199 protein-coding genes and 1 pseudogene (2 of these 200 only partly in view) are annotated in these 230,686 nt (G+C 68.2%); 144 read left to right on the top strand and 56 right to left on the bottom strand.

Translation table 11 applies throughout. From position 1 onward, the window contains the following. The 10 genes from BLV63_RS11830 to nrdR form a co-directional block, all read left to right on the top strand. A protein-coding gene (locus tag BLV63_RS11830; RefSeq protein ID WP_066215456.1) for a purine nucleoside phosphorylase YfiH/LACC1 family protein crosses the window boundary here: on the top strand, positions 1 to 130 show its end. 566 nt of this gene lie to the left of the window's left edge; 130 of the gene's 696 nt are visible here — the last part of the coding sequence; its start codon lies off the left edge, out of view; the stop codon is at positions 128 to 130. Further along, positions 127 to 876: a YggS family pyridoxal phosphate-dependent enzyme gene (locus tag BLV63_RS11825; protein ID WP_066215453.1), complete on the top strand. Its 750-nt coding sequence runs from the start codon at positions 127 to 129 to the stop codon at positions 874 to 876. The genes BLV63_RS11830 and BLV63_RS11825 overlap by 4 nt, the downstream gene beginning before the upstream one ends. Before the next feature lie 85 nt (positions 877 to 961). Next, entirely contained in the window at positions 962 to 1,504 is a 543-nt protein-coding gene (locus BLV63_RS11820; RefSeq protein WP_066215450.1) for a cell division protein SepF, read from the top strand. Between the two features lie 54 nt (positions 1,505 to 1,558). Continuing rightward, positions 1,559 to 1,846 carry a YggT family protein gene (locus tag BLV63_RS11815; RefSeq protein WP_066215448.1) on the top strand — a complete coding sequence of 96 codons (288 nt, stop codon included), beginning with the start codon at positions 1,559 to 1,561 and terminating at the stop codon, positions 1,844 to 1,846. A gap of 162 nt (positions 1,847 to 2,008) precedes the next feature. After that, the gene (locus BLV63_RS11810) at positions 2,009 to 2,656 is read left to right on the top strand and encodes a DivIVA domain-containing protein (RefSeq protein ID WP_066215445.1); all 648 of its coding nucleotides are present in this window, start codon (positions 2,009 to 2,011) and stop codon (positions 2,654 to 2,656) included. A 135-nt stretch (positions 2,657 to 2,791) separates the two neighbouring features. Next, positions 2,792 to 3,427 (top strand): signal peptidase II, encoded by a 636-nt coding sequence (gene lspA / locus BLV63_RS11805; protein ID WP_082724224.1) that lies wholly within the window; start codon positions 2,792 to 2,794, stop codon positions 3,425 to 3,427. Then, positions 3,424 to 4,383: an RluA family pseudouridine synthase gene (locus BLV63_RS11800; protein WP_066215443.1), complete on the top strand. Its 960-nt coding sequence runs from the start codon at positions 3,424 to 3,426 to the stop codon at positions 4,381 to 4,383. The genes lspA and BLV63_RS11800 overlap by 4 nt, the downstream gene beginning before the upstream one ends. A gap of 104 nt (positions 4,384 to 4,487) precedes the next feature. Further along, a complete protein-coding gene (dnaE, locus tag BLV63_RS11795) occupies positions 4,488 to 7,991 on the top strand; it encodes a DNA polymerase III subunit alpha (protein ID WP_066215746.1) in 3,504 nt (1,167 codons plus the stop codon). Between the two features lie 75 nt (positions 7,992 to 8,066). Beyond that, a complete protein-coding gene (gene hisD, locus BLV63_RS11790; protein WP_066215440.1) occupies positions 8,067 to 9,425 on the top strand; it encodes a histidinol dehydrogenase in 1,359 nt (452 codons plus the stop codon). Between the two features lie 98 nt (positions 9,426 to 9,523). Further along, positions 9,524 to 9,973 (top strand): transcriptional regulator NrdR, encoded by a 450-nt coding sequence (nrdR, locus tag BLV63_RS11785; protein WP_066215438.1) that lies wholly within the window; start codon positions 9,524 to 9,526, stop codon positions 9,971 to 9,973. Positions 9,974 to 10,114: 141 nt separating this feature from the next. Here nrdR and ppgK read toward each other — a convergent pair whose 3' ends face one another. Further along, on the bottom strand, positions 10,115 to 10,879 hold the full coding sequence (ppgK, locus tag BLV63_RS11780; RefSeq protein ID WP_107003495.1) for a polyphosphate--glucose phosphotransferase: 765 nt from the start codon (positions 10,877 to 10,879) through the stop codon (positions 10,115 to 10,117). An 85-nt stretch (positions 10,880 to 10,964) separates the two neighbouring features. Beyond that, positions 10,965 to 11,843 (bottom strand): type I methionyl aminopeptidase, encoded by an 879-nt coding sequence (gene map / locus BLV63_RS11775; RefSeq protein ID WP_066215432.1) that lies wholly within the window; start codon positions 11,841 to 11,843, stop codon positions 10,965 to 10,967. A 41-nt stretch (positions 11,844 to 11,884) separates the two neighbouring features. Between map and BLV63_RS18370 the strand changes: the two genes are divergently transcribed. Beyond that, on the top strand, positions 11,885 to 12,049 hold the full coding sequence (locus BLV63_RS18370; protein WP_139244683.1) for an SPOR domain-containing protein: 165 nt from the start codon (positions 11,885 to 11,887) through the stop codon (positions 12,047 to 12,049). A 25-nt stretch (positions 12,050 to 12,074) separates the two neighbouring features. Here BLV63_RS18370 and panB read toward each other — a convergent pair whose 3' ends face one another. Beyond that, a complete protein-coding gene (gene panB, locus BLV63_RS11770; RefSeq protein ID WP_066215430.1) occupies positions 12,075 to 12,959 on the bottom strand; it encodes a 3-methyl-2-oxobutanoate hydroxymethyltransferase in 885 nt (294 codons plus the stop codon). Positions 12,960 to 13,109: 150 nt separating this feature from the next. On the opposite strand from panB, the gene glnA (BLV63_RS11765) reads away from it, so the two are divergent. Genes glnA (BLV63_RS11765) through BLV63_RS11750 form a run of 4 tightly spaced genes read left to right on the top strand, consistent with a single transcriptional unit; the run spans position 13,110 to position 19,811 of the window. After that, entirely contained in the window at positions 13,110 to 14,450 is a 1,341-nt protein-coding gene (glnA, locus tag BLV63_RS11765) for a type I glutamate--ammonia ligase (RefSeq protein WP_066215428.1), read from the top strand. A 10-nt stretch (positions 14,451 to 14,460) separates the two neighbouring features. After that, the gene (locus tag BLV63_RS11760; RefSeq protein WP_066215744.1) at positions 14,461 to 17,487 is read left to right on the top strand and encodes a bifunctional [glutamine synthetase] adenylyltransferase/[glutamine synthetase]-adenylyl-L-tyrosine phosphorylase; all 3,027 of its coding nucleotides are present in this window, start codon (positions 14,461 to 14,463) and stop codon (positions 17,485 to 17,487) included. Positions 17,488 to 17,517: 30 nt separating this feature from the next. Then, positions 17,518 to 19,050, top strand: coding sequence for an amino acid ABC transporter substrate-binding protein/permease (locus BLV63_RS11755; protein WP_082724223.1), 1,533 nt, complete (start codon positions 17,518 to 17,520; stop codon positions 19,048 to 19,050). Further along, complete coding sequence (locus BLV63_RS11750; RefSeq protein ID WP_066215426.1) at positions 19,047 to 19,811, top strand: amino acid ABC transporter ATP-binding protein; 765 nt, start codon at positions 19,047 to 19,049, stop codon at positions 19,809 to 19,811. Before BLV63_RS11755 ends, BLV63_RS11750 begins: the two co-directional genes overlap by 4 nt. 133 nt (positions 19,812 to 19,944) lie before the next feature. Here BLV63_RS11750 and BLV63_RS11745 read toward each other — a convergent pair whose 3' ends face one another. After that, positions 19,945 to 20,430 carry an NUDIX domain-containing protein gene (locus BLV63_RS11745; protein WP_066215423.1) on the bottom strand — a complete coding sequence of 162 codons (486 nt, stop codon included), beginning with the start codon at positions 20,428 to 20,430 and terminating at the stop codon, positions 19,945 to 19,947. An 82-nt stretch (positions 20,431 to 20,512) separates the two neighbouring features. Here BLV63_RS11745 and BLV63_RS11740 point away from each other — a divergent pair, with 82 nt between their 5' ends. Continuing rightward, a complete protein-coding gene (locus BLV63_RS11740; protein ID WP_066215420.1) occupies positions 20,513 to 21,271 on the top strand; it encodes a potassium channel family protein in 759 nt (252 codons plus the stop codon). A gap of 127 nt (positions 21,272 to 21,398) precedes the next feature. Here BLV63_RS11740 and glnA (BLV63_RS11735) read toward each other — a convergent pair whose 3' ends face one another. Beyond that, entirely contained in the window at positions 21,399 to 22,823 is a 1,425-nt protein-coding gene (gene glnA, locus BLV63_RS11735) for a type I glutamate--ammonia ligase (RefSeq protein ID WP_066215418.1), read from the bottom strand. Between the two features lie 319 nt (positions 22,824 to 23,142). Here glnA (BLV63_RS11735) and BLV63_RS11730 point away from each other — a divergent pair, with 319 nt between their 5' ends. Together BLV63_RS11730 and BLV63_RS11725 are read left to right on the top strand one after the other, a co-directional pair. Further along, the gene (locus tag BLV63_RS11730) at positions 23,143 to 23,580 is read left to right on the top strand and encodes an RDD family protein (protein ID WP_066215415.1); all 438 of its coding nucleotides are present in this window, start codon (positions 23,143 to 23,145) and stop codon (positions 23,578 to 23,580) included. A gap of 74 nt (positions 23,581 to 23,654) precedes the next feature. Further along, positions 23,655 to 24,281 (top strand): RraA family protein, encoded by a 627-nt coding sequence (locus BLV63_RS11725; protein WP_066215412.1) that lies wholly within the window; start codon positions 23,655 to 23,657, stop codon positions 24,279 to 24,281. A 92-nt stretch (positions 24,282 to 24,373) separates the two neighbouring features. Here the strand turns inward: BLV63_RS11725 and BLV63_RS11720 are convergent, their stop codons facing one another. The 3 genes from BLV63_RS11720 to lipB form a co-directional block, all read right to left on the bottom strand. Further along, positions 24,374 to 25,129 (bottom strand): DUF4191 domain-containing protein, encoded by a 756-nt coding sequence (locus BLV63_RS11720; RefSeq protein ID WP_066215410.1) that lies wholly within the window; start codon positions 25,127 to 25,129, stop codon positions 24,374 to 24,376. Positions 25,130 to 25,229: 100 nt separating this feature from the next. Beyond that, positions 25,230 to 26,249: a lipoyl synthase gene (lipA, locus tag BLV63_RS11715; protein WP_066217608.1), complete on the bottom strand. Its 1,020-nt coding sequence runs from the start codon at positions 26,247 to 26,249 to the stop codon at positions 25,230 to 25,232. Beyond that, positions 26,246 to 26,914, bottom strand: coding sequence for a lipoyl(octanoyl) transferase LipB (gene lipB, locus BLV63_RS11710; RefSeq protein ID WP_074784263.1), 669 nt, complete (start codon positions 26,912 to 26,914; stop codon positions 26,246 to 26,248). Before lipB ends, lipA begins: the two co-directional genes overlap by 4 nt. 173 nt (positions 26,915 to 27,087) lie before the next feature. Here lipB and BLV63_RS11705 point away from each other — a divergent pair, with 173 nt between their 5' ends. The 3 genes from BLV63_RS11705 to BLV63_RS11695 are packed head-to-tail and all read left to right on the top strand — an operon-like array spanning position 27,088 to position 32,824. After that, a complete protein-coding gene (locus BLV63_RS11705; RefSeq protein WP_066212981.1) occupies positions 27,088 to 28,683 on the top strand; it encodes a serine/threonine-protein kinase in 1,596 nt (531 codons plus the stop codon). 46 nt (positions 28,684 to 28,729) lie between these two features. Then, positions 28,730 to 32,206, top strand: a complete 3,477-nt coding sequence (locus BLV63_RS11700; protein ID WP_066212978.1) for a S41 family peptidase — start codon at positions 28,730 to 28,732, stop codon at positions 32,204 to 32,206. 33 nt (positions 32,207 to 32,239) lie between these two features. Then, positions 32,240 to 32,824: an HdeD family acid-resistance protein gene (locus BLV63_RS11695; protein WP_066212975.1), complete on the top strand. Its 585-nt coding sequence runs from the start codon at positions 32,240 to 32,242 to the stop codon at positions 32,822 to 32,824. Positions 32,825 to 32,945: 121 nt separating this feature from the next. On the opposite strand, the gene BLV63_RS11690 is transcribed toward BLV63_RS11695, so the two are convergent. Further along, a complete protein-coding gene (locus BLV63_RS11690) occupies positions 32,946 to 33,374 on the bottom strand; it encodes an OsmC family peroxiredoxin (protein WP_066212972.1) in 429 nt (142 codons plus the stop codon). A gap of 190 nt (positions 33,375 to 33,564) precedes the next feature. On the opposite strand from BLV63_RS11690, the gene BLV63_RS11685 reads away from it, so the two are divergent. Continuing rightward, positions 33,565 to 33,939, top strand: coding sequence for a VOC family protein (locus BLV63_RS11685; RefSeq protein WP_066212969.1), 375 nt, complete (start codon positions 33,565 to 33,567; stop codon positions 33,937 to 33,939). Positions 33,940 to 34,068: 129 nt separating this feature from the next. Here the strand turns inward: BLV63_RS11685 and BLV63_RS11680 are convergent, their stop codons facing one another. The 4 genes from BLV63_RS11680 to BLV63_RS11665 all read right to left on the bottom strand — a co-directional run bounded on the left by BLV63_RS11680 (position 34,069) and on the right by BLV63_RS11665 (position 39,555). Continuing rightward, positions 34,069 to 34,422: a hypothetical protein gene (locus BLV63_RS11680; RefSeq protein ID WP_066212967.1), complete on the bottom strand. Its 354-nt coding sequence runs from the start codon at positions 34,420 to 34,422 to the stop codon at positions 34,069 to 34,071. 102 nt (positions 34,423 to 34,524) lie between these two features. Further along, on the bottom strand, positions 34,525 to 36,273 hold the full coding sequence (gene sucB / locus BLV63_RS11675; RefSeq protein WP_066212963.1) for a 2-oxoglutarate dehydrogenase, E2 component, dihydrolipoamide succinyltransferase: 1,749 nt from the start codon (positions 36,271 to 36,273) through the stop codon (positions 34,525 to 34,527). Positions 36,274 to 36,396: 123 nt separating this feature from the next. After that, positions 36,397 to 37,776, bottom strand: coding sequence for a dihydrolipoyl dehydrogenase (gene lpdA / locus BLV63_RS11670; protein WP_066212960.1), 1,380 nt, complete (start codon positions 37,774 to 37,776; stop codon positions 36,397 to 36,399). Between the two features lie 276 nt (positions 37,777 to 38,052). After that, positions 38,053 to 39,555, bottom strand: a complete 1,503-nt coding sequence (locus BLV63_RS11665; protein ID WP_066212957.1) for a leucyl aminopeptidase — start codon at positions 39,553 to 39,555, stop codon at positions 38,053 to 38,055. Positions 39,556 to 39,770: 215 nt separating this feature from the next. On the opposite strand from BLV63_RS11665, the gene BLV63_RS11660 reads away from it, so the two are divergent. The 9 genes from BLV63_RS11660 to metE all read left to right on the top strand — a co-directional run bounded on the left by BLV63_RS11660 (position 39,771) and on the right by metE (position 52,633). Then, the gene (locus BLV63_RS11660) at positions 39,771 to 40,805 is read left to right on the top strand and encodes a proteasome assembly chaperone family protein (protein WP_082724083.1); all 1,035 of its coding nucleotides are present in this window, start codon (positions 39,771 to 39,773) and stop codon (positions 40,803 to 40,805) included. A gap of 96 nt (positions 40,806 to 40,901) precedes the next feature. Continuing rightward, entirely contained in the window at positions 40,902 to 42,209 is a 1,308-nt protein-coding gene (locus BLV63_RS11655; RefSeq protein ID WP_066212954.1) for an MFS transporter, read from the top strand. Positions 42,210 to 42,344: 135 nt separating this feature from the next. After that, positions 42,345 to 43,697 carry a DUF4192 family protein gene (locus tag BLV63_RS11650; RefSeq protein ID WP_066212951.1) on the top strand — a complete coding sequence of 451 codons (1,353 nt, stop codon included), beginning with the start codon at positions 42,345 to 42,347 and terminating at the stop codon, positions 43,695 to 43,697. A gap of 412 nt (positions 43,698 to 44,109) precedes the next feature. Next, positions 44,110 to 45,390 (top strand): RNA polymerase sigma factor, encoded by a 1,281-nt coding sequence (locus BLV63_RS11645; RefSeq protein WP_254780548.1) that lies wholly within the window; start codon positions 44,110 to 44,112, stop codon positions 45,388 to 45,390. Positions 45,391 to 45,494: 104 nt separating this feature from the next. Further along, a complete protein-coding gene (locus tag BLV63_RS11640; protein ID WP_066212946.1) occupies positions 45,495 to 46,244 on the top strand; it encodes a tyrosine-protein phosphatase in 750 nt (249 codons plus the stop codon). Between the two features lie 25 nt (positions 46,245 to 46,269). Beyond that, positions 46,270 to 47,631, top strand: coding sequence for a class I SAM-dependent methyltransferase (locus tag BLV63_RS18935; protein WP_254780547.1), 1,362 nt, complete (start codon positions 46,270 to 46,272; stop codon positions 47,629 to 47,631). A gap of 97 nt (positions 47,632 to 47,728) precedes the next feature. Next, a complete protein-coding gene (locus BLV63_RS11630) occupies positions 47,729 to 48,982 on the top strand; it encodes an ROK family transcriptional regulator (protein ID WP_254780546.1) in 1,254 nt (417 codons plus the stop codon). 285 nt (positions 48,983 to 49,267) lie between these two features. After that, positions 49,268 to 50,218, top strand: coding sequence for a methylenetetrahydrofolate reductase (locus BLV63_RS11625; protein WP_066212941.1), 951 nt, complete (start codon positions 49,268 to 49,270; stop codon positions 50,216 to 50,218). Positions 50,219 to 50,308: 90 nt separating this feature from the next. Further along, positions 50,309 to 52,633, top strand: coding sequence for a 5-methyltetrahydropteroyltriglutamate--homocysteine S-methyltransferase (gene metE, locus BLV63_RS11620; protein ID WP_066212938.1), 2,325 nt, complete (start codon positions 50,309 to 50,311; stop codon positions 52,631 to 52,633). A gap of 94 nt (positions 52,634 to 52,727) precedes the next feature. Here the strand turns inward: metE and BLV63_RS11615 are convergent, their stop codons facing one another. Further along, positions 52,728 to 53,225: a DUF2004 domain-containing protein gene (locus tag BLV63_RS11615; protein ID WP_066212935.1), complete on the bottom strand. Its 498-nt coding sequence runs from the start codon at positions 53,223 to 53,225 to the stop codon at positions 52,728 to 52,730. 112 nt (positions 53,226 to 53,337) lie between these two features. Next, positions 53,338 to 54,249 (bottom strand): LysR family transcriptional regulator, encoded by a 912-nt coding sequence (locus BLV63_RS11610; RefSeq protein WP_066212932.1) that lies wholly within the window; start codon positions 54,247 to 54,249, stop codon positions 53,338 to 53,340. Positions 54,250 to 54,661: 412 nt separating this feature from the next. Between BLV63_RS11610 and nrdH the strand changes: the two genes are divergently transcribed. From nrdH to nrdF, 4 genes are all read left to right on the top strand, one after another. Next, on the top strand, positions 54,662 to 54,904 hold the full coding sequence (gene nrdH, locus BLV63_RS11605) for a glutaredoxin-like protein NrdH (RefSeq protein ID WP_066212929.1): 243 nt from the start codon (positions 54,662 to 54,664) through the stop codon (positions 54,902 to 54,904). Between the two features lie 195 nt (positions 54,905 to 55,099). Next, the gene (nrdI, locus tag BLV63_RS11600; protein ID WP_082724082.1) at positions 55,100 to 55,600 is read left to right on the top strand and encodes a class Ib ribonucleoside-diphosphate reductase assembly flavoprotein NrdI; all 501 of its coding nucleotides are present in this window, start codon (positions 55,100 to 55,102) and stop codon (positions 55,598 to 55,600) included. A 32-nt stretch (positions 55,601 to 55,632) separates the two neighbouring features. Continuing rightward, positions 55,633 to 57,753 (top strand): class 1b ribonucleoside-diphosphate reductase subunit alpha, encoded by a 2,121-nt coding sequence (nrdE, locus tag BLV63_RS11595; protein ID WP_066213145.1) that lies wholly within the window; start codon positions 55,633 to 55,635, stop codon positions 57,751 to 57,753. 84 nt (positions 57,754 to 57,837) lie between these two features. Then, positions 57,838 to 58,815 carry a class 1b ribonucleoside-diphosphate reductase subunit beta gene (nrdF, locus tag BLV63_RS11590; protein WP_066212927.1) on the top strand — a complete coding sequence of 326 codons (978 nt, stop codon included), beginning with the start codon at positions 57,838 to 57,840 and terminating at the stop codon, positions 58,813 to 58,815. 107 nt (positions 58,816 to 58,922) lie between these two features. Here the strand turns inward: nrdF and BLV63_RS11585 are convergent, their stop codons facing one another. Next, complete coding sequence (locus tag BLV63_RS11585) at positions 58,923 to 59,453, bottom strand: hypothetical protein (protein WP_139244682.1); 531 nt, start codon at positions 59,451 to 59,453, stop codon at positions 58,923 to 58,925. 58 nt (positions 59,454 to 59,511) lie between these two features. Here BLV63_RS11585 and BLV63_RS11580 point away from each other — a divergent pair, with 58 nt between their 5' ends. Then, positions 59,512 to 59,913, top strand: coding sequence for a hypothetical protein (locus BLV63_RS11580; RefSeq protein ID WP_139244681.1), 402 nt, complete (start codon positions 59,512 to 59,514; stop codon positions 59,911 to 59,913). A gap of 81 nt (positions 59,914 to 59,994) precedes the next feature. Continuing rightward, entirely contained in the window at positions 59,995 to 61,479 is a 1,485-nt protein-coding gene (locus BLV63_RS11575) for an HNH endonuclease signature motif containing protein (RefSeq protein ID WP_066212919.1), read from the top strand. Between the two features lie 183 nt (positions 61,480 to 61,662). On the opposite strand, the gene BLV63_RS19115 is transcribed toward BLV63_RS11575, so the two are convergent. Next, positions 61,663 to 61,989: a helix-turn-helix domain-containing protein gene (locus BLV63_RS19115; RefSeq protein ID WP_139244680.1), complete on the bottom strand. Its 327-nt coding sequence runs from the start codon at positions 61,987 to 61,989 to the stop codon at positions 61,663 to 61,665. A gap of 77 nt (positions 61,990 to 62,066) precedes the next feature. On the opposite strand from BLV63_RS19115, the gene BLV63_RS11565 reads away from it, so the two are divergent. Beyond that, on the top strand, positions 62,067 to 62,942 hold the full coding sequence (locus BLV63_RS11565; RefSeq protein WP_066212917.1) for a ParB N-terminal domain-containing protein: 876 nt from the start codon (positions 62,067 to 62,069) through the stop codon (positions 62,940 to 62,942). A 123-nt stretch (positions 62,943 to 63,065) separates the two neighbouring features. Here BLV63_RS11565 and BLV63_RS11560 read toward each other — a convergent pair whose 3' ends face one another. Continuing rightward, positions 63,066 to 65,456: an ATP-dependent DNA ligase gene (locus tag BLV63_RS11560; RefSeq protein WP_066212915.1), complete on the bottom strand. Its 2,391-nt coding sequence runs from the start codon at positions 65,454 to 65,456 to the stop codon at positions 63,066 to 63,068. 69 nt (positions 65,457 to 65,525) lie between these two features. Between BLV63_RS11560 and ku the strand changes: the two genes are divergently transcribed. The 7 genes from ku to BLV63_RS11525 all read left to right on the top strand — a co-directional run bounded on the left by ku (position 65,526) and on the right by BLV63_RS11525 (position 72,373). Next, positions 65,526 to 66,521 (top strand): non-homologous end joining protein Ku, encoded by a 996-nt coding sequence (gene ku, locus BLV63_RS11555; protein WP_066212914.1) that lies wholly within the window; start codon positions 65,526 to 65,528, stop codon positions 66,519 to 66,521. A 22-nt stretch (positions 66,522 to 66,543) separates the two neighbouring features. Further along, positions 66,544 to 67,032: a CinA family protein gene (locus BLV63_RS11550; protein WP_066212911.1), complete on the top strand. Its 489-nt coding sequence runs from the start codon at positions 66,544 to 66,546 to the stop codon at positions 67,030 to 67,032. Positions 67,033 to 67,059: 27 nt separating this feature from the next. After that, positions 67,060 to 67,845 (top strand): helix-turn-helix domain-containing protein, encoded by a 786-nt coding sequence (locus BLV63_RS11545; RefSeq protein ID WP_066212908.1) that lies wholly within the window; start codon positions 67,060 to 67,062, stop codon positions 67,843 to 67,845. 48 nt (positions 67,846 to 67,893) lie between these two features. Beyond that, positions 67,894 to 68,868, top strand: coding sequence for a proline dehydrogenase family protein (locus BLV63_RS11540; RefSeq protein ID WP_066212905.1), 975 nt, complete (start codon positions 67,894 to 67,896; stop codon positions 68,866 to 68,868). 144 nt (positions 68,869 to 69,012) lie between these two features. After that, positions 69,013 to 69,942, top strand: a complete 930-nt coding sequence (locus tag BLV63_RS11535; RefSeq protein WP_066212903.1) for a hypothetical protein — start codon at positions 69,013 to 69,015, stop codon at positions 69,940 to 69,942. 18 nt (positions 69,943 to 69,960) lie between these two features. After that, positions 69,961 to 70,986: an exonuclease domain-containing protein gene (locus tag BLV63_RS11530; protein ID WP_066212900.1), complete on the top strand. Its 1,026-nt coding sequence runs from the start codon at positions 69,961 to 69,963 to the stop codon at positions 70,984 to 70,986. Positions 70,987 to 71,080: 94 nt separating this feature from the next. Next, a complete protein-coding gene (locus tag BLV63_RS11525; protein ID WP_066212897.1) occupies positions 71,081 to 72,373 on the top strand; it encodes a coiled-coil domain-containing protein in 1,293 nt (430 codons plus the stop codon). A gap of 51 nt (positions 72,374 to 72,424) precedes the next feature. On the opposite strand, the gene BLV63_RS11520 is transcribed toward BLV63_RS11525, so the two are convergent. Further along, positions 72,425 to 73,273, bottom strand: coding sequence for a LysR family transcriptional regulator (locus BLV63_RS11520; RefSeq protein ID WP_066213143.1), 849 nt, complete (start codon positions 73,271 to 73,273; stop codon positions 72,425 to 72,427). Between the two features lie 167 nt (positions 73,274 to 73,440). Here BLV63_RS11520 and BLV63_RS11515 point away from each other — a divergent pair, with 167 nt between their 5' ends. Together BLV63_RS11515 and BLV63_RS11510 are read left to right on the top strand one after the other, a co-directional pair. Beyond that, complete coding sequence (locus tag BLV63_RS11515; RefSeq protein WP_066212894.1) at positions 73,441 to 74,862, top strand: MFS transporter; 1,422 nt, start codon at positions 73,441 to 73,443, stop codon at positions 74,860 to 74,862. Positions 74,863 to 74,918: 56 nt separating this feature from the next. Further along, positions 74,919 to 75,173 carry a hypothetical protein gene (locus tag BLV63_RS11510; RefSeq protein ID WP_074784254.1) on the top strand — a complete coding sequence of 85 codons (255 nt, stop codon included), beginning with the start codon at positions 74,919 to 74,921 and terminating at the stop codon, positions 75,171 to 75,173. 24 nt (positions 75,174 to 75,197) lie between these two features. Here BLV63_RS11510 and BLV63_RS11505 read toward each other — a convergent pair whose 3' ends face one another. Further along, entirely contained in the window at positions 75,198 to 76,322 is a 1,125-nt protein-coding gene (locus BLV63_RS11505; RefSeq protein WP_082724080.1) for a transglycosylase domain-containing protein, read from the bottom strand. An 86-nt stretch (positions 76,323 to 76,408) separates the two neighbouring features. Continuing rightward, complete coding sequence (locus BLV63_RS11500) at positions 76,409 to 76,666, bottom strand: mycoredoxin (RefSeq protein WP_066212886.1); 258 nt, start codon at positions 76,664 to 76,666, stop codon at positions 76,409 to 76,411. A gap of 171 nt (positions 76,667 to 76,837) precedes the next feature. On the opposite strand from BLV63_RS11500, the gene BLV63_RS11495 reads away from it, so the two are divergent. From BLV63_RS11495 to BLV63_RS11460, 8 genes are all read left to right on the top strand, one after another. Next, positions 76,838 to 77,605: an alpha/beta fold hydrolase gene (locus BLV63_RS11495; RefSeq protein WP_066212883.1), complete on the top strand. Its 768-nt coding sequence runs from the start codon at positions 76,838 to 76,840 to the stop codon at positions 77,603 to 77,605. A gap of 74 nt (positions 77,606 to 77,679) precedes the next feature. Beyond that, positions 77,680 to 78,183 carry a DedA family protein gene (locus BLV63_RS11490; protein ID WP_066212881.1) on the top strand — a complete coding sequence of 168 codons (504 nt, stop codon included), beginning with the start codon at positions 77,680 to 77,682 and terminating at the stop codon, positions 78,181 to 78,183. 54 nt (positions 78,184 to 78,237) lie between these two features. Beyond that, entirely contained in the window at positions 78,238 to 79,053 is an 816-nt protein-coding gene (locus tag BLV63_RS11485; protein WP_066212879.1) for a thioesterase family protein, read from the top strand. Further along, positions 79,050 to 79,820 carry a lipoate--protein ligase family protein gene (locus tag BLV63_RS11480; protein ID WP_066212877.1) on the top strand — a complete coding sequence of 257 codons (771 nt, stop codon included), beginning with the start codon at positions 79,050 to 79,052 and terminating at the stop codon, positions 79,818 to 79,820. The genes BLV63_RS11485 and BLV63_RS11480 overlap by 4 nt, the downstream gene beginning before the upstream one ends. A 93-nt stretch (positions 79,821 to 79,913) precedes the next feature. Further along, a complete protein-coding gene (locus BLV63_RS11475) occupies positions 79,914 to 81,221 on the top strand; it encodes a GNAT family N-acetyltransferase (protein WP_066212872.1) in 1,308 nt (435 codons plus the stop codon). Positions 81,222 to 81,291: 70 nt separating this feature from the next. Then, a complete protein-coding gene (locus BLV63_RS11470) occupies positions 81,292 to 82,269 on the top strand; it encodes a polysaccharide deacetylase family protein (protein ID WP_066212870.1) in 978 nt (325 codons plus the stop codon). A 127-nt stretch (positions 82,270 to 82,396) separates the two neighbouring features. Then, the gene (gene rpsA, locus BLV63_RS11465) at positions 82,397 to 83,866 is read left to right on the top strand and encodes a 30S ribosomal protein S1 (protein ID WP_066212868.1); all 1,470 of its coding nucleotides are present in this window, start codon (positions 82,397 to 82,399) and stop codon (positions 83,864 to 83,866) included. Positions 83,867 to 84,060: 194 nt separating this feature from the next. After that, a complete protein-coding gene (locus tag BLV63_RS11460; protein WP_066212866.1) occupies positions 84,061 to 84,459 on the top strand; it encodes a hypothetical protein in 399 nt (132 codons plus the stop codon). 39 nt (positions 84,460 to 84,498) lie between these two features. Here the strand turns inward: BLV63_RS11460 and BLV63_RS11455 are convergent, their stop codons facing one another. From BLV63_RS11455 to BLV63_RS11445, 3 genes are all read right to left on the bottom strand, one after another. Then, a complete protein-coding gene (locus tag BLV63_RS11455) occupies positions 84,499 to 84,897 on the bottom strand; it encodes a RidA family protein (RefSeq protein WP_066212861.1) in 399 nt (132 codons plus the stop codon). A 102-nt stretch (positions 84,898 to 84,999) separates the two neighbouring features. Then, entirely contained in the window at positions 85,000 to 86,505 is a 1,506-nt protein-coding gene (locus BLV63_RS11450) for a S8 family peptidase (protein WP_066212858.1), read from the bottom strand. Between the two features lie 140 nt (positions 86,506 to 86,645). After that, a complete protein-coding gene (locus BLV63_RS11445; protein ID WP_066213141.1) occupies positions 86,646 to 87,338 on the bottom strand; it encodes an IMPACT family protein in 693 nt (230 codons plus the stop codon). 192 nt (positions 87,339 to 87,530) lie between these two features. Here BLV63_RS11445 and coaE point away from each other — a divergent pair, with 192 nt between their 5' ends. The 3 genes from coaE to BLV63_RS11430 all read left to right on the top strand — a co-directional run bounded on the left by coaE (position 87,531) and on the right by BLV63_RS11430 (position 91,602). Continuing rightward, entirely contained in the window at positions 87,531 to 88,127 is a 597-nt protein-coding gene (gene coaE / locus BLV63_RS11440; protein WP_066212855.1) for a dephospho-CoA kinase, read from the top strand. 20 nt (positions 88,128 to 88,147) lie between these two features. Next, complete coding sequence (gene uvrB, locus BLV63_RS11435; RefSeq protein ID WP_066212852.1) at positions 88,148 to 90,244, top strand: excinuclease ABC subunit UvrB; 2,097 nt, start codon at positions 88,148 to 88,150, stop codon at positions 90,242 to 90,244. 230 nt (positions 90,245 to 90,474) lie between these two features. Then, positions 90,475 to 91,602, top strand: a complete 1,128-nt coding sequence (locus BLV63_RS11430) for a TerC family protein (RefSeq protein ID WP_082724079.1) — start codon at positions 90,475 to 90,477, stop codon at positions 91,600 to 91,602. Between the two features lie 155 nt (positions 91,603 to 91,757). Here BLV63_RS11430 and BLV63_RS11425 read toward each other — a convergent pair whose 3' ends face one another. The 3 genes from BLV63_RS11425 to BLV63_RS11415 are packed head-to-tail and all read right to left on the bottom strand — an operon-like array spanning position 91,758 to position 96,140. Beyond that, complete coding sequence (locus BLV63_RS11425; protein WP_066212849.1) at positions 91,758 to 93,083, bottom strand: alpha/beta fold hydrolase; 1,326 nt, start codon at positions 93,081 to 93,083, stop codon at positions 91,758 to 91,760. Continuing rightward, entirely contained in the window at positions 93,080 to 93,583 is a 504-nt protein-coding gene (locus BLV63_RS11420) for a GNAT family N-acetyltransferase (protein WP_066212846.1), read from the bottom strand. Before BLV63_RS11420 ends, BLV63_RS11425 begins: the two co-directional genes overlap by 4 nt. A 31-nt stretch (positions 93,584 to 93,614) precedes the next feature. Continuing rightward, on the bottom strand, positions 93,615 to 96,140 hold the full coding sequence (locus BLV63_RS11415; RefSeq protein ID WP_066212843.1) for a DEAD/DEAH box helicase: 2,526 nt from the start codon (positions 96,138 to 96,140) through the stop codon (positions 93,615 to 93,617). Between the two features lie 194 nt (positions 96,141 to 96,334). Between BLV63_RS11415 and BLV63_RS11410 the strand changes: the two genes are divergently transcribed. Continuing rightward, a complete protein-coding gene (locus BLV63_RS11410; protein ID WP_139244678.1) occupies positions 96,335 to 97,150 on the top strand; it encodes a trans-aconitate 2-methyltransferase in 816 nt (271 codons plus the stop codon). After that, positions 97,147 to 97,521: a GntR family transcriptional regulator gene (locus BLV63_RS11405; RefSeq protein WP_066212841.1), complete on the top strand. Its 375-nt coding sequence runs from the start codon at positions 97,147 to 97,149 to the stop codon at positions 97,519 to 97,521. The genes BLV63_RS11410 and BLV63_RS11405 overlap by 4 nt, the downstream gene beginning before the upstream one ends. Before the next feature lie 3 nt (positions 97,522 to 97,524). On the opposite strand, the gene BLV63_RS11400 is transcribed toward BLV63_RS11405, so the two are convergent. After that, positions 97,525 to 99,201: a beta-N-acetylhexosaminidase gene (locus BLV63_RS11400; protein WP_066212839.1), complete on the bottom strand. Its 1,677-nt coding sequence runs from the start codon at positions 99,199 to 99,201 to the stop codon at positions 97,525 to 97,527. Between the two features lie 166 nt (positions 99,202 to 99,367). Between BLV63_RS11400 and uvrA the strand changes: the two genes are divergently transcribed. The 12 genes from uvrA to secG all read left to right on the top strand — a co-directional run bounded on the left by uvrA (position 99,368) and on the right by secG (position 113,397). Further along, positions 99,368 to 102,256: an excinuclease ABC subunit UvrA gene (gene uvrA, locus BLV63_RS11395; RefSeq protein WP_066213135.1), complete on the top strand. Its 2,889-nt coding sequence runs from the start codon at positions 99,368 to 99,370 to the stop codon at positions 102,254 to 102,256. 87 nt (positions 102,257 to 102,343) lie between these two features. Continuing rightward, complete coding sequence (locus BLV63_RS11390) at positions 102,344 to 103,138, top strand: HAD hydrolase-like protein (RefSeq protein ID WP_254780544.1); 795 nt, start codon at positions 102,344 to 102,346, stop codon at positions 103,136 to 103,138. Further along, the gene (locus BLV63_RS11385; RefSeq protein ID WP_066212836.1) at positions 103,125 to 103,793 is read left to right on the top strand and encodes a lysophospholipid acyltransferase family protein; all 669 of its coding nucleotides are present in this window, start codon (positions 103,125 to 103,127) and stop codon (positions 103,791 to 103,793) included. The genes BLV63_RS11390 and BLV63_RS11385 overlap by 14 nt, the downstream gene beginning before the upstream one ends. A gap of 20 nt (positions 103,794 to 103,813) precedes the next feature. Next, a complete protein-coding gene (gene uvrC, locus BLV63_RS11380; RefSeq protein ID WP_066212834.1) occupies positions 103,814 to 105,889 on the top strand; it encodes an excinuclease ABC subunit UvrC in 2,076 nt (691 codons plus the stop codon). 86 nt (positions 105,890 to 105,975) lie between these two features. Continuing rightward, complete coding sequence (gene rapZ / locus BLV63_RS11375) at positions 105,976 to 106,905, top strand: RNase adapter RapZ (RefSeq protein ID WP_082724078.1); 930 nt, start codon at positions 105,976 to 105,978, stop codon at positions 106,903 to 106,905. Further along, positions 106,905 to 107,921, top strand: coding sequence for a gluconeogenesis factor YvcK family protein (locus tag BLV63_RS11370; RefSeq protein WP_066212831.1), 1,017 nt, complete (start codon positions 106,905 to 106,907; stop codon positions 107,919 to 107,921). Before rapZ ends, BLV63_RS11370 begins: the two co-directional genes overlap by 1 nt. A gap of 8 nt (positions 107,922 to 107,929) precedes the next feature. Next, a complete protein-coding gene (whiA, locus tag BLV63_RS11365) occupies positions 107,930 to 108,910 on the top strand; it encodes a DNA-binding protein WhiA (RefSeq protein WP_066212828.1) in 981 nt (326 codons plus the stop codon). A gap of 160 nt (positions 108,911 to 109,070) precedes the next feature. Beyond that, the gene (locus BLV63_RS11360) at positions 109,071 to 109,697 is read left to right on the top strand and encodes a superoxide dismutase (RefSeq protein WP_066212825.1); all 627 of its coding nucleotides are present in this window, start codon (positions 109,071 to 109,073) and stop codon (positions 109,695 to 109,697) included. 275 nt (positions 109,698 to 109,972) lie between these two features. Continuing rightward, entirely contained in the window at positions 109,973 to 110,983 is a 1,011-nt protein-coding gene (gene gap / locus BLV63_RS11355; protein ID WP_066212822.1) for a type I glyceraldehyde-3-phosphate dehydrogenase, read from the top strand. Positions 110,984 to 110,993: 10 nt separating this feature from the next. Next, positions 110,994 to 112,220 (top strand): phosphoglycerate kinase, encoded by a 1,227-nt coding sequence (locus tag BLV63_RS11350; protein ID WP_066212816.1) that lies wholly within the window; start codon positions 110,994 to 110,996, stop codon positions 112,218 to 112,220. An 81-nt stretch (positions 112,221 to 112,301) separates the two neighbouring features. Continuing rightward, entirely contained in the window at positions 112,302 to 113,102 is an 801-nt protein-coding gene (gene tpiA, locus BLV63_RS11345) for a triose-phosphate isomerase (RefSeq protein ID WP_066212814.1), read from the top strand. Positions 113,103 to 113,142: 40 nt separating this feature from the next. Beyond that, positions 113,143 to 113,397 carry a preprotein translocase subunit SecG gene (secG, locus tag BLV63_RS11340; RefSeq protein WP_066212811.1) on the top strand — a complete coding sequence of 85 codons (255 nt, stop codon included), beginning with the start codon at positions 113,143 to 113,145 and terminating at the stop codon, positions 113,395 to 113,397. 149 nt (positions 113,398 to 113,546) lie between these two features. Here the strand turns inward: secG and pgl are convergent, their stop codons facing one another. From pgl to tkt, 6 genes are read right to left on the bottom strand one after another with little or no spacing between them, the layout of a single operon-like run. Beyond that, positions 113,547 to 114,365, bottom strand: coding sequence for a 6-phosphogluconolactonase (pgl, locus tag BLV63_RS11335; RefSeq protein WP_066212809.1), 819 nt, complete (start codon positions 114,363 to 114,365; stop codon positions 113,547 to 113,549). Position 114,366: 1 nt separating this feature from the next. After that, positions 114,367 to 115,293: a glucose-6-phosphate dehydrogenase assembly protein OpcA gene (locus BLV63_RS11330; RefSeq protein ID WP_066212807.1), complete on the bottom strand. Its 927-nt coding sequence runs from the start codon at positions 115,291 to 115,293 to the stop codon at positions 114,367 to 114,369. Next, positions 115,290 to 116,846 carry a glucose-6-phosphate dehydrogenase gene (gene zwf / locus BLV63_RS11325; RefSeq protein ID WP_066212804.1) on the bottom strand — a complete coding sequence of 519 codons (1,557 nt, stop codon included), beginning with the start codon at positions 116,844 to 116,846 and terminating at the stop codon, positions 115,290 to 115,292. Before zwf ends, BLV63_RS11330 begins: the two co-directional genes overlap by 4 nt. A 44-nt stretch (positions 116,847 to 116,890) precedes the next feature. After that, entirely contained in the window at positions 116,891 to 118,513 is a 1,623-nt protein-coding gene (locus BLV63_RS11320; protein ID WP_066212801.1) for a phosphoglucose isomerase-related protein, read from the bottom strand. A 7-nt stretch (positions 118,514 to 118,520) separates the two neighbouring features. Further along, the gene (gene tal / locus BLV63_RS11315) at positions 118,521 to 119,636 is read right to left on the bottom strand and encodes a transaldolase (RefSeq protein WP_066212798.1); all 1,116 of its coding nucleotides are present in this window, start codon (positions 119,634 to 119,636) and stop codon (positions 118,521 to 118,523) included. A 59-nt stretch (positions 119,637 to 119,695) separates the two neighbouring features. Beyond that, positions 119,696 to 121,816, bottom strand: coding sequence for a transketolase (tkt, locus tag BLV63_RS11310; protein WP_066212795.1), 2,121 nt, complete (start codon positions 121,814 to 121,816; stop codon positions 119,696 to 119,698). 468 nt (positions 121,817 to 122,284) lie between these two features. Between tkt and BLV63_RS11305 the strand changes: the two genes are divergently transcribed. After that, positions 122,285 to 123,247 carry a heme o synthase gene (locus BLV63_RS11305; protein WP_066213128.1) on the top strand — a complete coding sequence of 321 codons (963 nt, stop codon included), beginning with the start codon at positions 122,285 to 122,287 and terminating at the stop codon, positions 123,245 to 123,247. A 253-nt stretch (positions 123,248 to 123,500) separates the two neighbouring features. On the opposite strand, the gene BLV63_RS11300 is transcribed toward BLV63_RS11305, so the two are convergent. Genes BLV63_RS11300 through BLV63_RS11290 form a run of 3 tightly spaced genes read right to left on the bottom strand, consistent with a single transcriptional unit; the run spans position 123,501 to position 126,338 of the window. Beyond that, positions 123,501 to 124,445: a COX15/CtaA family protein gene (locus BLV63_RS11300; RefSeq protein ID WP_066212793.1), complete on the bottom strand. Its 945-nt coding sequence runs from the start codon at positions 124,443 to 124,445 to the stop codon at positions 123,501 to 123,503. 31 nt (positions 124,446 to 124,476) lie between these two features. After that, a complete protein-coding gene (locus BLV63_RS11295) occupies positions 124,477 to 125,289 on the bottom strand; it encodes an ABC transporter permease (RefSeq protein ID WP_082724076.1) in 813 nt (270 codons plus the stop codon). Then, a complete protein-coding gene (locus tag BLV63_RS11290) occupies positions 125,286 to 126,338 on the bottom strand; it encodes an ABC transporter ATP-binding protein (RefSeq protein WP_082724098.1) in 1,053 nt (350 codons plus the stop codon). Before BLV63_RS11290 ends, BLV63_RS11295 begins: the two co-directional genes overlap by 4 nt. Positions 126,339 to 126,608: 270 nt before the next feature. Here BLV63_RS11290 and BLV63_RS11285 point away from each other — a divergent pair, with 270 nt between their 5' ends. The 6 genes from BLV63_RS11285 to BLV63_RS11260 are packed head-to-tail and all read left to right on the top strand — an operon-like array spanning position 126,609 to position 131,628. Further along, positions 126,609 to 127,373: a helix-turn-helix transcriptional regulator gene (locus tag BLV63_RS11285; protein WP_066213122.1), complete on the top strand. Its 765-nt coding sequence runs from the start codon at positions 126,609 to 126,611 to the stop codon at positions 127,371 to 127,373. After that, entirely contained in the window at positions 127,373 to 128,836 is a 1,464-nt protein-coding gene (sufB, locus tag BLV63_RS11280) for a Fe-S cluster assembly protein SufB (protein ID WP_066212790.1), read from the top strand. Before BLV63_RS11285 ends, sufB begins: the two co-directional genes overlap by 1 nt. Next, positions 128,836 to 130,074: a Fe-S cluster assembly protein SufD gene (sufD, locus tag BLV63_RS11275; RefSeq protein ID WP_066212788.1), complete on the top strand. Its 1,239-nt coding sequence runs from the start codon at positions 128,836 to 128,838 to the stop codon at positions 130,072 to 130,074. The genes sufB and sufD overlap by 1 nt, the downstream gene beginning before the upstream one ends. 11 nt (positions 130,075 to 130,085) lie before the next feature. Continuing rightward, positions 130,086 to 130,436 (top strand): non-heme iron oxygenase ferredoxin subunit, encoded by a 351-nt coding sequence (locus BLV63_RS11270; RefSeq protein ID WP_066212786.1) that lies wholly within the window; start codon positions 130,086 to 130,088, stop codon positions 130,434 to 130,436. 42 nt (positions 130,437 to 130,478) lie between these two features. Beyond that, complete coding sequence (gene sufC, locus BLV63_RS11265; RefSeq protein WP_066212783.1) at positions 130,479 to 131,261, top strand: Fe-S cluster assembly ATPase SufC; 783 nt, start codon at positions 130,479 to 130,481, stop codon at positions 131,259 to 131,261. A 34-nt stretch (positions 131,262 to 131,295) separates the two neighbouring features. Continuing rightward, complete coding sequence (locus BLV63_RS11260; protein ID WP_066212780.1) at positions 131,296 to 131,628, top strand: metal-sulfur cluster assembly factor; 333 nt, start codon at positions 131,296 to 131,298, stop codon at positions 131,626 to 131,628. Between the two features lie 108 nt (positions 131,629 to 131,736). Here the strand turns inward: BLV63_RS11260 and proS are convergent, their stop codons facing one another. From proS to BLV63_RS11245, 3 genes are read right to left on the bottom strand one after another with little or no spacing between them, the layout of a single operon-like run. Next, positions 131,737 to 133,158 (bottom strand): proline--tRNA ligase, encoded by a 1,422-nt coding sequence (gene proS, locus BLV63_RS11255; RefSeq protein WP_066212778.1) that lies wholly within the window; start codon positions 133,156 to 133,158, stop codon positions 131,737 to 131,739. A 44-nt stretch (positions 133,159 to 133,202) separates the two neighbouring features. Beyond that, complete coding sequence (locus BLV63_RS11250) at positions 133,203 to 133,655, bottom strand: carboxymuconolactone decarboxylase family protein (RefSeq protein WP_066212776.1); 453 nt, start codon at positions 133,653 to 133,655, stop codon at positions 133,203 to 133,205. 48 nt (positions 133,656 to 133,703) lie between these two features. After that, entirely contained in the window at positions 133,704 to 135,140 is a 1,437-nt protein-coding gene (locus tag BLV63_RS11245) for an MFS transporter (protein ID WP_066212772.1), read from the bottom strand. Positions 135,141 to 135,262: 122 nt separating this feature from the next. Here BLV63_RS11245 and BLV63_RS11240 point away from each other — a divergent pair, with 122 nt between their 5' ends. From BLV63_RS11240 to pdxS, 5 genes are all read left to right on the top strand, one after another. Further along, entirely contained in the window at positions 135,263 to 136,117 is an 855-nt protein-coding gene (locus BLV63_RS11240) for a helix-turn-helix transcriptional regulator (protein WP_066212768.1), read from the top strand. A gap of 137 nt (positions 136,118 to 136,254) precedes the next feature. Further along, positions 136,255 to 138,264 carry a threonine--tRNA ligase gene (gene thrS / locus BLV63_RS11235; RefSeq protein WP_066212766.1) on the top strand — a complete coding sequence of 670 codons (2,010 nt, stop codon included), beginning with the start codon at positions 136,255 to 136,257 and terminating at the stop codon, positions 138,262 to 138,264. 2 nt (positions 138,265 to 138,266) lie between these two features. Beyond that, on the top strand, positions 138,267 to 138,911 hold the full coding sequence (locus BLV63_RS11230) for an HIT family protein (RefSeq protein ID WP_066212764.1): 645 nt from the start codon (positions 138,267 to 138,269) through the stop codon (positions 138,909 to 138,911). Positions 138,912 to 138,915: 4 nt separating this feature from the next. Next, positions 138,916 to 139,527 carry a phosphatidylinositol phosphate synthase gene (gene pgsA, locus BLV63_RS11225; protein ID WP_066212762.1) on the top strand — a complete coding sequence of 204 codons (612 nt, stop codon included), beginning with the start codon at positions 138,916 to 138,918 and terminating at the stop codon, positions 139,525 to 139,527. Between the two features lie 232 nt (positions 139,528 to 139,759). Then, complete coding sequence (gene pdxS, locus BLV63_RS11220) at positions 139,760 to 140,689, top strand: pyridoxal 5'-phosphate synthase lyase subunit PdxS (RefSeq protein ID WP_139244757.1); 930 nt, start codon at positions 139,760 to 139,762, stop codon at positions 140,687 to 140,689. A gap of 183 nt (positions 140,690 to 140,872) precedes the next feature. Here pdxS and BLV63_RS11215 read toward each other — a convergent pair whose 3' ends face one another. Beyond that, positions 140,873 to 142,885 (bottom strand): M3 family metallopeptidase, encoded by a 2,013-nt coding sequence (locus tag BLV63_RS11215; RefSeq protein ID WP_066212755.1) that lies wholly within the window; start codon positions 142,883 to 142,885, stop codon positions 140,873 to 140,875. Between the two features lie 94 nt (positions 142,886 to 142,979). Here BLV63_RS11215 and BLV63_RS11210 point away from each other — a divergent pair, with 94 nt between their 5' ends. Further along, positions 142,980 to 144,098: an FAD-dependent monooxygenase gene (locus BLV63_RS11210; RefSeq protein ID WP_066212752.1), complete on the top strand. Its 1,119-nt coding sequence runs from the start codon at positions 142,980 to 142,982 to the stop codon at positions 144,096 to 144,098. Between the two features lie 141 nt (positions 144,099 to 144,239). Here the strand turns inward: BLV63_RS11210 and asnB are convergent, their stop codons facing one another. Continuing rightward, positions 144,240 to 146,918, bottom strand: coding sequence for an asparagine synthase (glutamine-hydrolyzing) (gene asnB, locus BLV63_RS11205; protein ID WP_066212749.1), 2,679 nt, complete (start codon positions 146,916 to 146,918; stop codon positions 144,240 to 144,242). Between the two features lie 133 nt (positions 146,919 to 147,051). On the opposite strand from asnB, the gene pdxT reads away from it, so the two are divergent. The 9 genes from pdxT to BLV63_RS11160 all read left to right on the top strand — a co-directional run bounded on the left by pdxT (position 147,052) and on the right by BLV63_RS11160 (position 156,817). Continuing rightward, complete coding sequence (gene pdxT, locus BLV63_RS11200) at positions 147,052 to 147,738, top strand: pyridoxal 5'-phosphate synthase glutaminase subunit PdxT (RefSeq protein ID WP_066212747.1); 687 nt, start codon at positions 147,052 to 147,054, stop codon at positions 147,736 to 147,738. A 2-nt stretch (positions 147,739 to 147,740) separates the two neighbouring features. Then, positions 147,741 to 148,496 (top strand): YebC/PmpR family DNA-binding transcriptional regulator, encoded by a 756-nt coding sequence (locus BLV63_RS11195; protein ID WP_066212745.1) that lies wholly within the window; start codon positions 147,741 to 147,743, stop codon positions 148,494 to 148,496. 28 nt (positions 148,497 to 148,524) lie between these two features. After that, entirely contained in the window at positions 148,525 to 149,103 is a 579-nt protein-coding gene (gene ruvC, locus BLV63_RS11190; protein WP_066212744.1) for a crossover junction endodeoxyribonuclease RuvC, read from the top strand. 68 nt (positions 149,104 to 149,171) lie between these two features. Further along, complete coding sequence (gene ruvA, locus BLV63_RS11185) at positions 149,172 to 149,813, top strand: Holliday junction branch migration protein RuvA (protein WP_066212742.1); 642 nt, start codon at positions 149,172 to 149,174, stop codon at positions 149,811 to 149,813. Positions 149,814 to 149,817: 4 nt separating this feature from the next. Further along, positions 149,818 to 150,915 (top strand): Holliday junction branch migration DNA helicase RuvB, encoded by a 1,098-nt coding sequence (gene ruvB, locus BLV63_RS11180; RefSeq protein ID WP_066213119.1) that lies wholly within the window; start codon positions 149,818 to 149,820, stop codon positions 150,913 to 150,915. 156 nt (positions 150,916 to 151,071) lie between these two features. Then, entirely contained in the window at positions 151,072 to 151,470 is a 399-nt protein-coding gene (yajC, locus tag BLV63_RS11175) for a preprotein translocase subunit YajC (protein ID WP_066212740.1), read from the top strand. Between the two features lie 51 nt (positions 151,471 to 151,521). After that, positions 151,522 to 153,279 carry a protein translocase subunit SecD gene (gene secD, locus BLV63_RS11170; protein WP_066212738.1) on the top strand — a complete coding sequence of 586 codons (1,758 nt, stop codon included), beginning with the start codon at positions 151,522 to 151,524 and terminating at the stop codon, positions 153,277 to 153,279. Positions 153,280 to 153,281: 2 nt separating this feature from the next. Then, on the top strand, positions 153,282 to 154,286 hold the full coding sequence (secF, locus tag BLV63_RS11165; protein WP_066212736.1) for a protein translocase subunit SecF: 1,005 nt from the start codon (positions 153,282 to 153,284) through the stop codon (positions 154,284 to 154,286). Positions 154,287 to 154,531: 245 nt separating this feature from the next. Continuing rightward, positions 154,532 to 156,817, top strand: a complete 2,286-nt coding sequence (locus BLV63_RS11160) for a RelA/SpoT family protein (RefSeq protein ID WP_280523215.1) — start codon at positions 154,532 to 154,534, stop codon at positions 156,815 to 156,817. Positions 156,818 to 156,877: 60 nt separating this feature from the next. On the opposite strand, the gene BLV63_RS11155 is transcribed toward BLV63_RS11160, so the two are convergent. The 3 genes from BLV63_RS11155 to BLV63_RS11145 all read right to left on the bottom strand — a co-directional run bounded on the left by BLV63_RS11155 (position 156,878) and on the right by BLV63_RS11145 (position 160,010). Beyond that, complete coding sequence (locus BLV63_RS11155; protein WP_066212733.1) at positions 156,878 to 157,462, bottom strand: hypothetical protein; 585 nt, start codon at positions 157,460 to 157,462, stop codon at positions 156,878 to 156,880. 240 nt (positions 157,463 to 157,702) lie between these two features. Further along, positions 157,703 to 159,169, bottom strand: a complete 1,467-nt coding sequence (locus BLV63_RS11150; RefSeq protein WP_373277844.1) for a DUF349 domain-containing protein — start codon at positions 159,167 to 159,169, stop codon at positions 157,703 to 157,705. A gap of 46 nt (positions 159,170 to 159,215) precedes the next feature. After that, a complete protein-coding gene (locus BLV63_RS11145) occupies positions 159,216 to 160,010 on the bottom strand; it encodes a peptidylprolyl isomerase (protein ID WP_066212727.1) in 795 nt (264 codons plus the stop codon). 162 nt (positions 160,011 to 160,172) lie between these two features. Here BLV63_RS11145 and hisS point away from each other — a divergent pair, with 162 nt between their 5' ends. From hisS to nusB, 17 genes are all read left to right on the top strand, one after another. Further along, entirely contained in the window at positions 160,173 to 161,519 is a 1,347-nt protein-coding gene (gene hisS, locus BLV63_RS11140; RefSeq protein ID WP_066212724.1) for a histidine--tRNA ligase, read from the top strand. 196 nt (positions 161,520 to 161,715) lie between these two features. Then, positions 161,716 to 163,521 (top strand): aspartate--tRNA ligase, encoded by a 1,806-nt coding sequence (aspS, locus tag BLV63_RS11135; protein WP_082724074.1) that lies wholly within the window; start codon positions 161,716 to 161,718, stop codon positions 163,519 to 163,521. Positions 163,522 to 163,525: 4 nt separating this feature from the next. After that, a complete protein-coding gene (locus BLV63_RS11130) occupies positions 163,526 to 164,293 on the top strand; it encodes a GNAT family N-acetyltransferase (protein ID WP_066212721.1) in 768 nt (255 codons plus the stop codon). Positions 164,294 to 164,498: 205 nt separating this feature from the next. Beyond that, positions 164,499 to 165,917, top strand: coding sequence for a replication-associated recombination protein A (locus BLV63_RS11125; RefSeq protein ID WP_066212718.1), 1,419 nt, complete (start codon positions 164,499 to 164,501; stop codon positions 165,915 to 165,917). Positions 165,918 to 166,117: 200 nt separating this feature from the next. Beyond that, positions 166,118 to 166,744: a 30S ribosomal protein S4 gene (gene rpsD, locus BLV63_RS11120; RefSeq protein ID WP_066212716.1), complete on the top strand. Its 627-nt coding sequence runs from the start codon at positions 166,118 to 166,120 to the stop codon at positions 166,742 to 166,744. Positions 166,745 to 166,865: 121 nt separating this feature from the next. After that, positions 166,866 to 167,249, top strand: a complete 384-nt coding sequence (locus BLV63_RS11115; protein WP_066212715.1) for a DUF948 domain-containing protein — start codon at positions 166,866 to 166,868, stop codon at positions 167,247 to 167,249. A gap of 19 nt (positions 167,250 to 167,268) precedes the next feature. Then, positions 167,269 to 167,490, top strand: a complete 222-nt coding sequence (locus BLV63_RS11110; RefSeq protein WP_174521260.1) for a DUF6167 family protein — start codon at positions 167,269 to 167,271, stop codon at positions 167,488 to 167,490. A 190-nt stretch (positions 167,491 to 167,680) separates the two neighbouring features. Further along, positions 167,681 to 170,359 carry an alanine--tRNA ligase gene (gene alaS / locus BLV63_RS11105; protein ID WP_066213108.1) on the top strand — a complete coding sequence of 893 codons (2,679 nt, stop codon included), beginning with the start codon at positions 167,681 to 167,683 and terminating at the stop codon, positions 170,357 to 170,359. A 6-nt stretch (positions 170,360 to 170,365) separates the two neighbouring features. Next, positions 170,366 to 170,914, top strand: coding sequence for a Holliday junction resolvase RuvX (ruvX, locus tag BLV63_RS11100; protein ID WP_066212712.1), 549 nt, complete (start codon positions 170,366 to 170,368; stop codon positions 170,912 to 170,914). A 26-nt stretch (positions 170,915 to 170,940) separates the two neighbouring features. Next, positions 170,941 to 173,127, top strand: a complete 2,187-nt coding sequence (gene mltG / locus BLV63_RS11095; protein WP_254780542.1) for an endolytic transglycosylase MltG — start codon at positions 170,941 to 170,943, stop codon at positions 173,125 to 173,127. After that, a complete protein-coding gene (locus BLV63_RS11090) occupies positions 173,124 to 174,035 on the top strand; it encodes a shikimate dehydrogenase (protein ID WP_066212709.1) in 912 nt (303 codons plus the stop codon). Before mltG ends, BLV63_RS11090 begins: the two co-directional genes overlap by 4 nt. Positions 174,036 to 174,063: 28 nt before the next feature. Further along, complete coding sequence (gene aroC, locus BLV63_RS11085; RefSeq protein WP_066212706.1) at positions 174,064 to 175,263, top strand: chorismate synthase; 1,200 nt, start codon at positions 174,064 to 174,066, stop codon at positions 175,261 to 175,263. A 29-nt stretch (positions 175,264 to 175,292) separates the two neighbouring features. Further along, positions 175,293 to 175,868 (top strand): shikimate kinase, encoded by a 576-nt coding sequence (locus BLV63_RS18360; protein WP_066212703.1) that lies wholly within the window; start codon positions 175,293 to 175,295, stop codon positions 175,866 to 175,868. Next, positions 175,865 to 176,959, top strand: a complete 1,095-nt coding sequence (gene aroB, locus BLV63_RS11075; RefSeq protein WP_066212699.1) for a 3-dehydroquinate synthase — start codon at positions 175,865 to 175,867, stop codon at positions 176,957 to 176,959. Before BLV63_RS18360 ends, aroB begins: the two co-directional genes overlap by 4 nt. After that, a complete protein-coding gene (locus tag BLV63_RS11070; RefSeq protein WP_074784245.1) occupies positions 176,956 to 177,477 on the top strand; it encodes a tetratricopeptide repeat protein in 522 nt (173 codons plus the stop codon). The genes aroB and BLV63_RS11070 overlap by 4 nt, the downstream gene beginning before the upstream one ends. 130 nt (positions 177,478 to 177,607) lie before the next feature. After that, positions 177,608 to 178,171, top strand: coding sequence for an elongation factor P (efp, locus tag BLV63_RS11065; RefSeq protein WP_066212696.1), 564 nt, complete (start codon positions 177,608 to 177,610; stop codon positions 178,169 to 178,171). Further along, a complete protein-coding gene (nusB, locus tag BLV63_RS11060) occupies positions 178,171 to 178,581 on the top strand; it encodes a transcription antitermination factor NusB (protein ID WP_066212693.1) in 411 nt (136 codons plus the stop codon). Before efp ends, nusB begins: the two co-directional genes overlap by 1 nt. Before the next feature lie 137 nt (positions 178,582 to 178,718). Here the strand turns inward: nusB and BLV63_RS11055 are convergent, their stop codons facing one another. Beyond that, positions 178,719 to 180,296 carry a PrsW family intramembrane metalloprotease gene (locus BLV63_RS11055; protein ID WP_082724073.1) on the bottom strand — a complete coding sequence of 526 codons (1,578 nt, stop codon included), beginning with the start codon at positions 180,294 to 180,296 and terminating at the stop codon, positions 178,719 to 178,721. Between the two features lie 185 nt (positions 180,297 to 180,481). Here BLV63_RS11055 and pyrR point away from each other — a divergent pair, with 185 nt between their 5' ends. The 13 genes and pseudogenes from pyrR (at position 180,482) to BLV63_RS18670 (ending at position 195,445) form a co-directional block, all read left to right on the top strand. Then, positions 180,482 to 181,066: a bifunctional pyr operon transcriptional regulator/uracil phosphoribosyltransferase PyrR gene (pyrR, locus tag BLV63_RS11050; protein WP_066212690.1), complete on the top strand. Its 585-nt coding sequence runs from the start codon at positions 180,482 to 180,484 to the stop codon at positions 181,064 to 181,066. Beyond that, a complete protein-coding gene (locus BLV63_RS11045) occupies positions 181,063 to 182,073 on the top strand; it encodes an aspartate carbamoyltransferase catalytic subunit (protein ID WP_066212687.1) in 1,011 nt (336 codons plus the stop codon). Before pyrR ends, BLV63_RS11045 begins: the two co-directional genes overlap by 4 nt. Continuing rightward, on the top strand, positions 182,070 to 183,398 hold the full coding sequence (locus BLV63_RS11040) for a dihydroorotase (protein ID WP_066212683.1): 1,329 nt from the start codon (positions 182,070 to 182,072) through the stop codon (positions 183,396 to 183,398). Before BLV63_RS11045 ends, BLV63_RS11040 begins: the two co-directional genes overlap by 4 nt. Positions 183,399 to 183,401: 3 nt before the next feature. After that, positions 183,402 to 183,896 carry a PH-like domain-containing protein gene (locus BLV63_RS11035; RefSeq protein ID WP_066212680.1) on the top strand — a complete coding sequence of 165 codons (495 nt, stop codon included), beginning with the start codon at positions 183,402 to 183,404 and terminating at the stop codon, positions 183,894 to 183,896. Positions 183,897 to 183,948: 52 nt separating this feature from the next. Next, positions 183,949 to 185,145, top strand: coding sequence for a glutamine-hydrolyzing carbamoyl-phosphate synthase small subunit (carA, locus tag BLV63_RS11030; protein ID WP_066212675.1), 1,197 nt, complete (start codon positions 183,949 to 183,951; stop codon positions 185,143 to 185,145). Between the two features lie 2 nt (positions 185,146 to 185,147). Then, positions 185,148 to 188,450 carry a carbamoyl-phosphate synthase large subunit gene (carB, locus tag BLV63_RS11025; protein WP_066212671.1) on the top strand — a complete coding sequence of 1,101 codons (3,303 nt, stop codon included), beginning with the start codon at positions 185,148 to 185,150 and terminating at the stop codon, positions 188,448 to 188,450. Beyond that, entirely contained in the window at positions 188,443 to 189,291 is an 849-nt protein-coding gene (pyrF, locus tag BLV63_RS11020) for an orotidine-5'-phosphate decarboxylase (RefSeq protein ID WP_066212668.1), read from the top strand. Before carB ends, pyrF begins: the two co-directional genes overlap by 8 nt. A gap of 161 nt (positions 189,292 to 189,452) precedes the next feature. Then, entirely contained in the window at positions 189,453 to 189,770 is a 318-nt protein-coding gene (mihF, locus tag BLV63_RS11015) for an integration host factor, actinobacterial type (protein WP_066212666.1), read from the top strand. Positions 189,771 to 189,809: 39 nt separating this feature from the next. Beyond that, the gene (gene gmk, locus BLV63_RS11010) at positions 189,810 to 190,382 is read left to right on the top strand and encodes a guanylate kinase (RefSeq protein ID WP_066212664.1); all 573 of its coding nucleotides are present in this window, start codon (positions 189,810 to 189,812) and stop codon (positions 190,380 to 190,382) included. Positions 190,383 to 190,481: 99 nt separating this feature from the next. After that, positions 190,482 to 190,751, top strand: coding sequence for a DNA-directed RNA polymerase subunit omega (rpoZ, locus tag BLV63_RS11005; RefSeq protein WP_066213096.1), 270 nt, complete (start codon positions 190,482 to 190,484; stop codon positions 190,749 to 190,751). A 33-nt stretch (positions 190,752 to 190,784) separates the two neighbouring features. Further along, positions 190,785 to 192,035 (top strand): annotated as a pseudogene (gene coaBC / locus BLV63_RS11000) (bifunctional phosphopantothenoylcysteine decarboxylase/phosphopantothenate--cysteine ligase CoaBC); the annotation flags it as partial. Positions 192,036 to 192,139: 104 nt separating this feature from the next. Further along, entirely contained in the window at positions 192,140 to 193,348 is a 1,209-nt protein-coding gene (gene metK / locus BLV63_RS10995; RefSeq protein ID WP_066212661.1) for a methionine adenosyltransferase, read from the top strand. A gap of 99 nt (positions 193,349 to 193,447) precedes the next feature. Then, a complete protein-coding gene (locus BLV63_RS18670) occupies positions 193,448 to 195,445 on the top strand; it encodes a primosomal protein N' (protein ID WP_066212655.1) in 1,998 nt (665 codons plus the stop codon). Positions 195,446 to 195,473: 28 nt separating this feature from the next. On the opposite strand, the gene BLV63_RS10985 is transcribed toward BLV63_RS18670, so the two are convergent. Genes BLV63_RS10985 through BLV63_RS10970 form a run of 4 tightly spaced genes read right to left on the bottom strand, consistent with a single transcriptional unit; the run spans position 195,474 to position 199,317 of the window. Then, complete coding sequence (locus BLV63_RS10985; RefSeq protein WP_066212652.1) at positions 195,474 to 196,559, bottom strand: glycosyltransferase family 4 protein; 1,086 nt, start codon at positions 196,557 to 196,559, stop codon at positions 195,474 to 195,476. After that, a complete protein-coding gene (locus BLV63_RS10980) occupies positions 196,556 to 197,488 on the bottom strand; it encodes an alpha/beta fold hydrolase (protein WP_066212649.1) in 933 nt (310 codons plus the stop codon). Before BLV63_RS10980 ends, BLV63_RS10985 begins: the two co-directional genes overlap by 4 nt. Further along, a complete protein-coding gene (locus BLV63_RS10975; protein WP_066212645.1) occupies positions 197,488 to 198,324 on the bottom strand; it encodes an aldo/keto reductase in 837 nt (278 codons plus the stop codon). The genes BLV63_RS10980 and BLV63_RS10975 overlap by 1 nt, the downstream gene beginning before the upstream one ends. Before the next feature lie 48 nt (positions 198,325 to 198,372). Further along, positions 198,373 to 199,317 (bottom strand): sugar-binding transcriptional regulator, encoded by a 945-nt coding sequence (locus BLV63_RS10970; protein WP_066212643.1) that lies wholly within the window; start codon positions 199,315 to 199,317, stop codon positions 198,373 to 198,375. 120 nt (positions 199,318 to 199,437) lie between these two features. On the opposite strand from BLV63_RS10970, the gene BLV63_RS10965 reads away from it, so the two are divergent. From BLV63_RS10965 to holA, 9 genes are all read left to right on the top strand, one after another. Further along, positions 199,438 to 201,195, top strand: a complete 1,758-nt coding sequence (locus BLV63_RS10965; protein ID WP_066212640.1) for a glycerol-3-phosphate dehydrogenase/oxidase — start codon at positions 199,438 to 199,440, stop codon at positions 201,193 to 201,195. A gap of 66 nt (positions 201,196 to 201,261) precedes the next feature. Beyond that, positions 201,262 to 202,011: an MIP/aquaporin family protein gene (locus BLV63_RS10960; protein WP_066212638.1), complete on the top strand. Its 750-nt coding sequence runs from the start codon at positions 201,262 to 201,264 to the stop codon at positions 202,009 to 202,011. Positions 202,012 to 202,038: 27 nt separating this feature from the next. Beyond that, on the top strand, positions 202,039 to 203,553 hold the full coding sequence (glpK, locus tag BLV63_RS10955; protein WP_066212634.1) for a glycerol kinase GlpK: 1,515 nt from the start codon (positions 202,039 to 202,041) through the stop codon (positions 203,551 to 203,553). Positions 203,554 to 203,876: 323 nt separating this feature from the next. Next, entirely contained in the window at positions 203,877 to 206,387 is a 2,511-nt protein-coding gene (leuS, locus tag BLV63_RS10950) for a leucine--tRNA ligase (protein ID WP_066212633.1), read from the top strand. 10 nt (positions 206,388 to 206,397) lie between these two features. Next, a complete protein-coding gene (locus BLV63_RS10945; protein WP_082724072.1) occupies positions 206,398 to 207,426 on the top strand; it encodes a DegV family protein in 1,029 nt (342 codons plus the stop codon). A 48-nt stretch (positions 207,427 to 207,474) separates the two neighbouring features. Then, complete coding sequence (locus BLV63_RS10940; RefSeq protein WP_066212630.1) at positions 207,475 to 208,290, top strand: ComEA family DNA-binding protein; 816 nt, start codon at positions 207,475 to 207,477, stop codon at positions 208,288 to 208,290. A gap of 2 nt (positions 208,291 to 208,292) precedes the next feature. Beyond that, on the top strand, positions 208,293 to 210,077 hold the full coding sequence (locus tag BLV63_RS10935) for a ComEC/Rec2 family competence protein (protein ID WP_066212627.1): 1,785 nt from the start codon (positions 208,293 to 208,295) through the stop codon (positions 210,075 to 210,077). After that, positions 210,074 to 210,283 carry a hypothetical protein gene (locus BLV63_RS10930; RefSeq protein WP_066212619.1) on the top strand — a complete coding sequence of 70 codons (210 nt, stop codon included), beginning with the start codon at positions 210,074 to 210,076 and terminating at the stop codon, positions 210,281 to 210,283. Before BLV63_RS10935 ends, BLV63_RS10930 begins: the two co-directional genes overlap by 4 nt. Positions 210,284 to 210,404: 121 nt before the next feature. Further along, positions 210,405 to 211,397, top strand: a complete 993-nt coding sequence (gene holA, locus BLV63_RS10925) for a DNA polymerase III subunit delta (RefSeq protein ID WP_066212617.1) — start codon at positions 210,405 to 210,407, stop codon at positions 211,395 to 211,397. Positions 211,398 to 211,576: 179 nt separating this feature from the next. On the opposite strand, the gene rpsT is transcribed toward holA, so the two are convergent. Beyond that, positions 211,577 to 211,837: a 30S ribosomal protein S20 gene (gene rpsT, locus BLV63_RS10920; RefSeq protein ID WP_066212615.1), complete on the bottom strand. Its 261-nt coding sequence runs from the start codon at positions 211,835 to 211,837 to the stop codon at positions 211,577 to 211,579. A 164-nt stretch (positions 211,838 to 212,001) separates the two neighbouring features. Beyond that, a complete protein-coding gene (locus BLV63_RS10915) occupies positions 212,002 to 212,478 on the bottom strand; it encodes a type II toxin-antitoxin system PemK/MazF family toxin (protein ID WP_066212613.1) in 477 nt (158 codons plus the stop codon). Between the two features lie 172 nt (positions 212,479 to 212,650). Here BLV63_RS10915 and lepA point away from each other — a divergent pair, with 172 nt between their 5' ends. After that, positions 212,651 to 214,510, top strand: a complete 1,860-nt coding sequence (gene lepA / locus BLV63_RS10910; protein ID WP_066212610.1) for a translation elongation factor 4 — start codon at positions 212,651 to 212,653, stop codon at positions 214,508 to 214,510. A gap of 3 nt (positions 214,511 to 214,513) precedes the next feature. After that, positions 214,514 to 215,743, top strand: a complete 1,230-nt coding sequence (hemW, locus tag BLV63_RS10905; RefSeq protein WP_066212607.1) for a radical SAM family heme chaperone HemW — start codon at positions 214,514 to 214,516, stop codon at positions 215,741 to 215,743. Positions 215,744 to 215,833: 90 nt separating this feature from the next. Here hemW and BLV63_RS10900 read toward each other — a convergent pair whose 3' ends face one another. Both BLV63_RS10900 and BLV63_RS10895 read right to left on the bottom strand, forming a co-directional pair. Continuing rightward, positions 215,834 to 216,280, bottom strand: a complete 447-nt coding sequence (locus BLV63_RS10900; RefSeq protein WP_066213090.1) for a DUF4870 domain-containing protein — start codon at positions 216,278 to 216,280, stop codon at positions 215,834 to 215,836. 151 nt (positions 216,281 to 216,431) lie between these two features. Beyond that, on the bottom strand, positions 216,432 to 217,271 hold the full coding sequence (locus BLV63_RS10895; protein WP_066212605.1) for a DUF3097 domain-containing protein: 840 nt from the start codon (positions 217,269 to 217,271) through the stop codon (positions 216,432 to 216,434). A gap of 125 nt (positions 217,272 to 217,396) precedes the next feature. Between BLV63_RS10895 and hrcA the strand changes: the two genes are divergently transcribed. From hrcA to BLV63_RS10880, 3 genes are read left to right on the top strand one after another with little or no spacing between them, the layout of a single operon-like run. Continuing rightward, positions 217,397 to 218,410, top strand: coding sequence for a heat-inducible transcriptional repressor HrcA (hrcA, locus tag BLV63_RS10890; RefSeq protein ID WP_066212603.1), 1,014 nt, complete (start codon positions 217,397 to 217,399; stop codon positions 218,408 to 218,410). A gap of 60 nt (positions 218,411 to 218,470) precedes the next feature. After that, positions 218,471 to 219,595 (top strand): molecular chaperone DnaJ, encoded by a 1,125-nt coding sequence (gene dnaJ / locus BLV63_RS10885; protein ID WP_066212601.1) that lies wholly within the window; start codon positions 218,471 to 218,473, stop codon positions 219,593 to 219,595. 3 nt (positions 219,596 to 219,598) lie between these two features. Further along, entirely contained in the window at positions 219,599 to 220,351 is a 753-nt protein-coding gene (locus BLV63_RS10880) for a 16S rRNA (uracil(1498)-N(3))-methyltransferase (protein WP_066212599.1), read from the top strand. Positions 220,352 to 220,360: 9 nt separating this feature from the next. Here the strand turns inward: BLV63_RS10880 and BLV63_RS10875 are convergent, their stop codons facing one another. After that, on the bottom strand, positions 220,361 to 221,287 hold the full coding sequence (locus BLV63_RS10875; RefSeq protein WP_066212597.1) for a GerMN domain-containing protein: 927 nt from the start codon (positions 221,285 to 221,287) through the stop codon (positions 220,361 to 220,363). A 285-nt stretch (positions 221,288 to 221,572) separates the two neighbouring features. Between BLV63_RS10875 and BLV63_RS10870 the strand changes: the two genes are divergently transcribed. The 5 genes from BLV63_RS10870 to BLV63_RS10850 all read left to right on the top strand — a co-directional run bounded on the left by BLV63_RS10870 (position 221,573) and on the right by BLV63_RS10850 (position 227,094). After that, positions 221,573 to 222,709 (top strand): PhoH family protein, encoded by a 1,137-nt coding sequence (locus BLV63_RS10870; RefSeq protein ID WP_174521258.1) that lies wholly within the window; start codon positions 221,573 to 221,575, stop codon positions 222,707 to 222,709. Next, positions 222,706 to 223,179, top strand: coding sequence for an rRNA maturation RNase YbeY (gene ybeY, locus BLV63_RS10865; protein WP_066212595.1), 474 nt, complete (start codon positions 222,706 to 222,708; stop codon positions 223,177 to 223,179). The genes BLV63_RS10870 and ybeY overlap by 4 nt, the downstream gene beginning before the upstream one ends. Next, positions 223,176 to 224,486, top strand: coding sequence for a hemolysin family protein (locus BLV63_RS10860; RefSeq protein ID WP_066212593.1), 1,311 nt, complete (start codon positions 223,176 to 223,178; stop codon positions 224,484 to 224,486). The genes ybeY and BLV63_RS10860 overlap by 4 nt, the downstream gene beginning before the upstream one ends. Next, positions 224,486 to 225,448, top strand: a complete 963-nt coding sequence (gene era / locus BLV63_RS10855; RefSeq protein ID WP_066212591.1) for a GTPase Era — start codon at positions 224,486 to 224,488, stop codon at positions 225,446 to 225,448. Before BLV63_RS10860 ends, era begins: the two co-directional genes overlap by 1 nt. A gap of 86 nt (positions 225,449 to 225,534) precedes the next feature. After that, on the top strand, positions 225,535 to 227,094 hold the full coding sequence (locus tag BLV63_RS10850) for an LCP family protein (RefSeq protein ID WP_244907136.1): 1,560 nt from the start codon (positions 225,535 to 225,537) through the stop codon (positions 227,092 to 227,094). An 80-nt stretch (positions 227,095 to 227,174) separates the two neighbouring features. Here BLV63_RS10850 and BLV63_RS10845 read toward each other — a convergent pair whose 3' ends face one another. Next, a complete protein-coding gene (locus BLV63_RS10845; protein WP_066212588.1) occupies positions 227,175 to 229,127 on the bottom strand; it encodes a M13 family metallopeptidase in 1,953 nt (650 codons plus the stop codon). Positions 229,128 to 229,368: 241 nt separating this feature from the next. Between BLV63_RS10845 and leuA the strand changes: the two genes are divergently transcribed. Next, on the top strand, positions 229,369 to 230,686 hold the 5' portion of the coding sequence (gene leuA / locus BLV63_RS10840) for a 2-isopropylmalate synthase (protein WP_066212585.1). 422 nt of this gene lie beyond the right edge of the window; 1,318 of the gene's 1,740 nt are visible here — the first part of the coding sequence; the start codon lies at positions 229,369 to 229,371; the stop codon falls past the right edge of the window.

Here is a 230,686-nt window from a genome sequence, read left to right as displayed (position 1 = left end):
GCTCGCGGCCGAGGGCGTCCCCGTGCTGTACCGCGGGGACTGCACGATGGAGAATGACACTCTGTACTCGCACCGGCGGGCCCCCGGTGAGGGACGCCTTGCGGGACTGATCTGGTGGGAGAACGCATGAACGCCCAATCGCCCGACGGCGCGCCGCAGGATGAGCGGACCGCGGAGCTGGCCGCCCGGCTCGAACGGGTTCATCAGCGCATCGAGGACGCCTCGCGACGGGCCGCCCGGGAGAAGCCCGAGCTGATCGTGGTCACGAAGTTCCATCCCGCGGAGGACGTCCGGCGGCTGTACTCCCTGGGCGTCCGGGAGGTCGGCGAGAACCGGGACCAGGAAGCCTCGGCGAAGGCGTCGGAGCTGGTCGATCTGGAGGGACTCAGCTGGCACTTCATCGGCCAGCTGCAGAGCAACAAGGCCCGGTCGGTCGTGCGCTACGCATCGGCGGTGCACTCAGTGGACCGGGAGTCCATCGCCACCGCCCTCTCCCGGGCCGTGCTGGGGGAACGGGAGAACGGCGGCCGCGCCAATCTCGATGTGCTGCTGCAGGTCAACCTGGACCCGGCGGCGGAGGAGCAGACCCGGCGCGGCGGAGCCCTTCCGGCGAGCCTGCCGGCGCTGGCGGATCACGTGGCCTCCCTGGAGGGCCTGCGCCTGCGTGGCCTCATGGCCGTCGCCCCGCTCGGGGCCGACCCTCGGCCGGCCTTCGAGTGGCTTCACCGGCTCTCGGGTGAGCTGCAGTCGGCCCACCCGGAGGCGACGCTCCTCTCCGCGGGCATGAGCCACGATCTGGAGGACGCCATCGCCTGTGGCGCGACACACCTCAGGATTGGCACAGATGTCCTCGGTCCGCGTCCTCCGATGGGGTAGCGTCAAAGAGACGGGGAGTCCGGGCTCTGTTGCCCATCAAGGACTCCAGTGCCGGCCACGCAGATACTAGGAACGGAGTCGATCCATGGCCAGCTTCATGCAGAAGACCATGCTTTATCTCGGCCTCACGGACGCGGATGAGCATCTCGATGCCGAGCACGCCAAGTTGCCTTCGCGTCCCGCAGAAGGATCCCAGCATCACGAGGCCGAGGAGCGCGAAGGCTCGCCGTTCGAAGAACGCCCCGCCGCGAAGCCGCAGGCAGTCCGGGAGGCGCCTGCCGAGACGGAGTACCGCGCGCCCGTCACACCCATCAAGCGTATCGCCCCCGTTCGAGACGAGCCAGCAGACTTGCGACAGATCACCACCATCCATCCCCGTTCCTACAACGACGCCAAGGTCATCGGCGAGAGCTTCCGTGATGGAATCCCCGTGATCATGAACGTCACCGACATGGGCGAGGCTGACGCCAAGCGCCTGGTGGATTTCTCCGCCGGTCTGGTGTTCGGCCTCCACGGCAGCATCGAGCGCGTCACCAGCAAGGTGTTCCTGCTCTCCCCGTCGTTCGTGGAGGTCCTGGGCGAGGACAAGAAGTCCGAGACCCAGGCCAGCTTCTTCAACCAGAGCTGATCCCCTGAGCGGGTTCAGCGGACAGATGACCACACCAGACGGAGAGGCTGCTTGATGGGCCTGTTGTTCGCCCTGATCTACATCGCCTTCCTGCTGTTCATGGTCGCTCTGCTGGTCAGGCTTGTCATCGACTGGGTGCAGGTCTTCGCCAGGCATTGGCGGCCCAGGGGAGCGGCCCTCGTGGTGGCGAGCATCGTGTATTCGATCACAGACCCGCCGCTGAGGTTCCTCCGGAGGCTCATCCCGCCGCTGAGGCTGGGTAATGTGTCCTTGGATCTCGCCTTCATCGTGCTGTTCATCGTGGTGAGCATCGCTATGGCAATATCCAGCAGTTTCGCGTAGTTTCAGATCAGTCCAGGCAACGTCCCCGGTGACCCCGGTGACGTTCGGGTGGGCTGCGGCTTCAGTCCACATGATGGACGATTCGAGCCGCGCGCCCACTTTAGGTAACGTAGTCGTCAGGGCCATTCGCTCTACGACGAAAAGAACCAATGAGGTGACCAGATGGCTTTGACGCCAGAAGACGTTGTCAACAAGCGCTTTCAGCCGACGAAGTTCCGTGAGGGATACGACCAGGATGAGGTCGATGACTTCCTTGACGAGATCGTCGTGGAGCTTCGCCGTCTGACCCAGGAGAACGAGGAGCTCCGCAAGGAGCTTGCCGCCAAGGGCGGCGACGTTGTCGTGGTGGAGTCCGTGACGGAGGAGACCGCTCCCGCCGCTGCCGCGGAGGAGGCTCCGAAGCAGGAAGCCGTGAAGGAGGAGGCGCCGAAGGCCGCCGCCGTCGCGGAGCCCGCTCCCGTGACGTCCGCCATCCCGGCTTCCGCGGAGTCCGCGGCAGGCCTGCTCGCCATGGCGCAGCAGATGCACGACAAGCACGTCGCCGACGGTGCCGCTCAGCGTGACAAGATCATCGCTGAAGCCCAGATCGAGGCGAGCACCCTGGTCAACGACGCTCAGGAGAAGTCCCGTCAGGTGCTCGGTGTTCTGGAGCAGCAGCGCTCCGTCCTCGAGCGCAAGGTGGACCAGCTGCGTGGCTTCGAGCGCGACTACCGCAGCCGCCTGAAGACCTACATCGAAGGTCAGCTCCGCGACCTCGAATCCCGTGGGTCCGTGGCCGCTGAGAACAGCGAACAGGGCTCCGAGAGCTGATTTCGCACGGCATTCAGGCCGGTGACCGGATTTCCGGTCACCGGCCTTGCCGTGTCTCGATCGGGTGGACGACTCCGCCCTGTCCGGGTCCGCACGGGCCCGGTGTGAACGTGTGAACCCCGAGGATGTGACCCCATGAGCACCAGGCCCCATGAACCCAGGCCCGAGGAGCAGGGACCGGAGCCCGCGGACGATGCGGCGCCGACGGTGACCGGCGACCCCGGTGAGGGCCGGGCCCGCTCCGGTGTGCGCAAGGCCGTGATCGGCCTCTTCGCCGCCGCGGCCGTCTTCGCCTACGCCCTGGACCAGCTGAGCAAGTTCTGGGTCAGCACCACCATGGAGGAGGGGGAGCGGATCGCCGTCTTGCCTCCCGTGCTGCACTGGTACTACATCCGGAACTCCGGCGCGGCCTTCTCCATCGGCGAGAACTTCACCTGGGTGTTCACGATCATCATGGCCTGCGTCTCGATCGCCGTGCTGGTGTTCATCCGCCGGGTGGGGTCGCTCTGGTGGGGGCTGGCCCTCGGGTTCCTGCTGGGCGGCGCCCTGGGGAACCTCACGGACCGCCTCTTCCGGCCGCCGTCCTTCGGCATGGGTCACGTGGTCGACTTCATCCAGCTGCCGAACTTCGCGATCTTCAACATCGCGGACTCAGCCGTCGTGTGTGCCGTGTCGATCATCGTGATCCTGACGCTGCGCGGCATCGGCGCCGACGGCCGCAGACTGTCCTCGGGCAAGAGTGACGAGGACGCCGAAGGGGACCGCTCATGAGTGACGCGACGGAAAGCGAGCCGACGACGGCGGCGGAGCAGTCCGTCGTCGTGCCGGAGGACTATGCGGGCAAGAGGGTCGACGCCGCACTGGCGGCACTCCTCGGCCTCTCGCGCTCCGCGGCCGCCCAGGCCGTGGCCGAAGGGCGCGTGAGCGTGGACGGCGCCGTCCCGGCGAAATCCCTGAAGCTGTCCGCGGGCCAGACCGTGGTGGTGCGGCCCTCTGAGAAGCGTGACCCGCTGGAAGTGGTGGTGGAGAAAGTGGACGGACTGGAGATCCTGCTCGATGACGAGGACTTCGTGGTCGTGGACAAGCCGGTGGGCGTGGCCGCGCACCCGTCGCCGGGCTGGGTGGGGCCGACCGTCGTCGGCGGCCTGGCGGGCGCAGGCTACCGGATCTCGACCTCGGGCGCTCCCGAGCGTGCCGGGATCGTGCATCGGCTGGACGTCGGGACGAGCGGGGTCATGGTGGTCGCCAAGACCGAACATGCCTACACGCTGCTCAAGCGGGCCTTCAAGGAGCGGACGGTGGACAAGGTCTACCACACGGTGGTCCAGGGCCTGCCGGACCCTCTGAAGGGCACGATCGACGCCCCCATCGGCAGGCATCCCGGTCACGACTGGCGGTTCGCGGTGATCGAGGACGGCCGTCCGTCGGTCACGCACTATGAGGTGCTGGAAGCGTTCGGCCGGGCCAGTCTGTTGGAGGTTCACCTCGAGACGGGCCGCACCCACCAGATCCGCGTGCACTTCTCGGCCCTCCGGCACCCTTGCGCGGGTGACCTGACGTACGGTGCGGACCCCCGTCTCGCGGCCGAACTCGGTCTCACGCGCCAGTGGCTGCATGCCAAGGAGCTGAGCTTCGATCACCCGCGCACCGGGGAGCGGGTCACGGTGTCGAGTGGGTATCCGCAGGACCTGGCCTACGCGCTGGAGCGGCTCCGCGACGGACTCTGAGCCGGAGGGCGTCGCGCCACGCACCAGCGGGGCTCGGCGCGTAGGATGGATGGGTGGCAAATCAGGATTCCTTCGTCCATCTGCACACTCACACCGAATACTCCATGCTGGACGGTGCGGCCAAGCTGGGGGAGCTCTTCGCCGAGACCAATCGGCTGGAGATGCCCGCCCTGGCCATCACGGACCACGGCTATCTTTTCGGTGCCCACGACTTCTGGAAGAAGGCCAAGGACGCCGGCGTGAAGCCGATCATCGGCGTCGAGGCGTACGTGGCCCCGGGGACGCACCGCACCGACAAGAGCAGGGTGCGCTGGGGCGATGAGAGCCAGCGCAGCGACGACGTCTCCGGTGGTGGCGCGTACACCCACATGACGCTCCTGAGCTACAACAACACCGGGATGCGGAACCTGTTCCGGGCTTCGTCGATCGCTTCCCTGGATTCGGTGTTCGGCAAGTGGCCCCGCCTGGACCGCGAGCTGCTCAACACCTACGCCGAGGGCCTGATCGCCACCACGGGCTGCCCGTCGGGCGAGGTCCAGACCCGTCTCCGGCTCGGCCAGTACCGGGAGGCCCTGGAGGCCGCCGCCGAATTCCGGGACATCTTCGGCAAGGAGAACTACTACTGCGAGCTCATGGACCACGGGCTGTCCATCGAGACCAGGATCCGTGAAGACCTCCTGCGGCTGGCGAAGGACCTGGACCTTCCGCTCGTGGCGACGAACGACCTCCACTACACGCATCAGCACGACGCCAAGGCGCACGAGGCGCTGCTGGCCATCCAGTCCGGCTCCACGCTGCTGGAACCGAGCTACGACGAAGGCGGCTCGCGCTTCGCCTTCTCCGGCACCGGCTACTACCTGAAGTCGCCGCGAGAGATGCGGGAGCTGTTCCGCGACCTGCCGGACGCCTGCGACAACACCCTCCTCATCGCCGAGCGCTGCGAGGTCGGCTTCGAGCACAACAACTACATGCCGAAGTTCCCGTGCCCGCCCGGCGAGAACGAGGATTCCTGGCTCGTGAAGGAAGTGGAGAAGGGTCTCCACTACCGCTACCCCAAGGGAATCCCGGACGACGTCCGCAAGCAGGCGGAATATGAGCTCGGCATCATCACCAGCATGGGCTTCCCCGGCTACTTCCTCGTGGTGGCCGACTTCATCAACTGGGCCAAGGATCACGGCATCCGGGTGGGTCCGGGCCGAGGCTCCGGTGCCGGTTCCATGGTGGCCTACGCCCTGCGCATCACGGACCTCGATCCGCTCCGCCACGGCCTGATCTTCGAACGCTTCCTGAACCCGGACCGCGTCTCGATGCCCGACTTCGACGTCGACTTCGATGATCGCCGCCGTCCCGAGGTCATCGACTACGTGACCCGGAAGTACGGCGACGAGCGCGTCTCCATGATCGTCACCTACGGCACCATCAAGACGAAGCAGGCGCTGAAGGACTCCTCGCGCGTGCTCGGCTACCCCTTCAGCATGGGTGAGACCCTGACCAAGGCGCTGCCGCCGGCGGTCATGGCCAAGGACATCCCGCTCAAGGACATCGAGGACCCCAAGGCCAAGCGCTACAGCGAGGCCGGGGACTTCCGGGAACTGCTCAAGACGGACCCGGAGGCGGCCAAGGTCTTCGAGACGGCGCTCGGCCTCGAAGGCCTGAAGCGGCAATGGGGCGTGCACGCCGCCGGCGTGATCATGTCCTCGGACCCGATCATCGACGTCGTGCCCATCATGCGCCGCATCCAGGACGGCCAGGTCATCACGCAGTTCGATTACCCCACGTGTGAGGGCCTCGGCCTGATCAAGATGGACTTCCTGGGTCTGCGAAATCTGACGATCATCTCGGACGCCATCGAGAACATCAAACTCAACCGGGGCATCGACCTGGACCTGGAGAAACTCGAACTGGATGACCAGGCGTCCTACGAACTCCTGGCCCGCGGCGACACGCTCGGCGTCTTCCAGCTCGACGGCGGGCCGATGCGGTCCCTGCTCAAGCTCATGAAGCCTGACAACTTCGAAGACATCTCCGCTGTGCTGGCGCTGTACCGTCCGGGTCCCATGGGCGCCAACGCCCACACCGATTACGCGCTCCGCAAGAACGGCCTTCAGCCGGTGGTCCCGATCCATCCGGAACTCGAGGAGCCTCTCAAGGACATCCTCGGCGGCACCTTCGGCCTGATCGTGTATCAGGAGCAGGTCATGGCCGTGGCCCAGAAGCTGGCGGGCTACTCGCTCGGTCAGGCGGACATCCTCCGCCGCGCGATGGGCAAGAAGAAGAAGGAGGAGCTGGACAAGCAGTTCGCCGGATTCCAGCAGGGCATGCTGGACAACGGCTACTCGGCCGAGGCCGTCAAGACGCTCTGGGACATCCTGCTGCCCTTCTCCGACTACGCCTTCAATAAGGCCCACTCGGCGGCCTACGGCGTGGTGTCGTACTGGACCGCCTACCTCAAGGCCCACTACGCGCCGGAGTACATGGCGGCGCTGCTCACCAGCGTGGGCGACGACAAGGACAAGTCCGCCATCTACCTCAACGAGTGCCGACGCATGGGCATCACGGTGCTTCCGCCGGACGTGAACGAGTCCGCCCTGACGTTCACCCCGGTGGGCAACGACATCCGCTTCGGCATGGGCGCCATCAGGAACGTCGGCGCCAACGTGGTCAACGCTATGGTGGAGACCCGCAAGGAGAAGGGCGCGTTCACCTCGTTCTCGGACTTCCTCCAGAAGGTCCCGGCCGTGGTCTGCAACAAGCGCACCATCGAATCGCTCATCAAGGCGGGGGCCTTCGACTCCATGCCCGGCAACCGCCGCTCGCTCGTGATGATCCACGAAGAGGCCATCGACTCGGTCATCACGCTCAAGCGCAATGAGGCCAACAACCAGTTCGACCTGTTCAGCGCCCTGGACGACGCCTCGCCGGATTCCGGGCTCACCGTGGAGATCCCGGACCTGCCCGAGTGGGAGAAGAAGGACAAGCTGAGCTTCGAGCGTGACATGCTCGGCCTCTACGTCTCGGACCACCCTCTGCAGGGTATGGAGACCGCGTTGAGCGGCCTCGCGGACACGTCCGTCGCCAGCGTGATGAGCGACGACGGCCCGCCCGACGGCGCGATCGTCACCATCGCGGGCATGATCACGTCCCTGAGCCGCCGTGTCGCCAAGTCCAGCGGCAACGCGTATGCCCGGGCGGAGATCGAGGATCTGGGCGGCTCGATCGAGACGATGTTCTTCGGTCAGGTCTACGGCCCGATCGCCACCATCCTCGCGGAGGACCTCATCGTGGTGGTGAAGGGCCGCGTGCAGCGGCGCGACGACGGCTCGGTCACCTTGAACTGCATGGAGCTGAGCGTGCCCGATCTCAGCCAGGCGGAGGGCAACGGCCAGTTGATCATCAGTCTGCCGACCCATAAGGCCACCGAGGAGCTGGTCGGCCGCCTGGGGGAGGTGCTGCGGAGTCACAGCGGGCGCGCCGAGGTGCGGCTCAAGCTGCAGGGCACCCGGAGCATCGAGCTGATGCGGCTGGGCCGGAACTTCGCCGTGGATCCGAACCCCTCCCTCTACGCGGACCTGAAGGTCCTTCTGGGGCCGGCCTGCCTCGACGCCTGACCTGTGCGGCGGGTGTGGCGGCCGTGTGACGTGGGCGCTTTCGGTCACCGACTCCAGGATCGATAAACTGGAGCGGTGACTGACACCCGTGACGCTTCCCTGGACCGAGCCGACTTCTTCCGCACCGTGGACCTGCGGGGCAGGCATCTGAACCGGACGGAACTCAAGGCCGCGGTGCCCCGGGTGCATGAGGAGTCGAACCAGCAGGCCGAGGAGGCCGTGCGGGGCATCATCGCCGAGGTCCGCGCACGCGGGCACCAGGCACTGCGCGAGCTGGCGCAGCGGTTCGACGGCGTCGTCCTGGACAGCGTGCGGGTTCCCCGCGAGGCGCTGCGGGATGCCCTCGCCGGGCTCGACGCCGGGGTGCGCGCCGCCCTGGAGGAGTCCATCGACCGTGCCCGCCGCTTCGCCGAGGCCCAGCGCCCGGCGGACGTGGAGACGGTCCTGGCGGAGGGCGCCGTCGTGCGTCAGCGCTGGATCCCGGTCAACCGCGTCGGCCTGTACGTGCCGGGCGGTCTCGCACCGCTGGCCAGCTCCGTTGTCATGAACGTGGTCCCGGCCTTGGCGGCCGGTGTGGAGTCGGTGGCCCTCGCGTCCCCGCCCCAGAAGGACTTCGGCGGTCTGCCGCACCCCACCATCCTCGCCGCCGCGGAACTGCTCGGCGTGGAGGAGGTCTATGCGATCGGCGGCGCCCAGGCGATCGTGTCCTTCGCCTACGGGGTGCCGGCGGATGGACCGGAAGAAGCGCTGGAGGCCGTGGACCTCGTGACCGGTCCCGGCAACGTGTTCGTGGCCACGGCCAAGAAGCTCGTCCGGGGAGTGGTGGGCATCGACTCCGAGGCCGGCCCCACCGAGATCGCGGTCCTGGCCGACGAGACGGCTCAGCCGGCCCTCGTCGCCGCGGACCTGATCAGCCAGGCCGAGCACGATCCCCGCGCCTCGAGTGTTCTTGTCACCTCGTCGGTGGACCTCGCGGAGGCGGTCCGGGAGGAGCTCCTGCGCCAGGCCCGCACGGCCCGGCACTCCGAGCGCATCCTGACCGCCCTGTCCGGCCCGCAGTCCGGTGTGGTGCTGGTCGACGGTCTTGAGCAGGGGATCGCCGTCGCGGACGCCTACGCCGCCGAGCACCTGGAGATCATGACGGCCGACGCCCCGGCGGTCGCCGCCCGGATCCGCAACGCCGGAGCCATCTTCGTGGGCGACTACTCCCCGGTGAGCCTGGGGGACTACTGCGCGGGATCCAACCACGTGCTGCCCACCTCCGGCACGGCGCTGTTCTCCTCCGGTCTGAACGTCACGACCTTCCTCCGCGCCGTCCAGGAGATCGAGTACTCGCGCCAGGGCCTGTCCGAGGTCCGCACGCACATCGAGGAACTCGCCGAGGCGGAGAACCTTCCGTCGCACGGCGAAGCGGTGTCGATCCGCTTCCGCTGAGCGCGCGACAGACCGTGTGACCACAACATGTGGTAATTACATCCTTGTACTTTTACAAGATGTGGTTCTAAACTGACTGCAGCCATAGAGGAGGCGTAGTGTACTGTCCGTTTTGCCGTAACGCCGACTCCCGGGTCGTGGACAGCCGGGTCACCGAGGACGGCTCGTCGATCAGGCGGCGCCGCCAGTGCACCAACTGCTCCCGGCGCTTCACCACGGTGGAGACCACGAGCCTCTCGGTGCTGAAGCGGTCCGGAGTGGCCGAGCCGTTCAGCCGGAGCAAGGTCATCAACGGTGCGCGCAAGGCCTGCCAGGGACGGCCCGTCACCGAGGACGATCTGGCCGTGCTGGCGCAGGAGGTCGAGGAGACCGTCCGCGCGAGCGGTGCTGCCGAGATCAAAGCCCACGAGGTCGGACTGGCGATCCTGGAGCCGCTCCGTCGGCTGGATGAGGTCGCCTACCTGCGCTTCGCGAGCGTGTACCAGGACTTCGATTCCCTGGACGACTTCGAGAAGGCGATCGCACGCCTCAGGTCCCAGGAGGACTGAGTTCCCGAGAGGACTGAGTTCCCGGAAGAGGGTCCGCAGAGCTCCCGGTGCCGGCGGAGGGGAAGCCGCCCGCACCGGGCACCAACGGAGAGGGCCTGTCAGCCACCGGCTGACAGGCCCTCGCCGTTCACTCAGTGAGGTTCACTTCACGAGCTTGTGGTGCTGCGCCACCTGAAGCGCCGCCCCGACGATGCCCGCCTCGTTCTTGAGCTTGGCCGGGATGATCGGGGTGCGCAGGTCGAGACGGGGCAGGTACTCGTCCGCCCGCTTGGAGATGCCGCCGCCCACGATGAACAGTTCGGGGGAGAACAGCATCTCGACGTGGCTGAAGTAACGCTGCAGCTTGACCGAGTACTCCTCCCAGCTCAGACCGTCGCGCTCACGGGCCACGGCGGACGCCTTCGACTCAGCGTCGAAACCGTCCAGTTCCAGGTGGCCGAGCTCGGCGTTCGGGACCAGCTTGCCGTCGAAGATGAACGCCGAGCCGATGCCCGTGCCGAGCGTGATCACGAGGACCGTGCCGTCCACGTCCTCGCCCGCGCCGTACCGGACCTCGGCGAGGCCGGCGGCGTCGGCGTCGTTGATCACCTCGACCGGGCGGTCAAGACGCTCGGAGAGCAGCGCGTTGATGTCCACGCCGATCCACGACTTGTCCACGTTCGCTGCCAGCCGGCAGACACCGTGCTGGATGATGCCCGGGAAGGTCACGCCCACCGGGGCCTTGGCGTCCGGTGCGCCCTCGCGGGAGCAGAGCTCGTCCACGATCTGCGCGACGACCTCGGAGACGGCCTCGGGGGTGGCCGGCTGCGGCGTGGGGATGCGGAAACGCTCGCCCACGAGCTTGCCGTTCTTCAGATTGACGATCCCACCTTTGATCCCGGTGCCGCCGATGTCGACGCCGATCATGGCCGGGTGCTTCTTGCCGGTGTTCTCGTTCTTGCTCACGCTGATCCTTCGGTGCTGCGGACGGTTGCAGGGGGCAGGCAGGCGCCTACGGCACTGTGAGAATCTCAGCGCCGGTTTCGGTCACCACCAGGGTGTGCTCAAATTGCGCGGTCCGTTTGCGGTCCCGGGTCAATACGGTCCAGTCGTCCGGCCACATATCCCACTCGATGGTGCCGAGCGTGAGCATGGGTTCAATCGTAAACGTCATGCCCGGCTCGATCACAGTGTTGTACGCCGGTGCGGCGTCGTAGTGCGGAATTATTAAGCCCGTGTGGAATGCCTCACCCACACCGTGGCCGGTGAAGTCCCGGACCACCCCGTAGCCGAAGCGCTTGGCGTACGACTCGATGGTGCGGCCGATGACGTTGATCTCGCGCCCGGGGGCCACGGCCTTGATGGCGCGGCGCAGGCTCTCCTCGGTGCGTTCGACCAGAAGGCGGGACTCCTCGTCGACGTCGCCGACCAGGAAGGTGTAGTTGGTGTCACCGTGCACGCCGTGGATGTAGGCGGTGATGTCGATGTTGAGGATGTCCCCGTCCTCGACCACGGTGGAGTCGGGGATGCCGTGGCAGATGACCTCGTTGAGCGAGGAGCAGAGGGACTTGGGGAAGCCGCGGTACCCGAGCGTGGAAGGGTAGGCGCCGTGGTCCAGGAGGAACTCGTGCCCGACGGCGTCGAGCTCGTCCGTGGTCACGCCGGGCGTGATGTGCTTGCCCACCTCCACGATCGCCTGGGCCGCGATCTTGCTGGCGATGCGCATCTTCTCGATGGTCTCCGGCGACTTGACGGCGCTGCCGGTGAACTTGGCGGGTGCCGGCCGGTCCACATATTCGGGCCGCTCGATGTTCGGCGGCACAGGACGACGCGGGCTCACGATTCCGGGGGTGAGCTTACCCAGAGGTGCGGTTTCAGCTACTGGTGGCATACGTTTGATAGTAGTCGTCACTCACAAGGAGGAATGGAATCATGCCGCAGTACTGGTACAACATGGTCACCCACCAGGTGGAGGAGGACGCCATGAGCGATTGGAGCCAGCTTCTCGGCCCCTACGACACGCGCGAAGAGGCCGAGAACGCTCCGCAGAGCGTGCAGCGGCACAACGAAGCCTGGGAAAAGGGCGACGAGGACTGAGCGTCCTCGGACGTCCGAGGACGTCTCAGAAGGAGTGTTCCGGGCCGGGGAAGGACCCGTCCCGGACCTCCTCGCCGAAGGTCCGCGCCCCTTCCAGGAGGTCCTGCCGGATCCGGGCGTACTGCTTGACGAAGCGGGCCATGCGGCCACCGCGCAGGCCCATGGCGTCCTGCCAGACGAGGACCTGGCCTGTGGTCACATTGCCGGCGCCGATGCCGACAGTCGGGATCGTGAGCGCCGCATCGACCTGAGCGGCGGTGGCCGCCGGGACCATTTCCATCAGCACGGCGAAGGCGCCCGCCTCCTGAAGTGCCAGGGCATCCTCCACGAGCCGCGCGGCGTCGTCGCCCCGGCCCTGCACCCGGTACCCGCCCAGCGCATGCTCGCTCTGCGGGGTGAAACCGATGTGGCCCATGACCGGGATGCCGGCCTGGACCATGGCGCGCACGGTGTCCGCGTAGTAGGCGCCGCCCTCCATCTTGACGGCGTGAGCCAGGCCCTCCTTGAGGAATCGGACCCCGGTGGTGACGGCCTGTTCGATCGACGCCTCATAGGAGCCGAACGGCAGATCCGCGAGCACGAGTGACCGCTTGGCGGCCCGCGCCACGGCGCGGCACAGCGGCAACAGCTCGTCCACGGTCACCGGGAGGCTGGTCTCGTTGCCGAACACGTTGTTCGACGCGGAGTCGCCGATCAGCAGCACCTCGATGCCCGCTTCGTCGAAGATCTCCGCCGTGTACTGCTCATACGCGGTCAGCATGGCGAAGTGACGGCCCTCCGCCTTGGCGGCCTGCAGGTGGTGCAGCCGCACCCTTCCGGCCGGAGCGGACGACGACGCCGCGGGGCCACTGCCGTACGGGGCGCTCGTCTCGCCCGGGGTGCTGGAGCTGGCGGATTCACTGTGCGTCATGTCTCCGAGCTTAATGCTGAACCGTCAGGGGCGCCGAATTGCGGGACGCCGGGGGAATGACGGCCCACAGAGCCCCTGGCCTGGGTAGAGTTGCATGCAGCACAGTACAGCCCCGGCCGGCGCCGGGATCCAGAGGGAAGTGAGGGCAGCATGGACCGCCAACAGGAATTCGTGCTCCGGACGATTGAGGAGCGCGACGTCCGGTTCGTCCGGCTCTGGTTCACGGACGTGGTGGGCTCCCTCAAGTCCGTGGCGCTGGCCCCCGCAGAGGTGGAGGGCGCGTTCGCCGAAGGCCTCGGCTTCGACGGTTCGTCGATCGAAGGCCTCGCCCGTGTCTACGAATCCGACATGCTCGCGCAGCCGGACCCTTCGACCTTCCAGATCCTGCCCTGGCGCGGTGAGACCGAGCAGACCAGCCGCATGTTCTGCGACATCCTCACCCCGGACGGTCAGGCCAGCGCGGCGGATCCCCGCAACGTTCTCAAGAGGACCCTCGCCAAGGCCGCGGACATGGGCTTCACCTGCTACACCCATCCGGAGATCGAGTTCTACCTGCTCAAGTCGGACAAGCCGGGTCCGGACGGTCTTCCTGTCCCCGTGGATGAGGGCGGCTACTTCGACCACGTCCCCGGCGGCGTGGCCCAGGACTTCCGCCGCACCGCGGTGACCATGCTGGAATCCGTGGGCATCTCCGTGGAGTTCAGCCACCACGAGGCGGGCCCGGGCCAGAACGAGATCGACCTGCGCTACGCGGACGCCCTCCAGACCGCGGACAACATCATGACGTTCCGCACCATCATCAAGGAGGTGGCGCTCCAGCAGGGCAGCTACGCCACGTTCATGCCGAAGCCGTTCACGCAGCACCCCGGTTCCGGGATGCACACCCACTTCTCGCTGTTCGAGGGTGACACGAACGCCTTCCACGAAGCGGGCGCCGAGTACGAGCTGTCCCGCACGGCCCGCCAGTTCATCGCCGGGATCCTGCGCCACGCACCGGAGTTCACGGCGATCACGAACCAGTTCGTGAACTCCTACAAGCGCCTCTGGGGCGGGGGAGAGGCTCCGAGCTACGTGTCCTGGGGCCACAACAACCGCTCCGCCCTGGTCCGGGTCCCGCTGTACAAGCCGGGCAAGGGCAACTCCGCCCGGGTCGAGTACCGCGGGATCGATTCCGCGGCCAACCCGTATCTCGCGTACGCGGCCCTGCTGGGCGCCGGTCTCAAGGGCATCGAGGAAGGCTACGACCTGGCTCCGCCGTCCGAGGACGACATCGCGTCGCTGTCCACGGCGGAGCGCAGGGCCCTCGGCCACGACCCGCTGCCGGCCAGCCTGCATGACGCCATCAACGCCATGGAGAACTCGGAGTTCATGGCGGAGATCCTCGGAGAGCAGGTGTTCCAGCACTTCCTGAGGAACAAGCGCGCCGAGTGGAACGACTACCGCCTGCAGGTCACGCCGTACGAACTCCAGCGCAACCTGGGGATCCTCTAACGCTGTGGCGATGAGTGTCGCCCGCCGTCTCATCGCGGCGGGTTTCAGTGATGTTGAACGGGCCGAGCGTTTCCTCGGGGCCCCCGAGCTGGACGGAGTGGACCGGGACCTGCTGTTCGCCGGTCTCGTCCAGTCCGCCAACCCGGACGAGGCGCTGCTGTCACTGGTCCGCCTCCTTGAGAAGGAGAAGACGTCCCAGGGCACCGTGGGGCGCCTTCTGCGGGGTGACCCGGAGGAAGCCGAGGCGATGTACCGCCTCCTCGGCAGCTCCGTGGCACTGGCCGACTTCCTGCTCCGGAACCCCGGGGAGCAGAGCGTTCTGGAGACCCGGGTCAGCCCCGAGCCCGTCCGGATCCCGGGCGAGGATCTGCGGGCTTCGCTGCTGACCTCCGTGGGCGCGGATCCCCGGGCGGCGACGCCGGTCGCGGCCCTGACCGGTGAAGAGGGGCAGAGTGCCTTGCGCGTCCGCTATCGCCGGCACCTGACCGAACTGGCCATCCGTGACCTCGGGGCGGCGGATCCCCGGGACTACATGCCCCAGGTGGGGGCCGAACTCGCCGATCTGGCGGCCGCCGCGCTGGACGCCGCCCTGGCCGTGGCGCGGGCCGAGGCGGGCGCCAAGTTCTCACCGCTCGAGGTCGACGCCGTCCGGCTGGCGATCGTGGGCATGGGCAAGTGCGGCGCCCGCGAGCTCAACTACATCTCGGACGTGGACGTCATCTACGTGCTGGATTCCGAGGGGCTGGACGAGGTCCGGGCCGTGGAGATCGGGACGTTCCTCGCCGGCACCCTCGCCCGGATCATCTCCCATTCCGGGCGCGAACCCGGGCTGTGGGAGGTGGACCCCAACCTCAGGCCCGAAGGCAAGGACGGGCCGCTCGTCCGCACCCTCGAATCGCACCGGCAGTACTACGCCCGCTGGGCGGAGAGCTGGGAGTTCCAGGCGCTCCTGAAGGCCCGGGCCATGGCCGGGGATCCCGAGCTGGGCCGCCGCTATCAGGAGATGGTGGAGCCGCTGGTCTGGTCCTCCGCGGGCCGCGAGGGCTTCGTTGAATCGGTGCAGGCCATGCGCCGCAGGGTCACGGACAACATCCCGGCGGCCGAACTGGCCCGCCAGATCAAACTCGGACCCGGCGGACTCCGAGACGTGGAGTTCACGGTCCAACTGCTCCAGCTGGTGCACGGCAAAGCCGATCCGGCCCTCCGGGTCCGCGACACGACGTCGGCCATCGCCGCCCTGTCCCATGGCGGGTACATCGGCCGCGCCGACGCCTCGGAGTTCGACCGGGCGTATCGGCAGCTGCGCGTGATCGAGCACCGCATCCAGATGGTCCAGATGCGCCGCACGCACCTCATGCCGGAGAAGGAAGATGAGCTGCGGGCGCTGGCACGCGCCGTCGAGGGCTCCCTGAGCACGGTCCGCCCGACGGCGGACAGCCTCCTGACCTCGTGGCAGAGGACCAAGCGCCGGGTGCGTGAGCTGCACGAACAGATCTTCTACCGTCCCCTTCTCGGCACGGCCGCCTCCCTCAGCTCCGACGAAGCCCGCCTCAGCCCCGAGGCGGCCTCCGCCCGGCTCGCGGCGCTCGGCTACCGGGACCCCGAGGGCGCCATGCGCCACATCGCCGCGCTGACCAGCGGCGTCAGCCGCCGGGCGGCCTTGCAGCGCCAGCTCCTGCCGGTCCTGCTGGGCTGGCTCGCCGAAGGCCTGGACCCCGACGCCGGCCTGCTGGCCTTCCGCCGCGTCAGCGAAGCCCTCGGGGCCACTCACTGGTACCTGGGTCTTCTGCGGGACTCCCAGGCGGCTGCCGAGCGGCTGTGCCATGTCCTGTCGGACTCGCGGCTCATCGCGGACCTGCTCGAGGTGTCTCCCGAGTCGGTGGCCTGGCTAGGCAACAACAAGGAACTGGCCCCGGTGCCGTTCGAGACGCAGTGGCAGGAGATCCGGTCCAAGATGGCCCGGCACCAGGATCCGTCGAGCGCCATGCGGCTCATCCGGCTGATCCGCCGCCGGGAGATCCTGCGCACCGCCATCGCCGACGCGGCCGGGATCCTCGACCAGGACGGCGTGTCACAGGCACTCGCCGACGCGGACCGTGCCGCCATCCTCGGCGCGCTCCACGTCGCCGAACGTCAGGCGGAGGCCCAGGGTGGACTCCTGACCCGCGTGTTGGTGGTGGCGATGGGGCGGCAGGGCGGCCGCGAGATCGGCTACGGCTCGGACGCCGACGTCCTCTACGTGCATCAGGCGCTGCCCGGGGTGTCCGAGGAAGACGCCCAGAAGCAGGCGCTCCAGATTGTGGGGCAGATCTCCAGCCTGCTCACGCAGCCCCTCAAGCCGGCCATCCTGGCGGAGCGGGTGCTCTCCCTCGACGCGGATCTGCGGCCCGAAGGCAAGAACGGACCCATGGTCCGGTCGCTCGAGGCCTTCCGGGTCTACTACGAGCGCTGGTCCCTCGTCTGGGAGGCCCAGGCGCTGCTCCGGGCACGCCCCATCGCCGGCGACGACGGCCTGGCCGAGGCGTTCCTCGAACTGATCGATCCGATCCGGTACCCGGAACACCTCTCGCCCCAGGACGAACGGGAGATCCGTCGGATCAAGGCCCGTGTGGAGACGGAGCGGCTGCCGCGGGGCGCCGACCCGTCCCGCCATGTCAAGCTCGGCCGTGGCGGCCTGAGCGACGTGGAATGGCTCGTCCAACTGCGCCAGCTGGAGCACGCCCATCAGCATCCGGGCCTTCGGACCACGTCCACCATGGAAGCACTGGCGGAACTGGCACGGCTCGGCCTGATGGCCGAGGAGGACGCGGCCCTGCTGGCGGACGCCTGGCGCCTGGCCAGCCGGGTCCGGAGCGCGAATGTGATCTGGTCCGGAAAGCCCTCAGACCTCCTGCCGTCCGCACGGCGGGACCTCGAAGCCGTGTCCCGCTGGTGCGGGCACCCGGCTTCCCACGCTGCCGAATTCGAGGAGCAGTACCTGCGCCTGACGCGACGCGCTCGCGCAGTCTTCGACCGGGAGTTCTACGGGCAGCGCTGAGCGCTCTGCCTGCGACGAAAGGATCAAGGGATGAATCGACAACCGTGGGAGACCTCGCGGCAGAAAGACGGAGGAGGGGCACGGCGCGGCCGGGCCGGGCAGCCTGCCCGCCGTAAGCTGACCGTCCTGGCTCGCGCCGGGGTGGCCGTGCTGACGGCGTGCCTCGCCGTCGTCGGGCTCGCCATGCCCGCCGCCTCAGCCGCCGCACCGCACGAGGTGAGCGGCAAGAAGTTCGTCATCGGCACGGACACCACGTTCGCGCCGTTCGAGTTCCGGGATCCTTCCGGCGAACTGACCGGCATCGACATGGATCTCATCCGTGACATCGCCAAGCGCGGCGGCTTCGAGGTCGAGATCAAGTCGCTCGGCTTCAACGCCGCACTTCAGGCGCTGTCCTCCAACCAGGTGGACGGCGTGATCGCCGGCATGTCCATCACGGACAAGCGCAAGCAGGTCTACGACTTCTCCGACCCGTACTTCGAATCCGGCGTGCAGATGGCCGTGGCGAAGAGCAACAACGACATCAAGGGTTATGAAGACCTCAAGGGCAAGACGGTCACCGCCAAGACCGGCTCCGAAGGTGAGACTGCGGCCAAGGAGCTGTCCGCCAAGTACGGCTTCACGGTGAAGTCCCTCGACCAGTCGGCGACCATGTACGAACTGGTGAAGTCCGGCAATGCGGTGGGCGTCTTCGACGATTACCCGGTCCTCGCCTACGGCATCAGCCAGAACAACGGCCTCAAGACCGTGACGGACAAGATTCCGGGCGGCAGCTACGGCTTCGCCGTCAACAAGGGCAAGAACCCCGAACTGCTCGCGGCCTTCAACAAGGGCCTCTCCGAGATGAAGGCCGACGGCGAGTACCAGAAGCTCCTCGACAAGTACCTCAAGGCCCCCGAGGCCGCGGCCACGAGCAGCTTCTGGGACCTGCTGGTGCAGAGCTTCCCGGCGCTCATGAGCGGCCTGCGCAACACCGTGCTCGTCACCATCATCTCCTTCGCCGTCGCGATGGTCCTGGGCCTGTTCTTCGGCTTCCTCAAGATCTCGCGAAACGTGGTGGCTCGCGGTGTCGCGACGACCTTCGTCAACGTCTTCCGCGGCACACCGCTGCTGGTCTGGGCGTTCTTCTTCTACTTCGGCATTCCACAGCTCACCGGGCAGCCCATCAACATCTGGGTGGCGGGTGTCCTGACGCTGAGCCTCAACTCGGGCGCTTACATCACCGAGATCGTGCGCGGCGCGGTGCAGTCGGTCGATCCGGGCCAGCTGGAGGCGGCCCGGAGCCTCGGCATGGGCTACGGCAAGTCGATGCAGAAGGTCGTGGTGCCACAGGCCTTCAAGCTCATGACGCCGTCCCTCATCAACCAGCTGATCATCATGCTGAAGGATTCGTCCTTGCTCCTGGCCATCGGCTTCGCCGAGCTGCTGTACCAGGGCCAGCAGATCTACGCCGGCAACTTCCGCATCACCGAGACCCTCGTGATCGTGGCGGCGCTGTACTTCGTGGTGATCATGCTCCTGACACAACTGGCCAACTACGCGGACAGGAAGTTCAACAAATGAACACGGGTGCAGAGACGGTCCGTGACGACCGGGCCGAGAAGGTCACGGTCACGGGCCTGAAGAAATCCTTCGGCAGTAACGAGGTCCTCAAGGGCATCGACGCTGTCATCCACGAGGGCGAGGTGGTGGCAGTCATCGGCCCTTCGGGCTCGGGCAAGTCCACCTTCCTGCGCTGCCTCAACAAGCTGGAGGACATCTCCGGCGGCAAGGTCCAGGTCAACGGTTACGACCTGACCGGCGCGAACGTGGACATCAACCAGGTCCGCCGCCAGATCGGCATGGTGTTCCAGCACTTCAACCTGTTCCCGCACATGACCGTGATCGAGAACATCATGCTGGCCCCTGTGGAGACCGGGAAGCTGGACAAGGCGGCGGCACGGACCCGTGGCCTGGAGCTCCTGGCCCGGGTGGGACTGGAGGCCAAGGCCGACGCCCGTCCGGTGTCCCTCTCGGGCGGCCAGAAGCAGCGTGTGGCTATCGCCCGCGCGCTGGCCATGAGCCCGGACATCATGCTCTTCGACGAGGCCACCTCGGCGCTCGACCCGGAGATGGTCGGCGAGGTCCTGCAGGTCATCAAGGACCTGGCCGCCGAGGGCATGACGATGGTCATGGTCACCCATGAGATGGGCTTCGCCCGCGAGGTGGCCGATCGGGTCATCTTCATGGCGGACGGTTACATCTGCGAGCAGGGCACCCCGGACGAACTGTTCGGCAATCCCCAGCAGCAGCGGACCAAGGACTTCCTCTCGAAAGTCCTCTGAGCCGTGGACCTCTGATCCGTGGCCGTTCGCGCGCGAGCCGTGCGGACCTGCTGAACGACGACGGCGGCCGCCTCCCTGCGAGGGGAGGTGGCCGCCGTCGTCGTGGGACCTGTCGCACCCGAAGCAGGTCGCGTCAGAGGATCTCTTCGCGGTCCTGGAGCTCGATGACCCGCTCCTCGCGGAGGGCTCGCAGGGCGGACGTGACGTGCAGCGCGCCGTGCACGCCGAAGTACTCGGGGAGGTCCTGCTCGGCGACGAAACGCCAGCTCAGGAGTTCCTCCTCCTGGAGCGTGATCTCGGCGCCGTCGGGCAGGACGCCGCCGTCGTAGAGGAAGTTCAGTCCGTCGCCGACCGGGTCGGGGAAGGCGGAGTGCCCGATGATCAGGAGCGCGCCGGGCTGGATGTCCAGGCCCAGCTCTTCGCGGCCTTCGCGGCGGGCGGCTGCGCGGGGCGCTTCGCCGGCGTCCACCGTGCCTCCGGGCAGGAGCCAGCCGTCTTTGTAGTTGGGCTCGACGGCGAGGACCCTCCCGTCGGCGTCGCGGATCACCAGTCCCGCGGCGACGCGGCGGCGGGGGAGGGTGCGGAAGTATTCGATGCTTTCCGGGCTGAGTTCTGCCATGATCCGAGCCTAGCAAGAGCGGGTGTCCGCGCAGCAGGCCTGCGACCTCCCGCGACGAGCGGACGGCGAATAGTCTGTCTCCATGACATCGGAACGGTGGCGGCAGGCCACGGAATGGCCCCTCATGGCGGCGGCGCTCTTGTTCCTGGCCGCGTACTCGGTGCAGGTGATCGGCGACGTCTCGGAACGCCAGGCTCAGGTGCTGGAGCTCATCCAGTGGATCACATGGGGCGCGTTCACCGTGGACTACGCGGTGAGGCTGTTCCTGGCGCCCCAGCGCTGGCGCTGGCTGGCCACCCATCTGCCGGATCTGGCGATGGTGGTGCTGCCCGTGCTGCGGCCATTGCGCCTTCTGCGTCTCGTCACACTGCTCCGGGTGCTGTACGGCACGGCGGGCAAGGCACTGCGGGGGAGGATCGTCACCTTTGTCGCGGTGTCGGCCGTCTTCCTGACGTACTGCGCCTCCCTCGCGGTGCTCGACGCCGAGCAGCACGCCGAGGGCGCGAACATCGTCACGTTCGCGGATGCCGTGTGGTGGTCGCTCACCACCATCAGCACGGTCGGGTACGGGGACCACTATCCGGTGACCGTGATCGGCCGGGCGGTGGCCGCGGCGCTCATGGTCTCGGGGATCGCGGTCCTCGGCGTCGTCACCGCGTCGATCGGATCGTGGCTGGTGGAGCGGGTCTCGGCGACGGCCACTGTGGCCGTGGAGCAGGCCGACGCGGATCTGAAGGGCCAGCTGGAACGGCTGCACACCGAGGTGACGCGGCTCGGCCGGCTGCTGGAGGAGTCGCAGGGGACCCGCAAGGAGCCGGTGGTGGGGGAGGAGACGCGTTAGGCGCCCGGGCTGGGGCTCTGTCACGGGAAACGGGAAAGGCCCCCGGAGCATTGCTCCGGGGGCCTTTCTGAGTGCGATCGAGGCGGCGGTTCACGCGGTCTGGGCCGCGATCATCCGCCTCAGGCTGCTAGACGCCGTAGTACAGCTCGAACTCGTACGGGTTCGGGCGCAGGGTCAGCGGGGCGATCTCGTTCTCCCGCTTGTAGGCGATCCAGGTGTCGATCAGGTCCTGAGTGAACACGCCACCGGCCTGCAGGAACTCGTTGTCCGCCTCGAGGGCTTCGAGGGCCTCTTCCAGGGAGCCAGGAGCCTTGGGGATGTCCTTGGCTTCCTCGGCGGGCAGTTCGTACAGGTCCTTGTCGATCGGCGCCGGGGGCTCGATACGGTTACGGATGCCGTCGATGCCTGCCATCAGCTGGGCGGCGAACGCCAGGTACGGGTTCGAGGAGGGATCCGGAGCGCGGAACTCGATGCGCTTGGCCTTCGGGTTGGAACCCGTGATCGGGATGCGGATGCCGGCGGAGCGGTTGCCCTGCGAGTACACCATGTTGACCGGCGCCTCGTAGCCCTTGACCAGGCGGCGGTAGGAGTTCACCGTCGGGTTGGTGAAGGCCAGGACGGCGGAGGCGTGCTTGAGCACACCGCCGATGTACCAGCGGGCGATGTCGGACAGGCCGGCGTAGCCCTTCTCGTCGTAGAACAGCGGCTCGCCGTTGCTCCACAGCGACTGGTGGCAGTGCATGCCCGAGCCGTTGTCACCGAAGATCGGCTTCGGCATGAAGGTCACGCTCTTGCCGTACTCGAGTGCGGTGTTCTTGATGACGTACTTGAACTTCTGCAGGTCATCAGCGGCGTGCACCAGGGTGGTGAACTTGTAGTTGATCTCGGCCTGGCCGGCGGCGCCGACCTCGTGGTGGGAGCGCTCGACCTCGAGGCCGACCTCATCCAGGTTGAGGCACATGGCGTCGCGCAGGTCGGCCTGGTGGTCGACCGGAGCCACCGGGAAGTACCCGCCCTTGAAGGGGGTCTTGTTGCCCAGGTTGCCGCCGGCCTCTTCACGGCCGGAGTTCCACGGAGCCTCGATGGAATCGAGCTTGTAGAACGCGCCCTGCGGGGAGGACTCGAACTGGACGTTGTCGAAGACGTAGAACTCGGCCTCGGGAGCGAAGAAGGCGGTGTCGGCGATGCCGGTGGAGGCGAGGTAGGCCTCGGCGCGCTCGGCGATGCCACGCGGGTCACGGTGGTAGGGCTCGCCGGTGCGCGGGTTCACGATGGAGAAGTTCAGCGCCAGGGTCTTCTCGACGCGGAACGGGTCGATGAAGGCGGTGGTCACATCGGGGATCAGCTGCATATCGGATTCAGCGATGCCCTGGAAGCCGCGGATCGAGGAGCCGTCGAAGAGCTGGCCGTTGACGAAGAAGTCCGCGTCGACCGTCTTGGCGGGGACGTTGAAGTGCTGCTGCACGCCCGGAAGATCGGTGAAACGGATGTCGACGAACTTGACGTCCTCATCCTTGATGAACTTGAGGACTTCGTCCGCACTGGTGAACATGCATGCTCCTAACAGAATTGGGCCGGTGGCCTGAAGGCGACGGCACCGGGTTCCGGCCAGGCTTCACCCAGCGGATCGCCGTGCCATCTACTGGTGAACAGCCTAGGCGGCGGGCATTACCCGCTAGTGTCTGCATTGTTTCCGGGAGGTTACAACGGAGATGTGACGGGTGGTCGCTGGGGGCCGGTGGCTCCCGGTCGTACCCTCCTCACTCTACCGACAGTGCCGCGCATCACGGGCAGGCTCTCCGCGATGCGGACAGACCGGCGGTGAAGGTGTGAGGCCGTTGTGGACCGGCCCCAGCGGATACCCTTAAGGGGTGGTGACTCGACGAGATCTAGGTTCCTGGCTGGAAGGCCCCGACACGACGCACATCAGCAAGTACCCGGGAGAGCGGCTGGGACTGCCGGAAGCCGGGCCGGGCTCGCTGGCCCGCGCGGGGCGCAGGATCCTCGCGATCTGCATCGACTGGGCACTGTGCCTGCTGATCAGCAACTACTTCTTCGACGGCAATTCCTGGGCGACCCTGGCGATCTTCTTCGCGGAACAGGCCGTGCTGGTCGGAACGCTGGGTTACAGCATCGGTCACCGCGTCTCGAACATCCACGTGGTGCGACTGGACGGTTCCCCCGCGGGCATTCCCGCGGCCCTGGTGCGGGCCGCCCTCCTCTGCCTCGTCATCCCCGCCATCATCTTCGACCCCGATCAGCGTGGTCTGCACGACAAGGCGATGAAGACCGTCCTGGTCCGCCGCTGAATGGTCCGCCGCTGAGCTGCCGGCCGGCGAATCGAACCACCGGCCCGTCCCCGACCAATCCGAGGAGAGCACCTGTGAGTGACAGCACCCCCGACGTCTCACCCACGTCCCTGGCGGACCTGGTGGGGGAGGACCGCATCCTGGATCCCGCCATCCGGCCCCTCTGGGACGGCATGCCACGGGTCACCGGTCCCGCCCATGCCGTGCGGTGCGCGCCCGGCGACAACCTCATGATGCACACGGCGATCTACCGTGCGGAGCCGGGCTCCGTCATCGTCGTCGACTCCGGCGGCGCCCGCCTCGCGGTGGCCGGTGGCAATGTGTGCGCCGTGGCGCAGCGGCGCGGGATCGCGGCTTTCGTCGTCGACGGGTACATCCGCGACCTGGAAGAAGTGCGGGAGATGGGCTTTCCCGTGTTCGCCCGTGGCGTGTTCCCGAAGCCGGGCGGCAAGAACGTCGTGCTGCCCCAGGGAGACACCGTGGTCGGGGGCGTGACCATCCGCACCGGGGATGTCGTCGTGGCCGATGAAGAGGGGATCGTGGTGCTGGAAGCGGCCCACGCCCCGGAACTCCTCCGCGCTGCCGAGGACCGCGAGGCCGCCGAGGCCGGTCAGTCGCTGGACGGCTGGGAGCAGGCGCACCGCCGGAAGATCCAGGCCGGCCTGGTCGCCGGCGGCGACACCGGTGGACTGCCGGACTGACTCACCAAGTGCGGACGAGTCCGCCCTTAAACGGAACCGGCCGCCGTCGTCTCCCTCTCAGGAGAATGACGGCGGCCGGTCGGCGTTCTGGCTCAGCGGCCTCGCATCGCGCGACGGTCCGGGCGGGCCTTGTAGGGGTCGATGCCCTTCGGGATCGGGAGCTTCGTGCCCAGGGAGGCGATGCGCTTGGACACGGCACTCACCTCGACCTTGGTGAGCGTCGGCTTGAGCTTGCGCAGCGCGCCGCCGACCTTCGCGATCGGGACCTGGCCCTCTTCCTTGCCCGCGTAGATCACGTGGATCGGGACGTTCGGCAGGATGCGGGACAGGCGCTTGCGTTCCCCGTCGGCCAGGGTGCGGACGCGGCTCTGCGGACCCTCCGTCACGAGCACGACGCCGGCACGGCCCACGGTGCGGAACACGAAGTCCTGCGTGCGCGGGTTCGCGGCGACCGGCTGCTGCTCGACGATCCAGCCACGGCGCAAGGTGCCGAGTGCGGCTCCCACGGCGCCGGGCTGACCCTCGATCTGTGCGAACGCGGCGCGCTCGGCGCGGCGGGACAGGATGAAGGTCGCGGCCAGCAGACCGAGCATGATGCCCAGGATCAGACCGGTGATCCAGTTGTTGAAGAGGGCGCCGATTCCGACGCCGAGGCCGACCACCACGAGGAAGGCCAGCAGCATGAGCCAGACCACGAGGGGGTCGTGGCGGCGGGTCATGGTGAAGACCTCGCCGATCTGCTTCAGTCGGCTGGGCCCTTTCTTCTTGGCCCGGGGCTTGCGATTGAAGAGGCCGCGCTTGGTGGAGCCGTCGTCGTTCGTGACGGTGGAATCGGTGGATTTAGCCATAGTGTCTCCATTCTAGCCAGCACAGAGGGCGTACTGAAACGCCGACGGCGGCACACGGGCATTGCCGTGTGCCGCCGTCGGCGTGAGAAGCCACAGGACCTCAGGCTTGGGTGGCGATGAGGGTGCGGGCTTCTTGGCGGGTGGTGCCGGAGTCTTGGATGCCGTCGGCGATGTGGGCGAGGTTTGCGGGGATGTCGCGGCCTTTTTTGCGCATGGCGGTGGCCCAGAGGCGTCCGGCGCGGTAGGAGGAGCGGACCAGGGGTCCGGACATGACGCCGAGGAAGCCGATGGCTTCGGCTTCCTCGGCGAGGTCGACGAATTCCTGGGGTTTGACCCAGCGGTCCACGGGCAGGTGGCGTTCGGAGGGGCGCAGGTATTGGGTGATGGTGATCAGGTCGCAGCCGGCCTGGTGCAGATCGTGCAGGGCTTCGCTGATTTCTTCACGGGTTTCGCCCATGCCGAGGATGAGGTTGGATTTGGTGACCATGCCGTGGGCGCGGCCTTGGGTGATGACATCCAGGGAGCGTTCGTAGCGGAAGGCGGGGCGGATGCGTTTGAAGATGCGGGGGACGGTTTCGACGTTGTGGGCGAACACTTCCGGTTGGGAGTCGCAGATCGCTTGGATGTGTTCGGGTTTGCCGGAGAAGTCGGGGATGAGCAGTTCCACGCCGGTGCCGGGGTTGAGTTCGTGGATTTTGCGCACGGTTTCGGCGTAGAGCCAGACGCCTTCGTCGTCGAGGTCATCGCGGGCCACGCCGGTGACGGTGGCGTAGCGCAGGTTCATGGACTGGACGGAGCGGGCGACTTTGGTGGGTTCGAGCCGGTCCAGGGGGGAGGGTTTGCCGGTGTCGATCTGGCAGAAGTCGCAGCGGCGGGTGCATTCGGAGCCGCCGATGAGGAAGGTCGCTTCTTTGTCTTCCCAGCATTCGAAGATGTTGGGGCAGCCGGCTTCTTCGCAGACGGTGTGCAGGCCTTCTTTTTTGACGAGGTTCTTCAGGCCGACGAACTCGGGTCCCATCTGGACTTTGGCTTTGATCCAGTCGGGTTTGCGTTCCACGGGGGTCGCGGCGTTGCGTTGTTCGATCCGCAGGAGTTTACGGCCTTCGGGGACAAGAGTCACTTGACTGCTCCTTCTTCCACGGCGACGAGTTCGCTCTCGTGCTTGCGGAACTCTTCCATCACTCGCTCAACAAGGTCAGCAGGCGAGATGTTCCGTCCAGTCTCCAGGGCGATGGTGGTCACCCCGGCATCCGAGATCCCGCACGCGACGATCTGCGCGTAGGGGGACAGGTCATTGTTGCAATTGATGGCGATGCCATGCATGGTGACGCCTTCATGGACCCTGATGCCGATGGCGGCGATCTTCCGGTCCGGGCCCTTCTCATCGGCGGTGATCCAGACGCCTGCGCGGCCGTCCACCCGGGTGGCGGCGATGCCGTAGTCCGCGAGCACGTCGATGATGACGTCCTCGAGCCGGTGCACGTAATCCCGGATCCCGGCCGGGTTCTTGAGCTTGATGATCGGGTACGCCACCAGCTGGCCCGGGCCGTGCCACGTCAGCTTGCCACCACGGTCCACGGGCACCACGGGGGTGCCGTCGAAGGGCCGTTCGTGATCTTCGGTGCGTTTGCCCGCGGTGTACACGGCGGCGTGCTCCAGCAGGAGCACGGTGCTCGGACGGGAACCTTCCAGGACCGCGGTGTGCAGCTCCCGCTGCACGTCCCAGCCCTGGAGGTAGTCGACGTAGTCCGGGGCAAGTCCCAGGGTCGAGAACTCCAAAGTCATGCGTATCAGCTTAGACCTGTGGGGCCCGGCGGCAGGCCGTTGTGGTGAAGGTCTCACTGCCCCGGGGATTGTTACCGCGGCGCTGGGGCGGTCGCCTGTGGATAACTTCTGCGGGCACCTCGCATTCCACGGCACAGTAAGAGAGGACAGCGGAGGGAACTGCGGGAGGCGCGATGAGTGAGGAACGGCAGGGCGACGGCGGCGCCTCGGGGAGCACGGCCGCGCCCCGGGTGGAGGGTCACCGCGTGGTGCGCCGACTGGGCGCCGGGGCAGCCGGCGTCGTCTGGCTTCTCGAGGACGACGACGGCGCCCGGCGCGCCGTGAAGGTCCCCCGCCTGGGACCGGGTCAGGGCGGGCCGGACCGCCGTGAGCCGGCCGGCGAGCGGCCGCTGGATGAGCCGCTGCGCGGTGAACGCTGGAGGGTCCGAGGTCTGGAACACCCGCATCTGCTCCGGCTCCACGGTCTGGTGCCCGTCGAACTGCCGGGTCCCGACGGCCGGTCGGTCCGGGCGGCGGGAGTGCTGATGGATTTCGCCTCGGGCGGCTCGGTCGGAAGCCTGATGGCGGCGCGTGGCACCCTGAGCGCCGCCGAGGTGGTCACCGTGACCGTGCCGGTGGCCGAGGCACTGTCCGCGCTCCACGCGAGGGGGATCGTCCACGGCGATGTCTCGGCCGGGAACATCCTGTTCACGGCCGACGGGATACCGCTCCTCGCGGACTTCGGCCAGGCGCGTCTGACGGGGGAGCGGCGCATCCGGCGGGCCACCCTGGACTTCGCCGAGCCCGACGTGCAGGAGGCCCGGCCGTCGGGCGACGTGTACGCCCTCGCCGCGGTCGCGTGGTGGTGTCTCACGGGTGCGTCGCCCGGACCGGCGCGGAGCCGTCCGCCCCTTCCGGTGCTGCATCCGGGTGTATCGCCCGATCTGGCCGCCGCCCTCGAAGAAGCGCTCTCGGAGAACCCGGACGAGCGGCCCGGAGCCCGGGAGTTCGCCACGGCCGTGCGACGGTCCGGGCCGGCGGCGCCGGTGCAGATCGCCGCAGGCGCCGCCCGTGAAGAGTACGGCGAACTGGCGACCGCCCTCGTGCCGTCCCGGAGCGGGCCGGGCCCGCGGCGCCGCTCGGGTGATCGCTGGAAGCGCAGGAACAGGGCGCCCCGGGCGGGTCGAAGGCCGCGAAGAGCACCTCACGAGCGGCTGTTCAGGGCTGTCACCGTGCTGCTCGCAGCGCTTCTCGGCGCGGCTGCCCTCGGGTGGGCCGTGGTCAGCGGAGCCGTGGACGACGAGTCTTCGCCGTCGTCGCCGTCGTCGCCGGTGAAGGCGCTCGTGAGGGCGTCGCCGGGCCGGGCCACCCCGGGGCCCGGCGCCTCACCCGACGCCGGGCCGCGAGCCGCGATCGCCGCGGCGGGACGTCTCCTCGCGGCGCGGACCACGGCTCTCCTCACCCGGGACCCCCGCCGTCTGGACTCCGTGTACGGGGACGCCGTGCTCAAGGACCGGGACCGTGCGCTCATCGCGCGAATGCTGACGGAGCGCCGGCGCTACGACGGCTACCGGCCGGTGCTCAGCGCGGCCTCCGTGGACGGCGGAGTGTCGGCGGACCGTGCGGTGCTCAGCGTGACCGTCCGGACGCCGTCATACCTCATCGTCGGAGACCCGGGCGCCGGGCCATCCGCCGCCGCGAGGAGACCTGCCGGCGTCGAGGAGCTGCGCCTCACGCTCGTACGGCGTGATGGAGGCTGGCGGATCGGCGACGTGGCCCCACGCGGCTGACCGTGGCGTCCCTCAGGGCGCGGGACAGGCTGGTTAGGATCGAACCATGACACACCAAGGCTATTTGAGGTACCCCCACATCCATGGTGATCTGGTCACGTTCGTGGCCGAGGATGACGTCTGGCTGGCCCCGCTCACCGGCGGCAAGGCCTGGCGCGTCTCCGCGCTGAACCTGCCGGCCAGGAATCCGCGTTTCACCCCGGACGGCAAGCGCCTGGTCTGGACCGTCACCCGCGGGTCCGCGCCGGAAGTGGTGACGGCCCTCCTCGACGGCGGGGACTTCCGCCAGCTCACGCACTTCGGCCACCCCTCCACGAGGAACAAGGGCTTCCTCCCGGACGGCCGCGTGCTGGTCACGAGCGCCTTCCAGCAGGGTGACTCCCGCCTGGCCCACGGCTACGCTGTTCCGCTCGACGGCGGCGCGCCCGAGGCCCTGGGATACGGCCCGTTGGAGAACATGGCCTTCGGACCCGCGCTCGGTGACGAGAAGCCGGTGGTGCTGGCGTCCCTGCTGTCCCGGGAGCCCGCCTGGTGGAAGCGGTACCGTGGCGGCACGGGTGGCAAGCTCTGGATCGACGCGGACGGCAACGGGGAGTTCACCCGCCTGGTGCCGGAGCTCGACGGCAACCTCACGGACCCGGTGTGGAGCGGTGGACGGATCCACTTCCTCTCCGACCATGAGGGCTACGGCAACCTCTATTCGGTGACCCCGGACGGGCAGAACCTGCGCCGCCACACGGATCATGAGGATTTCTACGTCCGGCACGCCTCCGGCGACGGCAACCGACTCGTCGTCGAGTCAGCCGGCCGGATCTTCCTCCTGGACGGCGAGGACGCCGAAACCCGAGCGCTGGACATCGAGCTGGGCTCGGTCCGTCCGGCGTCGAAGCCCCTCGACGTGTCCGCTCATCTCCGGGAAGCCCAGCCTGACACGCAGGGCGAGAGCAGTCTGGTGGTCAGCCACGGTTCCCTCCACTGGCTCCGGCACCAGGAGGGTCCGGCGCGCGCCGTCGAAGCGGACAGCTCCGTGCGGGCCCGTCTGCCTCGCTTCCTCGCGGACGGGCGCGTCGCCTACCTCCACGACCGCGGGGGCGAGGAGTCCCTCCTCGTGACCTCCCTGGTCAGCGACGCCTTCGGCGCCACACCGGCCATGAGCGCGGCACCGGCTCCTGCCGAGCCGGACGCCCCGGAAGACGCCGACGCCGACGGCCTGCCCCGCCCGGTCTCGGCGCTGGGCGTGGTGGGGGACTCGGCTCCGGCCTCGGTCCGCGAGCACGTCGACGCCGAGGACCGCGCGGACGGTGTCTCGGACGCCGCCGAATCCGCGGAGCCCGCCTCCGAGGAGAACGCCACGGGTGCCGGCGCCGACGCCGGGACCGTCGACTTCACGCCTCCCGCCCGGGTGGTGAGCCTCGAACCGAGCCCCGACGGGGAATGGCTCCTCCTGGGCACCGTCTTCGGTGACGTGATCCTGCTGAACACCAGGACGGGCGGCGCCGAAAGCGTGGCCTCACCCGGCGCCGGCACCGTGGACCACCTCGCCTGGTCCCCGGACAGCACCTGGTTCGCCTGGTCTCAGGCGGTGGCCGGCAACTCGGAGCGACGGTTCATCCGTCTGCGGTCCCGCGACGAGGGATCCGAGGTGCTCGACGTCACGGACGGCCGGTTCGTGGATTCGCACCCCGCCTTCACCACGGACGGCAAGTTCCTGGCCTTCCTGTCGAGCCGGAGTTTCGACCCGGTCTACGACGGTCAGAGCTTCGATCTCTCCTTCCCGCATCCCATCAGGCCGTATCTCGTGGCCCTGGATGCGAGCACCGCGGCTCCCTTCGGTCCCCGCATCGCGGAATCCCGCTCCGCGGCCGCCAAGGACGGGACCTCGACGAAGGACGGCGCTCCCGCACAGACGGCTCCCGCGCAGACGCTGGTGGACCCCCTGGGCCTCGCCGAGCGAGTCGTCCCTCTGCCGGTCGAACAGGGCAACTACGAGCACCTCACCGCCGTCCCCGGAGCGCTCCTGTACCTGGACGTCCCGGTCAAGGGTGAACTGGGCGACGGTCGCGCCAAGACCACCGACCAGGCTCCCAAGGCCCCACTCATCCGTCTCGATCTGGGCAGCGGGAAGACCCGCACCGTCGCCGAAGGCGTCGAGTCCTACCGGCTCTCCGGCGACGGCTCCACCGCCGTGGTCCAGGCCGAGGGCAAGCTCCGGACCGTGTCCACGGGTGAGGCCGAGCAGGAGCCTGAGGACCTCGAGCTGGACCGCATCAGGGTGTTCCTGGAACCCCGCAAGGTCTGGGCCCAGCAGTACCGCGAGGCCTGGCGCCTCCAGCGGGACTTCTTCTGGGACGAGAACATGGGCGGCCTCGACTGGGACGCCGTCTACGAGCGCTACCTGCCCGTCCTCGAACGGATCGGCAGCTACGACGATCTGGTGGACCTCCTCTGGGAACTGCACGGCGAACTGGGCACCTCCCACGCCTACGTGCGCTCGCCCGAGCCGAGCGAGAAGGGGAGCGGCCGGCAGGGATTCCTCGGCGCCGACCTCAGCCTCGGTGAGGCTGGCTGGACCGTGGAGCGGGTGCTCGACGGCGACACCTCGGACCCTCAGGCGATCTCGCCGCTGCGCCGCCCGGGTGCGGACGTGCGGGCCGGCGACGTCCTGCTGGCCGTCGACGGCGTGGCGCTCGGTGGTCCCGAGGGCAAGGCGCCCGCCGAGCTCCTCCGCGGCGCCGGAGGACGGCCGGTGGAGCTCACGGTCCGGACGCCCGGGCAGGCGGCCCGCCGGGTCGCCGTCGTGCCGCTGTCCTCCGAAGAGCGGCTCCGGTACCAGGACTGGGTGCAGTCCAAGCGACGGATGGTGCGTGAGGCCTCCGGCGGAGGATTCGGGTACATCCACATCCCGGACATGCAGGCGCACGGCTGGGCACAGCTGCACCGGGACCTGGAGACCGAGTCCCTGCGCGACGCCCTCGTGGTGGACGTGCGGCGGAACCGTGGCGGACACACCTCTCAGCTCGTGGCCGAACTGATCGGCCGCACGGTGGACGCCTGGATGATGCCGCGTGGCGAGTACCCCATGGTGTATCCGCGCCTGGCCTCCCGAGGTCCGGTGGTCGTCCTGACCGACGAGTTCGCCGGTTCGGACGGGGACATCATCACGCAGATCGTCAAGATGCGCGGGATCGGGCCGGTCATCGGCACCCGGACCTGGGGCGGTGTGGTCGGTATCGACATGCGCTTCGACCTGGTGGACGGCACGCCCGTCTCGCAGCCGCGTTACTCGCACTTCTTCGGCCAGGGCATCGGCTGGGGAGTCGAGAACCGGGGCGTCGACCCGGACATCGAAGTGCTCTTCCCCCCGCACGCCCACAAGGCCGGCACGGACCCGCAGCTGGAACACGGCATCGGGGTGCTCAAGGAGATGCTCCGGGAGATCCCCACCAAGACCCCGCCGGGCAGGGACACGATCCCCGGCCTGGTGCCACCGCCGCTGGGACCCCGTCCCGGCGGAACGTCCTGACAGCACCATCCTGAGAGCAGAAGGAGCAACACCATGAGTGAATTCGCAGGGGGCCGCGCGGCAGCGGAAGGATTCCGGGCCTTTTCCCGGGCACTGATCGGGCTCGGGCTGCTCTCGATCGTCCTGGGTCTCGTCATCTGGTTCTGGCCGGGGGCGTCTCTCCTGGTGCTGGCGGTGTTCTTCGCCATCAACGTGTTCGCCACCGGCGTCGCCCGGCTGATGACGCTGGGCCGGATCCCGTCCGGCCAGACGTCGGCCCGCGTCCTCTCGGGGATCCTCGGCGTCCTGACCGTGCTGGCCGGCGTGCTGCTGATCTTCCGTCCGGGGGAGTCCCTCGTGGTGGTCGCGGTGCTCCTTGCGGCCGGGTGGATCCTGGAGGGCATCGCCCTGCTCTGGGCAGGTGCGTCGTCTGCTCCGGGTTCCAAGGCACTGCCCATCATCATGGGCGTGCTGTTCATCCTGGCCGGTCTGGGCGTGGCCCTCTTCCCGCTGTCCTCGCTGGTCTTCCTGGCGGTCTGGGCAGGCGTGAGCCTGGTGATCCTGGGCATCGGGCAGCTCGTCTACGGCATCCGCCTCAACAAGGCGGCCAAGGAAGCGGTCGCGACGCCGCGCGTCTGAGGACCCGGGTGCCTGCGGAGTCCGGCGCCTGACGAGACAGCGAAGGGCCGGGAACGGATCATCCGTTCCCGGCCCTTCGCTGTCTGCGCCTGAACCGGAGAGGTTCAGGCGCAGGCCCGGCTCAGGCGTTGAGCGTGGCGTCCAGCGTGATCTCGATGCCGGACAGCGCGGCGGAGACGGGGCAGCCGACCTTGGCGGCGTTCGCGATGCGCTGGAAGTCCTCCTCGGAGATGCCCGGGATGGTGGCGACCAGGGTGAGCTTGCTGCCCGTGATGCCGACGCCCGGCTGGAAGCCGACCTCGGACTTGGTGCGGATCTCCGTGGCGGTGTAGCCGGCCTCGGCCAGCTCGCTGCTGAAGGCCATCGAGAAGCAGGCCGAGTGGGCTGCGGCGATCAGCTCTTCGGGGCTGGTCTTGCCCTCGGCGGCCTCGGAACGGGCCTTCCAGGTGACGGGGTGCGTGCCCAGGGAGGAGCTTTCGAAGGTGGTCTCGCCCTGGCCCTCGAAGAGGTTGCCGGTCCAGACGGTGGAGGCGCTGCGGGTCACTGCCATGAGGTGCTCCTTGGAGTGTGAGGGGGTTCGGCCTGCTCGCGTGCGGAGAGGCCCTTGAGCACCATCCTAGGTCGTTCCCGGGCGCAGGGACACCCGCCGTCGCGGAGCCCGGATTGTGACGGGCGGGACCCGTCGACCAGTGCCGGCTGTGACCCTGTGCAGGCCCCTGAGCTGGCCCTAGACTGCTGTCATGACTGAAGAGAAGCGCCCGGCGGCGCGTGGAACCGTCGTCTCGATCGTCGTCAACACCACGGATCCTCAGAGCCTTTCGGGGTTCTGGGCTGACCTCCTGGAGCTCGCCGTGGAGTCTTCGTATGAGGGGGAGTTCGTCTGGCTCAGCCCCGTCACCCCGGGTGGGCCGAAACTCGCCTTCCAGCGGGTGGAGCACCCCAGCGAGGGTCCTCGGCGGCTGCATCTGGATCTGCACTCCGAGGACCCGGAGGCGCTCCTGTCCCGGGCGCTGGAGCTGGGAGCGTCCGAGTCGGCCCGGCATTCGATCGGTGACTTCGGCTGGGTCGTCCTGCAGGACCCGGACGGCAACGAGTTCTGCATCGCACAGGGTTGAGAATCGCGCAGGCTGAGGATCACTCTGGGCTGAGCGACCCGGACGCCGGCATCGGTGGAACAGCGAAGGGGCGGGAGAGCGTGATGCTCTCCCGCCCCTTTAGCTATCGCTTCCGCGGAGTCTAGATGGTCAGTTCCAAAGGGTTGCAAGTGCGATGTTGATCAAGGCGAGGCCACCCACGCCATGTGCGATGCCAGTCGAAACCGGCTCGCCCTTCTTGACCTTGCGGCTGCCGATAACTGCCAGCACAGCCACCGCGACGCCGATCGCGAACTTGATGCCGAGCTTGAAGTAGTTCGGGTGAAAATCCGGCATGAACGGGATAAGCCCCATCATGGCGATGCCGGTCAGCAACTGGAGAAACGCACCGTCACGCTGGCGGGGGTGGACAGTCGGTTCCTTCATCGTGGCGATCCAGTAGCCAACGATCATTGCTGCACCGACGATGTGCAAGAAGACCAAAATGCTGAAGAGAATTCCCATGCGTCCAGTTTAGCGACACTCTGTCAGAAAGTTCTACCGACCGTAGAACGACGGCGGCCAGCACTCGTGAGTGCGGGCCGCCGTCGTGTGCTGCGGGGAGACTTACAGTCCGAGGTCACCCTCGAACGCGCCGCCTTCCAGGCGTGCCTTGACCGTCTGGAGGAAGCGGCCGGCGTCGGCGCCGTCCACCAGGCGGTGATCGTAGGTCAGGCACAGGTACATCATGTGGCGGATGGCGATCGAGTCGTTGCCGTCCACATCGGTGACGACCATCGGGCGCTTGACGATCGCGCCGGTGCCGAGGATGGCGACCTGCGGCTGGTTGATGATCGGCGTGTCGAAGAGCGCGCCCACCGAACCGATGTTGGTGATGGAGAAGGTGCCGCCGGACAGCTCGTCCGGGCCGATCTTCCCGCTGCGGGTGCGGTTGGCGACGTCGGCGATCTTGCCTGCCAGGCCGGCGAGGTTCAGGTCACCCGCGTTCGACACGACGGGGACCAGGAGGCCCTTGTCGGTGTCGACGGCGAAGGCCAGGTGCTCGGCGTTGTGGTAGGTGATCTGCTGAGTCTCTTCGTTGTACTCGGCGTTCAGCTTCGGGTGAGCCTTCAGCGCTTCGGCGACGGCCTTGGCGATGAACGGCAGGTAGGTGAGGTTGACACCGTTGACGGCCTTGAAGTTGTTCTTGGCCGAGGCCCGCAGCTTGACGATGCGGGTCATGTCGATCTCGTGGACCTGGGTCAGCTGAGTGGACACCTCCAGGGACTCCCGCATGCGGCGGGCGATGACCTGGCGGATGCGCGGGGCCTTCTCCGTGGTGCCGCGGAGCGAGGAGGCCTCGATGGCGGGAGCGGCGGCCGGCGCGGCGGTGGCCGGAGCTGCTGCCGGAGCGGGAGCCGCGGCCTTCTTGGCCTCGATGGCCGCCTGGACGTCCTGCTTGCGGATACGGCCGCCGACACCGCTGCCGGAGACGGAAGCGAGGTCGATGCCGTTGTCCTTGGCGAGCTTGCGCACGAGCGGAGTCACGTAGGACTCGGCGTCGGACGGGGCCGCAGCGGGTGCCGGGGCTGCAGCCGGAGCGGGCGCAGCGGCGGGTGCCGGAGCGGCTGCGGGAGCTGCGGGTGCGGGGGCCGCGGCGGGTGCCGGAGCTGCAGCAGGAGCGGGTGCAGCCGGCGCAGCAGCCGGAGCCGGAGCCGCGGCCGGAGCTGCGGGTGCGGGAGCGGCTGCCGGGGCAGCGGCGCCTGCGGCGCCGATGACGGCGAGGACGGAACCCACCTCGGCGGTGTCGTCCTCGTTCACGCGGATCTCCAGCAGGGTGCCGGCCACGGGGGACGGGATCTCGGTGTCGACCTTGTCGGTGGAGACCTCCAGGAGCGGCTCGTCGACCTCGACGGAGTCGCCCACGGCCTTGAGCCAGCGGGTGACGGTGCCCTCGGTGACGGACTCGCCCAGCGCGGGGAGGGTGACCTCGGTGCCTTCGCCGGCCGGTGCAGCGGGAGCCTCAGCGGCAGGCGCGGCCTCGGCGGCAGGGGCAGGAGCGGCCGGAGCCTCGGCGGCGGGCGCCGGGGCGGCTTCCTCGGCCGGGGCAGGTGCTGCCGGAGCCTCGCCGGAGCCCGAGCCATCGCCGATGACGACCAGGGCGGCGCCGACCTCGGCGACCTCGTCCTCGGCCACCAGGATCTGCTCGATCACACCGGCGATCGGGGACGGGATCTCGGTGTCGACCTTGTCGGTGGAAACCTCCAGCAGCGGCTCGTCCACTTCGACGCGGTCGCCAACGGACTTCAGCCAGCGGGTGACGGTACCTTCCGTGACGCTCTCGCCGAGTGCGGGCAAGTTAACGGATTCAGACATGTCGTCCCCGTTCTCCTTAGTGATCTAAATGCGGTGAAAATCTGGTGTGGGGGACCGGTCATTCTGAGAGGCCCTCCAGGGGTGGGCCGGGGCGCCTGTCGCAGGCGCCCCGGCCCGGGGGTCTCAGCCGTGCAGCGGCTTTCCGGCCAGTGCCAGTGCGGCCTCGCCGAGGGATTCGTTCTGCGTCGGGTGGGCGTGGATCAGGGTGGCGACATCCTCCGGGAAGGCCTCCCAGTTCACGATGAGCTGGGCCTCGCCGACCTGCTCGCCGAAGCGGCCGCCGATGCCGGTCACGCCGACGATCGGGCCGTTCTTCACGCGGATCATCTTCACGATGCCCGAGGTGCCCAGGATGGAGGACTTGCCGTTGCCGGCCAGGTTGTACTCCTGGGTCTCGATGTTGTCCTTGCCGAACTTCTCCTCGGCCTTGGGCTGGGAGTAGCCCACGGACATGATCTCGGGCTCGCAGAAGGTGACCTTCGGGATGTTGACGTCCTCGACGACCACCGGGTTCAGGCCGGCGATCTCCTCGGCGACGAAGATGCCCTGCTGGTAGCCGCGGTGGGCCAGCTGCACGCCGGGGACGATGTCGCCGATCGCGTAAATGTTGCCGACGCCGGTGTGCAGGCGCTCGTTGGTGATGACGAAGCCGCGGTCCAGGGTCACGCCCTGCTCGGCGAAGCCGAAGCCCTCGGTGACGGGGCCACGGCCCACGGCGACGAGGACGATGTCAGCGGAGACGGACGTGCCGTCGGCCAGGGTCACGGTGGCCTGGTTCTCGTCCTGCTCGACCTTCTCGAAGAAGACGCCGGTCTTGAACTTGATGCCCTTCTTCTTGAACTCGCGCTCCAGGACCTTGATGATCGCGGGGTCCTCGTTCGGGACCAGGGAGGGCAGGCCTTCCACGATGGTGACGTCCACGCCGAAGGAGTTCCACATGGAGGCGAACTCGACGCCGATCACGCCGCCGCCCAGGACGATGGCGGAGGAGGGCAGCTCGCCCATCTCGAGGGCTTCGGTGGAGGTGATGACCCGGCCGCCGATCTGCAGACCCATGGTCTTGGAGGTGGAACCGGTGGCGAGGATGATGTTCTTGCCCTTGTACGGGACGCCATCGACGGTGATGGTGTCCGGTGCGGTGAGCTGGCCTTCGCCCTCGATGACGTTGACCTTCTTCATCTTGAGAAGACCGGTCAGGCCCTTGTGCTTGCCGGCGACGATGCCGTTCTTGTGATCGCGGACCTTGCCCAGGTCGATCGAGTCGAGCGTGGTGTTCACGCCGTACTTGGCGCCCTCACGGGCGTTGTCGGCCAGTTCTGCCGAGTGCAGGTAGGCCTTCGTGGGGATACAGCCGGTGTGCAGGCAGGTGCCGCCCAGCTTGGCCCGCTCCACGAGGCCCACCGTCATGCCCAGCTCCGTCGCGCGGATGGCTGCGGAGTATCCCGCGCTGCCGCCGCCGAGGACGAGGATGTCGAATTCTTGCGCAGTTGCCGCTTCGGCCACGTGGACGCTCCCTGAGTTGTCGAGATGGTGCCGGATGGCACCCTCTGGTCTGGAACTTTTCCTGCGGCGATTATGCCAGCAGGTCGGGTTCTTCTGCAGTGGTCATGCTTTTGTGACTGCCTGGGAAACAGCCACAGAGCCATTCAGTTTCACCTTAGCGTCACCCCGACCATGGTGCACCTTAAAGGGGTCCGGCGCGGCGACCTTGTGCTGTGACTCACGTTCATTTAATGAACGGTCCTCAGAAAGTCGCCGCGCCGGAGCATCCGGGGCTGATCAGGAGGCCAGGCCCGCCACGTACTCGACCAGCGTGCGGACGGCCATGCCGGTGGCCTTCTTCGGCGTGTAGCCGTAGGGGGAGCCGTTGTTGAAGGACGGGCCGGCGATGTCGATGTGGGCCCAGGAGATGGGCTCTCCCGTGGCATCTTCGCCGACGAACTCCCGCAGGAAGGCGGCGGCGGTCATCATGCCGCCGTGCCGGGCCCCGATGTTGGCGAGGTCGGCCACTTCGGAGTCGAGGGTCGGCCGCAGTTCTTCGGGGATCGGCATGGCCCACATGAGCTCGCCCGCGGCGTCCGCGGAGGCCTTGAGCGCGTCGGTGACGCCCTCGTCGCCCATGAGGCCGGCGGTGCGGTCGCCCAGCGCGATGAGCTGCGCGCCGGTCAGGGTCGCGACGTCGATCACCACGTCCGGCTGCTCCTGGCTCGCGGCCACGAGGCCGTCCGCCATGACGAGGCGGCCCTCGGCGTCGGTGTTCAGCACCTCGACGGTCTTGCCGCCGAAGATGGTCATGACATCCGAGGGGCGCTGAGCGTTGCCGCCGGGCATGTTCTCAGCGATGCAGAGCCAGGCCGTGACCTTGACCGGCAGGCCGAGTTCGGCGGCGGCGAGAGCGGCGTTGAGGACCGTGGCGGCGCCCGCCATGTCACTCTTCATCTCGTCCATGTTCGCCGGCGGCTTCAGGGAGATCCCGCCGGTGTCGAAGGTGATGCCCTTGCCGACGAGGGCCACGTGGGCCTGCGCCTTGGCAGGCGCGTATTCGACCTTCACCAGGCGCGGGGGACGGGCGGAGCCCTTGCCGACACCCAGGATGCCGCCGAAGCCCTCCTTCTCGAGGCGCTTCTCGTCCCACACGGTCACCTTGACGGGAAGTGACTTCGCGGCATCCTTCGCGGCCGCCGCGAACGTCTCGGGGTACAGGGCGTTCGGCGGCTGGTTCACGAGGTCGCGGGTCGCGTTGACGTAGCGGCCGACGACGGCGGCCTTCTTCAGTGCGGCCTTCGCCGCCGGGCTGCCCGCGAGCTCGCTGTGGATGCGCACGGTGGCGACGGGCGCCTTGAGCCCGTCGCGGGTGGAGCGGAACTCGTGGAACGCGTAGGCCCCGAGCGCGGCGCCTTCGGCGATCGCGGCGAGAGCGGCCTCGTCCTGCGCGGGGAGGGCGAGCGTCACCGTGGCGGCGCCGGCGAGCTGGCGCACGGCCGAGCCGGCGGCGCGGCGGAGCGACTCGGCGTCGTCCTTCTTGCCCAGGCCTGCCAGGGCGATGACCTCGGCGCCCAGCTCGGGAACGCCGGGCAGCCGGTGCAGCTGATCCGCGGCGCCCGTGACGCCGAGCAGAGCCAGGGAGGACTGGATGGCCTCGGACGCCTTGGCGCTCAGGGGGCTGGCGGCGAGTTCCGGGCCCTCCCTGCCCTGACGGACGCCGATGACCACGACGTCGCTGGGCTTCTTCCGCAGATCGCCGCTGACTGTTTCAAGGGTGACTTCGTTGCTCTTGGCCACGAGTTCCTGCCTCACTTCTGGTGTACGGGTGGACATCCTTGTCGCACATGTTCAATGGTGCGGACGCGATGTGGCGTCCTTCACCATCTAAGATCGTAGCCCGTGACACTGGTGGATGACCTGTGCGGGAATGCCAGGGCGTCCCCGAACGTTGAGCAGTAAATCAATCAGGACGACGATTGCCGGCCGGGGGCCGGATGGTGTGGAGGGGTACTTTGTTCGACCAGACGTATGGAGCGCTGCTGGATCCTGCCGGGCTCTACCGTGCGGATGACGAGCTGCTGCAGGACCCGTCCCTGAAGGGGCTCAACCTGCTCATGGCCTTCACCGGGTTCGCCGACGCGGGACACGTGGTCCGGCAGATCTCCGGTGAGCTCCTCGATTCGCCGTCGGTCCGTCCGGTCGCCGTCTTCGACGCGGATCAGCTTCTCGACTACCGCTCCCGGCGCCCGCATCTGACGTTCGCCGAGGACCACTTGCAGGACTACGCTCCGCCGCGGCTCGCGCTGTACGTGCTGGAGGATCCGCTCGGCACGCCGTTCCTCTTCCTGGCGGGCTTCGAACCCGATCTCCAGTGGGAACGGTTCGCCCGTGCGGTCGTGGGCCTCGTGGAGCAGCTCGACGTGAACCTGGTGACCTGGGTCCACGCGATCCCCATGCCGGTGCCGCACACCCGTCCCGTCGGCGTGACCGTGCACGGGAACCGGCCCGAGCTCATCGAGGGCATCTCGGTGTGGCGGCCGACCGTCGAATTCCCCGCCGCGATCGGGCATGTCCTGGAACTGAAGCTGATCGCCGCCAAGCGCAACGTGGCGGGGTACGTGATCCATGTGCCGCACTACGTCGCCGACGCGGAGTACCCGCAGGCCGCCGTCGCCGGCATGGAATACCTGGGCGCCGCCGCGAACCTCATGCTGCCCTCCGACCGTTTGCGGGAGGTCGCGCGGGACGTCGCCCGGCAGATCGCCGAACAGGTGGAAGCCAGCGAGGACGTGCAGCAGGTGGTGCGCAACCTCGAAGAGCGGTACGACCAGCACAGCGAGAACACCGTGCGCCGCTCCCTGCTCGCGGACGAGAACGACGAACTGCCCAGCGCCGAATCCCTCGGCGCCGCGGTGGAGGCGTACCTGGCGCAGGAACTGCTGAGTCAGGATGACGACGACGACGCCGGGTCCGGGAGCGGGCCGGACGCCGGCAGCGACGCGGAGGACGGCACGGCCGGGCGCGGCCATCTGCCCGGCGGCGCCTGAGCGGGAGGCCCTGGGCGGACGCCGCCCGGAGGGCGTGACCAGGTCCTCAGCCCGGCCATGCCCGGCGGGTCCGGGCACATGCGGAAGAATGGACCCGTGAGCAGCGTGCGGTCCTGGGTGATGTGGGGTATCGGAGTCTTCGCCTATCTGGTGGCGGTGACACAACGGACCTCCTTCGGGGTCGCGGGGCTCGAGGCCACCGACCGGTTCCACGCCAGCGCCGCGGCGATCTCCGCGTTCTCCGTGCTGCAACTCCTCGTGTACGCGGGCCTCCAGATCCCGGTGGGGGTGCTGGTGGACCGGCTCGGCCCCCGCAACATGATCGCCATGGGCGCGTTCCTCATGTTCCTGGGGCAGGCGCAGCTGGCGGCCGCCGACTCGGTCGCGGCCGGCGTCGTCGGTCGCGTGCTGGTCGGCGCCGGCGACGCGGCGACCTTCGTGTCCGTGCTGCGGCTGATCCCCGCCTGGTTCCCGGCCCGGACCGTGCCGCTCATGACGCAGTTCACCGGTATGGTGGGGCAGCTCGGACAGCTCGTCAGCGTCATCCCGTTCGCCTTGCTCCTGCACTCCACGGCGTGGACGCCCGCCTTCCTGTCACTGGCGGCCCTGTCCGCACTGGCCTGTGTGCTGGTGGTCGCCCTGCTCCGGGACACGCCGCAGGGCCGGGCCCGCTCGCAGTCCTCGGGTGGTCTCCGGCAGATCGGTCATACCTTAGCCGAATCCTGGCGCGAGCCCGGCACCCGTCTGGGGCTGTGGAGTCACTTCACCACTCCTTTCGCGGGCACCGTGTTCGCCATGGCCTGGGGCTACCCCTTCCTCATCTCGGCCGAAGGACTGGACCGGGGGACCGCCTCGGCCGTCATGAGTCTGTTCGTGTTGGTGGCCATGGTCTCCGGCCCCTTCTTCGGAAGGTTCGTGTCCCTGTATCCGGTCCGGCGTTCCTCGATGGTCCTCCTGGTCTCCCTCGTCACGGGTGCGGGGTGGCTGGCGGTGCTCCTGTGGCCGGGGCGTGCCCCGCTGTGGCTGCTCATCACGCTGGTCGTGGTGATGGGGATCGGCGGCCCGGCCTCCATGATCGGGTTCGATTTCGCCCGGACGTCCAACCCCGTGGAGCGCATCGGCACCGCCACCGGCATCGTCAACGTGGGCGGCTTCGTGGCGGCCCTGCTGAGCATGTACGTGATCGGACTGGTGCTCGATCTGCTCAATGCGAGCGGGTTCTCCCGGGGGGAGCTGTACGGGCTCGAGCCGTTCCGGATCGCCATGTCCACGCAGCTGCTCTTCCTTCTGGTGGGCATGATCGCCGTGGCGGTGGTCCGACGGCGGGCCCGTCAGGCGGCCGGCATCACGCCCCGCCCCCTGGCCCGCGTGCTCTGGGAGCGCTCGCGGCGCGGCAACCGGTGAGTCGCGGCACTCGGTGAGTGAGGCGCCGAGGCGTCCGTGGCCTCTCCGGCCGACCGCACAGGCCCTCTGCGCCTCCCTATCCACATAGGGACGTTCGCTCAGCCCCCACCTTCCTTCCCGCCCGAAGGTGGAGTCATGAACACCGCATCGCTGACCGCCAGGGGTCCGGAGGACATCTTGGCGTACATCCCTCACGCCATCGGATTCTGGCCGCAGGATTCGCTCGTCTGCCTCACGGCCCGGTCCGGGCGCATCGGGGCGACCCTCCGCGTCGACCTGCCGGACCGCAGGCAGTCAGGAACATCGCTTCTCGCCTACGTGCGTGCGGTCCTCAGCTATCTGGAGCACGACACCTCTGCCGACAGCACCTTCGTCGCGATGTTCCAGCCGGGCGGGGTCGCCGACGTCCGGCACGAGCGTGCTGAACTGATGGCGCTCCTGACATGGGTTCTCAGCCAGGCAGGTCGGCCGGTGCACGAGTTGTGGCTCGTGGGCGCGGACGGCTGGAACGGGTCGGGCTGCCGCGAGTCCGACTGTTCGCTGACGGGAAGCGGTCCATGCGACGACGGCGGCATGCATCCGCTCGACCTCATCCGGGACTCCCGGCTGGCCGCGGAGCTGGTCTACCAGGGAAGTGCGGTGGATCCCCATCCGGTCACAGGATCCCGGCCGAAGGAGAGTCGCACCGTGCCGGCCTCCCGTGGGCCGGCCGGGTCCGTGGGGAGGGCGGGTCCGCCTGCCTCGGCGGACACCGGCCATCACGCCGCAACGTCCCTGACCCTCCTGGAAGTGCTGGAGTGCTGGGAGCCGTTCCTCGACGGTTCAGGCTCCTGGGCAGACGGGGGACGTGGCCGAACGGCCGGCGCGGAGTCCGTCAGAACGGAACCGGTGAGCGTTGAAGTGCTGTGCCGGACGCTTGAGGAACCGTCGCTCCGCGACGCCGTCTATGTGTCCGCGGGTTCTTCATGGCGTACCGCGTACGAAGGCGGGCGGGCCGCCGAAGCGGTCCTGGCCGGTGCTGTAGGACCGGCTGCGCACGCCGGACCGGGTCATCACGTCGACCACGGCCTGCGCTCGCAGGACGGGCGTGACTCGCCCGACGGAAGGGCGGTCGCCCCTTGGCTGGGGATCTTCGGCGAGGTGTTCGTGGCCGAGAGCGGGTCGGGTCCGGACTGGGACCGGATGAACCGGTTCGCCGGAGTCCTCCAGGAAATCGTCCATCGAGCCGGGGACCGCCCTCCCGCAGCGGTGCTGACCGGCCTGGCCTGGGTCGAGTGGTGCCGAGGTCGGGGAAGTCAGGCCTCCGCGCTGCTCGAGCGGGCTCTGGCAGTGGAGCCGGATCACCGTTTGGCGTCGCTGCTGTATCGGATGATCCTGAGCGGGGCGCTGAGCGGCTGGGCAAGCAAGCGGCACAGCAGCTGGAGACGGCCCCTGGACCGGCCGGACGACGGGCAGGACATGACGCCGGGGTCGGAACGCGGGGTCTGAAGCGACGCCCCTTGCCTCGTCTGACCTGCGCAGAAGGCTCTGGTGGACCCACGCGGCGTCCCCGGACCGCGGCATCCGGCCGCCGCTCCGGTGTGGTGAAGAACACCTTGAAGCTGGCCTGGAAAGGGGTATCCTCCCGTCGGTGCTGCGGGGCACGTCCTTTTCGTGAGAGACTAGTAGCCGAGACCCGGTTGGGTCCGTGAACTTGAAGGTTGTTCATCCGAGGCCGTCACACGCTGCGGGGAACAATCGACAGGCCGGTGGCGTTGTCTTAGACAGGCTCTGCTGGTCTGGAGTAACTGCCGCTGGCAGCACGGACTTGACAGGGTCATAGTGGTGTTGCCCTCCGGGACACCGCCAGGCGCTGCTAGAAAGGGTTTCTGTGACCACTCCCACGACGAAGGAAACTGCCGTGAAGGCCGAGTTGACTGACGAGGAGAAGAAGAAGGCGCGCGCCGCCAAGGCTGCCGCCACACGCGCCGCGAACAAGGCCAAGAAGGAAGCCGAGGCTGCCGCCGGGCAGGATGATTCCGCCCCCGCGACGCGGCGCCCGGCTGCCAAGAAGAGCGATGCCGCGCCGAAGGGCCGGGGCCGTAAGGCTGCCGGTTCCGAGCTGGATGAATCCTCGGACGCCGTGGAGGAAGAGCCCGCTGAGGACGTCGAGCCGGACGCGGCCGAGGTCGATGAGGCGGCTGCCAAGCCTGCGGCCACCGGCAGCGGTTTCGTCTACTCCGACGCGAGCGATGACGATGCACCCGTCCAGCAGGTCATGTCGGCAGGTGCCACGGCCGACCCGGTCAAGGACTACCTGAAGCAGATCGGCAAGGTGGCCCTCCTCAACGCCGAGCAGGAGGTCGACCTCGCCCTCCGGATCGAGGCCGGTCTCTTCGCCGAGGAGAAGATCGCGGCCGAGGGGGACACCATGGACCCCAAGTACCGCCGCGAACTCGACTTCATCATCCACGACGGCAAGCGTGCCAAGAACCACCTCCTGGAGGCCAACCTCCGCCTCGTGGTCTCCCTGGCCAAGCGCTACACCGGTCGCGGCATGCTGTTCCTGGACCTGATCCAGGAAGGCAACCTCGGCCTCATCCGTGCCGTCGAGAAGTTCGACTACACCAAGGGCTTCAAGTTCTCCACGTACGCCACCTGGTGGATCCGTCAGGCCATCACCCGCGCCATGGCGGACCAGGCACGCACCATCCGCATCCCCGTGCACATGGTCGAGGTCATCAACAAGCTGGCCCGCGTGCAGCGCCAGATGCTGCAGGACCTCGGACGCGAACCCACGCCGGAAGAGCTGGCCAAGGAACTCGACATGACGCCCGAGAAGGTCGTCGAGGTTCAGAAGTACGGACGCGAGCCGATTTCGCTGCACACGCCGCTGGGCGAGGACGGTGACTCCGAGTTCGGCGACCTGATCGAGGACTCCGAAGCCGTGGTTCCGGCCGATGCCGTGAGCTTCACCCTGCTTCAGGAGCAGCTGCACTCGGTGCTCGACACGCTGTCCGAGCGCGAAGCCGGTGTGGTGGCCATGCGCTTCGGGCTCACCGACGGTCAGCCGAAGACTTTAGACGAAATCGGCAAGGTCTACGGCGTCACGCGTGAGCGCATCCGCCAGATCGAATCGAAGACGATGTCCAAGCTGCGTCACCCCTCGCGGTCGCAGGTCCTCCGGGACTACCTGGACTGAGGTCGGGTGTGAAGTCCTCTCGTGGTCGGGTCCGTTCCGGGCCGGAACCGCGAGGGGACTTCCGCAGTTAACTGCACATGAAGCCGAGTGAAGGAGCCCATTCGTTGATCGGCCAGGCCGTCCCCTTGCCCAAGACCTACAACTTCCGTGGGCTGGGATCCCTGCCGGCCGGAAAGCGGCGCACCAAGGAGGGCATCTTCTTCCGCTCCGACGCACTCCACCTCCTGAGTGACGAGGGCAGGGGTCTCCTGCGGGAGCTGAAGGTCGCCACGGTCCTGGATCTCCGGGATGACGACGAGGTGCTCCACGCGCCCAGCGCCCTGGCGGGTCTCGATCTGGAAGTGCTCCGCGGCAATGTCCTGGCCGGAGCACTGGGGGCCTCGTTACGGGACCTCCCGACGCTGCCCGGCCTGTACCGGATGATCCTGGCGCAGGGCGGCTCCGTGGCGGTGAGTCTCGCACGCAGCGTCACCGCCAACGCCTCCCAAGGGCGTTCGACGCTGGTGCACTGCACCGCGGGCAAGGACCGCACCGGCGTCATGGTGGCTCTGCTGCTGGACGCCGTGGGCGTCGATCGCGACGTGATCGTGGCCGACTACGCCGGTACCGAGGCCAACCTGGCCGGGGAATGGATCGAGGGCGTCAAGGCGCTCCTGGGCAAGATGGGGGTTCCGCTCACGGAGCAGATCCTGGCCATCGCGGGCGGGAGCCCGGCCTCCGCGATGCTGGAGACCCTTGACCTGCTCGACGCGGACTTCGGCGGGGGCGCAGGCTACCTCGGGCGCCACGGTCTGAGTGATGCGGAACTCGAGGCGCTCCGGGCTGCGCTTCTGCAGGATGACTCTTCCGAATGATGGCATGTGAGTTTCTGTGAACATTATGAATCTTGTGAATCCTGAACCGCTCCACCGATTGCTGAGCCGTTGGCCCGACGTCGACGCGGAGAATCTCCAGGCCTTCGACGCAGCGGACCGGCTCCTGCTGGAACACGCGGCCTCGGAGCTGGACCGCTTGTGGGCCGAGGGAGTCGACGATCCGCGTCTCGTGGTGATCGGTGACCGCTATGGTGCGATCGCTCTGCCGTTGCTGGCGGAATCCCCGGAGGGAGGCCAGTCCGCCGTGGCCGGGCTCAGGGTCTGGCAGGATCTGGCCACCGGCGAGGCAGCGCTGGAGGCGAATGCGGGCCGGCTCGGCATCACGGGGTTCACCAGGATCCGCGACGACGAATCCTCCTCTGCCCTCTACGGTCCGGAGCTGCTCGGGGGAGCCCGCCTGGTCCTGCTGCGCCTGCCCAAGAACCTCGCGGAACTGGCGGAACTGAGCGAAGCGATCGCGGAACACGCGCACCCCGGCGTCGTGGTCCTGGCAGCAGGCATGGTCAAGCACATGACGCTGTCGATGAATGAGGTCCTCGGTGCGGAGTTCGGGACCGTCACGGCCAGCCTGGCCAAGGGCAAGGCACGGGTGCTGAGGGCGGTGGGCCCTGGCCCGAACGCGGAACCGGACACGGCTCCGGACGGGGCTCTGGATCGGGCAACGGCTGCTGACCGGGACGCGGCTGCGGAAGTGCCCCGCCGGACCGCCGGTGAACCGGACGCCACGCGAGATCCGGGCCAGAAGCAGGACCCCGGCCGCGGCTCGTCGTCCTTCCCGGCACGGGAATTCCATGAGGGCCTCGGGAGGGACGGCGATCTGTCCCTTGAGGTTCATGCGCACGGCGCCGTTTTCGCCGGCGCGAGGGTGGACATCGGCACGCGGTTCCTTCTGGAGTTCCTGCCGCGGATGCCGCGCGTCAGCACCGCCGTCGATCTCGGCTGCGGATCAGGTGTGCTCGCGACGTTGCTCGCGGCCTCTCAGCCTGAGGTGCGAGTGGTCGCGTGCGACGTCTCCGCGGCTGCGGTGCGGAGCGCCCGTCTCACTGCCGGCGCTCACGGCGTGGGCGACCGGGTCCTTGCCGTCCACACGGACGCACTCGAGGGTTTCCCGCCCGCCTCGGCTGAGCTGATCCTGCTGAACCCGCCGTTCCACCTGGGCCACAGCGTGCACGCGGGGGCGGCGCTGAAGCTGTTCCGTGCCGCCGCCGACGTTCTCACGCCGGGCGGTGAGCTCTGGACCGTATGGAACAGTCATCTCGGATATGTCCCGGCGCTGGAGAAACACGTGGGTCCCACCGCCATCATGGGCCGTAACAAGAAGTTCACTGTCACGAGAACCCGGCGTCCGGTGGCGGATCCGGCATGACCGCGGTTAAACAGGTCAGTTGCAGGTTTCCGGGCCTCGTGGCTGGTAGCCTACGAGCAAAGGCCAGTTGCCCTGCACTTTTCTTGAAGGAGAATGCGTGACCGAGCTCCGCACGCCCGCCTCGCGGCGCGGAACCAACCTACCCAAGATGGGCGACTTCAACCTGACGGTGATCCTCGACACCATTCGGCGATCCCCCAACGGTCTGAGCCGGGTTGAGCTTGCGGGTCTCGTGGGCCTTTCGCCGCAGACGATCTCCAACATCTCCCGGCGCCTGCTGGACCAGGGTCTCATCGTGGAAGCGGGCAAAGCGGGGGTCGGACCGGGCAAGCCCCGTACCATCCTGCGCTTGAACCCGTCGGGCATGTACGCCGTGGGAGTGCACGTCGACCCGGCGGTCATCAGCTTCTCCGTGCTGGATCTGACCGGCAAGGTGGTTCTGGATTCGAAGATCGACACGCCGGAGGCGGGCGAACCGACGGCCGTCATGGCGGCGATCGTCTTCGAAGTCCAGCGCCTCATCGAGGAGTCCGGGGTCGATCCTGTCAAGCTCACCGGGCTCGGGGTGGCCGCGCCAGGCCCGATCGACCTGGATGCCGGCACCGTGGTCAATCCGCCGCTGCTGGAAGGCTGGACACGAGTTCACCTGCGGGACGCGCTCAGCAAGGCGACGGGCCTGCCGGTCGTCCTGGACAAGGACGTCACCGCGGCCGCTGTGGCCGAGACGTGGGTCGCCGGCGACAATGCCTCCAGCAATTTCGGGGTCTTCTACATGGGCACCGGCATCGGGTGCGGACTGGTCCTCAATGACGAGGTCTTCCGTGGCGCCAGCGGCAATGCGGGGGAGATGGGCCACATCGTGGTCGACCCGGAGGGGCCGCCGTGCGATTGCGGGCTCAACGGCTGCGTGAAGTCGACCGTCATCCCGCGCGTCCTTGTGGACGCCGGCGCGAAGGCCGGTCTGGTGGAGCCGCTCACGGAAGGCGATTCCGGCGTCGTCGTGCAAGAGCGTTTCAACAAGCTCTGCGATGCGGCCGACGGCGGAAATGAAGACGCGGTCGCGATCCTGGACCGTTCGGCGTTGCACCTGTCGCGCGCGGTCTCCGTGATCGCCAACGCGATGGACCTGGACCGCGTGGTGTTCGGTGGCCCGTTCTGGACGAGACTCGCACCGTATTACCTGAACCGCGTCCCGGAGCAGGTGGCGCACGGCGCCGATGCGCGGGACATCCACGTGCCGCAGGTCGTGGGAAGCCGCGTGGGCGAGGATGTCGGCGCCATCGGCGCGGCGTGCCTGGTCCTCGAGCACGCCCTGGCGCCCCGCTCGGAGCGCCTGCTGCTGGGCGGCTGAGAGGCCACCTCAGAACTTCACCGCCGCGGCGCCGAACATTGTTCAGCGCCGCGGCTTTCTGTTCCGTAAGATTGCGTCTTAATTCGACGACGTGTTTGCCGGAGTCGATCCGGCTCTCGTAGGGTGGACACATCAGTTACCGCGGTAACGTGTCAGCGACCCTCTCATGGAGGGTGTGGGTGCCCCCATGTGGGCCTGACATTTGCACACGGCAACGGGCCAGGCGTCAGCATGCGCGCCGGCCCGCCGTGCCTCATCCATAACGCCAGACGTCGAGGATTGCAGATGTCCCCACCCAGCCTCATTGACCGACCCTTACAGCAGCAGGGCACCACGCCCGTCGCGCTGTCCTACGAACTGTTCCCGCCCCGCTCCCAGGCCGCCGAGGAAGTCCTCTGGGCCACCATCCGGGAGCTGGAGACCACGGCGCCGGACTACGTGTCCGTGACCTATGGGGCGAGCGGCTCCAACCATGACACCGCCCTGGACCTCGTGGCCCGGCTTCAGGAGGAGACCCTTCTCCGCCCCCTCGCCCACCTGACCTGTGTGGGGAACACGGCGGCGGAACTCGCCGGGATCGTGGCCCAGCTCCTGGATCACGGCGTGCGGGGGATCCTCGCCTTGCGCGGCGATCTTCCCCGGGACGGCTCCCCGCTCCCGGAGGGTTCCCTGCACTACGCCCAGGACCTGGTGGAGCTCATCCGCCGGGTGGAGCAGAGCCGTTCGGCCCTGCTCTGTGCCGGCAAGGTGGCCATCGGCGTGGCGGCTTATCCAACGCGTCATCCGGAGTCACCCAGCGAGGCCCACGATGTGGAGGTGCTGCTGGCCAAGCAGCGCTCCGGCGCCGATTTTGCGATCACCCAGGTGTTCTTCCACGCCCGGCAGTACGAGGACCTGCTCGTCCGTGCCCGCCGGGCGGGAGTGACCATCCCGATCATCCCCGGAGTCATGCCTCTGACCAGCCTCCGGCGCGTCACCAGGCTCTCCGAGCTGTCCGGCGTCGCGCCCGATCCGGCGCTGATGCACGCGCTGGAGACGGCCGGCAGCGAGCTGGAGGCACAGCGCATCGGCGTGGCCGCCACCGCGGAGCTGGCCAATGCGGCCCTGGATTCCGGGGCGCCCGGCCTGCACCTCTACACCTTCAATGAGCACCGGCACGCGCTGGATGTCCTGGACCGGCTGAACCTGCCGCGCCCCAGCCGCCCGCTCCACGAGCGTGCCGCCCTGGCCTCCTGAGGCCTTCCCTTCTTCACCTCGCCGGCTCCGTCCGGCTCCACAGGGGATGCCCCCTGCCCGAAAACCTGCACCGAACTCAAAGGACTCATCATGACCGCACAGACCCCCTTCCCCGCAGCCAGCCTCCTCGGCTACCCGCGCATCGGCCGCCGTCGCGAGCTCAAGAAGGCCGTCGAGGCCTACTGGGCCGGGAAGATCGACGCCGCCGCGCTGGACGCCACGGCCAAGGAGATCCAACTGGGCAGCGCCCGCCGCCTGGTGGAGCTCGGCCTGGACGAGCCGGCCGCCGTGCCGGGCACCTTCTCCTACTACGACCAGGTGCTCGACGCCGCGGCCCACCTCGGCGCGATCCCGGCCCGGTTCGGGAACCTCCTCACCGACGAGGGCGTCCTGGACATCGACGGCTACTTCACGCTGGCCCGCGGCTCGCGCGAGCAGCAGCCCCTCGAGATGACGAAGTGGTTCGACACCAACTACCACTACCTGGTCCCGGAGATCGGCCCGGAGACGGACTTCCGCCTGACCTCCTCCCGCGTGGTCGAGGAGTTCCAGTACGCTCTGGCGAACGGCATCGAGACCCGCCCGTACCTCGTGGGCCCGGTGACGTTCCTGCTGCTGTCGAAGGCGTCCGACGACGCCCCGGCCGGCTTCCAGCCCCTGTCGCGGCTCGAGGACGTCCTGCCCGTCTACGTCGAGCTGCTGGGCAAGCTCGCCGCCGCGGGTGCCCGCTGGGTCCAGCTCGATGAGCCCGCCCTGGTCGTCGACCAGGACATCCCGGCGGAGCAGCTCGACGCAGCGGTGACCCGCGCCTACGAGGTCCTCACCGCCGCCGTCGAGCGCCCGCAGATCCTCGTCTCCACGCCGTACGGCTCGCTCGACGGTCAGCTGGGCGCTCTGGCGGCCAGCAACATCGAAGCGCTGCACGTGGACGTCTTCAAGGGAGCGGTGCCGTCCGAGGCCGCGCTGGCCGCCCTGGGCTCCAAGACCCTGGTCGCCGGCGTGGTCGACGGCCACAACATCTGGCGGAACGACCTGGCCGCCTCCGCTGCGGTCCTGGACGCGCTCAAGGGCTCGGCCGCTCGGGTGACCGTGTCCACGTCCACTTCCACGCAGCATGTTCCGCACGACGTCGCCGAGGAGACCAAGCTCTCCGAGCAGCTGAAGTCCTGGCTCGCCTTCGCCGATCAGAAGGCCGTGGAGGTCAAGACCCTGGCGTCCTACCTGGCGGATCCGGCGGCGGCACAGGCGGCCATCGACGAGGCCTCCGCCGTGATCGCCTCGCGGGCCACCGCCGAAGGCGTCCGCCGGGAAGAGGTCCGGGCCCGCACCGCGGCGCTGACGGCGGCCGACTTCAGCCGCTCCGACTACGCGGTGCGTGAGGCCGCCCAGGAGGCCGCGCTGCAGCTGCCCGCCCTGCCCACCACCACCATCGGTTCGTTCCCGCAGACGTCCGAGATCCGCTCCGCCCGTGCCCGCAACATCAAGGGCGAGCTGAACGACGCGCAGTACGAGCAGCTCATGAAAGACGAGATCAAGCGCGTGGTCGACCTCCAGGAGGAGCTGGGCTACGACGTGCTCGTGCACGGCGAGCCGGAACGCAACGACATGGTGCAGTACTTCGCGGAGAACCTCGAGGGCTTCGACGTCACCGTCCACGGCTGGGTCCAGTCCTACGGTTCGCGCTGCACCCGCCCCTCCATCCTCTGGGGTGACGTGACCCGATCCGCGCCCATCACGGTGGCGTGGGCCGAGTACGCCCAGTCGCTGACCGAGAAGCCCATGAAGGGCATGCTCACGGGTCCGGTCACGATCCTCGCGTGGTCGTTCGTCCGCGACGACCAGCCGCTGGGGGAGACCGCCAACCAGGTGGCTCTCGCCCTGCGGGATGAGATCACCGATCTGGAGGCGGCCGGCATCAAGGTGGTCCAGGTGGACGAGCCCGCCCTGCGGGAACTCCTGCCCCTGCGCAAGGCCGACCAGCCGGCCTACCTGAAGTGGTCCGTGGACTCCTTCCGCCTCGCGACGGCCGGCGCCCAGGACGCCACGCAGATCCACACGCACCTCTGCTACTCCGAATTCGGCGTCATCATCGACGCGATCGACGGCCTGGACGCGGACGTCACCTCGATCGAGGCTGCCCGCTCCCGCATGGAGGTCGTGCACGATCTCGAGTCCCACGGTTTCGGCCGCGGCGTCGGTCCGGGTGTCTACGACATCCACTCGCCGCGTGTGCCCGGTGAGGCCGAGGTGACGGAGCTGCTCTCCACCGCCGTCAAGCACGTGCCGAGCCGCCAGCTCTGGGTCAACCCGGACTGCGGTCTGAAGACCCGCGGCTACGAGGAGACCGAAGCGTCGCTGCGGAACCTCGTGGAGGCCGCTAAGGCGGTGCGCGAGGAGATCGGCGCGAGCGTCTGACGCTCTATCGGCAACACCTCTGAACCTCTGACGACGACGGCGGCGGGTCGCCCGGTAAGGGTGGCCCGCCGCCGTCGTGCGTCAGGGAGTCCGCTCACGCCCAGGTGATCTCGTCGTCCACCACCCCGTCGGCGTCCGCGGTCGCCACGAGCACTTCGTCACTGAAGTGCTCGCCGAGGCTGAAGTCCAGGACGAAGTAGCGTTCCGGCTGGTCGGGGAAGATCCCGACGTGTCCGAGCCGGAGGGCGCGGACGAAGCTCTGGTCGTCCACCTCGTCGGTGGTGCCGAAGGTGGCCCAGCGCTTCTCCTCGTCCAGCCCCTTGCAGTGGAAGTGGCGGAATTCCTGGACCTGGCTGTCCTCCTGGCCGAGTTCCTCGCTGATCAGGTCCTTGATCTGGTCGACCAGTTCCGGGAGGTAGTGCAGCCGGTAATCGGCTTTGTGCACGGAGGCCTGGTCGGGGCGCTCATGCGCGGCGAAGTTGAGCTCGATCTCCACGGGGACCCCGTGCACGGTGTGCCGGGTGGTGAAGCAGTGCGCCGTCCCGTGATTGAGTTCGAGTTCACCGAAATGCTCGCTGATGACCGTGCTCATGTGTTCAACATAGACCGGCCCGGCCCCGCTTTCCAGACTTGCCGCTTCGGCGTTTCCGGGTTACGTGCGCGACCCGGAACCGGGGCCGGGGGAGCGTGCGGGGCGCAGCGTGTCAGCGTTGCAGCGTTTCCCGCAGCGTGTCGGAGAGGAGCTCCAGGAACAGATCAACCCGGGGCCCGCCCTTGCCGCCGGGCAGCAGGGCGAAGACGTTGCGGGCCAGGCGGATCTCCGGCACGTCGAGGATCGCGATCCCGTCCGGCCGGTCGCCGAGGGCGAGTTCCGGGACCAGGGCGGCGCCGAGCCCGGCCGCGGCGAGCTCGACGCTGGCCGTGAAGTCGTCACTGTGCGCCACGACGCGGGGATGCAGGCCGCAGCTGGCGAAGAGCCGCTCGATCACCACGGCGTCCGCGGTGCCGGGGTGGTGCACGATCCATGGCATGCCGGAGAGCTGCTCGGCCGCGACGGTGGCGCCGGGGGAGAAGCGCCACGAGGAGGGGACCACCACGCGGAAGTCGTCGTCGCCGATCCACTGGCGGCGCATGGAATGGGGCCAGGCCAGGCCGCTCTGCCCCACTTGGTACACCAGGGCGAGGTCGAGCTCGCCGCCGTCGCGCAGTCCCTGAATGGTCTGGCCGGGCTCGGCGACGGAGATCTTCAGCTCGATCCCGAGGCGTGTCCAGGTCGGGTTGCTCATGATGCGGGGCAGGACGTAGGTCGCAAGGCTGGGGAAGATGCCCAGGCGCAGTTCCTGTCGGGTCTCGTCCTGGGCCTTGGACGCGGCGGCCAGCAGGGCCTCGATGTCGGTGAGGACCTTGGTGGCGTGCCGGCTCATGGCCTGCGCGGCTTCCGTGGGGACGATGCTGCGGGCGTGGCGCTGGAAGAGTTCGACGCCGGCGTCGCGCTCCAGGGCGGAGATCTGCTGGGAGACGGCGGACGCGGTGTAGCCGAGGTGCTGCGCCGCGGAGGCGAAGGAGCCGTGCCGGATCACCGCGAGCAGGGTCCGCAGGTGGACTGGATTGATCACGGGTGGCCTTTCCTCCGGGGTCGTCCCAGACAGTTTAGGCGTTCCGCCGGAGGTGACGCGGGGCGCCCGCGGCGCCCTCCCGGCGACACGCCGAGGGTGGGCGACACGCAGTGAATTAAATGTGCCAAACCTCATGCACAGCTTGTGGATCGAGGGGGCGTTAATCGCGGATTTCCGGGCAAGATCAACCCTCTGGGCTGTGGACAAACGGTGGATAGAATGACATGCTTGTAATACAGCATCTTGGGGTGCAAGACGGGGCGTTGCACTACATGTAGTATCGACATACGCAATCGGGCCACGAGGTCCCATGCCGAGGATTCCGCTGGAACAGCAGGAATCCAGGTGTTCCGGAAGGGGACGCGGCACGGGCCGGATCGCGGTTCAAGCAAAGACTGAAGGGGAGAGGGACATGACCGTTACGGTGTACACCAAGCCAGCCTGCGTCCAGTGCAACGCCACCTACCGCGCTCTGGACAAGAAGGGCATCGTCTACCAGAGTGTGGACGTCTCCCAGGACCCCGAGGCGCTGGAGCGCCTCAAGGAGATGGGCTACCTGCAGGCCCCCGTCGTGGTCACGGACAACGACCACTGGTCCGGGTTCCGCCCGGACAAGATCGCGGGCCTCGAGGCCGCTGCCACCGCGGTGGCCTGATCGCCTCCTGAGCATCTGCACGACGGCGGCCCCTTGCGCCGTGCTGCACCGTTCAGGTGATCGGCACGGCGAGTCCATTCAGAGCGGGTGGGCCGTCGTCGTCCTGGCGGCAGGCAGGCTGCCCTGCCGCGACACGGGACCCGGACGGGTCCTGCGACGAAGTGAACTGACAACAGACTTGATGGGGTGACTTCGATGGCAACGCTCACGCGTGATCCTCACGGGACGCGGGACGCCAAGGCCGGACGGGACGTGGAGAGGGGAAGCTTCCGCGTCTCGTCCAGTCACCTCATCTATTTCTCCTCGGTCTCCGGGAACACCCGGCGATTCGTGGAGAAGCTCGGAAGGAACGCGGACAGGATCCCGCTCCTTCCCGCGGAAGAACCACTGCTGGCCACCGAGCCGTTCGTCCTGGTCCTCCCTACGTATGGGGGAACCGGGGGAGACGGCTCGGTCCCCAAGCAGGTCATCAGATTCCTGAATGTTGAACAGAACCGCAAGCTGATCCGGGGCGTGATCGGGGCAGGGAACACCAACTTCGGGGACAACTACTGCATGGCCGGTGACATCATTGCCGCCAAATGCCATGTTCCCCACCTGTACAGATTTGAACTGATGGGCACGCCGGACGACGTGCGCCGAGTCAACGAGGGATTGGACACGTTTTGGACACGACTGTCGCAGAACCAGAGCTGAGCGAGGTTTCGGTGAAGGCTGAGAAGGCCCCACTGCCGGAGGCTTACAAGGGCCTGGGTTATCACGAGCTGAACGCCATGCTGAACCTCTACGGTCCGGACGGCAAGATCCAGTTCGACGCGGACCGCGAGGCCGCCCACCAGTACTTCCTGCAGCACGTGAACAACAACACGGTGTTCTTCCATGACCTGGAAGAGAAGCTCGACTACCTCATCAAGAACCAGTACTACGAGCGCGAGACGCTCGATCAGTACACGATGAACTTCATCCGCGAACTGTTCAACCGCGCGTACAAGAAGAAGTTCCGCTTCGAGACCTTCCTGGGCGCCTTCAAGTTCTACACCTCGTACACGCTCAAGACCTTCGACGGCAAGCGGTTCCTGGAGCGCTACGAGGACCGTGTCTGCATGGTCGCGCTGCACCTCGCCCGCGGCAACGAAGAGGTCGCCACCCGTCTGGTGGACGAGATCATCGAGGGCCGTTTCCAGCCCGCGACCCCCACCTTCCTCAACGCCGGCAAGGCACAGCGCGGCGAGCTCGTCTCCTGCTTCCTCCTGCGCATCGAGGACAACATGGAGTCGATCGCCCGTGGCATCAACTCCGCCCTTCAGCTGTCCAAGCGCGGCGGCGGCGTGGCCCTGTCCCTCACCAACATCCGTGAGCACGGCGCCCCGATCAAGCAGATCGAGAACCAGTCCTCCGGTGTCATCCCCGTGATGAAGCTCCTCGAAGACAGCTTCTCCTACGCCAACCAGCTGGGTGCGCGTCAGGGCGCGGGAGCCGTGTACCTGCACGCCCACCACCCGGACATCTACCGCTTCCTCGACACCAAGCGTGAGAACGCCGACGAGAAGATCCGCATCAAGACGCTGTCCCTCGGCGTCGTCGTGCCGGACATCACCTTCGAGCTGGCCAAGAAGAACGAGGACATGTACCTCTTCTCGCCGTACGACGTCGAGCGCGTCTACGGCATCCCGTTCTCCGACGTCTCGGTCACCGAGAAGTACTACGAGATGGTCGACGATTCCCGGATCAAGAAGACCAAGATCAACGCCCGTGAGTTCTTCCAGACCCTTGCGGAGATCCAGTTCGAGTCCGGTTACCCGTACATCATGTTCGAGGACACCGTGAACCGGGCGAACCCGATCGCCGGCAAGGTCACCATGAGCAACCTCTGCTCGGAGATCCTCCAGGTGTCGACCCCCAGCATCTACAACGAGGACCTGTCCTACGAGACCGTGGGCAAGGACATCTCCTGCAACCTGGGCTCGATGAACATCGCCAAGACGATGGACTCGCCGAACATCGGTTCGTCCATCGAGACCGCGATCCGCGCACTGTCCGCGGTGTCGGACATGTCCTACATCAACTCGGTGCCGTCCGTGGCCGAGGGCAACGCCAAGAGCCACGCCATCGGCCTCGGCCAGATGAACCTGCACGGCTACCTGGCACGCGAGCGGGTCCACTACGGTTCCGAAGAGGGCCTCGACTTCACGAACATCTACTTCTACACGGTGCTCTACCACGCGCTGCGGGCCTCCAACCGCCTGGCGATCGAGACCGGTGAGACGTTCGGCGGCTTCGAGAACTCCAAGTACGCGAGCGGCGAGTTCTTCGACAAGTACACCGAGCAGGAGTGGGCCCCCGCCACCGAGCGTGTCCGCGAGCTGTTCGCCAAGCACCACATCCCCACCCAGGACGACTGGCGCGAGCTCAAGGCCTCGGTCATGGAGCACGGCATCTACAACCAGAACCTGCAGGCCGTGCCGCCGACCGGTTCCATCAGCTACATCAACAACTCCACCTCGTCGATCCACCCGGTGGCCGCCAAGATCGAGATCCGCAAGGAAGGGAAGATCGGCCGCGTCTATTACCCGGCGCCATACCTGACGAACGACAACCTGGAGTACTACCAGGACGCGTACGAGATCGGCTACGAGAAGATCATCGACACCTACGCCGCCGCCACGCAGCACGTGGACCAGGGCCTGTCCCTGACCCTGTTCTTCAAGGACACGGCCACGACGCGTGACATCAACAAGGCGCAGATCTACGCGTGGAAGAAGGGCATCAAGACCCTCTACTACATCCGCCTGCGTCAGCTCGCGCTGGAAGGCACCGAGGTCGAGGGCTGCGTCTCCTGCATGCTGTGACCTTCCGACGACGGCGGCTCTGCCGCCGTCGTCGGTCTTCACCCTGATTCATCCACAGACATCAAAGTAAGCAAGGGAAAATCGATGAGCGCCGAGAAGGTCAAGCTGCTGGGCCACGTTGAGGCCATCAACTGGAACCGCATCCAGGACGAGAAGGACGTGGAGGTCTGGAACCGCCTGGTCAACAACTTCTGGCTGCCGGAGAAGGTGCCGCTGTCCAACGATGTGCAGTCCTGGCACACGCTGACCGCGGACGAGCAGCAGCTGACCATGCGCGTGTTCACCGGTCTGACGCTGCTGGACACCATCCAGGGCACCGTCGGCGCCGTGTCGCTGATCCCGGACGCGCTGACGCCACATGAAGAGGCCGTGTACACCAACATCGCCTTCATGGAGAGCGTGCACGCCAAGAGCTACAGCTCCATCTTCTCCACGCTGTGCTCCACCAAGGAGATCGATGACGCCTTCCGCTGGTCGCTCGAGAACGAGCACCTGCAGAAGAAGGCTCAGATCGTCATGGATTACTACCAGGGCGAGGATCCGCTCAAGCGCAAGGTCGCCTCGACCCTGCTGGAGAGCTTCCTGTTCTACTCGGGCTTCTACCTGCCGATGTTCTGGTCCAGCCACGCCAAGCTGACCAACACCGCCGACCTCATCCGCCTCATCATCCGTGACGAGGCCGTGCACGGCTACTACATCGGCTACAAGTTCCAGAAGGGCCTGGAACTGGTCTCCGAGGAGAAGCGCCAGGAGATCAAGGACTACACCTTCGAACTGCTGTTCGAGCTGTACGAGAACGAGGTGGCGTACACCCACAGCCTTTACGACACGGTGGGGCTGAGCGAGGACGTCAAGAAGTTCCTGCACTACAACGCCAACAAGGCCCTCATGAACCTGGGCTACGAGGCGATGTTCCCGTCCTCCGTGACGGACGTGAACCCGGCGATCCTGTCGGCGCTGTCCCCGAACGCGGACGAGAACCACGACTTCTTCTCGGGCTCGGGTTCGAGCTACGTGATCGGCAAGGCCGTGAACACCGAGGACGAGGACTGGGAGTTCTGAGTTCTCTGCTCTCTCCGCGCTGACGCGCTGCGTCTGACGCACGACGGCGGCCGCTCACCTGGGGGTGGGCGGCCGCCGTCGTCGTGTGCGGGGGAGCGTTGCCGCGGTCAGAGGTTCAGTGTCCACACGGTGATGACGACCACCAGGATGACGACGAGGAGCCCGGCGCCGCAGCCGATGGCGGCGATCGCTCCGTAGCCGAGCCGTGAGACGCGGGCTCCGGAGGCTCGCATCGCGGCGAGGAACTCGTTCCCGCCGCCGGCATTGAACGCCTGCGCGGCGCCCACCTGGTTCATGGCCCGCCCGGCGGTGCTCATGGCGCCGAGGGCCTGGTTTCCGGTGATCTCTCCGACGACGTTCGCGGCGCCGAAGTTGAGCGCCTGATACACCGCTCTCGGGTCGGCGAGGACCGGGTAGTTCCGGCCCGCCACCGTCAGGGTGATGCGCTGCGCGGCCGATTTCACGGTGACCTCGGCCGCGGGAACACTGAAATACTGCATCCATCCGGTCGGCGATCCGACCCAGAGCGTGACGATCCCTTGCTCGAGCACCGCTTGCGCCGGGTACCAGCTGTTCGTCGCGGTGTCGCCGAAGGCGCCGGCGAACGTGGCATGAGGAAAAATGGAGGGCATCGTCACGCCGCGAGTCTACCCGTCGGGTTCTCCGGACCTGTCACTCCTGTACGAGAGGAAACCCATGGCCAAGAAGAAACGCAGCACGAGCCGAGCCGGCGGCGCAGTCCAGGAGGAGCAGGCGCTGCGCGGCAAGGCGCGGCGGGCCGTCGACGTCGTGACGCCGGCCTTCGTGGCGTGGTTCGCCGAGCACGAGGAGCCGGTGGGCCTGTGGAACGCGGCCGCCGTCCTGGACGTGGTGCAGGACTTCGTGTTCGCGCATGCCGAGGGGACCGGCGTGGTCTCCGCCACGGGATTCACGCCCGACGGTTTCGTCGCCGCCTACGACGTCCTGGCCGAAAGCGTCGACGGTAAACAGGACCTCAGCGACTTCCTGGGGGCCGCCATGCACTCCTACCTCGACTTCTTGGAAGACACCGGCACCTGGACCGGCGAATCCGCCGACCTGGCCACGCTGCAGGGCTGATCGCGGCCGGCCCGCCTTGAATGGCCTGAATACTGGCCGAATGCAGAAATAAATGTCACACCCCTGCCGAAGAATGGGGTCATGGAAGTCAGTGCTCAGCTTCTCGGAGCTCAACCTCTCGGTCCTCCGGCCTCGGCGGCCGTGACGGATCCCTGGGACGCGCTTGGTGCACTGACCGAAGCGATCGTCGGGGCGGACCGCCTCATCGCCCAGATGCAGGCGAGCCGCGAGATGCTGCTAGCCCTCGCCGCCGGCCTGGCACCTTCCCTGAAGTGCGACGACGACGGCGTGCCGGCCGGCTTCGACCCGCTCACCTGGGATGCGCGGGCGGCAGAGCTGGCGGAGCGCTCCGTGGCGGCCGAGATCGGGACGGCGACTCGCACGAGTGACCGGACAATCCAGCGGCAGATGGCGGAGGCCTCGGATCTCGTGGTGCGGTTCCCTGAGACATTGAGGGCCCTGGGCGAGGGACGGATCAGCTTCGCCCATACCCGGGTGATCCGGGACGCTGCCGCTGGTCTGGACGATGACGGCGTGCGCGCCGACTATGAGGCCCGCGTGGTCGCCTACTCCGAGAACGCGGCGCCGCAACGGCTGAGGCGGTTCGCGGTCCGGGAAGCGGAAAAGGTCCGGCCGGAAGCTCTCGGTCTCCGTTTCGAGCGGGCCCGCGCCGAACGACGTGTGTGGGTGTCGCCCCTGCCCGATGGGATGGCGGAGCTGACGGCGGTCCTGCCTGCCGCGGTGGCTCATGGGATTCACGGCCGCCTGACGGACATGGCGCGGGCACTGAAGGATCGAACACCCCTTGGCACCAGCCCCGGAGATGCACGCACCCTAGACCAGCTCCGGGCCGATCTGCTGGCCGACATGCTGCTGACCGGTGCGCCTCAGAGCGTGGCGGACCCGGAGGGGCACCTCGCGGCGATCCGGGCCCGCGTCGACGTGACGATTCCCGTGGAGTTCCTCCGGTCTTCGGAAGAGTCTGACGGATCATGGAGAGCTTCTGAATGGCGCAGGATTCCGGACCACGGCCTCGGCTTGGGGAGCGACAGTCCGGTGCGGTCGTGCGGCTCGGTCGCCTCAGACGGTGGTGCAGGACACCACGGCGTGAGTGCGGAACTCAACGGGCGGTTCGCCCTTGACCCGGAGACCGCCCGCCGCCTGGCCGGTGCGGAGTCCGCTTGGCACCGGGTGCTGACCGACCCGGTGTCCGGTGCGGTCCTGGCCGTAGACCGGTACCGTCCGAACGCCGACCTCCGCAGGTATCTCGCGGCTCGGGACACCCGATGTCGCTTCCCGGGCTGTGGAATCCGCGCCGCGTTCCTGGACCTCGACCACACCGAGGACGCGGCGCAGGGAGGCATGACGAGTTCCACCAATCTCGCCGGGCTCTGCCGCAGACACCATGTGCTGAAACATCACTCCCGCTGGACCATCCGGCAAGTGGGGAGAGGGGTCCTCGAATGGACCAGCCCCATGGGCCGCGTCCATCGGGACGATCCTCCGGCCGCGGCGACGCGGATGGTGGATGCCCAGATGGCGGGGCAGGACCCGCCGCCGTTCTGAATGCGGCATGGTTCTTGTACGACGTGAAATCATCGATGACGAACCCCATTTGGGCATGCGGTCGCACGCGCCCAAGAGGCTCGTGCAGTGGTTTGGCTATGCTCTACACGGTTCAGCCGGATGGTGGATTGTTCCACTGACGATCGCATCAGTTGGCCGGGACCGGACCTAGCCCTACTGTGCCTACTCATCGTCGACCATTGTCCTTATGAGTGCGTCCAGCGCTCTGCGTTGCGCCACTGAAAGCCGCTGAGAGACGGATGGGGGTTCGTAAGGTCCCAGAGCTGTCACGGATGTGCCGGACAGGTGAAAGACTGTGGTGGGCGGAACGCCAAGGGCTGCTGCAACGCTTGCGATTGTCTCGTCGGACGTGCGTCCCGTGCCGAAGATGAGACGGCTAACTGCGGGCTGGCTTACCCCTGACGCGATGGCCAAGCTTCGGATTGAACCGAATCCGGCATCCTCCAGTAAGGTTCCCCACTCCTCTGGGACTCTTCTTGTCACAATCATCCCCACACTTCTCGGTACGTGAAGCCAGCCTAACCCACCCAATTTGCAAAATGGAACTCGTTACATATAAGTTCTAGATGTCCAACATTTGGAAGCCTGAGGAGGCGTGCGGCATGGCAGTAGTTCGTGATGATAAGCACCTTGGTGTGGTGGTTGAGTTCGTTTTGGTTACGGCTGAGATCGCAGAGTTGTGGCTCGAACAAAATCTTGAGAACCGGGCAGTTTCGCCAGAGCGAGTGGCAAGTTACGCGCTCGACATGACTGCCAACAATTGGAAGTTCACCGGGGATCCCATCAAGTTCGACTGGGACGGTCGACTGATCGATGGGCAGCACCGGCTGCTCGCGATTATTCGGTCAGGTTGCACCGTGAGAATGTTGATCGCCAAAGGTATCAATCCCACGGCTCAGACAGTGATTGACACTGGCAAGAAGAGGACCTCGTCTCATGCCCTTCAGATGGTTGGCTACCGGCAGGCACCCACTATCGTGGCAGCTGCAGCACGTATCGGGCTGACAGAAGAGGCAGGCAAGCTGCTCAACGCGAAGTCAACACTTCTTCTGCCGACGCACTCCGAAGTGATCGGGTGGGTCGAGCAGAATACGGAGATCGAGCAGTGGGCCCAATTGTCACAGAAGTATCACCGGGCCATTGCCGTCGCGCCCTCGCCGTTGGCATACGCGATGTACACGATCATCCGTTTGAACGGCGCGGAGGGGATTCGGTTCTTCGACGACCTGTATGCGATGAAGACTGAGGGCGAGGGAGACCCTAAAGCGACCCTACTGAAGCGGTTGCGCCAAGCGGTGGCGACGAAGGAGCGAATCTCGGCGGCACAAGTCATCTTCGCGATCTACAGATCCTGGAACGCGGTGAAGGTCGGCGAAGAACTCAAGCTGATCAAGTTTGCGAATGGCGCAAATCCATCTGAGATTCCAACGATCGCTCAGTGAGAAGTGACTCAGGTCCAAGGATCAAGCCTGGGTTATCAGAGAACTGGCCCGGCGGGTTGACGATGGATTGGCGCCGCGTTCCAGGCATATAGGGGCGCGGCAAGGGTGAACGGCCTCAAGAACTCACCCCTTGTCCGGCCGCCAGCCACGCCAGACCGGCTGCCGGAGGATTCCGTCGCCGGTGCGTCCCCGTGATTCGACCTCTGCGAGCGCGTCCGGGTCGACCCAATGTGCTCCGCGCCGGATCTCCGCCGGGACCTCCACCGCAGGCTCGGCTCGCTCCCGCTCTTCCAGCCGTTCCCGGATCTCCCGGCGTTGCCGCGTCGAGAACCCGGTGCCGACCCGCCCGGCGTACTGCAGTGCGCCGTCCCGCCGCTCGGCAAGTAGCAGTGAGGCGAAACCGCGCGGCTCGGCGTCGCTCTCCCGCCAGCCCATGACGTACACCTCTGCCGTGTCCAGCAGCGGGTACTTCCGCCAGTCCTGCGAGCGCGAGCCGGACCGGTAGACGCTGTCCCGGCGTTTGGCGACCACTCCTTCCAACCCCAGTTCACCTGCGGCCTCGAGCGCTTGCTCGCCGTTCCCGTCGAAGGCGTCCGGCACGGCGAACGGCGCGTCCGGAGGAACCTCGACCAAGGAAGCGAGGAGCTCGCGACGCTGCTCATGGCCCAGCGAGCGGCAGTCACGGCCGTTGAGCTGGAGCACGTCGAACAGGAAGTACGCGGCCGGCGCGGCCTGTCGAGCGCGCGCGACCTTGTCCGGCTCCGTCAGCCCGAACCGCTGCTGGAGTTTGGAGAAGCTCGGAACGCCGTCGTCGGCCAGGGCGACGATCTCCCCGTCGATCACGGCCTGCTCGGCGTTGAGCAGATCCGGGAGCCCGTTCAGCTCGGGATAGGAGGCGGTGAGGTCATGACCCGAGCGGCTCACCAGGCGCAGTCGCCCGTCCTCGACGACGGCGAGCGCCCGGATGCCGTCCCACTTCATCTCGAACGCCCACTCGCCCGAGTCAAGGTGGGGGAGCGAGGCGAGGGGTGCGGTCTCCGCCAGCATCGGGGTGAAGTCCGCGGGATCGGAGTCCCCGGAGGTGGTGACCTCCGGCGACGTGGGCCGCGCCCCGCCGTCGAGCTCCATACGGTGGATCATCCAGCGGGGCTTGCCGCCCGACTCACCGGCCCGGAACAGCACGACCCGGCGAGGGCCACCGAGCCCGCCACCGGGGGTGCCGTGCAGCGTGACGATGACCTCGTCGTCGCGCCATTTCTCCAGGTCGTAGTGGCCGCTGTCCCAGATCTCCACCGTGCCCGCCCCATACTCGCCCCGGGGGATCGTGCCCTCGAACGTCCGATAGGACAAGGGATGGTCCTCCGTGGGGACGGCGAGATGGTTGACGGCGCCGTCGTCGGGCACGCCTTTCGGCAGGGCCCAGCTCACGAGCACCCCGTCATGCTCCAGGCGGAAGTCGTAGTGAAGCCGGCGTGCCTGGTGGCGCTGGATCACGAAGCGCCGTTGGTCGCCCTCCGCATCGTCATCGCTGTCGCCCGGGGCTGGGACCGGCTCCGGGGTCCGTCCGGCGTCGCGCTTGGCGCGGTACTCGGTCAGCCGGTCAGGCGCTGCACCCGCTCCCTTGCCGGCGCCCGCCTTGAGCAAGGCCGCCAGTGGATCGCCGCGCTTCTCAACGCGCTGCAGGACCTCGTGGAACTCCAGATGGCGCAGATGGGGAGAGGCCAGCTCCCGCCAGGTCCGCGGCGCCGCCACCATGGGCCGGGCCCGGCCGCGCAACGAGTACGGGGCGACCGTGGTCTTCGCCGCGTTGTTCTGGCTCCAGTCGATGAAGACCTTTCCGGGGCGAAGCGCACGTTTCATGGAACTGGTGATCGTCTCGGGATGGTCCGCCTCCAGGGAACGCGCCAGTTCGTGGGCGACGGCGGATGCATCGTCGGAACTCAGCTCGCCGCTGAGCGCGGCATAGAGGTGGATGCCGGAACTGCCGCTCGTCACGGGGATGGATTCCAGCCCCATGTCCCGCAACAGATCGCGGACAAGGAACGCCACCTGGGCGACCTGCGCCAGCTCGACGCCGTCCCCGGGATCCAGGTCGAACACCAGGCGATCCGGGGAACCCGGCGTTCCCTCAGCGGTGAAACGCCATTGCGGCACGTGAATCTCCAGCGAGGCCAGCTGGGCGAGCCAGACGAGCGTCGCCGCGTCATCCACGAGCGGGTACGTGTTGACGTGGTCCTTGTGCTGGATCTCGCCGGTGTGCACCCAGTCCGGGTAGGAATCGCCGAGGTCCTTCTGGAAGAACGCCCCGCTCCCGTCCGGGCCCACGCCATCGGGCCATCGCTTCCGCGTGGCCGGACGCTCCCGGCAGTGGGGGATCATGGTCTTCGCGATCGCGGAGTAGTACGCGATCACCTCTTCTTTGGTGGTGCCGGTCTCGGGGTAGAGCACCTTGTCCAGCTTCGTCACCCGGATACGGTGCCCGCCGAGCCGCACCTCGCCGTCGCGCTGTGCCATGACTACATCATGGTCCTGTGCCCACGCAAGAGGTAGACCGTTGACGTTTGCGGGGTCTCTACTGTAAGGATGAGAGCGATCTGGAGCGGAGCCATCACGTTCGGCCTCGTGAACGTCCCGGTCAAGCTGTACAGCGCGACGGAGGACCACGACGTCGACCTCCATCAAGTGCACGACGCCGACGGCGGGCGCATCCGCTATCAGCGCCGCTGCGAGGTGTGCGGCAAGGTGGTCGAGTACGAGGACATCGACAAGGCCTATGCGGACGACGAGCAGACGATCGTCCTGACGAAGAAGGACCTCGAGTCCATCCCGCAGGAACACGACCGTGACATCACCGTGGTGGAGTTCGTCCCCAGTGATCAGCTCGACCCCTTGCTCTTCGACCGCAGCTACTACCTGGAGCCCGCGGGGAAGAACGCCAAGGCCTACGTGCTGCTGCGCCGCACCCTGGAGAAGACGGACCGGACCGCGGTCGTGCACTTCGCCCTGCGCCAGAAGACCCGGCTGGCCGCCCTCCGCGTCAGGGGCGACGCGCTGCTCCTCCAGACGCTGCTGTGGCCGGATGAGATCCGTGAACCCGAGTTCCCGGCGCTGGACGAGAATCCCCGCATCAGCGCCAAGGAGATGCAGCTCTCCGCGGCCCTCGTCGAGAGTTTCTCCGAGGATTTCGACCCCTCCGCCTTCCACGACGACTACCAGGAGCAGTTGCGGACCCTGATCGAGGCGAAGCGCCGTGCCGGCGACTCGCTCGACACGGAGGAGACCTTCGGGCGGGAGGAATCGGGTGGAGGCCAGGTCATCGATCTGATGGAGGCACTCAAACAGAGCGTCGAGCGCTCGCGGGCGCGGAAGAAGGGCGGGGCTGGAAAGGCGGAGCCAGCAGATAAGCCGACTTCCGGGAAGACCGGCACCGCGAAGAAGGCAGGCACCGCGAAGAAGGCAGGCACAGCGAAGACCGGCACCGCGAAGAAGAGCAGCGGCACCCGCAAGAAGTCCCCTGCCAAGAAAGCAGCTTCCCAGAAGACAGCTTCCCAGAAGACCCCGGCCCGCAAGGGCGCCTGACCCGTCCGAAAGGAGCACACCCATGGCGGAATCCGTGGTGAGTGAGCCGGCCGACCACCTCGTTCAGGAACTCGCCCGGCTGGCACAGGCCCGGGGCCTCACAGTGGCGACCGCGGAGTCGCTCACCGGGGGACAGCTCGCCGTCGCGATCTCGGCGTGCGACGATTCCAGCGAGTGGTACCGGGGAGGGATCGTCGCGTATCAGCCCGCCACCAAGCACGGACTGCTCGCCGCACCACCGGGCCCGGTGGTGACCGCTCCGACGGCGGCCGCCATGGCCCGCTCGGCCGTGCAGCTGCTGGAAGCCGACTACGCGGTCGCTCTGACCGGCGTCGGAGGCCCCGGTCCCGAAGAGGGACAGCCCGCAGGAACGGTCTATCTGGCGACATGCGCGGCAGGGGAGGAACCTGACGTCGTCCATCGGAAGTTTGAGGGGAACCCGATGAAGGTCCTGGAAGGCTCCGTGCTGGCGGCCCTGCAGGAACTCGTGGACCGGATCACCCGCGGATGAGCGCCCGGGCACGATACCGTCGATGACATGACCGAATTCTGGCGCAGCCGCGACATGCCTCAGCTGGAATCGCGGCGCTCCTGCCAGGCCGTGTCCTGCTACCGGCCCCATACTCATGACCGCTTCTCGATCGGACTCATCGATGCCGGGCAGGCGGTGTTCGCCGGGAGCGGTGACACGCGCTGTGAGCTCGAGCCGGGGGACGTGCTGCTGATCCCCGCCCACACCGTGCATTCCTGCAACCGGCAGAGCGGCGTGTGGACCTATCAGATGATCCACCTGGACCAGGACTGGATCGCAGGCCTCCTCCCGGATGGCGCCGCACGGCTGTTCGACGGCGTCGCAGTGTTTCGTGAGCCCGGCCTGCACTGCGTCTTCAGCCGCCTCAATGACGGCCTCTTCCGTGGGGACGATCCGGCCGGGGTGCGGGCCGGGCTCGTGGAGGCGCTCTCCGCCTGCCTGGACCTCGCCCCGGCGTACCGAGGCGCGCCCAGTCCGGAGCCCTCCGCGGATCCGTCTCTGGCACCCGTCCTGGACCGGCTCCGGAGTGATGCGCCCACCCCCAGCCTCGATGAACTCGCCGGATTGCTCGGCATGGACAAGTACCAGCTCATCCGCGCCGTGAAGGACGCCACGGGACTCCCTCCCATCGCCTGGCGTCAGAACGACCGAGTGATCGAGGCGCGCGCCCTGCTTCGCGAAGGCCGGTCGCCCGCAGAGACCGCGTACGCGCTCGGCTTCACGGACCAGAGCCACTTCCATCGGGTGTTCCGGTCGCACGTCGCAGCGACGCCCGGCGCCTACCAGGGCTGACGCAACTTCGTACAAGACGGCGCGGCGTATCCGCAGCAGACTGTCCGGATGGACATCACTGCTGCAACGCTTCACACCGTCTCCGACACGCTCCGCCGCTGGGCCCTCGATGAGGATCTGAAAGCCAGAACCATGGCCGACCCTGCGCTCGCGGCCGTCGCCGGACGCGTCGCCGCACGCTATACGGCAGGGCCCGACGTCGACGGCGCGCTTCGGGCTCTCGAGTCCGTGGCCCATCGGGGCCACCGGGGCAGCATCGAGTGCGTGGGTGAATCCGTGCGGGATGCGGGGGTCGCCTCACAGGAGACCGAGGCGTTCGTGGACCTGGCGGAGCGGCTCGGCCGGCCCGGGTCCCCGCGTCCGGCGCCGGTGCCCACGCTCTCCTTCGACCTCTCCCATCTCGGATCGCTCGTCTCGCCGGAGCTGGGCCTCGAGAACGCGTCGCGGGTCGCTCAGGCGGCACGTGACGCCGGCACCTCCGTGATGATCTCCGCCGAGGGCTCCGACCGCACCGACCTCGTGCTCGACCTCTGGGAGCGGCTCTCCTCGGACTTCCCGGAGACCGGGATCACCCTCCAGGCCCGGCTGCATCGCACGCCGGAGGACCTTGAGCGTGTGCTGCGCAGGCCCGGGCCGGTCCGTCTCGTGAAGGGCGCCTTCCTCGAACCCTCGGCGGTGGCCTATCTCCGGGACTCCGAGCCCATGATCGCGGCCTACCATCGGCTCGCGGACCGGCTGCTCAGGAGCGGTCACCGGGTCAGCCTCGCCACCCACGACGCCGCCCTCGTGGAGGAACTCCGCGCCCGGCATGGCGACACGCTCCGGGACGACCACGTCGAGTTCGAAATGCTGCAGGGCCTCGGAACAGCGTTGCTCGACGCACTGCAGGCCGAGGGGTTCGCCACCCGGGAGTACGTCGTCTACGGACCGGAATGGTGGCTCTACGTGCTCAACCGGATCGCCGAGCACCCGGAACGGGTCCTCCTCGCACTGGCCGATCTGGGGTCTTCGGCGTCGGGGTGACGCGCGGCACATTACCGTCATCCAACGCGGTTCCTCGGGGCCGACGAGCACGCCTGGCACTATCATGGAAGCTTCCCCGGATATGCCGCGTGAGCTCACGCGTGCCCGGAACCGGGGTCAGTAGCTGAACGACAACGGAGGACCATGAGCCGGAACCGGAAGAAGCCGCGTCAGGACAAGAAGCAGGCGGCAGCCCTCAAGCAGAGCGAAGCCCTGTACAAGAACGCCGACCGCGCCGTCGACACTCAGGCTCTCGCCTTCGTGCGCTGGTACGAGGGGACGGACGGGAACACCGGCGCCGAGGCGCTGCAGGTGCTCCAGTCGGTCAAGCAGTTCCTGTGGCTGTACGGCGCCAGCGGCGCCCCGGTGTCCGCTACCGCGTTTGACGCCGACGTCTTCCTTCAGGCCATGGCGCAGCTCCAGGCGATGAGCGAGGCGGGGGAGAGCCGCGTCTTCCAGGTCATGACGGACGACCTTCAGGTGTACCTCGGATTCCTGGACGCCACGGGGTCCTGGACCGGTACCGCCGAGGACCTCGAGGTGCTGCTCGAGAACTTCGTGCTGACGCAGGACGAGGAGGCGGCGACGGAGGAAGCGCCTGCTGAAACCGTCGCAGACGCCGAGGCTGGCAGCGCCGATGCTTCCGCTAGCGCCGATGCTTCCGTGAGTACTGTCCGTCACGCCGTCGCGCTCCTCGACTGGCTCGGCGACGGCAAGGAGCTGACCGCCACCGGGTCGCTGCGTCTGGCGGACATCGCGGGCGCCGCGGCGGCCGTCGGCGTGCATGCCGTGGGATCCCAGAAGCGTCTCTCCGAGGACGAGGTGGCTGCCCTGGCCGACCCCGATGGCCGCCTGCCTCAGGTCGTCCGCTCCATGGCGGAGCTGGAGCACCTGAACACCCTGTGGCTGAGCCTGCGCGAACTCGGATACCTCGAGGTCACGGGCAAGAAGGCCACGGTGAGCGACGCCGGCCGCGCCCTGCAGAACGGCGGCGCCGCGGAACGCGAGGCCCTGTTGCGGGAACTCGCCGCCGGCGCTGAGCTCGCCGACGCTGAGCTTCCTGCTGCGGGCTGACCGGCTGAGGCCTTCCGAGTGAGCGCGGGTTTCGCCGTGGTCGACGTCGAGACCACCGGTCTGGTCCCGGGAAGGGACCGTGTGGCCGAGATCGGTGTCGTCCACGTCGACCCTGACGGCACCGTCCGCGACCGCTGGGAAACACTCGTCAACCCGCAGCGCGACCTCGGTCCGCAGCGCATCCACGGAATCCGTGCCGAGCAGGTGCGGGACGCCCCGCTCTTCGCCGACGTCCTGCCCGAGATCATGCGCCGGCTGGACGGACGCGTCTTCGTCGCCCACAACGCCCGGTTCGACCATCGCTTCCTGACCGCGGAAATCCTCCGAGCGGGTGAGGAGTTCCCCGTCGTGGCCGACGATGTCGTCTGCACCATGCGCCTGGCCCGCACGTTCCTGCCGGGTGCGGGCCGGTCGCTCCAGGACTGCTGCAACGCCTTCGGCCTGCTGCTGGAGGACGCACACACCGCGGGCGCGGACGCCGAAGCCACCGCGCACGTCCTGAGCGCCTATCTGAGCATGGCGCCCGAGGACCCCAGATGGGCGGCGGCGCTCGAACGGTCGGCAGCGGCCGCCTGGTCCGTCCCGGCCCGTGCGGGACACCCCGGGCTGTCGCGCGCCGACAGTGACCGGCTGGGAAGCCTCCGTCGCCGGCTCGCTGCGGCCTGGTCCGATGGCATGCTGTCCCCGGAGAGCGTGTCCGGGTTGTATGCGGAGGCGGCCCGGCTCGGCGTCCCGGGCGAGCACATCGACGCACTGCTCCAGGAACCGGCCCCCGCGCCACCCGGAAGGTGGCCCGGGGCCACGGTTCCCGTCATCCCGGGCCAGCGGCTCGTCCTCACAGGGCAGATGGGCAGGCCGCGCCACGAGATCACCGAACGCCTCGGAGCGGCCGGGTATCCGGTCCACCCCACCGTCACCCGGTCAGTCGCGCTCGTGATCGCCGCGGATCCGGGCAGCATGTCGCTCAAAGCCCGGCGCGCGCGGGATTACGGCATCCCCGTCGTCGGCGAGGACGTCCTGAACACGCTCCTCGGAGGGCTCTGATCACCTCGGGGTTTCTGCGATTACCCTGTGAATCTCCGGCGGTGTCCGGTCGGCTCCGCTGAATGACGCCGGCGAGCCGGTAATCTCTGGCAGTATGTCGAGCTTTGCCCGCCGCGCTGCAGCCCCGACGCTCGCCGCGGCACTCACCGTGACGCTGCTCTGCAGCGGCCTGCTGCCCGGAGCCGTGGCGGACGACGACACCCCGCCGAGTGGTTACCCCTCGTGGAGCGACGTCCAGCAGGCCAAGCAGAGCGAAAGCGCGAAGGCCGCCGAGATCACCAGGATCAAAGGCCTGCTGGGGCACTTGGAGACCGAGGCCGAGAAACGGGGCAACGCCGCCGTCGTCGCGTCGGGAGAGTATGCCGTGGCGGATGCGGCCCTGGGCGTCGCGAAAGCGAAAGCGGACGGACTCTCGGCGCAGCTCCGCCAGGCCACCGCGGAAGCCGCGCGGTACCGGAAGGAGTACGGCTCTCTGGCCGTGCAGGCCTATAAGAGCGGCAGTCTGGACATGCCGGGAATCCCGGACCTCCAGTCCATCCAGCCGGACCGTCTGCAAGGACTCAGCGTCCTGGAGGTGGTGACGGGCAGGGCCTCCGCCTTGCTGGCGAAGTCGTCCGCCGCGGAGAACACCGTGCAGTCCCTCAGCGACCAGGAGCAGCGCGCCGAGGCCGAGCGGCAGCGTCTGGCGGACGATGCCCAGCGCAAGCTCGACGCCGCACAGGCCGCGAAGGCCGCCATGGACACGCAGCTCGCCCAGCAGAAGCAGCACGGACAGGAACTCACCGCGCAGCTTGCTTCGCTGAAGGGGACCACGGCATCCGTCGAAGCTCGGTATCAGCAGGGTCAGGAGGCCCTTGCCGCGTATGAGGCGGCTCAGGCCGCCAAGCGAGCCGCCGCCGAGGAGCGGGCGCGGGAGCAGGCCGCGGCGGCTGCAGCTGCCGCGGACCGGGAACGCCAGCAGGAACAGGCCGCAGCCAACGCCCAGCAGGCGGGTTCCGGGAACGCTCCTGCGCCCAGCACACCCGACCCGGCGCCACAGCCGCCCGTCGTCGTGCCGCCGGGCACCGGGGGAGCCGTGAACGATCCGGCCGGTGCCCAGTCCTACGCCGCGGGCCGGCTGGGGTCCTACGGATGGGGGCAGGACCAGTTCCAGTGTCTGCAACTGCTGTGGACGCAGGAGTCGAGCTGGCTCACGACGGCGACGAACGCCTCGTCGGGGGCCTACGGCATCGCCCAGGCGCTCCCGGCCGGCAAGTACGCCAGTGCCGGCAGCGACTGGCTCACCAACTACCGCACGCAGATCGAATGGGGTCTCGGCTACATCCGGGACCGCTACGGCTCACCGTGCGGCGCCTGGGCGCACGAAGTCTCGAACAACTGGTACTGACCGGGCCGGCCGGGACTGACCTGACCAACCGGCACTGGCCCGGCGGTCACCTCACCACTTGAGTCCGCGGCCCACGATCGCGCGGATGAGGGCGTCGCTCACCTCGGTGTCCGCCGAGGGGTTCTTGATCAGCGTGAAATCCACGTCCCCCACGGGCGGGAGATCGAAGCGACGGGTGATGACCGTCAGGTCCTCGGGGATGAGCGTCGAGGGCATGACCGCGACGCCGAGCCCGGCGCGGACGGCGGCCAGCACCCCGGCGATCTGCCGGGTGGAGCATGTCACCTTCCAGCGCCGCCCTTGTGATTCCAGGGCGTCGATGGCCAGCCTCCGGCTCAGACTCGGCGCTGGGTAGGCGACGAGCGGCACGGGGGAGTCGTCGGGCAGCACGGTCTGTTCCAGTCCGACCCAGGCGAAGGAGTCGTGGCGCGCCACTTCGCCCTCGGCCGCACCGGCCACCCATTTCACGAAGACGAGGTCCAGCTGGCCGGCTTTGAGGCGCCGGTGCAACTGGTCGCTCTGTCCGACCGTGAGCTCCAGATTGATCTCGGGGTAGAGCTGCCGGAACTCGCGCAGGATCCGGGGAAGGCTCGTGTTCGCCAGATCGTCTGCCGCCCCGAAGCGCAGCCGCCCCCGCATGGCCGACCCGGCGAAGTACCGGGCCGCGGCGTCCTGCTCCGCCAGGATGGTCCGGGCGAATCCGGCCATCGCATCACCGTTGTCGGTGAGGCGGACCTCCCGGGTGTCGCGCACGATCAGGGACCGCTTCGCCGCGGCCTCCAGCTTCTGGACATGCTGGCTGACGGTGGGCTGGGCCAGGCCGAGCCGCTGCGCCGCCTGGGTGAAGTTGAGCGTCTCGGCGACGGCAAGGAAGGACCGGAGGTGAACAGGATCGAACATGAAGAGGCCTTCCCGGCGGGGCTCGGCGGACGTGGGATCCCCGTGTTTCCGGGCATCCATGGCCATTGCGATACGCAATGGCACTTATAGCCATAATTCTCTTCTGCAATGGAATTGCGCAAGCCTACGGTGGACTCACACCCCGAGAACCTGAACCGAGGACTTCCGTGACGCCCCCACCGGCCCCCGTGCCGCCCACCGTTTCCCCGACCGCCAGCCCAGTATCCAGTCAGTCCGCCGCCTCCCCAGCCGCCGCCTCCCAGACCCTCCACCCCGCGACCCAGCCCCTCGCCGTCGTCGCCGAAAAGCTGCCGTGGCGGCAGACGTTCAACTCCCTCTCCATCCCTAATTTCAGGATCTTCACCGCCGGCCATTTCGTGGCGGTCATCGCGGTCTGGATGCAGCGCATCGCCCAGGACTGGCTGGTCCTTCAGCTGTCCGGCTCGGTGACGGCGGTCGGTGTGACCGCGGCGCTGCAGTTCCTTCCATCGCTCGTGCTGGGACCCTGGGGCGGAGCCCTGACGGACCGCCTGCCCAAGCGGCGGATCCTCATCGCGACCCAGAGCGCGGCGGCGCTGCTGGCCGCGAGCCTCGCCGTCCTGGCGCTCAGCGGCCGCATCGAGGTGTGGCACTGCTATCTGATCGCGCTGATTCTCGGCCTGGTGACGGTCCTCGACCAGCCGGCCCGCCAGGTGTTCGTCAACGAACTGGTGGGGCCCGAGCACCTCCGGAACGCCATCAGCGTCAACTCGACCGTCTTCCAGCTCGGCGGTCTGATCGGGCCGTTCCTCGCCGGGGTGCTGCTCAACGCCGTCGGCGCCGGCTGGGCGTTCGCGATCAACGCGCTGGCGTGCTGCTGCACGGTGCTGAGCCTCACGGCCATGAACCGCGACCGACTGCACGTCAGTGCTCCGGCGCCCCGCCAGAAGGGCATGGTGCGTCAGGCGGTCCAGTACGCGCTCCGCAAGCCCACCATCCGCTGGCCCTGGCTGATGGCGGCCTTCGTGTCGCTGTTCGCGCTCAGCCTCCCGGTCCAGCTCGCGGCCTTCGCGGACCGGGTGTACGACGTCGGCGCCGGAGGCTACGGCCTGCTGAACGCCATGCTCGCGCTGGGTGCGCTCCTGGGCGCCGTCACCTCGACCCGGCGCCGCAGGCTCCAGGTCCGCTCCGCGGTGTTCGCCGCGGGAGCCTACGGGGTCATGCTCTGCATCGCCTCCCTGGTGCCGGGACTGGCGGCGTTCTGCGTCCTCATGGTGTGCACCGGATTCTGTTCGCTGCTCTTCCTGACCGCCGCCAACCAGCTCGTGCAGACGAGTTCCAACACTGCCATCCGGGGCCGTGTGATGAGCCTCTACCTCGTGGTGCTCATGGGCGGGCAGGCCCTCGGCGGTCCGATGATGGGCTCTCTCGCCGAGCACTTCGGACCTCACGTCTCGCTGTTCGTTTCGGGAGTGGTGCCCGCCGTGGCGGCGGCCGTCGTCTCGGTGGTCCTGGCGCGGCAAGGGAAGCTCCGGCTCCAGGTGCAACTGCAGGGATACCGGCCGTCGTTCCGGATCTCGGGCGGTGTGACACGAGCCGCGGACGGCTGAGAGGGCACTCCCGGTTAGGCTGAAGGGGTCCTCGCATCCCGACAGAAGGCAGGCCCATGCAAGAGTCACCCAATCCGCTCGTGCCCACCGGGTGGGAAGCGGGTGTCATGATCATCGGCGCGGTCATAGTGGTGCTGGCCATCGTGGCGTGGATCCTGCTCCTGGTCAGGAAGCCGCTCACTCCGGCGTACCGGCTGGTGCTGGCCCTCGCGGTGCTGATGTTCCCGGTGCTGGGACCCCTCGCTGCGATCCTCATCTCGCTCCGGGCTCCCCGCCCCGGTCGGGAGGTTCTTCAAGGACGCCAGGACTGAGCCGGGGCTGAGCGACCCCGGGGGTCACGTGCCGGCGGCGTCCTCCGCGATGCGCTTGGACACCGCGGCCGGCATCGTGGAGCAGGAGTCGCCCGAGTTCCGGTCCGCCGCGTGGTCGCTGGCCAGATCGGTGATGCCGACGGTCGCCACGGTCGCCTGCCAGCCGCCCATGCCCTCGATCTGGCGTGGCACCCAGACGTTGGCCGCGCCGTTGATCAGGTCCCAGGCGAGCGGGTCGGCGCTGGGGCCGAGGTCGATGCCGCCTTCCGGTGCTCTGCGGACGCGTTCCGGCAACGGCAGGACGCCCATGAGCTGGCCCGCCTGGTGCTCGGTCATGGCCCAGGGCGGGGAGTTGAAGTAGTACCAGCTCGCGGCACAGATCCCATACAGCTTGGGAGCGAACTGGGCGTAGTTCAGATAGAGCTCCAGGACCCGTTTGGCCGGAACCGTCAGGCTCATCTCCGTGGCGAGGCCGGCCTCCAGGCCCTTGCGCACGGGGTCCTGGCTGGGCCAGAGGTAGATGTTCTTGACCAATTGCTGGGGGATGGTCGACCCGCTGGGGTCCTTCTCGCCCTTCTGCCAGGCCTCGGCCCGCTGGGTCAGTTCCTCCCAGGTGAAGGCGCCGACACGGGTGCCGAGCTGTTCGTCCTCGTGGGCGATCGTCGCGGCGAGGGTGAAGCGGCTGATGTGGTCGATCGAGACGTACTGGTACACGATCGGCTCGCCACTCTGGAACATGTATGACGTCCGTGGCGGAGTGAACCAGTTGTAACTGAGGACCGACAGGAACTGCACCACCAGGAGCACCGCGACACTCACCGTGACGCGCTTCAGGATCTTCCGGCGGCGGCGTGGCGTGGCGGGTGGGGCCGAAGCCGATGCTGCCGGCTGCTGATCCCTGCCGGCCGGACGGGACCGTGGGGCAGGGGCGGGGGCTGATGCAGAGGCCGGGACGACGCCGCGTGGCCGCTTGTCGCGGCGTGGACGGCGGCCGCGGGCCGGTGCAGTCTCGTCCGGCCAGGCCCCCTGCGGCTCCGGCGCTCCCGGGTGTCCGTAGTCGCCCTGGTCTTCGGGCGGAAGGCCCCGCTGGGCTTCGATCCGCCCGGTGCGCGCGGCCTGCCAGGAGTGGTTCGGTGGTTCGGAGCGCATGGCTGGAGTGTAGAGGAGCTTTCTTGAAGGGCTCTGACAGCAGGGTCACGCCGGGCTGTCAGAGCCCCCTCCGCACACCTGGGCTGTCAGACCCCGAGGCGTTCCTTGACTTCGGCCGCGCTCGGGTTCGTGGCGGCGGAGCCGTCCGGGAAGAGCACCGTCGGCACGGTGCGGTTGCCGCTGTTGAGCTGTTCCACCAGCTCAGCCGTGCCGGGGACCTCTTCGATGTTGATCTCCTGGTAGCCGATGCCCTGGGCGTCGAGCTGCTTCTTCAGGCGCTTGCAGTAGCCGCACCATTCGGTGGAGAACATGGTGATGCTGCCGGATTCGGGGGTGAAGTCCACGGGTTCCTCTCGGGTCTGTGCTTGATCGGGTCTGTGCTTGATCGGGTCTGGATCTGAGTTTCTGCAGACCACAACAGTACGGGGTCCGGCTTTCTTCCCAGGGCGAGGGCGGATGGCGCGGGTGAGACGACCGGGGGTGACATCGGACCCCGATGCGGGTAGACAAGTGACATGACCTCCTTCGTCACTTCAGCCGATGGCACCCGGATCGCGTACGAAGCCCAGGGGAGCGGGCATCCGCTCCTCATCGTGGGTGGCGCCCTCAATGAGAGGAACTCTGCGGCGGGCTACGTCCCGCTCTTGGAGGACGCTTTCACCGTGGTCCGCTACGACCGCCGTGGCCGCGGCGAGTCGGGTGACACCCAGCCGTGGTCCACGGAACGCGAGATCGAGGATCTGAAGGCCGTCGCCGCGGAGTTCGACGGGCCGGTCTCCGTGTACGGGCACTCGTCGGGCGCCATCCTGACCCTCCTCGCCGTCGCGGACGGGCTTCCGGCGCGCCGCGTCGTCACCTATGAACCCCCGTTTCTGACCGAACAGACCACGGACTGGCGTGCCTTCGCGGAGCAGCAGCGCGAGGCGGCTGCTGCGGGCCGTCCCGGTGACGCGGTGGAGAACTTCATCCGGCACGTCGGCGCGCCCTGGGACCCGTCGATGCGGCAGATGCCGTTCTGGGCAGGGCTCGAGGCGCTGGGTCACACCGTCACCTACGATCTGCAGATCGTCGGCGACAGCTCGGTGCCGATCGAGGAGCTCGCCCGCGTCGAGGTGCCCGTGCTCTCGCTGTACGGCGGTGACAGCCCGCAGTGGGCCGAGACGTCGGCCGAGGCCGTGGCAGCCGCGGTCACCGACGGCAAGGCGCTGGCCATCCCGGGGCAGACGCACAATTCGGACCCGGCCGCGCTCGTGCCGCAGATGAGGGCGTTCCTGCTCGGCTGACCCGCGCGGAACCATCCTGTTTGCTGACGCATCGTCACCATCCCTGAGGAGGCCGATGCGTCACACTGGAAGGGATGGACTTCCTCCTCAATCTCCCGTTCCACGTGGCGTTCCCGGTGCTGTTCGTGATCGTCATGTGCCGCGCCAACGCCACGTACTGGATCGGGCGCGGCGCGGTCAACGGGCTGGAGAAGACCAGGCTCGCGCATCGCCTGAGCGGAGCCGAGGCGGGCACCGCCAAACGCTGGATCGCGAAGTGGGGGCCGGGCGCCGTCGTCGTCTCCTTCCTCACGATCGGCATCCAGACCGCGGTGAACTTCACCGCCGGCGCGGGGCGCATGCCCCTCAAGCGCTACCTTCCCGCCGTCACCCTGGGCTCGATCATCTGGGCCCTCCTGTACGCGACCGCCATCCTCGCGCTGATCGACACCTGGCTGGGTCTCATGGCGGGCTCGCCGTGGGCCTGGGTCGCAGCGGCACTCGTGGTCCTGGCCGTTGTAGCGTTGGTACTTGTACGACGACGGCGACGCAGCCTGCGCGCGGCCGTCACCCCGGTGGATGCCGACGTCAAGCCCTGACCGCCTCGGCGAGTCCACCTCCACGCGCTGGGCTCCAGCGAGGAAGGACGCGGTGTGAACCTGCCCGAACTGGCCGGAGGGGACTCCTACTACGTCCCGCTCGGCGACGGTCGATACCAGTCCACGATCCATGCGCAGGGCGCCTGGAATCCCCACGAGCAGCACATGGCCCCGGCCAGTGGGCTCATGGTCCACGAACTGGCGCAGCATGATCCCCGGCCCGAGCTGCGGATGGCCCGGCTCTCCTTTGAGATCCTCGGCCTCATCCCCGGTGGCGAGTTCTCCATCCGGTGCGAGACGATCCGGCCCGGCAAGACCATCGAGCTGGTCCAGGCCGAACTGCTCGCGCCCGACGCCAAGGGCGTGGAGCGCGTGGCGATCCGTGCGTCCGCCTGGCGCCTGATCATGACCGACACCTCGGCCATCGCCGCGGTCGAGGACGAACCGATGCCGCCGCTCGAGGAATGCGACCCGTTCGATGTCGCCTCGCTCTGGCCGGGCGGTTACATCGCCTCCCTCGACGTGCGGGTGGCACGCCACCACCGGCGCGGCAACGGCTGTGTCTGGGTCTCGACCCGGCACCCGCTCATCGAGGGCGAGGAGACGCCCGAGTGGATCCGTCTCATGGGGCTCGTGGACACCACCAACGGCATCGCGGCACGTGAGAAGCCCGGGCCCGGTGGCTATGCCTGGCCGAACACGGACCTCCAGATCCACCTGTACCGTCAACCCTCCGGCACGTGGCTCGGCCTGGACAACTCCGTGTCGTTCGGCACGGACGGGATCGGTCTGACGTCCACGGTCCTGCATGACCTCCACGGCCCGTTCGGCAGGGCCGAGCAGATCCTCACCATCCGGGCCGTGGGATGACCGGTCGGCACGCGGCCGCCGTCGCGCCGCTGACCGTCGCGCCCCTGACCGTGGTGCATCAGGAGCGCACCCTCGGGCCGGCCGAGGACCTGGACCTGGCACTCCGTCTGCTCCGTCGTGCCCAGGACGGGCTGATCGGACCCACCCTGCGGCTGTACCGGCCGGAGCCGACCGTCGCGTTCGGACAGCGGGACGCCAAGCTGCCCGGCTTCGACGCCGCGGCGCAGGCCTGCCGCGACCGGGGCTTCGAACCCCTGATCCGCAAAGCGGGCGGCCGTGCCGCCGCCTATCACCGTGGATGCCTCGTGGTCGACCACATCGAGCCGCGCGCGGATGCGATCGCCGGAGCGAAGGCGAGGTTCTCGCATTACGGGGAGCTGCTCGCCGAGTCCCTGCGGTCGCTGGGCGTGCTGGCCGCCGTCGGAGAGATCCCGGGGGAGTACTGCCCCGGGGAGTTCAGCGTGCACGGTGACGACCCGGTGTTCCCCTCGCACCAGGTCAAGCTCATCGGCACGGCGCAGCGCGTGGTCTCGGGCGCCTGGCTCTTCAGTTCGGTGATCGTGGTGGAGGACTCCGGTCCGCTGCGGGACGTCCTGACCGACTCGTATGCCGCGCTCGGCCTCGAGTGGAGTCCCGCGACGGCGGGGAGCGTCCAGGATCTGTCGCCGGATCTCCGGGTGGAGGACGTCATGGGCGCGGTCGTCGCCCGCTACTCCCAGGAGACGCCGCTGGCCCGCGCCACCCTGGAGAGCCTCCTCGGAGACTGAGGCCGGTCGCCCGGGGGCGGTCCGCAGGTGGCATGTCAAAGGCTCCTTTCAGGATCCCTCGAAATCGGCGAGGGTCCACGATAGGCTCAGGTCATGACGCAGTTGACCGGGGAATACACTGTCCAGAGCTTTGACGCCGCCACCCTTCCAGAAGACCAGACCTCCCGCTTCGCCGAGTGGTGCAAAGCCGTCAAGCTCGGGTTCCACGACTCGATGCCGGGCGACGATCTGATCGCCAAGATCCTGCGCAACGCCCGTCACGACAACCGGGTCCTCACCGGCGTGTACCAGGAGTCCACTCCGGAGTACGGACTGGCCGCCGAATCGCCCGTGGCGACTTTCGGAACCTTCACCAAGAACCTCAACGTGGGCCGCGGCCAGGAGATCCCGGCGCACCTCATCACGGCCGTCACCGTCCGGCCCACCCACCGCCGGAAGGGCCTGCTGACCCGGCTCATGACCGAGGACCTGCGCCGCGCGCAGGAGAACGGCCTGGCCATCGCGGCGCTGACCGCCTCCGAGGGCGGGATCTACGGCCGCTTCGGCTTCGGTGTCGCCACCTATGAACGGTCGCTCACCGTGGACGTCACCTCGCGCTTCCGGCTCCGTCAGGCGCCGGCCGGCCGGGTGGAACTGACCGATCCGCGCAATCTGCTGGAGCTCGCCGAGGGCATCTTCGACCGCTTCCACGCCGCGACGCCGGGTTCCATCGGCCGTGCCCGCTTCTACCCGATGCTCGCCTCGGGCTTCATGGACGAGAAGGGCGAGGAGAGCAAGGACCTGCGGGCCGCCCTGCATTACGACGCCGACGGCACCCCGGACGGCTACGTCTCCTACCGCTTCAAAGGCTGGAACACCGAGCCCTACACGATGACCGTCGTCGACTTCGTGGCGGCCACCCCGGAAGCCCATCTGGGGCTGTGGGCCTTCCTGGCGAGCCTTGATCTCGTGGAGCGCATCGAGGTGGAGTCCGCGCCGGCGCAGGACGCGCTCGAATGGGCACTCGAGGACCCCCGCTGCGTGGAGGCCAAGGAGCCGCGGGACATGCTGTGGCTCCGCCTGCTCGACGTGAAGACCGCGCTCGAGGCGAAGCGCTACCCGCTGGACGGCAGCCTCGTGCTCCGGGTCGAGGACCCTCTGGATCTCGTGGGCGGGACCTACCGCGTGGTGGTGGTCGGCGGGACAGCCACCGTGACGGAGGTCGAGGACGACGACGTGGACGACGCCACCGTGGAGCTCACCCTGGGCGTCGCGGAGCTGAGCTCGGTCTACCTCGGCGGAGTCCCTGCGGCGACGCTGGCGGAGGCCGGCCGGATCGAGGAGCACGTCCCGGGTGCGGTGGAGCGGCTGGGGCTCTTCCTGACCCCCGAGCGTCCGGTGCACTGTCACACGCACTTCTGAGCAGGACGACTCGTCCGAGACAGAGTCGTTTTACAGTGATTCGTCAGGATTCCCTGACTACACTGAGGCCGTGTATTCCCCGCGTCATCTCCGGGAAGGGCTCGGGGGCGGGCCTGCGGATCCCGGTCGTCGTGCCCTGTTCCTGGGCATTGCCGCCTCCCTCGGACTCGGCCTCGTGGCCTGCGACGCGGGGGACGCCCCCGAGACGTCGCCGCGCGGCGCGGCGGGCGCCACAGGCGGTGCGCTGCCCGTCGCGACGCCGGGCGCCGGCGTCGCGCCGCCGCAGCCCACTCCGCCCGTCGTGCCCGTGGTGAGCCGCCGGGAGGTCCTGGCCGAATTCGGACGCCGGACCCCTCGGCAATGGGGGCTGGACGTGACCGGCGTGGCGCTGGGCAGCCGCAGCCGCTCGGTCGCGCTGACGTTCGACGCGTGCGGCGGCCCGGGCGGTTCGGGTTTCGACCGGAAGCTCATCCGCTCGCTCCGCCGACACCAGGTCCCTGCCACCCTCTTCATCAATCTGCGCTGGGCCCGGAGGAATCCCGGACTCCTGCGGGAACTCGCCACGGATCCGTTGTTCGAGATCGCCAATCACGGCGTGCACCACAGCCCTCTCTCGGTCAACGGCCGCAGCGCCTATGGGATCCCGGGGACGGCCAATCTGGGTGAGGCGTACGACGAGGTCATGGGCAATCAGGAGGGCCTCTCCGCGCTGACCGGCCGCGCACCGCTCGCTTTCCGTCCGGGCACCGCTCACCATGACGAGGTCTCGGCCGCCATGGTGCGGCGCTGCGGCCTGCTGCCCGCCAATTTCTCCGTGAACGCCGACGGCGGCGCCACCTTCACGCCGCAGATGGTCGCCGGTCAGTTGGCGGAGGTGAAGGCCGGTGACGTCGTGATCTCGCACTTCAATCAGCCCAGGTCAGGCACGGGTGAGGGGTACGTGGCGGGCCTTCCCGGGATGCTGGGGCGGGGTCTTCACTTCGCACATCTGAGCACGGTGTTCGGGCTCGGGAAAGCGGCTTTGACCGGCGTTGCCGCGGGACGGTAAACTAGTAGGGCGTGCGTTACGCGTACGCGCGAATCAATCCAACACATCAGGATGGTCCTCGTGTCCGCGCCCTGAGCGTGGCGGATCTGCCTGACCGACTAACTATCCACATCGGAGCCCCTACTACATGACCATCACCTCTACCGAGAAGTCCGGTACCCCCGTCGTCGCAGTGAACGACATCGGGTCCGAAGAGGATTTCCTCGCCGCCGTCGACGCCACCATCAAGTACTTCAACGATGGCGATCTCGTCGAAGGCACTGTCGTCAAGGTCGACCGCGATGAGGTCCTTCTTGACATCGGATACAAGACCGAAGGTGTCATCCCCTCCCGCGAACTCTCCATCAAGCACGACGTCGACCCCGGTGACGTCGTCGCTGTTGGCGATGAGGTCGAAGCCCTCGTTCTCACCAAGGAGGACAAGGAAGGCCGCCTCATCCTCTCCAAGAAGCGCGCACAGTACGAGCGTGCCTGGGGCGACATCGAGAAGATCAAGGAAGAGGACGGTGTCGTCACCGGTACCGTCATCGAGGTGGTCAAGGGTGGTCTCATCCTGGACATCGGCCTCCGTGGCTTCCTCCCGGCATCCCTCGTGGAGATGCGTCGCGTCCGCGACCTGGCTCCGTACATCGGTCAGCAGATCGAAGCCAAGATCATCGAGCTCGACAAGAACCGCAACAACGTGGTCCTGTCCCGCCGTGCCTGGCTCGAGCAGACTCAGTCCGAGGTCCGCTCCACCTTCCTCAACAAGCTCGAGAAGGGCCAGGTCCGTACGGGCGTCGTGTCCTCCATCGTCAACTTCGGTGCCTTCGTGGACCTGGGTGGCGTCGACGGCCTCGTGCACGTCTCCGAACTGTCCTGGAAGCACATCGACCACCCGTCCGAGGTTGTCGAGGTCGGCCAGGAGGTCACCGTCGAGGTTCTGCTCGTCGAGCTGGACCGCGAGCGTGTCTCCCTGTCGCTGAAGGCCACCCAGGAAGATCCGTGGCAGACCTTCGCCCGCACTCACGCGCTGGGCCAGGTCGTTCCGGGTAAGGTCACCAAGCTGGTTCCGTTCGGTGCGTTCGTTCGCGTCGAAGACGGCATCGAGGGCCTGGTGCACATCTCCGAGCTGGCCGTCCGCCACGTGGACCTCGCCGAGCAGGTCGTGTCCGTGGGCGACGAGCTGTTCGTCAAGGTCATCGACATCGATCTCGAGCGTCGCCGCATCTCCCTCTCCCTCAAGCAGGCGAACGAGGGCGTGGATCCGGAAGGCACCGAGTTCGACCCGGCGCTGTACGGCATGGCCGCCGAGTACGACGAAGAGGGCAACTACAAGTACCCGGAGGGCTTCGACCCGGAGTCCAACGAGTGGCTTGAGGGCTACGAGACCCAGCGCGCCGCTTGGGAGCAGCAGTACGCTGACGCCCAGTCGCGTTGGGAGTCCCACAAGAAGCAGGTTGCTCAGCACCTGGCCGACGACGCTGCAGCCGCCACCACCGGCTCTGCAGACGCCGCACCGACCAGCTACTCCTCCGAGGCCCCGGCTGCCGAGTCCGGCACCCTGGCTTCCGACGAGGCTCTCGCCGCTCTGCGCGAGAAGCTGACCGGCAACTGATTGCCTCGTGAGCCGTTCACTCCGGTGAACTGATCACGTGAGGAAGGCCGCCACGGGAAACCGTGGCGGCCTTCCTTGTCTTAACCCCCGGATCTTGTCTTAAACCACGCATCGACTGCTCCACACGATGCGGAAATCCACCGAAATCACGGGATTCTCGCATCGTGTGGAGCAGTCGATGGAGAATAGGGGACATGATCCCTGACAGCTGGTTCCCTGCCACGCGGCCCGACGACGGCGAGACCGTCGGTTATCTGGACATGGTGGGGGAGGAGTTCCAGCCCTACGATCTCCTGGGGCGCCCGCACGGAGAGCCCGCCGAGTACACGGAGGCCGAGGAACGCCTGGCGGAGCTGGGGCTGTCCTACCTGGCCCGCCGATGGAGCTTCGAGGTGCAGGATCATCCGGAACCCATCGCCGTGGTGATCTCCGAACTGAACCGCGACGCCGTCGTCGTCCTCAGCGACGATGCGGACTACCATCGCGACTTCGGCACGCCGTTCAGCGTGCCGCTGCCGCTCGACGGGTCCGTGCTCTGGGAGAACCCGGACGGGTCGGGGCCGCGCTTCACCCAGAGCGTGCCGAACCGCTGAGCGGTCAGCGCACCGTGTTCAGTCCTCAGCGCCCGGTGCTCACCGCACGACGGCGGCCACCGCACTGACTTCGATGAGGGCTCCGGGCACACCCAGCCCCGCGACAAGAGCCGCTGTCACCAGGGGAGGGGCGCCCTCCCGGGCGAGCAGCGGAGCGATCGCGCCATACGCGGCGCGCAGATCGGCGTCGGCCTGAATCAGCACGGTCCACTGCACCACGTCGGCCAGCCCGGCGCCGGCCGCCTCCAGGGCGACCCGGGCATTCTCCACGGCGCGGAGCGACTGCTCCGCGGCATCGTCGGAGACGACGCGGCCGGTCTCGTCCACCCCGTTCTGGCCGCCGACGTAAAGGGTGGTCGCTCCGGGCGGAACGATGGCGACATGACTGAAGGCGGGGCTCTTCACGAGGCCCTCTGGCTGCAGGATGGTGATGTCCATGGCCACATCCTGTCACCTGGGGCCGGCAAAGGGGAGGCCCGGGACCCACCTCCAGGGAGAGGGGGTCCCGGGCCTGGTGCCGTCAGTGACCGACGGAGACCGTCACTGCACCGCCTTCAGGGCGTTCACGATGCCGTAACCGTAGTAGCTGTTCAGCTCCGTGGTGCCCGTGCAGGCCGGGCCGATATTGGCCTGCGGCGCCGAGCACGGCGTCGGGGTGGCATCGGCGCGGAGCTTCGCGACCATCTGAGCCGGGGTCAGCTCCGGATGAGCGGACTTCATGAGCGCCAGCACGCCGGCGACGTGCGGGGAGGCCATGGAAGTGCCGCTCTTGAGTCCGTACTTGCCCTTCGGGATGGTGGACAGGATGCTCGAACCGGGGGCGGCGACGTCGATCTCGCCGAGCCCACGGTTGGAGAAGTACGACAGCTGGCCGGTCTTCATGATCGACGACACCGTCACGACGCCGGGCAGCTGGGACGGGATGTCCTTGCAGCCCTGGTTGATGGTGCGCGGTGTCGGCGCCGGGGCGTCGTTGGGGCTGCCGTCATCCTGGGTGTTGAGGGTGAAATCGACGCTCGAGTTGCCGGCCGCGGCCGAGCTCACCACACCGCGCTTGACGGACCAGTTCACGGCACGCGCCACGGACTCGCGGACGGCGGCCTGATCGGGCTGGTCGTCACACCAGAACTCGAACGGGTCGATGTAGTAGCTGTTGTTGGTGACATCCATGCCGCGCTGCGCGGCCCACATGAACCCGCAGATGGCGTATTCGGGGTAGATGAATCCGGCGTCACTGACGACCTTGACGGCGGCCAGGCGCACATTCGGGGCGACGCCGACGATGCCCACGCCGTTGCGGGCGGCCGCGATCGTGCCGGCCACGTGGGTCCCGTGGTCGGACGTGGTCGGGTACCAGCCGCCGGGCGTCTGATCGGGGCGTCCGCCGGCGGTGCAGTTCACCGAGTCCGGGACGGAGATGTTGGCGGCGAGGTCCGGATGCGTGGGATCGATGCCGGAATCCAGCACGCCCACCAGCACCTTGCGGCTGCCGTCGGTGACCTTGTTCGCCTGATCGGCCTTGATCTGGGTCATGTCCCACTGCTGGGATTCCATGGCATCTGCCGGACCTGCCGGGACCAGGGTGGTGGGCTCGTCGCCATTGACGGGCTTGTTCTTCCCCTTGTTCCACCCGGAGGCACCCGGGCCCCACGGCACCTGCGGGCCGGTGACCTTGTCGGTCACCTCGGCGGTCCGGGTCGCGCCGACCGACTGGACGGCGTTCTTGCCGGCCGCTTTGACGCGGTCGCGGAAGGCGGAACGGTCGGACTGGGCGATCACGACGCCGATCTCGGGCCAGCTCTGGACGACGACGCCACCCGCGGCCGTGACGGCCTGCTCGACCTTGCGGGTCTGCCCGGGGTTGGCCTGCCCCGCGTTGACCACGTAGCTCATGACGGTTCCGTCCGGCGGGTTCACCGGGACGGGTGTGGACGCTTCGGTCACGGAGGCCTGGGCGGAGACCCCGGAGCCGAGCAGAACCAGGCCGAGCGACGCGACGGCGCAGGCGACGGGACGCAACGGTCGGCGGAAAGTGTGCAACCTCATGGGTGAGGGTCCTCTCGATGAGTGGAGGCCGGACGTGCCGGCTGCAGGCGAGTGCCTTCCCTCGTTTCTAGTCGGCGTTCCCAGGGTTTTCAATGGCTATTGAAAGATCCATTTCAGAAAAGTCCGGTATGGGTCGCCGATCATCCCGTTAGATCGACCCATTCGGCGCCGCCGGGATGGGCTTCATAAGCGCCCGCACTGAGGGAGAGGACGGTCCGCTGCACGCGCTCCAGCGAGGCCGCGTCATCCTCGAAGGCGACCCTCAGGACGGCGTTCCCCGCTCCGTACTCCGTGCCGACGACGTGGAGGCCGGCGGACCGGATCTCGTTTTCGAGCTTGCCGGCGTCGGCGAAGCCCACCGGCACGTCCGCCAGGCGCAGGCGCTGACGGCTCACCCACGGCGCGCGGTCGGCGGCCTGGGACACGGAGTCCGAGTAGGCGCGCACCAGTCCGCCGGCGCCCAGCAGGATGCCGCCGAAGTACCGCACGACGACGGCGCAGACGTCGCTCAGATCGGCCACTCCGTTCGCGGTCTCCCGGCGGTTCAGAGCCTCCAGCATCGGGAGGCCCGCCGTGCCGGACGGTTCTCCGTCGTCACTCGAGCGCTGCGTCATGCGGTCGGGTCCGAGGATGAAGGCGCTGCAATGGTGCCGCGCGTCGTGGAATTCACGGCGGAGCTCGGCGATCAGCGCACGGGCCCCGTCCTCGCCCTCCACGCGGCGGAGCACCGTGATGAACCGCGACCGCTTGATCTCGAGCTCATGGCGGAAGTCCGGACCGGCGGCGAGCGTCGTGTACCGCGTCGCGCGGCTGTCTTCGGCTTCAGGCACCAGTCCATCGTAGTCGGGCACCGCGCTGCGAGGCCGGGCTTCGCCGGTCTGTGCCGGTTGTGCCGGGCTTCGTCGGTCGCGCCGGGTTGCGCCGGTCTGTGCCGGTCTGCGCCAGGTTGCGCGGGGCTGCGCCGGGTTGCGCCCGTTGCGTCGGTCCTCGCCGGTGATCCTGGACGCAGCCGCTAGGGTGGAGCTGTGCTGAGAATCGGGTTGACCGGCGGGATCGCCTCAGGGAAATCGGTCGTGACGGCGCGGCTCGCCGAGCTGGGGGCCGTGGTGGTCGACGCCGACGCGCTGGCCCGCGAGGTCGTGGAGCCGGGCACGCCGGGACTGGCCGCGATCCGGGACGCGTTCGGCGACGGCGTGATCCGGCCGGACGGCTCCCTCGACCGGCCGGCCCTCGGCGCGATCGTCTTCGCCGACGAGGGCAGGCGCCGGACGCTGAACGGCATCGTCCACCCCCTCGTCCGGAGTGCCGCGGCAGCCATCGTGGCAGCGGCGCCGGCGGACGCCGTCGTCGTGCAGGACATCCCTCTCCTGGTGGAGACCGGGCAGCAGCATGATTTCGATCTGGTCGTCGTGGTGGACGCTCCCGATGACGTCCGCGTGGCACGCATGGTCGAGCTCCGCGGCATGTCCGAGGACGAGGCGCGCGCCCGTATCGCCGCTCAGGCCGGACGGGAGGAACGCAACGCCGCCGCTGACGTCATCCTGGAGAACACGGGGAGTCTGGCGGAGCTGCTGGAACAGGTCGATGCGCTCTGGGAGAACGTGGCCCGTAAAGTGTCGTAGGCGAGTAGTACATTTGTTCTATGAGCCTCGCCCAGGAGATCAACCGCGTCGTGGCGCCTTTCGAGGTCGTCAGTGAATACCAGCCCGCCGGGGACCAGCCCACCGCCATTGCGGAGCTGACGGAACGCATCACCAATGGTGAGAAGGACATCGTGCTGCTCGGCGCCACCGGCACCGGCAAGAGCGCGACCACCGCCTGGCTGATCGAACAGGTTCAGCGGCCCACGCTCGTCCTGGTGCAGAACAAGACGCTGGCCGCGCAGCTCGCCAACGAGTTCCGTGAACTGCTGCCGAACAACGCCGTCGAGTACTTCGTGTCGTACTACGACTACTACCAGCCCGAGGCCTACGTCCCGCAGACGGACACCTTCATCGAAAAGGACTCCTCCATCAACGAGGAGGTGGAGCGGCTCCGCCACTCCGCCACGAACGCGCTGCTGACTCGCCGCGACGTGGTCGTGGTGGCGACGGTGTCCTGCATCTACGGTCTGGGCACGCCGGAGGAGTACATCGCCGGCATGGTCACCCTGCGCAAGGGCATGCAGATCAACCGGGACGATCTGCTCCGGCGCTTCGTCGCCATGCAGTACGCCCGCAATGACATCGATTTCCATCGCGGAACCTTCCGGGTGCGCGGCGACACCGTCGAGATCATCCCCATGTATGAAGAGCTCGCCCTGCGGATCGAGTTCTTCGGCGATGAGGTGGAGAACATCTACACCCTGCATCCCGTGACCGGCGAGATCGTCCGCGAAGAGAACGAGATGTACGTCTTCCCGGCGTCGCACTACGTGGCAGGTCCGGAGCGGATGTCCCGCGCCATCAAGACGATCGAGGACGAGCTCGCCTCGCGGCTGTCCACCTTCGAAGCGCAGAACAAGCTCGTGGAGGCTCAGCGTCTGCGCATGCGCACCACGTACGACCTCGAGATGATGCAGCAGATGGGTTTCTGCAACGGCATCGAGAACTACTCCCGTCACATCGACGGCCGCGAGGCGGGTTCGGCCCCGCACTGTCTCCTGGACTACTTTCCGGACGACTTCTTGCTTGTGATCGATGAATCCCACGTCACGGTCCCGCAGATCGGCGCCATGTACGAAGGCGACGCGAGCCGGAAGCGGACTCTGGTGGAGCACGGCTTCCGTCTGCCGTCGGCGATGGACAACCGGCCTCTGAAGTGGGACGAGTTCCTGGAACGCGTCGGGCAGACCGTCTACCTCTCCGCCACCCCGGGCAAGTACGAACTCGGCAAGTCCGACGGCGTGGTGCAGCAGATCATCCGTCCGACCGGTCTGGTGGACCCCGAGATCGTGGTGAAGCCCACCAAGGGCCAGATCGACGATCTCCTGGGGGAGATCCGCACGCGCGTGGAGAAGGACGAGCGTGTCCTGGTGACCACGCTGACGAAGCGCATGGCCGAGGATCTCACCGAGTATCTGCTCAGCCACGGGGTGAAGGTCCAGTACCTCCACTCGGATGTGGACACGCTGCGCCGTGTGGAGCTGCTGCGGGAGCTGCGTCTGGGAACGTTCGACGTGCTCGTCGGCATCAACCTGCTCCGTGAGGGCCTCGACCTCCCCGAGGTCTCCCTGGTCGCGATCCTGGATGCGGACAAGGAAGGTTTCCTGCGCTCGTCGACGTCGCTCATCCAGACCATCGGCCGTGCGGCCCGTAACGTCTCGGGTCAGGTCCACATGTACGCGGACCGGATCACGGATTCGATGGCCCTGGCCATCGAGGAGACCAACCGGCGCCGTGAGATCCAGGTCGCGTACAACAAGGAGCACGGCGTCGACCCGCAGCCTCTGCGGAAGAAGATCGCGGACATCACGGATCAGCTGGCGCGTGAGGATGCGGACACCCAGGAGCTGCTGGCCGGCGCCAAGCGCAACGGCAAGGGTTCCAAGGCGGCCGCGGAGAAGGCGAGTGCCACGGTGCGGAGGGACGGCCTGGCGGCCGCGCCCGCCACCGAGCTGGTGGGCCTGATCGAGCAGATGACCGAGCAGATGCACGCGGCCGCGGCCGAGCTGCAGTTCGAGCTTGCTGCCCGGCTCCGTGACGAGGTGGGCGAGCTGAAGAAGGAACTGCGGCAGATGCAGGCGGCGGGTCACGCGTAGGCGGATCCGGTGAGGCAGGGGATGTCGGGAGGGACCTGGAGGGCTGGCCGTGAAGAGGCTGTCCCGCCGGGGCCGCCCCGTGGGATAGAATGATTCCCGAGTAGGGGAGTATCCCGTGTGCTCAGTCCGTCAACACGTGAGGCAATGGCGCTTCGCCGGGCTGGGCAGGTCCTGTTCGTCAGGCCCGGAGAGACTTATGGCAATGGTCCATACCCTCTGAAAGGTCTCCCGTGCCTGAACTTCCCCTCTGGTTTGAGGTCGGATCCTTCGTGGTCCTCGGCATCGTCCTCCTCGTCGATCTCCTGATGGTCCTCAAGCGGCCCCACGAACCCTCCATGAAGGAGGCCGGCCTCTGGGTCGGCTTCTACGTCACGCTCGCCCTGGTGTTCGCCGGACTGATGTTCGCGTTCACCGGCGCCGAGTACGGCAGTCAATTCGTGGCCGGCTGGGTCACCGAATACAGCCTGAGCATCGACAACCTGTTCGTCTTCATCATCATCATGGCGCGCTTCTCGGTGCCCCGGAAGTACCAGCAGGAAGCCCTCATGGTGGGCATCATCATCGCGCTCGTCCTGCGTGGCATCTTCATCCTGCTGGGCGCCGTGATCATCGAGCAGTTCTCCTGGGTGTTCTACATCTTCGGCGCCTTCCTCCTCTGGACCGCCTACAACCAGGCCAAGGACGACAGTGAGGATGATGAGGACGGCGGCGACAACCGCCTCGTCCGCTGGTTCTCCAAGATCCTCCCGATGCACAACGAGTTCAACGGCGGCAAGGCCACCGTCAAGATCAACGGCAAGCGTCTCTTCACCCCGATGCTCCTGGTCTTCCTGACCCTCGGCATGACCGACTTGATCTTCGCCCTGGACTCCATCCCCGCGATCTTCGGCCTGACGAAGAGCCCGTTCATCGTGTTCACGGCCAACATCTTCGCGCTCATGGGCCTGCGTCAGCTGTACTTCCTGCTGGGCGGTCTCATGGAGCGGCTCATCTACCTCAAGCACGCGTTGTCGATCATCCTGGCCTTCATCGGCTTCAAGCTGATCTTCCACGCCATGCACGAGAACGAACTGCCGTTCATCAACGGTGGCCAGCACATCGAGTGGGCCCCGGACATCCCCACGTCGTTCTCGTTGATCTTCATCCTCGGCACCATCGTCCTGGCCGTGGTCGCCAGCCTGGCGGTCTCGAAGAAGCGCGAAGGCCGCGAGGCGACCGAGCACCAGATCAGCCGCACGGCCGAGCGCGTGGCGCACCAGCAGGAGGTCGTGGCCCGTCGCGAAGCCGAAGCGCAGGCACAGGCGCAGGCTGAGGCAGCTGAGTCGGTGGAGCCCGGCAAGACGCCTGAGCAGCGCTGACAAGGCTTCTGAGCGACAGCGCGCGTGAACTCCGGAGCGCCTGAAGCACTGAGCGCCTGAAGCATTGAGTGCCTAAAGCACAGAACACCTGAACGACGACGCCGGGCGGCAGCGAGAGCTGCCGCCCGGCGTCGTCGTGTCCAGGGGAGAGGGTGTCAGGCTTCCGGGAAGTCCCCGCCCCGCGCCATGGCGAGGAGGCGGCGGAAGATGGCCTCGCCGTCGTCGGCGATCCCGTCATGGTGGAAGTCCGGGGTGACCCAGGTCTGCAGCCCGCGGACTGACGAGGCGGTTTCGAGGGAGAGGTCCCGGTCCACGAAGACGTCATCCGCGTAGACGGCAGCCGCCACGGGGACCGTGTTGGTGGCGAGCACGTCCAGATCGAAGACGCGCGGCCAGTCCTGTTTGGCGGCCAGGAGCTCCGCGACATCGGTCAGGGGCCGCAGGGTCGGATCCTGCTCGAACAGCCACGGCTGGATCATCTCGCCCGTGAGCAGGACGTCCTCAGCCTCGGGGGAGAACTGCGGGAACTCCTGCAGCACCCGCCAGGAGGACCAGTCCGTCGCCGCCTCCTGCGCGTAGATCGACTCGTGGATCACTGCGTACAGCGGGTTCGGGGCGAAGTCCAGGTAGGCCGGCAGCTGGGCCAGGAACCACTGGGAGAGCCGTTCCCCCTCGGGGGTCTGAATGAAGGCCTTCTCCAGGAGGTAGTGCAGGGAATCGACCCGGGTGTTGCCGCCCAGGTACATGCCGAGCATCTGGAAGCGCTCCACGGTGAGCCGGTCACCGCGAGGCAGGAACTCCGGGACCTCGCGGAGATGCGCGGCGATCCTGTTCACCAGGGCGCGGTCCTCGGGGTACCAGCCGAAGTACTCACGGTTCCGGGCCTCCATCCGGGAGTAGGTCGCGCGGTAGACCCGGTCCGGTGAACCCTGCAGCGGTGCGAGGCCGCCGGTGATGAGCACCTCGCGGAGCGCCGCCGGAGCGAGCGAGAGGTACGCCAGGGAGCACCAGCCGCCGAAGCTCTGGCCGAAGATGCTCCAGCGCTCGACGCCGAGCGCCCCACGGATCGCCTCGGCGTCCGCCACGATGGAGTCATGGCGGAAATGGGTCAGGTACTCCGCCTGAGCCGCCGCATCACCGCGGGCGGCGAGCGTTGACGCCTCCACCGGAGAGGAGAGGCCTGTGCCGCGCTGGTCCAGCATGAGGACGCGGAAGTGCTCGGTGGCCGCCTTCGCCCAGCCGCTCAGGGCCGTCCAGCGGTTGCCCGGGAAGCCGGGACCACCCTGGAAGAAGAGCAGCCAGGGAAGGCCGTCCCGCTGCTCATCCTTCAGACCGGACGGACCGTACTCGCGGGCGAAGACCTCCAGGGTCTCGCCCTCGAGCTCGGCCGGCCGCAGCGGCACGGTGAAGAAGTGGTCCGCCGTGCGGACACCGCGGAATTCGTGGACAGCCCCTTCACGGTGATCGGCGACGGGTGTCATGCGGTCACCGCCGGCGCGCCCTCACCGGTCCCGACGGCCTGCAGCGCGTCACCGCTGAGGCGGAAGGTCGACCAGCCGTCCATGGGCACGGCGCCCAGCGAACGGTAGAAGCGGATGGACGGCTCGTTCCAGTCCAGCACGCTCCACTCCACCCGCGCGTAGCCGCGGTCCACGGCGAGCGAGGCCAGGTGGGTCAGGAGGGCCTTGCCGTGGCCCTCACCGCGGGCCTCCGGCTTCACGTAAAGGTCCTCCAGGTAGATGCCGTGGACGCCCTCCCACGTGGAGTAGTTCAGGAACCAGAGCGCGAAACCGCGGGTCCGGCCGAGGTCGTCCTCCGCGATGGCGGCATAGATGGCGGGGTGGCCGTCGAAGAGGTGCTTCTCCAGCTCCTCCGGCGTATTGCGGACGGCGTCCGGTTCCTTCTCGTAAACGGCCAGGTCCACGATCATCTGGTGGATGTCGCGGACGTCTGCACGGGTGGCTTCTCTGATGCGGCTCATGGATTTCAGCTTAGCCGGGCCGCCGGACCGCTCAGAGCCGGTTCACGTCCACGACCTTGATCACGGCGCTGCCGGCTTCATCCGAGGCCGCCAGGTCCACGACCGCGGAGATGCCCCAGTCATGATTGCCCGCAGGGTCGGCGAAGATCTGGCGGACGTCCCAGCGATCCCGGTGCTCGGTGATGAGGAGCAGTTGTGGGCCGCGGGCATCGGCGCCCGTGCTGATGTCGTCGTGCTCGTCGAAGTAGTCGTCCAGGGCGTCCTCCCAGCGGTCGGAGTGCCAGCCGGCGTCGCCGTCGAGCTCAGCCAGGGCGTGCGAGTCCTCGTCCGCGAACATTTCCACGCGCCGGAACATCTCATTGCGGACCATGACCCGGAACGCGCGCACATTGTCGGTCAGACGGGGCGGCGCGGGCGGCAGGAGCGGATCCTCGGTGTGATCGTGGGGGTTGCTCAGTTCCTCCCACTCGTCCAGGAGGCTCGAGTCGACCTGTCGCACGAGCTCGCCGAGCCAGGCGATGAGGTCTTCGAGATCCTCCCGCAAGGCGTCGGCGGGGACCGTCTGGCGCAGGGCCTTGATGGCGTCACTGAGGTACCGCAGCACGATGCCCTCGCTGCGTGCGAGACCGTAGTACTGCACGAACTCGCCGAAACTCATGGCTCGTTCGTACATGTCGCGGACCACCGACTTCGGAGTCAGCTCGAAGTCCCCGACCCAGGGGGCCGCGCGCCGGTACGTGTCGAACGCCTCGAGCAGCAGCTCCGCCAGGGGCTGGGGGTAGCTGACCTCCTCAAGGGCCTTCATCCGCTGGTCGTACTCCAGTCCCTCGGCCTTCATGGCGGCGACGGCGTCCGTCTTCGCCTTCTTCAACTGGGCGGCGAGGATCTGACGGGGCTTGTCGAGCGTGGACTCGATGACCGAGACGACGTCCAGGGCGTACGACGGCGACTCCGGGTCCAGGAGGTCCAGCGCGGCCAGCGCGAAGGGGGAGAGCGGCTGGTTGAGGGCGAAGTTGTCCTGCAGGTGGACCGTGAGCCGGACCGAACGTCCGTCCGGTCCGCGTTCGGCCTCGGGGATCCGCTCGACGACGTCCGCGGCGAGCAGTTCGCGGTAGATGCCGAGCGACTTCCGCATGAGCTCCAACTGCCGGCCGCGAGGCTCGTGGTTCGCCTCCAGCAGGTGCCGCGTGGCCGCGAACGGGTCGCCCGGACGTTCCAGCAGGTTGAGCAGCATCGCATGGGTGATGGTGAAACTGGAGGAGAGCGGCTCCGGGACGGAAGCGACCAGGCGCTGGAAGGTCGGCTCGCCCCAGGAGACGAACCCCTCCGGCGGCTTCTTCTTGACCACCTGGCGGAGCTTCTTCTGATCTTCGCCGAACTTCGCCACGGCTTTGGCCATCGCCTTGGCGTTCTCGATCGTGTGCTCCGGCGCCTGAACCACCACCGTCCCGGCGGTGTCGAAGCCGGCACGACCCGCACGGCCCGCGATCTGGTGGAACTCGCGCGCGTTGAGCAGGCGGGTGCGCACGCCGTCGAACTTGCTGAGCGCCGTGAGCACCACGGTGCGGATGGGCACATTGATGCCGACGCCGAGCGTGTCCGTGCCGCAGATGACCTTCAGCAGACCCGCCTGGGCGAGCTGCTCCACCAGGCGGCGGTACTTGGGCAGCATTCCGGCGTGGTGCACGCCGATCCCGTGCCGGACCAGCCGGTTCAAGGTCTTGCCGAAGCCCGCGGAGAACCGGAATCCCGCGATGAGCTCGGCGATCTTGTCCTTCTCCTCGCGCGTGCACATGTTGACGCTCATGAGGCTCTGCGCGCGCTCGATGGCCTCCAGCTGGCTGAAGTGCACCACGTAGACGGGGACCTGACGGGTCTCCAGCAGCTCTTCCAGGGTTTCGGCCATGGGTTTCATGCCGTAGTAGAAGTGCAGCGGGATGGGCCGCTCGGCGGAGCTCACGGTCACCGAGGCGCGCCCGGTGAGGTCGGTGAGTCCCTTCTCGAAGCGCGTGACGTCGCCGAGCGTCGCGGACATGAGGAGGAACTGCGCCTGGGGCAGCTCCAGGAGAGGGACCTGCCAGGCCCAGCCGCGCTGAGGGTCCGAGTAGAAGTGGAACTCGTCCATGATCACGGCGCCGAGCTCGGCTTCTGAGCCTTCGCGGAGCGCGACGTTGGCCAGGATCTCGGCGGTGCAGCAGATGATGGGCGCGTCGGCATTCACGGAGGAGTCGCCCGTGACCATGCCGACGTTCTCCGCGCCGAAGATGTCGCAGAGCGCGAAGAACTTCTCGGAGACCAGGGCCTTGATCGGGGCGGTGTAGTAGCTGCGTTCACCGCGGGACATCGCGTAGAAGTGCGCGGCGATGGCGACCATCGACTTGCCGGACCCGGTGGGGGTGGCGAGGATGACGTTCGCGCCGCCCGCCAGCTCCAGGGCCGCCTCGTCCTGCGCGGGGTAGAGGGACAGCCCCCGCGACTCGACCCACTCGACGAAAGCCGTGTACGCGTCGTCATCGGTCAGGCGGCCGGTGGAGGGGAGACTGTCAAGGAGCTTCACCGTCCCAGCCTAGCGGGCGAGGGGCCCCGCCCGACGCGGAGCGAGGGTGGGGAGCCTCCTCGTCGTTGTGTGCTCAGTTGTTGCGGGTGTCGTGCGCCCACACCCGCAACAACTGAGCACACAACGGGTGGGGTACTCTCGCACTGAGAGTTGCCTCACGCCGGTCCGGCGTGCTCTTCGGCGAAGGAGAAGCGATGCACCCGAGCGTGGAATGGGACCCCGCGACGTACGTGAAATTCGGCGACTACCGGGACCGGCCCTTCTTCGATCTCACGCAGAGAATCCACGCCGAGTCGCCTCGCCTCGTGGTCGACCTCGGGTGCGGCCCCGGCAATCTGACGGCGACGCTCGCCGCACGCTGGCCGGAGGCCCAGGTGGTCGGGGTGGATTCCTCTCAGGCGATGCTCGACCGGGCCGCCGTCCACGCTGGACGGTTCCCCAACCTCCGCTTCGAGCTCGGGGACATCGCGAGCTGGATGCCCGGCGACGCCGACGTCGTCGTCTCGAATGCGGCGCTGCAGTGGGTGCCCGGGCACGAGCGGCTGCTTCCCTCCTGGCTGGACGCCATGGCGGAGGGATCGTGGTTCGCGTTCCAGGTGCCGGGCAACTTCGGGGCGCCGTCCCATGTGCTCATGCGCGAACTGGCCGACTCGCCGGCCTGGGCCGTGAAGCTCGCCGGGGTGCTGCGGCATCGCGACGCGGTGCTGGAACCGGCCGACTATCTGAGGATCGCGCTCGACGCCGGCTGGCAGGCCGACGCCTGGGAGACCAGCTACCAGCAGCTCCTGCAGGGTCCAGACCCGGTGCTCGAGTGGGTGCGCGGCACCGGTCTGCGCCCCGTCCTGAGCGCCCTCGACGCCTCCGACGCCGAAGCGTTCGAGCGGGACTACGCGGTGATGCTCAACGAGGCGTACCCGGCCACTCCAAACGGAACGGTGTTCCCGTTCCGGCGCCTGTTCACCGTGGCGCGCAAGTCTCCGGCCGGGACTGTTGACGGGGTGGACGCATGAGCGCGTTTCCCGGCTCCTGGCGTCCGCGGGCCGACAGCTCCGTGCCCCTCTTCGAGCAGCTCCGCCTGAGAATCGTCCATCTGGTGGACGACGGCGGCCTGCCGCCCGGCCAGCGGCTGCCCGCCGTGCGGGCGCTGGCCACGGAACTCGACGTCGCGCCGCACACCGTGGCGCGCGCGTACAAGGAGCTGGAAGCCGCGTCCATCGTGGAGACGAGAGGCCGCAACGGCACCGTCGTCCTGCCTCGGGACGACCGTCAGAAGAGCCTGGGCGACGCCGCCTCGGCCTATGCCGAGGCGGCCCGCACGAGTGGCGTCAGTCTGGCCGAAGCCGTGCGGCTCCTGACGGCCGCTTACCGCGACCAGGCCTGATACTCACTCGCCCGGCGTCGCGTCGGGTGCGGCGGGGGCTGCGGGGGCGTGCTCCGCGCGGAAACGGGCCACATCCGGCCGGGCGCGCCACGGCTCAGGTCCCTCCAGGGGGCGGAAGCCGACTCCGGCCGCCTTCAGCCGCGCGAGGTGGCCGGGGATCTCCGGATCGCCGGTGAGCCGGGAGAGGAAGTCCTCGAAGCCGGGTTTCCGGGTGCACCACGCCACCTCGGAGAACGCGCAGAGGCGCGGGAACGCATGGAAGTCGCGGATCCTCTGATCCACCAGGTATTCGCTCCAGAGCTGGGCCTGAACCCCGGCCACCGCGCCGCCGTGGTCGCGCTCGAGGGCTGCGATCCGGTCGGGAACGGGGTCGAAGCCGTGCACCTTGTCGAGTGGCAGCACCGGCCAGAAGGCGCTCGGTTCATCGGGATGGTCGCTTTCCCGGTAGTCCAGGTACGTGAACTCGTGCTGGGAGATCACGGTCCGATGACCCCGTTCGAGACTGAGTTCCACCGTGTCCACTCCCAGCCAGGCGTTGACGATCGCACTCTGCGGCAGGGCCTCGCCGATCGCCTCGTGCCACACGCCGGTCTGTCGGCCGTGGCCGGCCAGGTGATCGGCGAGACGTCCCAGGAACCAGCCGTGCAGGGAGGCGACGGACGCGAGCCCGAGCTCCTGCGCGCGGGCGACGATCTCCGGCGATTCCTCCCAGCGCGTGTACGGCACCTCGTCGCCGCCCAGGTGGATGGTGGGCGACGGGAAGACCGAGACCAGCTCATCGAGCACGGTCCGGTAGAAGTCGAGGGTCCGTTCGGAGGGGTCGAGGATGCAGTCGCTGACGCCCCAGCGGGTGCTCACCTCGACGTCGGGTGAGCCGACGCCGAGGAACGGGTATGCGGCGATCGCGGCGACGCTGTGACCGGGCAGGTCGATCTCCGGAACGATCGTGATGCCACGCTCCGCCGCGTAGGCGACGGCCTCGCGGAGCTGCGACTGCGTGTAGAAGCCGCCATGCGGATGCCCTGCCATGAGAGCGTGTTTCAGATCCGGGGTGTCATAGGCGACGGGGGTGTCCCGACGCCAGGACGCCACCTCGGTGAGCCGGGGGAAGGCCTTGACCTCGAAACGCCACCCCTGGTCGTCACTCAGGTGGAGGTGCAGGACGTTGAGCTTGTGCGCGGCGAGCAGGTCGATGAACCGCAGGAGCTCGCTGAAGGGCATGAAGTGGCGGGCCACATCGAGCAGGACGCCACGATGCGCGAAGCGGGGCGCGTCGGCCACCCGGAGGCGGGGGAGCGAGTGCACGGTGCGTCCATGCGCACGACGGCGGGCCGACCCCTGCGGCACGAAGGCCTCGGGCCCGCTGAGCTGACGGAGCGTCTGCCAGGCATGGCGCACGCCGTCCAGGTCGGCGGCCTCCACGCGGATGAGTTCGTCGATGTCCAGCCGGTACGCGCCGGGGGTCAAAGACGGGTCGGCGCTCACGAGCAGCAGGGCGTCTTCGGGATCCGCGTCGTCCAGCCGGACCCCGAGCCAGTCCTCCGCCTGATGGCGCAGCAGGGCCCAGCCCGGATCGTCGGTCTGAAGGTCCGTGGCGAAGGCGAGCCGGGCGGGGACGGGCAGGTGCCCGGACAGGAGTTCCAGGGACTCCGGAGCCGGGACCAGCGGGGGAATGCGCATGGAGAACCTCTTCGCGAGTAGGGGGTCTGGATGGACACCAGCCTGCCACACGAGGCCGACATGGAAATTCGAACAGGTTTTCGATTAGCATGACTAGGTGCCTCATGTCAGCGGTGAACAAGTCCTGTCTCCTGAACAGCTCAACCACAACCACGGCGCGGCCCGCCTGAACGGCGCCGGCTCGCCTGGTCATGCCCCGTCGTCGCGCCTGGTGGTGAAGGGCGCCCGCGAGCACAATCTGCGCAATGTGGACCTGGATCTGCCCCGGGACGCCATGATCGTCTTCACGGGCCTCTCCGGCTCCGGGAAGTCCTCGCTCGCGTTCGACACGATCTTCGCCGAGGGCCAGCGCCGCTACGTGGAATCACTGTCCGCGTACGCGCGCCAGTTCCTCGGACAGGTGGACAAGCCCGATGTCGATTTCATCGAGGGTCTGTCTCCGGCGGTCTCGATCGACCAGAAGTCGACCAGCAAGAACCCCCGGTCCACCGTCGGCACCATCACCGAGATCTACGACTACATGCGCCTGCTCTGGGCGCGTGTCGGCCGCCCGCACTGCCCGATCTGTGGCGAAGAGGTGACCCGGCAGACCCCGCAGCAGATCGTCGATCAGCTGCTGGAGCTGCCCGAGGGCACCCGCTTCCAGGTGCTCGCGCCCGTGGTGCGCGGCCGGAAGGGCGAGTTCGTGGACCTGTTCAAGGAACTCGGCGCCAAGGGCTTCGCCCGGGCCCGGGTGGACGGCGAGCAGATCCAGCTGACGGACCCGCCCAAGCTGGGCAAGCAGTACAAGCACACCATCGAGGTGGTGGTGGACCGTCTGGTGGTCAAGGACGGCATCCGGCAGCGTCTCACCGATTCGGTCGAGACCGCCCTGGGTCTGGCCGAAGGCCGCGTGCTCGCGGACTTCGTGGACCTCGACGCCGAGGACCCGGGCCGGGTGCGCGCGTTCTCCGAGAATCTGGCGTGCCCGAATGAGCACCCCCTGGCGATCGACGAGATCGAACCGCGGTCCTTCTCCTTCAACAACCCGTTCGGCGCCTGCCCCGAATGCACGGGCATCGGCACCAAGCTCGAGGTCGACGAAGAGCTCGTGGTTCCCAACCCGGAACTGAGCCTGAACGAAGGCGCCATCGCCCCGTGGTCCCTCGGCGCGGCCACGCAGGAGTACTGGAACCACCTGCTGTCCGGCCTCGCGGACGAGCTCGGCTTCTCGATGGACACGCCCTGGGAGAAGCTCGGCAAGGCGGTCCGTGAGACCGTGCTGCACGGCAAGGACCACAAGGTGGTGGTCCAGTACCGCAACCGCTTCGGCCGCGAACGCAAGTACAGCACCGGCTTCGAAGGCGTGGTCCAGTACGTGCACCGCAAGCACGGTGAGACCGAGTCGGACTTCGCCCGTGACCGGTACGAGGAGTACATGCGGCAGATCCCGTGCCCCGCCTGCAACGGCGCACGGCTCAACCCGGCGTCGCTGTCGGTGCTGATCAACGGCAAGTCGATCGCGGCCGTCTGCGCCATGCCCATGCGGGACTGCGTCGAGTTCCTGGGCAGCCTGGAGCTGTCCCCGCGCGAGGCGCAGATCGCCGCGCAGGTGCTCAAGGAGATCCACGCCCGCCTGACCTTCCTGCTCGACGTCGGGCTGGATTACCTCAACCTGGAACGCCCTTCCGGGACCCTGTCCGGCGGCGAGGCCCAGCGCATCCGCCTGGCGACCCAGATCGGTTCAGGTCTGGTCGGCGTCCTGTACGTGCTGGACGAACCGTCCATCGGTCTGCATCAGCGGGACAACCGCCGCCTGATCGAGACCCTGACCCGCCTGCGGGGGCTGGGCAACACCCTGATCGTGGTCGAGCACGATGAGGACACCATCCGGGAAGCCGATTGGATCGTGGACATCGGCCCGGGCGCCGGTGAACACGGTGGCAAGGTCGTCCATTCGGGCACCTACAAGGAGCTCCTGGCCAACACGGAGTCGCTGACCGGTGACTACCTCTCCGGCCGCAAGGGGATCGACGTGCCGGCCAAGCGCCGTCCGTACGACCGCAAGCGGGAGCTCGTGGTGGTCGGGGCCCGCGAGAACAACCTCAACAACGTCACGGCGCGCTTCCCCCTGGGTGTGCTCACCGCCGTCACCGGTGTGAGCGGCTCCGGCAAGTCCACGCTCGTCAACGAGATCCTGTACAAGGTGCTGGCCAACAAGCTCAATGGCGCCCGCCAAGTGGCCGGCCGCCACAAGACCGTGGAAGGCCTCGAGCACCTGGACAAGGTGGTCCACGTGGACCAGAGCCCGATCGGGCGCACCCCGCGGTCCAACCCCGCCACCTACACCGGGGTGTTCGACAACATCAGGAAGCTCTTCGCCGAGACCAACGAGGCCAAGGTCCGTGGGTACCTGCCGGGGCGCTTCTCCTTCAACGTCAAGGGCGGCCGCTGCGAGGCGTGCTCCGGCGACGGCACCCTGAAGATCGAGATGAACTTCCTCCCGGACGTCTACGTTCCCTGCGAGGTCTGCCATGGAGCCCGGTACAACCGGGAGACCCTGGAGGTCCACTACAAGGGCAAGACCATCGCGGATGTGCTCAACATGCCCATCGAGGAAGGGGCGGAGTTCTTCTCGGCCTTCACCCCGATCGCCCGGCATCTGAACACCCTGGTGGACGTCGGTCTCGGCTACGTGCGGCTGGGCCAGCCGGCCACGACCCTGTCCGGTGGCGAGGCTCAGCGCGTCAAGCTCGCGGCGGAGCTCCAGAAGAGGTCCAACGGCCGCAGCATCTACGTGCTGGACGAACCCACCACGGGCCTGCACTTCGAGGACATCCGGAAGCTGCTGCTGGTGCTCCAGGGGCTCGTGGACAAGGGCAACACGGTCATCACGATCGAGCACAACCTGGACGTCATCAAGAGCGCCGACTGGATCATCGATCTCGGACCCAACGGCGGCTCGGGCGGCGGGCGGATCATCGCCACGGGAACCCCCGAGCAGGTCGCGGCCACGGAGGGCTCGTTCACGGGTGAGTTCCTGGCCGAGATCCTCGAGGGAAGCCCGGCCAAGTAGTCGCGTGACGGCATACATCGGCCCGAAGCATGCCGCGTGGCGCATGGGTGTTTTCTGTCCGTGCGTCCGGCATGAGAAACTACCTCGGTGACTCTCGCTCAAGCTGCCGTGCTCTTCGACCTGGACGGGACCCTCATCGATCCCGCGGGCGGGATCACCGGCGGAATCGCAGCGGCTCTCCAGGAGGCGGGCCTTCCCATTCCATCCGATCAGGCGCTGCAGGCAATGGTCGGCCCGCGTCTGAGCCATGCTCTGCAGGAGTTCGCAGGGGTGCCGGAACAGCGGGTCGATGAGGTCATCGCCCTGTACCGGCGTCACTACCGGACCACGGGCATGGCGGCCAGCCGTGTGTATCCCGGCATCCGCGAGGCCCTGGCGGAACTCCGTGCGCGGGGATACGCTCTCGCGGTGGCCACCCAGAAGCCCCGCACCCTGGCGCTCGAACTCCTGGGCCTGCACGGCCTGGTGGAGTCCTTCGACGCCGTGCAGGGCTCCTCGGACGATGAGAGCGCACAGGGCCCCGGCCACGGTGTGCCTCTCGGCAAGCAGCAGATCATCGCCGCGGCGCTCGAGGACCTGGGGGCCCCGGCCTCCGCGGTGATGGTGGGGGACCGGTACCAGGACGTCGAGGGCGCGACGGCGAACGGGCTGCCGTGCATCGGCGTCGCCTGGGGCTTCGCCGTGGACGGCGAACTGGAACGCGCAGGGGCGGTCACGGTGGTCTCCTCCACCGATGAGCTGCTCCGTGGACTGCCCGGCCCCGCCGGTGCGCACTCCGGTGAGCCACAGGTCGCCGGAAGGGAAGCGGCGGCCACGGTGGCCGCCGTCAGGGGAGCAGTGGTTGATGGAGCAGCGGAGGAAGAAGACCATGGCCGTATTTGACGCAGTTCGCTTCACCACCCGGACCCTCATCAAGGGCACGTGCCGCCCCACGGTCACCGGGCTGGAGAACGTCCCGACCGATGGCCCGTTCATCGTGGCGCCGAATCACCTGTCGTTCTTCGACAGCGTGATCGTCCAGGCTCTCATGCCGCGCCCGGTGGCGTTCTTCGCCAAAGCGGAGTACTTCACCGGCACGGGCGTGAAGGGCAAGGCCATGAAGGCGTTCTTCGAGTCCGTCGGTTCCATTCCGGTGGAACGCGGCGAACAGGCTGCGAGCGTCCAGGCGCTCAAGACTCTCCTGGACATCCTGGAAAACGGTAACGGCGTGGGCATTTACCCCGAGGGCACACGCTCCCGCGACGGTCTGCTGTACCGCGGCCGGACCGGCGTCGGCTGGCTAGCCCTGACCACGGGCGCGCCCGTGGTGCCCGTCGGACTGATCGGCACGGACAAGCTCCAGCCGGCCGGCAAGAACACGCTCAAGCCGCAGCATTTCACGATGGTCGTGGGAGAGCCGCTGTACTTCGAGAAGACGGGGCCGGACCATTCCCTGCCCGCGCGCCGTCAGGCGACGGACCGCATCATGGACGCCATCGCGACGCTGAGCGGTCAGGAACGGGCCAGCGGCTACAACCAGGTGCGCACCAGCGAGTGATCTAGAGAAGCGGAGGAGCCATGGCGGATCCGGCCAGCTACCGGCCCAGGACGGGCGAGATCCCCACCGAACCCGGGGTCTACCGCTTCCGTGACCAGCACGGGCGGGTCATCTACGTGGGCAAGGCGAAGAGCCTCCGTTCGCGCCTGAACTCCTATTTCGCCAAGCCCGCGGGCCTCACCCCGAAGACCTATGCGATGGTCCACGCCGCGTCGAGCGTCGAGTGGACCGTGGTGGGCAGTGAGCTCGAATCCCTCCAGCTGGAATACACCTGGATCAAGGAGTTCAAGCCGCGGTACAACGTCGTGTTCCGCGACGACAAGAGCTACCCCTACCTGGCCGTCACGATGGGGGAGAAGTTCCCCCGCGTGCAGGTGATGCGCGGCGAACGCCGGAAGGGCGCCAAGTACTTCGGCCCGTACACGGCCGGCGCCATCCGCGAGACCATGGACACCCTGCTGCGGGTGTTCCCGGTCCGGAGCTGCAGCGCCGGGGTGTTCCGGCGCGCTGAGGCCAGTGGCCGGCCCTGCCTGCTCGGGTACATCGACAAGTGTTCGGCCCCGTGCGTCGGGCGCATCAGCGAGGAGGACCACCGGGCCCTCGCGGAGGACTTCTGCTCCTTCATGAGCGGAGAGGCCGGTCGCTTCCTCCGCCGCCTGGAGCGGGAGATGAAGGACGCCGTCGCGGAGCTCAACTACGAGCAGGCCGCACGGATCCGTGATGACATCGCCGCCATGCGCAAGGTGTTCGAACGCAACGCCGTGGTGCTGGCCGACTCGACCGACGCCGACCTCTTCGCCATCCACGAGGACGAACTCGAGGCGTCCGTCCAGGTGTTCCGCGTCCGGGGCGGCCGGATCCGGTCCCAGCAGGGCTGGGTGGTCGAGAAGGTCGAGGACACCACGCCCGCGGACCTGATCGAGCACCTCCTTCAGCAGGCCTATGGCGAAGAGGCGGGCAACACGGACCGCATCCCGCGCGAAGTCCTGGTCCCTGTGCTGCCGCCGGATCCGGCGCAGCTCGGTGAATGGCTGAGCGGCCTCCGGGGCAGCCGCGTGGAGATCCGCGTTCCGCAGCGGGGTGACAAGGCCCAGCTCATGGAGACCGTGCGGACGAACGCCGAACAAGCGCTCAAACTCCACAAGACCCGCCGGGCCGGGGACATCACGACCCGTTCTCTCGCCATCCAGGAACTCCAGGAGGCGCTCGAACTCGACGAGCCGCCGCTGCGCATCGAGTGCTTCGACATCTCCCACGTCCAGGGCACGAACGTCGTGGGCTCCATGGTGGTGGTCGAGGACGGCCTGCCGCGCAAGAGCGAGTACCGGAAGTTCACCATCACGGGCGCCGCCGCGCACGATGACACCGCCGCCATGGACGACGTCTTGACGCGACGTTTCAAGGCCTATCTGCGTGACCGTGTCCACGTCCCCGAGACGCTGGGCCGGGCCGACGACGACGGCGGCGGGACTGACAGCGCTGCGCCTGACAGCGCTGCGTCCGAAAGCCCAGTGCCCGAAAGCCCAGTGTCCGTAAGCCCAGCGCCTGAAAGCCCAGCGCCCGAGGTGGCCGCTCTCGGCGTCCCCGTGCAGCCCGGCAAGTTCGCCTACCCGCCGAACCTCGTCGTCGTCGACGGCGGCAAGCCCCAGGTGGCGGCGGCCCAGCGCGCGCTCGATGCGCTCGGCATCACCGAGGTGCGGGTCGTCGGTCTGGCCAAGCGGCTCGAGGAGGTCTGGCTGCCCGACAGCGACTTCCCCGTGATCCTGCCGCGTGCCTCGCAGGGTCTCTACCTGCTGCAGCGCATCCGTGACGAGGCGCACCGCTTCGCGATCACCTTCCATCGCCAGCGGCGCGGCAAGGCCATGACCGCGTCCGCGCTGGACGGCGTCCCGGGCCTCGGAGAGAGCAAGCGGAAGGCGCTGCTGTCCCACTTCGGGTCGGTCAAGAAGATGCGGGCCGCCACGGTCGAGGAACTGTGCGAGGTCAAGGGCATCGGCACGGTCCTGGCCACCGCCATCCACGCCCACCTCACCCGCGAGAGCGCCGATGAGGTCCCGGCCGTGAACTACACCACCGGTGAGATCCTCGAGCCCTGAGCGTCGGGAAAGTTCGCTAGGCTTGAGGCAGCCGCGTCGCCGGGCCGGCGGTGCCGGACGCACTGATCCAAGGAGCAGGAACCCCCATGTCGGACGCAGAAGTGACCAGTCCCGCCGCAGAGGGCGCGGCCCAGGAGCACGGCGCCCAGGAGCACAACGCCGAGCTGCTGATCATCACCGGCATGTCCGGCGCGGGGCGCAGCACGGCTGCGGATGCGCTGGAGGACCACGGCTGGTACGTCGTGGACAACATCCCGCCGAAGATGCTCAACATGCTCACCGAGATCGTCTCCCACGCCGGGCCGGCGATCCCGAAGCTCGCGGCCGTCGTCGACCTCCGCAGCAAGGGGCTCTCCGCGAACATCCTCGAGTCCCTCAACACGCTGTCCGCGAGCGGCATCAAGTACCAGGTCCTGTTCCTGGACGCCTCCGACGAGGTGCTCGTGCGCCGCTTCGAGCAGGGACGCCGACCGCATCCGCTGCAGAACGGCGGCCGGATCCTGGACGGGATCGCCGCTGAGCGCGAACTGCTCAAGGATCTGCGCCACAAGGCCGACATCGTGCTGGACACCTCCTCGCTGAACGTGCACGGTCTGGCCAGCGCGGTCACCGATCTCTTCACCGACTCGGGGCCCGTGGTGCTCCGTCTCAACGTCATGAGCTTCGGGTTCAAGTACGGCCTGCCCGTGGACGCGAACTACGTCGCCGACGTCCGGTTCCTGCCCAACCCCCACTGGATCCCCGAGCTCCGTCCGCACACGGGCCAGGACGAGGATGTCCGGGACTACGTCCTGGCCGCGTCCGGCGCGGAGGAGTTCCTGGAGAGCTACGTCAAGGCCCTGGAACCCGTCCTGGCGGGCTACCGCCGCGAGAACAAGCACTACGCCACCATCGCCGTCGGCTGCACGGGCGGCAAACACCGGTCCGTGGCGATGTCCGAGGAACTGTCGAAGCGCCTCGCCCAGCTGCCCAACGTCACGGTCAACACGAGCCACCGAGACCTGGGGCGCGAATAGTGACGATCTTCACCGGCCAGCTCCCGCTGGTCCCACCGGGTGGCCGCGCCGCAGCTCAGGATGGCGCCGGCCCCGCCGTGGTGGCCCTGGGTGGCGGCCATGGGCTGTCCGCCACCCTGAGCGCGCTGCGCCTGCTCACCACCTCGCTCACGGCGGTCGTGACCGTGGCCGACGACGGCGGCTCGTCCGGCCGTCTGCGCCAGGACTTCGGCGTCCTCCCTCCCGGCGACCTCCGCATGGCGCTGGCGGCGCTCTGCGACGACACCGACTGGGGACGCACCTGGCGTGACGTCATGCAGCACCGGTTCCGGGGGCGTCCCGGGGGCAGTGGCGCCCTCGACGAGCACGCCATGGGCAACCTCCTCATCATCACGCTGTGGGAGCTGCTGGGCAATCCCGTGGACGGTCTCAAGTGGGCCGGAGCCCTTCTGGGCGCCCGCGGTCAGGTCCTGCCGATGTCCACCGTCCCGCTGACCATCGAGGGGGAGGCGAAGATCCCCGGTACGGATGGCGAGACCGGTTCGCGCACGATCCGCGGTCAGGCCCAGTGCGCCGTCGCGGGGGAGCTGGAGAACGTCCGGCTCATCCCGCAGGACGCTCCGGCCTGTGCGGAGGCCCTGAGCGCGATCGAGCTCGCGGACTGGGTGGTCCTCGGACCAGGGTCCTGGTACACCTCGGTGCTGCCGCATCTGCTGCTGCCGGAGATGCGTTCGGCGCTGGCGAGCACGCCGGCGCGGCGGGCCCTGGCCATGAACCTGACCACGGAGACCAAGGAGACGGTGGGCATGAGCGCCGCCGATCACCTGCGCGTGCTGCGCGAGTACGCCCCCGAAGTCGGTTTCGACGTGGTGATCGCGGATCCGGATTCCGTGGGCGACCGCGAGGAGTTCATCGCCGAGGCCGGCCGTCTGGGAGCCGAAGTCCATCTGGCCACCGTGCGGAGCCCGCGCTCCGCCGCGGTGCACGACCCGCTGCGGCTGGCCACCGCCTATCACGAAGTTTTCAACAGGAAATAGGAGCACGTGTGGCGCTGACCGCATCCGTCAAGGAAGAACTGTCCCGGCTGGACGTGAAGAAGGTCTCGGAACGCAAGGCCGAGGTCTCCGCTCTGCTGCGCTTCGCCGGGGGACTGCACATCATCTCCGGCAGGATCGTGATCGAGGCCGAAGTGGACCTCGCCGCCACCGCGCGCCGGCTCCGGGCCGCCATCTTCGAGGTGTACGGCCATCAGAGTGAGATCATCGTGGTGTCCGGGGGTGGCCTGCGGCGGGGCTCACGGTACGTCGTGCGCGTGGTCGTGGACGGTGAATCGCTGGCCCGCCAGACCGGGCTGCTGGACTCCCGCGGACGGCCCGTGCGGGGGCTGCCGCCCGTCGTCGTGAACGGCTCCGCGGCGGACGCAGAAGCCGTCTGGCGCGGCGCGTTCCTGGCCCACGGTTCCCTGACCGAGCCGGGCCGGTCCTCCGCTCTGGAGATCACCTGTCCCGGACCGGAGGCCGCGCTGGCGCTGGTGGGCTCCGCCCGCCGGCTGGGCCTGGCCGCGAAGGCGCGTGAGGTGCGCGGCGTGGACCGCGTCGTGATCCGCGACGGCGACACCATCGCCGCGCTGCTCACCCGCATGGGCGCGCACGACGCCCTGATGGTCTGGGAGGAGCGCCGCATGCGCAAGGAGGTGCGCGCCACCGCGAACCGCCTCGCGAACTTCGACGACGCCAACCTCCGCCGTTCGGCGCAGGCCGCCGTCGCCGCCGGCGCGCGCGTGGAGCGTGCCCTCCACATCCTGGGGGAAGACGTGCCGGACCACCTCAAGTACGCTGGTGAACTGAGGGTGGCCCACAAGAACGCGAGCCTCGACGAGCTCGGCCGGCTGGCCGACCCGCCCATGACGAAGGACGCGATCGCGGGGCGCATCAGGCGCCTGCTGGCCATGGCGGACAAGCGTGCCGCCGAGCTCGGCATCCCGAGTACGGAGGCGAATGTGACAGCCGAGATGCTGGACGAATAGACAAAAGGCCTGGTCGTCACATGAAGTAGTGCGTGGAATGCCCGGGCTGGGCGCGGTGTTGTGCCAGTCAGGGGCCATGCCTCACAGATTTCCGGGGAGCGATTCCCGGATTGACAACAAGTCAACACAAGGACCCGTGTCCTAACGTTTGGAGGAATCAGTGTCTGAGTACGTACTCCCGGAACTGGGCTACGACTACGCGGCGCTCGAGCCGTACATCTCGGCTCGCATCATGGAGCTGCACCACGACAAGCACCACGCTGCCTACGTCGCCGGCGCCAACGCCGCACTGGCCGGTCTCGCCGAAGCCCGTGAAAAGAACGACTTCGCCAACATCAACCGTCTCTCCAAGGATCTGGCGTTCCACACCGGTGGACACACCAACCACTCCGTGTTCTGGAAGAACCTCTCCCCGGACGGAGGCGACAAGCCCGAAGGTGAGCTGGCCGCCGCGATCGATGACGCCTTCGGCTCCTTCGACGCCTTCCGTGCGCAGTTCACCGCCGCGGCTCTCGCGCTGCAGGGTTCCGGCTGGGCCTTCCTCGCCTACGAGCCCATCGGTGGCAACCTGCTCATCGAGCAGCTCTACGATCAGCAGGGCAACGTCGCCGTCGGCACGACCCCGCTGCTCATGCTCGACATGTGGGAGCACGCCTTCTACCTGGACTACGTGAACGTCAAGGCCGACTACGTCAAGGCGTTCTGGAACATCGTGAACTGGGCCGATGTGGCCGAGCGCTTCGAGGCGGCCCGCAACGGCGCTTCCAAGCTGATCACCCTGTCCTGATCACCCCGGGAATTCACGCCCCGTCCGGCCTGCCGGGCGGGGCTTTTCCGTGCCGTAATATAGCTCACTTTTGCCGCCCGCCCCGCGCGGTCACTTGCCCCGGACACCCGCATTAAACGTAAGATAGATCACGGAAGGCCTCGTGCCTTCAGCAACGTGGCTGCGAGTCCTTTCACAACGGTAATTCTCTCTGCCCAATGGCGTGCGGGGTCTGTATGTCGGACCTGGTCCGACTCGATACGTGCGTCGTCGTGGCGCATGAAGGAGATTGCACAGTGACCACCCGTATTGGCATCAACGGCTTCGGCCGTATCGGCCGTAACTACTTCCGTGCAGCCCTCGCGCAGGGTGCGGACCTGGAAATCGTCGCCGTCAACGACCTGACCAGCCCGGAAACCCTGGCTCACCTGCTCAAGTACGATTCGGTCACTGGCCGTCTGGGCGTCTCCGTCGAGGTTCAGGATGGGGACCTCGTCGTCGACGGCAAGCACATCAAGGTGCTCGCCGAGCGCGATCCCGCCAACCTGCCCTGGGGCGAGCTGGGTGTCGACATCGTCATCGAGTCCACCGGTTTCTTCACCAAGGCCGCCGACGCCAAGAAGCACATCGAGGCGGGCGCCAAGAAGGTCCTGATCTCCGCTCCGGCTTCGGACGAGGACATCACGATCGTCATGGGCGTGAATGACGAGCTCTACAACAATGAAGAGCACAACATCATCTCCAACGCCTCCTGCACCACCAACTGCCTGGGCCCGCTGGCCAAGGCCATCAACGACGCCTTCGGCATCGAGCGTGGCCTCATGACCACGATCCACGCCTACACCGCGGACCAGAACCTGCAGGACGGCCCCCACAAGGATCCGCGCCGTGCCCGTGCCGCCGCCATCAACATGGTTCCGACCTCCACCGGCGCCGCCAAGGCCATCGGCCTGGTCCTGCCCGAGCTGAAGGGCAAGCTGGACGGCTTCGCCGTGCGCGTCCCGGTCCCGACCGGCTCCGCCACCGACCTGACCGCCACGCTGTCCCGCGAGGTCACCGTCGAAGAGGTCAACGCCGCCGTCAAGGCTGCTTCCGAGTCCGGCTCGCTCAAGGGCTACCTGACCTACACCGAGGACCCCATCGTCTCCTCGGACATCGTCACCGACCCGGCCTCCTCGATCTTCGACGCCGGACTCACCAAGGTGATCGGCAACCAGGTCAAGGTCGTCTCCTGGTACGACAACGAGTGGGGCTACTCCAACCGTCTGGTGGACCTCACCGAGCTGGTCGCGTCCAAGCTGGGCTAAGCTCTAAATCATGACGTCTCACACCCTCAACGAGCTCCTCGCTGAAGGTGTCCGCGGGCGGCACGTTCTGGTCCGAAGTGACCTGAACGTGCCGCTCGACGGCTCTTCAGTGACAGACGACGGCCGCATCCGCGCCTCACTCCCGGTCCTTCAGAAGCTGGTCGACGGCGGCGCCCGCGTCCTCGTCTCCGCTCACCTCGGCCGCCCCAAGGGCGCTCCCGAGGAGAAGTACTCCCTCAAGCCGGCAGTGGACCGCCTGGCCGAGCTGGCCGGCTTCCCGGTCAGCCTCGCCGCGGACACCGTGGGCGCTTCGGCGCAGGACCTCTCCGCGAAGCTCGCGGACGGCGAGGTCCTGGTGCTGGAGAACGTGCGTTTCGATCCGCGCGAGACCAGCAAGGACGACGCCGAGCGCCAGGCCTTCGCCGCCGAGCTCGCCGCGCTGACCGGAGAGAACGGCGCGTACGTGGACGACGCGTTCGGCGCCGTGCACCGCAAGCACGCCAGCGTTTATGACATCGCAACGATCCTCCCGTCCTACCAGGGTGATCTGGTCAGGACCGAGGTGGAGGTGCTGCAGAAGCTGACCGTCTCCCCGGAGCGCCCGTACGTGGTGGTCCTGGGCGGCTCCAAGGTCTCGGACAAGCTGGCGGTCATCGACAACCTCATCGGCAAGGCGGACACGCTCCTGGTGGGTGGCGGCATGCTCTTCACCTTCCTGGCCGCAGCCGGGTACAAGGTCGGATCCAGCCTCCTGGAGGAGGACCAGATCCCGGTGGTCCAGGACTACCTGGCCCGCGCCGAGGCCGCCGGCAGCCGCTTCGTGGTGCCGACCGACGTCGTGGTGGCGAGCCGCTTCGCCGCCGACGCCGAGCACGAGGTCGTTCCCGCGAGTGCCATCGAGGAGAGCGCCTTCGGCGCCTCCGGCATCGGCCTGGACATCGGACCGGACACCGCGGCGGCTTTCGCCGAGCACATCCGTGGCGCCAAGACGGTCTTCTGGAACGGTCCCATGGGGGTCTTCGAGTTCGAGGCGTTCTCCCAGGGCACCCGGGCGATCGCTCAGGCGCTCACCGAGACCGACGGCTTCACGGTGGTCGGCGGTGGCGATTCCGCCGCGGCCGTGCGCACCCTCGGTTTCTCCGATGACCAGTTCGGCCACATCTCCACCGGCGGTGGCGCGAGCCTGGAATACCTTGAAGGCAAGGAACTTCCTGGTCTGAGCGTTCTGGACCGCTGAGGAACGGGAAAGGCCGCGGCGCCGAGCCGCGGCCTTTCCTGTCCCACCCACATCATCCCCTCGACAGTCACGGAGGCCATTGTGACCACCACCCCCGAGCGCACGCCGCTCATCGCCGGCAACTGGAAGATGAACATGGACCACCTACAGGGCATCGCGCTCCTGCAGAAGCTGGCCTGGACCCTGGAGGACAAGAAGCACGACTACCAGCGGGTCGAGGTGGCGGTGTTCCCGCCGTTCACCGATCTGCGCGGCGTGCAGACCCTCGTGCAGGGTGACGACCTGGACATCGAGTACGGCGGTCAGGACCTCTCGCAGTACGACTCGGGCGCCTACACCGGTGACATCTCCGGTGACTTCCTGAACAAGCTGGGCTGCCGTTACGTCCTGGTGGGCCACAGTGAGCGCCGCACGATCCACGGTGAGAGCGACGAGGTCCTCAACGCCAAGGTGCAGGCCGCCTACCGCCACTCGCTCATCCCCGTGCTCTGCGTGGGTGAAGGGCTCGAGATCCGCCAGGCCGGCACGCACGTCGAGCACACGCTGACGCAGCTCCGCGCCGACGTCGCGGGTCTCAGCGCCGAGCAGGCCGCCGAACTCGTGGTCGCGTACGAGCCCGTCTGGGCCATCGGAACCGGTGAGGTCGCCGGCCCCGAGGATGCTCAGGAGATGTGCCAGGCGATCCGCGCCGAGCTCACCGAGCTCTTCGGCGCCGAGGTGGCCGCGAAGACCCGCCTGCTGTACGGCGGTTCGGTGAAGGCCGCCAACGCGGCCGCGATCCTCGGCCAGGCCGACGTCGACGGCGTGTTGGTCGGCGGTGCCAGCCTGGATGCAGCTGAGTTTGCTAACATTGTCAGGTTCGAGGAGCACGCCGGCGCCTAGCCGGCAGCGTTCCTCACCTCATCGACGCAGAAAGGCCGTTGTGGGCGTTCTCCAAGTCATCCTGCAGATCCTCCTGGGAGTGACGAGCTTCCTCCTCACTCTCCTGATCCTCCTGCATAAGGGCCGCGGTGGCGGTCTGTCCGACATGTTCGGCGGCGGCATGACTTCCGGCCTGAACTCCTCCGGTGTCGCCGAGCGGAACCTGAACCGTTTCACGGTGATCCTGGGCGTGACCTGGGCCGTGGTGATCATCGGCCTCGGCCTGATCATGAAGTTCAACGGCGCTGCCAGCTGACCGGCCGCAGCGACTCGGAAGGCCCCCGGCGTGACGCCGGGGGCCTTCGTCGTTAAGTAGCTCAGGGAAACGGCCTGCTTGCCGGGCCTGGGAACCACGAAGGGGTGGCGAGCCGCAGCTCGCCACCCCTTCGTCGTGTGCGCCGTGCGTCAGAGCCCGCGAGGCTCCTTGTGCACCAGGTTCTCGGGAACCTTGGCGGCAGCGGCCTCGTCGATCAGCCACAGGGTGCGGTTCCGGCCTCGGGGACCGGCCGCAGGGACCTGCACGGTGCCGGCGCCGGCCAGGGCGAGCCCGACGGCTCCGGCCTTGTCATCGCCGGCCACGACCATCCAGACCTCGTCCGCCGTGTTGATGGCGGGCAGGGTCAGGGAGATCCGCTGCGGCGGCGGCTTGGGGGAGTCCTGGACACCTACCACGAGGGCCTCCTTCTCGCGGATGCCGGCCATCTCCGGGAAGAGCGACGCGACGTGCGCGTCGGGGCCGACGCCGAGGAGGAGGACGTCGAAGCGGGGGAGCGCCGGAGCGACGTCGGGGCGCTGATCCGAATAGTCCGCGGCGTGCTCGGCCGCGGCCGCCTCGGCCAGACGGCGCGCATAGTCCGCCGCGGCGTCGTCGACCGAGTCGAACTCATCCGAGGAGCCCGGCACGTGCACGCGCTCGGGATCCAGGTCCAGGCTGTCCAGAAGAGCCTTCTGTGCCTGGACGGCGTTGCGGTCCGCATCCTCGGCGCCGACGAAGCGCTCGTCACCCCACCAGAAGTTGACCCGGCGCCAGTTGACCGCCGGAGCGGCCGCCGACTCGGCGACGGCACGCAGCGTGCCGATGCCCACGGTGCCGCCCGTGAGGACCACCGTGGCCTCCCCGAAGCGGTCCTGGGCATCGACCAGCTTGGTGACCAGCCGGGCGGCGATGGCCGCCATCAGGACCTGTGAGTCGGGATGGACGCTCACCCGTGGTTCGTGGGTCATCTCAGGCACTCCTTTGCGCGATTCGAGGCAATCCTTCGGTCAATACTTCCCCGAAGACCTCGTCCGGGTCCAGCCGGCGCAGTTCTTCGGCGAGGCAGTCCTGAAGGCCACGACGCGGGAGGGAGATCCGCTGCAGGGGCTGATCGGGCTGGCTCAGCTCCGCCACGGTGGTGCCCGGGCGGTGCAGCTGGACGTCGCCGGACGGGCGACGGATCAGCACACGACGGATGCCGGTGCCGGCGGGGTCCTCGACGATCTTCACGGGGACGTCGAAGGCCAGGGCGAGCCACGAGGCGAGCAGCAGGGTGCTCGCGGAGTCGCTGGCGCCCTCCACCTCGACCTCGGTGACGGGGGAGTCGTCCACCTGATCGAACGCCGCCGCGAGCTGGATGCGCCAGTTCGTCAGACGCGTCCAGGCGAGGTCCGTGTCACCCGCCTGGTACGTGCGCCGGATGTTGTCCAGCGCCGCCACCGGATCCGCCTCGTTCGCGGAATCGGTGATGCGGCGGTGGGCGATGCGGCCGATGGACGTTCCGGAGGCGTCCTCCGGGGCTCCGTGTGGCCACCAGGCGACGATCGGAGCGTCCGGCAGGAGAAGGGCGGACACGAGGGATTCGCTCTCCTCAGAGAGGCGTCCATAGCCGCGCAGCACGATCACCTCGGAGGCGCCGGCGTCGCCGCCGACACGGATCTCCGCGTCCAGGCGGTCCGGTTCCTCGGCGCCCGCGTCCGCGAGCACGATGATGCGGCACGGGTGTTCGCGGCTGGCCTCGTTGGCGGCCTGGATGGCTTCGTCCTCGAGCCCGTTACGGGTGAGGACCACGAGGGTGAGCACACGGCCGAGGGCGATGACGCCGCCCTGTTCCCGCAGCTTGGTGATCTCCTTGGAGATCTTGGAGGTGGTGGTGTTGGGAAGTTCGACGATCATGGCCTTCTCCAGGTGCGTCCGTCACGGGCCAGGAGCTCGTCCGCGGAGGACGGACCCCAGCTGCCCGGGGCATACGGTTCGGGTTGTTCCTCCAGGCTGGCCCAGTACTCCTCGAACGGATCGAGGATCTTCCAGGACAGTTCCACCTCCTGGTGGCGGGGGAAGAGCGGCGGCTCACCCAGCAGGACGTCCAGGATGAGGCGCTCGTACGCCTCGGGGCTGGACTCGGTGAAGGAGTGGCCGTAGCCGAAGTCCATCGAGACGTCGCGGACCTCCATCTGTGTGCCCGGCACCTTCGAACCGAAGCGGATGGTGGCGCCCTCATCGGGCTGGACCCGGATCACCACGGCGTTCTGTCCGAAGTCCTCGTCGCCGTTCTCGCGGAACAGCAGGTTCGGGGCCTTCTTGAAGACGACGGCGATCTCGGTCACGCGGCGGCCCAGACGCTTGCCCGTGCGCAGGTAGAACGGCGCGCCGGCCCAGCGCCGGGTGTTGATGTCCACCCGGATCGCGGCGAAGGTCTCCGTGGTGGAGTCCGCCGGGATGCCTTCCTCTTCCAGGTAGCCGAGGACTTCCTCGCCGCCCTGAAGACCGCCGGAGAACTGGCCCCGGGCGGAGTGCGTCGAGAGGTCATCCGGCAGCTTGACGGCCGCCAGGACCTTCTCCTTCTCCGCGCGGAGATCTTCGGCGTTGAAGGAGATGGGCTCCTCCATGGCCGTCAGCGCGAGGAGCTGCAGGAGGTGGTTCTGGATGACGTCGCGGGCCGCGCCCACGCCGTCGTAGTAGCCCGCGCGGCCGCCGGTGCCGATGTCCTCGGCCATGGTGATCTGCACGTGGTCCACGTAGTTGGCGTTCCAGATCGGCTCGAAGAGCTGATTGGCGAAGCGGAGCGCCAGGATGTTCTGGACCGTCTCCTTGCCGAGGTAGTGGTCGATGCGGAACACCGAGTCCGGGGGGAACACGGATTCCACGATGTCGTTCAGCGCGCGGGCCGACTCGAGGTCATGGCCGAACGGCTTCTCGATGACGACGCGGCGCCACGTGCCCGGCTCGGCCTGGGCGAGGCCGTGCTTGGACAACTGGGTGCAGACGAGCTCGAAGGCCTTCGGCGGGATGGAGAGGTAGAACGCGTGATTGCCGCGCGTGCCCCGTTCCCGGTCGAGCTCTTCGATGGTGGCCTTGAGACGTTCGAAGGCCTCGTCGTCGTCGAATTCGCCCTGCACGAAGCGGATGCCCAGGGACAGCTGGTCCCAGACCCGCTGATCGAAGGGCGTCCGGCAGTGCTGCTTGACGGATTCGAGGACCTCGGCGGCGAAATCCTCGTTCTCCCACTGACGGCGGGCGAAACCCACCAAGGCGAAGCTGGGAGGGAGGAGCCCACGGTTGGCCAGGTCGTACACGGCCGGCATGAGCTTCTTACGGGCGAGGTCGCCCGTGACACCGAAGAGGACAAGGGAGGACGGACCGGCAATCCGGCTCAGACGGCGGTCCCGCGGATCCCGCAAGGGGTTCCGGAGACCGCCGTTCTGGGCGCCAGGTTCACGTGTTGGCATAGTGCTTGAGGAGCCTTAGCGATATGGAGGGATGGGTTCTGGGCTCAGCGGCCCAGGTTGTTGACGATGTCCAGGAGCTGACGCACACCGGCCGCGCGGTCGGTGAGGTGCAGCCGGAGGACGGGGACGCCGTGGTCCGCGAGGACCTGTGCGTCGCCGGCGGCCTGAGCCGAGATCAGCTGTCCGAAGGTGAACGGACGCTCCGGGATGACCACATCGGTGGAACTGTCCGCCGTGATCTGGAGGAACACGCCCTCGGCGGGCCCGCCCTTGTGGAACTGGCCGGTGGAGTGCAGGAAGCGCGGACCCCAGCCGAACGTCACGGGGCGACCGGTCACGGCGACGAGCGGGTTGCGCACCGACTCGAGCTGCGGGTAGGCGAGACGGTCCAGGTAGGCCTGGACGCTCACGTAGCCACGGTCGCCCAGACGGCCGAGCAGGGCCTTGAGGGCGGACTCGACGGTGTCGTTCACCTCGGCGTCGGCCAGCCACTCGCCGCCGCGCACCTCGATGGCGCCGTCGGTGAAGTCGGCGGGCACCGGCTCCGGACGGGCGTCGAGCAGACCGCGTGCGGCGACCTTGGCGGCCTCCACGTCGGGCTGGTCGTACGGGTTGATGCCGAGGAGGCGCCCCGCCACGGCGACGGCGAACTCCCAGACGACCATCTGCGCAGCCAGCCCGCCGGCGATCTCGACCTCGTTGCCGGTGGCGGCAGCGTCGTCGTCGTCCGGGGAGACGAGCCGGACCACCAGGACGTCAGGGGCGTCCAGGGTCAGCTCCGGAGCGTCAGCCGGAGCGACGACGGGCAGCAGGCCCTTGCCGCTCTTGCCGGTGGACTCGGCGATCAGCTGCTCCGCCCAGTCGGCGAAACCGACGATCCCGGAGCCGTTGTCCACGATCACGATCTTGTTCCGGAGCGGATCGGTGCCACCCAGCGCGGCGCCGAGCGCGAGACCGATGTTGTCCGTGTCGTCCTCGTTGAGGATCTCGAGGGTGTCCTCGGCCTCGTCCAGGAGCGCCGCGATGTCCACGCCGGCCAGGCCCGACGGCACCAGGCCGAAGGCGGTCAGCGCGGAGAAGCGGCCGCCGACGTTCGGGTCCGCGTTGAAGACGGCCCGGTAGCCCGCGGCGCGCGCGGCCTCGTCCAGGGGCGAGCCCGGATCGGTCACGATCACCACGCGGCTCTTCGGATCGATGCCGGCCGCCTCGAACGCCGCCTCGAAAGCGCGGCGCTGCGAGTCGGTCTCCACCGTGGAACCGGACTTGGACGACACGACGACGACGGTCCGCTCCAGGCGGTCGGCGAGGGCCGCGGCGACCTGCTCCGGGTCGGTGCTGTCCAGCACCGTGAGCTCGACGCCGGCCGTCGCGGTGATGACCTCGGGGGCCAGCGAGGAGCCACCCATGCCGCAGAGGACGACATGGTCGATCCCTTCGGCGTGGAGCTCCTCCCGCAGGCTGACGATCCCGTCCACGAGCGGACGGGAGACCGCCGGGGCCTCCACCCAGCCGAGGCGGATGGAGGACTCGGATTCGGCCTCCGGACCCCACAGCGTGGCGTCCTTGGCGATGATCCGCGTCGCGACGTGGTCCTGGACCAGCTGGTCGATGTGACGGGTCTTGGCGTCGGCGGCCGCGCCGGCGGCGTCGTAGCTCAGGGTGCTCATGGAGGGGTCAGCCTTCCTGGGATGCGGTGTTGAGTGCAGCCTGGACGTCGGCCAGCAGTTCCTTCCAGCTGGCGACGAACTTGTCGAGGCCCTCGGTCTCGAGCTTGGCCACGACGTCGTTGTAGGAGACGCCGAGCTTCTCGAGCGCGTCCAGGACCTCGTTGGACTCGGCGTAGGTGCCGGTGATGGTGTCACCGGTGACGTCGCCGTGGTCGAAGACGGCGTCGAGGGTCTTCTCCGGCATGGTGTTCACCACGCCCTGCGCGACGAGCCCCGTGACGTAGAGGGTGTCCGGGTATGCCGGGTCCTTCACGCCGGTGGAGGCCCAGAGCGGGCGCTGCGGGCGGGCGCCCGCGGCGGCCAGGACGTTCCAGCGCTCGGTGGAGAAGAGCTCCTCGAAGACCTGGTACGCGAGACGGGCGTTCGCCACGCCGGCCTTGCCCTTGAGGGCGGCGGCCTCGTCGGTGCCCAGCGTGTTCAGGCGCTTGTCGATCTCGGTGTCCACGCGGGAGACGAAGAAGGACGCGACCGAGTGGATCTTGGAGAGGTCCAGGCCCTTGGCCTTGGCCTGCTCCAGACCGTTCAGGTAGGCGTTGATGACCGCGCGGTAGCGCTCCAGGGAGAAGATCAGGGTCACGTTGACGCTGATGCCCTCGGCGATGGTGGCCGTGATGGCCTCCAGGCCTTCCTGGGTGGCGGGGATCTTGATGTGGACGTTGTCCTTGCCGACCTTGGCGTGCAGTTCCTTCGCCTCGGCGATGGTGCCCTCGGTGTCCCACGCCTTGCGCGGATCGACCTCGATGGAGACGCGGCCGTCGACGCCGTCCGTGGCCTTGGCCACCTCGGCGAAGACGTCGCAGGCGTCCGCCACGTCGGAGGTCGTGATCTCGAAGACGGCCTTCTCGGCGTCGGCCCCGGCCGCCGCCAGTTCCTTGATCTGCGCTGCATAGTCCTGGCCACCCGTGATGGCGGCCTGGAAGATGCTCGGGTTGGTGGTCACGCCGACCACGTTCTTCTCGGCGATGAGCTCCTGAAGATTGCCCGTGTTCAGGCGCTTGCGGGAGAGGTCGTCAAGCCAGATCGAGACACCGGCGTTGGACAGTTCTGCAGTGGGAGTGCTCATGTTTCAAATTCCTCGGTTCTGTACCTTGTTGCTCTGTACTGGCGTTGCTCGGTGCCGGCTCAGGCGGTGGCGAGCGAGTCCAGGGAGTCCTTGGCGGCGGCGACCACTGCTTCGGTGGTGATGCCGAACTCCTGGAAGAGCCGCTTGTAATCTGCGGACGCGCCGAAGTGCTCAAGCGAGATGGAGCGGCCGGCGTCGCCGACGAACTCGCGCCAGGTCAGGGCGAGGCCCGCCTCGACGGAGACACGCGCGGTCACGGCCGCCGGGAGGACGGCTTCCTGGTAGGCGGCGTCCTGCTTCTTGAACCACTCGACACACGGCATCGACACCACGCGGGTGGGGATGCCATCGGCCTGGAGTGCCTCGCGGGCCTCGACGGCCAGCTGGACCTCGGAACCGGTGGCGATCAGGATGACCTCGGGCGTGACGGAGGCGCCGTCGCGGCTGGCCTCGGCCAGGACGTAACCGCCGCGGGCCGTGCCGGCCGCGGAGCCGAAGACGTCACCGGAGGCCTCGCCTTCGCCACGGGCGTAGGTCGGGATGTTCTGCCGGGTCAGCACGATGCCTGCCGGGTTCTCGTGGTTCTCCAGCATGGTGTGCCAGGCCACGGCGACCTCGTTGGCGTCGCCCGGACGGACGACGTCGAGACCGGGGATGGCGCGCAGGGACGCGAGCTGCTCCACGGGCTGGTGGGTGGGGCCGTCCTCGCCGAGGCCGATGGAGTCGTGCGTCCAGACGTACAGGGACGGCACGCCCATGAGGGCGCCGAGGCGGATGGCGGGACGCTGGTAGTCCGAGAAGATCAGAAAGGTCCCGGAGAAGGCGCGCGTGTTGCCCGACAGGGTGATGCCGTTCACGATCGACGCGGCGGCGTGCTCACGGATGCCGAAGTGCAGGACGCGGCCGTACGGGTTGCCCTTCCACGCGTTGGTGGAGCGGCCCACGGGGATGAACGACGGCTCACCCTCCAGCGTGGTGTTGTTGGACTCGGCGAGGTCGGCGGAGCCGCCCCACAGTTCCGGCATGACCGGGCCGATGGCGTTGAGCACCTTGCCGGACGCGGCACGGGTGGAGACGTCCTTGCCGGCCTCGAACACGGGGAGAGCACCCGAGAGTTCCGAGGGCAGCTCGTGGGCCTCGAGGCGCTTGAGGAGGGCGGCGCCCTCCGGGTTCGCGGCGGCCCAGGCGTCGAACTTCTCCTGCCAGGCCTGGTGTGCGGCGGCGCCGCGCTCCACGACCTGACGGGCGTGGGCCAGGACCTCGGGGTCCACCTGGAAGGACTTCTCCGGATCGAAACCGAGGACCTCCTTCAGGGCGGCGACCTCGCCGGCGCCGAGGGCGGAGCCGTGGATCTTGCCGGTGTTCTGCTTGGTGGGGGCCGGGTAGCCGATGATGGTGCGCAGGGAGATGATGGACGGCTTGCCCGTCTCCGCCTTGGCCGCCTGGAGGGCGTTGTACAGCTCGTGGACGTCCTCGACGTACTCGCCGGTCTTGGTCCAGTCGACGCGCTGGGTGTGCCAGCCGTACGCCTCGTAGCGCTTGAGGACGTCCTCGGTGAACGCGATGTCGGTGTCGTCCTCGATCGAGATGTGGTTCTCGTCGTACAGCACGACCAGGTTGCCGAGCTCCTGCAGGCCGGCCAGCGAGGAGGCCTCGGAGGTCACGCCTTCCTGGAGGTCGCCGTCGGAGGCGATGACCCAGATGGTGTGGTCGAACGGCGACTCGCCCTCGGGGGCGTCGGCGTCGAACAGGCCACGCTCGCGGCGGCCGGAGTAGGCGAAGCCCACGGAGGAGGCGAGACCCTGGCCGAGCGGGCCCGTGGTGATCTCGACACCGGCGGTGTGCTTGTACTCGGGGTGGCCCGGGGTCAGGGAGCCCCAAGTGCGGAGTGCCTCGAGGTCTTCCAGCGCCAGGCCGTAGCCGGAGAGGAAGAGCTGGATGTACAGGGTCAGCGAGGTGTGACCGGGGGAGAGGATGAAGCGGTCGCGGCCCACCCAGTCCGGGTTCTTCGGATCGTGTCGCATCAGTTTCTGGAAGAGCAGGTAGGCGGCCGGGGCCAGGCTCATCGCCGTCCCGGGGTGTCCGTTGCCGACCTTCTCCACCGCATCTGCGGCCAGAACGCGAATGGTGTCTACCGCACGCTGGTCGAGATCAGTCCAGGACAGTTGCTGTTCTTCCACTTGTGACACGGAAACCGGGCCCCTTCTCTTGTGTGTTTTCGAGAGTGCGGCCACCCTGCGGTCCCGTGCCCGGGGCACAGCTGTGGCGCCCGCAGCGAGTTCTCCGCGCTCTCGTTCACCATTGAATAACCACCGGCCTGCGCACCCTGTTCCCTCGCTTCATCGGGGAGTCCGGGGCCGCCAAGCCGAGTTGTGTTCAGCTTAGCCCGATTCCCGGGGGTTCTGGTGGCACCCCCTGGTTTAAGTGTGATTTATGTCAAAGATGAACCCGCGCGAGAGCGACCTCCCGTTTACCTGGGCCGATGCCGTGGCTCCGGCGACCTCCCGCGGAGGGGGCCGGAAGCGTGCCTGCCGGGGCCAGGGGGGAGCGGGCGGTAGAATGAGAGGGGCCGGTCCATGCGCGGATCGCGGGATTCACCCGCGCCGCAGGACGGGCCGGTCATCAGTCGCGAAGCAGAAACTAAGGTCATCGTCGCCGTGAGCACTTCAGAGTCCGCCCTCCGCACGCCGTCATTGCCGCAGGGAGGCGGTTTCTCCCGCAAGCTGAAGGCGTACGTCGCCCTGACCAAGCCGCGCGTGATCGAGCTGCTGCTGGTCAGCACCCTGCCGACCATGATCTTCGCGCAGCGCGGCTTCCCATCGGTCGGCCTCATGGTGGCGACCATGGTGGGCGGCGCTTTCGCCGCCGGCAGCGCCGGCGCCTTCAACTGCTACATCGACCGCGACATCGACAAGGTGATGAAGCGCACCAAGAACCGCCCGCTCGTCACCGGTGAGGTCACGCCCCGGGAGGCTCTCGTCTTCGCGACGCTGCTGGGCATCGCGTCCATCCTGATCCTCTGGGTCGGAGCGAACGGCCTCTCCGCTCTGCTCGGTCTCGGCGCGATCTTCTTCTACGTGGTCATCTACACCCTGATCCTGAAGCGCCGCACCGCGCAGAACATCGTCTGGGGCGGGGCGGCCGGCTGCTTCCCGGTCCTGATCGCCTGGGCGGCCGTGCGGGACACCGTCGAGTGGCCCGCGCTCGTCCTCTTCATGGTGATCTTCCTCTGGACCCCGCCGCACTACTGGCCCCTGTCCATGAAGTACGGCGAGGACTACCGCAAGGCCGAGGTGCCGATGCTCGGCGCCATCGCGGGCGCGAAGGTGGTCTCCGTGCAGGTGGTCCTGTACGCGTGGGCCATGGTCGCCTGTTCGCTGCTGATGATCCCGGTGGGCGGCGCCGGCTGGGTCTACTCGATCGCCGCGATCCTCTCCGGCGCCTGGTTCCTCTGGGAATCCCACAGCCTGTACAACCAGGCCCAGGGTGAGAACGTGGACAACAAGCGCGCCATGAAGGTCTTCCACGGCTCGATCAGCTACCTGACCGTGCTGTTCCTGGCCCTCGCGGTGGACCCGTTCGTCGGCGGCCCCCTCATGGCGGGCTTCTGAGCGGGCAGGCTCAGAGCTTTCCGGTGTGAACCTCCCGGTGTGACGCAAGGCCCGGCCGGATGGCCGGGCCTTCGTCGTGTCCGGGGCTGCTGGCAGGCCGTGACGGGTGGCGCTGTGGTGAGACGGCGCAGCAGGGGAGCGCGACGGCGGGAGCCTGGGCCGCCGTCGTCGTGCGCCTGCCGTCTGCCGCGGCTCAGCCCGAGCCCGGAGACGACGAAGGCCCCGCCGGCGGCGGGGCCTTCGAGGGCGACGATCAGGCCTTGGGGCTCCAGCGGCTCACGTCCGCGAGGTTCGTGGCCGCGGCCATGAGCAGAGCGCCCACCACCATGTGCGAGCCCACGAGCAGCGGCGGGATGCCGTTGTAGTACTGGATGAACCCGATCGCCGCCTGAAGGAGCGTGACGCCGAGCAGCGTCAGCGCGGCGGAGCGGAACAGACCCTGGATCCGGTGACGGAAGGCCAGCACCACGGCCACCAGCACGCCGGCGGTCACGAGGTAGGCGGGCGCGGCGTGGAAGTGGCTGATCACGTCCCAGTCGAGCCCGTTGCGTGGGGCGTTGGCGTCGCCGGCGTGCGGGCCGGCGCCCGTGACGACCACGCCGAGCACGACGGCGAGGGCGGCGAAGAAGGCCACGGCGGCGGTGAGCGGCGCGGCGATGCCCGGGAGGGCCTCCAGCGTGCGGTTCATGAAGCGGCCGGTGCGGCCGTAGGCGCGGTTCACGAGCAGCATGGCGAAGATGACCAGCGCCATCGAGACCAGGAAGTGCAGGCCCACCACCCAGGGGTTCAGCCCGGACAGCACGGTGATGCCGCCGATGATCGCCTGGGCCGGGATGCTGGCGAGCAGGCCGAGCGCCAGGACGAAGAGGTCTCGGCGTTCCTTGCGGATCCGCCACAGCGCCACGAGCATGAGCAGCGCGACCGCGGCCAGCAGGAAGGTCAGCGTGCGGTTGCCGAACTCGATGATGCCGTGGACGCCCATCTCCGGGGTGTTGACGAGCGACTCGCTCGTGCAGCGCGGCCAGGTGGGGCAGCCCAGGCCGGACGAGGTGAGGCGGACCGCGCCGCCGGTCCCGATGAGGATGATCTGACCGACCAGCGAGGCGATGGACAGCTTGCGGACGCGGCCGTCGACCTCGGTGGGGAGCCGCTCCACGAGACGGTTGATCCGTTCACCCAGAGGGGTGCTGGCATTCATACAGGTACCTCATCCATCGTTACTCGCATCATCAATTCCACTTGAACCATTTCACGGCCAGGACCCCGGCCACTCCGGCCCACAGGACCAGGATGACGACGGCGGCCACGTCCACCGTGCCGTGCAGGAGCGCCGCGCGCAGGGCGTCGCCCAGGGCGCCGGAGGGGAGGAACGGCGCCACCTCTCCGATCAGACCGGGCAGACGCCCGGGAGGGACCACGACTCCGCCGAGGGCGCCGAGCAGGATCCACAGGAGGTTCGTCAGGGCCAGGGTGGCCTCGGGCCGCACCGTGCCCGCCACGAGCAGGCCGAGCGCGGTGAACGCCGCCGCCCCCAGGATCAGCAGCGGGATCGCCAGCAGGAGGCCGACGCCGTTCGGCTGCCAGCCGAGGAACAGGCCCGCCACGGAGATCACCACGGTCTGGATGGCCAGCACGGACAGCACGGCCAGGATCTTTCCGGCGATCAGCCCGCCGCGGCCCAGGGGCGTGGTGGACAGGAAGCGGAGGACGCCGTAGCGCCGGTCGAAGCCCGTGGAGATGCCCTGGCCCGTGAAGGCCGTGGACATGGTGCACAGGGCGAGCACGCCGGGGACGGCGATGTCCACGCGGGCGCCCTGGAGATCATCCAGAAGGGGGGTGAAGCGCAGGGCGAAGAGCGCCATGAGCGGCAGCACGATGGCGAGGACCAGTTGCTCGCCGTTGCGGAGCATCGCCAGGGTCTCGTAGCGTCCCTGGGCCAGGACGCGCTGCACGGTGGAAGCGGGGCGCTGGGCGGTGAGCCCGGAATGGCCCGGGCGCACGCCGGACCCCTTCCCGGCGGCGGGGGTGCTGCTGGCCGTCATTCCCGGCCTCCGTTCGGGACGTGGTTCGTCAGAGGGGCCGGCCGGGAGCCGCCGTCGTTCGGGGGCTGCTCGGCCTGAGACTGTTCGGTCCGGGCCTGTTCGGCGCTGCGGGCGGCGATGTCGAGGAAGACGTCCTCCAGGGTGGAGGACGACATCGAGAGGCTGCGGGGGAAGACGCCGCCGACCTCCCAAGCGGTGGCGATGGCGCGCAGATGCGCCGGGGTGCTGATCCCCTCCACGGAGTAGGACCCGGACCGGGTCTCCGCGATGTCCAGACCGTCGGGAAGCGCGAAGGTGAGCCCGGGATCGGCGTCGAAGGTCAGCATGCGGTTCTCGGAGCCGGCGTCGTCGCGGTGCGCGAGCAACGAGGCGACGGTGCCCTCCGCCACGATCCGCCCGGCGTCGACGATGTAGACGTAGTCGGCCAGACGCTCGGCGTCGTCCATGAGGTGGGTGGTCAGCACGATGCCCATGCCGGAGTCACGGAGCTCCTGGATCAGGGTGAAGACCAGCTGCCGCGACTGCGGATCCATGCCGGCGCTCGGCTCGTCGAGGAAGAGGACTTCGGGGCGGCCGACGAGCGCGGCGGCGAGAGCGAGGCGCTGCTTCTGTCCCCCGGAGAGCCTGCGCACGGAGGTGCGGGCGAACTCGGCGATGGAGAGCCGCTCGACCAGATCGTCCACGGGCCAGGGGTCCTGGTACATCCGGGCGATGTGCTGGAGCAGGGGGATCGGATGCGCGGAGGGCGGCAAGCCGCCTTCCTGGAGCATGACGCCCACCCGGGCGCGCAGCTCGGGGCCCGCCGTGTCGGGGTCGTGGCCGAGCAGTTCGACCCGTCCGTCCGTACGGCGCTGAAGGCCCTGGGCGCATTCGAGGGTGGTGGTCTTGCCGGCGCCGTTGACGCCGAGCAGGGCGGTCACCTCGCCGGCATGGGCGGTCAGGGAGAGGCCGGCGACGACGCGCATCATGCGGCCGTCGAGGGCCGTGACCGGACCGACATCCTTGACGAGGGAATCGATCACGAGGACTGGGGGAGCAGCGGAACGCACCATAGCATTCTACGCGAGGTAGAAGGTGGCCGGAGCGGGTCGCGAGGCGGCGTTCCCGCCGGCCGCCAGCGGGCCGGAACGCCCGCTGATCCGGCCCCGGCGAATGATGTGATGATGGTCTCTGGTCACAATCGACAGGTCAGCCTAGCCTTAGTGGAAGGCGGGAAGTTATTTAGTGATGATTGTGTTGTGTATTCCATGGACACCTCCACGAACAGGCCGGTCGACAGCCTGAATCCGGGGGCCCAGCAGGGCGCTCCGGGCTCGGTCGTGCCCGCGCAGCGTGAGGTCCCGTCCCGTGCAGCCTCATCCCGTGCGGCCACGCGAGGCTCCCTGGTCGAGTCCGAGGACCGGACGCGGGACAAGGTCCGGGCCGCCGTGCTGGAGCACGGTCCCATCAGCGCCGCCGAACTCGGCAAGCTGCTCGGCTACACGCCCGCCGCCGTCCGCCGTCACCTCGACCAGCTCGAGCGCGGAGGTGTGATCGAGGTCAAGCGCATGGTCAAGGCCGGGGCGGGAGCGGGCCGCCCGGCGCGGCGTTACGTGATCAGCTCCCAGGGTCAGCAGCACTGGGGCGACGACTACCTGGACATCGCCAGCAAGGCGCTGCACGAGCTGGCGGCACTGGGCGGCGAACAGGCCGTCGAGGCGTTCGCCGAGCGCCGTTTCGCCGGCATGGCGGAGCGCTACGCCGACGAGGTGAACGCCGCAGGGCCCGACGTCGAGGCCCGCGCCATGGCGCTCGTCGCGGCGCTCAACCGTGACGGCTTCGTCGCGAACGCCAATGTCCTGCGCATCCATCCGGTGAGTAAGAAGCCCTTGCCGCCGCAGCTCACAGCGATCCAGCTGTGCCAGGGGCATTGCCCCATCCAGAACCTGGCCGCCGAATTCCCGGTCTTCTGTGACAAGGAGACCGAAGTGTTCGAACGGCTTCTCGGTGTGGACGTCCGTCGTCTTTCCACGCTGGCCAACGGCGGCCACGTCTGCACCACGCACATTCCTACCGGACGCAACCACCAGCAAGAAAGGCCGTGATGACGGACCAACTAGCAGAAAAGCCAGTGGCTGAGGGTACGGTGATCTCCGAGATTCTGGAAAAGAACCCGGAGCTCCACGGTATCGGCAACTACGAATACGGCTGGGCAGACAAGGACGACGCCGGTGCGAACGCGCGCCGCGGCCTGAACGAAGACGTCGTCCGGGACATCTCCACCAAGAAGAGCGAACCCGAGTGGATGCTTGACCTGCGTCTGAAGGGCCTCAAGTACTTCGACCGGAAGCCGATGCCCGCCTGGGGCGCCGACCTCTCCGGCATCGATTTCGACAACATCAAGTACTTCGTGCGCTCCACGGAGAAGCAGGCCGGTTCCTGGGAAGAGCTTCCCGAGGACATCCGGACCACCTACGAGAAGCTCGGCATCCCGGAAGCGGAGCGCAGCCGCCTCGTGGCCGGCGTCGCGGCTCAGTACGAGTCCGAGGTCGTCTACCACCAGATCCGCGAGGACCTGGAGCAGCAGGGCGTCATCTTCCTCGACACCGACACCGCGCTGAAGGAACACCCGGAGATCTTCCAGGAGTACTTCGGCACCGTGATCCCGGTGGGCGACAACAAGTTCGCCTCCCTGAACACGGCCGTGTGGTCCGGCGGCTCCTTCGTCTACGTCCCCAAGGGCGTTCACGTGGAGATCCCGCTGCAGGCCTACTTCCGCATCAACACGGAGAACATGGGCCAGTTCGAGCGCACCCTCATCATCGCCGACGAGGACTCCTACGTGCACTACATCGAGGGCTGCACCGCCCCGATCTACAGCTCGGACTCGCTGCACTCCGCCGTGGTCGAGATCGTGGTCAAGAAGGGCGCCCGCGTCCGCTACACCACCATCCAGAACTGGTCCAACAACGTGTACAACCTGGTGACCAAGCGTGCGATCTGCGAAGAGGGCGCCACCATGGAGTGGATCGATGGCAACATCGGCTCCAAGGTCACCATGAAGTACCCGGCCGTCTACCTCGTGGGCGAGCACGCCAAGGGCGAGACCCTGTCCATCGCCTTCGCCGGCGAGGGCCAGCACCAGGACACCGGTTCCAAGATGGTGCACATCGCTCCGAACACCAAGAGCTCCATCATCTCCAAGTCGGTGGCCCGCAACGGCGGTCGTGCCGCGTACCGCGGCCTGGTCCAGGTCCGCGAAGGCGCCAAGCACTCCGCCAACACCGTCCGCTGTGACGCCCTGCTGGTGGACACCATCTCCCGCTCGGACACCTACCCGTACATCGACATCCGCGAGGACGATGTGCTGCTGGGCCACGAGGCCACGGTCTCCCGTGTCTCCGAGGAGCAGCTGTTCTACCTGATGTCCCGCGGCATGCCCGAGGACGAGGCCATGGCCATGATCGTGCGCGGCTTCATCGAGCCGATCGCCCGCGAGCTCCCCATGGAGTACGCGCTCGAGCTCAACCGCCTCATCGAACTCCAGATGGAAGGATCCGTCGGTTAATGACTGCCGAAGCAACTGAGAAGGCCCGCATCGGCGCCCCGTCGATCGCCGGTTTCACCGAAGAGGGCGAGCAGCTGGTCTCCAGCAAGGTCGACCACAAGCACAATGACGGCACCACCGTCATGTCCTCCCGGGCCGAGCGTCTGACCAGCCACAACGTGGCCGATTTCGCTCTGCCGGACGGCCGTGAGGAGGAGTGGCGCTTCACCCCGGTGCGCGAGCTCCAGCCGCTGCTGCAGGACGGCGCGAACGACGACGGCGCCACGACGGTCTCCGTCGAGGCTCCCGAGGGCTACGTGTCCGCTCCGCTGGCCATCGGTCAGGCGCCCCGCGCCACCGCGCTGGTGCCGGCCGACCGTGCCGCCGCCGTGGCCTCCGCCAACGCTCCCGAGGCGCTGCACGTCGTCGTGCCCGAAGGCGCGCAGCCCGAGGAGCCCGTGCGGATCCTCCTGTCCGGCCAGGGCGCCGGCAAGCGGTCCAACAGCCACCTCGTCCTCGAGGCGGGCGCCAACTCCAAGTCGGTCGTCATCCTCGAGCACGACGGTTCGGCCAACCACAACGGCAACGTCGAGATCTTCGTCGGCGAGGCCGCCGAGCTCACCGTCGTGTCCGTGCAGCTCTGGGAGGATGACGCCATCCACCTGGCCCAGCACGACGCCGTCGTGGCCAAGGAAGGCGTGTACAAGCACATCGCCGTGACGCTGGGCGGCAAGATCGTCCGCCTGAACTCCAATGTGCGCTTCTCCGGCGAGCAGGCCGAGGCCGAGCTCCTGGGGCTCTACTTCGCCGATGCCGGGCAGCACCTGGAGCACCGCTCGTTCGTGGATCACAACGTCCCGAACTGCACCTCCAACGTCCTCTACAAGGGCGCGCTGCAGGGCAAGGGCGCTCACACCGTGTGGGTGGGCGACTGCCTCATCCAGAAGCAGGCCGTCGGCACCGACTCGTACGAGAAGAACCAGAACCTGGTCCTGACCGACGGCTGCCGTGCGGACTCCGTGCCGAACCTGGAGATCGAGACCGGCCTGATCGCCGGCGCCGGTCACGCCTCCTCGACCGGCCGTTTCGATGACGAGCACCTGTTCTACCTCATGGCGCGAGGCATCCCGGAGGATGTGGCCCGCCGTCTGGTGGTCCGCGGCTTCCTGAACGAGATCATCCAGAAGATCAAGGTCCCGGCCCTCGAGGATCGCCTCACCGAGGCCGTGGAACGCGAACTGGCCGCAGGCGAGAACTAGAAGGAGCGGACGTGCCGGAAACGCCCCAGGGCACCTTGGTGTGCAAGAGCACCGAGATTTCGCCCAAGCAGGCCCTCAGGGTTCTCCTCGACGGATACCCCGTCGCCGTGGTGAAGGACTCCATGGGGGAGATCCACGCCATCGGCGACACCTGCTCGCACGCGGACGTGTCCCTCTCCGAGGGTGACGTCGAGGGCGGCGCGATCGAATGCTGGGGACACGGTTCCCAGTTCGATCTGCGGTCCGGCCAGCCGCTCCAGCTGCCCGCCTATGATCCCGTTCCCGTCTTCGCCGTGGAGATCCACGGCGACGACGTGTACGTCGACACCAGCAACGTTGTGAACGGCGCCCGGGTCTTCTGAGCCCCGGCCGCATCAAACAGACTTAGGACAAGAAAGAACAGCATGTCTACTCTTGAAATCAAGGACCTGCACGTCAGCATTGAGACCGAGCAGGGCGAGAAGGAAATCCTCAAGGGCGTCTCCCTGGTCATCAAGACCGGCGAGACCCACGCCATCATGGGCCCCAACGGCTCCGGCAAGTCCACCCTGGCCTCCACGATCGCCGGTCACCCGCGCTACACCGTGACCAGCGGCTCCATCACCCTGGACGGCGAGGACGTCCTGGAGATGAGCGTGGACGAGCGCGCCCGCGCCGGTCTCTTCCTCGCCATGCAGTACCCGGTCGAGGTCCCCGGCGTCACCATGACCAACTTCCTCCGCACCGCCAAGACCGCGATCGACGGCGAGGCCCCCTCGCTGCGTCACTGGACCAAGGACGTCAAGGCCGCCATGGAGCAGCTGCGCATCGACGCCGACTTCGCCCAGCGCAACGTCAACGAGGGCTTCTCCGGCGGCGAGAAGAAGCGCGTGGAGATCCTCCAGCTCGAGCTCTTCAAGCCGAAGTTCGCCATCCTGGACGAGACCGACTCCGGCCTGGACGTCGACGCCCTGAAGGTCGTCTCCGAGGGCGTCAACCGCGCTCACGCCGGTGGCGAGATGGGCACGCTGCTCATCACCCACTACACGCGCATCCTGCGCTACATCAAGCCGGACTTCGTCCACGTCTTCGTCGACGGCAAGGTCGTCGAGCAGGGTGGCCCGGAGCTGGCCGACCGCCTCGAGGACGAGGGCTACGACCGCTACGTGGCCGGCGCCGGCACGGCCTCCGAGCCGGCAGCGGTCTGAGCCACTCGCCTGACAACCCGGGAGGGGACAGAAGATGACCGAAGTGAATGCGGCCAGGACAAGTCTTGAGGACGTCGAAGAGGCGCTCAAGGACGTCATCGACCCCGAGCTCGGCGTCAACGTCGTGGATCTGGGCCTGCTCTACGGGCTCAAGTACTCCGACGAGGACGGCGCGCTCCTGATCGACATGACGCTGACCACCGCGGCCTGCCCGCTCACCGACGTGCTCGAGGAGCAGGTGGGCAAGGCCCTGGACGGTGTCGTGGACGACTGGCGCCTCAACTGGGTGTGGATGCCGCCGTGGGGTCCCGAGCGGATCACCGATGACGGCAAGGACCAGATGCGGGCCCTCGGCTTCAACATCTGATCCAGCGTGCGCGGCTGAACACGGCTGAGCACAGTTGAACGACGACGGCGGCGGCCGGGAGTGATCCCGGCCGCCGCCGTCGTTCGTGGGGTCAGATCCCGGGCCGCGTCAGTAGCTCCTGCCCACGACCGCGAAGAGTTCCTCGGGGCGCGCGTCCGGGGCCGGGAGACCACCGTCCTCGGTCTGCAGGCAGCGCACGGTGATGGCCGAGCCGTTGAGGGTCCTCTCGCCGGCTTCGCCGAGGAGGTCCCAGCGGATCCGGGCGAATCCCGCCTGAGCCGCCTCCTTCGCCTCGGCGGGATCGGTCGTCTCGACGGTGTGGTCCGTCAGCCGACGCTGGGCCTCCTGGAACATCGCGTGCTGGATCTCCGTCAGCAGGCCGGGGATGAGCGCGGAGGTCTCGCTGAGCGTCACCGGCGCCTTGGAGCCCGTGTCACGGCGGACGAGGGTCGCGACACCCTGCTCCAGGTCGCGCGGGCCGATCTCGATCCGGAGCGGGACTCCCTTGAGTTCCCACTCCGTCACACGGCGTCCGAAGCCGGTCGTGAGCCGTTCGTCGATCTTCACCCGGACGCCCGCCTCCTCCAGTTCCTCACGGAGGCGCGCCGCAGCGGCGAGGACGCGGCCGTCGTCGCGCACGGGGACGATCACCAGCTGGACCGGGGCGATGGCCGGAGGGAGGCGCAGCCCCGTGTTGTCGCCATGGGACATGATCAGCCCGCCGAGCATCCGCGTGCTCGATCCCCAGGACGTGGTCCAGCAGTCCTGCACGGCGCCCTCCGAGTCCGTGAACCCGATGCCGAAGGCCTTGGCGAAGTTCTGGCCGAGTTCGTGGCTCGTGGCCATCTGGAGGGCTTTGCCGTCGACCATCATGGCCTCGCAGGTCATGGTGTTGACGGCGCCCGCGAACCGTTCGGCGGGGGACTTGTCACCCATCAGGACGGGGATGGCCAGGACGTCCTCCAGGAACGAGCGGTACACCTCGAGGTGGATGCGGCGCGCGTACGCCGCCGCCTCCTCACGCGTCGCGTGGGCCGTGTGGCCTTCCTGCCACAGGAATTCGCTGGTTCGCAGGAACGTCCGGGGACGCATCTCCCAGCGCACGACGTTGGCCCATTGATTCAGCAGGAGCGGCAGATCGCGGTAGGACTGGACCCACTTGGCCATGAGCTCACCGAAGATCGTCTCGCTGGTGGGCCGCACGACCACCGGCTCGCTGAGCTCCTTGCCTCCGGCGTGAGTGACCACGGCGAGCTCCGGGCTGAACCCGTCCACATGCTCGGCCTCCCGTTCCAGGTAGGACTGCGGGATGAAGAGCGGGAGGTAGACGTTCTCGGCGCCGGCGGCTTTGATACGGCCGTCGACGGCGGCCTGCATCCGCTCCCAGATGCCGTAGGCATAGGGGCGGATGACCATGGTCCCGCGCACCGGGCCGTTGTCGGCCAGCTGCGCCTTGTCCAGGACGTCCTGATACCAGCGGGGGAAGTCCTCGACTTGATCGGCGAGGACGGAAGCGTGTGCTTTCACCATGGCCCGACCCTACCGGACGGCTGGGCGCCGGGTGCCTGACCGGTTCAGGGCTTGACGGTGTAGTGGCTCGTGATGGCGACGCGGTTGTAGGCGTTGATCGTGATGGCGAGCCAGGACACCGCGGAGATCTGCTCCTCGCTGAGCACCTGGGACACCGGGACGTAGACCTCGTCCGGGACCTGGTGATCGGACACCTGGGTGATCGCCTCGGTCAGGGCCAGCGCGGCGCGTTCGACGGCGGTGAAGTACTCGCTCTCCCGCCACGCCGGGAGGACCGCGAGGCGGTCCTGCGTCTCACCCAGCGTGACCGCGTCCTTGGTGTGCAGCCGCAGACAGTAGGCGCAGCCGTTGATCTGCGAGGCGCGGATCTTGAGGAGCTCGCAGAGCAGGGGGCTGATGTCCGCCGCGGCAGCGGCCTCAGTGGCGGCCTTGCTCAGCTTCCCCAGCGCTTTGAAGGTCTCGGAATGGGCTTTGCTGATGTTCACTCGACGGTTCATGTCTGCATGCTAGCCGCGGCCCGTGCGCCGGGACATCCCCCGACCGGCTTATTCATGAGCCGTTCGACGGCGGTTCAGCCGGAGGGCCAGGAGCACCACGATCAGGGCGATCCCGAGGTCAAGGAACGTTCCCGCGGCGAACTCGGCTTGGCCCGTCAGACCTGCCGCGGTGCAGATCCCGCCGATCAGGATGACGCCCAGGGAGAGCGCGAGCTGCTGCACGGTGCCGAACAGCCCGCCGGACAGGCCGGCCGCCTCCACTGGGATCTCGCGCACCACCGCCTGGGTGAGCGGGGAGAAGATCATCGCCTGTCCGGCGCCCAGGAGCACCAGGCTGGGCTGCAGCAGCAACGGAAGCGCCGGGGTCCAGGCCAGGAGGACGGTCGCGGCGATCAGGACGAGCGCCGCCCCCTGAAGCGTGACGCCCCAGAACAGCGTGCGGTCCCCGAGCCACCGCTGGATCCTGGACAGGCTGAGGGACACGGCCGTGAACACCAGGGCGAAGGGAAGCAGGAGGAGGCCCGCGTCCAGGGGCGTCAGGCCGAGACCGTGTTCCAGGGCGCGCGGGATGACGTAGAGGATCGCTCCGTACCCGGCGAAGAACAGTCCGGCGGCGAGCAGCCCGGTCTGCAGGGCCGGCAGACGCAGGATGCTGGGCGGCAGGAGGGGCACACGGCCGGACCGTTCGATCCGGTTCTGATGCCGCCACAGTGCGAGCAGAAGGACCGCGCCCACCACGAGCGCGACCGGCACCGGCCACGGCCAGCCGAGCGACGGCCCGAACGTCAGACCGGCGGCCAGCAGCAGGACGCCGCCGCCGAGCTGGAGCGTGCCCGCAACGTCGATGTCCACGGCCTCATGGGCTGTGCTGCGGGGTGCGAAGCGGCCGAGCACGACGGCGGCCGCCGCGATGGCCGCGGCGAGCCAGTAGACGGCGCGCCAGCCGGAGAGGGGCCCGAACGTGACGCTCGCCAGCGCCCCGCCGGCCACCTGACCGAGCGCCGCACCGATGCCGCCACTGGCCCCGAAGGCGGAGATGGCCCGCACGCGGGCCGCGCCCACGCTCGTCGCCTGGATCGTGGCGAGCACTTGGGGCGTGCAGAGCGCGGCGCCGAGGCCTTGTGCGATCCGTGCGGCGATCAGGACCCCGAGGTTCGGCGGGAAGGAGCAGGCCAGGGCCGCCACGAGGAACACGACCATTCCGAGGGTGAACATGCGGTGCCTGCCAAAGCGGTCACCGAGGCGCCCGCCCAGAATGAGCAGCGTGGCGAAGGGGATCCCGTAGCCGGCGACGACGAGCTCCAGCCCGGCATCGGACGCGGAGAACTCCGTGTGCAGCTGCGAAAGCGAGACGGTGACGGCGTTGAAGGCGTAGGACCCGACGCCGGGCGCCAGGACGAGGCCGAGATAGCGCCAGATCGGCACGGAGGCCGGGGGGACCGGGTGGAGCGTGGTCGTTGCTGAGGCGGTGGGCGCGGTGGTCATGGGACCACTCTGCTCCGCTCCTTATCCTGGTGCCAGGAGCCTGTTTATCCTGGTAGTGACAGCACCCGGCCCAAGTGCTCCCGGCCGCGTACGGGCGTGAGAGGATCGCTGCAGGAGGAGACATGTCCACTTCGGCACGCCGCGAGGAATTCGCGGAATTTCTGAGTTCCCGTCGGGCGCGGCTGCGGCCGGAGGACGTGGGGCTGCCACGGGGCGCGCGGCGCCGCGTCGCGGGTCTCCGGCGCGAGGAAGTGGCCCAGCTCGCCGGCGTCGGACTCACTTGGTACACGTGGCTCGAGCAGGGTCGGCCCATCGCGGCGTCGGAGCAGGTGCTGACGTCGATCGCGCGGGCGCTCCTCCTGAGTGACGACGAACGGGATCACCTGTTCGCGCTGGCCGGCGCCGCGATCCCCGAGCGTGCCCCGATGAGCTGCCTGAACGACTCGCACCACGAACTGCTCGCCAAGCTCATGCCCTACCCGGCGGCCGCTCAGACCGCCCGCTTCGACATCGTCGCCTACAACCGCTCCTACCGGTATCTGTTCACGGACTTCGACCGGATCCCGGTGGGGGAGCGCAACTGCGCGCGGCTGCTGTTCACGGCTCCGGAATGGCAGAAGGCGCACGTGGATCTCGAGCACGCTCAGCGGCGCATCGCCGCCCGTCTCCGCGCCGCCTACGGCCGCCATCGGGAGTATCCCGAATGGCAGCGCTTCATCCAGGAGCTCCAGGACGCCTCCCCGGTGTTCCGGGAGCTCTGGGCCCGTGGCGACGTCTCCGGTGAGCGCAACGCCCTCAAGCGGCTCCGTCACCCCCAGTTGGGTGAGCTGAATCTCAGCATGACGAGCCTGTGGACCGACGAGACCCTTGGAACGCGGATCGTCTGGTTCGCCCCGGCGGACGCTGTGAGCGCCGAACGCCTGGAACTCCTCGCACGGCTGGAGCAGGATCAGCCGCTGACCAGCGCCGCGGCCTGAGCGGCGCCACTCCGGGTTCATCCGTTCCTGAGGGAACCGGTGCCGAGCGCTCCCGGCGCTCGTACTAGACTGTTCGGTGGCTGGCTGTGGTCCCGTATGCCGCAAGTCATGAAGCCGCAAGATGAACAGGAGACACCGTGTCAGAAGCCCAACAGATCACCCTCAGAGTCGACGGAGACGAGACCCAGGTGACCGCGGGCACCACTGGCGCGGAGTTGTTCTTCGATCGCCGTGACGTGGTGGTCATGCGTGTCGACGGTGTGCTCAAGGATCTGGACCAGCCCCTGGAGGCCGGCGCCGAGATCGAGTCCGTCACCATCGACTCCCCGGACGGCCTGAACGTCCTCCGCCACTCCACCGCGCACGTCATGGCCCAGGCCGTGCAGCAGCTGCGTCCGGATGCCAAGCTCGGCATCGGTCCGTACATCAAGGACGGCTTCTACTTCGACTTCGACGTCGCCGAGCCCTTCACCCCCGAGGACCTCAAGGCCCTCGAGAAGATGATGCTCAAGATCGTCAACCAGAACCAGAAGTTCGTGCGCCGTGTCGTCTCCCCGGAGGAGGCGCGTGAGGCGATGGCCGACGAGCCGTACAAGCTCGAACTGCTCGGCAAGGCCGACTCCGCCGATGAAGCGGGCGAGGGCGTCAACGTCGAGGTCGGCGCAGGCGACATCACGATCTACGACAACGTGGACCGCAAGAGCGGCGACGTGGTCTGGTGCGATCTCTGCCGCGGCCCGCACCTGCCCAACACCAAGCTGATCTCCAACGCCTTCGCACTGACCCGTTCCTCGGCCGCCTACTGGCTGGGCGACCAGAACAACAAGCCGCTGCAGCGCATCTACGGCACCGCGTGGCCCACCAAGGAAGCCCTCAAGGAGTACCAGGAGCGCCTGGCCGAGGCGGAGCGCCGCGATCACCGCAAGCTCGGCGTCGAACTGGACCTCTTCTCCTTCCCGGACGAGCTGGGCTCCGGTCTGCCGGTGTTCCACCCCAAGGGCGGCATCATCCGCAAGGCGATGGAGGACTACTCCCGCCAGCGGCACGTGGAAGCCGACTACGAGTTCGTCTACACCCCCCACATCACCAAGGGGCACCTGTACGAGGTCTCGGGCCACCTGGACTGGTACAAGGACGGCATGTTCCCCGCGATGCACGTCGACGCGGAGTTCAATGAGGACGGCACCGTGCGCAAGCCGGGCCAGGACTACTACCTCAAGCCCATGAACTGCCCCATGCACAACCTGATCTTCCGCTCCCGCGGACGGTCCTACCGCGAGCTCCCGCTGCGGCTCTTCGAGTTCGGCTCGGTGTACCGCTACGAGAAGTCCGGCGTGGTGCACGGCCTGACCCGTGTCCGTGGCATGACTCAGGACGACGCTCACATCTACTGCACCAAGGAGCAGATGAAGGACGAGCTGACCAGCACGCTCAACTTCGTGCTCGGGCTGCTCAAGGACTACGGCCTGGACGACTTCTACCTGGAGCTGTCCACCAAGGACCCCGAGAAGTACGTCGGCAGCGACGAGGTCTGGGAGGAAGCCACCCGCACCCTCGCCGAGGTGGCGGAGGCATCCGGGCTGGAGCTCGTGCCGGACCCGGGTGGAGCCGCGTTCTACGGCCCCAAGATCTCCGTGCAGGCCAAGGACGCCCTGGGGCGCACCTGGCAGATGTCCACGATCCAGCTGGACTTCAACCTGCCGGAGCGCTTCGAACTCGAGTACCAGGCCGCGGACGGCTCCCGCCAGCGTCCCGTGATGATCCACCGGGCGCTCTTCGGTTCGGTCGAGCGCTTCATGGGTGTCCTCACCGAGCACTACGCCGGGGCGTTCCCCGCGTGGCTCGCGCCGGTTCAGGTCGTGGCCATCCCGGTCGCCGAGGCGTTCAACGACTACCTCTATGAGGTGGCGGCGAAGCTCAAGAAGGCCGGCATCCGGGTGGAGGTGGACGCGTCCAGCGACCGCTTCCCGAAGAAGATCCGCACCGCCAGCAAGGACAAGGTGCCCTTCGTCCTGATCGCCGGGGGCGAGGACGCCGAGAACGGTGCGGTGTCCTTCCGGTTCCGTGACGGCAGCCAGGACAACGGCGTGCCGGTCGAGGAAGCCGTGCAGCGGATCGTCGACGCCGTGAAGAACAGGACCCTCTAGGCATGACGGAACCCACAGGCGCTGCGGAGACTTCCGGGACGGGCACGACCTCTGATGAAGCCGTGACCGACGATTTCCAGCTCCCCGGCGTCCCGGACGCCTTCCAGCGCCTGTGGACCCCTCATCGGATGGCCTACATCAAGGGTGGTCAGGAGCAGTACGACCACCCGGATTCCTGCCCGTTCTGCGTGGCGCCGGGCCGTTCCGACGAGCAATCGCTCATCGTGCACCGGGGGAAGCTCTGCTACGTCATCCTCAACCTGTACCCGTACAACCCCGGGCACGCCCTCATCTGCCCCTATCGCCACGTGTCCTATTACACGGACCTGACGGAGGAGGAGACCGCCGAGTTCTCGGCCCTCACCCAGACCACCATCCGCGTGCTGCAGAAGGTGTCCCGTCCGGGCGGTTTCAACATCGGCATGAACCAAGGCAAGGTGGGCGGCGCCGGGATCTCCGAGCACCTTCACCAGCATGTGGTGCCGCGCTGGGGCGGGGACGGCAACTTCTTGCCGATCATCGCGCAGACCAAGGCGATCACGCAGACCTTGGGTGAAGTCCGGGAGCTGCTGGCCGAGGGCTGGCCGGCGGACGACGACGGCGACGTGGCGGGTGCCGCACACACGGCAGCGGCAGGGGACCTCTGAGCCCATGCTCAACCGTTTCGCGCGCACCTTCTTCACGCGCCTGTTCACTCCTCTTGCCAAGGCGCTGCTCAAAGCCGGGGTGAGTCCGGACGCCGTGACGGTGGCCGGCACACTCGGCGCCGTCGTCTCCGCGCTCATCTTCTACCCGCAGGGGCAGCTCTTCTGGGGGACCGTGGCGATCACGGTGTTCATCTTCTCGGATGTGGTCGACGGCATCATGGCGCGCCTGTCCGGCCGTCACGGCCTGTGGGGCAACTTCCTCGACTCGACGCTGGACCGTGTGGTGGACGGGGTGCTGTTCTCCACGGTCGCGTTCTGGTACTTCACCGGAGGGAACGATCCGGTCATCGCGACGGCCGCCCTGGCATGCCTCGTCCTCGGCATGCTCGTGTCCTATGCGCGGGCGAAGGCCGAAGCGCTCGGCTTCGAGTGCAATGTGGGCATCGCCGAGCGTGCGGAGCGGCTCGTCGCCCTGCTGGTCATGACCGGACTCACAGGGCTCGGCCTGCCGCCGGTGGTCCTGCTCGTGACGCTCGTGCTGCTCGCTCTGGCATCGCTCTTCACGATCGGGCAGCGCGTCGAGACGGTCCGGCGTCAGGCGGCCGCCGTCCGCTGACCGGGGAGCAGACATCCGGCGAAGCCTCGGCCTGGGAGTGACCCGAGCCGAGGCTTCGCCTGTCTGTTACGCGGGCGCGCCTCACGGGCGGTGCCGCCGTCGGACAGCTATTAGACTTGTCCGCAGGCGGCGTTCTGCCGCCGGTCGGGAGACACTGCGTGAGTTTGGCCGCGTGTTCCTGGCGTACGCCATTTTCTGATACCCATAGGGGTTTTTTGTGTCTACAGCTGAACTGAACGGCGAGAACACCAACGGCAATGCCGCCGATGCGAAGCAGCGAGTCGTCACCGGCAGCAGCCGCGTCAAGCGGGGCATGGCCGACATGCTCAAGGGCGGCGTCATCATGGACGTCGTCAACGTCGAGCAGGCCCGCATCGCCGAAGACGCCGGCGCCGTGGCCGTCATGGCCCTCGAGCGCGTTCCCGCGGACATCCGCGCCCAGGGCGGGGTCTCCCGCATGTCCGACCCGGACATGATCGACCAGATCATCGAGGCCGTGTCCATCCCGGTCATGGCGAAGGCCCGCATCGGCCACTTCGTGGAGGCCCAGGTCCTGCAGTCCCTCGGCGTCGACTACATCGACGAGTCCGAGGTGCTCACCCCGGCCGACTATGTCAACCACATCGACAAGTGGGACTTCGACGTCCCCTTCGTCTGTGGCGCCACCAACCTCGGTGAGGCCCTGCGCCGCATCAACGAGGGTGCGGCCATGATCCGTTCCAAGGGCGAGGCCGGCACCGGCGACGTCTCCAACGCCACGGGTCACATGCGCAAGATCCGCTCCGAGATCGCCAAGCTCTCGGCCCTGCCCGAGGACGAGCTGTACGTGGCCGCCAAGGAACTGCAGGCCCCGTACGAGCTGGTCAAGGAGGTCGCGGCCACCGGCAAGCTGCCCGTGGTCCTCTTCACCGCCGGCGGCATCGCCACCCCGGCCGACGCCGCCATGATGATGCAGCTCGGCGCCGACGGCGTGTTCGTGGGCTCCGGCATCTTCAAGTCCGGCAACCCGGCCCAGCGTGCCGCCGCCGTGGTCAAGGCCACCACCTTCTACGACGACCCCGGGGTCATCGCGAAGGTCTCCCGCGGCCTGGGCGAGGCCATGGTCGGCATCAACGTCGACGAGCCGGCCCGCTCCATCCAGTTCGCCGAGCGCGGCTGGTAACGTTCGGACGCCTCTCAAAAGGCGGGGCGCGGGGCGCCCCGCCTTTTGAGCCTCTGCGCCCTCTCTTATCGAGCCGAGAGAGCCGGGCGCGCACGACACGCATTTGCACGACGGCGGCCGGTCACCTTCGCTGGAAGGTGGCCGGCCGCCGTCGTCGTGTCATCCCGGGCCGTGGGGCGGCTGCTAGGCCAGGCCGCGGCGCTTCAGCAGCGGGGCGACCTCGGCGTCGCGGCCGCGGAAGGCCCGGAAGCTGTCCAGGGGGTCGCGGCTGTTGCCCCTGCTGAGCAGTTCGTTCCGGAAGTGCTCGCCGTTCTCACGGGTGAGGCCCCCGTTCTCGCGGAACCACTCGACCGTGTCCGCGTCGAGGACCTCGCTCCAGATGTAGGAGTAGTAGCCCGCGGCATACCAGCCACCGGCGAAGATGTGCTGGAAGTACCCCGAGCGGTACCGCGGCGGCACCAGGTCCCAGTCCAGCCCGGCCCGGCCGAGGGCCGCGCGCTCGAAGCCCTCCACGTCCTCGGGAACGTCGCCCTGGCCGAAGGAGTGCCAGGCCAGGTCGAGCAGGGCGGCGCCCAGATACTCGGTGGTCCCGAAGCCCTGACCCCAGAGCTGCGCGGCGTCGAGGCGCTCCACCACGGCTGGGTCCAGCGCCTCACCGGTCACGTGGTGGCGGGCGTAGTGGGACAGCACCTCCGGGTGGAAGATCCACATCTCGTTGACCTGCGACGGGTATTCCACGAAGTCCCGCGGCACGTTGGCACCGGACAGCCCCGGGTACTTCACCTTCGACAGCAGGCCGTGCAAGGCGTGGCCGAATTCGTGGAAGACGGTCCGGAGCTCGTCGAGGGTCAGCAGCGCGGGCTCGCCGTCGGCGGGGCGGGCGATGTTGAGGGTGTTGAAGACCACGGGCGACGTCCCGGCGAAGCTGGACTGCTCCACGAGGGAGTTCATCCAGGCGCCACCGCGCTTGGAGGGACGCGTGAAGAAGTCGCCCAGGAACAGGCCCAGGGGAGTGCCGTCCTCCTCGAAGACCTCCCAGACGCGGACGTCGGGGTGGTAGACCTTGAGGTCGGGCCGCTCGGTGAAGGTCAGGCCGAAGAGCTTGCCAGCCGCGTGGAAGATGCCGTTCTCGATCACGCTGTCGAGCTCGAAATAGGGGCACAGCTCCTGCTCGTCCACCTGGAACCGCTCATTGCGGACCCGGTCCGAGTGGAACTGCCAGTCGGCGGCGTCGATGGGATGACCCGCCGACGCCGCCAGCGCCTCCGCTTCACGCTCGGCGTTCGCGCGGGCCGCGGGCGCCATGCGGTGCAGCATCTCGAGGACCGGTTCCAGACCCGGCGCGGTCTGATCCTGCACGGACAGCTCCGCGAAGTTGGCGAAGCCCAGCAGCTCTGCCTTCTCGGCGCGGAGACGTGCCTGCTCCAGGATGTTCTCGCGGACGTCCAGCTCGCCGGGCTGGATGCCGCGGGCGAGGGAGTTGGCGAGCAACTGCGCGCGTGTGCCGGGGTCCTCCAGGATGGACAGCGCAGGCTGGCTGCTCGGCTGGATCAAAGGCACGAGGAACTTGCCGGCGTGCCCGGCCTCGTCGGCGGACTGGGCGGCGGCACGGATGGCTTCGGCATCGAACCCGCGGAGGGCCTCTTCGGTGTCCACCACAAGGGCGCCGGCATTCACGCTCTCCTTGGCCTTCTGAGAGAACTCGGTGCCGAGCGCGGACAGCCGGGCGTTGATCTCGCGGAGCCGTGCCTGCTGGCTCTCCTCGAGGCCGATGCCTGCCAGGCGGAACCGGCGGAGGTACTCCGAGAGGAGCTGCGCGTCCTCGCCCTCCAGGCCGTCGGCGTCGACGGCTTCGAAGCGGTCGAACAGCGCGCGGTTGAGGTAGATCCCGTCCTCATGCTCGGCGAGCAGGGGCGTCACCTCGGACTCGAGTGCATCGAGCTCCGGCGAACTGTCCGCGCCGGAGACGGTGTGGAAGGCCCGGACGGCGCGCTCGAGCAGGTCGCCGGAGGATTCCAGTGCCAGGACGGTGTTGTGGAAGTCAGGGGCGTCGGCGTTGCCGGTGATGGCCTCGACCTCGGCGCGGTGTTCGCTGAGGCCCTGGAGGATCGCCTCGCGGTAGGCTTCGGTGGTGAGCTCGGCGAACGGCGTCAGACCGTACGGGAGCGTGCTCGGCTGCAGAAGAGGGTTGGTCATGAAACGACCCTTTCACAGCCGTGGCGTGTGTCACAAGGCGGACGCGCCGGGGAAGTCATGAGGAGACCCCGACGCCGGGAGGAGGAGGGACTGGATGCGCATCGCGATCATCGGCGCCGGGCTGGTCGGTCTCGCCACGGCGGCGGGCCTGGCACGCCGCGGAGCCCAGGTGGAGGTCTTCGAACGGGCCGGACAGGAGCCTCCAGCCGGGGCTGGGATCTCCCTCTTTCCCAACAGCCGGAAGGCCATGCGCCGCTTGGGCCTGGGCGACGGCTTCGACCGTGTGCCGCACGGTCCGCCGTCCGGAACGCGCACCGCGATGCGCCGCCGCGACGGGCGCATCCGGTTCTCCGCACCCGCCCCGCGCGACCACGGCGTCCGCATGTTCCATCGCAATGACCTCCGCGAGTTCCTGCTGGAATCCTGCGACGACGTCACCTTCCACTGGGGCGCCACTGCCTCGGTGGCCGACGACGGCGACCGCCTCCGCCGCGCGTGCCTCACCGTCGACGGGGGAGGCGGCGCTCCGGGCGGCCCCCGGACCGTCGGCGGCTGGGATCTGGTGATCGCTGCGGACGGCCTGCGCAGCCGCACCCGGACGGTGCTGGGGCTCGACCCCGGCCTGCGCTACGCCGGGTACACCGCATGGAGAGGCGTGACGGCGGACCCGGTGGACACGGGCGGCACGGCGGGGGAGGACTGGGCCGGGGAACACCGGTTCGGCACCGTGCCCCTCGCGGACGGCAGGGTCTACTGGTTCGCCGTGGCGAGCCACCCGGCGGGGGAGACCGCGGTTTCCCGGGGCCTCGCCTCCGAGAAGGACGCCGTGCGCCGCGAGTTCGCCGGCTGGTATGAGACCGTGGGGGCGTTGATCGATGCCACACCCGACGACGCCGTCCTGCGTCACGACATCCACGACCTCGCCCGGCCCCTCAGGGTGTTCCATCGGGGTCGGGTGGCCCTCGCGGGCGACGCCGCTCACGCCATGACCCCGGACCTCGGGCAGGGTGCCGGGGCGGGCTTCGAGGATGCGGCGGCACTGTGCGGCCTCGTGTCCGGCGCCGGGGGAGACAGGGAGGATCATCGGGAGGGGCAGGACGTCGTGGCGCTGCTCGAGCGCTACAGCGCGCAGCGGGCCCGCTCGGCGGGGCGCATCCTCCTCGCCTCGCGGTTCATGGGGAAGGTGGCCCACCGCCGTCGTCGGACGCGTTGAAGGGAAGGTGCTCTGAGAGGAAAGTGCACTTCACAGAAGACGCCCTGACGGCATAAAGCTCTGACTGAGAACCGGACCCGGACGCGGGAAGGCCCCCACCGGATCATCCGGTGGGGGCCTTCCCTCAGGACGGGGCCCGGATCAGGCCTGCGTCACCACGAGGGACATCGGGGTCGCCTGGGCGCCCTGACCCTGCGGATTGTCCTTGAACATCCCGGCGATGGTCTCGGTAGGAAGCGCGGTGTCGTGGCCCATGACCACGACGCCCAGGTCGTTGGCGTCCATGATGGCCACGCCGCCGAAGTTCTCCACCGCCTCGTCGGGCAGGGTCGCGCGGATCTCGGCGCTCAGCGCACGTGCCACGCCCTCGGGATCCTTCGGGGCGAGCTTCACGGAGTTGCTCGCCGCCCCGAGGCTGTACGGGGTCGCACCGTCGATCGCGTTGATGTTGTTGCCGACCACGTCGTAGAAGACGCCGCTCTTGCCCTGGAACTTGCCCACCACGGACGCCGCGGCGGCCTTGGCGATGAGGGGCAGACCGACTTCGTTGATGGCGATCTGCATGGACCAGGGGCTGCCCAGGCCGATGCCGGCGGGCGTGCGGGTGACGAACTTGCTCAGCACGCGTGCGGCAGGAGTCACCTTGATCTCCCAGACCGGGAAGGAGCGGCCCTGCGTGATGGCGACAATCTTCTCGCTCACCAGCAGGTACCACTTCCGGCCGTCCCGGCGGGCGCTCTCGACGGCGTCCTGGACCTTCGCCGGGGCGCCTTCCAGACCGTCGAAGAAGCGGGCCGGGTACTGGGTCACCGCGGGAGCCAGCTCGGTGTCCTTGGCGAAGACCTCGGTCTGGAGCGGGAAGCGGAGGAACGTGGTGCCGGCCGACTCGATGCCGAGGTCCTTGCCCGGGTTCGGCTCGTAGTCGCTCTTGTTGAGCTTCACGTCCGCGGGGGTCTCGTCCTTGTCGATGAACTCGCGGAACCACAGCTCGACGTTCATGAGGCGCCAGAACACCATGGTGTCGGCGTCGTTCTTGTCGTTGAGGTACTCCTCGAACGCCGTCAGGACCGCTTCACGGTTCCAGTACGGGCGGTTGTAGAAGGAGTTCGACATGAAGATCTTGTAGATCCGCTCGTTCATGATGCGGAACCACTCCACCTCGGGGGTGGTGAAGCCGATCTTGTTGCGACGGTTGCTGATCTTCTCGGGAAGCAGCCCGCGGGTGGCGTCCCGCAGGATGCGCTTGTTCCAGCCGCCCTTGATGATGGCCTCATCGGACAGGCTAAAGAGGAACTTCACCACTTCCTTGTCCAGGAAGGGCACGCGGCCCTCCAGGGAGAAGCGCATGGTGTTCTTGTCCTCGTAGCGGAGCAGCGAGGGCAGCGACTTGTGGAAGAGGTCGTCGATGAGACGGGCCTTCATGTTGTCCGGCACGTTGCCGAACTTCTCGCCACGGTACCCGGAGGTGAACTCCTTGTTGAGGAGCTGGCCCATGGTCACGCGCTTCTTGGCGGTGAGCTTGGACTTCAGGCGGAAGCGGCCCAGGCGGTAGAAGATGTCCAGGGACTGGCCGGCCTCCTTGAGGAGCTTCCGGTAGTCGCCGGCCTTCTGCAGCTGGCGGAGGTAGGCGAAGTAGTACGGGATGTAGCCGGCCATCATCTCGTCGGCGCCCTGGCCGTCGAGCAGCACGGTGACGTGCTTGCTGGCTTCCTTCATCACGCAGTACTGGGCGTACGGCCCGGAGGAGATGATGGGCTCCTCCATGGTGCGGACGAAGTCCTCGAGGTCCGCCGCGAAGCCCTCGGCCGTCGGGAGGATCTTGTGGGCCTCGATGTTGCCGCTGCACTTGGCGATGGCGGCGTCCGCGTAGGCCTCCTCGTCATTGATCGAGTTGGGGAAGACCGCGCTGAAGGTGTTCTGCTTGGGGCCGATCGAGTCGACCGCGTCCGCGTGCTCCTGCATCAGCTTGTTGATGGTCACGACGACGGCGGAGGAGTCGAGGCCGCCGGAGAGGGCGGAGCCCACGGGGACCTCGGACTTGAGGCGCATCCGGATGGCCTCGGTGAACCGCTGGCGGTATTCCTCGGTCACCTCGGGTGTGTACGGACGGTTCACGCTCGAGAGTTCCTCGAGCTCCTGGCGCAGCCGCGTGAAGCTCTCGATGGTGAAGCGGCCCGTGGCGTTGTCGATGGTCATCATCTCGCCGGGGAGCAGCTTGTTGACACCGGCGAAGAAGGTCTCGGCGGTGTCGTCGTGGATCCGGTACTGCAGGTAGCGGTAGAGGATGCGCTCGTTCGGGGCGGCCTCGATGTGGCCGGTGGCCAGGATCGGACGGATCTCGGAGGCGAAGATCACGCGGGGCTCGTCCTCGGTGCCGGCGTTCGCCCAGTACACCGGCTTGATGCCGAAGTGGTCGCGGGCGAGCACGGTGACGTTGCGCTTCTTGTCCAGGATGGCGAGGCCGAACATGCCGTTGAACCGGTCGAAGGCCTCGGTGCCCCACTCCTCGTAGGACTGCAGGACGACCTCGGTGTCCGACTGGGTGCGGAACGTGCGGCCCAGGGCCTCCAGCTCGGCGCGCAGCTCGAGGTAGTTGTAGACCTCGCCGTTGTAGACGAGGACGAAGTCGCCGTCGGCGCTGATCATCGGCTCCTGGCCGTGCGCGACGTCGATGATGGACAAACGGCGGTGCGCGAGTCCCACATTCGCCTCGGTGAAGTACCCCTCACCATCGGGGCCACGGTGAACGATGCAGGCGCTCATGGCCTTGAGCATCTCCTCGTTCTCCCCAAAGCCGTGGTAACCGGCGATTCCGCACATACTGCGCACCTCTTCGATAGATAACAGGTCCTGACCAATGCTACTGGGTGGGTGGCCCTCGCCAGGGGAGCGGGGGAACGTCGCGGGCGTCACACGGGGCGGCCGCGACGTCGCGGCTGATTACACTGTCAAGGTGCGAATTCCTCCCTCTGACGCCCCTCTGGTGGGCGTGCTCGCCCTGCAGGGCGACTTCCGAGAACACCTGAAGGCCGTCCACGAGGTGGGCGGCCGCGCCGTTCCCGTGCGCCGCCCGACCGAGCTGGCCGGCGTCGACGGCCTCGTGATCCCCGGCGGTGAGTCGACGGCGATCGACAAGCTCGCCCGCGCCTTCGAACTGTCCGAGCCCCTCCGCGAGCGGATCGCGGAAGGACTCCCGGTGTACGGGTCCTGCGCCGGGATGATCCTCCTGGCCGACCGGATCGAGGATCCGACTTTGGACCTTGAGGGGAACCCCCAGCAGACGTTCGGCGGCATCGACATGACGGTGCGCCGCAACGCCTTCGGGCGTCAGCGCGAGTCCTTCGAAGTCGATGTGGACTTCGGTGGCCTCGAATTCTCGGCCGGCCGCGACGGCGACGGCGTGGCCCCCGTTCACGCGGTCTTCATCCGCGGACCCTGGGTCGAGTCGGTCGGCGAAGGCGTCGAGGTCCTCGCCCAGTTGCACCCGGACGAGATGCCGTCCGCGGCGACACTCGATTCACGGGCTAGAATTGTTGCGGTTCGCTCGGGCAATCTGCTCGCCACGTCCTTCCATCCCGAAGTGACGGGGGAGCTGCGCGTTCACGAACTGTTCATCCGGATGATCAAAGGAGAAGCGTAGGCATGTCGGGTCACTCCAAATGGGCTACCACCAAGCACAAGAAGGCCGTGATCGACGGCAGGCGTGCCAAGGCGTTCGCCAAGTTCATCAAGAACATCGAGGTCGCATCGCGGATGGGCGGACCGGACCTCTCCGGCAACCCGGCGCTCGACCTGGCCGTGTCCAAGGCCAAGAAGAACTCGGTGCCCAATGACAACATCGACCGCGCCATCAAGCGCGGCGCCGGTCTGACCGGTGAAGTCGTCGACTACACCGAGATCATGTACGAAGCACGCGGCCCGCAGGGTTCCGCCCTGCTGATCGAGTGCCTCACGGACAACAAGAACCGTGCAGCCTCCGAGGTCCGCCTGGCCATCACCCGCAACGGCGGCACCGTGGCCGACCCGGGTTCGGTGGCGTACCTCTTCACCCGCCGCGGCGTGGTCAGCCTGCCGAAGAACGGCCTGAGCGAGGACGACCTGCTCATGGTCGTGCTGGACGCCGGCGCCGATGAGGTCAAGGACCAGGGCGAGAACTGGGAGATCCACTCCGAGCCGGGCGATCTGCAGGCCATCCGTGACGCCCTGAACGAGGCCGGCATCGAGTATGAGACCGATGAGGCCGAGTTCCTTCCGTCCATGCAGGTCGAGCTCGATCTGGACGGCGCCAAGAAGTTCCTCAAGCTCGTTGACGCGCTGGAAGAGCTGGACGACGTGCAGAACGTCTACACCAACGCCGATCTCAGCGAAGAGGTCCACGCTCAGCTCGAGGCCGAGTAGTCATCGTCCCCGTGAAAGGGCTCCTGCCGTGAGCCTGCGGGTTCTCGGGGTCGACCCGGGGCTCACACGCTGCGGTCTTGGGGTCGTGGACGTCGCCGGCGACCGCCGGGCCACCATGGTGGCGGTCGGCGTCGTCGGCACGGCGGCGGAGCAGCCGCTGGATCAGCGGCTGCTCGTGATCGCCAATGCGATCGATGAGTGGCTCGACCGTCATCAGCCGCACGTGGTCGCGGTGGAGCGGGTGTTCTCGCAGCAGAACGTCAGCACGGTGATGGGCGTGGCCCAGGTGTCCGGCGTGGTCATCGCCGCGGCCGCCCGGCGAGGCATCCCGGTGGCCCTCCACACGCCGTCCGAGGTCAAGGCCGCCGTGACCGGCAGTGGCCGGGCCGACAAGGAAGCTGTCACCCGCATGGTGACCAAGATCCTCCGGCTGGGGGTGGCGCCCCGTCCCGCCGACGCCGCCGACGCCCTGGCCCTGGCCATCACGCATGCCTGGCGCGCCGGCAGTGGCGCCGCCGCGGCGACGTCGGCGCCCGGCCACGCCTCGCTCACTCCGGCACAGAAGGCCTGGGCCGAGGCCGAAGCCCGGGCGCGGCGCGGTCGCTGACCCAGGGATCGTCTTGCTAGCCTATTCGTAGAAATGTTCGAATGGCACAAACTTACTGAGGGGTCGCCGTGATCAGCTCGCTCCGTGGAACCGTGACGCATCTGGGGCTCTCCAGTGCGGTCCTGGAGGTCGGAGGGGTGGGCATGGCCGTGCAGGCCACGCCGCAGACCCTGTCCGCCCTGCGTCTCGGGGAGGAGGCGCGGGTCAGCACCGCGCTGATCGTGCGTGAGGATTCGCTGACCCTCTTCGGTTTCGCCGACGACGACGAGCGCGAGGTCTTCGAGACTCTGCTGACCGTGAGCGGCGTGGGGCCGCGGCTGGCGCTTGCGGTGCTCGCCGTGCTGGACCCCGAGGCGATCCGCGTGGCGGCCCACGGCGAGGACAGCAAGGCGTTCACGACCGTTCCCGGCATCGGGCCGAAGGTCGCCGGCCGGATCGTGCTGGAGCTCAAAGGCAAACTGGTGCCGCACGGGACCGGTTCACCTGGCACGCCGTTGCTGCCGGTGTCCGGCGAAGAGGCCTGGAAGCCGCAGGTCGTCGCGGCGCTCACGAGCCTCGGCTGGAGCGAGAAGGACGCCGCCTCCAACATCGACAAGGCGCTCAAGGACTCTCCGGACCTCGCCGGGGCCGGCAGCGTTCCCGAGATCCTGAGGGCCACGCTCCGCTGGCTCGGCCAGGACGGCGCCCGGGTGAGGAGCGGTCGTGGCTGACGGTCTGCCCGAAGACTCCCTGGTCCGGGGATGCGAAGAGCCCGAGGAGCGGGTGATCGAAGCCGCGCTGCGGCCCAAGAACCTCGATGACTTCGTCGGTCAGGCCAGGGTCCGGCAGCAGCTCAAGCTCGTGCTGGAAGCGTCCCGCCTGCGCGGCAAGAGCGCTGATCACGTGCTCCTGTCCGGCCCTCCCGGCCTGGGCAAGACGACGCTCGCGATGATCATCGCAGCCGAGATGAATGCGCCGCTGCGCATCAGCAGCGGTCCGGCGATCCAGCACGCCGGTGATCTCGCCGCCATCCTCTCCTCGCTCAGTGAAGGCGAGGTGCTCTTCCTCGATGAGATCCACCGCATGTCCCGGCCTGCCGAGGAGATGCTGTACATGGCGATGGAGGACTTCAGGGTCGACATCGTGGTCGGCAAGGGGGCGGGCGCGACGGCGATCCCGCTGGAGCTTCCGCCGTTCACCCTGGTCGGCGCCACGACGCGTGCCGGTCTTCTGCCCGGGCCGCTCCGCGACCGCTTCGGATTCACGGGCCACCTCGAGTTCTATGCCGTGGAGGAACTCGAGCTGGTGCTGCGGCGCTCCGCCGGACTCCTCGACCTGAAGGTCTCCTCCGCCGGGTTCAGCGAGATCGCGGGCCGTTCGCGCGGCACTCCCCGTATCGCCAACCGGCTCCTTCGCCGGGTGCGGGACTGGGCCCTGGTCCACGGGATCGACCAGATCGACGCCCGGACCGCGGGAGCCGCGCTGGACATGTACGAAGTGGACTCGCGTGGTCTGGACCGCCTGGACCGCTCCGTGCTGGAGGCCCTGGTGACGAAGTTCGGCGGAGGCCCGGTCGGGCTGTCCACCTTGGCGATCGCCGTGGGGGAGGAGCCGGAGACCGTGGAGACGGTGGCCGAGCCGTTCCTGGTCCGTGAAGGGCTGGTCGGGCGCACGCCCCGCGGGCGGATCGCGATGGCCGCAGCCTGGACGCACCTTGGTTTCGTGGTGCCGGACGGGGTGTTCGGCCGGGAGCAGTTCGCCGCGGCGGGCCTCGTGGAGGAGGCGTTCCAGCCCCTTCTGCTGGACGACGACGGGTCCGGCTTCAGCGATTGACGCGGGAACGCCCGGCATCGCTGCGCCTGGCCGCTTGACACTGTTCTCCCGGTTTTTGCCCGTAGACTGTGTTGACGCCCGCCCCTTCACGGGTGCGGCGACCCCCTGCCTGAACGCAACGATTGGAAATGATCCGTGGATCCCACCTTGCTCTTGATGCTGGCCGCCCTGGCCGTCCTGATGTTCTTCATGATGCGCCGGAACAAGAAGACCCAGCAACAGCAGCAGCAGATGCAGTCCAAGTTCGCGCCGGGCGTCGACGTCATGACCAGCTTCGGCCTGTTCGGCACCATCCGCTCCATCGATGAAGCGGAGAACAAGGTCGTCCTGGAGCTTTCCCCCGGCCACCTGGCCACCGTGCACCGTCAGGCGATCGCGAAGGTCGTCGAGCCGGCCGCCGCTGAGACCGCCGTGCCGGCCGAGGAGACCGTGACCGAGGCGCAGACCGCCCCGGCCGCCGAGCTCCCCGAGACGGTCAAGGACGACGTCGCGCCCGGCACCGCCGCCGAGACGCCGGAAGAGACTCTCAAGCGCCTGAACGGCGACAGCAAGTAGCCCCTGAACACCTTCCGTGGCCTTGCCACGTAGCCCCAAAGGACCTCATAGATGGCTAAGACCGGCCCCGTAAGGGTGGCGCGCAGAACGCTGCTCTGGCTTGTCGCTTTGACCCTTGCCATGACAGCAGTCGTGGCCGGGGGAGCGTTATCCGGCGCATCCAGCTGGACGCCCAAACTCGCCCTCGACCTCGAAGGCGGCACCCAGATGATCCTGGCGCCGCGTGTCGAGGGCAGCGCCTCGGTCAGCTCGGAGCAGCTCAACCAGGCGGTGGAGATCATCCGCCAGCGTGTGGACGGTTCCGGCGTCTCCGAATCGGAGATCAGCACACAGGGCGGCCGTAACGTGGTCGTCTCGATGCCGGGCACTCCGACCAAGGAGGAGCGCGACCTGATCCAGGCGTCGGCGGACATGAACTTCCGGCCGGTCATCACGGCGGGGGCCGGCACGCCGGTCCCCGAAGCGCAGCGCACCCCCGCCAGCAAGCTCCCGAAGCCCACGACGCCGAAGGACGCCAGCGACAGTGCCTGGATCACGGCGCCTGTGCTGAAGGAGTTCGAGGCGATGGACTGCTCGACCCTGGACAAGGGTGGCGTCAAGCGCTCCGATCCGACCAAGCCGCTGGTCACGTGCCAGCCGGCCGCGAACGGACAGCCTGCCATCAAGTACGTCCTCGGGCCGGTCGAGGTCAAGGGTCAGGACATCGTGACGTCCTCCTACGGTCTGCAGCAGGGCCGTCAGGGTGCCGTGACCAATGAGTGGGCCGTGAACATCCAGTTCAACGACCAGGGCACCAAGATCTTCAAGGACGTCACGCAGCGTCTGAACCAGTTCTACGTCGCGGGCGGCGGCGAGAACGGCAGCGATCCGCGCGCGCAGTTCGCGATCGTGCTGGACGACAAGGTGCTGTCCGCTCCGCGATCGCTGGCCGTCATCACCGATGGCCGTCCGCAGATCACGGGCAACTTCACCGAAGCCAGCGCCAAGGCCCTGTCGGACCAGCTCCGGTACGGCGCACTGCCGATCAGCTTCGAGATCCAGTCCCAGGAGCAGATCTCCGCGACCCTCGGTGGCGAGCAGCTCAAGATGGGTCTGATCGCAGGCCTCATCGGTCTGCTGCTGGTGGTCGTCTACTCGCTCTTCCAGTACCGGGCCCTCGGTTTCGTGACCGTGGCCTCCCTGGTCGTGGCGGGTGTCATCACGTACCTGGCGATCACCCTGCTGGGATGGGCGCAGAACTACCGCCTCTCGCTGGCCGGTGTGGCCGGTCTGATCGTGGCCATCGGCCAGACGGCGGACTCGTTCATCGTGTACTTCGAACGCATCCGTGATGAACTGCGTGACGGGCGTGGTCTGGTGGCCGCGGTGGAGAACGGCTGGCGCCGCGCCAAGCGCACCATCCTGGCATCCAAGGCCGTGAACCTCCTGGCCGCCGTCGTGCTGTACTTCGTGGCGGTGGGCAACGTGCGAGGCTTCGCCTTCACGCTCGGCCTCACGGCCCTCGCCGACCTTCTGGTCGTGTTCCTCTTCACGCACCCGACGCTGCAGCTGCTCGCCAAGACCAAGTTCTTCGGCGAAGGGCACCGGTTCTCCGGTCTGGACCCGCGGAACCTGGGCGCCGTGCCGCTGTACCGCGGCGCCGGCCGTGTCCGCACACCCGAGGATCTGGTGACCGCCGGCGCCCCGGTGCCGGCCAAGAACAGCCGTGCCCAGGCCGAAGCCGAACGCCGTCTGACCATCGCCGAACGCCGTCGTGCCGAGCGCGAGCAGGGCACTGAGGCGGAAGACGCCGGAAAGGAAGGCAAGTAGCCATGTCAACAGTCTTCGCACGTTTCGGCAACGAGCTCTACACCGGTAAGCGTTCCTACGACTTCGTGGGACGCAAGAAGCTCTGGATGCTGATCGCCGGTGTGGCGGTCCTGCTCTCCATCATGGTGCCCGTGCTCAAGGGCGGCTTCAACCTCGGCATCGAGTTCCGGGGCGGCTCCGAGTTCACCATCTCCAATGTCCACAGCACCGATCAGCGCCTCGGCGAGGACGCGGTGCGGCAGGTCGTGCAGGGGTCCGCCCCGCGTGTCGCCAACATCGCCGGCGACACCATGCGCGTCCAGACGGACAAGCTGACGGATGAGCAGACCACGCAGCTCCGCGACAGCCTGGCCAAGGCCTACGGCGTGGGTGACGACAAGGTCACCTCGACCTTCATCGGCCCGACCTGGGGCGCCGATGTGAGCCAGCAGGCCCTGCTCGGTCTCATCATCTTCGTGCTTCTCGCCGCGGTGCTGATGGCGCTGTACTTCCGGACCTGGAAGATGTCCCTGGCGGCTCTGGCCGGCATGGCCGTCACGCTCATCATCACGGCCGGCATCTACGCCGTCAGTGACTTCGAGGTGACCCCCAGCGCCATCATCGGCTTCCTGACGGTGCTGAGCTACTCGCTATATGACACGGTGGTGGTTTTCGACAAGATCCGGGAGAACACCGCCGATCTGCTGACCTCCACGCGCCGCACCTTCGACGAGGAGGTGAACCTGGCGGTCAACCAGACTCTGGTCCGGTCGATCAACACCAGTGTCGTCGCTGTCCTGCCGGTGGCCGCGATCCTGTTCATCGGGGCCGGTCTGCTGGGTGCGGGCACCCTGCGCGACCTCTCGCTCGCGCTGTTCGTGGGCATCATCCTCGGCACCCTCGCCACCCTGTACGTCTCCGCGCCGCTCTACGCGTGGCTGCGTCACGGCGAGGCCGCGCTGAAGGCTCAGGCGGCGAAGGTTCACGAGCGGCGCGGCCGCAGTGAGGCCGTCGCCGAAGGCGTCTGAGGCGCCGTCGATCGGTCCTGACACCGAAAGGCCGTCTTCACCTGCAGGTGAGGACGGCCTTTCGTCCTTTTAAGCCGCGGGGACGGATTAGAATTGGTGAATTAAGTCCGTGGGGAGGAACAACTGTGGTGGACGGTTCAGCACCGGGTTCGACCCCGGAGGATGAGGCACCCGTGGGTGCCGAGCGCTCGGCGGCGCCCGCGACGACGGCGGAGCGCACTGCCCTGCAGGCGCCGGGGCACACCGTGGTGGGCGTCCCCGTGGACAATTCGGCGGCGAAGGCCACCTTCCCGGGGCGGCGGGAGCGCACGCTCTCACGACTGGCACGCCTCACAGGCCGGGGCGGTCTGAGCTATTCGCCGATCCTCGAACCGCTGCTCCGGACGGTGCGCAGCAACAATCCGCGCGAGGATCTCGAATACCTCCAGCGCGCCTATGACACCGCGGAACTCCACCACCGTGGCCAGAAGCGCAAGAGCGGCGACCCGTACATCACTCACCCCGTGGCCGTGGCGACCATCCTGGCCGAGCTCGGCATGAGCGGCACCACGCTGGCCGCGGCCCTGCTCCATGACACGGTGGAGGACACCGACTACACCCTGGACCAGCTCTCCAAGGACTTCGGTCCCGAGGTGGCCATGCTGGTGGACGGTGTGACCAAGCTGGACAAGGTCACCTACGGCGACGCCGCGCAGGCCGAGACCGTCCGCAAGATGGTCGTGGCCATGGCCAAGGACATCCGCGTCCTGATGATCAAGCTCGCCGACCGTCTGCACAACGCCCGGACCTGGCGGTTCGTCTCCGCCGAGTCGTCGGCCAAGAAAGCCCGCGAGACCCTGGACATCTTCGCTCCGCTGGCCCACCGTCTCGGGATGAACACGGTGAAGTGGGAACTGGAGGACCTGTCCTTCGCCGCCCTCTACCCGCGGGTCTACGAGGAGTTCGTCCGGATGGTCAGCGCCCGGACCCCCGAGCGCGAGGAGCTGCTCGGCAGCATCCGTGAGATGGTGGCCGAAGAGCTGCGGGAAGCGCGCATCAAGGCGACGATCACGGGCCGGCCGAAGCACTACTACTCCATCTACCAGAAGATGGTGGTGCGGGAGAAGGAGTTCGACGACATCAACGACCTGCTCGGCGTGCGGGTCCTGGTGGACAGCGTCAAGGACTGTTACGCCGCACTCGGTGTGGTCCATTCCCTGTGGAAGCCGATTCCGGGGCGCTTCAAGGACTACATCGCCATCCCGAAGTTCAACATGTACATGTCCCTGCACACCTCGGTGATCGGCCCGGGCGGCAGGACGGTTGAGATCCAGATCCGCACCCATGAGATGCACCGCAACGCCGAATACGGTGTCGCGGCGCACTGGAAGTACAAGCACCAGGCACGGGCGGCGGGCACCCCTCGCGAGGGCGAGATGGGCTGGCTCCGGTCGCTCGTGGACATGCAGCGCGAGACGGTGGACCCGGGCGACTTCCTGGACAGCCTGCGTCACGAGATCAGCACCAACGAAGTGTTCGTGTTCACGCCCAAGGGCGAGATCATGACCCTGCCGGCCGGCGCCACGCCCGTCGACTTCGCCTACGCCGTGCACACCGAGGTCGGCCACCGGACCATCGGCGCCCGGGTGAACGGCAAGCTCGTTCCGCTGAACTCGGAACTCAGCCACGGCGACCGGGTCGAGGTCTTCACGTCCAAGGCCGAAGGGGCCGGCCCCAGCCAGGACTGGCAGCACTTCGTCAAGAGCGCCCGTGCCCGCAACAAGATCCGGCAGTGGTTCACGAAGGAACGCCGCGAGGAGTCCATCGAAAAGGGCAAGGAGATGCTCACGCGGGCCATGCGCAAGCAGAGCCTCCCGCTGACGAAGGTCCTCACCCCGGAGAACCTGACGTACCTGGCCGATGCCTTCAAGTACGTCGATGTGGCGGGCCTCTACGCCGGGATCGGCGACGGCCACATCTCCACCCAGTCCGTGGTCGAACGGGCCATGGAGCGGCTCACGGAGCCGGCCCAGGCCGAGGCCGAGGAGGAATTCACTCCGGCCCGGACCCACAGCCCGAGCGGCAGGGTCTCGGACGCCGGCGTGATCGTGCGCGGCGTGGACGACGTCTGGGTCAAGCTGGCCCGGTGCTGTTCCCCGGTGCCGCCGGACGCGATCGTCGGCTACGTGACCCGAGGATCCGGCATCTCCGTGCACCGCAGTGACTGTCCGAACGCTCTGGCCCTCGCCCACGAGCCCGAGCGGTTCGTGGACGTCGAATGGGCCCCGACGCGCAGCAGCATCTACCTGGTCCAGATCCAGGTCGAGGCTCTGGACCGCAAGAGCCTCCTGATGGACGTCACCAAGGTGCTCTCCGAGAACCACGTGAACATCCTCGAGGCCAGCGTGCACACCTCGAAGGACCGTCTCGCGATCTCACGGTTCGCCTTCGAGATGGGTGATCCGAAGTACCTGGACCACATCCTGAACGCGGTGCGCCGGATCGACGGCGTGTTCGACGTCTACCGGACGGGCGGCGGACAGCGCCGCTGAGCCCGGGCGTTCCTGACGGTCCGTGGCAGGACATCCGACGACGGCGGGTTCCCGCCGGCGTCAACGGACGCATGCGTCCACTTTGGCCAGCGCCGCCTCGCGTACCCGTGGGGGAGCGGCGTGTTCCACCGCCAGACGGAGCACGCGCCAGCTGAGGCCGCGGCCGCCGTCGTCGAGCATGTTCCGCAGCACGGGCACCGCGAGCTCCGGGCGCAGTGACGAGGCGATGTCCAGCGCGGTGCGCAGGGGAGACGTCACCAGGATCCCGCCCAGGCTGACGACGTCATGGCTGCCCAGCTGGATGTCGTGGAGTTCGGCCCGCAGGCCGTGGCGCAGTGTTCCGGCCCGGCGGCCCGGGGCGATGTAGAGGACGGGCCGTCCGGGCTCCCTGGAGTGGCCGTGTATCCATGCCGCGCTCAACCGTCCCGCCACCACACGCTGCCGTGCTTCGAACGGTATGCGCTCCGCCAATGCCCTGGCCCGCAGTCGCGCATCCACCACGGCCGTCCCGGACGCGAAGCAGTCCTGCGAGAGCGGCTGAGCCAGACCGTCCAGCACCAGACCGTTCAATTCGGATCTGGTGAACGGCCGGCCGGTGCGCAGGAGGGTCTGGCGGCCCGGCGGCGCCGCAGTGGGGAAGTCCATGACAGCATCCTGCCGCGCCGGCCCGTCACGCGACACCACCGGGCCGCAGTCTGTGGACAACGGGGGTGCGCCCGGCGGTGGACGGGGGATCGGCTCGCCGGACGCCTGAAACCGCAAAGGCCGCGGCCGCCGGAACCTGGGTTCCAGCGGCCGCGGCCTTCTGTTCAGTGCGTTCTGTTCAGTGCGTGCTGTTCTGTGCCTTCTGTTCAGCGCGTGCTGTTCAGTGCGGGGGTCAGCCGATCAGCCGAGGTCCTTGGCCGAGTTGCGCACGACCTCGAGCCACTGCTCACGGGCCTCGAGGGCCTCGCGGGCGCTCTTGATGGCCCGGGCGTCGCCCTTGGCCTCGGCGGCGCTCAGATCGTCACGCAGACCCGCGATGGTGGCCTCGAGCTGCTCGATCATGCTGGTGCTGCGAGCCTTAGCCTCGGGATCGCTCCGGCGCCAGTTCTCCTCCTCGGCCTCGCGGACGGCATCCTCCACGCGGCGCAGTGCGGCCTCGATGCGGCCCATGTCGGCCCGCGGCACGCGGCCGGCCTCCTCCCAGCGGTCCCGGATCGACTGGAGCCCCTTCTTGGCGGCGGCCAGATCGGAGACCGGGACGAGTTCCTGGGCTTCGAGCAGGAGCTGCTCCTTGACGGCCAGGTTGGCCGAGTAGCTCGCATCCAGCTCGTCGTTGGCGGCCTGGCGGGCCGCGAAGAAGACGTCCTGGGCGGCGCGGAAGCGGGCCCACAGTGCGTCGTCGTCCTTGCGGCTGGCGCGCGGTGCGGCCTTCCACTGATCCATGAGGCGGCGGTACTCCGCTGCCGCGTGGCCCCAGTCGGTGGACGTCTGCAACTGCTCCGCCTCGGCGATCAGCTGTTCCTTGACGGCCTTCGCCTGGGCGTTGGAGCTGTCCAGCTGGGAGAAGTACGCGCGCCGGTGGCGGTCGAAGACGGTGCGGGCCGTGCGGAATCGCTTCCACAGGCCTTCCTCAACGCTCTTGGACAGACGGACGCCGGACTTCTGTGCGGCCTTCCAGGCGTCGAAGAGCTCGTTCATCCGGGTGCTCGAGGTCTTCCACTGCGTCGCCGCCGGGTCCTGCGCGGAGATGGCCTCGGCTTCGGCGACGATGGCTTCGCGGGCGCTCAGCTCGGCGGCCTTGGCGGCCTCCTGGTGCGCACGCTGCTCCGCGATGAGAGCCGCGACCTTCCCGTCGAGCGCGGACACGCGGTCCAGGGCGCCGCGGATGTCGCCGAGGACGTTGCGTGCCTCGAGCTGCTCGCGCAGGTGCTTGAGGCTGGTGGGGAGCTCGCCGGCGGCGGCCTTGGCCTCCACGCGGCTCTCCAGCAGGTCGATCTGTGCCGTGATGTCCTCGAACTTGCGGGCGAAGTAGGCCAGGGCCTCGTCGGCCGACACGCCCGGGTACTGGCCGGCGACGTGCTCTTCGCCGTCGACGGTCACGAAGACGTGACCGTCGCCCTCCACCCGGCCGAAGGCGCGGGCGGCCGTGAGATCCACCGTGGTGTCCGGGGCGTGGACCGCTGCGGGAGCGGCCGCAGGCGCCTTGGGCCGGGCGGCGAACGCCGCCGGGCTCGGTGCTGCGGGCTTGGCAGCGGACGTCTCCGTGGCCGCTTCCGTGGTGCTGGCTTCGTCGGGTTGCAGACTTTCTGTCACCGCTAAAACTCTTTCCTTCGTTGGAACATGCGCGGTCCCGGCCGGAGCAGGGATCGAGGATGGTGCTTCGTCCGAAGCGGGAATCACATCAGAGCGAAAATCACTTCAGAGTAAACGAGTCTATCGTCACTGCCGTGGCAGGGGGGCCATCCGTGGCAGATGTGCCGCCGGCCTTGACACCGGCCGACGCGAGGGCGGTGATGGCGTCGAGTCCGGAGGTGACGCGCCCCATGACCGTGTAGCCGCCCTGATCGACGGGGAGGACGCTGTCCTTGTAGGTGATGAAGAACTGCGTGCTGTTGCTGTAGGTGCTCGCCGCGCGGGCTACCGCGATGGTTCCGGCCGGGTACTTGCCGTCCGCCGGGACGTTCTCCACGGGCCCCCACTGGAAGCCCGGGTCCACTCCGCCCTTGCCGTCCTTGGAGCCGCACTGGAGCACGTAGATCGACGAAGTGGTCAGCCGGTGGCAGCCGTTCTTCGTGAAGAAGCCCTGGTCGGCCAGGGTCTTGAAGACGGACACCGCCTGCGGCGCCTTCGTCCCGTCCAGCGTGACGCCGAGGGGCTTGCCGTTGACGGTGAGGGTTCCGGTGAGGGTCTTGCCACGGGCGAGGTCGGCGCTGGGGATGTTGCCGACATTGCTTTCGGAGGGGGACGGGGTGGCGGACGGCGTCTGCAGCCCGGCCTGGACCGCCGCGTACTCCTCGGGAGTGGGGTTGCTGGAAAACGCCGTCAGCTGCAGCACGACGCCGAGTGCCACCGCGACGACGCCCGCCCCGATCGCGAGGGTGTTGTCACGCCGGCGCCGCTGCTGCTGAGCGTCGCGCAGGGAGCGCCTGGCCTCCATCTGGCGCACACGACGGCGCTGCTCCCGCAGCTCCTGCTTGCTGGCTGCCACCCGTAACCTCCTGCGGCGCCCGGTGGCGCCGTCGTCCGTCTGACTGAAAGTCGCGCGTTCGCCGCGCACGCCAGCCACGGCTTAAACTGGCTGACGCACCTAGTTTAGGCACGGCTTCCCCCGCAGCAGGCGAAAAGCCGCACGTCAAAGGAGTTTCACAGCATGGCACGCACCCCTTCCCTGTCCGGATTCCCCGAGTGGCTCCCACAGGAACGCGTGGTGGAACAGCATGTGCTGGACACTTTGCGCCGCGTTTTCGAACTGCACGGCTTCGGTTCCATCGAGACCCGCGCGGTCGAGACGGTGGGCCAGCTGCTGCGCAAGGGCGAGATCGACAAGGAGGTCTACGGCCTCAGCCGCCTCCAGGATGACGAGGACGCCGCCGGCAAGCAGGACCCCAACGCCCTGGCCCTGCACTTCGACCTGACGGTGCCGTTCGCCCGGTATGTCGTGGAGAACGCCGGCTACCTGGCGTTCCCCTTCCGCCGGTACCAGATGCAGAAGGTGTGGCGCGGCGAGCGTCCGCAGGAAGGCCGCGCCCGCGAATTCACGCAGGCGGACATCGACGTGGTGGGCGACGGCGAACTGCCGTTCCGCTACGACGTGGAGATCGTGCTCGTCATCGCCGAGGCGCTCTCCGCCCTGCCGATCCCGGAATTCCGCCTGCGGGTCAACAACCGCAAGCTGTCCGAGGGCTTCTACCGGGGGATCGGGCTGGAGGACACGGCCGGGGTGCTCCGCAGCATCGACAAGCTCGAGAAGATCGGCGCCGCGAAGGTGGCCGAGCTGCTCCAGAGCGAGCTCGGCGCCACCCCCGAGCAGGCCGAGGCGGCCCTGAAGCTCGCGACCATCCAGACCCTGGACACCTCCTTCGTCGAGCAGGTCCGGGCGCTCGGCGTCGAGCACCCGCTGCTGGAGGAGGGCCTCACTGAACTGGAGCAGGTGGTGGCCGCCGCGTCGCTGCGCGCGCCGGGCAAGGTGATGGCCGATCTCAGCATCGCCCGTGGACTCGACTACTACACGGGCACCGTGGTCGAGACCGTGCTGGTCGGCCACGAACAGCTCGGCTCGATCTGCTCGGGCGGCCGCTACGAGTCCCTGGCCACGAAGGGTAACCGGACCTTCCCCGGCGTCGGCCTGTCCATCGGCGTGACCCGTCTGGTGTCCCGCATCCTGTCGCAGGAGTTCGCGACCGCCAGCCGCAGCGTGCCGACCGCCGTGCTCGTGGCGCTCAACGACGACGAGTCCTGGGCCGGCGCGCAGGACGTCGCCGCCCAGCTGCGGAGCCGCGGCATCGCCACCGAGGTGGCAGCCAAGGCCGAGAAGTTCGGCAAGCAGATCAAATACGCAGACCGCCGCGGGATCCCGTTCGTCTGGTTCACCGACGCCGACGGTGCACACCAGGTCAAGGACATCCGCAGCGGCGACCAGGTCGCGGCCGATCCGGCCCTCTGGTCGCCGGCCGCCGAGGACCTCCGTCCGCAGGTGATCGCCCGCCTCGCGGACTGATCGCCCTCCAGCCCGCTGGGTCCGGCTCCCGCCCGCCACCGCGCGCACGCGCCCGGTGGCGGGCGGGAGCAGGCTCACCGGGTAAAATCGTCTGCGTCGGACCGAGACGTCCTGACGATCCTTGAGTTTTCCCGCCCGGAGCATCTGCAGTATCTCGTCGGCGGCGGGGGGATCCGCCTCACTCGAAAGGAATGCTGTGCTGCGCACACATGACCTCGGCTCACTCCGGGCCGAGAACATCGGACAGACCGTCACCCTGGCAGGCTGGGTGGCCCGCCGTCGTGACCATGGCGGAGTGGCCTTCGTGGACCTCCGCGATGCCTCGGGCGTGGCCCAGGTGGTGGTCCGCGAGGAGGAGGTCTTCCACGGTCTGCGCAATGAGTTCGTGCTGCAGGTGACCGGTACGGTCGAGCGGCGTCCCGAGGGCAACGAGAACCCCGCCCTGGCCACCGGCGAGGTGGAGGTCATCGCGGACAAGGTCGTGGTGCTCAACACCTCCGAGCCGCTGCCGTTCCAGATCGACGAGCACGTGGAGGTCGGTGAGGAGGCCCGCCTCAAGCACCGCTACCTGGACATGCGCCGTCCGGTCCTGTCCCGCAATCTCCGCCTGCGCTCCGAGGCGAGCCGCGTGGCCCGCGAGCTGCTGCACTCCGAGGGCTTCCTCGAGATCGAGACCCCGACCCTGACCCGTTCCACTCCGGAAGGCGCCCGCGACTTCCTGGTGCCCGCCCGTCTGGCCCCGGGGTCCTGGTATGCGCTGCCGCAGTCCCCGCAGCTCTTCAAGCAGCTCCTGCAGGTGGGCGGCTTCGAGAAGTACTACCAGATCGCCCGCTGCTACCGCGACGAGGACTTCCGCGCGGACCGTCAGCCCGAGTTCACCCAGCTGGACATCGAAGCCAGCTTCGTCGACCAGGACGACATCATCGCCCTCGGCGAGAAGCTCGTCGTCGCGCTCTGGAAGCTCATCGGTGTGGACATCCCCACCCCGATCCGCCGCATGCCCTACTCCGAGGCCATGGCCAAGTACGGCTCGGACAAGCCGGACCTGCGTTTCGGCCTGGAGCTGACGGATCTGACCGAGTTCTTCAAGGACACCAACTTCGGCGTGTTCAAGGCCCCGTACGTCGGCGCCGTGGTCATGCCGGGCGGGGCCTCGCAGCCGCGCCGCACGCTGGACGCGTGGCAGGAATGGGCCAAGCAGCGCGGCGCCAAGGGCCTGGCGTACGTCCTCATCAAGGAGGACGGCGAGCTCACGGGTCCTGTCGCCAAGAACCTCACGGATGCCGAGCGCGAGGGCCTGGCCGCCGCGGTGGGCGCCTCCAACGGCGACTGCATCTTCTTCGCCGCCGGTGAGAAGACGGCGTCCCGTGCCCTGCTCGGCGCGGCTCGCGTGGAGATCGGTCACCGTACCGGCTTGGTCGCGGAAGGCGACTGGGCCTTCGTGTGGGTCGTGGACGCGCCGATGTTCGAGCCGGCCGCCGCTGCCGTCGCGTCGGGTGACGTCGCCGTCGGCGCCGGAAAGTGGACCGCCGTGCACCACGCGTTCACGTCGCCGCGTCCGGAGTTCATGGACACGTTCGACACGGATCCCGAGTCGGCGCTGTCCTACGCCTACGACATCGTCTGCAACGGCAGCGAGCTCGGTGGCGGTTCCATCCGTATCCACCAGCGTGATGTCCAGGAGCGCGTGTTCGAGGTCATGGGCCTGAGCAAGGAGGAAGCCGAGAGCAAGTTCGGCTTCCTGCTCGAGGGCTTCAAGTACGGCGCCCCGCCGCACGGCGGCATCGCCCTCGGCTGGGACCGCGTGGTCTCCTTCCTGGCCGGCGCCGAGTCCATCCGCGACGTCATCGCCTTCCCGAAGTCCGGTGGCGGCTACGATCCGCTGACCGCGGCTCCGGCTCCCATCACGCCGCAGCAGCGCAAGGAGGCCGGTGTGGACTTCAAGCCCGCCCCGAAGGCCGCCGCCGCTGAGAAGCCGGCAGGGGAGACCGCGGACGTCTGATCCCGTGGAGTCCCTTTCCTCCGTGTCAGGCCTGGCCGCGCTGCAGAACGCAGCATGGCCGGGCCTGACCACGTTCGACACCGGTGCCTGGCTGCTCCGCAGTGCCTCCGGCGTGACACAGCGGGCCAACTCGGTGTGGCCGTACGCACCGGTGGACGACGTCGACGCCGCCATCAAGGCCGCCGAGTCCTGGTACCGCGAGCAGCGGCTTCCGGCGCTGTTCCAGCTCACCTCGGATCCGGCGGACGCCGCCCTGGACGCCCGCCTCGACGCACTCGGTTACCGCGCGCAGTCCCACACGGTCTTCATGGTCCGGGAGGCGTCCGCCGGACCGGTTCTGCCCGCACTTGGCCGCGTCGAGATCACTCCCGACCTGACCGAGGAGTGGTTCGATGCCTGGTGGCTCACCAGCGGCCACGGCGGCGCCGACGCGGCGGACACTGCACGGGCCATCCAGGAATCCGTCCGGTCCACGTATGCGCTCATCCGCGACGACGACGGCGCCCCGGTCGCCGTCGGTCAGGCGATCCACGTGGGCGCGTGCTCGGGGATCTACGGCATGGTCACGCGTGAGGCGCACCGCCGCAAGGGCCATGCCCGCGCCATCCTGACCGCGCTCCTGGCCGAGCCGGCCACTCCGCATGGGTTCTGGCTGAGCGTGACGCGCTCCAACCACGGCGCCCTGGCACTGTATCGGGATCTGGGGTTCGTGGAGGCCGGCTCCTACTGGTACCGCAGTGCGCCATTGCGCCGCGCGCCCGGAGCCTGCTGAGGCTGGGTAGCAGCGACAGGGGAGATCGCCTAGCCGGGCTCCCCACCCTCGCTCCGCATCGGCCGGGGCCCCTCGCCCTGGGCCCACGGGGGCGAGGGGCCCCACCGAGGAACGAAGTTGGGGAGCCGCCGGGGAGAGCGCCTAGCCGGGCTCCCCACCCTCGCTCCGCATCGGGCGGGGCCCCTCGCCCGCTAGGCTGGGGAGCATGGCTGACCTCTTTTCCCAGGACGAATTCTCCCAGAGCGATCCGGGCGATTCCCCCTCGGGTGAGGGGACGTCGTCGTCCGCGTATCCGCTCACGCCGCTGGCCGTGCGGATGCGGCCCCGGACCATCGACGATGTGGTGGGCCAGCAGCATCTGCTGCGACCCGGGCAGCCGCTGCGGACGCTCGCGGAATCGAGCGGCGAACCCTCCGCCGTCGGGCCGTCGAGCATCATCCTCTGGGGCCCACCGGGAACCGGCAAGACCACTTTGGCGCACGTGATCGCCAATGCGCCGGGCCGCAAATTCGTGGAGCTGTCCGCCATCACCGCAGGGGTCAAGGACGTCCGAAGGGTCATGGACGAGGCGCTGCAGCGCCGGGATCTGCACCGGCAGGGGACCGTGCTGTTCCTCGACGAGATCCATCGCTTCAACAAGGCCCAGCAGGACGCCCTCCTGCCGGGTGTGGAGAACCGCTGGGTGATCCTGGTGGCGGCGACCACGGAGAACCCGTCCTTCTCGGTGGTGGCGCCGCTGCTGTCGCGGTCGATCCTCCTGACGCTCAAGCCCCTGCAGGACGCCGATATCCGGGGACTCCTGGAGCGGGCCATCGAGGACGACCGGGGGCTCGGCGGCAAGATCGAGGTCGAGGAGGATGCACTCGACTATCTGGTCCGCGTCTCCACGGGGGATGCCCGGCGGGCGCTGACCTCTCTCGAGGCCGCGGCCGGCGTCGCGCTCGGAGAGCACGCGGGCGGTTCCGGGGAGGACGGCAAGACCAAGGCCGTGCTCCATCTGGCGCAGGCCGAGCAGGCGATCGACAAGGCGTCGGTGCGGTATGACCGGCAAGGCGACCAGCACTACGACGTGATCAGCGCGTTCATCAAATCGATCCGCGGTTCCGACGTCGACGCCGCCCTCCACTACCTCGCGCGCATGATCGAGGCGGGGGAGGACCCGCGCTTCCTCGCCCGGCGCATCGTGATCTCCGCGGCGGAGGACATCGGGATGGCCGATCCGACCGCGCTCCAGACAGCAGTGGCCGCGGCCCAGGCCGTGCAGCTCATCGGCATGCCCGAAGGCCGGATCATCTTGGCCGAGGCCGTGGTCCATCTGGCGACCGCGCCCAAGTCGAACGCCGCCTATCTGGCGATCGACAAGGCGCTGGCGGACGTCAGGGCGGGCATGGGCACGGACATCCCGATGCCTCTGCGGGACGCCCACTATCCGGGCGCGAAGGGCCTGGGCCACGGCAAGGGCTATGTCTACGCCCACGACGCGCCTCACTCGATCGCCCGGCAGCAGTACCCGCCGGACGACCTCGTGGGCCGGAACTACTACGAGCCGACGGCGAACGGCTCGGAACGCGAGATCGCTGCGCGCCTGGAGCGGCTGCGGGGCATCGTGCGCGGGGAGCGCTGAGCCACCCTCGGCGACGCGGGACACCGCCATGCTAGAATTGAGGTTTGTCTGGCATGATCCCGCCGGCAAGCACCCTTCTCACGGTTCTCCGCGAGGGTGGCGCGTGTCCGGGACCAGTAGCAAAAGGCGGCGGTTTGCCGATGCTCTCCATACGGGAGGCCAGTTAACACCACAAAAACCGCACCATTGGAAGGACACAAGTGGCTAACAGCACTCGTGCTCGCCGTCAGGCCCGCCTTTCGCGGTCCCTCGGCATCGCTCTGACTCCCAAGGCCGCCAAGTACATGGAGCGCCGTCCGTACGGACCCGGCGAACATGGCCGCGCCCGCAAGAAGCAGGATTCCGACTACGCCGTTCGTCTGCGTGAAAAGCAGCGTCTGCGCGCTCAGTACGGCATCCGTGAAGCTCAGATGACCCGCGTCTTCGAGGAAGCTCGTCGCACCAAGGGTCTGACCGGTGAGAACCTGGTCGAGCTGCTCGAAATGCGTCTGGACGCCCTGGTTCTTCGTGCAGGCTTCGCCCGCACGATCGCCCAGGCCCGCCAGCTCGTGGTGCACCGCCACATCATGGTTGACGGACAGCGCGTGGACCGCCCGTCCTTCCGCGTTTCCGAAGGCCAGCTGATCCACGTGCACCCGCGCAGCATCCCGATGGTCCCGCTGCAGCTTGCTGCCGCCGGCGCCCACCGCGATGTCCTGCCGGCCGTCCCGGCTTACCTGGATGTCAAGCTCGAGGCCCTTCAGGCACGCCTGGTGCGTCGCCCGAAGCGTGCTGAGGTTCCCGTGACCTGCGAAGAGCAGCTCGTCGTGGAATTCTACGCTCGCTAAGAGCCTCTGGAAGGAGCCCGTGGCCCTGGCCACGGGCTCTTTCTCTTTCCCGGGCCGTGCCGGCGGTCACGGGCGATAAGGTAGGACACGTGCTTGTCCACGAACCTCAAGGAGAAAAGTCATGAGTGGCGGTGACATTGCCGGTCTCATCGCAGCCGGAGTCTTCCTGCTGTTGGTCCTCTTCCTCGCAGTGCCCATCCTCAAGCTGGGCAAGGTGCTGGACGAGATCCGGGATTCCATCAAGGAGCTGAGCGACGGCGCCCAGCCCCTCATGACGGAGGTGACGGCCACCGTCACCACGACCAATGAGCAGCTCAAGAAGGTGGACGGCATCTCGAACAACGTCGCGGATGCCAGTGCGAACCTCTCGGCGCTCTCCTCGCTCATCTCGGCGACCGTGGGCGGCCCGCTGATCAAGGTGGCTGCCTTCAGCCACGGTGTCCGTTCGGCCCTGTCGGCGCGCAAGCAGGGCTCGCAGCGCCCCGCCGGCCGTCGCAGCCGCTGAATCGCGGAAAGGACAGACGATGAAACGAATTCTCTGGCTGGGAGTCGGCGCCGCGCTGGGCGTGGTGGTCTTCCGTAAGCTCTCCGAAGCCCGCGACGCCGTCGGCCCGGAAGGCCTGAACCGTGCGGTCGGGCGTCTGAGCGACAGCATCTATCACTTCGCCGATCAGGTGCGGGACGGCATGCGCGAGCGTGAGGACGAACTCCGGGCGGCCCTCGCCCTGGACGACAAGCGGTCCTGACACGCGCGACGGCGGCCGTCTCCCGCCGTCGCACCTGATCGCTGCGCCTCCGGACCAGGCGCGGAAACCGGCCGCGGGATTGGCTCCCGGGGCGGCCATGAAGGCACAATTGAACGCGGCGGACAGCTGGTCCGCCACCATGCATCACCGGGCATCCGCCCGAGTCACGCCGAAGGGAACTCACTTCCTCATGAAGTCGCAGGAAATCACCAAGCGCTGGGTGGACTTTTTCGTCTCCAAGGGCCACACTGCGGTGCCGTCCGCCTCGTTGGTCTCGAACGACCCCAGCCTGCTCTTCACCGTGGCCGGCATGGTTCCCTTCATCCCGTACCTGACCGCGCAGGAGACCCCTCCGTACAGCCGCGCCACGAGCGTCCAGAAGTGCATCCGCACCGGTGACATCGAAGAGGTCGGCAAGACCGCACGCCACGGCACCTTCTTCCAGATGTGCGGCAACTTCTCTTTCGGCGACTACTTCAAGGAAGACGCCATCAAGTTCGCCTATGAGCTGCTGACCAGCCCGGTGGAGGACGGCGGCTACGGCCTGCCCGAGGAGAAGCTCTGGGTCACGGTCTACGAGGACGACGACGAGGCCCGCGACCTCTGGCTTGAGCACACCGCGATCCCGGCCGAGCGCATCCAGCGCATGGGCAAGAGCGACAACTACTGGTCCACCGGCCAGCCCGGCCCCGCCGGCCCCTGCTCGGAGATCTACTACGACCGCGGACCCGCGTACGGCATCGAGGGCGGCCCCGAGGCCGACGACAACCGCTATGTGGAGATCTGGAACCTGGTCTTCATGCAGTACCAGATCGACAATGTGAAGTCGAAGGTGGACTTCGACATCGTCGGCGAGCTGCCCAAGAAGAACATCGACACCGGCCTCGGCATGGAGCGTCTCGCCATGATCCTGCAGGGCGTGGAGAACATGTACGAGACGGACCAGGTCCGCCCCGTGATCGACAAGGCCTCCGAGCTCTCCGGCAAGGAGTACACCTCCGCCGAGAGCCCCGAGGACCCGCACCACACCGATGACGTCCGCATGCGCGTCGTGGCGGACCACGTCCGCTCCGCCCTCATGCTGATCGCCGACGGCGTCACCCCGTCCAACGAGGGCCGCGGTTACGTGCTGCGCCGCCTGATCCGCCGTGCGGTCCGCTCGATGCGCCTGCTGGGCGTCGAGCAGGCCTGCCTGCCGGAGCTCCTGCCCGCCTCCCGCGACGCCATGAAGGGCGTGTACCCGGTGGTCGAGCTCGAGTTCGACCGGATCTCCCGGATCGCCTACGCCGAGGAGCGGGCGTTCCTGCGCACCATCGCCTCCGGCACCGCTCGTCTCGACGAGGCCGTGGTCCAGGCGAAGTCCCAGGGCGCTTCGCTCTCCGGCGAGGACGCCTTCGCCCTGCACGACACGTACGGCTTCCCGATCGATCTGACGCTCGAGATGGCCGAGGAGGCCGGCGTCGCCGTCGACGAGAAGCAGTTCCGCACTCTCATGCAGGAGCAGCGTCAGCGCGCCCAGGCGGATGCCAAGGCCAAGAAGGGCGGCCACGCCGACGTCACGGTCTTCCGCGACATCCTGGCCGACGGCGAGACCGTGTTCACCGGCTACGACGAGCTGGAGACCGAGTCCCGCGTCCGCGCGCTGCTCAGCGGCGGCGCCCGCACGGGACACGCCTCCACGGGTGACGAGATCGAACTGGTTCTCGCGGAGACCCCCTTCTACGCGGAGGCCGGTGGCCAGGCCGCCGACACCGGTCTGATCACGGGCGACGGCTTCGTAGTCGAGGTGCTGGACGTCCAGCGCCCGGTCAAGGGGCTCTCCGTGCACAAGGCACTGGTCCGCGAGGGTGAGATCTCCTCGGACGCCATCGTGCGCGCCGCCGTGGACGCGGAGCGTCGTCATGCCGGCGAGCAGGCGCACACCGCCACGCACCTGGTCCACGCCGCTCTGCACCAGATCCTGGGCAAGGAAGCCACCCAGCGCGGCTCCTTCAACAAGGCCGGCTACCTCCGCTTCGACTTCGCCTGGGGTGAGCAGCTCTCCGGCGCCACCAAGAGCGAGATCGAGGAAGTGGCCAACCTCGCCATCCGGAACAACTTCGAGGTGAAGACCTCGGTGATGGGCCTGGAGCAGGCGAAGGCTCTCGGCGCCATGGCCCTCTTCGGCGAGAACTACGGCAGTGAAGTCCGTGTCGTGGAGATCGACGGCGCCTGGTCCCGTGAACTCTGCGGTGGCACCCACGTGGGCAGCACCTCGCGGATCGGCAGCCTGAACCTGCTGGGCGAGCAGTCCGTCGGCTCGGGCAACCGCCGGGTGGAGGCCTTCGTGGGTATGGAGGCATTCCGCCACTTCGCCGCCGAGCGCGCCCTGGTGACCGAGCTCAGCGAGATGTTCAAGGTCCCCTCCGGCCAGCTGTCCGAGCGCATCGGCGCGACGCTGAGCAAGCTCAAGGCCGCGGAGAAGGAACTCGACCGCCTGCGCAAGGAACAGCTCGCCGCTCAGGCCGCCACGCTGCTGAACAGCGCCAGCGATGCGAACGGCGTCCGCGTGATCGCGCACGACGCCGGCACGGTCGGCGGCGCGGACGACCTCCGCTCGCTCGTGCTGGACCTCCGCGGCCGCCTCGGCAGCGCAGCGGCCACGGTGGCCGTGGCCGGTGTGGCGAACGGCCGTCCCGTGGTCCTGGTCGCCACCAACGACGAAGCCCGGTCCGCGGGTGTCAAGGCCGGTGCGCTGGTCCGCACGGCCGCCGGGATCCTCGTCGGCGGTGGCGGCGGCAAGGACGACATCGCCCAGGGCGGTGGCACCGACGCCGCGAAGATCCCCGCCGCGCTGACCGCCATCGTCGACGCGATCCGCAACCGCTAGGCAGGGATGGAAGACCATGCACAGACGTCCCCGGCGGACGCTCCTCGGGGCGTCCGCCTGGGGATCGACGTCGGCCTGGTGAGGGTCGGGGTGGCCGTCAGCGATCCGGACGGGATCCTGGCCACCCCCTTCAAGACCTTGCAGCGTGACAGCAAGAAGAACTCGGACATCACGGTGATCGTCCGGCAGATCGTCGAGCGCCAGGTGCGCTGGGCCTTCGTCGGCCTGCCGCGCACGTTGCGCGGCGGGGAGAGCCAGTCCACGCAGATGGCGCTGGACTACGCTCAGATCCTCGCCGACCGGCTCCAGGAAGCCTCTGTGGAGTGTTCCGTGGCGATGCTCGACGAGCGTCTGACCACCGTCACGGCGCACCGGACGCTTCGCGAAGCTGGAATGGACGGCCGTGAACATCGTAAAGTGGTGGATCAGGTGGCGGCGGTGAACATCCTCCAGCATGCGCTTGACATGCAGAAACGCCAAGGACCTGAAGTGGGGACGCCGGTGCGCGCCCATTCCGCCACCCGCGAGGAAAGTGATGGAGGCACCCGTACGTGAGCACGGACAACAAAGAGCCTGGTGACATGCCGTCCCGGGCTGACGGTCCTATGGCCGCGGAGGGCATGCCGCTGACCCGGCGGGAACTCCGCGCGCGGGAACGTCTCCTCGCCCAGCGCGAGGAACAGGAGCGTGCCGCGCGGGCCGCAGCTCCCTTTGACCAGGAGCAGGACGAGCTGCCGCGACGACGCGACTCCTCGCCGCGCCAGGACGGCACGCCCGTAGACGACCAGGCGGCCGCCGAGCGTGCGGCTGCCGAGAAGGCCGCCGCCGAACAGGCGCGGGCGGAGCGCATCGTGTCCGAGCGTGTCGCCGCCGCGGAGCGGGCCCGGACCGAAAAGGCCGAGGCCGAACGGATCGCCGCGGAGCGTGCGGCTGCCGAGAAGGTGCAGGCCGAGAAGGCGCGTCTCGAGCGCGCCGCGGAAGAGAAGGCCCAGGCTGAACGGGCCGCTGCCGAGAAGGCTGCCGCCGCGCGGATCGCTGCGGCGAAAGCCCAGGCGGAGAAGGCCGCTGAAAAGGCGGCTGCTGAACGAGCCGAAGCGGAGCGGGCAGCGGCCGAGCGGGCACGGGCGGAGAAGGTTCGCGCCGAGAAGCTCCAGGCGGACAAGCTCCAGGCCGACAAGGCTGCCGCGGAGAGGGCTCGCGCCGAGAAGCTCCAGGCCGACAAGGTTGAAGCCGACAAGATTCAGGCGGACAAGGCCGCCACCGAGAGCGCTCTGGCCGCGAAGGCGAAAGCCGCGCTCTCCCGCGACCTCCCGCAGGAGAGCGCCCGTGCCACCGAGCCGGCGGCCGACGCCGAGAGCCGGGCGGCGTCGTCGTCCACCGAGGGCGGCCACGGCCGCGCGGAGGCCGCCCCGGGTTCCCGGATCGCGCCCGTCCCCGCCACGGCGCACGCTCAGCATTTCTACCCGGAGCCGACGCACACCCGGCTCCACCCCTTGGCCCACGGGCACCGGCCCACCGGCACGCCGGGCGGTCGGGCGGAAGCGCCTGCGGACACGGTGGAGGCGTCCACCGCTGAGGACGTCGAGTCCCAGCACCACGGCCAGCACGAGGCCGCCGCGGCGCACAGTTTTCACTTCATCCACTCGTCCGAGCCCGGTCATGACGAGGAAGCGCCCGTCAAGACCGCGTTCCAGGAGGAGGTGGCGAGCCCCCGCAAGCACCGGCGCGTGCGTGGCTGGGTGGCCGTCCTCCTGTCCTTCCTGCTCGTGGCCGGCGGAGCATTCGCCGCGTTCCAGTTCATCGGGCCGAGCCTCGGCTGGGGCCGCGTGACCGACTACCCGGGCCCCGGAACGGGTTCCGTGTCCGTCGAGGTCGCGCAGGGTTCATCCGTCACCCAGGTGGCCAATTCCCTCAAGGAGGAGGGGGTCGTGGCCGACGCGGGGACGTTCATCAAGGCGTTCGGCGAGTCGGGCGTCACGCTGTCCCCGGGCAAGTACACCTTCCGCAAGGAGATGAAGTCAGCGGACGCCGTCAGCGTCTTCGCCGCGAGCGGCAACGACAAGGTGTCCTACGTCCCGCTGTCGGCGGGCCTGCGGCTCAATGAGTCCCTCGACGCGATCGCCAAGGGCACCGGCCTGGAGATCGCGGACCTGAAGAAGCTCGCCGATGCGCCGGCGCAGTTCGGCGTGTCCTCGAAGGCCAAGAACCTGGAAGGCTACCTGTTCCCCGGCGAGTACCGCTTCGCCCTGGGCAGCACCGCGAAGCAGGTTCTCGGACAGCTCGTCAAGGCCACGCAGGACGAGCTCAAGGCTCAGGGCGTGACCGATCCGGACGAGCAGTACCGCATGCTGACCATCGCCTCGATCGTCCAGGCCGAGGCCGGACGCGCCGACTACCCGACCGTGGCCGGGGCCGTGATGAACCGCCTGAAGCACAACGCGCAGACGGTCGGTTTCATCCAGTCGGACGCCACCGTGACCTATGGACTCGGCCGGAAGAGCTACGAGCTCACGCCGGCGGAGAAGCAGGACAAGAGCAACCCGTACAACACCTATGCGAACCCCGGACTTCCGGTGGGTCCCATCGGTTCCCCGGGCAAGCTGGCGATCGATGCGGCAGCCCATCCGAAGGCGTCCGATTACCTGTTCTGGGTCACGATCAACCTGGACACGGGGGAGACCCGCTTCGCCAAGACCCTGGACGAGCACAATCGCAATGTGGCGCTCTACCAGGAGTGGTGCAGCGCCAACGCAGGACGTTGCCAATGATGCGCAGGGCCGCGGTCCTCGGGCATCCCATCTCCCACTCGAAGTCGCCCGCGCTGCACAACGCGGCGTACCGTGTGCTCGGATTCGATGCCGAATACACCGCGGTGGATGTGGACGAGCCGGAACTGGCCGCCTTCATGGCCGGAGTGCGCCGCGAGCCGGCCTGGTGCGGTCTGTCCGTCACCATGCCGCTCAAAAGGGCGATGGTCTCGGAAGTGGACGAGTGCGTGGGCGCGGCCGCCGAACTCGGGGTGCTGAACACCGTGGTCATCGAGACCGGCGTCGACGGCGCCATCCGTCTCACGGGCCACAACACGGATGTCACGGGCATCGTGAACGCCCTCCGGAACGCGGCGGGCCTGCCGACCCTCCACGGTGTGCCCGGCGACGGGGTCACCCTCGGACGCCGCGCGGCGATTCTGGGCGCCGGCGGGACCTCGGCGGCCGCGATCACGGCCCTGTCCCGTCTGGGCCACCGCGACGTGGTCCTCTTCGCACGGGACGAGAGCCGTGCGGCGGAGGCGTTCGGCGCCGCAGACGCGAGCGGGGTGCGGCTCAGTCTCCTGCCCTATGACTCGGCGACCGGCAGCCTGGCGGAGTACGACGTCGTGATCTCGACGCTGCCGCCGCGCGCCGCGGACGGCCTGGCGGCTCAGCTGGCGGCGCAGGGGAGTGCCGCATCGTCCGGTGACGTGCCGCCCGTGCTGCTGGACGTCGCCTACGAGCCGTGGCCCAGCGCCCTGGCGTCCGCGTGGTCCGCCCGGGGCGGGACGGTGGTGCCGGGCCTGGAGATGCTGCTCTACCAGGCGGTCGAACAAGTGCTTCTCTTTACCGGAAACGGGCCCGAGAAGGCCCCTCGCGTCATTGACGCGATGTGTGACGCAGTGAACGCACCCCGACGCGGGTGACCGGACACAAGCATGGCAGGATGGACATATGTTTCGTTGGTTAACCGCTGGTGAGTCTCATGGCCCCGCGCTTGTCGGGATCGTCGAAGGCGTCCCGGCAGGCGTCGAACTGTCGAGTGAGGACGTCCGTGACGCCCTCGCCCGGCGCCGTCTCGGCTATGGCCGCGGCGCCCGGATGAAGTTCGAGCAGGATGAGGTCACCATCATCGGTGGTGTCCGGCACGGCCTGACTCAGGGCGGCCCCGTGGCCATCGAGGTGGGCAACACCGAATGGCCCAAGTGGGAGCGCGTCATGTCCGCAGATCCCGTGGATCCGGAGGAGCTGGCGAACTCGGCCCGCAACGCTCCTCTGACGCGGCCGCGTCCGGGTCACGCCGACTTCACCGGCATGCAGAAGTACGGCTTCCCGGAGGCCCGCCCCGTCCTGGAGCGCGCCAGCGCCCGCGAGACGGCCACCCGCGTCGCCCTCGGCACCGTGGCCGCGAAGTTCCTCCGCCAGCTCGGCGTGGAGCTCATCAGCCACACCACCGCGGTGGGGACCGTCGCCGTGCCGGAGGGCACGCCGCTGCCCGCGCCGTCGGATCTGATCGCCCTCGACGCCGATCCGCTGCGCTGCTTCGACCGCGAGACCTCGGACGCCATGGTGGCCGAGGTGGATGCCGCTCACAAGGAGGGCGAGACCCTCGGCGGTGTCGTCGAGGTCCTCGCCTACGGGCTTCCCCCGGGACTCGGCAGCTACGTGCACTGGGACCGTCGCCTGGACGCCCGCCTGGCGTCCGCGCTCATGGGCATCCAGGCCATCAAGGGCGTGGAGGTCGGCGACGGCTTCGCCACGGCGGCCCGACGTGGCTCCGCTGCGCATGACGAGATGGTCAAGGACGAGAACGGCGAGATCTCCCGCCTGAGCAACCGCGCCGGCGGCATCGAAGGCGGCATGAGCATCGGGACCGTGCTGCGCGTCCGCGCCGCCATGAAGCCGATCGCCACCGTGCCCCGCGCCCTCCAGACCGTGGACGTCACGACGGGCGAAGCGGCGAAGGCCCACCACCAGCGCTCGGACGTCTGTGCCGTGCCCGCGGCCGGCGTCGTCGCCGAGGCCATGGTGGCCCTGGTCCTCGCCGAGGCCATGCTGGAGAAGTTCGGCGGCGACTCGGTGGCCGAGACCCGCCGCAACCTCCAGAACTACCTGGCAGCCATCCCGGAGGAGCTCAGCTCCTCCGGCCACTGATACGGCAACTGAAACACAGGGAGCCCCACATGCCTTCTGATGAGGCAGCAGACAGCACGGCGATCGTCCTGGTCGGCCCCATGGCGGCCGGGAAGAGCGCCGTGGGACGGGCCCTGGCGGCGTTGCTCCAGGGCGAGTACGTGGACACGGACGAGGTCTTCGTTCTGGAGAACGGCCCGATCACGGAGTACTTCGAGGCCCACGGCGAGGACGCGTTCCGCGCCGTGGAGGCCTCGATCGTGGCGCGCGCCGTGGCCGGCGACGTCCCCATGACCCACCCCGAGGCGCCGCGGATCATCTCCCTCGGGGGCGGGTCCGTGGTGGCCGAGGCGTCGCGCGAGGCCATCGCGCCGTGCCGCGTGGTGTACCTCGAGCCGGATCTGGCCACGGTCCTCCCGCGCATCGCCCGGGACACGGGCCGGCCCATGCTCACGGGTGACGCGGCCGAGCGCTGGCTCACCCTCTTCGAACAGCGGCGTCACCTCTACCAAGCGGCAGCCGAGCTGACCGTCGACGTGCGCCACGGAAGCCCGGAGGACTTCGCCCTGGAGATCGCCAGGGCGCTGGACCTCCCCGGAATCACAGCAAAGGACAGCAGCGAGTGACGCATCCCGAGACGGTCATCAAGGTCACCGGCAATCGCCCGGAGGAGAACTACGACGTCGTGGTGGGCCGCGGTCTGCTGGCGCAGCTCCCGGACCGGCTGGGGGAGCGCGTCAAGCGCGTCCTGGTGGTCCACCCCCGTGCGCTCCGGCTGACGGGTGACGCCGTGCGCGATGAACTCGCGTCCGCCGGCTTCACCGCCGTGACGGCCGAGATCCCGGACGCCGAGGAGGGCAAGCACATCCAGGTGGCGGCCTTCTGCTGGCAGGTTCTGGGGCAGAACGACTTCACCCGTTCCGATGCCGTCGTGACCGTCGGCGGCGGCGCCGTGAGCGACCTGGGCGGCTTCGTCGCCGCCACCTGGCTGCGCGGCGTCAAGGTCATCCACATGCCCACGAGCGTGCTCGGCATGGTCGACGCGGCCGTCGGAGGCAAGACCGGCATCAACACGGCCGAAGGCAAGAACCTGGTGGGCGCGTTCCACCCGCCCGCGGCGGTGCTCGCTGATCTGGACACCCTGCGGACGCTGCCCCGCAACGAACTGGTCTCCGGCCTGGCCGAGGTCATCAAGTGCGGGTTCATCGCCGATCCGGTGATCCTCGATCTGCTGGAAGAGCACGGCCAGGACGTGCTGGATCCGGAGTCGCCGGTGCTGCGGGAGCTGATCGAGCGGGCCATCGCCGTCAAGGCCAAGGTCGTCTCCGAGGACCTCAAGGAGTCCGGTCTCCGCGAGATCCTGAACTACGGGCACACCCTGGGCCACGCCATCGAACTGGCCGAGCGGTACTCCTGGCGCCACGGCGCCGCCATCTCCGTGGGCATGGTGTTCGCCGCCGAGCTCGCCCGGAGCGTGGGGCGCCTGAGCGACGGCGAGGCCGACCGGCACAAGGCCATCCTGGAGAGCTTCGGACTCCCCACCTCCTACCGCAACGACCGCTGGGCGGCGCTGCTGGACGGGATGCGGCGCGACAAGAAGTCCCGCGGCGACCTGCTGCGCTTCGTGGTCCTGGACGGCGTCGGCAAGCCCGGCGTCCTGGAGGTGCCGGACACGTCCCTGCTCTTCGCCGCCTATCAGGAGGTGGCCGAGGCATGAGCAGCGGCGGCGTCGACCTGGAGACCTCCGAATGGCCCGAGTCCGGTTTCCCCGGCATCAAGGTCAACCCTCTGACACGCCGGTACGAGATCGTGGACGAGGACCTGGTGCAGGAGAGCCTCGCGGGTGACGACCGCCCGTGGGCGGGCGTCTTCGTCCTGATGGTCCAGGGCAAGACCACCGAGGCCGCCGAACTGCTGGCCGAGGCGCGCATGGTGGACCCCGAATCCTTCGAGCTGCTGCTCCTGGACACGGAGATCCTTTACACGCGGGGCCGTCTCGAGGCCGCCTACGAACGCCTGCACCGCCTGCTCGCCCAGTACCGGGGGACCGGTCACGAGGCGGAGGTGCTGCAGCACCTGGGCAACACCTACTACAGTTCCGGCGATTTCGCCCGCAGTGCCGACGCGTTCCAGGAGGCCCTGGAACTGCGGGTCGCATCGCACGCCAGTCCCGAGCTGATCTACTCCTCCACGATCGCGCTGCAGCAGGCCCGGCACGCGGCGGAGGCCAGCTGACACACGGCCCTTCGGCCCGTTTTCCGGGCAGTCCGCCGGACACGGTAGACTGGATCTCGGTTTTTTGACAACTACATGGCTGTTCGCGCCCTCAGGGCCCCGGACAGTCCGCATCGGGAGAGAGGCTGCAGTGGCAACTACGAACGACATCAAGAACGGCACCGTCCTCAAGCTGGAGGGCAACCTCTGGAACGTCATCGAGTTCCAGCACGTGAAGCCGGGCAAGGGCGGCGCGTTCGTGCGCACCAAGCTCCGCAATGTGCTCTCCGGCAAGGTCGTGGACAAGACCTTCAACGCCGGCGCCAAGATCGAGACCGCCACGGTCGACCGCCGCGATTACACCTACCTGTACCAGGACGGCGCCGACTACGTCTTCATGGACGTGCAGGACTACGACCAGCTCACCGTGACCCCGGAGGTCGTCGGCAACGCGAAGAACTTCATGCTGGAGAACCAGCAGGTCATCATCGCCATGCACGACGGTTCGCCGCTGTACCTCGAAATGCCGGCCAGCGTCGTCCTCGAGATCACCTACACCGAGCCCGGCCTGCAGGGTGACCGTTCCTCCGCCGGCACCAAGCCCGCCACCGTGGAGACCGGCTACGAGATCCAGGTCCCGCTGTTCCTCGAGCAGGGCACGCGCGTCAAGGTCGACACCCGCGACGGCAGCTACCTGGGCCGGGTCACCGACTAGTGAGCGCCCGCGGCAAGGCCCGCAACCGGGCACTCGACATCCTGTTCGAAGCCGAGCAGCGTCAGGTCACCCCGTTCTCCGTCATCAAGGAACGGCGTGAGCACACCGACCAGATCATCAACCCCTACACGGTGGAAGTGGTCGAAGGTGTGGTGTCGCTGCAGGAGACCATCGACGAGTTCCTGACCACCTACGCCCAGGGCTGGACCCTGGAGCGCATGCCCAATGTAGACCGGATCATCCTCCGCATCGGGACCTGGGAACTGCTCTACAACGAGGACGTGCCGGACAGCGTGGCCGTGAGCGAGGCCGTGAGCCTCGCCAAGACCCTGTCCACGGACGACTCACCCGCGTTCATCAACGGCCTGCTCGGCCGTTTGAAGGAGCTCAAGCCCACGCTGCTCGCCTGATCCCCGCAGAGGGACCCAGCGCTCAGCGTGAGCCGGCCGGTATGGCACGACGACGGCGGCCCGCCCCCTTTCCGGGGCGGGCCGCCGTCGTCGTTCGCGGAGAACAGAGGTCCCGGAGGTCTCCGTTCGCGGAAGCCTCAGGCGGTCACCATGGACCGCAGCTGGCCGAGGCGTTCGAGGAGCCGGTGCTCGTCCTGCTGAAGCCGGGGGAGGTCCCGTCCGGTGAGGATCCGCTGGCGGGTGTAGGCGAGGGCCGTCGCGGTGCGGATGAGCTCGTGCATGGTCTTCTGGCGGCCGAACTGCGAAGCCCAGCGCTTGGCCGCCCGGCGTCCCTGGCCCGTGGCGAAGAGCCCCACTTCCGGCCAGGTGAGCCAGCCGGCCGCGGCGTACTCGCTGAGCCGCGCACGGGTCAGCTTGGCCTCCGCGACCCGCAGGAAGATGAAGCCCAGGACCGCCAGGAAGAAGAGCGGCATCTGGATGACGATGTAGAGCCACAGGAAGTCCTGGCCCATGCTGTTCCACTGGTGATGCAGGAACATGGCCGGCAGCAGTCCGACGAAGAACGCCCCCACGGTCAGTCCCCGGTTCCAGCGGCGGGCGGCGAAGCCCATGAGCAGGCCGGTGGCTCCGGTGAACAGGGCGTGCGCGAACGGGGAGAGGATGCCGCGGAGGAACACGATGGTCCAGAAGGTCTGACCGGCGCCTTCTTCGGCGGAGTAGATGCGGCCGAAGTAGAGGATGTTCTCTGTGAAGGCGAAGCCCGCGGCGATGGTGAAGGCGTAGACCAGCCCGTCCACCGGGCCGTCGAAATACTTCCGCGCCAGCAGCGCCAGCAAAAGCAGGCCGAGGGACTTGGAGAACTCCTCGACGATCGGGGCCTCCACCGTGGCCAGGAAGGTCTGGACCTCCGCCTTGGTCGAATCCGGCGGGGCGAGCTGGAGGAAGAACGGCTGGATCACCACGGTGGTGGCGACGGCGACCGTGGCGCCCCACAGCAGGGCGAACAGCAGGAGCTTGCGGGGCTCGGGTTCCCAGCGGTCCATGAAGTACACCGCAGTGAGCACGATCGCCAGGGGGATGAGGGAGGCGAAGAAGCCGCCAATGAACCCCTGTCCGCCGACGTTCGACAGCAGCAGCGGCAGGACGAGGACGAGGCTGAGGAAGGCGAGGACTCCGCCGATGATCATGAGCGCGAGTGTGGCCGGGTTGATGTTCCGGTGCCTGCGGGGAGACGTCCAGCCCATCGGCGTCTGCTGCCAGGCGCCCTGGAACTGCTGCGGCCCTGCGGGCCAGGCCGGGGCCGGCTGTGCCGGTTGTGCCTGCTGGGCCGGATAAGCCTGCTGCGGGAACTGCTGTCCTTGACCCTGCGGCGACGGATTCTGCTGCCACGCCTGAGGGCCGGGCGCAGGCTGTTGGAACGGCTGCTGGAAAGGCTGCGGCTGCGCGGGTTGCTGGAAGGGCTGTTGGCCCTGGAACTGCTGGCCCTGGTACTGATTCTGATACTGCAGGGGCGCCGACGGCTGCAGCGGTGGCCGGCCGGCGTAATTCGCTCCCGGCTGGGTGTAGCTCTCGGGATCCACCCGGCCGATCCAGCTGGGATTCAGCTGCTGGTCCTCGGGGACGAAGAAGGGCTCCGGCGCGGGCGCCGGATGCGGCTGCCGGCCGGGGGCCTGATGGCCTGAAGGGTCGTCGTGACCATACGGTGGGGCGCTCATGATTCTCCATCGTATTGATTCGGAGGCTCCCCAGCCAGCATGCGGACGCAATGCGGCGGATGCGTCGCGGATCACGCTCGACGGCGGCCGTCACACAGCGGCCCGGCCCCGGCCGTGTGGTAATTTTGGTACGCAATCATCCTTTTTTAATTCCGTCCCGTGAGGCGGGGAAAGGGGAGAGAGGCATGAATGACGCCACCAGTGCATCCTCGGCCGGGCAACCGGTCCAGCGCGTCGTCCTCAGCTCCGACGACATCGATCGCGCGTTGACCCGCATCGCCTTTGAGATCATCGAGGCGAACAAGGGGACCCAGGACCTCGTCCTGCTCGGCATTCCCCGTCGCGGCTACCCCCTCGCTCAGCGCCTCGCGCAGAAGATCGCCGCAGCGCACCCCGGCTTCGACGCCCGGGAATCCCTCGGCCAGCTCGACGTCACCATGTTCCGTGACGATCTCGCGCATCAGCCCACGCGCTCACCGCTTCCCACCCAGCTCCCGAAGAGCGGCCTCGACGGCAAGGTCGTGGTCCTGGTCGATGACGTCCTCTACTCGGGCCGCACCATCCGGGCAGCCCTGGACGCCCTGGTGGACCTGGGCCGCCCTCGCATCGTCCGCTTGGCCGTCCTCGTGGATCGCGGGCACCGTGAACTGCCGATCCGGGCGGACCACGTGGGCAAGAACCTCCCCACCGCGAGCAGCGAGAAAGTCCGGGTGCACCTGAGCGAAGTCGACTCCGGTGAGAACGAAGTCGTGATCGAGGCGGGCGCATGAAACACCTTCTCTCCACCCAGGACCTGAGCCGCCGTGACGCCCTGGACATCCTGGACACCGCGGAGGAGATGGCCCGTGTCGGCCAGCGTGAGGTCAAGAAGCTCCCCGCACTGCGTGGACGCACCGTGGTGAACCTCTTCTTCGAGGACTCGACCCGCACGCGGATCTCCTTCGAGGCCGCGGCCAAGCGTCTCTCCGCCGATGTCATCAACTTCTCCGCGAAGGGCTCCTCGGTGAGCAAGGGGGAGTCCCTCAAGGACACGGCCCAGACCCTCGCGGCGATCGGCGCCGACGCCGTCGTCATCCGGCACTGGGCGAGCGGTGCGCCGCAGCGTCTCGCCAACACTGACTGGATCGACGCGAAGATCCTCAATGCCGGCGACGGCACGCACGAGCACCCCACGCAGGCGCTCCTGGACGCCTTCACCATGCGGCGTCACTGGGCGAAGCTCGCGGGGACCGACTCGGCAGGAACCGATCTGTCGGGCATGCGAGTTGCGATCGCCGGGGACGTCCTGCACTCCCGGGTGGCCCGCTCCAACGTCTGGCTGCTGCGGACCCTGGGCGCGAGGGTGACGCTCGTGGCCCCTCCCACCCTGCTGCCGGTCGGCGTCGAGAGCTGGCCGTGTGAGGTCAGCTACGATCTGGACGCCACCCTGGAAGCCGGCGTCGACTCGATGATGATGCTGCGCGTCCAGAAGGAGCGCATGCATGATTCCTTCTTCCCCTCCGCCCGCGAGTACTCGCGCCGCTGGGGCTTCGACGACGCGCGCCTCGACGCGCTGGACCGTCACGGCCTGAAGGACACGATCATCATGCACCCCGGCCCCATGAACCGCGGTCTGGAGATCTCCTCCGCGGCGGCCGACTCGCCCCGTTCCACCGTCCTGGACCAGGTCAGCAACGGCGTGTCCGTCCGCATGGCGGCGCTCTACCTGCTCCTGGCCGGCGGCCGGGACGTCGAAGACCACAGCACCGAAGCCGTCACGGAGGGAATCCCCGCATGAGTTCCGACAACCACCTCCTCACGGGAGCCTCGCTCCTGGGCGGCGAGCCCACGGACATCCTGATCGCCGACGGCGTCATCGCAGCGCTCGGCCCCGAGGCCGCGGCCCACCCGGACGCCGAGGGCGCCACCGTGATCGACGCTTCGGGCCTCGTGGCCCTGCCCGGTCTCGTGGACGTGCACACCCACCTGCGCGAGCCGGGCCGGGAGGACGCCGAGACCGTCGAGACCGGCACCCGCGCCGCGGCGCTGGGCGGCTACACCGCCGTGCACGCCATGGCGAACAGCTCCCCGGTGGCCGACACGGCCGGCGTCGTCGAGCAGGTCCACAGCCTCGGCCAGGCCTCCGGCTGGGTCGATGTCCGCCCCGTGGGCGCCGTCACCGTCGGACTGGCCGGCGAGCAGCTCGCCGAGCTGGGCGCCATGGCCGACTCCCGCGCTCAGGTGCGGATGTTCTCCGACGACGGCATCTGCGTCCACGACCCGGTCCTGATGCGCCGCGCCCTCGAATACGTCAAGGCGTTCGACGGCGTCATCGCCCAGCACGCCCAGGAGCCGCGCCTCACGGCGGGCGCCCAGATGAACGAGGGCGAGGTGTCCGCGGTCCTCGGCCTGGCCGGCTGGCCGGCGGTCGCCGAGGAGAGCATCATCGCCCGCGACGTGCTCCTGGCGCAGCACGTCGACTCCCGCCTGCACGTCTGCCACGTCTCCACGGCCGGCAGCGTGGAGATCATCCGCTGGGCCAAGCAACGCGGCATCCGCGTCACCGCGGAGGTCACCCCGCACCACCTGCTGCTGACGGACGAGCTGGTCCGCAGCTACGACCCCGTCTACAAGGTCAACCCGCCCCTCCGCACCCAGGGCGACGTCCTGGCCCTGCGCCAGGCCCTGGCCGAAGGCGTCATCGACGTCATCGGCACGGACCACGCGCCGCACCCGAGCGAGCACAAGGAGTGCGAGTGGGCGCAGGCCGCCATGGGCATGACGGGCCTCGAGACGGCCCTGTCCGTGGTGCAGCACACCATGGTGGACAGCGGGCTCATGAGCTGGGCCGATGTGGCCCGCGTGATGTCCCAGGTCCCGGCGGAGGTCGGCCGCGTGGCCGATCAGGGCCGTCCGCTGGCCGTCGGCGAGCCCGCCAACATCACCCTGGTGGATCCGGCGGCCCGCTGGACCGTGGACGGCAAGGCCATGGCCACCAAGGGCCGGAACACGCCGTTCCAGGGCATGGAGCTGCCGGGCAAGGTCCGGGCCACGTTCTTCCACGGCCACCCCACGGTGCTGGACGGGGCGCTCAACACTCCGCGCACCACCGTCGGGGCCTGAGCCATGGACAAGGTCCTGCCCGGCATCCTCATGCTGGCCCTCGGCGCGGCGGTCATCGTGCTGCTGTACGTGGGCTGGCGCAGCCGCCAGCGACGCCAGAGCGATCTGGCGCCGCTGCCCACGGTGCCGGAGCTCGGCGAGCCCGGTCTCGCCGTCGCCGGCCAGTACGTGGCCACGACGACGGCGGGGGACTGGCTGGACCGCGTGGCGGTCCACAGCCTCGGCATCCGTTCCCGGGCGGACCTGGCCGTCCACCCGGACGGCGTGCTGATCACGCGGCCGGGCTGCGAGGAGCTCTTCATCCCGGCGGCCGACCTCGAGGAGGTCCGGCTGACCAGCGGCATGGCGGGGAAGTTCCTGGGCAAGGACCAGATCCTCGTCGCCACCTGGAAGCTGGGGGAGCGCAGCCTGGACACGGGTTTCCTGCCCCGGCACGGCGCCGACACCGAACCACTGCGGCAAGCCCTGGAGCGACTCCTGGGCCCCGCACGGGCCTGAGGGCCCTCCGAAACGACATGACAGACCACACGAACGCGAACAAGAGGACACAGTGAGCATTCAAACGCCTGAGGCGAGCACCGGCGCGGCAGTTCTCGTCCTTGAAGACGGACGCATCTTCCGCGGCCAGAGCTACGGTGCCGTCGGCACCACTCTGGGGGAGGCCGTCTTCACCACCGGCATGACCGGCTACCAGGAGACCATCACGGACCCCTCCTACGCCCGTCAGATCGTGGTGCAGACCGCCCCGCACATCGGCAACACCGGCGTGAACGGTGAAGACGCCGAATCCCGCCGCATCTGGGTCGCCGGGTACGTGGTGCGAGACCCCGCCCGACGTCCCTCCAACTGGCGCAGCGAGGCCTCGCTCGACGAGGAGCTCGTCCGCCAGGGCATCGTGGGCATCCAGGGTGTGGACACCCGCGCGCTGACCCGCCACCTCCGTGAGCACAAGACCATGCGCGCCGGCATCTTCTCCGGCGAGGCCGCTCAGGCGAGCGACGCCGAGCTGCTGGCCGCCGTCCGGGCGAGCGAGCCGATGGAAGGCTCCCGCCTGGCCGAGGAGGTCAGCATCGACGAGGCGTACGTCGTCGAGCCGTCCGAGCACGGCTGGGAGGGTGAGCCCCGCTTCACCATCGCCGCGATCGACCTCGGCATCAAGGCCATGACCCCGCAGCGTTTCGCCGAGCGCGGAGTGCGCGTCCACGTGCTGCCGGCCACGGCCACGCTGGACGACGTCAAGGCCGTGAACCCGGACGGGTTCTTCATGTCCAACGGCCCCGGCGACCCCGCGACGGCGGACGCGCAGGTCAGCCTCCTGCGCTCCGTGCTGGATGAGAAGCTGCCGTACTTCGGCATCTGCTTCGGCAACCAGATCCTGGGCCGCGCGCTCGGCTTCGGCACCTACAAGCTGAAGTACGGCCACCGCGGCATCAACCAGCCGGTCCTGGACCGCCGCACCGGCAAGGTGGAGATCACCTCGCAGAACCACGGCTTCGCGGTGGACGCCCCCATGGACGGCGCCACCCAGGCCCCGGAGAGCCGCTTCGGCCGCGTCGAGGTGAGCCACGTGAGCCTCAACGACGACGTGGTCGAGGGCCTCTCCTGCCTCGACATCCCCGCGTTCTCCGTGCAGTACCACCCCGAGGCCGCCTCGGGCCCGCACGACGCCGCTTATCTCTTCGACCGCTTCATCGAGCTCATGGAAGCCGAGAGCGGCCAGACCAACCAGAAGGACAAGGACGCCTAAGCATGCCGAAACGTACAGACCTCAAGAGTGTCCTGGTCATCGGGTCGGGACCCATCGTCATCGGCCAGGCGGCCGAGTTCGATTACTCCGGCACGCAGGCCCTGCGTGTCCTGAAGGAGGAGGGCCTGCGGGTCATCCTGGTCAACTCCAACCCGGCCACCATCATGACCGACCCCGAGTTCGCCGACGCCACCTACGTCGAGCCGATCACTCCCGAGGTGGTCGAGAAGATCATCGCCAAGGAGCGCCCCGACGCGGTCCTGCCGACCCTGGGCGGCCAGACGGCCCTCAACACGGCGATCGCGCTGGACAAGAACGGCGTGCTCGCCAAGTACGACGTCGAGCTGATCGGCGCGAACATCGCCGCGATCGAGCTGGGCGAGGACCGCGAGAAGTTCAAGGGCGTGGTCGAGCGCTGTGGCGCCGAGAGCGCCAAGAGCCACATCATCCACACCATGGATGAGGCCCTCGCGGCCGCCGAGGACCTCGGCTACCCCATGGTCGTCCGCCCGTCCTTCACCATGGGCGGTCTGGGCTCCGGCCTGGCGTACAACGAGAGCGATCTGCGCCGAATCGTCGGCCAGGGCCTCCAGTACAGCCCCACCAGCGAGGTGCTGCTCGAAGAGAGCATCCTCGGCTGGAAGGAGTACGAGCTGGAGATGATGCGCGACAAGAACGACAACGTCGTGGTCGTGTGCTCCATCGAGAACTTCGATCCGGTGGGCGTCCACACGGGCGACTCCATCACCGTGGCGCCGGCCCTGACGCTGACCGACCGCGAGTACCAGAAGCTGCGCGATGTCGCGATCGCCGTCATCCGTGAGGTCGGCGTCGACACCGGTGGCTGCAACATCCAGTTCGCCGTGAACCCGGAGACCGGCCGCGTGGTGGTCATCGAGATGAACCCGCGCGTGTCCCGCTCCTCGGCCCTGGCGTCCAAGGCGACCGGCTTCGCGATCGCCAAGATCGCCACGAAGCTCTCGCTCGGCTACACCCTGGATGAGATCCCCAACGACATCACCCAGAAGACCCCGGCCTCCTTCGAGCCGACCCTCGACTACGTGGTGGTCAAGGTCCCGCGGTTCGCGTTCGAGAAGTTCCCGGCGGCGGACCCGACCCTGACGACCACCATGAAGAGCGTCGGTGAGGCCATGGCCCTGGGCCGCAACTTCACCGAGGCCCTCCAGAAGGCCCTCCGCTCCCTCGAGCAGAAGGGCGCCACCCTGGACTTCAGCCACGTCCCCGAGTGGGAGGTGGAGGAGCTCCTGGAGAAGGCCAAGCGCCCCACCACCGAGCGTCTGCACCAGGTGCAGCGCGCCCTCCTGGGCGGCGCCACGGTCGAGCAGGTCTTCGAGGCCACCAAGATCGACCCCTGGTTCCTGGACCAGCTCCAGCTCCTCAACGAGGTCGCCGGCACCATCCGCAGCAGCGAGGCCCTGACACCGGAGATGCTGCGCCTGGCGAAGCGCCACGGCTTCTCGGACGCCCAGATCGGCGCCCTGACCAACAACCCGGAGGCCGTGGTCCGCGGTGTCCGCCAGGCGCTCTCCATCCGCCCGGTCTACAAGACCGTGGACACCTGCGCCGCCGAGTTCGCCGCGTACACCCCGTACCACTACTCGTCCTACGACGAGGAGGACGAGGTGGGCCTGCACTCCAAGCCGTCGGTCATCATCCTGGGTTCCGGCCCGAACCGCATCGGCCAGGGCATCGAGTTCGACTACTCGTGCGTCCACGCCTCCATGGCGCTGCGCAAGGCCGGCTACGAGACCGTCATGGTCAACTGCAACCCGGAGACCGTGTCGACGGACTACGACGTGTCCACCCGCCTGTACTTCGAGCCCCTCACCCTGGAGGACGTGCTCGAGGTCATCGCGGCGGAGGAGCGCACCGGCGGTGTCATGGGCGTGTTCGTGCAGCTCGGCGGTCAGACGCCGCTCAAGCTGGCCCAGGAACTGGCCGACGCCGGCGTCCCGATCCTCGGCACGCAGCCGGAGGCCATCGACCTCGCCGAGCACCGTGGCGAGTTCTCCCGCGTGCTGGACAACGCCGGCCTGATCGCCCCGAAGAACGGCACCGCCGTCTCCTTCGAGGACGCCAAGAAGATCGCTGACGAGATCGGGTACCCGGTCCTGGTGCGCCCGTCCTACGTGCTGGGCGGCCGCGGCATGGAGATCGTCTACGACGAGGCCAACCTGTCCCGTTACATCGCCAACGCCACCGAGATCACCCCGGACCACCCGGTCCTGATCGATCGCTTCCTGGAGGACGCCGTCGAGATCGACGTCGACGCCCTCTTCGACGGCACCGACATGTACCTGGGCGGCATCATGGAGCACATCGAGGAGGCCGGCGTCCACTCCGGCGACTCCGCCTGTGTGCTGCCTCCGATCACCCTCGGCAAGAACGTGATCGAGCGGGTCCGGAACGCCACCCGCGCCATCGCGGAGGGTGTGGGCGTGCGTGGCCTGATCAACATCCAGTTCGCCCTCGCCTCGGACGTCCTGTACGTGCTGGAAGCCAACCCCCGCGCCTCCCGCACCGTGCCGTTCGTCTCCAAGGCCACCGGCGTGCAGATGGCGAAGGCAGCGGCGCTGATCGGCGTCGGCGTCACCATCCACCAGCTCCGCACCGCGTACAAGATGCTCCCCGAGCAGGGCGACGGCGCGAACCTCCCGCTGGAGGCCCCGGTGGCCGTCAAGGAGGCCGTGCTGCCCTTCAGCCGCTTCCGCACCGAGGACGGCCACGTAGTCGACTCCCTGCTGGGCCCGGAGATGCGCTCGACCGGTGAGGTCATGGGCATCGACAAGCACTTCGACACGGCGTTCGCCAAGAGCCAGGCCGGCGCGAACAACCCGCTGCCCCGTGAGGGCCGCGTGTTCGTCTCGGTCGCGAACCGTGACAAGCGCGCCGTGATCCTGGCGGTCAAGCGCCTCTCGGATCTGGGCTACGAGATCGTCTCGACCGGCGGCACCGCCGATGTGCTCCAGCGCAACGGCATCCAGGCGACCTTGGTCCGCAAGGTCGCCGAGGGCCAGGGCGCCGGCGAGGGCGAGAACACGATCGTGGACCGCATCGTCGCCGGCGAGATCGACATGGTGTTCAACACCCCGTCCGGTGGCGAAGCCCGTGGCGACGGTTACGAGATCCGCGCCGCGGCCACCTCGATCGGCATCCCGTGCATCACCACGGTCGCGGAGTTCAACGTGGCCGTGCAGGCCATGGAGGCCATCCGCACCTACGAATGGGATGTCACGAGCCTGCAGGAGCACGCGGCGAACCTCGCGGCGGTCCGCAATGGCTGACCAGACGACGACGGCGGGCGCCGGCTTCGGCGCCCGCCTGGCGGAGGCCATGGCCTCCCTCGGCCCGCTCTGCGTGGGCATCGACCCGCACCCCGGTCTCCTGGAGGCCTGGGGGCTGGACGACTCGGCCGTGGGGCTCAAGGAGTTCTCCGCCCGCGTCCTGGAGGCCGCTTCCGGCCGGGTGGCCGCCATCAAGCCCCAGGTGGCCCTGTACGAGCGGCATGGTTCGGCGGGTCTGGCCGTTCTGGAAGGTCTGCTCGCGGACGCCGCCTCGGCCGGGGTGCACACGATCGCCGACGCCAAGCGCGGTGACATCGGCTCCACGATGGCCGCTTATGCGGACGCGTGGCTGTCGCCGTCGTCGCCTCTCGCGGCGGATGCCGTGACGCTCAGTCCGTACCTCGGCTTCGAGTCGCTCCGTCCGGCCCTCGACCTCGCGGCGGCCCACGGCCGCGGCGTGTTCGTCCTGGCGCTCACCTCCAACCCGGAGGGCGCCAGCGTGCAGCACGTCGGGGGAGAGGCCTCGGTGGCCCGCCGGATCATCGAGGCGGCCGCGGCGGAGAACGCCGGCGCTTCGGGTCTGGGCTCCGTGGGCCTCGTCGTCGGCGCGACCGTCGGAGCGGCGATCGACGAGCTGGGTCTCGACCTCGCCGCGCTCAACGGCCCCATCCTGGCTCCCGGCCTCGGGGCCCAGGGCGCGACGGCCGAGGACATGCGTCGGACCTTCGGTGCGGCCTATCCCTTCGTCCTGGGCACGTCCAGCCGTGACATCCTCAAGGACGGCCCGTCCGTCCAGGGGCTCGTGGCGGGCATCGAGAGGACGCTCGCCGGCCTGCGCTGAGGGTCTTCACCCGCGGTCCGCACGCCGGGACGTGCCGCTCAGCTGGGAGGTCGCCGAAATCGGTGACCTCCCAGCTATGGTGCCGGACGTCACTTTCAGGTAGGTTCGCATCAACCGTCAGTCGCGCCCATAGCCATGGGCGCCCGGAGGTGGGAGATGCCATGAGCCTGCGAGTTCTGACCAGCACGGAACGAAGTGCCGCCCTTGCGAAAGCAGCCGCGGCCCGTCAGGTGCGTGCGCGCCTCAAAGAGGCGCTGAAATCCGGGGAACTGACCGTGCCGCAGGTGCTCGCCCAGGCAGAGGACGACCCCGCCATCGCACGGCTCAAGGTCTCCGAACTGCTCGAGTCCTTCCCGGGCATCGGCCGCGTCAGGTCGCAGGCGATCATGACTCAATTGCGCATCGCCCCGTCACGCAGGGTCCGGGGCCTCGGCGTCCACCAGCGCAAGGCCCTGATAGATTTTCTGGAAGACAAATAGTTCAGGCGGCCCACGGGCGGCCTATGACCAGAGGACACCGTGAGCTCACTTTCCGGTCTCACCGTGCTCGCCGGACCCACCGCGGTCGGCAAGGGCACGGTCTCCACGTACATCCGTGACAACTACCCGCAGGTCTGGCTGTCGGTCTCCGCGACCACCCGCCCCCCGCGGCCCGGAGAGCAGGAAGGCGTTCACTACTTCTTCAAGTCCGCCGAGGAGTTCGACCGGCTGGCCGAGGAAGGTGAATTCCTCGAGTGGGCCGTGGTGCACGGCGTCAACCGGTACGGCACGCTGCGGAGCACGGTGGAGGCCGCTCTGGCCGACGGCAAGCACGTCCTGCTGGAGATCGACCTCCAGGGTGCGCGTCAGGTCAAAGCCAGCGTCCCCGACGCCCGCTTCGTGTTCCTCGCCCCGCCGAGCTGGGATGAAATGGTCCGCCGGCTGGTGGGCCGGGGCACGGAAAGCCCGGAAGAACAGCAGCGCCGGCTGGAAACCGCTAAACTGGAACTTGCTGCCGAGCCGGAGTTCGACCACACCGTGGTCAACGACGACGTCCAGCGTGCAGCCGACGAACTTGTCCAGTTGATGGGTTTGACCCCGAACCCTCGCTGAAAAGCCGCCATGACGCGGCGTCTGCTCACCGGCGGACGCCACCCCGGTCCCTCTCTGAGGAGCCGGGGATTGAACACCGAGAAGATCCTGGAGAACACCGTGTCCACCAACCTTGAGGGCATCATCAACCCGCCGATCGACCAGCTGCTCGAAGCCGCTGACTCGAAGTACGGCCTGGTCATCTTCGGTGCCAAGCGTGCCCGCCAGATCAACGCGTACTACGCCCAGCTGAACGAGGGCCTCTTCGAGTACGTCGGTCCGCTTGTCGAGACCAAGATGAACGAGAAGCCGCTCTCCATCGCCCTGCGCGAGATCAACGAGGGCCTTCTGGAGTGCAAGCCGGTCGAGAGCACCGAAGAAGCCGAGTGATCCGTCGCCGGGTCACCGGCGTCAGAGACTGAAACCAAGGAGACGCGCATGCGGATCGTCCTGGGTGTCGGAGGAGGGATCGCGGCCTTCAAGGTCGCGTCCCTCCTTCGTCTTTTCACCGAACAGGGTCATCAGGTCAACGTCGTGCCCACGGAGGCCGCACTCCACTTCGTGGGGCAGGCCACCTGGGAGGCGCTGTCCGGTCATCCCGTGAGCACCTCCGTGTTCGAGCACGTGGAGCAGGTGAATCACGTCCGGCTCGGCCAGGAGGCCGATCTGGTCGTGGTCGCCCCGGCCACGGCCAACATCCTGGCCCGTTCGGCGCATGGCCTGGCCGATGATCTGCTCGGCAACACGCTCCTCGTCGCCACCTGTCCGGTGCTGTTCGCCCCCGCCATGCACACCGAGATGTGGCGGCACCCCGCGACGCAGGCCAATGTGGCGACCCTCCGGGCGCACGGCGCCCACGTGCTGGACCCCGACGTCGGGCGGCTGACCGGCAAGGACAGCGGTCCGGGCCGTCTTCCGGAACCGCAGGCCATCTTCGCGGCCGCGATGGCGCTGGTGTCCGCTCCTGACGAGGCGCACGACGGCGGATCCGCCGGGGCGCTGCTGGCCGGGAAGCGGGTGCTCGTCTCCGCCGGCGGCACGCAGGAGCCTCTCGATCCGGTCCGGTTCCTCGGCAACCGGTCGTCCGGCAAGCAGGGCATCGCCCTGGCCGCCGCCGCCCGCGACGCCGGGGCCGCGGTGACGCTCGTGGCCGCCCACGTGGAGGTCGCGCTCCCGGCGGGGGTCGACGTCGTGCGCGTCGGCACCGCCGAGGAACTGCGGGAGGTCATGACCCGCGAGGCCGCGTCCGCCGACGTCGTGCTCATGGCCGCGGCCGTCGCGGACTTCCGTCCGGCGGAACGGTCCGGCACCAAGATCAAGAAGCGGGCCGAGGGCGCCGATCCGGTGATCGAGCTGGTCCGCAACCCGGACATCCTCGCCGAGCTGGTGCGGCTCCGCGCCGAGGAGGGCCGGGAGCAGCTCATCCTGGGTTTCGCCGCCGAGACGGGCGATGATTCGGGCAGCGTGCTCGAGTACGCGCGCCAGAAGCTCGAGCGCAAGGGCTGTGACCTCCTGGTGGTGAACCACGTGGGGGAGTCGAAGGTCTTCGGCCAGGACGTGAACTCCGTGGAGATCCTGTCCCGGACCGACCGTGAGATGCAGCACGTGGAGGGTTCGAAGAACCTCGTGGCCGAGGCGATCGTGCACCGTGTCGCCGCGGAGTTGCGCGGCTGAACGGGGCGGGTCCACAGGCGTGTCCCGCGCCGTCGTCCACATAACGTCATGTGCGCGCCAAAGCTGGTGGAAGTGGCCGGTAGAGTGTACTGGTGACCTTTGCCATGCAGAATTCTTCGCACACCGGCCTCCGGCTGTTCACCTCCGAGTCCGTCACTGAGGGACATCCGGACAAGATCTGTGACCAGATCAGCGACTCCATTCTGGACGCGCTGCTGGCCGCCGACCCCGAGTCGCGGGTCGCTGTCGAGACCATGGCCACCACCGGCCTGGTCCACGTGGCGGGCGAGGTCACCACGGACGCCTACGTGGAGATCCCGCAGATCGTCCGGGAGACCATCCTGGGCATCGGGTACGACTCCTCGGCGAACGGCTTCGACGGCGCCCGCTGTGGCGTGTCCGTCTCGATCGGCCAGCAGTCCAATGACATCGCGGATGGCGTCTTCAACTCCATCGAGGCCCGTGAAGGCCGCACCCAGGACGACTACGATCTCCAGGGCGCCGGTGACCAGGGCATCATGTTCGGCTACGCGAGTGACGAGACGTCCAGCTACATGCCGACCCCCATCTGGCTGGCGCACCGCCTGTCCGAACGGCTCACCGAAGTCCGCAAGAACGGCGAGCTCGCCTACCTCCGTCCCGACGGCAAGACCCAGGTCACCGTGGGGTATGACGGGGACAAGCCCGTGTCGGTCGAGACCATCGTGATCTCCAGCCAGCACGCCGAGGACGCCGGCCTGGAGCAGCTACGCAGCGATCTGCAGACCCACGTGATCACCCCCGTGCTCGCGACAGCGGAACTGGACACCTCCTCGGTCCGCAGCATCCTGAACCCGGCCGGCAAGTTCATCATCGGCGGCCCCGTGGGCGACGCCGGTCTGACCGGCCGCAAGATCATCGTCGACACGTACGGCGGCTTCGCCCGCCACGGCGGCGGCGCGTTCTCCGGCAAGGACCCGTCCAAGGTGGACCGCTCGGCGGCCTACGCCATGCGCTGGGTGGCCAAGAACGTCGTGGCCGCCGGGCTCGCACGCCGTGCGGAGATCCAGATCGGCTACGCGATCGGCCAGGCCCGTCCGGTCGGCATCTACGTGGAGACCTTCGGCACCGAGACCGTCGATCCCGCGCGCATCAGTGACGCCATCAACGAGGTCTTCGACCTCCGCCCGCGCGCCATCATCGACGCGCTGGACCTCAAGCGCCCGATCTACGCCAAGACGGCCGCTCACGGTCACTTCGGCCGCGAGGAGCCGGAGTTCACCTGGGAGCGCCTCGACAAGGTCGCGGATCTCAAGGCCTTCTTCAACGCCTGACACCGGTGGTGACACGTGCAGGACGGACTTTTCCCGGTCTCTGACTCCGTGGGACCGTCGGCCTCCGGGCCGGGCGCAGGAGGCGGCAAGGGCTGGCTCATGCCCGAGCCGCCGGAGAAGCTGGCCGCCACGAATCCAGTGGCACGGGTGGTCGTCGAATCCCCGTTGCCTCATCTGGACCGGCCGTTCGACTATCTGGTGCCGGACGCACTGGACGGCGACGCCGTCGCCGGGGCGCGCGTCAGGGTGCGGTTCGCGGGCCGGGAACTGCACGGGTACATCGTGGAGCGCCGGGAGGACAGCGATTCCGGAACGCGCCTGAGCGTGCTGGACAAGGTCGTCTCCCCGGTGCCGGTGCTCACTCCCGAGGTTCTGGAGCTCTGTCGTCTGGTCGCCGCGCGGTACGCGGGCACCGTGAGCGATGTCCTCCGGCTCGCCATCCCCGGCCGGGTGGCCAGCTGCGAGAAGGACTGGACGCCGCGGGGCGACGTTCCCGACGACGAGTCTTCCCTGCCGGACGTTCAGGCTCCTGAGGAGGCCTGGACGCGGCTCGGCAAGGGCGCCGCATTCCTCCAGCACGTCCGCGCGGGAGGCGACCCCCACGCCGTCGTCACGGTGCCGGAAGGGTATGGTCCGCACGCCTGGCCGGAGCTTTTCGCCGAGGCCGCCGTCGCCACGCTGCACTCCGGACGCAACGCCTTGCTCGTGGTCCCGGACCGCCGGGATCTGGACCGTCTGGCGGCGGCCCTGGCCCATCATATGCCGCGCGGTCTGGTGGCACGCCTCTCGGCCGAGGACGGTCCGTCGGTGCGGTACCGCGAGTACCTCCGGGTGCTGGGCGGCTACGCGCGGGTGGTCATCGGCACCCGTGCGGCGTCTTACGCGCCTCTCAGGGACTTGGGGCTCGTCGCGATCTGGGACGACGGGGACGACGTCCACGCCGAACCCCGCGCACCGTACCCCCATGCCCGCGAACTTCTGATGATCCGCAGCTCCCAGGGTCGGGGTGCGGCCTGCATCCTGGCCGGACACTCCCGGAGCACCGAGGCCGAACGTCTCGTGGAGAACGGCTGGGCTCAGTCCGTGGAGGCCGACCGTCCGTTGCTGCGGGCCGTGACCCCTCGCGTCGTCAACACGGCGGACTCGTTCCACCAGGAGCGGGATCCGCTGGCGACCGCGGCGCGGCTCCCGCATGCGGCCTGGCAGGCTGCCAAGGATGCTCTGGCGCACGGGCCGGTTCTCATCCAAGTGGCCCGGGGCGGGTACGCGCCCACCCTGCTCTGCGCCGAGTGCAGCAACCCCTTGCGCTGTTCGAAGTGTGAAGGCCCCCTGCATGTTCCGGCCACCGGAGCCGCGCCTGAGTGCCGGTGGTGCGGCACGGTGCACCGGACCGTCACGTGCCGCGTCTGCGGATCACAGCGGTACACGGTGGCGGGCAACGGAGTCCTGCGCACGGCGGAGCAATTGGGCCGTGCCTTCCCGGGAGCGCGGGTGGTGTCGTCGTCGGCCGGTCGCGTGAAGGACGAGGTCTCCGGAGCAGGGACCCTCGTGGTCGCGACGCTGGGCGCCGAGCCCGTCGCGCCCGAGGGGTATGCCGCGGCGCTCCTGCTGGACGGCGACCAGATGCTCCGGCGCGAGAACCTGCGGGCCGCGGAGGAGACCGTGCGGCGCTGGTTCAACGCCGCCTCGCTGGTCCGCCCGGCCCGGGACGGGGGAGTCGTCATGGTCACGGCCGAGCACGAACTCGCCGTGGGTGCGCTCGTGCGCTGGGATCCGGCCTCCTTCGCCGCGCGTGAGCTCGCCGAGCGCCGGGAACTCCACCTGCCGCCGGCGGTGCGGGTCGCCGCCCTCACCGGGCCCAAGGACGCGGTCGAGCACCTGCAGCAGGCACTGGCGCCGTTGCAGGAGGGCGAGCACGAGGTGCGGATCGTGGGTCCTGTCCCGTTCGACGACGGCGACTACCGCACGCTCTGCTTCATCCCCTTCGCGGTGGCCTCGGAAGCCGCCCGGCTCCTGCGGGCCGCGAAAGCCGCCGCCTCGGCGAAGCGCACCCACGCAGCGGCGCAGGTGCGCTTCGACGGCCTGGATCTGCTGTAGCCCTCCGGATCTCAGCGCCGTCCGGAACTCAGCGGTTCCGTGAACCCCGGAGCTTCACGACCTCCTCCGCCGCGGACAGGAGCTCCTGCGCCGAACGGTCCCAGGAGAACCGGGCCGCCTGCTCCAGGGAGGCGCGGCTGGCGGCCTGCCACGCGCCGTCGTCCTCCAAGGAGCGCACCGCGGAGGCGAAGGCGGCAGGGTCCTCGGCCGGCACATAGTGTGCGGCGTCCCCGCCCACTTCACGGAAGATCGGGGTGTCGGCGACCACCACGGGCGTGCCCAGGGACATCGCCTCGACCAGCGGAAGGCCGTAGCCCTCCGCCTTGGACAGTGTCACGAGGGCCGTGCAGCGGCGCAGCAGGTCTTCGTACTCCTCGTCCGTGACGCCGTTGTGGAACACCACCAGTGCGCCGTCCGGGACGAGGGCCTCCAGCTGAGCGCGTCGTTCCGGCTGCACGCGGCTCATGAGCCGGAGCGTGTAGTCCGGCAGGGACGCCATGCCGCGGATGAGCGTCTCGACGTTCTTGTACTCCATGAAGGAGCCCATGTAGACGAGCTCCTTAACCGGTGCCACCCCCTCCGGACGGGTGACCGCGCCCGGCTGCGGGGCGTTTCCCACGATCCGGATCGGTCGCTTGGTGAGCCGGAACTTCTCCATGAGGGACTCCGTGGTCCGGCTGATGGTCGCGACGACGTCGGCCCGGTTGAGCAGGACCCGCTGCGGCCAGTACGCCTTGTGGTACAGCCGCCACAGGAAACGGACGGGCGCCGGAAGGAATCCCGGGGGAGCAGGGTGCTCGTAGTAGATCAGGTCGTGGAGCGTCAGGATGAGCCCGTACTTCCGGCCCCAGGAGCCCATGGTCTGCATGGGGCACACGACCACGTCCGCGCCGAGCTTGTTGACCTCGCGCGCCACGAAGAGCTCCAGCGGAGAGAGTGGGCTTCCGATCTTCACGTACGGGACGTCCGGGAGCAGCTTGAGCTGCCGCTCGTCGCTGATCAGCATGGTCACGTCCGCCACCTTGGAACAGGCCTCGATGAGGCTGGCGCCGTAGCGGCTGATGCCGTCGTGGTGGTCGGTGCGGGTGAACCGGGCGTCGATCACCAGTTTCATGCGGGGTGCTCCTGAAGGAAGAGTTCGATCGAGTGGGCGGCGGCCTGCGGCGTCTCGTAGTGGATCAGATGCCCGACGCCGTCGATCACCACGAGCCGCGAGTCCGGCAGGACGTCCTGCAGCTTCTCCTGGGCGGGCAGCGGGGCGACTTCATCGGTCGAGCCCGCGATCAGCAGGGTGGGCAGGGTGATCCGGTCGGCCACTTCGGTGACGGTGCCGGAGACCGAGGCGCGGAAGGACTCGAGCAGGCTTTCACGGCTGGCGAAGTCACTGAAGTACGCGTCGTGCTGGGCGTGGATGAACCGGCGGAGGTCCTTCTGCTTGGTTCTGGCCATCGTGACACTCATGACGCGGACGATCGCCGGATTGGCCAGGAGGGCTCGGCCGGCTTTCTCGGGCAAAGCGGCGGCGGCGCGGTAATACGCGATCGCGAGCTTGGTCAGCAGGGCCTTGGGCCCTTCCAGAGCCGGCGCGGCGATGGGGTTGATCAGGATCAACGGAGTGACCCGGCCCGGATACAGCGTGACGAAGCGGCTGCACACGAGAGAACCGAAGGAATGGCCGAGGAGCACGGTGTCGGGCCCCAGGTCCAGTGCCTCCATGAACTCCGCCACGAACCGGGCGTAATTCTCGAGTGAATGCTCGCGGTCCTGGAACGCCTCCGAGGCGCCGAACCCCGGCAGGTCCGGGGTGATGAAGCGGTGACCCGGCATCAGATCCACCAGGCGCAGCAGGCCATGGTGGTCGCCGCGGAACCCGTGGATCACCAGGATGGTGCGGCTCGTGTCGGGGTCCGGATCCACGGCGGAATGCTCCCAGTAGCGGGCGGGGCCGCCGGGCAGCTCCACGACGGCGGACCGCTCCCGATCCGCGAGCGCGGGGGAGATGAATCCGGTGGTGTCGGGCAGGGATTGGTTCTGGAGGGTCATCACTTCACCTGATCCGGGTGGGAGCCGCTGCGGAAGTCCCGGTCGAGGCCGACGATCCGGTCCAGGTCCTCCTGGTCCAGGCTGAAGCCGAAGAGGTCCGCGTTCTGCCGGATGCGTTCGGGGGAGCTGGCCTTGGGGAAGACGACGATCCCTTCCTGGATCTGCCAGCGCAGCGCGATCTGGGCCACGCTCCTGCCATGCTTGGCGGCAACGTCCGCGAGGATTGGGTCTTCCAGGAGCGCGCCCCGCGCGAGAGGGCTCCAGGCCTCGGTCGTGATGCCGTGCCGAGCGTGGAAGGCCCGGAGATCCCGCTGCTGGAGCCAGGGGTGCAGCTCCACCTGATTCACGGCGGGCACGACGTCGCGTTCCTCGAGAACCCGCGAGAGATGTTCCACCTGGAAGTTGGAGACGCCGATCGCCCGGACCCGGCCCTCGCGGTACAGGGTCTCCAGCGCACGGTAGGTCTCCAGGTACAGACCGCGGCCGGCCACGGGCCAGTGGATCAGGTAGAGGTCTAGAACGTCCAGCCCGAGCGCGATCATCGAGTCGTCGAAGGAGCGCAGCGTGGCGTCGTAGCCCTGCTGGTCGTTCCAGACCTTGCTCGTGATGAAGAAGTCCTCACGGCTCAGGCTGCCGTCCTCCAGCTGCGCGCCCAGGGCCCTGCCCAGGGCCAACTCATTCCCGTACATCGCCGCGGTGTCGAAATGGCGGTATCCGGCGTCGACGGCGGCGGGAACCAGGTCCGCGACATCCTCCCCGGGGACCTTGTAGAGCCCGAATCCCAGCTGAGGGATCAGGACGCCGTTGTTCAGGGCGACGGAGGGGATGTGACTCATGCTCCTGACTCTACCGAAGGTGTCTCCACGAATCCGGGGGACTCGCGCTCAGCTGCCGACCAGGAGCCGGGCCGTCTTCTCGTCCAGGATGAGTTCGGTGACCAGTCCGGCGGCGAGCGCCCCTTTGAGACCGTTGATCTTGCCCGGTCCGGACACGACGCACACGCGGCGGGGCGCCCGCCGCAGCTGTTCGTGGCTGGGCCCCGTCGAGCGGGCGTTGAGAGGGATGCCGTCGGTGGACCCGTCGGCCCGGAAGAACACGGTGGCCACATCGCCTACCACCTCATGCTCTGCGAGCGATTCGAGGTCCTGCCGTTCGAGGTAGCCGCCGGCGTACACGTGGCTGGGGTAGCCGGCGTCGATCCCGCCCACGCCGAACAGCGCCATCGTCATGCGGGACTGGAGGTCGAGCATGCGGGCCACGCTGCGTTCCTTCCACATCGCCTCCCGCGTCTCCACATGATCGAAGAACGCCGGCACCGGGAACTGCTCCACTTTGGCGCCGTAGGCCCGGCCGAAGCGGCGGAGGATCTCGCTCGAGTAGGAGATGCCGGTCGAGTGGGTGTTGCCCGCGCCGTTGAGCTGGACGATCACACTGTTGTGGGTGGGTCGGCTGGTGAGGTGACGGCTCACGGCGCTCATGGTCGCGCCCCAGGCGACGCCGATGATGGAGTTGGAGTCGACGTGCGGGGTGATCGTCCGTGCGGCGTAGAGGGCCACGCGGTCGAGCGCCTCGGCCTCGCCCACGCTCGACGGGATGGGCACGACGTGCGCGTCCACTCCGAATTGTTTTTTGATCAATTGTTCAAGCTCGGGCGCCATGTCCAGGCTGGAGCGCACCTGGATCTGCACGAGGCCGGTGTCCCGCGCGGCCGCCAGGAGACGTGAGACCGTGGACCGTGAGGTACGCAGCTCCCGCGCGATCGCGTCCATGGTGAGATCCTGCAGGTAGTAGAGCTGCGCGGCCTTCAGCACGTCGCCGTCCTTGCGCATGGCACACCCTTCTGCACGTTTGTGCATTTTGCTTGACGGTAATTTTCAGTCCTTCCAAGAATAGTGGGGACGACGCCGTCATGGCGTCTGGAACGACGTGAAACCCAGTCCGGAGAAGCAATGTCCACGCAGCAGAACGCATCCGCCAACACCCCCCAGACCCGCCAGGCCGTCGAGGCCATCGCCGCCAGGCCGACAGCGAAGGTGCTGATCGTCGGCGGAGGCATCAACGGGGTGGGCACTTTCCGGGACCTCGCGCTCCAGGGCGTCGACGTGGTCCTGGTGGAGCGCGGCGACTACTGTCAGGGCGCCTCCGGCGCGTCCTCCCACATGATCCACGGCGGCATCCGCTACCTGGAGAACGGTGAATTCCGCCTGGTCCAGGAGTCCGTGGTCGAGCGCAATCGCCTCATGAAGATCGCTCCTCACTACGTGAAGCCGCTCAAGACCACCATCCCGATCTTCAGCACCTTCTCCGGCATCCTGAGCGCCCCGATGCGCTTCCTCACGCACAAGCAGGGCAAGCCGAAGGAACGCGGCGCCTTCCTCATCAAGCTCGGCCTGAGCCTCTACGACTCCTTCTCCCGCGACGGCGGCACCGTGCCTCGCCACCAGTTCCGCGGCCGCACCAAGGCCCTGGAGGAACTGCCCCGCCTGAACCCGGGCATCAAGTACGCGGCCAGCTACTTCGACGCCTCCGTGCACAACCCGGAGCGCCTCACTCTGGATGTCCTCAACGACGGCCTCAAGGCCGGCGGTGACAAGGCCCGTGCCGCCAACTACCTCAGCGTCGTCGGCCCGGCCGAGGCCGCCCCCGGCGTCGTGCGTCTGCGTGATGAGCTGACCGGCGAGGAGTTCGACTTCAGCGCCGACATCGTGGTCAACGTCACCGGCGCGTGGGTGGACCAGAGCAACACAGCCCTGGGCGCCCCGACCACCTTCATGGGCGGCACCAAGGGATCGCACATCGTGCTGGACCACCCGGAGCTGCTCGCCGCCACCGGCGGCCGCGAGATCTTCTTCGAGCACACAGACGGCCGCATCGTGCTCATCTACCCGATGGGCGACCGCGTCCTCGTGGGCACCACGGACATCAACGCGGACATGAACGAGGACGCCGTCTGCACCGACGAGGAGATCGACTACTTCTTCGACCTCGTGGCGCACGTCTTCCCGGACATCGCCGTGAGCCGTGACCAGATCGTCTACACCTTCTCCGGCGTCCGCCCGCTCCCGCGCCACGACGACACGGCGCCGGGCTTCGTCTCCCGCGACTACCGCATCGAGAAGCGCGAGCAGGACTTCGGCGCCGTCCGCGCCACCGTGCTCAGCCTCGTGGGCGGCAAGTGGACCACCTTCCGCGCGCTCTCCGAGCACCTGGCCGATGAAGTGCTCGGCCTGATCGGCGTGCAGCGCAAGGTCTCCACGGCGAAGCTCTCCATCGGCGGCGGTGTCGGCTTCCCGGCCGACGACGCCGGTGTGCAGCAGTGGATCAAGCAGCGTCTCAACCCGGCGGCGGGGCTCGACGCGGCGCGCGTCGACGGCCTCCTCACCCGGTACGGCACCCGCGCCGACGACGTCATCGCGTACCTGGGTCAGGGCGAGGACCGCCTCCTGCACTCCACGCACGAACTGAGCGTCCGTGAACTTCACTGGATGGCGGAGCATGAGCAGATCGGCCACCTCGTGGACGTTCTCATCCGCCGCACCTCCCTCGCTTTCCGTGGCCTGGTCACGGGAGAACTCCTCCGCGAAACGGCCGAGGTCTTGTCAGAACCGCTTGGCTGGGACAAGGATCGAATCGTGGCGGAAATCAACCATGCGACCACTGTCCTGGAGCGTATGCACCTGGTCCAGCTGGACAGCCTGGTTGCCTAGCCCTTCGGGGCTACTTATCCACCGGGCGCTGGCCCGGTGTGTTCAGCACCTCTCAAGGAGTCAATGATGTCTCTTGGAATCGTCTTCCTTTCGGAAGTCTTCGGTACCGCAATGCTCACCCTCCTCGGCTGTGGCGTTGTCGCCAATACCGCGCTAAAGGGGACTAAGGGCAACAACACCGGGTTCCTCTTTGTGAACTTCGGCTGGGGCCTCGCGGTCTTCGCCGGTGTCTTCGTGGCAGCCAAGTCCGGCGCTCACCTGAACCCCGCCGTGACGCTCGGTATCGTCGCGTCAGGTAAGAGCGAGTTCGTTCCCGGCATCCCCGTGGACGCAGCATCCATCTTCACCTACCTGGGTGCGGAGCTGCTGGGCGCCTTCATCGGCGCCGTCGTCTGCTGGCTGGCCTACAAGCAGCACTTCGACGTGGAGCCGGACCCGGCCAACAAGCTGGGCACCTTCTCCACCGGACCCGCGATCCGTAACTACGGCTGGAACCTGGTCACGGAGATCATCGGCACCTTCGTGCTCGTGTTCGTGATCCTCTGCTTCGGCGGTTCGCCGAACGAACTCGGCCCGCTCGCCGTCGCGATGCTCGTGGTCGGTATCGGCGCCTCCCTCGGTGGCCCCACCGGTTACGCCATCAACCCGGCCCGTGACCTCGGCCCGCGCATCGCTCACGCCGTCCTCCCCATCAAGGGCAAGGGCAGCAGCGACTGGAGCTACGCCTGGGTCCCGATCGCCGGCCCCATCATCGGCGGCCTGCTCGCCGGATTCGCGGCCCACCTGCCCATCGTGTTCACGGCTGTGGCCAAGTAGCCGGTCGAGAAGGAGAACGAGGAAGTCATGTCTGAATACGTCATCGCGATCGACCAGGGCACCACGAGCTCCCGTGCCATCATCTTCGACCACAGCGGGAACATCGTTTCCAGTGGTCAGATGGAGCACGAGCAGATCTTCCCGCACGCCGGGTGGGTCGAGCACGACGCCAAGGAGATCTGGAACAACACCCGCGAGGTCATCGGGAGCGCGCTGTCCAAGGCGAACCTGACCCGCCACGACATCGCCGCGGTCGGCATCACCAACCAGCGCGAGACCGCCGTGGTCTGGGACAAGAACACCGGTGAGCCCGTCTACAACGCCATCGTGTGGCAGGACACCCGCACCCAGTCGATCGTGGACGAGCTCGCGGCCGACGGCGGCGTCGAGCGCTTCAAGGAGAAGGTGGGCCTGCCCCTGGCGACCTACTTCTCCGGCACCAAGGTCAAGTGGATCCTCGACAACGTCGAGGGCGCCCGCGAGAAGGCCGAGGCCGGGGATCTGCTCTTCGGCACCACCGACTGCTGGGTTCTGTGGAACCTGACGGGCGGCGTCGACGGCGGCGTGCACGCCACGGACGTCACCAACGCCTCCCGCACCATGTTCATGGACCTGCAGACCCTCGCGTGGGATCAGGACATCCTGGACGCCTTCGGCGTTCCGGCCTCCATGCTCCCGGCCATCAAGTCCTCCTCCGAGGTCTACGGCCAGGTGCACACCTCGCAGCTGCTGCGCGAAGTTCCGGTGGCCGGCATCCTGGGCGACCAGCAGGCCGCGACCTTCGGTCAGGCGGCGTTCCAGGCCGGCGAGGCCAAGAACACCTACGGCACGGGCTGCTTCCTGATCTTCAACACGGACACCGAGATCGTGCACTCCAAGAACGGTCTGCTGACCACCCTGGGGTACAAGCTGGGCGACCAGCCGGCGCACTACGCGCTGGAAGGCTCCATCGCGGTCGCGGGTTCGCTGATCCAGTGGCTGCGTGACAACCTCGGCATGATCTCCACCGCTCCCGAGGTGGAGCAGCTGGCGGCTTCGGTCGAGGACAACGGTGGCGCGTACATCGTGCCGGCGTTCTCCGGCCTGTTCGCCCCGTACTGGCGTGCGGACGCCCGCGGTGCGATCGTCGGTCTGACCCGCTACGTCAACAAGGGCCACATCGCCCGTGCCGCGCTCGAGTCGACCGCTTTCCAGACTCGTGAGGTCCTGGACGCGGTCAACGCCGACTCCGGCGTGCCGCTGACGGAGCTCAAGGTCGACGGCGGCATGGTGGCCAACGAGGCCCTCATGCAGTTCCAGGCCGACATCCTGGGCGTGCCCGTGGTGCGTCCGAAGGTCACCGAGACGACCGCGCTGGGCGCCGCCTACGCGGCCGGCCTCGCCGTCGGCTTCTGGAAGGACCTCGGCGAGCTGTCCGCCAACTGGGGCGAGGACAAGCGCTGGGAGCCGCAGATGGACGCCGAAGAGCGTGACCGTCAGCTGCGCCTCTGGAAGAAGGCCGTGACCAAGTCCATGGACTGGGTCGACGAGGACGTCAAGTAGGTCCTCCGTCACGACGGAGAGAGGCCGCGCATCGCCCGCAGGGGTGGTGCGCGGCCTCTTCCGTGGGGCGGAAGGCCTTGCCGCGCAGCGGGGTGGAACCGTGCGGTAAAGTGGAGGGTATGCACGCAATCCTTCTGCTTAGCTAGCCGTCCCTCGGCGCCACGTCCGCGCACACTTCCGACGTGGTGTTCCGATGTGGACGGCCGCCCCTTGAACCCTTCCGACAGCCGGGCTGTCGTCGCGGGTTGAGGGGCTTTTGTGTGTGTGGAGTGGATGAGCGTGGCTGGAACGATGCCGGAGCGCCGAAGGTGAGAGAGCAAAGAGTGAGCGTAGAAGCTGAACAGACCGTGGGCGGTGAGTCCGCGCGCGAGCGTGGCTATGACTTCGCCGCCATCGAGGCCGTGTGGGCCAAGGCCTGGGAGGAGAACCCCCAGTTCGCCCCCCTCGACGACGGATCGCGCGAACGCCGCTACGTCCTGGACATGTTCCCGTACCCGTCCGGCGACCTCCACATGGGTCACGCCGAGGCCTTCGCCATGGGTGACGTGGTGTCCCGGTACTGGCGCCTGAAGGGTTACGACGTCCTGCACCCCATCGGCTGGGACTCCTTCGGCCTCCCGGCCGAGAACGCGGCCATCAAGCGCAACGCTCACCCGAGCGAGTGGACCTACACCAACATCGACACCCAGGCGGCGTCCTTCAAGCGGTACGCCATCTCCGCGGACTGGACCCGTCGTCTGCAGACCTCGGACCCCGAGTACTACCGCTGGACCCAGTGGCTGTTCAAGCGCTTCTACGAAAAGGGCCTGGCCTACCGCAAGGACTCGCCCGTCAACTGGTGCCCGAAGGACCAGACGGTCCTGGCCAACGAACAGGTCGTGAACGGCGCCTGCGAACGGTGCGGCACCCCGGTGACGAAGAAGTCCCTGAACCAGTGGTACTTCAAGATCACCGATTACGCGCAGCGTCTGCTCGATGACATGGACCAGTTGGAGGGCCACTGGCCCGAGCGTGTGCTGGCCATGCAGAAGAACTGGATCGGCCGCTCCGAAGGCGCCCACGTCCGCTTCGTGATCGAAGCGGCGGGGGACAAGCCCGAGCGCGAGACCACGGTCTTCACCACCCGTCCGGACACGCTGTACGGCGCCACCTTCTTCGTCGTGGCCGCGGACTCCGATCTGGCGGTCGAGCTGGTCGCGCCGGAGCACGCGGAGGCCCTGGACGCCTACCGTGAGCAGGTCAAGGCTCTGTCCGAGATCGAGCGTCAGTCCACCGAGCGTCCCAAGACCGGTGTGTTCACGGGCCGCTACGCGATCAACCCGCTCAATGGCGAGAAGCTGCCCGTGTGGGCCGCCGACTACGTCCTGGCCGACTACGGCACGGGCGCGATCATGGCCGTGCCCGCGCACGACCAGCGCGACCTGGACTTCTCCAAGGCGTTCGGCATCCCCGTCCGCCCCGTGCTGGAGACCGGCGAGGAGGACCCGGCGGAGACCGGCGTCGCGGCGACCGGCGAAGGCACGCTCATCAACTCCGGTGAGCTGGACGGCCTGAGCAAGGCCGAAGCCATTCCGGCCGCCATCGCGATCCTGGAGCGCCTGGGCACCGGTGAGGGCTACGTGAACTTCCGCCTGCGCGACTGGCTGCTGAGCCGTCAGCGTTTCTGGGGCACCCCGATCCCGATCATCCACTGCGAATCCTGCGGTGAGGTGCCCGTGCCGGACGAGGATCTGCCGGTCCGTCTGCCGGACGATCTGCGCGGTGAGGACCTGGCGCCCAAGGGGACGTCGCCTCTGGCCGCGGCCGAGGCATGGGTCAACGTCACCTGCCCCTCCTGCGGGGGGCCGGCGCGCCGGGACAGCGACACCATGGACACCTTCGTGGACTCGTCCTGGTACTTCCTGCGGTTCACCTCGCCGGACTACACCGAGGGTCCCTTCGACCCGGAGGCCGTCAACACCTGGATGCCGGTGGGACAGTACGTCGGCGGCGTCGAGCACGCCATCCTGCACCTGCTGTACTCCCGCTTCTTCACCAAGGTCATCCACGACCTGGGCATGCTGGAGACCACCGAGCCGTTCACCGCGCTCCTGAACCAGGGACAGGTGCTCAACGGCGGCAAGGCCATGAGCAAGTCCCTGGGCAATGGTGTGGACCTGAGCGAGCAGCTCGACAAGTTCGGTGTCGACGCCGTGCGCCTCACCATGGTGTTCGCCTCCCCGCCGGAGGACGACGTCGACTGGGCGGACGTCTCGCCGTCCGGCTCCGCGAAGTTCCTGGCCCGCGCCTGGCGCCTCGCGCAGGACGTCACCAGCGAGCCCGGCGCCGCCCCGGAGCAGGGCGACAAGGCTCTGCGCGCCGTGACGCACCGGACCATCGCCGACGCCGAGGACCTGCTGGCCGCGAACAAGTTCAACGTGGTGGTCGCCCGCCTCATGGAACTCGTCAACGCGACCCGCAAGGCGATCGACTCCGGGGCCGGCGCCGCGGATCCCGCCGTGCGCGAGGCCACCGAGACCGTGGCCGTCATCCTCTCCCTCTTCGCGCCGTACACGGCGGAGGACATGTGGAGCCTGCTGGGCCGTGAGCCGTTCGTGGCGAACGCCGCGTGGCCGGCCTTCGACCCGGCCCTCCTGGTGCAGGACACGGCGACCGCCGTCGTCCAGGTCCAGGGCAAGGTCCGCGACCGCCTGGAGGTTCCGGCCGACATCACCGAGGACGCCCTGCGCGAGCTGGCGCTGGCCTCGGAGAACGTCCAGCGGATCCTCGATGGGCGGGACATCCGGACCATCATCGTGCGGGCACCCAAGCTCGTGAACATCGTCCCCGCCTAGGCAGGACGACATGCCGGAGCCGGGGGCCGGGACCTGGGGACGCTTGCTGGAGCGTCTCGAGGCTCTCCGTGCCCTCGGCTCGTCGGGTTTCAAGGGCGGACGTGCGGAGGGCCGTGCCGGGCGCGCCCGGAAGTCCGCCGCGCCGCCGGTGCGGGTCGCCGTCGTGACCGATTCCGCGGCTGCTCTTCCGCAAGCGTGGCTGGACCAGGCGCCGGACTGGTTCCGGCACGTGCCCATGCCGGTGATGGTGGGGGAGGAGATCTACTCTTCGGCGGATCTCGCCGAGGGTGAAGAGCGGGTTGCGGAGCGGCTCAGCCTGGCTCTGGCGATGGGCGAGACGGTCCGCACCTCACGGCCTTCGCCGGCCACCCTGGCCGCGGCTTATCGGGAGCTCGAGGCCGCCGGGTATTCGGCCATCCTGTCCGTGCACCTTTCCGCGGAGCTCTCGGGAACCGTCGACGCCGCGCGCATCGCGGCCGCCGAGTGCGGGATCCCGGTGCAGGTGCTCGACTCCCGGACCGCCGCCATGTGCCAGGGTTTCGCCGTGCAGACCGCCTGTGGGCTGGCCGGCCAGGGAGCGCCCCTGGAACTCGTGGCGGCCGGTGCCGAAGCGTCCCTGGCCGGCAGCGCCGTCCACTTCTACGTCCCCTCTCTGGAGCAGCTTCGCAGGGGCGGCAGGATCGGCAATGCGGCCTCCTGGCTGGGCACCGTGCTGGCCATCAAGCCGATCCTCGGCATCGCCGGGGGCAAAGTGGTCCCGGTGGAAAGGGTCCGCTCCGCGGCGCGGGCGCGGGCCCGGCTGGAGGACCTGGCGGGTGCCGCGGCGACGAGCATCCCCGAGGAATCCCTTGGACTCGCGGTCCATCATTTCGGCTCGCACCAGGCCGCCTCGGAGCTGGCCGGCCGCCTGGCGGAGGCCTTCCCGGCCGCGCCTCCCGTGGTGATCAGCACCCTCCCGCCCGTGCTGGCCGCCCATGTCGGGCTCGGGGTTCTGGCGATCGTCAGTGCACAGCTGCCCCCGCGGGAGTTGTCCGCATAAGCCATTTCGCGTCCGTTCCACGGGCATGGGCCGCCGTAACGTCGGGATATGACATCGTCCGATGCGCAGGGGCGCCTGGAACGGATCCTTCCAGAGCCGTCCGAGGTCTCCGATCCGGCCTCTCCGGAGCCGGCGCTCACCCTCGCCGACCGCAGGAGGCTCCACCGCCGTGGCCGCTTCCGCTGGCGGATCAGTCTCAGGGCCCTGACGACGACGGCGCTGTGCGTCGTCGCGCTCCTGAGCGCCTGGTGGGCGGTCACGGCCGCAGCGCCGGGCCAGTCGGTCCCGGAACCTCCCTCCGTGGCGCACGGCACCGTGGCGCCCCTCCGGCCCGCGCCATCGGTCCGGCCCTCGGGCGCAGAAACCCCGGCCTCTGCCAGTTCATCCGCCCCGATCGTCGTGCATGTCTCCGGCGCGGTCAAGCACCCTGGCATTGTCCGGCTGACCGCCGGCGCACGGGTGTTCCAGGCCATCGAGAAGGCCGGCGGCGCATTGGACACGGCGGAGCTGGACGCCCTGAACCTCGCGGAACCGCTCCAGGACGGTCATAAGGTCCGTGTTCCGCAGCATGGCGAAACGGTGGCGGGGTCCGGTACGGGCCAGGTCGGGAGCGCAGGGCTGACCGGCGGGACCGGAAGTTCCGATCAGCCCGGTGGCAGCCGGCCGGCCCCCGTGCACCTCAACACAGCCTCCGAGGAGCAGCTCATGACCTTGCCGCGCGTCGGCAAGGTGCTCGCGGACCGGATGATCGCGTGGCGGGAGCAGCACGGAGCATTCACGAAGATCGAAGACCTTGACGCGGTGGACGGTATCGGACCGCGGCTTCTCGAACAGCTGACGCCTCTGATCGTGCTCGACGGCTGACCATGGGCATCACCGAAGTCCTGAACCATGCTGGACCGGGCGCTGCGCGGTGGCTGGCTACGGCACGCGCCGCGTTTCGCGCCCACGACGAGCAGCTGGAACGGCGTCTCCTGCTGCGGGAGACGACTCACGACGTGCGTCTCGTCCCCACGCTGTGCCTGCTGTGGACGGTGAGCGCGGTGACCGCGGCCCGCGATGAGGCACTGTTGCGCGTCCTGACTGTCATGGTGGTGGTGCTGATCTGCGCTATCGGGCTGTGCCGGCTTCTTCACACCCGGCTTCTGCCTGCCCGGTCTCTTTCAGCCCGGCGGCGGCCCCCGTCCTCGCCGCGGAACAGGGGCATGGGGGCATGCCTCGTTCTCGCCGCCCTCGCGGCCCTGGTGGGCTGCGTCCTCGGCCTCGCACGCACGGCGGACCCTGGCTCACGTCATCTCTGGGGCGCGGTGCAGGACCGCCAGGCGATCAGCGTCGTCGCTCGGGTCACGGGACATCCGGAGGCTCTCCCGCCGGGCTTCGGGCAGGCGTCGCCTCCTCGAGAGCGAGCCGCCGTCGGAGCGCAGAGCGCGCCGCCGTGCAGCTCGGGCTGCCGGTTCGTCGCTCGCCTCGAGCGGATCCGCCAGGGGGCCATCTGGCAGGGCCTGGACATCCCGGTCGATGTCCAGTGCCAGACGGCCTGCGCAGCGGTCCGATATGGGCAGGTACTGGAACTGACACTCCGCCTCAAGGAACGGGACGGGCGCCCCGGGTCGCTGTCCGGAACGGCCGTGGGGAGGCCCGGACTGGTGTCGGCGCCGTCGGTTTTCGAGGGAGCCGTCTCACGGCTCCGGCAGGAGTTTCTCCGGAGAAGCCAGGCCATTCCGGGTGATCCGGGCGCCCTGCTCGATGGGATGGTGCTCGGGGACCGCAGTCGCCAGACGCCGGAATCCGCCGCAGTCATGACCACCACGGGCCTGACACACCTGACCGCGGTTTCCGGAGCGAATTGCAGTGTGGTGTTCGCCTCCGTGGTGCTGATGCTGAGGAGCCTGCGGGTGGGCCGTGCGGTGGTGATGGTGTCGTCCTTGCTGTCCCTGGCGGCGTTCGGGGCGCTGGTGGGGCCGGATTCGAGTGTCTTGCGGGCGGTGGTGATGTCCGCGGCAGGGCTGACGGTGATGATGAGTGGTCATCAAGGCCGTGGGCTGCCGCTGTTGTGTGTGAGCGCTTCGGGTCTCCTGCTGGCTGAGCCGTGGCTGGCCTGGGACCTGGGGTTCGCCCTGTCGGTGGCGGCGACGGCGGGGATCCTCGTCTCCGCTCAGGGATTGGCCCTGTGGCTGGCACGGTGGATGCCGTACGTGGTGGCGCTGGGACTGGCGATTCCGTTGGCCGCGAACCTGGCCTGTTCACCGTTGCTCGTGCTGATCCAGCCGCAGCTGACGCCGTATTCGATGCTCGCCAACGCTCTGACGGCGCCGTTGGTCGCCCCGGTGACGCTGTTGGGCACGGCGGCCCTGGCTGTGGCCGTGGTTCCGGGTCCGATCAGTGGGCTCCTGGTCGACTGGGCCGGGGCGGCCACACAGGGGATCTGGACGATCGCGCAGGGAGTGAGCAGTGTGCCCGGCGCTCTGATGGACTGGCCTCCCGGTGTTCTGGGGCTGGTCACGATGACGGCGTTCGGCGCATGTCAGGTGGGGCTGCTGTGGGTGGTGGCCCACCCGCGGACGGTCGGGGGTTTCTACCGGCGGGTGCACGCGCTTTTGAGAGATGGGAGGGCCAGCACCCCGCCAAAGGTGGATAGGGTGCAACCATGACTCATCGTGACGAGAACAGCCCTCTGCGCGCCGCCCTGACCGCCATCGACGCGGCCCACCCCCTGGTGGCCCCGATGAACGGCAACGTGCAGCTCATTCTTCCTCGGCTTGATCGCATGGAAGCCAAGGACGCCTACGTGATCGAATACCTCGAGTATCTGGAGCGGAGGATCGCCGAGCTGGAATCCCGGCTGAGCGAGGGCTGAGACCGCACCGGGCCGGTCCCCGATCACGGGCGCGCACCCCTCGCGGCGAGGCCCGAGCCGTCCCGGCCGCGATACGATGCTGAGGAGCCGACAAGCCGAAAACAGCAGGGAGACCACCTCGATGGCGAAGGCCGCCGCATCCACCGCCTTGAACTGGCGAGACATCCAGCTCGCACCGCTGATCCTCCTTTCCGGCCCCGAGGAGTACTTCGCCCAGCGGGCCCGGGATCTGCTGCGCAGCCAGCTCCGTCAGAGCCACCCGGATCTGGAACTGACCAGCTTCGACGCTTCGGAATACCAGCCCGGCGCGCTCTTGATGGCCTGCAGTCCGTCCCTCTTCGGTGAATTCAAACTCATCGAGGTGTCTCGGCTGGAAGCCATGAACGACGCGTTCCTCACCGACGCGCTGGAGCTGAGCGCCTCGGGCGCGGAAGACGCCGTCGTCGTGCTCCGTCATGGCGGTGGCAATCGGGGAAAGAAGCTCCTGGACGCCGTGAAATCCCGCTGGCCCGTCGTGGACTGCCAGCCCCTGAAGCGCGACACCGACAAGAACGCCTTCGTCACCTCCGAGTTCCGGGCGGCGAGCCGTCGCATCGAAGGTCCCGCCGTGGTGGCCCTGGTCAACGCTGTCGGCTCTCAGACCGCCGAACTGGCCGCAGCCTGTGGCCAGCTCATCGAAGACACCACCGGCACGGTCACCGCGGACGACGTGGAGAAGTACTACGGCGGCCGGATCGAGGCGACCTCCTTCAAGGTCGCCGACGCGGCCCTCGCCGGTGATGCGGCCGGCGCTCTTGCGACCCTGCGGTACGCCTTGGACTCCGGTGCGGATCCCGTCCCGCTCGTCGCGGCCCTGGCCGCCAAGCTGCGGACGCTGGCCCGGGTGGCGGGCAGCCGTGGATCCGCCGCCCAGGTGGCGCGTGATCTGGGGATGCAGCCGTGGCTCGTGGAGCAGGCTCAACGGGAGGTCCGCCGCTGGACGCCGGAGCAGCTGCGGCTCTGCGTCCGCGCGGTGGCCGAGGCCGACGCCCAGGTGAAGGGCCTGTCCCGGGATCCGGTGTACGCCGTCGAACGCGTGGTGCACCTGGTGGCCTCGTCCGTCCAGAGCCGTTGACGACAGGGCGTCGCCTGTCCGCGGCGACGCCCCGGATCGCGGGGGACCGGGCTCAGGGCCGCGATGGTGAACGCCGTCGTGACGGTTAACGCAAGAGTGGCCGGTCCCTGGGGGACCGGCCACTCCGAAGCAAGTGAGGTGTCAGCCTGTCGCGTCAGCGATCGGCCGCAGCGCTTCTCTTAGAGAGCGCTGACCTTCTTGTTGATCGCGGACTTGCGGTTGGCAGCGTTGTTCTTGTGAATGACGCCCTTGCTGACAGCCTTGTCCAGCTTACGGCTGGCCACCTTGACGGCGGACTCAGCGGCTTCCTTGTTACCAGCCTCAACCGCCTCGTTGACGGTCTTGATGAGGGTCTTGAGCTCAGACTTGACAGCGACGTTGCGCTGGCGAGCCTTCTCGTTGGTGAGGATGCGCTTCTTCTGAGACTTGATGTTAGCCACTTAGTGAACTCTCTTGTAATGACGGATGGGTCTAGAGGGCGTCAGATTGGCCATTGACTGAGCGGCGTGGGGATGCCTATGGCAGCCAATCATCAGTGTCCGTCGACCTGTGCGGACACACAGCAAACGATCTTAGCAGAATCACGCCTTGAATGGCCAAAGACTCAGTGTCCGGCGCGGCGGAGACCCTCGCTGACCTGGCTGAACCGCCGTCGGTCGAGCACGGCGCCTTCGCGGCGGATCGCGGCAGGATCGACCCGCACCACGCGGTTGACCTTGACTTCGCTCGGCCGCCCTTCGCGATCCCACGGACCGGACCCGATGTCGACGTAGGCGGCGTCGCGATGCGCGCCGTTGTTCCTGTCTTTGGAGGTCAGCATGAGGCCGAGCAGCCACGGTCCGTCCTCGCCCACCAGGAGGACAGGCCGGTCCTTGCCCTGCCGGTGGTCCTCTTCATAGGGGACCCAGGTCCACACGATCTCGCCGGGATCGGCCCTGCCGTCGGCCCGCGGTGAATAGCGCACGGCCACGACGCCGGTGAAGTCGCCGGGATAGGTGCCGGCCGCGCCGCGCCCCACGCGGGGTGTGCGGCGCGGCTTGGCGCCGAGGAACCTGAGGATGCGTGAGAACAAGCCGGCCATGTGGTCCAGGGTACCCAGGAAGACCGGCGCGGCGGTGGGGGAGGATGTGAGGAGAAGTGCTCCGAAACGTGGGAGAATGATTGATCTGACCCCTCGGTCCTGTTCCGCATGCCCGGCTTCACGCCGGGCCGCGCCGGAAGGACCGCCCGAAGGCAACAGTAAGGACTCCTGAGTGTCTCCCATGGCCCGCACTGCACCGGTGCCCGCCGCGACTGATCCGTCCGTGATCCGCAACTTCTGCATCATCGCGCACATCGATCACGGCAAGTCGACCCTCGCCGACCGCATGCTGCAGCTGACCGGCGTGGTCCAGCCCCGGGACATGAAGGCCCAGTACCTGGACCGCATGGACATCGAGCGCGAGCGTGGCATCACCATCAAATCCCAGGCCGTCCGCATGCCCTGGGAATTCGACGGCACGAGCTATGCGCTGAACATGATCGACACCCCGGGTCACGTCGACTTCACGTACGAGGTCTCCCGCTCGCTGGCCGCCTGTGAAGGCGCGATCCTTCTGGTGGACGCCGCGCAGGGCATCGAAGCCCAGACGCTGGCCAACCTCTACCTGGCCATGGAGAACGATCTGACGATCATCCCCGTGCTCAACAAGATCGACCTGCCCGCGGCCCAGCCGGAGAAGTACGCGGCGGAACTGGCCAACCTCATCGGCGGCAAGCCGGAGGATGTGCTCATGGTGTCCGGTAAGACCGGCGTCGGCGTCGAGGACCTGCTGGACAAGATCGTGCAGGACCTCCCGGCGCCCGTCGGCGATCCGGATGCGCCTGCCCGCGCCATGATCTTCGACTCGGTCTACGACACCTACCGTGGCGTGGTCACGTATGTCCGTGTCGTCGACGGCAAACTGTCGCCGCGCGAGCGCATTCAGATGATGTCCACCAAGGCGAGCCACGAGCTCCTCGAGATCGGCGTGAGCTCTCCGGAGCCGGTGCCGACGAAGGGACTGGGCGTCGGCGAAGTCGGCTACCTCATCACCGGTGTGAAGGACGTCCGTCAGTCCAAGGTCGGCGACACCGTCACCACGCTGCACAAGCCCGCATCGGAGTCCCTCGGCGGTTACGAGGACGCCAAGCCCATGGTCTTCTCCGGCCTGTACCCCCTCGACGGCACGGACTACCCGGTGCTTCGTGACGCGCTGGAGAAGCTGATGCTCAACGACGCGGCGCTCGTGTACGAGCCGGAGACGTCCGCGGCCCTGGGCTTCGGCTTCCGCGTGGGCTTCCTCGGCCTGCTCCACCTGGAGATCACCCGGGAACGCCTGGAGCGCGAGTACAAACTGGACCTGATCTCGACCGCTCCGAACGTGGAGTACGAGGTGACCCTCGAGGACAAGAAGGTCGTCCACGTCACGAACCCGAGCGAGTACCCGGTCGGCAAGGTCGCCGAGGTGCGTGAACCGATGGTGTCCGCCACGATCCTGGCGCCGAACGAGTTCGTCGGAGCCATCATGGAGCTGTGCCAGTCCCGGCGAGGCATCCTGGGCGGCATGGACTACCTCTCGGAGGACCGCGTCGAGATCCGTTACCGGCTCCCGCTGGCGGAGATCGTCTTCGACTTCTTCGACACGCTGAAGTCCAAGACCCGCGGCTACGGTTCGCTCGACTGGAAGGCCGACGGCGATCAGGTCGCCGACCTGGTCAAGGTCGACATCATGCTTCAGGGCGAGACGGTGGACGCCTTCAGCGCGATCACCCACCGTGACAAGGCCTACTCCTACGGCGTCATGATGACCTCCAAGCTCCGGGAACTGATCCCTCGCCAGCAATTCGAGGTCCCGATCCAGGCCGCCATCGGCGCGCGCATCATCGCCCGCGAGAACATCCGCGCCATCCGCAAGGACGTGCTCGCCAAGTGCTACGGCGGTGACATCAGCCGTAAGCGCAAGCTGCTGGAGAAGCAGAAGGAAGGCAAGAAGCGCATGAAGATGGTGGGCCGCGTCGAGGTCCCGCAGGAAGCCTTCATCGCCGCGCTGAGCAACGACGACGGCAACGGCAAGGACAAGGCCAAGAAGTAACCCATGCCCAGTGCGCTTCCTCTCGGTGACCCGGCTCCCGCGGACGGGCTCCTGGACCCCCAGGCCCGGGAAGGCGCGCAGGAGCGTGCCTTCAGCCTGTACATCCACGTGCCGTACTGCACGGTCCGCTGCGGTTACTGCGACTTCAACACCTACACGGCCACGGAACTCGGCGGTGGTGCGAGCCAGGACGAGTATGCCGGCACCGCGCTGTCCGAACTGGACTTCGCAGCCGGTGTCCTGGAGCGTTCCGGCATCCCGCGGCGCCCGGTGTCGACCGTCTTCTTCGGCGGCGGCACGCCGACCCTGCTCAACCCGGAGGAACTGGGTGCCCTGCTGGGCCGTGCCCGGGACCTCTGGGGTCTGGAACCGGGCGCGGAGGTGACCACCGAGGCCAATCCCGAGACGGTGACCGAGGAGTCCCTCGCGCGCCTGGCGGAAGCCGGTTTCACCCGCGTGTCCTTCGGCATGCAGTCCGCCGTGCCGCACGTGCTGAAGACGCTGGACCGGGTTCACCGGCCCGAGCGGGTCCCGCAGGTGGTGGCATGGGCCCGTGCCGCGGGTCTCAACGTGAGTCTGGACCTCATCTATGGGACCCCGGGGGAGTCGCTGGCCGATTGGGAACGTTCCCTGGACGCTGCGCTCACCTGCGAGCCAGACCACGTGAGCGCCTACGCCCTCATCATCGAGGACGGCACGAAGCTCGCCGCGCAGATCCGGCGCGGGGAGGTGCCCGACGTCGTCGACGACGACCATGCCGACAAGTACGAACTCGCCGAGCAGCGCCTCGCCGCCGCAGGCTTCGACTGGTACGAGGTCAGCAACTGGGCACGCGAGCCGGGTCAGGAATGCCGGCACAATCTCGCCTACTGGCGGGGCGACGACTGGTGGGGGATCGGCCCCGGCGCGCACTCGCACGTCGGCGGCGTACGGTGGTGGAACGTCAAGCACCCCCGTGCCTACGCGCAGCGCCTGGGGGACGGGGTCTCGCCGGCCGCGGGCAAGGAAGTGCTCGACGGCGACACCCGCTATCTCGAGGACATCCTCCTGCGCGTCCGGCTGGCTGAGGGCCTGCCCACCTCGGCGCTCCACGCCGAGGGGCGCACCGCCGTCGCTGGTCTGATCGCCGACGGCCTGATCGACCCTCAGGCCGCCTTCAAGGGCACCGTCCGCCTGAGCCTGCGGGGCCGCCTCCTGGCCGACGCCGTCGTACGCCGGCTTCTGCCGGACTGACCCTGCCGCCCGGCATCCGACGGTGGTCAGGGCACGAAGTGTTCAGGGCATGAAAAAGGCGGAACCCCGAGCCGGGGTTCCGCCTTTCGGCTACTTGATGAGCCGCAGGTTGTACTTGTAGCGGTATGGCTGGCCTCGGTTGACGTGGACGCCGGCGATCACGGAGAACACCGTGAGTGCGATCCAGATCAGGGCCGCGATCACCGCGAAGATCCCACCGATCCACGGGATGAGGCTCAAGATGTTCGCCACGACGGCCACCAGTGTGGGAGGCAGCGTGAAGTTGAGGGCTTCCTTCGCTTCCTGGGCCGTGAACGGTCCCCGGTCCTTGAAGATCAAGTAGATCAGCAGCGAGGGGATGAAGCCCAGAATGCCGCCGAAATGGGCCAGCATGGCCCATTGCCGGTCCTCGCTGGAGCTCAGCGGCTCCGGGACGGCGCTGGCGCCCGTGTAGGGGTGCTCCCCAGAGGTCTGACCGGGGTTGCCCTGGCCGGGGTTGTGCTGGGCCGGATTCTTCTGGGCCGGGCCGCCGTTCATGCCGGACGCGGAGCGCGGCTGATCGCCCGGGGAGGATGCTCCCTGGGGCTTCGGTCCGGATGCGTCAGACACAGCTTTTACTCCTGAGGTAGTTCCGGATCACGGGCGGCGCACGTGACGGCGTTTCCTACTCAGCATAGTGGCTGGGAGGTCAGGCCGTGAGGAAATCGATGACCTCCTCGACACGCCCCAGCAGGCTCGGTTCCAGGTCAGCGTAGCTGCGCACCGTGGAGAGCAGCTTCTGCCAGCCGAGGCCGATGTCCTCCGCGGTGGCGTGCGGCCAGCCGAAGGCCTGGAGGATGCCCGTCTTCCAGTCCGTGCCGCGGGGGATCTGCGGCCAGGCGGGGATGCCGAGGGTCTGCGGCTTGATGGCCTGCCACACATCGACGTAGGGATGGCCCACCACCAGGACGTTTCCGGCGACGCCCGGCTTGCGCATCAGGGCGTCGACGATCCGCTGCTCCTTCGAGCCGGGCACCAGGTGATCGACCAGGATGCCGAGCTTGCGGCCGGGCCCGGGGCCGAAGGCCGCGACGGCCGCTTCCAGGTCATCGATGCCGTGCAGGGGCTCGACGACGATGCCCTCCACCCGCAGATCGTCACCCCAGACGCGCTCGACGAGTTCGGCGTCGTGCTTGCCTTCCACCCAGATGCGGCTGGCGAGGGCCGTACGGGCTTTGGTGTCGACATGAAGGGAACCGCTGGCGGTGCGCCGGGGACCCTGCTGAGCGGCAGCGGCGCGCGGCGGAACGATCTTGACCGCCTCGCCGTCGAGGAGGAAGCCGAAGCCGAGCTGGAAGGAGCGCTCCTTGCCCCGGCGGTCCTCCAAGCTGAGGATGTGCATCCCGCCCGATTTCTCCACGCGTGTCACGGCGCCGACCCAGCCGGTCTGAACTTCCTCGAGGACCATGCCTCGCTCCACCGGCACCTCGCGCAGCTGCTTCTTGGCGGGCGCGCTGAGGTCCTGCGGTCCCCAGGAATGGATGGACATGAAGCCTCCTGCTGTTCTCCGCCTGGCGATGTCCCGGGTCCGGGGCAGGCATACTAGAATTAGCACTTAGAGAGGTAGAGTGCTAAGAGAAACGCCGAAGAGCAAGAGCATGTGGAGGTGGCCGAGTGAGTGATCCTCGTCGTCTCGAAGTCCTGCGCGCCATTGTGGAGGATTACGTCCACTTCCGGGAGCCGGTGGGATCGAAGGTGCTGGTGGAACGCCATCAGCTGGGTGTGTCCAGCGCGACGATCCGCAATGACATGGCGGCCCTGGAGGAGGAGGGGCTCATCGCGGCCCCTCATACGAGTGCCGGCCGCATTCCGACGGACAAGGGCTACCGTCTTTTCGTGGACCAGCTGGCCTCCGTCAAACCGCTGTCCGCCGCTGAGCGCCGCGCCATCCACTCCTTCCTCGACAGCGCCTCCGACCTTGATGACGTGTTGGAACGGTCGGCCCGGCTCCTGTCCCAGCTGACACGGCAGGTGGCCGTGGTCCAATACCCCAAGGCCAGCCAGGCCCGCCTGCGGCATCTCGAAGTGGTCGCGCTCGGAGGTCCCCAGGTGCTGCTCGTGCTGATCACCGACACCGGGTCGGTGGACCAGCGGGTGGTGGATCTGGGACAGGTCCTGGCGGAATCCGACGTCGCGGTGCTGAGGACGATGTTCCTGGCAGCCTGCGCTAATCAGCCGCTCGATGCGCTGCGGGAGACCGTCCCGGTCCTGACCGCGACGGTTGCCCCGGGCCTTCAGCAGCCCGCCGCCGCACTCGCGTCCGCGCTCCTGTCGCTTCTCGACTCGAGCGCCGAGGAGCGGATCGTCCTGGCGGGAACCGCCAATCTGGCGCGCGCCACCATGGATTTCCCCCTGAGCATCGGGCCGGTGCTGGAGGCGCTCGAGGAGCAGGTGGTCATGCTGCGGCTGCTCACCGAGATGCATCAGGACCAGCATGGCGTCGCCGTCAGCATCGGACGCGAGAACCCGTTCGACGAGCTCGCCGGCACCTCGGTGGTGGCCACCGGCTACGGCAAGGGGTCCGCCTCGAAGGTGGGCGTCCTCGGCCCCACCCGTATGGACTATCCGTCCTCCATGGCGGCGGTGCGCGCCGTCGCACGTTACCTTTCACGGATTCTGGCGGGGTGACCTGACCGGTCGCCCGACGCCACTGCATTTCACCCAACAGAGGAAGAGAAGTACACACACGTGAGCAGTCACTATGAAGTCCTCGGAGTCCCGCGCGACGCCAGCGGTGAGGAGATCAAGAAGGCCTACCGCAAGCTCGCGCGGACCCTCCACCCGGATGTCAACTCCGGGGACGACGCCGCCGAGCAGTTCAAGGCCGTGACGCATGCCTACGAGGTCCTCTCGGATCCCGAGAAGCGCCGGGTCTACGACACCACGGGCAATGAGAACGGCACCGACAACGGTTTCGGCGGATACTCCGGTTCCGGCTTCGCCTTCCAGGATATCTTCGACACCTTCTTCGGTGGCGGCGGCGCCGCTGCCGGCCCGGCCTCCCGGGTGCGGCGCGGCCAGGACGCCCTGGTCGAGGTCCGCATCGATCTCAAGGACGCCGTGTTCGGCGTGGAGAAGACGCTCGAGCTGGAGACGGCCGTGGTGTGTGAGACCTGCGACGGCAGCTGCTGCCAGCCGGGCACGAGCCCGGAGCGCTGCGATATCTGCCATGGCGCGGGCCAGGTCCAGCGCCCGGTGCGGTCCATCCTGGGCCAGGTCATGACGGCCGCCACGTGCCCCAGCTGCCAGGGCTTCGGCACCGTGATCAAGGACCCGTGCAACGAGTGCAACGGCCAGGGCCGCGTCCGCTCGCACCGTTCCCTCTCCATCAAGATCCCCGCCGGGGTGAGCACCGGAACCCGGATCCAGCTCTCCGGCCACGGTGAAGCCGGCATCGCCGGCGGTCCCTCGGGGGATCTGTACGTCCAGGTCAGGGTGAACCCGGACAAGACCTACACGCGCGACGGCGACGACCTGCAGGCCGCGCTGAAGGTCCCCATGACCGCGGCGGCCCTCGGCACCGACGTCGAGCTGGAGACCTTCGACGGTCCGCAGACGATCAGCATCAAGCCCGGCACGCAGTCCGGTGAGGTGATCACTCTCCATGAGCTCGGTGTCACCCACCTGCGCGGCTACGGCCGCGGCGATCTCAAGGTCCGCATCCAGGTGGAGACCCCCACGAAGCTCGACGCCGAACAGGAGGAGCTGCTGCGGAAGCTCGCCGGGCTCCGCGACGAGGAGTTCACCGAGGGCAAGCTCGCCAGCAGCGGCGGAATGTTCGCCAAGCTCCGCGACAAGTTCGGCAACCTCTGAGCCATGAGCAACCCGGTCTTCTTCGTCCCCGCCGGTTCCCTCGATGAGGTGGAGCCTTCCGGTCTCGTGACCGTCGACGGCGCCGAAGCGCGGCACGCCGTCACGGTCAAGCGGCTGTCGGCCGGCGAGGGCGTCGATCTCGTGGACGAGCAGGGGACACGCGTCATCGGCACGGTGGAATCGTCCGACGCTGGTGAGCTGGTGGTTCGGGCGCTCGAGATCGTGCGGGAACCGGCGGTGTCGCCCCGCCTGATCCTGGTGCAGGCCCTGGCGAAGGGCGACCGCGACGAGCAGGCGATCGAGAGCGCGACGGAACTGGGCATCGACGGGGTCATCCCGTGGCAGTCCGACCGTTCGATCGTCCGCTGGCGGGGGGACCGGGCGGCGAAGGCCCTGGCGAAGTGGCGTTCCGTCATCCGGGCCGCCACGAAGCAGTCGCGGCGCGCCCGTACACCGGAGGTCGAGGATGTCCTCGATTCGGCGGCACTCGCCCGGCGCATCTCCCGCTCGGGCGCGGCATTCGTCCTCCACGAGGACGCGAGTGGCTCGCTCGCCTCGCAGCTGGATGCCATCCGGGAGCTCGACGGTGAGGTTCTGCTCATCGTGGGACCGGAGGGTGGGATCTCCCCGTCCGAGGTGGCTGCGTTCCACGAGGCGGGTGCCCGCACCGCACTGCTGGGACCGCACGTGCTGCGGTCATCGTCGGCGGGACCGGCGGCGCTGGTCGTCGCGAACACCGTGCTCGGACGCTGGTGAGGCGGGATCTCAGCGGATGGTGACCGTCTTCGAATCCTGGACCGGCTGAGCCGTGCCGGGGACCGCGGCGGACACGGTCAGCTCGTACGTGCCCTTCGGCAGGTCGACCCGGGAGGCGAAGCGCCCCACCTTGACCGCCGTCTGAGTGACGGCGACCTTGTCCGAGGACAGCACGTCCTGGCCTTCGGGTGAGCCGGCCGGAGCGACCGACCAGGTCACGTCCTTCTGGCCGCCCAGCACCACGCCGTTGAATGCGACCGTGCCCGAGCTGAGGACGGCCTGGTCCTGGGGGACCATGATGCGCACAGGGGAGAGGAACGCGAGGTCCCGGTGGAACGGGAGATTCAAGGGGATCGAGCCGAACGCCTCGACGTCATTGCGCCCGTCGATCAGGAGCACGACGTCGGGTTCCACCGAAGCGTCGACCATTCCTGAAGCGCGCGCGGCGGACACCGCCGTGAAGACCAGCTGCTGCATGGCCCGTTTGGCCATCGACGGGTCGAGGTTCTTGGAGAAGGCGTCCGCACTGACATCCACCGTGATGGTCGAGACCCCGGACATGGACGCGGCCAGACGGTGCGGAGCCTGCCAGGCGGTGAAGTAGTCGGGATCCTCGGGCTTCTGGGCCATCATGACCTTCAGCGCCGAGGTGACAGGATCGTCGCCGGCGCCGGTCTTACGAGGCTCCGAGAAGAGATAAGCGTTGCCGCCCGTGCGCCCGATCCAGTAGACCTGCACCTGGGTCGCGGTGTCCGCCGTCTCGCTCGGGACCGCTGTGACATCCGGCACGGAGGTGGCCAGCGACTGCGGGTCCGGCAGACCGGACGACTCGGTCACCGAGGGTGTCGCCGTGCAGGCGGACAGGAGAGCCGCGGCGAGGGGGAGTGCCAGCAGACGCGCGGGAAGGCGCCGTCGTCGTGCGCTGATCGACGTCATGGTGCTCCTTCCTCCTGCCGGCCGGGTTGTTCCCTCGGGATCGATGGGTGATGCACGCCCATGCGAAAGGGCCTGCTGATCAGCACGCCCCACGTTCCACCTTGCCACACCCCGTCAGGTCGCCGTGCCTCTGAGCGGGCAGCCCCCGGAAGTGAAATCCGATTGATACCCCGCTGTGCCCAACCCGTGACCCTCCGGCGTCCTGACGTAGACTTTCAGCAGGCCATGGACTTCATGGCCGCACGATTTCCACGAAAGGGATATCCGGTCACGAGGGCCGGCACCATGAGCGAAGAAACCATGTCATCGGGGGCCCTGTCAGGTCATGCCGACTTCCCGCACAGCACGCCCCTCTCGCGGACCGAGGTCATCCTCTTCGACACGGGCGAGGCCATGGTGCGGGCACTGGGCGCCCACGACGAATCCCTGCGCGGTCTCGAGTCCGCCTTCCCCGCCGTGACGTTCCACGTGCGCGGCAACGAACTGACCCTGAAGGGTCCCACCGAGAACGTCCAGCTGGCACACCGTCTGGTCCTGGAACTCAAGTCGCTGTCGGAGCGGGGCACCCCCGTCACCCGCGAGCTCGTGGTCCAGCTCCTCGGCATGCTGAGCGCACGCACCGTGCCGACGCCCACCGAGGTCCTGACGCAGAACATCCTCAGCAGCCGCGGCCGCACGATCCGCCCCAAGACGCTCAATCAGAAGAGCTATGTCGATGCGATCGACCAGAACACGATCGTGTTCGGACTCGGCCCGGCCGGCACCGGCAAGACCTACCTGGCCATGGCGAAAGCGGTCCAGGCGCTGCAGAACAAGGAAGTCACCCGGATCATCCTCACGCGTCCCGCGGTCGAGGCGGGCGAACGGCTGGGCTTCCTACCCGGCACGCTCAATGACAAGATCGACCCGTACCTGCGACCGCTGTTCGACGCGCTGCACGACATGATGGATCCGGAGTCGATCCCGCGCCTGATGGCGGCGGGGACCATCGAGGTGGCGCCGCTCGCGTACATGCGTGGCCGCACCCTCAACGAGGCGTTCATCATTCTGGACGAGGCCCAGAACACCACCCCGGAGCAGATGAAGATGTTCCTCACCCGTCTGGGCTTCGGCTCCAAGATGGTGGTCACGGGTGACACCAGCCAGGTGGATCTGCCGGGCGGGACGACCTCGGGTCTCAAGATCGTCCAGGGCATCCTGGACGGCATCGAAGACATCAACTTCTCCGTCCTCGACGCCAGCGACGTGGTGCGCCACCGCCTCGTGGGGGACATCGTGACCGCTTACAACCATTGGGATGAGGAGCAGCAGCGAGGCACGCACCGCCGTCGCACCTCCTCCCGCCAGGCAGCAGGCCTGGACGGCAGCGCCGAGCGCAGCAGCACAGAGCACAGCACCACCGAGCCAGGAGCCACCGCATGAGCATCGAGGTCAACAACGAATCCGGCGTCGACGCCAATGCCGAGGACATCGTCCGCCTCGCGCGGTTCATCTTCGACGAGCTCTACATCCACCCCGAGGCCGAACTGTCCGTGCTCCTGGTCGACGAGCCCACGATGGAGAAGCTCCACATCGAGCTGATGGACGAGCCGGGCGCCACGGACGTGCTCTCGGTCCCCATGGATGAGCTGACCCCGGGTGCTCCCGGCCGGATCACCCCGGCCGGCATGCTGGGCGACATCGCCATCTGCCCGCAGGTGGCCGAGATCCAGGCGAAGAACGCCGGCCACAGCACCGAGGAGGAGATGCTCCTGCTCGCCACGCACGGAATCCTCCACCTCCTGGGCTTCGACCACGCTGAGCCGGAGGAGAAGGCCGAGATGTTCGGCCTTCAGCGCCAGCTGCTCTCCTCCTTCCTGGGCAAGGACGCCCCCCTGGAGACCACCGAATGACCCTGGCGGTACTGCTGGTCCTGACGGTCGTCTTCCTGGTCATCGGCGCCATCCTCTCGGCGGCCGAATCGGCCCTTGCGTTCCTGCCCCGTCACGCCCTCGACGATCTGGCTGAGTCCCGTCCCGGGCACGCGGCCAACCGGGTGCTCGACGACGCGCAGGCGCACCTGAGGTCGCTGCGCTTCTGGCGCATCTGGTTCGAGATGGCCGGCGCGGTCGCCCTGACGCTCGCGGTGTCCGGGCTCATCGAGAACGTATGGCTCGCGGGGCTCATCGCCACGGTCATCATGGCCCTGGTCGGCTTCGTGCTCGTCGGGGTGTCGCCGCGCCGTCTCGGCCGGCTGCACCCGGCCGCGACCGTCCGGTACACGGCGTCCCTCGTCCACGTCCTGCGCCTGGTCCTCGGCCCGATCCCGGAATGGCTGCAGCGTTTCGGCACGGCCGTGCTGCCGTCCTCGCACGGCTCGGACGTCGACACGCATGACGAGCTCGGTTCGCTGACCAGCGCCGAAGTGCGGGAGCTCTTCGAGCGCTCGAGCGATTCCGAGCTCATCGAAGAGGGCGAGGCCGAACTCATCCAGAGCGTCTTCGACCTGGAGGACACCCTCGTCCGCGCCGTCATGGTGCCCCGCACCGACATCGTCCACATCGGCAGCGAACAGACGCTGGAACAGGCGATGAGCCTCTTCCTGCGCAGCGGCAACTCGCGCGTCCCCGTCGTGGGGGAGAGCGCGGACGACGTGCTGGGCATCCTCTACCTGAAGGATGTGGCGGCGGCTCTGTTCGGACGTGGACCGGATTCCTCGATCTCCCTGATCGCCCTCATGCGGCCGGTGCGGTTCGTGCCGGAGTCGAAGCCGGTGGCGGAGCTTCTCAAGGAACTCCAGACCGAGCAGGTCCACATGGCGATCGTGATCGACGAATACGGCGGCACCGCGGGTCTGGTGACCCTGGAGGATCTCATCGAGGAGATCGTGGGCGAGATCGTGGACGAGTACGACTCCGAGGCTGCTGAGTTCGTCGAACTGGCGCCGGGCACGTTCCGGGTGAACGCCCGCATGCCGATCGACCACCTGGGTGAGCTTTTCGACCGGGAGATCGAGGACGACGACGTCGATTCCGTCGGCGGCCTCCTCGCCAAGGCGCTGGGCAGGGTTCCGATCCTGGGCAGCGTCGCCTGCACCCACGGGCTGCGGCTGGAAGCGCTGAGCATTGAGGGCCGGAGGAACCGTGTCCACCACGTCCTGGCCCAGGAGTCGAATGAAACTGAACGTGGGACCGCGGAGTCCCGGGAGGAAGAGGACTGATGTCGGGACGCAATGACGGGCTGATGCCCACACCGGAGAACAAGGATTACCGGGCAGGTTTCGCCATCCTGGTGGGACGTCCGAATGCGGGCAAGTCCACCCTGACCAACGCCCTGGTGGGGCAGAAGGTCGCCATCACCTCCAACAAGCCTCAGACCACCCGCCACACGATCCGCGGCATCCTGCACCGTCCCGACGCCCAGCTGGTCCTCGTCGACACGCCGGGCCTGCACCGGCCCCGCACGCTGCTGGGTCAGCGGCTGAACGATCTGGTGGCGGCCACCCTGTCCGAAGTGGACGTCATCGGGTTCTGCCTCCCGGCCAACGAGGCCGTGGGCCCCGGTGACCGTTTCATCGCACAGCAGCTGGCACTCCTCGGGCGCAAGCCCATCATCGCCGTCGTCACCAAGGCCGATCTGGTGAGCAAGGAGGACCTCGGCAAGCAGCTGCTGTCCGTCCACGCCATGGGCCAGGAGATTCTCGGCGGCGACGGCTTCAGGGACATCGTCCCGGTGTCGGCACAGGACGGTTTCCAGGTGACCACCCTGGAGGACGTGCTGATCTCGTACCTGCCGAAGTCGCCGCCGCTCTACCCGGACGGAGAGCTGACCGATGAGCCGGAAGCCGTCATGGTGGCCGAGCTGATCCGTGAGGCCGCTCTCGAAGGCGTTCGGGACGAACTGCCCCACTCCCTGGCCGTGGTGGTCGAGGAGATCGTCCCCCGGGAAGGACGTTCGGAAGACAACCCTCTCCTGGATGTCCGGGTGAACCTGTTCGTGGAACGGCCTTCCCAGAAGGCGATCATCATCGGCCGCGCGGGCAGCAGGCTCAAAGAAGTCGGCACGCGCGCCCGCAAGGGCATCGAGGCGCTGCTGGGCACGAAGGTGTACCTCGATCTGCACGTGAAGGTGGCCAAGGACTGGCAGCGGGATCCCAAGCAGCTGGGGCGGATGGGCTTCTGAGCAGGACTCTTCGGAGATCTGTCAGCTCAAATGCAGGAATCGGCTCTACGATGGGACGGTTCTGTTTGTTTCGAAAGGCCCCTTGAGTGACCAAGCCACCCCATGCCGCACGACGGGCGGATGACACGCTCCGCAAAGCGCGTGCTCACGCATCTGACGCCAAGGTGCACGAAGCACGCCACCTGACCCGGCCGTCCGGAGCCCCGCTCTGGGTGAAGGTCACGGCGTGGGTCGCCAGCGCCGCCCTCATCGCGGTGCTCGGGTTCGCCGGGTACTGGTACTTCCGCCTGCAGGGCAATCTGAACACCGCGCCCCTTACGGCGTCGGGCCGGGACAAGGGGACTCTCAACGACGCGACCGACCGTCTGCAGATCCTGATCATGGGCACGGACACCCGTGACGGCAAGAACAAGGCCTACGGCACGTCGGACCAGTCGTCCGGGTACGGCAATTCGGATGTGCTGATGCTGCTGGACATCTCCGCGGACAACCAGCGGGTCAGCATGGTGTCCTTCCCGCGCGACCTGGTCGTCTCCATTCCGCAGTGCACCGACCCCAAGACCAAACAGGTCAAGGCGCCCCGGCCGGACTCGCAGATCAACGGCGCGATGTCCGAAGCGGGTCCGGGCTGCACCGTCGACACGATCAACAAGCTGACCGGTCTGGAGATCGACCACTTCATGATGGCCGACTTCAACGCCGTGAAGGAGCTGTCCAACGAGGTGGGTGGCGTGGAGGTCTGCGTCAACGCGCCGATCGACGATCCGGACTCCAGGCTCAAGCTCCCCGCCGGCAAGTCGCTCGTCCAGGGCGATCAGGCCCTGGCCTTCCTGCGTAACCGCCACGGTGTGGGCGACGGCAGTGACATCTCCCGCATCAAGTCGCAGCAGCAGTTCCTGGCCTCCCTGGCCCGGAAGGTGCGGAGCGACGGCACACTCACCAATCTCCCGAAGCTCCTGGGCATCGCGGACACGGTGACCAAGAACCTCACGGTGGATGAGGGGCTCGCCAATCCGCAGACCCTGATCACCATCGCCCAGCGACTGCAGAAGGTGGATCTCGCCAAGGTCGCCTTCGTGACGGTGCCGTGGGAGCCGTCGGTCGTGAACCCGACGGCCTGGGTCCAGCCGAAGGAACCGGATGCGGGCCAGCTGTTCAAGGCGATGCGTGAGGGAGTCGACCTCACCAACCCCAACGCGGCCAAGCCGAAGCCCAAGCCCAGCGCGACGCCGTCGTCGACGCCGTCCTCCACTCCCTCCGCCACCACGAACCCGGCTCCGGGCGTCGATCAGTCGACCGCGCCGGTGACCGTGGCGAACGCCACCGGCGTCGAGGGCCGGAGCCAGGAGCTCAACACCTTCCTCCTGGCCAAGGGCTTCCTGGTCCAGGCGGCGGTCCCGGCGGAGACGACCGCCAAGACGGTCGTGTACTACTCATCCGCCTACCGCGGCGCGGCCGTCAAGGTGGCCACGGCCCTCGGCATCCCGCAGGCGCAGCTGAAGCCCAGCGCCGACATCCTGGGTGTCCAGGTCGCCGTGGGCACGGACTTCGCCTCCGGCACCGCGTACCAGACGGTTCAGCTGCCCAAGGACATCGTCGGCCAGACGGCCGCGGACCAGACCTGCCAGAGCGCGTTCACCGGCTGACGGGCGCAGGCGCCGCGGCAGACGGCGAGGGCCGTGAAGAGGAATCCTCTTCACGGCCCTCGCCGTCTCCCTGGAAGGCGTCACCAGATGCGGACGCGTTCCTCCTCGGGGAGCCACATGGCGTCGCCCTCCCGGACGTCGAAGGCCTCGTGGAAGGCGTCCAGGTTCCGCACGGTCGCGTTTGCGCGGAACTCATTGGGGGAGTGCGGGTCGATCGTGACGCGGCGGATCGCCTCTTCGCTGCGGATCACCTGGCGCCAGCTCGTGGCCCATGCGAAGAAGAAGCGCTGGGCGCCTGTCAGGCCGTCGAGGACCGGGGCCTCTCCGCCGTCGAGCGTGGCCAGGTAGGCCTTGTACGCGATGCCCAGTCCACCGAGGTCTCCGATGTTCTCGCCGAGGGTGAGCTCACCGTTCACACGATGACCCGGGGCCTCCGCCGGTTCCAGAGCGTTGAACTGATCGACGAGGCGCCGAGTGCGACCCTCGAACGCTTCGCGGTCGGCGTCGGTCCACCAGTTGCGCAGGGTGCCGTCGCCGTCGTACTGGGAACCCTTGTCGTCGAAGCCGTGCCCGATCTCGTGACCGATGACGGCGCCGATCGCGCCGTAGTTGACCGCGTCATCGGCGTCGGCCTGGAAGAACGGCGGCTGCAGGATCGCGGCCGGGAAGACGATCTCATTCAGCACCGGGTGGTAGTAGGCGTTGACTGTCTGGGGCGTCATGAGCCACTTCTCATGGTCGACCTCCTTGCCCACTTCGTCCAGGTGCCGGTCCACGTCGGCGCTGTGGGCACGCTCCACATTGCCCAGCAGGTCGGCGGGGTCGATGACCACGGACGAGTAGTCGGTCCACTTGGCCGGGTAGCCGATCTTGGTCCGGAACGAGTCGAGCTTCGCGAGGGCGCGGGTCTTGGTCTCCTCGCCCATCCAGTCGAGTCCGGTGATGCTGCTGCGGTACGCCTCCACGAGGTTCGCCACCAGCTCCTCCATGCGCGCCTTGTGGCTCTCCGGGAAGTGCTTGCGGACATACAGCTCGCCGATCGCCTCGCCGAGCGCATCCTCGACGACGGCGACGCCGCGCTTCCAGCGTTCCTTCAGTTCGGGGGTGCCGCTGAGCACGGTGCCGTAGAACGCGAAGTTCTCCTGCACGAAGGGGGAGGAGAGGTACGGGGCCGCGGCGCCGACGATCCTGGCCGCGAGCCAGTCCCGCCAGCTCTGCACGGGTTCGGAGGACAGCAGCTCCAGCAGGGCGGGGAAGTACTCCGGCGTGCTGAGGACCACCTCTCCGTAGACGGCTTCGTCGATCCCGGCCGCTTCGAACCAGGGGCGCGCGAAGGGGAAGACCTCGGCGAACTCCGCCGCGGTGCGGAGGTTGTAGGTCTTCTGAGGGTCGCGGAGGGTGACCTTGTCCCAGTGCGTCGCGGCGATCCGGCGCTCGAGCGCCACGATGCGCTCCGCGGCGCCCTCGGGATCGTCCCACTCGGCCAGCGCAAGGATCCGGCCGAGGTGCTCCTGGTACTTGGCCACGGTTTCCGCGAACTGTTCCTCGCGGTAGTAGCTTTCGTCGGGCAGGCCGAGGCCTGATTGTCCGAGGTAGAGCAGGACCCGGGTGGGATCGCCGGCGTCGGGGGACGGGTAGAGATAGAAGAGGCCCGGGACGTCCGCGCGGAAGAGTTCGCCCACGCGGCGGATCACCGCTTCCGGGCCGTCGAGCTCGGCCAGCGCGGCAAGACGCTCACGGATCGGGTCCAGGCCGAGTGCCTCGACACGGGCTTCATCCATGAAGCTCGCGTAGAGCCCGCCGATCTGCGCGGCGATCCCGCCTTCGGCCTGCCCTCGGTCGGCGGCGTCTTCGATCAGGGTGCGGACCGCCTCCTCCGAGGCGTCGCGGAGCGCGGTGAACGTGCCTTCGAGCGAACGGTCGTCGCGGATCGTGGTGGAGGACAGCCAGGCGCCGTTGACGTGGCGGTAGAAGTCATCCTGGGCTCGCGTCCCGGGGTCGACGTGGCCGAGTTCAATACCGGATGGATTCAAAGGGGAATCTCTCCTTTGCAGGATGGCCCCTGGTCGGGCCACATGGTGGACATCGTGGTGATGCGGGACACCCTCATCCTAAGCACGTGCTAACCTGACAACGTGCATGCAGGGCTGCTTCTTCTTAGCTGCCGTGGCGAGGCCTGATTCTTTACCGTTGTGAAGCTGGGCTCCCTCGTCGCGGAGTCTGTTGCGCCCGGCTATCTTGACAGCCCTCACGAGTAAAAGGCACTGAAATCACATGCGAAATGCACAGCAGCCCTCGGGCATGCCTGTCCACCGTTACATCCCGTTCCACGAGCAGATCACCGTCGATCTGCCGGACAGGACCTGGCCGGACAAGCGGATCACCACGGCGCCCCGCTGGTGCGCGGTCGATCTGCGCGATGGGAATCAGGCGCTCATCGACCCCATGAGCCCGGCCCGCAAGATGAAGATGTTCGATCTGCTGGTCCGCATGGGCTACAAGGAGATCGAGGTCGGCTTCCCTTCCGCTTCCCAGACGGACTTCGACTTCGTCCGCCAGCTGATCGAGGGGAACCACATCCCGGACGATGTGACCATCCAGGTGTTGACCCAGGCCCGTGAGCACCTGATCGAGCGCACGTACGAGGCCATCACCGGCGCCAAGAACGTGATCGTCCACCTCTACAACTCCACGTCGACGCTGCAGCGCCGCGTCGTGTTCAAGCAGGACGAGGACGGGATCCTGGACATCGCCCTGCAGGGCGCCCGGCTGTGCAAGAAGTACGAGGAGACGCTGACCGACACCAATGTCACGTACGAGTACTCGCCGGAGTCCTTCACGGGCACGGAGCTCGAGTACGCCGTGCGGGTCTGCAACGCCGTAGCGGACATCTTCGAGGCGTCCGCCGACCGCCAGGTGATCATCAACCTGCCGGCGACGGTGGAGATGGCCACCCCGAACGTCTATGCCGACTCCATCGAGTGGATGCACCGGAACCTGCACCCGCGGGAAGGCATCATCCTCTCCCTGCACCCGCACAATGACCGGGGCACCGGCGTCGCGGCCGCCGAGCTGGGCTACCTGGCAGGCGCCGACCGCATCGAGGGCTGCCTGTTCGGCAACGGCGAACGCACCGGCAATGTGGACCTGGTGACGCTGGGCCTGAACATGTTCGTCCAGGGCGTGGACCCCATGATCGATTTCTCGAACATCGACGAGATCCGCCGGACCGTGGAGTACTGCAACCAGCTGCCCGTCCCCGAGCGTTCCCCGTACGGTGGCGATCTGGTCTTCACCGCGTTCTCCGGTTCCCACCAGGACGCCATCAAGAAGGGCCTGGAGGCCCTCGAGCAGGACGCTCAGGCGGCCGGCGTCGAGGTCGACGAGTTCACCTGGCAGGTCCCGTACCTGCCCATCGACCCGAAGGATGTGGGCCGGAACTATGAGGCGGTCATCCGCGTGAACTCGCAGTCCGGCAAGGGCGGCGTCGCGTACCTGCTGAAGTCCGAACACCACCTGGACCTGCCGCGCCGTGCCCAGATCGAGTTCTCCGGCGTCATCCAGCGCCGCACGGACACCGTCGGCGGCGAGG

Source organism: Arthrobacter woluwensis (assembly GCF_900105345.1).
In the GTDB taxonomy this organism is placed as follows: Bacteria; Actinomycetota; Actinomycetes; order Actinomycetales; family Micrococcaceae; genus Arthrobacter_E; species Arthrobacter_E woluwensis.
This window is presented reverse-complemented; position numbering and strand designations above follow the sequence as displayed.

Excerpts from the sequence above, each read along its gene's own strand:
- BLV63_RS11240 (WP_066212768.1), top strand. The coding sequence starts at position 135,263 with ATGTCCACTTCGGCACGCCGCGAGGAATTCGCGGAATTTCTGAGTTCC.
- alaS (WP_066213108.1), top strand. The coding sequence starts at position 167,681 with ATGAAGTCGCAGGAAATCACCAAGCGCTGGGTGGACTTTTTCGTCTCC.
- BLV63_RS11195 (WP_066212745.1), top strand. The coding sequence starts at position 147,741 with ATGTCGGGTCACTCCAAATGGGCTACCACCAAGCACAAGAAGGCCGTG.
- sucB (WP_066212963.1), bottom strand. The coding sequence starts at position 36,273 with ATGTCTGAATCCGTTAACTTGCCCGCACTCGGCGAGAGCGTCACGGAA.
- BLV63_RS11070 (WP_074784245.1), top strand. The coding sequence starts at position 176,956 with ATGAGCAGCGGCGGCGTCGACCTGGAGACCTCCGAATGGCCCGAGTCC.
- BLV63_RS11810 (WP_066215445.1), top strand. The coding sequence starts at position 2,009 with ATGGCTTTGACGCCAGAAGACGTTGTCAACAAGCGCTTTCAGCCGACG.
- dnaE (WP_066215746.1), top strand. The coding sequence starts at position 4,488 with ATGCTGGACGGTGCGGCCAAGCTGGGGGAGCTCTTCGCCGAGACCAAT.
- BLV63_RS11755 (WP_082724223.1), top strand. The coding sequence starts at position 17,518 with ATGAATCGACAACCGTGGGAGACCTCGCGGCAGAAAGACGGAGGAGGG.
- BLV63_RS11295 (WP_082724076.1), bottom strand. The coding sequence starts at position 125,289 with ATGACGGCCAGCAGCACCCCCGCCGCCGGGAAGGGGTCCGGCGTGCGC.
- panB (WP_066215430.1), bottom strand. The coding sequence starts at position 12,959 with ATGACGCACAGTGAATCCGCCAGCTCCAGCACCCCGGGCGAGACGAGC.
- secF (WP_066212736.1), top strand. The coding sequence starts at position 153,282 with ATGTCAACAGTCTTCGCACGTTTCGGCAACGAGCTCTACACCGGTAAG.
- sufB (WP_066212790.1), top strand. The coding sequence starts at position 127,373 with ATGACGGACCAACTAGCAGAAAAGCCAGTGGCTGAGGGTACGGTGATC.
- BLV63_RS11550 (WP_066212911.1), top strand. The coding sequence starts at position 66,544 with ATGGCGGAATCCGTGGTGAGTGAGCCGGCCGACCACCTCGTTCAGGAA.
- lipB (WP_074784263.1), bottom strand. The coding sequence starts at position 26,914 with ATGACTTTGGAGTTCTCGACCCTGGGACTTGCCCCGGACTACGTCGAC.
- BLV63_RS11420 (WP_066212846.1), bottom strand. The coding sequence starts at position 93,583 with ATGAGCCGCATCAGAGAAGCCACCCGTGCAGACGTCCGCGACATCCAC.
- BLV63_RS11110 (WP_174521260.1), top strand. The coding sequence starts at position 167,269 with ATGAAACGAATTCTCTGGCTGGGAGTCGGCGCCGCGCTGGGCGTGGTG.
- BLV63_RS11545 (WP_066212908.1), top strand. The coding sequence starts at position 67,060 with ATGACCGAATTCTGGCGCAGCCGCGACATGCCTCAGCTGGAATCGCGG.
- hemW (WP_066212607.1), top strand. The coding sequence starts at position 214,514 with ATGCCCAGTGCGCTTCCTCTCGGTGACCCGGCTCCCGCGGACGGGCTC.
- BLV63_RS11495 (WP_066212883.1), top strand. The coding sequence starts at position 76,838 with ATGACCTCCTTCGTCACTTCAGCCGATGGCACCCGGATCGCGTACGAA.
- BLV63_RS10915 (WP_066212613.1), bottom strand. The coding sequence starts at position 212,478 with ATGGCCGGCTTGTTCTCACGCATCCTCAGGTTCCTCGGCGCCAAGCCG.
- BLV63_RS11125 (WP_066212718.1), top strand. The coding sequence starts at position 164,499 with ATGGCTGACCTCTTTTCCCAGGACGAATTCTCCCAGAGCGATCCGGGC.
- BLV63_RS11615 (WP_066212935.1), bottom strand. The coding sequence starts at position 53,225 with ATGAGCACGGTCATCAGCGAGCATTTCGGTGAACTCGAACTCAATCAC.
- BLV63_RS10965 (WP_066212640.1), top strand. The coding sequence starts at position 199,438 with ATGTCCACGCAGCAGAACGCATCCGCCAACACCCCCCAGACCCGCCAG.
- BLV63_RS11320 (WP_066212801.1), bottom strand. The coding sequence starts at position 118,513 with ATGAGCACCCTGAGCTACGACGCCGCCGGCGCGGCCGCCGACGCCAAG.
- aroC (WP_066212706.1), top strand. The coding sequence starts at position 174,064 with ATGTTTCGTTGGTTAACCGCTGGTGAGTCTCATGGCCCCGCGCTTGTC.
- BLV63_RS18370 (WP_139244683.1), top strand. The coding sequence starts at position 11,885 with ATGCCGCAGTACTGGTACAACATGGTCACCCACCAGGTGGAGGAGGAC.
- nrdI (WP_082724082.1), top strand. The coding sequence starts at position 55,100 with ATGGCAACGCTCACGCGTGATCCTCACGGGACGCGGGACGCCAAGGCC.
- BLV63_RS11055 (WP_082724073.1), bottom strand. The coding sequence starts at position 180,296 with ATGAGCGCCCCACCGTATGGTCACGACGACCCTTCAGGCCATCAGGCC.
- BLV63_RS11230 (WP_066212764.1), top strand. The coding sequence starts at position 138,267 with ATGACGGAACCCACAGGCGCTGCGGAGACTTCCGGGACGGGCACGACC.
- BLV63_RS11625 (WP_066212941.1), top strand. The coding sequence starts at position 49,268 with ATGTCCCCACCCAGCCTCATTGACCGACCCTTACAGCAGCAGGGCACC.
- rapZ (WP_082724078.1), top strand. The coding sequence starts at position 105,976 with ATGTCGGACGCAGAAGTGACCAGTCCCGCCGCAGAGGGCGCGGCCCAG.
- holA (WP_066212617.1), top strand. The coding sequence starts at position 210,405 with ATGGCGAAGGCCGCCGCATCCACCGCCTTGAACTGGCGAGACATCCAG.
- tal (WP_066212798.1), bottom strand. The coding sequence starts at position 119,636 with ATGAGCACTCCCACTGCAGAACTGTCCAACGCCGGTGTCTCGATCTGG.
- BLV63_RS11520 (WP_066213143.1), bottom strand. The coding sequence starts at position 73,273 with ATGTTCGATCCTGTTCACCTCCGGTCCTTCCTTGCCGTCGCCGAGACG.
- BLV63_RS11040 (WP_066212683.1), top strand. The coding sequence starts at position 182,070 with ATGAGTTCCGACAACCACCTCCTCACGGGAGCCTCGCTCCTGGGCGGC.
- BLV63_RS11760 (WP_066215744.1), top strand. The coding sequence starts at position 14,461 with ATGAGTGTCGCCCGCCGTCTCATCGCGGCGGGTTTCAGTGATGTTGAA.
- BLV63_RS11825 (WP_066215453.1), top strand. The coding sequence starts at position 127 with ATGAACGCCCAATCGCCCGACGGCGCGCCGCAGGATGAGCGGACCGCG.
- BLV63_RS18360 (WP_066212703.1), top strand. The coding sequence starts at position 175,293 with ATGCCTTCTGATGAGGCAGCAGACAGCACGGCGATCGTCCTGGTCGGC.
- BLV63_RS11535 (WP_066212903.1), top strand. The coding sequence starts at position 69,013 with ATGAGCCGGAACCGGAAGAAGCCGCGTCAGGACAAGAAGCAGGCGGCA.
- lspA (WP_082724224.1), top strand. The coding sequence starts at position 2,792 with ATGAGCACCAGGCCCCATGAACCCAGGCCCGAGGAGCAGGGACCGGAG.
- BLV63_RS11540 (WP_066212905.1), top strand. The coding sequence starts at position 67,894 with ATGGACATCACTGCTGCAACGCTTCACACCGTCTCCGACACGCTCCGC.
- BLV63_RS11800 (WP_066215443.1), top strand. The coding sequence starts at position 3,424 with ATGAGTGACGCGACGGAAAGCGAGCCGACGACGGCGGCGGAGCAGTCC.
- zwf (WP_066212804.1), bottom strand. The coding sequence starts at position 116,846 with ATGCCAACACGTGAACCTGGCGCCCAGAACGGCGGTCTCCGGAACCCC.
- BLV63_RS10880 (WP_066212599.1), top strand. The coding sequence starts at position 219,599 with ATGAGCAACCCGGTCTTCTTCGTCCCCGCCGGTTCCCTCGATGAGGTG.
- BLV63_RS11575 (WP_066212919.1), top strand. The coding sequence starts at position 59,995 with ATGGAAGTCAGTGCTCAGCTTCTCGGAGCTCAACCTCTCGGTCCTCCG.
- BLV63_RS11700 (WP_066212978.1), top strand. The coding sequence starts at position 28,730 with ATGACACACCAAGGCTATTTGAGGTACCCCCACATCCATGGTGATCTG.
- BLV63_RS10980 (WP_066212649.1), bottom strand. The coding sequence starts at position 197,488 with ATGACCCTCCAGAACCAATCCCTGCCCGACACCACCGGATTCATCTCC.
- BLV63_RS11650 (WP_066212951.1), top strand. The coding sequence starts at position 42,345 with ATGAACACCGCATCGCTGACCGCCAGGGGTCCGGAGGACATCTTGGCG.
- BLV63_RS11035 (WP_066212680.1), top strand. The coding sequence starts at position 183,402 with ATGGACAAGGTCCTGCCCGGCATCCTCATGCTGGCCCTCGGCGCGGCG.
- glnA (WP_066215428.1), top strand. The coding sequence starts at position 13,110 with ATGGACCGCCAACAGGAATTCGTGCTCCGGACGATTGAGGAGCGCGAC.
- BLV63_RS11685 (WP_066212969.1), top strand. The coding sequence starts at position 33,565 with ATGACTGAAGAGAAGCGCCCGGCGGCGCGTGGAACCGTCGTCTCGATC.
- BLV63_RS11525 (WP_066212897.1), top strand. The coding sequence starts at position 71,081 with ATGTCGAGCTTTGCCCGCCGCGCTGCAGCCCCGACGCTCGCCGCGGCA.
- BLV63_RS11580 (WP_139244681.1), top strand. The coding sequence starts at position 59,512 with ATGGCCAAGAAGAAACGCAGCACGAGCCGAGCCGGCGGCGCAGTCCAG.
- rpsA (WP_066212868.1), top strand. The coding sequence starts at position 82,397 with ATGACCATCACCTCTACCGAGAAGTCCGGTACCCCCGTCGTCGCAGTG.
- pyrF (WP_066212668.1), top strand. The coding sequence starts at position 188,443 with ATGGCTGACCAGACGACGACGGCGGGCGCCGGCTTCGGCGCCCGCCTG.
- BLV63_RS11560 (WP_066212915.1), bottom strand. The coding sequence starts at position 65,456 with ATGGCACAGCGCGACGGCGAGGTGCGGCTCGGCGGGCACCGTATCCGG.
- BLV63_RS11510 (WP_074784254.1), top strand. The coding sequence starts at position 74,919 with ATGCAAGAGTCACCCAATCCGCTCGTGCCCACCGGGTGGGAAGCGGGT.
- hisS (WP_066212724.1), top strand. The coding sequence starts at position 160,173 with ATGGCACGCACCCCTTCCCTGTCCGGATTCCCCGAGTGGCTCCCACAG.
- BLV63_RS10945 (WP_082724072.1), top strand. The coding sequence starts at position 206,398 with ATGCCGGAGCCGGGGGCCGGGACCTGGGGACGCTTGCTGGAGCGTCTC.
- BLV63_RS11405 (WP_066212841.1), top strand. The coding sequence starts at position 97,147 with ATGAGCGCGTTTCCCGGCTCCTGGCGTCCGCGGGCCGACAGCTCCGTG.
- BLV63_RS11155 (WP_066212733.1), bottom strand. The coding sequence starts at position 157,462 with ATGGACTTCCCCACTGCGGCGCCGCCGGGCCGCCAGACCCTCCTGCGC.
- BLV63_RS11245 (WP_066212772.1), bottom strand. The coding sequence starts at position 135,140 with ATGACCACCGCGCCCACCGCCTCAGCAACGACCACGCTCCACCCGGTC.
- pgl (WP_066212809.1), bottom strand. The coding sequence starts at position 114,365 with ATGACCCACGAACCACGGGTGAGCGTCCATCCCGACTCACAGGTCCTG.
- BLV63_RS11680 (WP_066212967.1), bottom strand. The coding sequence starts at position 34,422 with ATGGGAATTCTCTTCAGCATTTTGGTCTTCTTGCACATCGTCGGTGCA.
- uvrB (WP_066212852.1), top strand. The coding sequence starts at position 88,148 with ATGAGCCTCGCCCAGGAGATCAACCGCGTCGTGGCGCCTTTCGAGGTC.
- metK (WP_066212661.1), top strand. The coding sequence starts at position 192,140 with ATGCAGAATTCTTCGCACACCGGCCTCCGGCTGTTCACCTCCGAGTCC.
- BLV63_RS11400 (WP_066212839.1), bottom strand. The coding sequence starts at position 99,201 with ATGCGCATTCCCCCGCTGGTCCCGGCTCCGGAGTCCCTGGAACTCCTG.
- BLV63_RS11750 (WP_066215426.1), top strand. The coding sequence starts at position 19,047 with ATGAACACGGGTGCAGAGACGGTCCGTGACGACCGGGCCGAGAAGGTC.
- BLV63_RS11815 (WP_066215448.1), top strand. The coding sequence starts at position 1,559 with ATGGGCCTGTTGTTCGCCCTGATCTACATCGCCTTCCTGCTGTTCATG.
- era (WP_066212591.1), top strand. The coding sequence starts at position 224,486 with ATGTCGGGACGCAATGACGGGCTGATGCCCACACCGGAGAACAAGGAT.
- BLV63_RS10985 (WP_066212652.1), bottom strand. The coding sequence starts at position 196,559 with ATGAAACTGGTGATCGACGCCCGGTTCACCCGCACCGACCACCACGAC.
- nrdF (WP_066212927.1), top strand. The coding sequence starts at position 57,838 with ATGAGCGCCGAGAAGGTCAAGCTGCTGGGCCACGTTGAGGCCATCAAC.
- BLV63_RS11705 (WP_066212981.1), top strand. The coding sequence starts at position 27,088 with ATGAGTGAGGAACGGCAGGGCGACGGCGGCGCCTCGGGGAGCACGGCC.
- map (WP_066215432.1), bottom strand. The coding sequence starts at position 11,843 with ATGCCACCAGTAGCTGAAACCGCACCTCTGGGTAAGCTCACCCCCGGA.
- BLV63_RS18670 (WP_066212655.1), top strand. The coding sequence starts at position 193,448 with ATGCCCGAGCCGCCGGAGAAGCTGGCCGCCACGAATCCAGTGGCACGG.
- BLV63_RS11425 (WP_066212849.1), bottom strand. The coding sequence starts at position 93,083 with ATGACACCCGTCGCCGATCACCGTGAAGGGGCTGTCCACGAATTCCGC.
- BLV63_RS10960 (WP_066212638.1), top strand. The coding sequence starts at position 201,262 with ATGTCTCTTGGAATCGTCTTCCTTTCGGAAGTCTTCGGTACCGCAATG.
- uvrC (WP_066212834.1), top strand. The coding sequence starts at position 103,814 with ATGGCGGATCCGGCCAGCTACCGGCCCAGGACGGGCGAGATCCCCACC.
- BLV63_RS11565 (WP_066212917.1), top strand. The coding sequence starts at position 62,067 with ATGTCCAACATTTGGAAGCCTGAGGAGGCGTGCGGCATGGCAGTAGTT.
- BLV63_RS10935 (WP_066212627.1), top strand. The coding sequence starts at position 208,293 with ATGGGCATCACCGAAGTCCTGAACCATGCTGGACCGGGCGCTGCGCGG.
- BLV63_RS11250 (WP_066212776.1), bottom strand. The coding sequence starts at position 133,655 with ATGAACCGTCGAGTGAACATCAGCAAAGCCCATTCCGAGACCTTCAAA.
- glpK (WP_066212634.1), top strand. The coding sequence starts at position 202,039 with ATGTCTGAATACGTCATCGCGATCGACCAGGGCACCACGAGCTCCCGT.
- BLV63_RS11090 (WP_066212709.1), top strand. The coding sequence starts at position 173,124 with ATGATGCGCAGGGCCGCGGTCCTCGGGCATCCCATCTCCCACTCGAAG.
- BLV63_RS11475 (WP_066212872.1), top strand. The coding sequence starts at position 79,914 with ATGACGCAGTTGACCGGGGAATACACTGTCCAGAGCTTTGACGCCGCC.
- BLV63_RS11330 (WP_066212807.1), bottom strand. The coding sequence starts at position 115,293 with ATGATCGTCGAACTTCCCAACACCACCACCTCCAAGATCTCCAAGGAG.
- BLV63_RS10900 (WP_066213090.1), bottom strand. The coding sequence starts at position 216,280 with ATGAACGGCGGCCCGGCCCAGAAGAATCCGGCCCAGCACAACCCCGGC.
- BLV63_RS11450 (WP_066212858.1), bottom strand. The coding sequence starts at position 86,505 with ATGAGGTTGCACACTTTCCGCCGACCGTTGCGTCCCGTCGCCTGCGCC.
- BLV63_RS11410 (WP_139244678.1), top strand. The coding sequence starts at position 96,335 with ATGCACCCGAGCGTGGAATGGGACCCCGCGACGTACGTGAAATTCGGC.
- carB (WP_066212671.1), top strand. The coding sequence starts at position 185,148 with ATGCCGAAACGTACAGACCTCAAGAGTGTCCTGGTCATCGGGTCGGGA.
- proS (WP_066212778.1), bottom strand. The coding sequence starts at position 133,158 with ATGGTGAAAGCACACGCTTCCGTCCTCGCCGATCAAGTCGAGGACTTC.
- yajC (WP_066212740.1), top strand. The coding sequence starts at position 151,072 with ATGCTGGCCGCCCTGGCCGTCCTGATGTTCTTCATGATGCGCCGGAAC.
- BLV63_RS10940 (WP_066212630.1), top strand. The coding sequence starts at position 207,475 with ATGACATCGTCCGATGCGCAGGGGCGCCTGGAACGGATCCTTCCAGAG.
- mltG (WP_254780542.1), top strand. The coding sequence starts at position 170,941 with ATGCCGTCCCGGGCTGACGGTCCTATGGCCGCGGAGGGCATGCCGCTG.
- ku (WP_066212914.1), top strand. The coding sequence starts at position 65,526 with ATGAGAGCGATCTGGAGCGGAGCCATCACGTTCGGCCTCGTGAACGTC.
- BLV63_RS11045 (WP_066212687.1), top strand. The coding sequence starts at position 181,063 with ATGAAACACCTTCTCTCCACCCAGGACCTGAGCCGCCGTGACGCCCTG.
- BLV63_RS11210 (WP_066212752.1), top strand. The coding sequence starts at position 142,980 with ATGCGCATCGCGATCATCGGCGCCGGGCTGGTCGGTCTCGCCACGGCG.
- BLV63_RS10970 (WP_066212643.1), bottom strand. The coding sequence starts at position 199,317 with ATGCGCAAGGACGGCGACGTGCTGAAGGCCGCGCAGCTCTACTACCTG.
- pgsA (WP_066212762.1), top strand. The coding sequence starts at position 138,916 with ATGCTCAACCGTTTCGCGCGCACCTTCTTCACGCGCCTGTTCACTCCT.
- metE (WP_066212938.1), top strand. The coding sequence starts at position 50,309 with ATGACCGCACAGACCCCCTTCCCCGCAGCCAGCCTCCTCGGCTACCCG.
- asnB (WP_066212749.1), bottom strand. The coding sequence starts at position 146,918 with ATGTGCGGAATCGCCGGTTACCACGGCTTTGGGGAGAACGAGGAGATG.
- ppgK (WP_107003495.1), bottom strand. The coding sequence starts at position 10,879 with ATGATCGGCGTCGACATCGGCGGCACCGGGATCAAAGGTGGGATCGTC.
- ybeY (WP_066212595.1), top strand. The coding sequence starts at position 222,706 with ATGAGCATCGAGGTCAACAACGAATCCGGCGTCGACGCCAATGCCGAG.
- BLV63_RS10870 (WP_174521258.1), top strand. The coding sequence starts at position 221,573 with ATGAGCGAAGAAACCATGTCATCGGGGGCCCTGTCAGGTCATGCCGAC.
- BLV63_RS19115 (WP_139244680.1), bottom strand. The coding sequence starts at position 61,989 with ATGATTGTGACAAGAAGAGTCCCAGAGGAGTGGGGAACCTTACTGGAG.
- BLV63_RS11260 (WP_066212780.1), top strand. The coding sequence starts at position 131,296 with ATGACCGAAGTGAATGCGGCCAGGACAAGTCTTGAGGACGTCGAAGAG.
- BLV63_RS11690 (WP_066212972.1), bottom strand. The coding sequence starts at position 33,374 with ATGGCAGTGACCCGCAGCGCCTCCACCGTCTGGACCGGCAACCTCTTC.
- BLV63_RS10875 (WP_066212597.1), bottom strand. The coding sequence starts at position 221,287 with ATGACGTCGATCAGCGCACGACGACGGCGCCTTCCCGCGCGTCTGCTG.
- BLV63_RS11490 (WP_066212881.1), top strand. The coding sequence starts at position 77,680 with ATGGACTTCCTCCTCAATCTCCCGTTCCACGTGGCGTTCCCGGTGCTG.
- BLV63_RS10930 (WP_066212619.1), top strand. The coding sequence starts at position 210,074 with ATGACTCATCGTGACGAGAACAGCCCTCTGCGCGCCGCCCTGACCGCC.
- BLV63_RS10860 (WP_066212593.1), top strand. The coding sequence starts at position 223,176 with ATGACCCTGGCGGTACTGCTGGTCCTGACGGTCGTCTTCCTGGTCATC.
- pyrR (WP_066212690.1), top strand. The coding sequence starts at position 180,482 with ATGAATGACGCCACCAGTGCATCCTCGGCCGGGCAACCGGTCCAGCGC.
- BLV63_RS11455 (WP_066212861.1), bottom strand. The coding sequence starts at position 84,897 with ATGGACATCACCATCCTGCAGCCAGAGGGCCTCGTGAAGAGCCCCGCC.
- BLV63_RS11720 (WP_066215410.1), bottom strand. The coding sequence starts at position 25,129 with ATGGCTAAATCCACCGATTCCACCGTCACGAACGACGACGGCTCCACC.
- BLV63_RS18935 (WP_254780547.1), top strand. The coding sequence starts at position 46,270 with ATGAATCTTGTGAATCCTGAACCGCTCCACCGATTGCTGAGCCGTTGG.
- mihF (WP_066212666.1), top strand. The coding sequence starts at position 189,453 with ATGAGCCTGCGAGTTCTGACCAGCACGGAACGAAGTGCCGCCCTTGCG.
- BLV63_RS10895 (WP_066212605.1), bottom strand. The coding sequence starts at position 217,271 with ATGTCCATCCATTCCTGGGGACCGCAGGACCTCAGCGCGCCCGCCAAG.
- BLV63_RS11215 (WP_066212755.1), bottom strand. The coding sequence starts at position 142,885 with ATGACCAACCCTCTTCTGCAGCCGAGCACGCTCCCGTACGGTCTGACG.
- BLV63_RS11505 (WP_082724080.1), bottom strand. The coding sequence starts at position 76,322 with ATGCGCTCCGAACCACCGAACCACTCCTGGCAGGCCGCGCGCACCGGG.
- glnA (WP_066215418.1), bottom strand. The coding sequence starts at position 22,823 with ATGTTCACCAGTGCGGACGAAGTCCTCAAGTTCATCAAGGATGAGGAC.
- sufD (WP_066212788.1), top strand. The coding sequence starts at position 128,836 with ATGACTGCCGAAGCAACTGAGAAGGCCCGCATCGGCGCCCCGTCGATC.
- BLV63_RS11480 (WP_066212877.1), top strand. The coding sequence starts at position 79,050 with ATGACCGGTCGGCACGCGGCCGCCGTCGCGCCGCTGACCGTCGCGCCC.
- BLV63_RS11300 (WP_066212793.1), bottom strand. The coding sequence starts at position 124,445 with ATGAATGCCAGCACCCCTCTGGGTGAACGGATCAACCGTCTCGTGGAG.
- BLV63_RS11115 (WP_066212715.1), top strand. The coding sequence starts at position 166,866 with ATGAGTGGCGGTGACATTGCCGGTCTCATCGCAGCCGGAGTCTTCCTG.
- BLV63_RS11695 (WP_066212975.1), top strand. The coding sequence starts at position 32,240 with ATGAGTGAATTCGCAGGGGGCCGCGCGGCAGCGGAAGGATTCCGGGCC.
- sufC (WP_066212783.1), top strand. The coding sequence starts at position 130,479 with ATGTCTACTCTTGAAATCAAGGACCTGCACGTCAGCATTGAGACCGAG.
- nrdH (WP_066212929.1), top strand. The coding sequence starts at position 54,662 with ATGACCGTTACGGTGTACACCAAGCCAGCCTGCGTCCAGTGCAACGCC.
- ruvX (WP_066212712.1), top strand. The coding sequence starts at position 170,366 with ATGGAAGACCATGCACAGACGTCCCCGGCGGACGCTCCTCGGGGCGTC.
- BLV63_RS11745 (WP_066215423.1), bottom strand. The coding sequence starts at position 20,430 with ATGGCAGAACTCAGCCCGGAAAGCATCGAATACTTCCGCACCCTCCCC.
- BLV63_RS11740 (WP_066215420.1), top strand. The coding sequence starts at position 20,513 with ATGACATCGGAACGGTGGCGGCAGGCCACGGAATGGCCCCTCATGGCG.
- BLV63_RS11460 (WP_066212866.1), top strand. The coding sequence starts at position 84,061 with ATGATCCCTGACAGCTGGTTCCCTGCCACGCGGCCCGACGACGGCGAG.
- BLV63_RS11350 (WP_066212816.1), top strand. The coding sequence starts at position 110,994 with ATGACGTCTCACACCCTCAACGAGCTCCTCGCTGAAGGTGTCCGCGGG.
- BLV63_RS11385 (WP_066212836.1), top strand. The coding sequence starts at position 103,125 with ATGGCCGTATTTGACGCAGTTCGCTTCACCACCCGGACCCTCATCAAG.
- secD (WP_066212738.1), top strand. The coding sequence starts at position 151,522 with ATGGCTAAGACCGGCCCCGTAAGGGTGGCGCGCAGAACGCTGCTCTGG.
- BLV63_RS10975 (WP_066212645.1), bottom strand. The coding sequence starts at position 198,324 with ATGAGTCACATCCCCTCCGTCGCCCTGAACAACGGCGTCCTGATCCCT.
- BLV63_RS11820 (WP_066215450.1), top strand. The coding sequence starts at position 962 with ATGGCCAGCTTCATGCAGAAGACCATGCTTTATCTCGGCCTCACGGAC.